The 228685-nt window shown below is 71.1% G+C and carries 201 protein-coding genes and 10 pseudogenes (2 of these 211 cut by a window edge); 100 read left to right on the forward strand and 111 right to left on the reverse strand.

Going from position 1 to position 228685, the window contains the following annotated elements; all coding sequences use genetic code 11:
• Positions 1 to 498, reverse strand: a pseudogene (locus QNO09_RS01595) (MFS transporter); it reaches 712 nt to the left of the window's first position.
• A 5-nt stretch (positions 499 to 503) separates the two neighbouring features.
• Positions 504 to 1868 carry an NAD(P)-binding domain-containing protein gene (locus tag QNO09_RS01600; protein WP_283968171.1) on the reverse strand — a complete coding sequence of 455 codons (1365 nt, stop codon included), beginning with the start codon at positions 1866 to 1868 and terminating at the stop codon, positions 504 to 506.
• Positions 1869 to 1975: 107 nt separating this feature from the next.
• On the opposite strand from QNO09_RS01600, the gene QNO09_RS01605 reads away from it, so the two are divergent.
• From QNO09_RS01605 to pstS, 3 genes are all read left to right on the forward strand, one after another.
• Complete coding sequence (locus tag QNO09_RS01605; RefSeq protein ID WP_283968172.1) at positions 1976 to 3037, forward strand: flavin-containing monooxygenase; 1062 nt, start codon at positions 1976 to 1978, stop codon at positions 3035 to 3037.
• A gap of 47 nt (positions 3038 to 3084) precedes the next feature.
• On the forward strand, positions 3085 to 3450 hold the full coding sequence (locus QNO09_RS01610; protein WP_283968173.1) for a metalloregulator ArsR/SmtB family transcription factor: 366 nt from the start codon (positions 3085 to 3087) through the stop codon (positions 3448 to 3450).
• A gap of 232 nt (positions 3451 to 3682) precedes the next feature.
• Positions 3683 to 4744 carry a phosphate ABC transporter substrate-binding protein PstS gene (gene pstS / locus QNO09_RS01615; protein ID WP_283968174.1) on the forward strand — a complete coding sequence of 354 codons (1062 nt, stop codon included), beginning with the start codon at positions 3683 to 3685 and terminating at the stop codon, positions 4742 to 4744.
• 11 nt (positions 4745 to 4755) lie between these two features.
• Here pstS and QNO09_RS01620 read toward each other — a convergent pair whose 3' ends face one another.
• The 3 genes from QNO09_RS01620 to QNO09_RS01630 are packed head-to-tail and all read right to left on the reverse strand — an operon-like array spanning position 4756 to position 7284.
• Positions 4756 to 5826: an ArsO family NAD(P)H-dependent flavin-containing monooxygenase gene (locus tag QNO09_RS01620; protein ID WP_283968175.1), complete on the reverse strand. Its 1071-nt coding sequence runs from the start codon at positions 5824 to 5826 to the stop codon at positions 4756 to 4758.
• A gap of 37 nt (positions 5827 to 5863) precedes the next feature.
• Positions 5864 to 6973 (reverse strand): ACR3 family arsenite efflux transporter, encoded by a 1110-nt coding sequence (gene arsB, locus QNO09_RS01625; protein ID WP_283968176.1) that lies wholly within the window; start codon positions 6971 to 6973, stop codon positions 5864 to 5866.
• Positions 6970 to 7284 carry an ArsR/SmtB family transcription factor gene (locus QNO09_RS01630; RefSeq protein ID WP_283968177.1) on the reverse strand — a complete coding sequence of 105 codons (315 nt, stop codon included), beginning with the start codon at positions 7282 to 7284 and terminating at the stop codon, positions 6970 to 6972. The genes arsB and QNO09_RS01630 overlap by 4 nt, the downstream gene beginning before the upstream one ends.
• Before the next feature lie 92 nt (positions 7285 to 7376).
• On the opposite strand from QNO09_RS01630, the gene QNO09_RS01635 reads away from it, so the two are divergent.
• Genes QNO09_RS01635 through trxA form a run of 3 tightly spaced genes read left to right on the forward strand, consistent with a single transcriptional unit; the run spans position 7377 to position 9124 of the window.
• On the forward strand, positions 7377 to 7790 hold the full coding sequence (locus tag QNO09_RS01635; RefSeq protein WP_283968178.1) for an arsenate reductase ArsC: 414 nt from the start codon (positions 7377 to 7379) through the stop codon (positions 7788 to 7790).
• Positions 7787 to 8767: a thioredoxin-disulfide reductase gene (gene trxB, locus QNO09_RS01640; RefSeq protein ID WP_283968179.1), complete on the forward strand. Its 981-nt coding sequence runs from the start codon at positions 7787 to 7789 to the stop codon at positions 8765 to 8767. The genes QNO09_RS01635 and trxB overlap by 4 nt, the downstream gene beginning before the upstream one ends.
• Positions 8768 to 8800: 33 nt before the next feature.
• Positions 8801 to 9124 carry a thioredoxin gene (gene trxA / locus QNO09_RS01645; protein WP_283968180.1) on the forward strand — a complete coding sequence of 108 codons (324 nt, stop codon included), beginning with the start codon at positions 8801 to 8803 and terminating at the stop codon, positions 9122 to 9124.
• A gap of 117 nt (positions 9125 to 9241) precedes the next feature.
• On the opposite strand, the gene QNO09_RS01650 is transcribed toward trxA, so the two are convergent.
• Positions 9242 to 9643, reverse strand: a complete 402-nt coding sequence (locus QNO09_RS01650) for an ArsR/SmtB family transcription factor (RefSeq protein WP_283968181.1) — start codon at positions 9641 to 9643, stop codon at positions 9242 to 9244.
• 166 nt (positions 9644 to 9809) lie between these two features.
• Here QNO09_RS01650 and QNO09_RS01655 point away from each other — a divergent pair, with 166 nt between their 5' ends.
• Positions 9810 to 10490, forward strand: coding sequence for an arsenate reductase/protein-tyrosine-phosphatase family protein (locus QNO09_RS01655; RefSeq protein WP_283968182.1), 681 nt, complete (start codon positions 9810 to 9812; stop codon positions 10488 to 10490).
• 94 nt (positions 10491 to 10584) lie between these two features.
• Here QNO09_RS01655 and QNO09_RS01660 read toward each other — a convergent pair whose 3' ends face one another.
• The 6 genes from QNO09_RS01660 to QNO09_RS01685 all read right to left on the reverse strand — a co-directional run bounded on the left by QNO09_RS01660 (position 10585) and on the right by QNO09_RS01685 (position 15564).
• Positions 10585 to 10875 (reverse strand): hypothetical protein, encoded by a 291-nt coding sequence (locus tag QNO09_RS01660; protein ID WP_283968183.1) that lies wholly within the window; start codon positions 10873 to 10875, stop codon positions 10585 to 10587.
• A gap of 12 nt (positions 10876 to 10887) precedes the next feature.
• Complete coding sequence (locus tag QNO09_RS01665) at positions 10888 to 11682, reverse strand: winged helix-turn-helix transcriptional regulator (protein WP_283968184.1); 795 nt, start codon at positions 11680 to 11682, stop codon at positions 10888 to 10890.
• 147 nt (positions 11683 to 11829) lie between these two features.
• On the reverse strand, positions 11830 to 12678 hold the full coding sequence (gene pstB, locus QNO09_RS01670; protein WP_283968185.1) for a phosphate ABC transporter ATP-binding protein PstB: 849 nt from the start codon (positions 12676 to 12678) through the stop codon (positions 11830 to 11832).
• Between the two features lie 62 nt (positions 12679 to 12740).
• Entirely contained in the window at positions 12741 to 13652 is a 912-nt protein-coding gene (gene pstA / locus QNO09_RS01675) for a phosphate ABC transporter permease PstA (protein WP_283968186.1), read from the reverse strand.
• Positions 13649 to 14596: a phosphate ABC transporter permease subunit PstC gene (gene pstC, locus QNO09_RS01680; protein ID WP_283968187.1), complete on the reverse strand. Its 948-nt coding sequence runs from the start codon at positions 14594 to 14596 to the stop codon at positions 13649 to 13651. Before pstC ends, pstA begins: the two co-directional genes overlap by 4 nt.
• Positions 14593 to 15564 (reverse strand): PstS family phosphate ABC transporter substrate-binding protein, encoded by a 972-nt coding sequence (locus tag QNO09_RS01685; protein WP_283968188.1) that lies wholly within the window; start codon positions 15562 to 15564, stop codon positions 14593 to 14595. Before QNO09_RS01685 ends, pstC begins: the two co-directional genes overlap by 4 nt.
• 360 nt (positions 15565 to 15924) lie before the next feature.
• Between QNO09_RS01685 and QNO09_RS01690 the strand changes: the two are divergent.
• Positions 15925 to 17969, forward strand: a pseudogene (locus tag QNO09_RS01690) (PhoX family protein).
• A 135-nt stretch (positions 17970 to 18104) separates the two neighbouring features.
• Here the strand turns inward: QNO09_RS01690 and QNO09_RS01695 are convergent.
• Complete coding sequence (locus QNO09_RS01695) at positions 18105 to 19640, reverse strand: substrate-binding domain-containing protein (protein ID WP_283968189.1); 1536 nt, start codon at positions 19638 to 19640, stop codon at positions 18105 to 18107.
• Positions 19641 to 19929: 289 nt separating this feature from the next.
• Here QNO09_RS01695 and QNO09_RS01700 point away from each other — a divergent pair.
• Both QNO09_RS01700 and QNO09_RS01705 read left to right on the forward strand, forming a co-directional pair.
• A pseudogene (locus QNO09_RS01700) lies at positions 19930 to 20900 on the forward strand (phosphorothioated DNA-binding restriction endonuclease).
• Positions 20872 to 21966 carry a DUF4238 domain-containing protein gene (locus QNO09_RS01705; protein WP_283968190.1) on the forward strand — a complete coding sequence of 365 codons (1095 nt, stop codon included), beginning with the start codon at positions 20872 to 20874 and terminating at the stop codon, positions 21964 to 21966. The pseudogene QNO09_RS01700 and the gene QNO09_RS01705 overlap by 29 nt, the downstream one beginning before the upstream one ends.
• Positions 21967 to 22049: 83 nt before the next feature.
• On the opposite strand, the gene QNO09_RS01710 is transcribed toward QNO09_RS01705, so the two are convergent.
• Positions 22050 to 24260, reverse strand: a complete 2211-nt coding sequence (locus QNO09_RS01710) for a HelD family protein (RefSeq protein WP_283968191.1) — start codon at positions 24258 to 24260, stop codon at positions 22050 to 22052.
• Between the two features lie 252 nt (positions 24261 to 24512).
• Between QNO09_RS01710 and QNO09_RS01715 the strand changes: the two genes are divergently transcribed.
• On the forward strand, positions 24513 to 24806 hold the full coding sequence (locus QNO09_RS01715) for a hypothetical protein (protein ID WP_283968192.1): 294 nt from the start codon (positions 24513 to 24515) through the stop codon (positions 24804 to 24806).
• Positions 24807 to 24834: 28 nt separating this feature from the next.
• Here the strand turns inward: QNO09_RS01715 and QNO09_RS01720 are convergent, their stop codons facing one another.
• The 3 genes from QNO09_RS01720 to QNO09_RS01730 all read right to left on the reverse strand — a co-directional run bounded on the left by QNO09_RS01720 (position 24835) and on the right by QNO09_RS01730 (position 27964).
• On the reverse strand, positions 24835 to 25005 hold the full coding sequence (locus tag QNO09_RS01720; RefSeq protein ID WP_283968193.1) for a hypothetical protein: 171 nt from the start codon (positions 25003 to 25005) through the stop codon (positions 24835 to 24837).
• Positions 25002 to 26261, reverse strand: a complete 1260-nt coding sequence (locus QNO09_RS01725; protein WP_283968194.1) for an MFS transporter — start codon at positions 26259 to 26261, stop codon at positions 25002 to 25004. Before QNO09_RS01725 ends, QNO09_RS01720 begins: the two co-directional genes overlap by 4 nt.
• A 203-nt stretch (positions 26262 to 26464) precedes the next feature.
• Positions 26465 to 27964 (reverse strand): SulP family inorganic anion transporter, encoded by a 1500-nt coding sequence (locus QNO09_RS01730; protein WP_283968195.1) that lies wholly within the window; start codon positions 27962 to 27964, stop codon positions 26465 to 26467.
• A gap of 403 nt (positions 27965 to 28367) precedes the next feature.
• Between QNO09_RS01730 and QNO09_RS01735 the strand changes: the two genes are divergently transcribed.
• Both QNO09_RS01735 and QNO09_RS01740 read left to right on the forward strand, forming a co-directional pair.
• Positions 28368 to 28781: a MerR family transcriptional regulator gene (locus QNO09_RS01735; RefSeq protein WP_283968196.1), complete on the forward strand. Its 414-nt coding sequence runs from the start codon at positions 28368 to 28370 to the stop codon at positions 28779 to 28781.
• Positions 28782 to 28911: 130 nt separating this feature from the next.
• A complete protein-coding gene (locus QNO09_RS01740) occupies positions 28912 to 29808 on the forward strand; it encodes an undecaprenyl-diphosphate phosphatase (protein WP_283968197.1) in 897 nt (298 codons plus the stop codon).
• A 400-nt stretch (positions 29809 to 30208) separates the two neighbouring features.
• On the opposite strand, the gene QNO09_RS01745 is transcribed toward QNO09_RS01740, so the two are convergent.
• The 11 genes from QNO09_RS01745 to QNO09_RS01795 form a co-directional block, all read right to left on the reverse strand.
• Complete coding sequence (locus tag QNO09_RS01745) at positions 30209 to 31537, reverse strand: class I SAM-dependent methyltransferase (RefSeq protein WP_283968198.1); 1329 nt, start codon at positions 31535 to 31537, stop codon at positions 30209 to 30211.
• A gap of 326 nt (positions 31538 to 31863) precedes the next feature.
• The gene (locus tag QNO09_RS01750) at positions 31864 to 33384 is read right to left on the reverse strand and encodes a SulP family inorganic anion transporter (RefSeq protein WP_283968199.1); all 1521 of its coding nucleotides are present in this window, start codon (positions 33382 to 33384) and stop codon (positions 31864 to 31866) included.
• 834 nt (positions 33385 to 34218) lie between these two features.
• A complete protein-coding gene (locus tag QNO09_RS01755; RefSeq protein WP_283968200.1) occupies positions 34219 to 34458 on the reverse strand; it encodes a hypothetical protein in 240 nt (79 codons plus the stop codon).
• A gap of 43 nt (positions 34459 to 34501) precedes the next feature.
• Positions 34502 to 34741, reverse strand: coding sequence for a hypothetical protein (locus QNO09_RS01760; protein ID WP_283968201.1), 240 nt, complete (start codon positions 34739 to 34741; stop codon positions 34502 to 34504).
• Between the two features lie 20 nt (positions 34742 to 34761).
• Positions 34762 to 34968, reverse strand: coding sequence for a hypothetical protein (locus QNO09_RS01765; RefSeq protein ID WP_283968202.1), 207 nt, complete (start codon positions 34966 to 34968; stop codon positions 34762 to 34764).
• A 464-nt stretch (positions 34969 to 35432) separates the two neighbouring features.
• A complete protein-coding gene (locus tag QNO09_RS01770) occupies positions 35433 to 36182 on the reverse strand; it encodes a hypothetical protein (protein WP_283968203.1) in 750 nt (249 codons plus the stop codon).
• A gap of 583 nt (positions 36183 to 36765) precedes the next feature.
• Positions 36766 to 37575, reverse strand: coding sequence for a hypothetical protein (locus QNO09_RS01775; RefSeq protein ID WP_283968204.1), 810 nt, complete (start codon positions 37573 to 37575; stop codon positions 36766 to 36768).
• Positions 37576 to 37700: 125 nt separating this feature from the next.
• On the reverse strand, positions 37701 to 39743 hold the full coding sequence (locus tag QNO09_RS01780; RefSeq protein WP_283968205.1) for a glycosyltransferase: 2043 nt from the start codon (positions 39741 to 39743) through the stop codon (positions 37701 to 37703).
• 370 nt (positions 39744 to 40113) lie between these two features.
• Positions 40114 to 41355 (reverse strand): acyltransferase family protein, encoded by a 1242-nt coding sequence (locus QNO09_RS01785; RefSeq protein ID WP_502962227.1) that lies wholly within the window; start codon positions 41353 to 41355, stop codon positions 40114 to 40116.
• A 207-nt stretch (positions 41356 to 41562) separates the two neighbouring features.
• Positions 41563 to 43164 (reverse strand): peptide chain release factor 3, encoded by a 1602-nt coding sequence (locus QNO09_RS01790; protein ID WP_283968206.1) that lies wholly within the window; start codon positions 43162 to 43164, stop codon positions 41563 to 41565.
• Positions 43161 to 43604 (reverse strand): MerR family transcriptional regulator, encoded by a 444-nt coding sequence (locus tag QNO09_RS01795; protein WP_283968207.1) that lies wholly within the window; start codon positions 43602 to 43604, stop codon positions 43161 to 43163. Before QNO09_RS01795 ends, QNO09_RS01790 begins: the two co-directional genes overlap by 4 nt.
• A gap of 233 nt (positions 43605 to 43837) precedes the next feature.
• On the opposite strand from QNO09_RS01795, the gene QNO09_RS01800 reads away from it, so the two are divergent.
• From QNO09_RS01800 to QNO09_RS01815, 4 genes are all read left to right on the forward strand, one after another.
• Positions 43838 to 44866, forward strand: a complete 1029-nt coding sequence (locus tag QNO09_RS01800; RefSeq protein ID WP_283968208.1) for a 6-phosphofructokinase — start codon at positions 43838 to 43840, stop codon at positions 44864 to 44866.
• A 124-nt stretch (positions 44867 to 44990) separates the two neighbouring features.
• Positions 44991 to 45626, forward strand: a complete 636-nt coding sequence (locus tag QNO09_RS01805) for an antibiotic biosynthesis monooxygenase family protein (RefSeq protein WP_283968209.1) — start codon at positions 44991 to 44993, stop codon at positions 45624 to 45626.
• Between the two features lie 90 nt (positions 45627 to 45716).
• Entirely contained in the window at positions 45717 to 47402 is a 1686-nt protein-coding gene (locus QNO09_RS01810; protein ID WP_283968210.1) for a ribonuclease J, read from the forward strand.
• Between the two features lie 55 nt (positions 47403 to 47457).
• Entirely contained in the window at positions 47458 to 48189 is a 732-nt protein-coding gene (locus tag QNO09_RS01815; protein WP_283968211.1) for a polyamine aminopropyltransferase, read from the forward strand.
• Positions 48190 to 48229: 40 nt separating this feature from the next.
• Here QNO09_RS01815 and QNO09_RS01820 read toward each other — a convergent pair whose 3' ends face one another.
• Complete coding sequence (locus QNO09_RS01820) at positions 48230 to 48616, reverse strand: TetR family transcriptional regulator C-terminal domain-containing protein (RefSeq protein WP_349636943.1); 387 nt, start codon at positions 48614 to 48616, stop codon at positions 48230 to 48232.
• On the opposite strand from QNO09_RS01820, the gene QNO09_RS01825 reads away from it, so the two are divergent.
• Positions 48513 to 49484 carry an MFS transporter gene (locus tag QNO09_RS01825; protein ID WP_283968213.1) on the forward strand — a complete coding sequence of 324 codons (972 nt, stop codon included), beginning with the start codon at positions 48513 to 48515 and terminating at the stop codon, positions 49482 to 49484. The two genes, QNO09_RS01820 and QNO09_RS01825, sit on opposite strands and share 104 nt — an antisense overlap.
• On the opposite strand, the gene QNO09_RS01830 is transcribed toward QNO09_RS01825, so the two are convergent.
• Entirely contained in the window at positions 49481 to 51277 is a 1797-nt protein-coding gene (locus QNO09_RS01830) for an ABC transporter ATP-binding protein (protein WP_283968214.1), read from the reverse strand. The two genes, QNO09_RS01825 and QNO09_RS01830, sit on opposite strands and share 4 nt — an antisense overlap.
• On the reverse strand, positions 51274 to 53016 hold the full coding sequence (locus QNO09_RS01835) for an ABC transporter ATP-binding protein (protein WP_283968215.1): 1743 nt from the start codon (positions 53014 to 53016) through the stop codon (positions 51274 to 51276). Before QNO09_RS01835 ends, QNO09_RS01830 begins: the two co-directional genes overlap by 4 nt.
• Positions 53017 to 53191: 175 nt before the next feature.
• Here QNO09_RS01835 and QNO09_RS01840 point away from each other — a divergent pair, with 175 nt between their 5' ends.
• Entirely contained in the window at positions 53192 to 53884 is a 693-nt protein-coding gene (locus tag QNO09_RS01840) for a TetR/AcrR family transcriptional regulator (RefSeq protein ID WP_283968216.1), read from the forward strand.
• Positions 53885 to 54217: 333 nt separating this feature from the next.
• Here QNO09_RS01840 and QNO09_RS01845 read toward each other — a convergent pair whose 3' ends face one another.
• Positions 54218 to 54355 carry a hypothetical protein gene (locus tag QNO09_RS01845; protein WP_349636944.1) on the reverse strand — a complete coding sequence of 46 codons (138 nt, stop codon included), beginning with the start codon at positions 54353 to 54355 and terminating at the stop codon, positions 54218 to 54220.
• Between the two features lie 753 nt (positions 54356 to 55108).
• Between QNO09_RS01845 and QNO09_RS01850 the strand changes: the two genes are divergently transcribed.
• Entirely contained in the window at positions 55109 to 58084 is a 2976-nt protein-coding gene (locus QNO09_RS01850) for a GH59 galactosidase (RefSeq protein WP_283968217.1), read from the forward strand.
• A gap of 551 nt (positions 58085 to 58635) precedes the next feature.
• Here the strand turns inward: QNO09_RS01850 and QNO09_RS01855 are convergent.
• The 4 genes from QNO09_RS01855 to QNO09_RS01870 form a co-directional block, all read right to left on the reverse strand.
• On the reverse strand, positions 58636 to 59997 hold the full coding sequence (locus tag QNO09_RS01855; protein WP_283968218.1) for a lipase family protein: 1362 nt from the start codon (positions 59995 to 59997) through the stop codon (positions 58636 to 58638).
• A 207-nt stretch (positions 59998 to 60204) separates the two neighbouring features.
• Positions 60205 to 61218 carry an NAD(P)/FAD-dependent oxidoreductase gene (locus tag QNO09_RS01860; protein ID WP_283968219.1) on the reverse strand — a complete coding sequence of 338 codons (1014 nt, stop codon included), beginning with the start codon at positions 61216 to 61218 and terminating at the stop codon, positions 60205 to 60207.
• A complete protein-coding gene (locus tag QNO09_RS01865; protein ID WP_283968220.1) occupies positions 61215 to 61754 on the reverse strand; it encodes an isoprenylcysteine carboxyl methyltransferase family protein in 540 nt (179 codons plus the stop codon). The genes QNO09_RS01860 and QNO09_RS01865 overlap by 4 nt, the downstream gene beginning before the upstream one ends.
• A gap of 31 nt (positions 61755 to 61785) precedes the next feature.
• On the reverse strand, positions 61786 to 62838 hold the full coding sequence (locus QNO09_RS01870) for a type III polyketide synthase (RefSeq protein WP_283968221.1): 1053 nt from the start codon (positions 62836 to 62838) through the stop codon (positions 61786 to 61788).
• 153 nt (positions 62839 to 62991) lie between these two features.
• Here QNO09_RS01870 and QNO09_RS01875 point away from each other — a divergent pair, with 153 nt between their 5' ends.
• From QNO09_RS01875 to QNO09_RS01885, 3 genes are all read left to right on the forward strand, one after another.
• On the forward strand, positions 62992 to 63861 hold the full coding sequence (locus QNO09_RS01875; RefSeq protein WP_283968222.1) for a UbiA family prenyltransferase: 870 nt from the start codon (positions 62992 to 62994) through the stop codon (positions 63859 to 63861).
• Between the two features lie 702 nt (positions 63862 to 64563).
• Positions 64564 to 64935, forward strand: a complete 372-nt coding sequence (locus QNO09_RS01880) for a low affinity iron permease family protein (protein WP_283968223.1) — start codon at positions 64564 to 64566, stop codon at positions 64933 to 64935.
• Positions 64936 to 65606: 671 nt separating this feature from the next.
• Complete coding sequence (locus tag QNO09_RS01885) at positions 65607 to 66650, forward strand: fatty acid desaturase family protein (RefSeq protein WP_283968224.1); 1044 nt, start codon at positions 65607 to 65609, stop codon at positions 66648 to 66650.
• A gap of 170 nt (positions 66651 to 66820) precedes the next feature.
• Here QNO09_RS01885 and QNO09_RS01890 read toward each other — a convergent pair.
• The 8 genes and pseudogenes from QNO09_RS01890 to QNO09_RS01925 form a co-directional block, all read right to left on the reverse strand.
• Positions 66821 to 67060: pseudogene (locus QNO09_RS01890) on the reverse strand (leucine zipper domain-containing protein); the annotation flags it as partial.
• A gap of 124 nt (positions 67061 to 67184) precedes the next feature.
• Entirely contained in the window at positions 67185 to 68003 is an 819-nt protein-coding gene (locus QNO09_RS01895; RefSeq protein WP_283968225.1) for an ABC transporter permease, read from the reverse strand.
• Positions 68000 to 68992 carry an ATP-binding cassette domain-containing protein gene (locus QNO09_RS01900; RefSeq protein WP_283968226.1) on the reverse strand — a complete coding sequence of 331 codons (993 nt, stop codon included), beginning with the start codon at positions 68990 to 68992 and terminating at the stop codon, positions 68000 to 68002. The genes QNO09_RS01895 and QNO09_RS01900 overlap by 4 nt, the downstream gene beginning before the upstream one ends.
• Positions 68993 to 69054: 62 nt before the next feature.
• Positions 69055 to 69903, reverse strand: coding sequence for a DUF4097 family beta strand repeat-containing protein (locus QNO09_RS01905; protein WP_283968227.1), 849 nt, complete (start codon positions 69901 to 69903; stop codon positions 69055 to 69057).
• Between the two features lie 82 nt (positions 69904 to 69985).
• On the reverse strand, positions 69986 to 70504 hold the full coding sequence (locus QNO09_RS01910) for a toxin-antitoxin system HicB family antitoxin (protein WP_283968228.1): 519 nt from the start codon (positions 70502 to 70504) through the stop codon (positions 69986 to 69988).
• A gap of 869 nt (positions 70505 to 71373) precedes the next feature.
• Positions 71374 to 72423 carry an ABC transporter ATP-binding protein gene (locus QNO09_RS01915; protein ID WP_283968229.1) on the reverse strand — a complete coding sequence of 350 codons (1050 nt, stop codon included), beginning with the start codon at positions 72421 to 72423 and terminating at the stop codon, positions 71374 to 71376.
• On the reverse strand, positions 72420 to 73955 hold the full coding sequence (locus QNO09_RS01920; protein ID WP_283968230.1) for an ABC transporter permease: 1536 nt from the start codon (positions 73953 to 73955) through the stop codon (positions 72420 to 72422). Before QNO09_RS01920 ends, QNO09_RS01915 begins: the two co-directional genes overlap by 4 nt.
• A 126-nt stretch (positions 73956 to 74081) precedes the next feature.
• Entirely contained in the window at positions 74082 to 75128 is a 1047-nt protein-coding gene (locus QNO09_RS01925; protein WP_283968231.1) for an iron ABC transporter substrate-binding protein, read from the reverse strand.
• Between the two features lie 181 nt (positions 75129 to 75309).
• Here QNO09_RS01925 and QNO09_RS01930 point away from each other — a divergent pair, with 181 nt between their 5' ends.
• Positions 75310 to 78003, forward strand: coding sequence for an AMP-binding protein (locus QNO09_RS01930; protein WP_283968232.1), 2694 nt, complete (start codon positions 75310 to 75312; stop codon positions 78001 to 78003).
• Positions 78004 to 78120: 117 nt separating this feature from the next.
• Here the strand turns inward: QNO09_RS01930 and QNO09_RS01935 are convergent, their stop codons facing one another.
• From QNO09_RS01935 to QNO09_RS01945, 3 genes and pseudogenes are all read right to left on the reverse strand, one after another.
• On the reverse strand, positions 78121 to 78303 hold the full coding sequence (locus QNO09_RS01935; RefSeq protein ID WP_283968233.1) for a hypothetical protein: 183 nt from the start codon (positions 78301 to 78303) through the stop codon (positions 78121 to 78123).
• A gap of 310 nt (positions 78304 to 78613) precedes the next feature.
• Positions 78614 to 80071, reverse strand: coding sequence for a SulP family inorganic anion transporter (locus QNO09_RS01940; protein WP_283968403.1), 1458 nt, complete (start codon positions 80069 to 80071; stop codon positions 78614 to 78616).
• Between the two features lie 86 nt (positions 80072 to 80157).
• Positions 80158 to 80370, reverse strand: a pseudogene (locus QNO09_RS01945) (carbonic anhydrase); the annotation flags it as partial.
• 550 nt (positions 80371 to 80920) lie between these two features.
• On the opposite strand from QNO09_RS01945, the gene QNO09_RS01950 reads away from it, so the two are divergent.
• Complete coding sequence (locus tag QNO09_RS01950) at positions 80921 to 81058, forward strand: hypothetical protein (RefSeq protein ID WP_283968234.1); 138 nt, start codon at positions 80921 to 80923, stop codon at positions 81056 to 81058.
• 91 nt (positions 81059 to 81149) lie between these two features.
• Here the strand turns inward: QNO09_RS01950 and QNO09_RS01955 are convergent, their stop codons facing one another.
• From QNO09_RS01955 to QNO09_RS01975, 5 genes are all read right to left on the reverse strand, one after another.
• Positions 81150 to 82175: a hemolysin family protein gene (locus tag QNO09_RS01955; protein ID WP_283968235.1), complete on the reverse strand. Its 1026-nt coding sequence runs from the start codon at positions 82173 to 82175 to the stop codon at positions 81150 to 81152.
• Entirely contained in the window at positions 82172 to 83506 is a 1335-nt protein-coding gene (locus tag QNO09_RS01960; RefSeq protein ID WP_283968236.1) for a hemolysin family protein, read from the reverse strand. The genes QNO09_RS01955 and QNO09_RS01960 overlap by 4 nt, the downstream gene beginning before the upstream one ends.
• Positions 83507 to 84062: 556 nt before the next feature.
• A complete protein-coding gene (locus tag QNO09_RS01965; RefSeq protein WP_283968237.1) occupies positions 84063 to 84680 on the reverse strand; it encodes a DUF1707 SHOCT-like domain-containing protein in 618 nt (205 codons plus the stop codon).
• 223 nt (positions 84681 to 84903) lie between these two features.
• Positions 84904 to 86601, reverse strand: a complete 1698-nt coding sequence (locus QNO09_RS01970; RefSeq protein ID WP_283968238.1) for an amidohydrolase — start codon at positions 86599 to 86601, stop codon at positions 84904 to 84906.
• A gap of 43 nt (positions 86602 to 86644) precedes the next feature.
• Positions 86645 to 86953 (reverse strand): ABC transporter permease subunit, encoded by a 309-nt coding sequence (locus tag QNO09_RS01975; protein WP_502962228.1) that lies wholly within the window; start codon positions 86951 to 86953, stop codon positions 86645 to 86647.
• A 453-nt stretch (positions 86954 to 87406) separates the two neighbouring features.
• Between QNO09_RS01975 and QNO09_RS01980 the strand changes: the two genes are divergently transcribed.
• Complete coding sequence (locus QNO09_RS01980) at positions 87407 to 88432, forward strand: helix-turn-helix transcriptional regulator (RefSeq protein WP_283968239.1); 1026 nt, start codon at positions 87407 to 87409, stop codon at positions 88430 to 88432.
• Positions 88433 to 88842: 410 nt separating this feature from the next.
• Here the strand turns inward: QNO09_RS01980 and QNO09_RS01985 are convergent, their stop codons facing one another.
• Entirely contained in the window at positions 88843 to 89625 is a 783-nt protein-coding gene (locus QNO09_RS01985; RefSeq protein WP_283968240.1) for a phosphotransferase enzyme family protein, read from the reverse strand.
• A 171-nt stretch (positions 89626 to 89796) separates the two neighbouring features.
• Positions 89797 to 90744, reverse strand: a complete 948-nt coding sequence (locus QNO09_RS01990; protein ID WP_283968241.1) for a LysR family transcriptional regulator — start codon at positions 90742 to 90744, stop codon at positions 89797 to 89799.
• A 263-nt stretch (positions 90745 to 91007) separates the two neighbouring features.
• On the opposite strand from QNO09_RS01990, the gene QNO09_RS01995 reads away from it, so the two are divergent.
• The gene (locus QNO09_RS01995) at positions 91008 to 91991 is read left to right on the forward strand and encodes a hypothetical protein (protein WP_283968242.1); all 984 of its coding nucleotides are present in this window, start codon (positions 91008 to 91010) and stop codon (positions 91989 to 91991) included.
• A 35-nt stretch (positions 91992 to 92026) separates the two neighbouring features.
• Complete coding sequence (locus QNO09_RS02000; protein WP_283968243.1) at positions 92027 to 92491, forward strand: hypothetical protein; 465 nt, start codon at positions 92027 to 92029, stop codon at positions 92489 to 92491.
• A gap of 110 nt (positions 92492 to 92601) precedes the next feature.
• Here the strand turns inward: QNO09_RS02000 and QNO09_RS02005 are convergent, their stop codons facing one another.
• From QNO09_RS02005 to QNO09_RS02020, 4 genes and pseudogenes are all read right to left on the reverse strand, one after another.
• Complete coding sequence (locus tag QNO09_RS02005; protein WP_283968244.1) at positions 92602 to 92970, reverse strand: hypothetical protein; 369 nt, start codon at positions 92968 to 92970, stop codon at positions 92602 to 92604.
• A gap of 138 nt (positions 92971 to 93108) precedes the next feature.
• Positions 93109 to 93255 (reverse strand): annotated as a pseudogene (locus tag QNO09_RS02010) (NF041680 family putative transposase); the annotation flags it as partial.
• 75 nt (positions 93256 to 93330) lie between these two features.
• The gene (locus tag QNO09_RS02015; protein ID WP_283968245.1) at positions 93331 to 94629 is read right to left on the reverse strand and encodes a cytochrome P450; all 1299 of its coding nucleotides are present in this window, start codon (positions 94627 to 94629) and stop codon (positions 93331 to 93333) included.
• Between the two features lie 24 nt (positions 94630 to 94653).
• Positions 94654 to 95982 carry a glutamine synthetase family protein gene (locus QNO09_RS02020; protein WP_283968404.1) on the reverse strand — a complete coding sequence of 443 codons (1329 nt, stop codon included), beginning with the start codon at positions 95980 to 95982 and terminating at the stop codon, positions 94654 to 94656.
• Between the two features lie 392 nt (positions 95983 to 96374).
• On the opposite strand from QNO09_RS02020, the gene QNO09_RS02025 reads away from it, so the two are divergent.
• The 10 genes from QNO09_RS02025 to QNO09_RS02070 all read left to right on the forward strand — a co-directional run bounded on the left by QNO09_RS02025 (position 96375) and on the right by QNO09_RS02070 (position 106824).
• Positions 96375 to 96563, forward strand: coding sequence for a ferredoxin (locus QNO09_RS02025; RefSeq protein WP_283968246.1), 189 nt, complete (start codon positions 96375 to 96377; stop codon positions 96561 to 96563).
• A gap of 1 nt (position 96564) precedes the next feature.
• Positions 96565 to 97818 (forward strand): NAD(P)/FAD-dependent oxidoreductase, encoded by a 1254-nt coding sequence (locus QNO09_RS02030; protein WP_283968247.1) that lies wholly within the window; start codon positions 96565 to 96567, stop codon positions 97816 to 97818.
• Positions 97815 to 98627, forward strand: coding sequence for an acetoacetate decarboxylase family protein (locus QNO09_RS02035; protein ID WP_283968248.1), 813 nt, complete (start codon positions 97815 to 97817; stop codon positions 98625 to 98627). Before QNO09_RS02030 ends, QNO09_RS02035 begins: the two co-directional genes overlap by 4 nt.
• A 156-nt stretch (positions 98628 to 98783) precedes the next feature.
• Positions 98784 to 100244, forward strand: a complete 1461-nt coding sequence (locus QNO09_RS02040) for an aldehyde dehydrogenase (protein ID WP_283968249.1) — start codon at positions 98784 to 98786, stop codon at positions 100242 to 100244.
• Positions 100237 to 101157, forward strand: coding sequence for a 3,4-dihydroxyphenylacetate 2,3-dioxygenase (locus QNO09_RS02045; RefSeq protein WP_283968250.1), 921 nt, complete (start codon positions 100237 to 100239; stop codon positions 101155 to 101157). Before QNO09_RS02040 ends, QNO09_RS02045 begins: the two co-directional genes overlap by 8 nt.
• On the forward strand, positions 101150 to 101995 hold the full coding sequence (locus QNO09_RS02050) for a fumarylacetoacetate hydrolase family protein (protein WP_283968251.1): 846 nt from the start codon (positions 101150 to 101152) through the stop codon (positions 101993 to 101995). Before QNO09_RS02045 ends, QNO09_RS02050 begins: the two co-directional genes overlap by 8 nt.
• A 28-nt stretch (positions 101996 to 102023) precedes the next feature.
• The gene (locus QNO09_RS02055; RefSeq protein WP_283968252.1) at positions 102024 to 102668 is read left to right on the forward strand and encodes a TetR/AcrR family transcriptional regulator; all 645 of its coding nucleotides are present in this window, start codon (positions 102024 to 102026) and stop codon (positions 102666 to 102668) included.
• Positions 102669 to 102980: 312 nt separating this feature from the next.
• On the forward strand, positions 102981 to 104441 hold the full coding sequence (locus tag QNO09_RS02060; RefSeq protein WP_283968253.1) for an APC family permease: 1461 nt from the start codon (positions 102981 to 102983) through the stop codon (positions 104439 to 104441).
• Between the two features lie 134 nt (positions 104442 to 104575).
• Positions 104576 to 106066: an aldehyde dehydrogenase gene (locus QNO09_RS02065; protein ID WP_283968254.1), complete on the forward strand. Its 1491-nt coding sequence runs from the start codon at positions 104576 to 104578 to the stop codon at positions 106064 to 106066.
• A complete protein-coding gene (locus tag QNO09_RS02070; RefSeq protein ID WP_283968255.1) occupies positions 106063 to 106824 on the forward strand; it encodes a gamma-glutamyl-gamma-aminobutyrate hydrolase family protein in 762 nt (253 codons plus the stop codon). The genes QNO09_RS02065 and QNO09_RS02070 overlap by 4 nt, the downstream gene beginning before the upstream one ends.
• 32 nt (positions 106825 to 106856) lie before the next feature.
• Here QNO09_RS02070 and QNO09_RS02075 read toward each other — a convergent pair whose 3' ends face one another.
• The gene (locus QNO09_RS02075; protein WP_283968256.1) at positions 106857 to 107441 is read right to left on the reverse strand and encodes a MarR family winged helix-turn-helix transcriptional regulator; all 585 of its coding nucleotides are present in this window, start codon (positions 107439 to 107441) and stop codon (positions 106857 to 106859) included.
• 604 nt (positions 107442 to 108045) lie between these two features.
• Here QNO09_RS02075 and QNO09_RS02080 point away from each other — a divergent pair.
• The 3 genes from QNO09_RS02080 (at position 108046) to QNO09_RS02090 (ending at position 112783) form a co-directional block, all read left to right on the forward strand.
• Positions 108046 to 109584 carry an alanine/glycine:cation symporter family protein gene (locus QNO09_RS02080; RefSeq protein ID WP_283968257.1) on the forward strand — a complete coding sequence of 513 codons (1539 nt, stop codon included), beginning with the start codon at positions 108046 to 108048 and terminating at the stop codon, positions 109582 to 109584.
• A gap of 876 nt (positions 109585 to 110460) precedes the next feature.
• Positions 110461 to 112167, forward strand: a complete 1707-nt coding sequence (locus QNO09_RS02085) for a SpoIIE family protein phosphatase (protein WP_283968258.1) — start codon at positions 110461 to 110463, stop codon at positions 112165 to 112167.
• Between the two features lie 151 nt (positions 112168 to 112318).
• Positions 112319 to 112783, forward strand: a complete 465-nt coding sequence (locus QNO09_RS02090) for a DUF5990 family protein (RefSeq protein WP_283968259.1) — start codon at positions 112319 to 112321, stop codon at positions 112781 to 112783.
• 129 nt (positions 112784 to 112912) lie between these two features.
• On the opposite strand, the gene QNO09_RS02095 is transcribed toward QNO09_RS02090, so the two are convergent.
• Positions 112913 to 114307 carry a phosphatase PAP2 family protein gene (locus QNO09_RS02095; RefSeq protein WP_283968260.1) on the reverse strand — a complete coding sequence of 465 codons (1395 nt, stop codon included), beginning with the start codon at positions 114305 to 114307 and terminating at the stop codon, positions 112913 to 112915.
• A 200-nt stretch (positions 114308 to 114507) separates the two neighbouring features.
• A pseudogene (locus tag QNO09_RS02100) lies at positions 114508 to 114600 on the reverse strand (LysR family transcriptional regulator); the annotation flags it as partial.
• Between the two features lie 611 nt (positions 114601 to 115211).
• Here QNO09_RS02100 and QNO09_RS02105 point away from each other — a divergent pair.
• The 7 genes from QNO09_RS02105 to QNO09_RS02135 all read left to right on the forward strand — a co-directional run bounded on the left by QNO09_RS02105 (position 115212) and on the right by QNO09_RS02135 (position 121520).
• Positions 115212 to 115415, forward strand: coding sequence for a cold-shock protein (locus tag QNO09_RS02105; protein WP_004986771.1), 204 nt, complete (start codon positions 115212 to 115214; stop codon positions 115413 to 115415).
• A 178-nt stretch (positions 115416 to 115593) separates the two neighbouring features.
• Positions 115594 to 117078, forward strand: a complete 1485-nt coding sequence (locus tag QNO09_RS02110; RefSeq protein WP_283968261.1) for a DEAD/DEAH box helicase — start codon at positions 115594 to 115596, stop codon at positions 117076 to 117078.
• A gap of 44 nt (positions 117079 to 117122) precedes the next feature.
• A complete protein-coding gene (locus tag QNO09_RS02115; RefSeq protein WP_502962229.1) occupies positions 117123 to 117356 on the forward strand; it encodes a CBS domain-containing protein in 234 nt (77 codons plus the stop codon).
• A 486-nt stretch (positions 117357 to 117842) separates the two neighbouring features.
• The gene (locus QNO09_RS02120) at positions 117843 to 118193 is read left to right on the forward strand and encodes a helix-turn-helix domain-containing protein (RefSeq protein ID WP_283968262.1); all 351 of its coding nucleotides are present in this window, start codon (positions 117843 to 117845) and stop codon (positions 118191 to 118193) included.
• Positions 118194 to 118428: 235 nt separating this feature from the next.
• Complete coding sequence (locus QNO09_RS02125) at positions 118429 to 120492, forward strand: galactose-binding domain-containing protein (RefSeq protein WP_283968263.1); 2064 nt, start codon at positions 118429 to 118431, stop codon at positions 120490 to 120492.
• 19 nt (positions 120493 to 120511) lie between these two features.
• Entirely contained in the window at positions 120512 to 121108 is a 597-nt protein-coding gene (locus QNO09_RS02130) for a TetR/AcrR family transcriptional regulator (RefSeq protein ID WP_283968264.1), read from the forward strand.
• A 124-nt stretch (positions 121109 to 121232) separates the two neighbouring features.
• Positions 121233 to 121520: a DUF4190 domain-containing protein gene (locus QNO09_RS02135; RefSeq protein WP_283968265.1), complete on the forward strand. Its 288-nt coding sequence runs from the start codon at positions 121233 to 121235 to the stop codon at positions 121518 to 121520.
• A 165-nt stretch (positions 121521 to 121685) separates the two neighbouring features.
• Here the strand turns inward: QNO09_RS02135 and QNO09_RS02140 are convergent, their stop codons facing one another.
• Together QNO09_RS02140 and QNO09_RS02145 are read right to left on the reverse strand one after the other, a co-directional pair.
• On the reverse strand, positions 121686 to 122129 hold the full coding sequence (locus QNO09_RS02140; RefSeq protein WP_283968266.1) for a hypothetical protein: 444 nt from the start codon (positions 122127 to 122129) through the stop codon (positions 121686 to 121688).
• A 260-nt stretch (positions 122130 to 122389) separates the two neighbouring features.
• The gene (locus QNO09_RS02145) at positions 122390 to 123601 is read right to left on the reverse strand and encodes a cation:proton antiporter (protein WP_283968267.1); all 1212 of its coding nucleotides are present in this window, start codon (positions 123599 to 123601) and stop codon (positions 122390 to 122392) included.
• 896 nt (positions 123602 to 124497) lie between these two features.
• Here QNO09_RS02145 and QNO09_RS02150 point away from each other — a divergent pair.
• The 5 genes from QNO09_RS02150 to QNO09_RS02170 all read left to right on the forward strand — a co-directional run bounded on the left by QNO09_RS02150 (position 124498) and on the right by QNO09_RS02170 (position 129742).
• Positions 124498 to 125670, forward strand: coding sequence for a sensor histidine kinase (locus tag QNO09_RS02150; RefSeq protein ID WP_283968406.1), 1173 nt, complete (start codon positions 124498 to 124500; stop codon positions 125668 to 125670).
• The gene (locus QNO09_RS02155) at positions 125667 to 126377 is read left to right on the forward strand and encodes a response regulator (RefSeq protein WP_283968268.1); all 711 of its coding nucleotides are present in this window, start codon (positions 125667 to 125669) and stop codon (positions 126375 to 126377) included. Before QNO09_RS02150 ends, QNO09_RS02155 begins: the two co-directional genes overlap by 4 nt.
• A 96-nt stretch (positions 126378 to 126473) precedes the next feature.
• Positions 126474 to 127637, forward strand: a complete 1164-nt coding sequence (locus QNO09_RS02160) for a serine hydrolase domain-containing protein (RefSeq protein ID WP_283968269.1) — start codon at positions 126474 to 126476, stop codon at positions 127635 to 127637.
• A 303-nt stretch (positions 127638 to 127940) separates the two neighbouring features.
• Positions 127941 to 128144 (forward strand): cold-shock protein, encoded by a 204-nt coding sequence (locus QNO09_RS02165; RefSeq protein WP_030846597.1) that lies wholly within the window; start codon positions 127941 to 127943, stop codon positions 128142 to 128144.
• Positions 128145 to 128293: 149 nt separating this feature from the next.
• Complete coding sequence (locus tag QNO09_RS02170) at positions 128294 to 129742, forward strand: DEAD/DEAH box helicase (protein ID WP_283968270.1); 1449 nt, start codon at positions 128294 to 128296, stop codon at positions 129740 to 129742.
• Positions 129743 to 130205: 463 nt separating this feature from the next.
• Here QNO09_RS02170 and QNO09_RS02175 read toward each other — a convergent pair whose 3' ends face one another.
• A complete protein-coding gene (locus QNO09_RS02175) occupies positions 130206 to 132263 on the reverse strand; it encodes a glycoside hydrolase (protein ID WP_283968271.1) in 2058 nt (685 codons plus the stop codon).
• Positions 132264 to 132569: 306 nt separating this feature from the next.
• Between QNO09_RS02175 and QNO09_RS02180 the strand changes: the two genes are divergently transcribed.
• Positions 132570 to 133556: a LacI family DNA-binding transcriptional regulator gene (locus QNO09_RS02180; protein ID WP_283968272.1), complete on the forward strand. Its 987-nt coding sequence runs from the start codon at positions 132570 to 132572 to the stop codon at positions 133554 to 133556.
• Positions 133557 to 133598: 42 nt separating this feature from the next.
• Positions 133599 to 133757: a hypothetical protein gene (locus tag QNO09_RS02185; RefSeq protein ID WP_283968273.1), complete on the forward strand. Its 159-nt coding sequence runs from the start codon at positions 133599 to 133601 to the stop codon at positions 133755 to 133757.
• Between the two features lie 3 nt (positions 133758 to 133760).
• Here QNO09_RS02185 and QNO09_RS02190 read toward each other — a convergent pair whose 3' ends face one another.
• Complete coding sequence (locus QNO09_RS02190; RefSeq protein ID WP_283968274.1) at positions 133761 to 134693, reverse strand: NAD(P)-dependent oxidoreductase; 933 nt, start codon at positions 134691 to 134693, stop codon at positions 133761 to 133763.
• Positions 134694 to 134748: 55 nt separating this feature from the next.
• Between QNO09_RS02190 and QNO09_RS02195 the strand changes: the two genes are divergently transcribed.
• Positions 134749 to 135099, forward strand: a complete 351-nt coding sequence (locus QNO09_RS02195; protein ID WP_283968275.1) for a winged helix-turn-helix transcriptional regulator — start codon at positions 134749 to 134751, stop codon at positions 135097 to 135099.
• Between the two features lie 254 nt (positions 135100 to 135353).
• Here QNO09_RS02195 and QNO09_RS02200 read toward each other — a convergent pair whose 3' ends face one another.
• The gene (locus QNO09_RS02200) at positions 135354 to 135833 is read right to left on the reverse strand and encodes a MarR family winged helix-turn-helix transcriptional regulator (RefSeq protein WP_283968276.1); all 480 of its coding nucleotides are present in this window, start codon (positions 135831 to 135833) and stop codon (positions 135354 to 135356) included.
• Positions 135834 to 135915: 82 nt separating this feature from the next.
• On the opposite strand from QNO09_RS02200, the gene pip reads away from it, so the two are divergent.
• The 6 genes from pip (at position 135916) to QNO09_RS02230 (ending at position 141218) form a co-directional block, all read left to right on the forward strand.
• Entirely contained in the window at positions 135916 to 136878 is a 963-nt protein-coding gene (gene pip / locus QNO09_RS02205) for a prolyl aminopeptidase (protein ID WP_283968277.1), read from the forward strand.
• 446 nt (positions 136879 to 137324) lie between these two features.
• Positions 137325 to 137750: a sortase-dependent protein gene (locus tag QNO09_RS02210; protein ID WP_283968278.1), complete on the forward strand. Its 426-nt coding sequence runs from the start codon at positions 137325 to 137327 to the stop codon at positions 137748 to 137750.
• Positions 137747 to 138361, forward strand: a complete 615-nt coding sequence (locus QNO09_RS02215) for a class F sortase (RefSeq protein WP_283968279.1) — start codon at positions 137747 to 137749, stop codon at positions 138359 to 138361. Before QNO09_RS02210 ends, QNO09_RS02215 begins: the two co-directional genes overlap by 4 nt.
• Entirely contained in the window at positions 138358 to 138849 is a 492-nt protein-coding gene (locus QNO09_RS02220; protein ID WP_283968280.1) for an RNA polymerase sigma factor, read from the forward strand. The genes QNO09_RS02215 and QNO09_RS02220 overlap by 4 nt, the downstream gene beginning before the upstream one ends.
• Complete coding sequence (locus QNO09_RS02225) at positions 138833 to 139363, forward strand: hypothetical protein (protein WP_283968281.1); 531 nt, start codon at positions 138833 to 138835, stop codon at positions 139361 to 139363. The genes QNO09_RS02220 and QNO09_RS02225 overlap by 17 nt, the downstream gene beginning before the upstream one ends.
• Positions 139364 to 139655: 292 nt before the next feature.
• Entirely contained in the window at positions 139656 to 141218 is a 1563-nt protein-coding gene (locus tag QNO09_RS02230) for a right-handed parallel beta-helix repeat-containing protein (protein WP_283968282.1), read from the forward strand.
• A 175-nt stretch (positions 141219 to 141393) separates the two neighbouring features.
• On the opposite strand, the gene QNO09_RS02235 is transcribed toward QNO09_RS02230, so the two are convergent.
• The 4 genes from QNO09_RS02235 to QNO09_RS02250 all read right to left on the reverse strand — a co-directional run bounded on the left by QNO09_RS02235 (position 141394) and on the right by QNO09_RS02250 (position 144102).
• Positions 141394 to 142062, reverse strand: a complete 669-nt coding sequence (locus QNO09_RS02235; RefSeq protein WP_502962230.1) for a DUF4328 domain-containing protein — start codon at positions 142060 to 142062, stop codon at positions 141394 to 141396.
• A gap of 4 nt (positions 142063 to 142066) precedes the next feature.
• Positions 142067 to 142429 (reverse strand): DUF952 domain-containing protein, encoded by a 363-nt coding sequence (locus QNO09_RS02240; protein ID WP_283968283.1) that lies wholly within the window; start codon positions 142427 to 142429, stop codon positions 142067 to 142069.
• Positions 142426 to 143361, reverse strand: a complete 936-nt coding sequence (bla, locus tag QNO09_RS02245) for a class A beta-lactamase (protein WP_283968408.1) — start codon at positions 143359 to 143361, stop codon at positions 142426 to 142428. Before bla ends, QNO09_RS02240 begins: the two co-directional genes overlap by 4 nt.
• Positions 143362 to 143550: 189 nt before the next feature.
• On the reverse strand, positions 143551 to 144102 hold the full coding sequence (locus QNO09_RS02250) for a tellurite resistance TerB family protein (protein ID WP_283968284.1): 552 nt from the start codon (positions 144100 to 144102) through the stop codon (positions 143551 to 143553).
• A 412-nt stretch (positions 144103 to 144514) separates the two neighbouring features.
• Here QNO09_RS02250 and QNO09_RS02255 point away from each other — a divergent pair, with 412 nt between their 5' ends.
• The gene (locus tag QNO09_RS02255) at positions 144515 to 144877 is read left to right on the forward strand and encodes a DUF1304 domain-containing protein (RefSeq protein WP_283968285.1); all 363 of its coding nucleotides are present in this window, start codon (positions 144515 to 144517) and stop codon (positions 144875 to 144877) included.
• A 2-nt stretch (positions 144878 to 144879) separates the two neighbouring features.
• Here QNO09_RS02255 and QNO09_RS02260 read toward each other — a convergent pair whose 3' ends face one another.
• Entirely contained in the window at positions 144880 to 145293 is a 414-nt protein-coding gene (locus QNO09_RS02260; protein WP_283968286.1) for a DUF5994 family protein, read from the reverse strand.
• A 362-nt stretch (positions 145294 to 145655) separates the two neighbouring features.
• On the opposite strand from QNO09_RS02260, the gene QNO09_RS02265 reads away from it, so the two are divergent.
• Together QNO09_RS02265 and QNO09_RS02270 are read left to right on the forward strand one after the other, a co-directional pair.
• Complete coding sequence (locus tag QNO09_RS02265) at positions 145656 to 146030, forward strand: DUF6479 family protein (RefSeq protein WP_283968287.1); 375 nt, start codon at positions 145656 to 145658, stop codon at positions 146028 to 146030.
• Positions 146031 to 146072: 42 nt separating this feature from the next.
• On the forward strand, positions 146073 to 146561 hold the full coding sequence (locus tag QNO09_RS02270; protein WP_283968288.1) for a hypothetical protein: 489 nt from the start codon (positions 146073 to 146075) through the stop codon (positions 146559 to 146561).
• Positions 146562 to 146857: 296 nt separating this feature from the next.
• Here QNO09_RS02270 and QNO09_RS02275 read toward each other — a convergent pair whose 3' ends face one another.
• Positions 146858 to 148519, reverse strand: a complete 1662-nt coding sequence (locus tag QNO09_RS02275; protein WP_283968289.1) for a glycoside hydrolase family 13 protein — start codon at positions 148517 to 148519, stop codon at positions 146858 to 146860.
• Between the two features lie 309 nt (positions 148520 to 148828).
• On the opposite strand from QNO09_RS02275, the gene QNO09_RS02280 reads away from it, so the two are divergent.
• Positions 148829 to 149764 (forward strand): LAETG motif-containing sortase-dependent surface protein, encoded by a 936-nt coding sequence (locus QNO09_RS02280; protein WP_283968290.1) that lies wholly within the window; start codon positions 148829 to 148831, stop codon positions 149762 to 149764.
• 81 nt (positions 149765 to 149845) lie between these two features.
• Here QNO09_RS02280 and QNO09_RS02285 read toward each other — a convergent pair whose 3' ends face one another.
• A complete protein-coding gene (locus QNO09_RS02285) occupies positions 149846 to 150820 on the reverse strand; it encodes a nucleoside hydrolase (RefSeq protein ID WP_283968291.1) in 975 nt (324 codons plus the stop codon).
• 486 nt (positions 150821 to 151306) lie between these two features.
• Here QNO09_RS02285 and QNO09_RS02290 point away from each other — a divergent pair, with 486 nt between their 5' ends.
• Positions 151307 to 151852 carry a pyridoxamine 5'-phosphate oxidase family protein gene (locus tag QNO09_RS02290; RefSeq protein WP_283968292.1) on the forward strand — a complete coding sequence of 182 codons (546 nt, stop codon included), beginning with the start codon at positions 151307 to 151309 and terminating at the stop codon, positions 151850 to 151852.
• A 17-nt stretch (positions 151853 to 151869) separates the two neighbouring features.
• Here the strand turns inward: QNO09_RS02290 and thrS are convergent, their stop codons facing one another.
• On the reverse strand, positions 151870 to 153090 hold the full coding sequence (thrS, locus tag QNO09_RS02295; protein WP_283968293.1) for a threonine--tRNA ligase: 1221 nt from the start codon (positions 153088 to 153090) through the stop codon (positions 151870 to 151872).
• A 443-nt stretch (positions 153091 to 153533) separates the two neighbouring features.
• Here thrS and QNO09_RS02300 point away from each other — a divergent pair, with 443 nt between their 5' ends.
• The gene (locus QNO09_RS02300) at positions 153534 to 154331 is read left to right on the forward strand and encodes a hypothetical protein (RefSeq protein WP_283968294.1); all 798 of its coding nucleotides are present in this window, start codon (positions 153534 to 153536) and stop codon (positions 154329 to 154331) included.
• A gap of 15 nt (positions 154332 to 154346) precedes the next feature.
• On the opposite strand, the gene QNO09_RS02305 is transcribed toward QNO09_RS02300, so the two are convergent.
• The 4 genes from QNO09_RS02305 to QNO09_RS02320 form a co-directional block, all read right to left on the reverse strand.
• The gene (locus QNO09_RS02305) at positions 154347 to 155138 is read right to left on the reverse strand and encodes a GAF and ANTAR domain-containing protein (RefSeq protein WP_283968295.1); all 792 of its coding nucleotides are present in this window, start codon (positions 155136 to 155138) and stop codon (positions 154347 to 154349) included.
• Positions 155139 to 155479: 341 nt separating this feature from the next.
• On the reverse strand, positions 155480 to 156241 hold the full coding sequence (locus QNO09_RS02310) for a TIGR03943 family putative permease subunit (protein WP_283968409.1): 762 nt from the start codon (positions 156239 to 156241) through the stop codon (positions 155480 to 155482).
• Complete coding sequence (locus QNO09_RS02315) at positions 156238 to 157245, reverse strand: permease (RefSeq protein ID WP_283968296.1); 1008 nt, start codon at positions 157243 to 157245, stop codon at positions 156238 to 156240. Before QNO09_RS02315 ends, QNO09_RS02310 begins: the two co-directional genes overlap by 4 nt.
• 70 nt (positions 157246 to 157315) lie before the next feature.
• On the reverse strand, positions 157316 to 158659 hold the full coding sequence (locus tag QNO09_RS02320) for a helix-turn-helix domain-containing protein (RefSeq protein WP_283968297.1): 1344 nt from the start codon (positions 158657 to 158659) through the stop codon (positions 157316 to 157318).
• Between the two features lie 128 nt (positions 158660 to 158787).
• Between QNO09_RS02320 and QNO09_RS02325 the strand changes: the two genes are divergently transcribed.
• The gene (locus QNO09_RS02325; RefSeq protein ID WP_283968298.1) at positions 158788 to 158940 is read left to right on the forward strand and encodes a hypothetical protein; all 153 of its coding nucleotides are present in this window, start codon (positions 158788 to 158790) and stop codon (positions 158938 to 158940) included.
• A gap of 60 nt (positions 158941 to 159000) precedes the next feature.
• On the opposite strand, the gene QNO09_RS02330 is transcribed toward QNO09_RS02325, so the two are convergent.
• Together QNO09_RS02330 and QNO09_RS02335 are read right to left on the reverse strand one after the other, a co-directional pair.
• Positions 159001 to 160062, reverse strand: coding sequence for a hypothetical protein (locus QNO09_RS02330; RefSeq protein WP_283968299.1), 1062 nt, complete (start codon positions 160060 to 160062; stop codon positions 159001 to 159003).
• 65 nt (positions 160063 to 160127) lie between these two features.
• The gene (locus QNO09_RS02335; RefSeq protein WP_283968410.1) at positions 160128 to 161219 is read right to left on the reverse strand and encodes a PP2C family protein-serine/threonine phosphatase; all 1092 of its coding nucleotides are present in this window, start codon (positions 161217 to 161219) and stop codon (positions 160128 to 160130) included.
• 276 nt (positions 161220 to 161495) lie between these two features.
• Here QNO09_RS02335 and QNO09_RS02340 point away from each other — a divergent pair, with 276 nt between their 5' ends.
• On the forward strand, positions 161496 to 161936 hold the full coding sequence (locus QNO09_RS02340; protein ID WP_283968300.1) for a hypothetical protein: 441 nt from the start codon (positions 161496 to 161498) through the stop codon (positions 161934 to 161936).
• Between the two features lie 174 nt (positions 161937 to 162110).
• Positions 162111 to 163055 (forward strand): hypothetical protein, encoded by a 945-nt coding sequence (locus QNO09_RS02345; protein ID WP_283968301.1) that lies wholly within the window; start codon positions 162111 to 162113, stop codon positions 163053 to 163055.
• Here QNO09_RS02345 and QNO09_RS02350 read toward each other — a convergent pair.
• The gene (locus QNO09_RS02350; RefSeq protein ID WP_283968302.1) at positions 162952 to 164301 is read right to left on the reverse strand and encodes an aminotransferase-like domain-containing protein; all 1350 of its coding nucleotides are present in this window, start codon (positions 164299 to 164301) and stop codon (positions 162952 to 162954) included. The two genes, QNO09_RS02345 and QNO09_RS02350, sit on opposite strands and share 104 nt — an antisense overlap.
• 79 nt (positions 164302 to 164380) lie before the next feature.
• Between QNO09_RS02350 and QNO09_RS02355 the strand changes: the two genes are divergently transcribed.
• Positions 164381 to 165190 carry an alpha/beta fold hydrolase gene (locus QNO09_RS02355; RefSeq protein ID WP_283968303.1) on the forward strand — a complete coding sequence of 270 codons (810 nt, stop codon included), beginning with the start codon at positions 164381 to 164383 and terminating at the stop codon, positions 165188 to 165190.
• 41 nt (positions 165191 to 165231) lie between these two features.
• The gene (locus QNO09_RS02360; RefSeq protein ID WP_283968304.1) at positions 165232 to 166233 is read left to right on the forward strand and encodes an endonuclease/exonuclease/phosphatase family protein; all 1002 of its coding nucleotides are present in this window, start codon (positions 165232 to 165234) and stop codon (positions 166231 to 166233) included.
• Positions 166234 to 166302: 69 nt separating this feature from the next.
• Here the strand turns inward: QNO09_RS02360 and QNO09_RS02365 are convergent.
• A pseudogene (locus QNO09_RS02365) lies at positions 166303 to 166422 on the reverse strand (snapalysin family zinc-dependent metalloprotease); the annotation flags it as partial.
• Between the two features lie 51 nt (positions 166423 to 166473).
• Complete coding sequence (locus QNO09_RS02370) at positions 166474 to 168567, reverse strand: PhoX family protein (RefSeq protein ID WP_283968305.1); 2094 nt, start codon at positions 168565 to 168567, stop codon at positions 166474 to 166476.
• 279 nt (positions 168568 to 168846) lie between these two features.
• On the opposite strand from QNO09_RS02370, the gene QNO09_RS02375 reads away from it, so the two are divergent.
• The 4 genes from QNO09_RS02375 (at position 168847) to QNO09_RS02390 (ending at position 173567) form a co-directional block, all read left to right on the forward strand.
• Complete coding sequence (locus tag QNO09_RS02375) at positions 168847 to 170820, forward strand: VWA domain-containing protein (protein ID WP_283968306.1); 1974 nt, start codon at positions 168847 to 168849, stop codon at positions 170818 to 170820.
• Positions 170821 to 170989: 169 nt separating this feature from the next.
• Positions 170990 to 172705, forward strand: a complete 1716-nt coding sequence (gene metG, locus QNO09_RS02380; protein WP_283968307.1) for a methionine--tRNA ligase — start codon at positions 170990 to 170992, stop codon at positions 172703 to 172705.
• 166 nt (positions 172706 to 172871) lie between these two features.
• On the forward strand, positions 172872 to 173237 hold the full coding sequence (locus tag QNO09_RS02385) for a PH domain-containing protein (protein ID WP_030846758.1): 366 nt from the start codon (positions 172872 to 172874) through the stop codon (positions 173235 to 173237).
• Between the two features lie 186 nt (positions 173238 to 173423).
• Positions 173424 to 173567, forward strand: a complete 144-nt coding sequence (locus tag QNO09_RS02390; protein ID WP_283968308.1) for a hypothetical protein — start codon at positions 173424 to 173426, stop codon at positions 173565 to 173567.
• A 494-nt stretch (positions 173568 to 174061) separates the two neighbouring features.
• Here QNO09_RS02390 and QNO09_RS02395 read toward each other — a convergent pair.
• Positions 174062 to 174435, reverse strand: a pseudogene (locus QNO09_RS02395) (helix-turn-helix domain-containing protein); the annotation flags it as partial.
• A 156-nt stretch (positions 174436 to 174591) separates the two neighbouring features.
• On the opposite strand from QNO09_RS02395, the gene QNO09_RS02400 reads away from it, so the two are divergent.
• From QNO09_RS02400 to QNO09_RS02415, 4 genes are all read left to right on the forward strand, one after another.
• Positions 174592 to 175137: an ATP-binding protein gene (locus tag QNO09_RS02400; RefSeq protein ID WP_283968309.1), complete on the forward strand. Its 546-nt coding sequence runs from the start codon at positions 174592 to 174594 to the stop codon at positions 175135 to 175137.
• 149 nt (positions 175138 to 175286) lie between these two features.
• Positions 175287 to 176195 carry a helix-turn-helix domain-containing protein gene (locus QNO09_RS02405; protein WP_283968411.1) on the forward strand — a complete coding sequence of 303 codons (909 nt, stop codon included), beginning with the start codon at positions 175287 to 175289 and terminating at the stop codon, positions 176193 to 176195.
• A 70-nt stretch (positions 176196 to 176265) separates the two neighbouring features.
• Entirely contained in the window at positions 176266 to 176850 is a 585-nt protein-coding gene (locus QNO09_RS02410; RefSeq protein WP_283968310.1) for a DUF6932 family protein, read from the forward strand.
• On the forward strand, positions 176847 to 177779 hold the full coding sequence (locus QNO09_RS02415) for a hypothetical protein (protein WP_283968311.1): 933 nt from the start codon (positions 176847 to 176849) through the stop codon (positions 177777 to 177779). The genes QNO09_RS02410 and QNO09_RS02415 overlap by 4 nt, the downstream gene beginning before the upstream one ends.
• Positions 177780 to 177993: 214 nt before the next feature.
• On the opposite strand, the gene aspS is transcribed toward QNO09_RS02415, so the two are convergent.
• The gene (gene aspS, locus QNO09_RS02420) at positions 177994 to 179757 is read right to left on the reverse strand and encodes an aspartate--tRNA ligase (protein WP_283968312.1); all 1764 of its coding nucleotides are present in this window, start codon (positions 179755 to 179757) and stop codon (positions 177994 to 177996) included.
• Positions 179758 to 179936: 179 nt separating this feature from the next.
• On the opposite strand from aspS, the gene QNO09_RS02425 reads away from it, so the two are divergent.
• Positions 179937 to 182075: an ATP-binding SpoIIE family protein phosphatase gene (locus tag QNO09_RS02425; protein WP_283968313.1), complete on the forward strand. Its 2139-nt coding sequence runs from the start codon at positions 179937 to 179939 to the stop codon at positions 182073 to 182075.
• A gap of 203 nt (positions 182076 to 182278) precedes the next feature.
• Positions 182279 to 183028, forward strand: a complete 750-nt coding sequence (locus tag QNO09_RS02430) for a hypothetical protein (RefSeq protein WP_283968314.1) — start codon at positions 182279 to 182281, stop codon at positions 183026 to 183028.
• Positions 183029 to 183034: 6 nt separating this feature from the next.
• Here the strand turns inward: QNO09_RS02430 and QNO09_RS02435 are convergent, their stop codons facing one another.
• Positions 183035 to 184012, reverse strand: coding sequence for a pirin family protein (locus QNO09_RS02435; RefSeq protein WP_283968315.1), 978 nt, complete (start codon positions 184010 to 184012; stop codon positions 183035 to 183037).
• A 31-nt stretch (positions 184013 to 184043) separates the two neighbouring features.
• On the opposite strand from QNO09_RS02435, the gene QNO09_RS02440 reads away from it, so the two are divergent.
• Entirely contained in the window at positions 184044 to 184238 is a 195-nt protein-coding gene (locus QNO09_RS02440) for a hypothetical protein (RefSeq protein ID WP_283968316.1), read from the forward strand.
• Positions 184239 to 184251: 13 nt separating this feature from the next.
• Here the strand turns inward: QNO09_RS02440 and QNO09_RS02445 are convergent, their stop codons facing one another.
• A complete protein-coding gene (locus QNO09_RS02445) occupies positions 184252 to 184719 on the reverse strand; it encodes an SseB family protein (protein ID WP_283968317.1) in 468 nt (155 codons plus the stop codon).
• A 179-nt stretch (positions 184720 to 184898) separates the two neighbouring features.
• Here QNO09_RS02445 and QNO09_RS02450 point away from each other — a divergent pair, with 179 nt between their 5' ends.
• From QNO09_RS02450 to QNO09_RS02465, 4 genes are all read left to right on the forward strand, one after another.
• Positions 184899 to 185738 carry an intradiol ring-cleavage dioxygenase gene (locus QNO09_RS02450; RefSeq protein WP_283968318.1) on the forward strand — a complete coding sequence of 280 codons (840 nt, stop codon included), beginning with the start codon at positions 184899 to 184901 and terminating at the stop codon, positions 185736 to 185738.
• 134 nt (positions 185739 to 185872) lie between these two features.
• Positions 185873 to 187699, forward strand: coding sequence for an acyl-CoA dehydrogenase (locus QNO09_RS02455; protein ID WP_283968319.1), 1827 nt, complete (start codon positions 185873 to 185875; stop codon positions 187697 to 187699).
• A 76-nt stretch (positions 187700 to 187775) separates the two neighbouring features.
• Complete coding sequence (locus QNO09_RS02460) at positions 187776 to 189122, forward strand: M18 family aminopeptidase (RefSeq protein ID WP_283968320.1); 1347 nt, start codon at positions 187776 to 187778, stop codon at positions 189120 to 189122.
• Positions 189123 to 189210: 88 nt separating this feature from the next.
• The gene (locus QNO09_RS02465; RefSeq protein WP_283968321.1) at positions 189211 to 189465 is read left to right on the forward strand and encodes a DUF6458 family protein; all 255 of its coding nucleotides are present in this window, start codon (positions 189211 to 189213) and stop codon (positions 189463 to 189465) included.
• A gap of 12 nt (positions 189466 to 189477) precedes the next feature.
• On the opposite strand, the gene QNO09_RS39830 is transcribed toward QNO09_RS02465, so the two are convergent.
• On the reverse strand, positions 189478 to 189618 hold the full coding sequence (locus QNO09_RS39830) for a hypothetical protein (protein WP_502962231.1): 141 nt from the start codon (positions 189616 to 189618) through the stop codon (positions 189478 to 189480).
• Between the two features lie 348 nt (positions 189619 to 189966).
• On the opposite strand from QNO09_RS39830, the gene QNO09_RS02475 reads away from it, so the two are divergent.
• On the forward strand, positions 189967 to 190458 hold the full coding sequence (locus QNO09_RS02475; RefSeq protein ID WP_283968322.1) for an LURP-one-related/scramblase family protein: 492 nt from the start codon (positions 189967 to 189969) through the stop codon (positions 190456 to 190458).
• A gap of 19 nt (positions 190459 to 190477) precedes the next feature.
• Here QNO09_RS02475 and QNO09_RS02480 read toward each other — a convergent pair whose 3' ends face one another.
• A complete protein-coding gene (locus tag QNO09_RS02480; RefSeq protein WP_283968323.1) occupies positions 190478 to 191275 on the reverse strand; it encodes a carbon-nitrogen family hydrolase in 798 nt (265 codons plus the stop codon).
• A 181-nt stretch (positions 191276 to 191456) separates the two neighbouring features.
• Here QNO09_RS02480 and QNO09_RS02485 point away from each other — a divergent pair, with 181 nt between their 5' ends.
• Positions 191457 to 192281, forward strand: coding sequence for a maleylpyruvate isomerase family mycothiol-dependent enzyme (locus QNO09_RS02485; RefSeq protein ID WP_283968324.1), 825 nt, complete (start codon positions 191457 to 191459; stop codon positions 192279 to 192281).
• A gap of 188 nt (positions 192282 to 192469) precedes the next feature.
• On the forward strand, positions 192470 to 193210 hold the full coding sequence (locus QNO09_RS02490; RefSeq protein ID WP_283968325.1) for a methyltransferase: 741 nt from the start codon (positions 192470 to 192472) through the stop codon (positions 193208 to 193210).
• Position 193211: 1 nt separating this feature from the next.
• Here the strand turns inward: QNO09_RS02490 and QNO09_RS02495 are convergent, their stop codons facing one another.
• Both QNO09_RS02495 and QNO09_RS02500 read right to left on the reverse strand, forming a co-directional pair.
• Positions 193212 to 194507, reverse strand: coding sequence for an MFS transporter (locus QNO09_RS02495; protein WP_283968326.1), 1296 nt, complete (start codon positions 194505 to 194507; stop codon positions 193212 to 193214).
• On the reverse strand, positions 194504 to 195154 hold the full coding sequence (locus tag QNO09_RS02500) for a GntR family transcriptional regulator (protein ID WP_283968327.1): 651 nt from the start codon (positions 195152 to 195154) through the stop codon (positions 194504 to 194506). Before QNO09_RS02500 ends, QNO09_RS02495 begins: the two co-directional genes overlap by 4 nt.
• A 208-nt stretch (positions 195155 to 195362) precedes the next feature.
• Here QNO09_RS02500 and QNO09_RS02505 point away from each other — a divergent pair, with 208 nt between their 5' ends.
• Entirely contained in the window at positions 195363 to 196262 is a 900-nt protein-coding gene (locus QNO09_RS02505) for a D-alanyl-D-alanine carboxypeptidase family protein (protein ID WP_283968328.1), read from the forward strand.
• Positions 196263 to 196503: 241 nt separating this feature from the next.
• Here QNO09_RS02505 and QNO09_RS02510 read toward each other — a convergent pair whose 3' ends face one another.
• From QNO09_RS02510 to QNO09_RS02525, 4 genes are all read right to left on the reverse strand, one after another.
• Positions 196504 to 197967, reverse strand: coding sequence for a dihydrolipoamide acetyltransferase family protein (locus tag QNO09_RS02510; RefSeq protein WP_283968329.1), 1464 nt, complete (start codon positions 197965 to 197967; stop codon positions 196504 to 196506).
• Positions 197968 to 197977: 10 nt separating this feature from the next.
• Positions 197978 to 198955, reverse strand: a complete 978-nt coding sequence (locus QNO09_RS02515; protein ID WP_033309969.1) for an alpha-ketoacid dehydrogenase subunit beta — start codon at positions 198953 to 198955, stop codon at positions 197978 to 197980.
• Position 198956: 1 nt separating this feature from the next.
• Complete coding sequence (pdhA, locus tag QNO09_RS02520) at positions 198957 to 200150, reverse strand: pyruvate dehydrogenase (acetyl-transferring) E1 component subunit alpha (RefSeq protein WP_283968330.1); 1194 nt, start codon at positions 200148 to 200150, stop codon at positions 198957 to 198959.
• 423 nt (positions 200151 to 200573) lie between these two features.
• The gene (locus tag QNO09_RS02525; protein WP_283968331.1) at positions 200574 to 202163 is read right to left on the reverse strand and encodes a protein kinase domain-containing protein; all 1590 of its coding nucleotides are present in this window, start codon (positions 202161 to 202163) and stop codon (positions 200574 to 200576) included.
• 346 nt (positions 202164 to 202509) lie between these two features.
• Between QNO09_RS02525 and QNO09_RS02530 the strand changes: the two genes are divergently transcribed.
• A complete protein-coding gene (locus QNO09_RS02530; protein ID WP_283968332.1) occupies positions 202510 to 204153 on the forward strand; it encodes a protein kinase domain-containing protein in 1644 nt (547 codons plus the stop codon).
• Between the two features lie 354 nt (positions 204154 to 204507).
• On the opposite strand, the gene QNO09_RS02535 is transcribed toward QNO09_RS02530, so the two are convergent.
• The gene (locus tag QNO09_RS02535; RefSeq protein WP_283968333.1) at positions 204508 to 205047 is read right to left on the reverse strand and encodes a bacterial proteasome activator family protein; all 540 of its coding nucleotides are present in this window, start codon (positions 205045 to 205047) and stop codon (positions 204508 to 204510) included.
• An 85-nt stretch (positions 205048 to 205132) separates the two neighbouring features.
• Positions 205133 to 205702: a PadR family transcriptional regulator gene (locus QNO09_RS02540; RefSeq protein ID WP_283968334.1), complete on the reverse strand. Its 570-nt coding sequence runs from the start codon at positions 205700 to 205702 to the stop codon at positions 205133 to 205135.
• A 138-nt stretch (positions 205703 to 205840) separates the two neighbouring features.
• Between QNO09_RS02540 and QNO09_RS02545 the strand changes: the two genes are divergently transcribed.
• Positions 205841 to 206359 (forward strand): hypothetical protein, encoded by a 519-nt coding sequence (locus tag QNO09_RS02545; protein ID WP_283968335.1) that lies wholly within the window; start codon positions 205841 to 205843, stop codon positions 206357 to 206359.
• 231 nt (positions 206360 to 206590) lie between these two features.
• Here the strand turns inward: QNO09_RS02545 and QNO09_RS02550 are convergent, their stop codons facing one another.
• On the reverse strand, positions 206591 to 207583 hold the full coding sequence (locus QNO09_RS02550; protein WP_283968336.1) for an NAD(P)H-quinone oxidoreductase: 993 nt from the start codon (positions 207581 to 207583) through the stop codon (positions 206591 to 206593).
• Positions 207584 to 207752: 169 nt separating this feature from the next.
• Here QNO09_RS02550 and QNO09_RS02555 point away from each other — a divergent pair, with 169 nt between their 5' ends.
• The gene (locus QNO09_RS02555) at positions 207753 to 208772 is read left to right on the forward strand and encodes an ATP-binding cassette domain-containing protein (protein ID WP_283968337.1); all 1020 of its coding nucleotides are present in this window, start codon (positions 207753 to 207755) and stop codon (positions 208770 to 208772) included.
• Complete coding sequence (locus tag QNO09_RS02560; protein ID WP_283968338.1) at positions 208769 to 209617, forward strand: ABC transporter permease; 849 nt, start codon at positions 208769 to 208771, stop codon at positions 209615 to 209617. The genes QNO09_RS02555 and QNO09_RS02560 overlap by 4 nt, the downstream gene beginning before the upstream one ends.
• A gap of 73 nt (positions 209618 to 209690) precedes the next feature.
• Here QNO09_RS02560 and QNO09_RS02565 read toward each other — a convergent pair whose 3' ends face one another.
• The 6 genes from QNO09_RS02565 to pdhA (QNO09_RS02590) form a co-directional block, all read right to left on the reverse strand.
• The gene (locus QNO09_RS02565; protein WP_283968339.1) at positions 209691 to 210797 is read right to left on the reverse strand and encodes a potassium channel family protein; all 1107 of its coding nucleotides are present in this window, start codon (positions 210795 to 210797) and stop codon (positions 209691 to 209693) included.
• On the reverse strand, positions 210794 to 212182 hold the full coding sequence (locus QNO09_RS02570; RefSeq protein WP_283968340.1) for a molybdopterin molybdotransferase MoeA: 1389 nt from the start codon (positions 212180 to 212182) through the stop codon (positions 210794 to 210796). Before QNO09_RS02570 ends, QNO09_RS02565 begins: the two co-directional genes overlap by 4 nt.
• Positions 212179 to 213162 carry an NTP transferase domain-containing protein gene (locus QNO09_RS02575; protein ID WP_283968341.1) on the reverse strand — a complete coding sequence of 328 codons (984 nt, stop codon included), beginning with the start codon at positions 213160 to 213162 and terminating at the stop codon, positions 212179 to 212181. Before QNO09_RS02575 ends, QNO09_RS02570 begins: the two co-directional genes overlap by 4 nt.
• Positions 213163 to 213552: 390 nt before the next feature.
• Positions 213553 to 215025, reverse strand: a complete 1473-nt coding sequence (locus QNO09_RS02580; RefSeq protein WP_283968342.1) for a dihydrolipoamide acetyltransferase family protein — start codon at positions 215023 to 215025, stop codon at positions 213553 to 213555.
• Complete coding sequence (locus tag QNO09_RS02585) at positions 215025 to 216029, reverse strand: alpha-ketoacid dehydrogenase subunit beta (protein ID WP_283968343.1); 1005 nt, start codon at positions 216027 to 216029, stop codon at positions 215025 to 215027. Before QNO09_RS02585 ends, QNO09_RS02580 begins: the two co-directional genes overlap by 1 nt.
• Positions 216026 to 217177, reverse strand: a complete 1152-nt coding sequence (pdhA, locus tag QNO09_RS02590) for a pyruvate dehydrogenase (acetyl-transferring) E1 component subunit alpha (RefSeq protein WP_283968344.1) — start codon at positions 217175 to 217177, stop codon at positions 216026 to 216028. The genes QNO09_RS02585 and pdhA (QNO09_RS02590) overlap by 4 nt, the downstream gene beginning before the upstream one ends.
• Positions 217178 to 217367: 190 nt before the next feature.
• Between pdhA (QNO09_RS02590) and QNO09_RS02595 the strand changes: the two genes are divergently transcribed.
• Positions 217368 to 217853 carry an Lrp/AsnC family transcriptional regulator gene (locus tag QNO09_RS02595; protein WP_283968412.1) on the forward strand — a complete coding sequence of 162 codons (486 nt, stop codon included), beginning with the start codon at positions 217368 to 217370 and terminating at the stop codon, positions 217851 to 217853.
• 252 nt (positions 217854 to 218105) lie between these two features.
• On the opposite strand, the gene QNO09_RS02600 is transcribed toward QNO09_RS02595, so the two are convergent.
• Positions 218106 to 218696 carry a TetR/AcrR family transcriptional regulator gene (locus QNO09_RS02600; protein WP_283968345.1) on the reverse strand — a complete coding sequence of 197 codons (591 nt, stop codon included), beginning with the start codon at positions 218694 to 218696 and terminating at the stop codon, positions 218106 to 218108.
• A complete protein-coding gene (locus QNO09_RS02605; RefSeq protein ID WP_283968346.1) occupies positions 218693 to 220216 on the reverse strand; it encodes a 3-hydroxyacyl-CoA dehydrogenase in 1524 nt (507 codons plus the stop codon). The genes QNO09_RS02600 and QNO09_RS02605 overlap by 4 nt, the downstream gene beginning before the upstream one ends.
• A 160-nt stretch (positions 220217 to 220376) precedes the next feature.
• Between QNO09_RS02605 and paaN the strand changes: the two genes are divergently transcribed.
• Positions 220377 to 222068 carry a phenylacetic acid degradation protein PaaN gene (paaN, locus tag QNO09_RS02610; RefSeq protein ID WP_283968347.1) on the forward strand — a complete coding sequence of 564 codons (1692 nt, stop codon included), beginning with the start codon at positions 220377 to 220379 and terminating at the stop codon, positions 222066 to 222068.
• Positions 222069 to 222170: 102 nt separating this feature from the next.
• Here paaN and QNO09_RS02615 read toward each other — a convergent pair whose 3' ends face one another.
• On the reverse strand, positions 222171 to 222575 hold the full coding sequence (locus tag QNO09_RS02615) for a type II toxin-antitoxin system PemK/MazF family toxin (RefSeq protein ID WP_283968348.1): 405 nt from the start codon (positions 222573 to 222575) through the stop codon (positions 222171 to 222173).
• A gap of 166 nt (positions 222576 to 222741) precedes the next feature.
• Between QNO09_RS02615 and QNO09_RS02620 the strand changes: the two are divergent.
• A pseudogene (locus QNO09_RS02620) lies at positions 222742 to 223794 on the forward strand (IS701 family transposase); the annotation flags it as partial.
• A gap of 291 nt (positions 223795 to 224085) precedes the next feature.
• Here the strand turns inward: QNO09_RS02620 and QNO09_RS02625 are convergent.
• The 3 genes from QNO09_RS02625 to QNO09_RS02635 are packed head-to-tail and all read right to left on the reverse strand — an operon-like array spanning position 224086 to position 227080.
• The gene (locus QNO09_RS02625) at positions 224086 to 224826 is read right to left on the reverse strand and encodes a TrmH family RNA methyltransferase (RefSeq protein ID WP_283968349.1); all 741 of its coding nucleotides are present in this window, start codon (positions 224824 to 224826) and stop codon (positions 224086 to 224088) included.
• Entirely contained in the window at positions 224823 to 226034 is a 1212-nt protein-coding gene (locus QNO09_RS02630) for an HTTM domain-containing protein (RefSeq protein ID WP_283968350.1), read from the reverse strand. The genes QNO09_RS02625 and QNO09_RS02630 overlap by 4 nt, the downstream gene beginning before the upstream one ends.
• Positions 226031 to 227080 (reverse strand): DUF5819 family protein, encoded by a 1050-nt coding sequence (locus tag QNO09_RS02635; RefSeq protein ID WP_283968413.1) that lies wholly within the window; start codon positions 227078 to 227080, stop codon positions 226031 to 226033. The genes QNO09_RS02630 and QNO09_RS02635 overlap by 4 nt, the downstream gene beginning before the upstream one ends.
• A 374-nt stretch (positions 227081 to 227454) precedes the next feature.
• On the opposite strand from QNO09_RS02635, the gene QNO09_RS02640 reads away from it, so the two are divergent.
• A complete protein-coding gene (locus tag QNO09_RS02640; protein ID WP_283968351.1) occupies positions 227455 to 228588 on the forward strand; it encodes an acyl-CoA dehydrogenase family protein in 1134 nt (377 codons plus the stop codon).
• A gap of 46 nt (positions 228589 to 228634) precedes the next feature.
• Here the strand turns inward: QNO09_RS02640 and QNO09_RS02645 are convergent, their stop codons facing one another.
• Positions 228635 to 228685, reverse strand: partial view of a rhodanese-like domain-containing protein gene (locus QNO09_RS02645; protein WP_033309945.1) — the 3' portion only. Its footprint extends 279 nt past the window's final position; the window shows 51 of its 330 coding nt (coding positions 280-330); the start codon falls outside the window, past its right edge; the stop codon is at positions 228635 to 228637.

Consider the following 228685-nt stretch of genomic DNA (forward strand, 5'->3'; position numbering starts at 1 on the left):
GTCAGGGGTGCGAAGGCGGTGGAGGCCAGACCACCGGCGAGGGTGACGATCGTGAGGGCGCGGACGCGGTCCTCCCCCCCACCAGCGCGTTACGGCGGCGAACGCGGGATGGTAGAAGGTGGCGGCCATGGCGATCCCCGCGAGCAGCCAAGCGGCCGTGAACGCTTGGAGGTTGGGCGCGTATGCGATGCCCAGTACGGCGACGGCGCCGAGCAGTGAGCCGGCGGTCATGACCGCGCGCGGGCCCCGACGGTCGAGAACGCGGCCGACGGGGATGCCGGCGAGCGCCGAGACGACCAGGGCCGCGGAGAAGGCGCCGGTGGTGGCGGTGGTGGACCAGCCGGTGTCGGCGGTGATGCGGGGGTTGAGGACCGGGAAGGCGTAGTAGACGATGCCCCAGCTGGTGATCTGGGTCAGGCAGAGGGCGGGTAGGACGGCGCGGGGCCGCGACCGGTCCCCGGTTCCGGTCTCGGCCCCGCGGGCGTCGAGGTCGGTCACGACGGTCAGCAGCCCCCGGATGAGGCGGGGGTGCCTACGCCGATCTGGAGGGTCGCCGGGGGCGCGCAGCAGCCACCGGCCTCGTCGCCCTGCGCGGCGGCGGGCTCGTCGAACAGGCCCGCGCCGCCGCAGACTCCGGTCTCCGGCAGGGTGAGTTCGACGCGCTCGGCCGCCTCGCGGTCGCCTGCGAGGGCCGCGGTGATGGAGCGGACTTGCTCGTAGCCGGTCATGGCGAGGAAGGTCGGCGCGCGGCCGTAGCTCTTCATGCCGACCAGGTAGATCCCCTGCTCCGGGTGCGAGAGCTCGTTGACGCCGTGCGGATAGACGGTTCCGCAGGAGTGCACGTTCGGGTCGATCAGCGGGGCCAGCGCGGTGGGCGCCTGGAGACGCTCGTCGAGCCCGAGACGGACCTCGGAGAGGAAGGACAGGTCCGGCCGGAAACCGGTCAGGACGATCACCTCGTCCACCGGGTCCAGGCGGTGGCCGTCCTCGGCGACCAGGACCAGCCGGTCGCCGTCCCGTCCGACGGATTCGGTACGGAAGCCGGTGACAGCGGACGCGTGACCGTCCTCCACCGCGGCCTTGGCTCGCAGGCCGAGGGCGCCGCGGGCCGGGAGCTGGTCGGCCTCGCCACCGCCGTAGGTGCTGGCGCCGATACCGCGGCGCAGGATCCACACCGCGTGCGTGCCGTCCGCTTCCTTCGCGAGGTCTGCGAGGTAGGCGAGGGCGGTGAAGGCGGAGGCGCCGGAGCCGACGACGGCTGTGCGCTTGCCCGCGTAACGGGCGCGTACGGACGGCTTCTTGAGGTCGGGGACGCGGTAGGAGATGCGGTCGGCGGCCGTCTTCTCGCCGAGGGCGGACAGGCCGTCGGCGCCGATCGGGCTGGGCGTGGACCAGGTGCCGGAGGCGTCGATGACGACCCGGGCGGTGATCCGCTGCTCGCTTTCCTGTGCCGTCCGGATGTGCACGGTGAACGGCTGTTCCTCGCGGCCGGCGTCGACGATGCGGTCGCGGCCCGCGCGGGCCACGCCGGTCACGGTGGCGCCGTAGCGGATCTTGTCACCGAGGATGTCGGCGAGCGGCTGCAAGTAGCGCTCGGCCCAGTCACCGCCCGTGGGGTACGTGGCGCCGTCCGGGCGCACCCAGCCGGTCGGGGCCAGCAGCTTCTCGGCGGCCGGGTCGGTGACCTCTGACCACGGGGAGAAGAGCCGCACGTGCGACCAGTCGCGTACGGCGGTGCCGGCGGACGGTCCGGCCTCCAGCACCAGCGGTTCGATACCGCGCTCGATGAGGTGGGCGGCGGCGGCCAGGCCGCTCGGCCCGGCTCCGATGACCACGACGGGCAGCTGGTCGGTGGTGGACGCGCTCACGACGATTCCCCTTTGCTTCGACATCCGTCGATCTCTTGCGCTGCCAGCATGGCACCTATTTCGATGAGCGTCAACATAGACATTCATCGAACCTGAGAGAGGCGGGCATGGAACACGTCGACGTCGTGGTGATCGGGGGAGGCCAGTCCGGGCTGGCCGCCGCGCACGCTCTGCGCGAGCAGGGGCTTCATCCGGTGGTGCTGGAAGCGTCCGAACAGGCGGCCGGATCCTGGCCGCGCTACTACGACAGCCTCACCCTCTTCTCACCCGCCCGGTTCAGCGCGATGCCCACAGTGCCCTTCGGCGGCGATCCCGACCGCTACCCGCACCGGGACGAGGTCGTCGCCTATCTCCTGCGCTACGCGGACCGGCTGGACGCCGACATCCGCACCCGGAGCCGGGTGCGCGAAGTCCGGGCGGGGAACGGTTCGTTCACGCTGACCCTGGAGGACGGCACGCAGCTCTCCGCACGGGCCGTGGTCGCAGCGTCCGGCACCTTCGGACGTCCCCATCACCCGGCACTGCCGGGCCTGGAGAGTTTCACCGGCGACGCGCTGCACGCAGCCGAGTACCGCAGGCCATCGCCCTTCGCGGGACAGCGTGTAGTGATCGTCGGGGCCGGGAACTCCGCCGTTCAGATCGCCGCCGAGCTCGGCACCCACGCCCGGGTCACCCTGGCAACGCGGCACCCCGTCCGCTTCGCCCGGCAGCTCGCGCTCGGCAGGGATCTTCACTGGTGGCTGACCCGCACGGGGATCGACGTCCTGCCGGTCGGTCGCTTTCTGCGCACCCCACCGACCCAGCTGGTCATCGACGACGGCCGCTACCGAGCTGCGGTCGCGGCCGGCGCCCCGGACCAGCGCCCGGTGTTCACCAGCGTCGACGGCTCCAAGGTCGTCTGGGCCGACGGGACCGTCGAGGAAGTGGACACCATCCTGCTGACCACCGGCTACCGTCCCGACCTCGGCTACCTGGCCCCGCTCGGCGCCCTCGACGAGCACGGGCATCCGATCCACAGGGAGGGCATCTCACTCACCCACCCCGGTCTGGCGTACGTCGGCCTGGAATGGCAGCGCAGCCTGTCCTCCAATTCCCTCCGTGGCGTCGGGCGGGACGCCGCCCGGATCGCCCGTCGCGTGTCCTCGTACCTGCATCCGCGTCCACGGTAACCACCCACTCCTGGCTGTTTTGGTTCGATGCGTGTCAACATAGATGAATGTCGAACGTCAAGGCGCTGCCCCGGGAGCCCGAGGCCCTCGAGGTCACGGTGCCGTGTTGCCCGCCGCTGACCGAGCGGCCGTTGACCGCCGAGGAGGCCGAGACGACCGCTCGGATGTTCAAGGCGCTCGCGGATCCCGTCCGCCTGCGGCTCTTTTCGGCGGTTGCCTCGCACGAGGGCGGCGAGGCGTGCGTGTGCGACATCTCCGATGTCGGCGTCTCCCAGCCGACCGTCTCCCACCACCTGAAGAAGCTCAAGGGGGCCGGGCTGCTCACTTCCGAGCGGCGGGGCACCTGGGTGTACTACCGGGTGGAACCGTCGGTCCTTGCCGCTATGGGGCAGACGCTCGGGGCCCTGGGCTGAGCTGCGCGCCGCCGCCGGCGCCACAAGACACCCGTACAGCGCCAACCTCACAGGGAGGTTGGCAGCACGTCCCCTGAAGTTCTCCTGGATATCGCCCAGCCACTCACTGCATCGGCAAGCATCTATGTTCCGTTAGGCCCAGGGGATACGTGAGGGGACAGCGGTGCCAAACCGACGTGGGGGACGCAGGGGGGCGCTGAGCGCACAGGCCGTAGCGGCAGGAGCGGCGGGCATGCTGCTTCTGTCCGGCTGTGGGCTCGGTGCTTCCGGCAGCGGCGAGGACCGCGTGTCCGCCGCTCCGGTGGCCGACATCGACTGCGCCCGGCAGGGACAGGTGCCCGGCTCGGGGTCGACCGCGCAAGAGAACGCCATGAAGTACTGGATCAGGCAGTACCAGCGGGCCTGTTCGTCGGTGCAGGTCGCTTACAACCCTCTGGGCTCCGGCGCCGGCGTCGCTCAGTTCATGCGCGGGGCTACCGCCTTCGGAGGCACCGACAGCCCGGTCAGACCGGACGGCGTCAAGCCGGCGGAGGGCGTCTGTCCGGGCGGCAGAGCCATCAACCTGCCCATGGTGGGCGGCGCCATCGCCATCGGCTACGACATACCGGGCGTCGACGACCTCGTCCTGAACGCCCCGACGCTCGCCAAGATCTTCGACTCCCAGATCACCGCCTGGGACGATCCCGCCATCCGGAAGCTGAACCCCAGCGCCGAGCTGCCCTCCCTGCCCATCCGCGCCGTGCACCGGGCCGACGACTCGGGCACCACACAGAACTTCCAGGCGTATCTCGCGGGTGCGGCCCCCGAGGTCTGGACTCATCCGGCGGAGAAGGCGTGGCAGGGGAAGGGCGGCGGCTCGGCTCCCGGCTCCTCAGCGGTGGCGTCCACAGTCGCCTCGACGGCCGGGTCCATCGGCTACTTCGAGCTCTCGTTCGCCGCCGCTCTCCGCATCAAGACGGCACGCATGGCCACCGGAGCATCCGAGCCCGTGGCGGCCACCCCGGAGAGCGCGTCGGCCGGGATCGCCGCCGCCGAAGTGGTCGGTGAGGGCAAGGACCTGACGTTGCGGTTCGACTACCGGACCGCTGCCGACGGCACGTACCCGATCGTTCTGGTCAGCTACGAAGTGGTATGCGACAAGGGCAACATGGCGGAGACTCTGCCCGCTCTCAAGTCGTTCCTGACCTACACCGCCAGCGACGAGGGCCAGAAGCCACTGGCCCGGATTCATTACGTGCCGCTGCCGGAATCCGTCGCCACCGAAGTGCGCAGGGTCGTCAGCACGCTGAGCTGACGACGCGCGGGTCACTCTCCGGCTTCGAGGAGTTCGGCGATTTCACGGGCCGCGTCACGGGCAGGCCGTCCGACACCGATGAGGGTGGCCGAGGCGGGGCCGGTCCAATCACCGTAGCCGAGCAGGTGCACGCGCGGCTCGTCCACGACCCGGGTGCCCGCGGTGGCGATACGACCGCGGGGGCCGCGCAGCCCCAGGGACGCCAGGTGCGACAGAGCCGGGCGGAAGCCGGTGCACCAGATGACCGCGTCGGCCGGCGCTCGCGTGCCGTCGGCCCACACCACGCCGTCGCGGTCAAGGCGATCGAACATGGGCGACGCCTTGAGCAGCCCGGCGTCCCGGGCTTCGCGCACGGGCGGTACGGCGACGATGTCTCCGAGCGACGCCACGCCACCGTGGTCGGTGCGGCCTTCGTCGAGCGCGCGGCGGCGGGCGCTTGCCACGTCGAACAGGACGCGTCCGTCGATGTCGTCGGGCAGAAAACGGGGCGGGCGCTGCGTCACCCAGGTCAGCTCGGTGTCGTAGGCCAGATCGGCCGCGATCTGCGCGCCGGAGTTGCCGCCGCCGACCACGACGACGCGTTGTCCGGCGAAGTCGTGCGGGCTGCTGTACCCGACGGTGTGCAACTGGCGTCCGCGGAAGTCCGAGCGGCCGGGGACGGCAGGCAGAAAGGGGCGCCACCAGGTGCCGGTGGCGCTGATGACGGCCCTGGCACGCCAGTTGCCGGCATCGGTCTCGATGCGCAGGTGCCGACCGTCGCGGTGGATACCCGAGACGCGTACAGGACGGTGTACGGGAAGGTCGTACCGCCGCTCGAATTCGGCGAGGTAGCCGACCACATGGCGCGCGTCAGGGTATGTCTCTCCCAGCTGTACGGGCATGGGGCGCCCCGGCAGCGAGGAGTACGCGGCCGGGGAGAACAAGCGCAGGGAATCCCAGGCGTGTTGCCAGGCGCCGCCCGGCGTGGACTGGGCGTCGAGGACGACGAAGTCCACGCCGAGGCGGCGCAGGTGGTAGCCGGCGGCGAGCCCGGACTGGCCGCCGCCGACGATCACCACCTGCGTGTGCCGGACGGCCGTCACGAGGTCCGCACCATGCGGGTGCAGTCCGGGCGGTGCATCAGCTCTCCTGCGGGGCCGCCGTCAACTGCCGACTGGCGCTGAACTTCCGCCGCCAGGCCAGCGAGACGTAGACGAGCGCCACCAGGACCGGGACCTCGATCAGCGGGCCGACGACGCCCGACAGGGCCTGGCCGGAGGTGACGCCGAAGGTGGCGATGGCGACCGCGATGGCCAGCTCGAAGTTGTTGCCGGCCGCGGTGAAGGCGAGGGTCGCGGTGCGGTCGTAGGCGAGGCCGATGACCTTGCCGAGCGCGAAGGTGCCGAACCACATCACGGCGAAGTACACCAGGAGCGGAAGCGCGATACGGGCGACGTCCAGCGGCTGCGAGGTGATGGTCTTCCCCTGGAGGGCGAAGAGGATGACGATCGTGAAGAGCAGGCCGTACAGCGCCCACGGGCCGATCTTGGGAAGGAACTTCGCCTCGTAGTCGGCGCGGCCGAGCTTCTGCTCGCCGATGCGGCGGGTGAGGAACCCGGCCAGCAGCGGGATGCCGAGGAAGATGACGACGTTCAGGGCGATCTTCCACATGGAGATGTCGAGGTGTTCGCCGTTGCCCAGGCCCAGCCAGCCGGGCAGCAGGTCGAGGTAGAACCAGCCGAGCAGGCCGAAGGCGATGACCTGGAAGACCGAGTTCAGTGCCACGAGTACGGCGGCGGCTTCGCGGTCGCCGCAGGCGAGGTCGTTCCAGATGATGACCATCGCGATGCAGCGGGCGAGTCCGACGATGATCAGGCCGGTGCGGTATTCGGGCAGGTCCGGCAGGAAGATCCAGGCCAGCGCGAACATGATCGCCGGGCCGACGATCCAGTTGATGACCAGCGAGGACACCATGAGCTTGCGGTCGCCGGTGACGGCGTCGAGCTTGTCGTAGCGGACCTTGGCCAGGACCGGGTACATCATGATCAGCAGGCCGATGGCGATCGGCAGGGAGATGCCGCCGATCTCGACCTTCGCGAGGGCGTCGTTCAGGCCGGGGATGGCTCGGCCTAGGCCGAGGCCGACGGCCATGGCGAGCAGGATCCACACCGCGAGGAAGCGGTCCAGGGTGGAGAGCTTCGCAACGACCGAGGATTCCTCCACGGTCGCGGTGGCTTCGGTGCGGGTCACGGGCAGGCTCGCTTTCGGTCGGTTTCTATGGTCGTGCGTGCGGTCTCGGCCAGCTCGCCGAACAGGGCGGCGAGGGCGTCCAGCACCTCGGGGTGGAGCTTGTAGTAGGTGAAGCGGCCGCAGGGCTCGGTCTCCACGACTCCGGCTTCGCGCAGCACCTTCAGATGGTTGGACACGTTCGTCTGCCGCGCGCCCGTCTCCTCCACCAGGTGCGTCGTGCACAGCGTCTCGTGGGCGAGCAGGGTCACGATCTGGAGTCTGACCGGGTCGGCCAGAACCCGGATCAGATCAGTGTTGGCTGACGTCTTCATGGGCTGATACTGTCACATCAGTGGTTGATGATGCCACCGGGCGCTGATATCAATCGAGCCTGATGCCGTCGCGAGACAAGAGAGACCTCCTGATGTCCGACAAGCCCTCTGTCCTGTTCGTCTGTGTCCACAACGCCGGCCGTTCCCAGATGGCCGCGGCGTGGCTGACTCACCTGGCCGGGGACCGCGTCGAGGTCCGTTCCGCCGGTTCCAACCCGGGGGACAACGTCAACCCGGCCGCCGTCGAGGCCATGGCCGAGGTCGGCATCGACATCTCGGCCGAGGTACCGAAGATGCTGACCGTGGACGCCGTCAAGGAATCCGACGTCTGCATCACCATGGGCTGCGGAGACACCTGCCCGGTTTTCCCCGGCAAGCGGTACCTGGACTGGCAGCTGGAGGACCCGGCCGGTCAGGGCGTCGAAGCCGTACGTCCCATCCGCGATGAGATCAAGGTGCTGGTCGAGGGCCTGATCAAGGAGATCGCGCCGGAGCCCCAGTCATGAGCACCGGGGCGGACGTGCGCAACGTCATCGTCATCGGCTCCGGCCCCGCCGGATACACCGCCGCGCTCTACACCGCCCGTGCCTCGCTGAAGCCGCTGGTCTTCGAGGGCGCGGTCACGGCCGGCGGCGCGCTGGTGCAGACGACCGAGGTGGAGAACTTCCCCGGCTTCCGCGACGGCGTCATGGGCCCGGAACTGATGGAGAACATGCGGGCCCAGGCCGAGCGCTTCGGCGCGGAGCTCGTCCCCGACGACATCGTCGAGGTCGACCTCACCGGCCCCGTCAAGAGCGTCACCGACAGCGCGGGCACGGTGCACCGGGCCAGGGCCGTCATCGTGGCGACCGGCTCGCAGCACCGCAAGCTGGGGCTGCCGGGCGAGGACGCGCTCTCCGGCCGTGGCGTGTCGTACTGCGCCACCTGCGACGGCTTCTTCTTCCGCGACCACGACATCGTGGTGGTCGGCGGCGGCGACACCGCGATGGAGGAAGCCACCTTCCTCTCCCGCTTCGCCCGCTCTGTGACGGTCGTCCACCGCCGCGACACCCTACGCGCGTCCAAGACCATGCAGGACCGCGCCTTCGCCGACCCGAAGATCTCCTTCGTCTGGAACAGCGAGGTCGCCGCGATCCACGAGGACGGCGGCAAACTCGCCGGACTCACCCTGCGCGACACCGTCACCGGCGAGACCTCCGAACTCGCTGCCACCGGGCTCTTCGTCGCCATCGGCCACGATCCACGAACCGGCCTGGTCACCGGCCAGCTGGACCTGGACGACGAGGGCTATCTCAAGGTCACCTCCCCGTCCACGCGTACGAACATCCCCGGTGTCTTCGGCGCCGGTGACGTCGTCGACCACACCTACCGCCAGGCCATCACCGCCGCCGGCTCCGGCTGCGCGGCCGCCCTGGACGCCGAGCGGTACCTCGCGGCCCTCGCCGACGCCCCGTCGGTGCCGGCCGAAGCCGTCACCGTCTGACGGCGCCCGCCCCCACGCACACGAGGAAGCAGCATGGCCCTCAAGAACGTCACCGACGACTCCTTCGAGCAGGACGTCCTGAAGAGCGACAAGCCCGTGCTCGTCGACTTCTGGGCGGCCTGGTGCGGCCCGTGCCGCCAGCTCACCCCCTCCCTGGAGGCGATCGCCGCCGAGCACGACGACACGATCGAGATCGTCAAACTGAACATCGACGAGAACCCGGCCACCGCCGCCCAGTTCGGCGTGATGTCCATCCCCACGATGAACCTCTACGTCGGCGGCGAACTCGCCAAGACCATCGTCGGCGCCAAACCGAAGGCCGCGCTGGAGCGCGACCTCGCCGAATACCTCGGCTGAGTCGGCGCCATCACACGGCGAAGGGAGCGGCCCCGCGGAAGGCCGCTCCCTTCGCCGCACACACACGATCCGTGCAGACGCCTGCTTGACCGGCGCCCTCGAAAGAACGCCGCGGAGCTAGACCTGGCCGGAGGCAGCCATCGCAAGACTGCCGACCGCCGGGTCCAAGATCGCGCGCACTTTGTTCAGGCCGTCGTAGTTCACCGAGTACCAGGACCAGGTGCCGCGTCGTTCGCGGTTCAGGAGGCCGGCCTCGGTCATGACCTTCAGATGGTGGCTGACGGTCGGCTGCCGGAATCCCAGGCAGTCCGCCAGGTCGCAGACGCAGGCTTCGCCGGCCGGCGCCCTCTCGATGATCCGGAAAATCTGCAGCCGCGTGGGGTCGGCGATGGCCTTGAGCATGACGGCCAGGCGCTCGGCCTCCTCACGCTCGATGAGCAGGCACGCGAGGCCGGGACTGCAAGTCCCCTCCCCTGCCTCGTCCGCTGCCTCCGCGGCGCCCAGTTCAGTGATAGCCATCTATTCACCATAAGCGGGGGTCTTACGTCCGCCATGTGTTCGAAGGCACACTCCCACCCTTGTTCACCAACCGTTCACTTAGGTTGCCATCTATCCAAGACATAGACGCATGCCTATTCTTCGTGGTGGGAGAGGAACTGCGAGCCGTCAACCGAGGAGCCGCCCCATGGATGAGCAAAGCCCTCTCGGCCGAGGCCGCCGAGCAGCCCCGCCGCTGCGGGACCACAGGCCCGTACTCGAGCGCATCACGGCCCGGCTGGCCGCACGCCACAGCAGGGCTTTCTCCCGGGAGACGGTGGAGAGGTATGTGGAGGAGTGCTCCTGGCTGCTGTCGGCCGAGTCGCGCATCGGGATCCACCTCCCGGTCCTCGTCGAGCGGTTCGCGGACCAGCGGCTCGGCGCCCTGGCCCGTGGCATGGGGCTGTCGCCGAAGCCGGTACCCGAAGTGCTGTTCGTGTGCACGGAGAACGCGGGCCGCTCCCAGCTTGCCGCCGCGCTCATGCGGCACCGGGCGGGTGACCACATCCGGGTGCTGACCGCTGGGTCCGAGCCCGGCCTGGAGATCGCTCCCGTCGTGCACCGGCTCCTGGCCGAGCAAGGGCTGGACGCGGACGACGAGTTCCCCAAGCCGCTGACCGCCGAGGTCGTGACGGCCGCCGATGTCGTCGTCACCCTGGGCTGTGGCGACGCCTGTCCGGTCCGGCCGGGGCGCCGCTATCTGGACTGGGATCTGCCGGACCTGAGCGGGCTGGACATCGAGAGCGCGCGGGCGGTACGGGACGCGCTCGCCGCGCGGATCGACGTACTGGCGCGGGAACTGCTGCCGACCAGGGTGTCCCGGGACTGACCGGAACTACGTGGTCCAGGGCAACACGTTGGACCGGCCGGCGGGGCACCGCCATGCAGCCCGTCGGCCGGAGTCTTGTGGATACGGCCCGCTCTTACGGGGCCGCGTCGGTCAAGCAGAGGGAGATCAGTGTCCGGGCCTCGGCCAGGGTGCCTGCCCCGATGATCTCCATCAGGGTGTTCGGGTCTATGGTGAAGGTCTGCCACCGCGTCTGTCCCGTGGCCTGGAACCGGACGCGGACCTTGGCGGAGAACCTCCGCTTGTAGTGGTAGAGCGTGCCGACGGTCGGGATGTGGTGCCGCCCGTGGACGATGCCCCACCTCGGGTAGCGCGTGGCCCACACCGGCAGGTCGATGTACGAGTCGTCCTCGGGCCCGTCACTCACCGCCAGCACCTCTTATACCGTGGGGGTCTGATCGGTCGACGCATTCGCGTCCGCCGCCCGGGAGCATGACGAGCTGCACTCGAAGCGGTAGCCCATGCCGCGGATGGCATCGATGGTGCAGCGGCTCTCCCCCTCGTCCCGCAGCTTGTTGCGGACCCGGCGGATATGCACGGTAAGGGTGTTGCTGTCCAGGGAATCCGTGCCCCACAGGGCCTGGGTCAGCTCGCGGCGGCTGATGACCTTGTTGGGACGCTCCATGAAGTAGCGCAGCAGCAGGAACTCGCGGACCGGCAACTGCAGTGAGCGGCCGCGGACATAGACGTGAAAGCCTGCTGGATCAAGCTCGACGTCACCGACCACCAAGGGTGCGGCCGAACCATCCCCCTCGTCCCGCCCGGACATGAGGAGAGGCGTTATCTCCTCGATCCGATAGGGACGCGCGACGAAGGCGATCGCTCCGGCCGCCACCGCCGCCGTCGCCTCCGCCACCCCCTCGGGTCCGGCTCCCACCAGAACCGGCACCGGGTGGAGCCGGGCGATCAGCTCGGTGACCCGCGCGGCGTCCACCACCGGCAGCGGAGCGCCGAGCAGGATCGCACGGGGGCGCAGCGCACCGGCCTGCAGCAGGGCCTCGGCGCCGTCGTGGCAGACCAGGGCGCGGACACCCGCACCCTGGAAGCGGGCCAGGGCCTTGGCGGCGAGTTCCTCGTCGGGCTCGGCCAGCAGCAGGTCTGGGGTCTTGCCGTCGCCTGGACCACCGGAACCGCCTGCTGTGGTCCCCGGTGGCGGGTGTGCCTCGGGTGTCACCCGTGTACTCCTTCACGTGTAGCGCGCAAAGGGGCGGACGTCGGACTGAGCGGCATGGGTGAAGTCCGGTGCGGTACCGCTCGCACGCGGCGCAGCCGCATACTGATACGGCATCGCCGTGCTTCCAGCGGAGCGCTCAGGCATCGGTCAGCCGAAGCGTCCGGAGATGTAGTCCTCGGTGCGCTGGTCGGAGGGGTTGGAGAAGATCCGCTCGGTCTCGTCGTACTCGACCAGGCGGCCGTGGCGTACGCCCTTGTCGTCCACGTCGGCGGTGAAGAAGGCGGTGCGGTGCGAGACGCGGGCCGCCTGCTGCATGTTGTGAGTGACGATGACGATCGTGAACTCCTGGGCGAGGTGCTCCATGAGGTCCTCGATCTTGGCGGTGGCGATCGGGTCCAGGGCCGAGCAGGGCTCGTCCATGAGGATCACCTCCGGCTTGACCGCGATGGTGCGGGCGATGCACAGCCGCTGCTGCTGACCGCCGGACAGTGCCAGGGCGGAGGTCTTCAGCTTGTCCTTGACCTCGTCCCACAGCGCGGCGTGGGTGAGGGTCTCCTCGACCAGGTCGTCGAGGTTGCCCTTGAAGCCGCCCACCCGGGGGCCGTACGCGATGTTGTCGTAGATCGACTTGGGGAACGGGTTGGGCTTCTGGAAGACCATGCCGATGCGGCGGCGCACCTCTATGGGGTCGACGTCCTTTCCGTACAGGTCTTCGTCGTGGTAGTGGATCTTGCCGGCGACGCGGGCGTGCGGGATGAGGTCGTTCATCCGGTTGAAGCAGCGCAGCACGGTGGACTTGCCGCAGCCGGACGGGCCGATCATCGCGGTGATCTGCCGGTTGCCGATGGTCATGTTGACGTCGCGGACGGCCTCGTGGTCGCCGTAGAACACCGACAGGCCGCCGACCTCGAAGACCGGGCTGGTCAAGGACGGCGCCTCGCGGTAGCTGACCTGCGGGGCCTTGGTGCCGCCGACGGCGTCGGAGGAAGAGGTCATGGCGGTCTCCTGCGCAGCGGTAACTGGCGTCTCGGGTGAGCTGGTTGTCTCGGGCACGGCGGTCACCACCGGCGGCTGTAGCGGTTGCGGAGCCAGATCGCGGCGGCGTTCATCACCAGCAGGATCGCGAGCAGGAGGATGATCGCGGCGGCGGCCAGGTGGTGGAACTCCTCGCGGGACTGGCTGATCCAGTTGTAGATCTGGACGGGGAGCACGGTGTATGAGCTCTGCAGACCCTCGGGGTTGAACATGACGAAGGTGACGGCGCCCAGCATGATCACGGGCGCCGCCTCACCGATCGCGCGGGACAGCGCGAGGATCGCCCCGGTCGCCATGCCCGGTACAGCGGCCGGCAGCACCTGGCGCCAGATGGTCTGCCACTGGGTGGCGCCCAGCGCGAGCGAGGCGTGCCGGATGGACTGCGGTACGGCCCTGATCGCCTCCCTCGACGAGATGATCACCACGGGCAGCACCAGCAGGGACAGCGTGAGCGAGGCGGTGAGCACCGTGGTTCCCAGGGCGAGTTGGCGGGCCAGCAGGCCGAGCCCGAGGATGCCGTAGATGATCGAGGGCACGGCGGCCAGGTTCTGGATGTTGACCTCGATCAGCCGGTTGTACCAGCGGTTCGGGTCGGCGTACTCCTCCAGGTAGATCGCCGCCATGATGCCGGTGGGCAGACAGAACAGCGCAGTGAAGGAGATGACCCAGATCGTGCCGAAGATCGCGGACTGGGCGCCGGCGTTCTCCGGACGGCGAATGGACGGGAAGTTGTTCCACAGCCGTGAGTCCAGACGCGGCCACGCCTCGACGACGACGTAGGCCAGCAGCGAGACCAGGAAGACGATGCCGATCGCGAGACAGGCGAGCAGCGCCCAGCGGAACAGGCTCTCGCCTGGCCGGAAGCGTGGTCCGGCCAGTGTTCCGCGGCGGGGGCCCGCCGCAGCCGGCGGGGCGTCCTTGACGGGGGCGGTCATTCGTACACCTCCCGGTACTTGCGCACCAGCCGGATGCTGATCAGGTTCATCACGAACGTGGCCAGGAACAGCAGCGCCCCCACGGCGAAGAGGGTGTTGTACGAGATCGAGCCGACCGGGACGTCACCGGAGGCGGCGCGCGCGATGAACGCGGTCATGGTCTCCATCTCGGTCAGCGGGCTGAGGCGGAACTCGGAGCTCACGCCCGCCGCGATGAGCACGATCATGGTCTCGCCGACGGCCCGGGAGACACCGAGGACGCAGGCGGCGACGATGCCGGACAGAGCGGCGGGGACGACGACGCGGACCGAGGTCGTGCGCTTGCCGGAGCCGAGCGCGAAGGCGCCCTCGCGCAGCGCGTGCGGCACCGCGGACAGCGCGTCCTCGGTCAGCGAGGCGATGGTCGGCACGATCATGATGCCCATCACCAGGCCCGCCGCCAGGCCGTTGCGGACGTCGAGCGCCCAGCCGGCCGGCAGGATGTCCTTCAACAGGGGCGTAATGAAGGCCAGCGCGAAGAAGCCGTAGACCACGGTCGGAATCCCGGCGAGGACCTCCAGACTGGGCTTGAGCCACTTGCGCAGGCGCAGGCCCGCATACTCGCTCAGGTAGATAGCCGCACCGAGACCGACGGGCACGGCGATCAGCAGCGCGACCCCGGTGATCACAAGAGTGGCGCCCACCAGGGGCAGCACACCGAAGTGCTTGTCGGCGAACAGCGGCGTCCACTCGGTTCCGGTGAGGAACTCGGACACACTGACCTGCCGGAAGAAGTCCACGGCCGGCGGGATCAGCGAGACGACGATCCCCACCGTGGTGGCCACCGACACAAGGGCCGCCGTCAGCAGCAGTCCCTTGATCGCGGCCTCGCCGTAACGCGGGCGAGTCCGCCGCAGGGACCGGGAGCCGGTCCCCGCGACGGACTGAGGAGCGGAGCCGGTCACTTAGCGGCTTCCTTCAGCTTGTCCAGGGCCGCCTGGAGCTCCTTCTCCTGCTCGGCGTTGAGCGGGATGAACTTGGCGTCCTCGGCGATCTTCTCGTGGTTCTCGACGTAGTACTCGACGAAGTCGACCACCCCGGGCTTCTCCAGCGACTTGGCCGAGGGGTAGATGAACAGCTGCCGGCCCAGCGGCTTGTACGTGCCGTCCTGCACCGTCTCCACGCTCGGCGTGACACAGCCGTCGCCGCCGTCGACCTGGAGGAGCTTCAACTTGTCGGCGTTCTCCTCGTAGTAGGAGAAGCCGAAGTAGCCCATGCCGCCCTTGGTCCCGGACACGCCGGTCACGGTGACGTTGTCGTCCTCGCTGCCGGAGTAGTCGGTACGGGAGGCACCCTCCTCACCGTTGATCGCGTCGGTGAAGTAGTCGAAGGTGCCCGAGTCGGTGCCCGCCCCGAACAGCTTCAGCGGCTCGTTCGGGAACTTGGGGTCGACCTGGTTCCAGTTGTTCACCTTCGAGTCGGGCTCCCAGATCTTCTTGAGCTGCTCGACGGTGAGGCAGTCCGCCCAGTCGTTGTCCTTGCTGACCACGACGGACAGACCGTCGTTGGCGACGGAGAACTTCTCGTACTTGACGCCGTTCTCCTCGCAGGTCTTGATCTCCTCGTCCTTGATCTCCCGCGAGGCGTTGGAGATGTCGGTCTCGCCGACGCAGAACTTCTTGAACCCGCCGCCGGTGCCGGAGGTGGCGACGGTGACCCGCACCTTCGGCTGCTCCTCGGCGTAGAACTCCGAGGCGGCACTGGTCAGCGGAGCGACCGTGCTGGAACCGTCGACCTTCACCGTGCCCGACAGCTCATCGCCACTGCCACCCGAGCCGGCGTCGCCGCCGCCACACGCGCTCGCAGCCAGCATCACAGCAGCCGTCAGGGCCAGCGGAGCCTTGGCCCGGCGCAACGAAGTGGAAATGTTCACGACTCTCGATCCTCGTGTCTGCCGGGTGCTCCGGCGGTGGACCGGCGCGCTGGGCGCTCCGTTCTGACACCTTGGATCGAAGTGTGACTATATGAACACACGGTGTACGAGAGGCCCCCGTCACATGAACTATAGCTTCCCATCTATATAGATTGATCTTGTTCAAAGCGACGGCAAAGAGGAAGGTCGGACGTCGACACCCCAGAGCCGCCCAAGGACTTTCAGGGGCCGTCGAGGCGCCCCAAAGGGACAGAGTTCGAGCGGAATTCACCGTTCAGCCGCTTCGGCGCGCACGGACCACGCCTAGCGTCATGGATCGACATCCACCTATACACCGGTGGCATCGCGTTCGTCTCCGAAATGCGTGGAGGAACTGTGCCCGACCTTCCCCTGCTGCCCGCCCACTCCAACACCGCGCGCTCCGCGCTGACCTGCCGCTTCCGGTGCGGTGACGCCTGCTCCCACGACGCGCCCAATCGCACGCTCAACCCGTACATCGGCGACGTCATACAGCACGCGCTCTCCCGCAGAGGCGCCCTCAAGGGGGCGGCCGTGATCGCCCTGGCCGCCGGTGCCACCGGGGTAGCGGCGTCGGCAGCGGCTTCCCCGGAGCAGGCGTCTGAGGGCCGTCCGCCGCGCGGGCTGGGCTTCACCCCCGTGTCACCGAACACGGCCGACGCCCTTGTCGTGCCCGAGGGCTACAGCCAGCAGGTCGTCATCCGCTGGGGCGACCCGGTCCTGCCCGGCGCCCCCCGCTTCGACGCCCGCAAGCAGAGCGCCAAGGCTCAGGCGCGGCAGTTCGGATACAACGCCGACTACATGGCGCTGCTCGACATACCGCACCGGCGGGGCAGAAGGTGCTCGTGGTGAACCACGAGTACACCAGCGAACAGATCATGCACTTCGGCTACGACCCGGCCAACCCGACCCGCGAGCAGGTGGAGATCGCCTGGGCCGCGCACGGCCTGACCGTCCTCGTCGTACGCGAGGACCACCGCTCGGGCCGCCTGTGGCCGGTCGTCGGTGACATCCTCAACCGCCGGATCACCGCCACTACCCCCTTCGCCTTCTCGGGCCCGGCCGCCGGCAGCGCCCTGCTCAAGACCAGCGCCGACCCGACAGGCCGGAAGGTGCTGGGCACCCTGAACAACTGCGGTGGCGGCATCACCCCGTGGGGCACCGTGCTGTCCGGCGAGGAGAACTTCAACCAGTACTTCGCCAACGCCGCCGCGGTCACCGAGCCGACGGAGAAGGCCCGCCTGGCGCGCTACGGCCTGCCCACCGGGGCCAGCGAGCGCAAGTGGGAGCTCTTCGACGACCGCTTCGACATCGCCAAGGAGCCCAACGAGCCCAACCGGCACGGCTGGGTCGTCGAGATCGACCCGTACGACCCCACCTCCACTCCACGCAAGCGCACCGCTCTCGGCCGCTTCAAGCACGAGGCCGCCGAACCCCGCCTGACCGCCGACGGCCGCGTCGCGCTCTACATGGGCGACGACGAACGCTTCGACTACCTCTACAAGTACGTCTCCAAGCACGCCTACAAGAAGGGCCACAGCCGCGCCGCCCGCGAGCACAACATGCGCCTGCTCGACGAAGGCACCCTGTATGTCGCCAAGTTCACCGGTGACAGCCCGGCCGCCGAGATCGACGGCACCGGAAAGCTGCCCGCCGACGGCGAGTTCGACGGCACGGGCGAGTGGATCCCGCTCGCGTCGGGCTCGGTTTCGCACGTGCCCGGGATGAGTGCGGAGGAGGTGTACGTCTTCACGCGCCTGGCCGGCGACAAGGTAGGGGCCACGAAGATGGACCGGCCCGAGGACGTCGAGCCCCACCCGTACAGCGGCCGGGTCTACGTCGCCCTCACCAACAACAAGGACCGCGGCGCCGCCGGCAAGGCCGGCCCGGACGAGGCCAACCCGCGCACCGGCAACAAGCACGGCCACATCCTCGAACTGGCGGAGAAGCGTGGCGACGCCTCCTCGAAGTCCTTCGCCTGGCGCCTGATGCTGGTCTGCGGCGACCCCGACGACCCGTCGACGTACTTCGCCGGGTTCGACAAGGACAAGGTCAGCCCGATCTCCTGCCCCGACAACGTCGCCTTCGACCCCCACGGCAACCTGTGGATCGCCACCGACGGCAACGCCCTCGGCTCCAACGACGGCCTCTTCGCCGTCCCCGTCAAGGGCTCCGAGCGCGGTCACGTGAAGCAGTTCCTGACCGTGCCGAAGGGCGCCGAGTGCTGCGGCCCGATCATCACCGAGGACCGCATCCTGGTGGCGCCGCAGCACCCGGGCGAGACGGACGGTGCGACCGCCGAGAAGCCGGGGTCGCTGTGGCCTGACGGGCCGGGCAGCATTCCGCGGCCGTCGGTCGTGACCGTCTGGAAGGAGCGGCGCCGATAGGCCGCCGTCCTGCGCTCATCCGCCTGCTCGGGCAGTCGCAGACTGCCCGAGCAGAGCCATATCCCGCCCTTGCTCCCGCGGAGTGCATCCAAAAACCGCTCCCACCTCCCAGCGCTTGGTGGTGACCGCGGGTGATCACTGTCCGCCGCAGAGCCGCAGGCCCTCCGGGCTGAGACACGGGAAGTGCCCCTGATCGCGCACGACGTCCTGCCCGGCGCCACGGGTCACGTAGTTGACGAAGCTCGCGGCGAGTGAGTCGGCGGGCGGGCGGCCGTAGGTATAGGCGTACTCAATCTCCCGGTAGGGGTAGCGGCTGGTACCGATGCTCTCGATGGACGCGGTCTGCCCGTCGATGTGCAACGAGTGCAGGCCCTTCGTGTCGGAGGCCGACCGCGGTTCGCTGTAACCGATCGCGCCGGGCAGCCTGGCCACCGTGCTCAGCACCTGTGCCGTGCTGTCGAGTTCACAGCGGATGACCGTGGCGTCGAGGTCGTCCTTGGTCCGGCAGTCCCGTGAGGAGTTGGCGGGCTCGTTGCTCTCCAGGACCCGGCGTTGAAAGACCTCACGCGTGCCGGAGTTGGCATCGCGGCTGACCAGGAGGATCGGCAGGTCCGGACCGCCCACATCCTTCCAGTTGCGGATCTCGCCCCGGTAAATCTTCCGCACCTCGGCCAGGCTCAGATCCTGCACCGTGACCCGGTCGTTCACCACCAGGGTGAAGACGGACACCGCGACGGGATTCTCGCGAAGCTCCGGGTAGCCGTTCGGCTTGGGGCCGTCGGAGAAGGCGATCACGGGCGGGGAATCTCCCGATGAGGCCGCTTTGGCACCGGCCGCGTCCAGCGCCCGGATCCCGGCAGTGCTGCCGTGGTCGTCCACCGCTATGTCCGAGCCCGGGCAGGCTTTTTCATAGCCCTCTGCCAGTTTCTCCGCCGCCGGGGCGAAGGCGGTGGATCCGGTGACGGTCAAGGTTCCTCTGGCGCAGCCGATGGGCAGCGGTACGTCGTTGCCCATGACGATGATGGAAGCGAGCGTGATGATGCACACGGTGGACAGAACCGTGATCAGGCGGGCCGGCCGACTGAAGAGGGGCGGCTTGTCGTCGACGGTCGTGCTCTGGTTGCGCTTCACCTCGCCGTCACGGATACCGCCGATCACCTCGACTTCGTCGCCGACCGCCCCACCGGTCATGAGAGCCAGCACTTTGAAATGCTGACCCTTGTTGAGCGGGACCTTCGGCAGATACAGGGTGTCGCCGTCGTAACGCAGTCCCGCGGACGCAGTGAAGTGCCCCATCAGGTGGGCGGCGTTGGCGGGCTGGGTAACCGCTATTCCGCGGATCGCCCGCCCGGTGAAGACCGCGGTGAGACCGTGGTGCTCACGGCTCGTGTAGTCGTCGCTGGCGATGCTCTGGACACCGTCGTTCTCGATCCGTAGCAGCACGAGGGTGGCGTCGGACAGGTCGGAGAAGTCGTTGAACAGACCGAGCCGCACGTTGGCCCGTCTGCCGTTGCGGGCCTGGCTGCCGATGGGCGTGTCCATCTGGACGCGGAAGCCGATGCCTTTGCGGCGCGGAATCCGGCGCTCGTACCAGACGACGGCGACAGAGGCCACAAGACCCAGCACCGCCGTGCCCACCGCTATCGCATTCTCAGCGTTCAGCCAGTCCACGAGTTCGCCCCCGCTTCCTCGTACGTCGCCCGCGCGTGCGCACACCGTATGGAGCGGGGGCGCGCGCTCCGGGCGCATTCGCCGTACCGTCGGCGGCTGGTGGGCAGATGTTCGCTCGGCGTACGCGGAACCGCACAGTCAGCAGGACCCGCAGCCAGGGGCGGGCCGGGATGTTGGTGATTGGCGGACCCAGACCGGGCGCTGGTGGGTGCTGTCACAGGATGACGAGACGGAGTCGGCGCCACCGCGGCCACCTCCGTTGCCGGTGGTCCTACTACGATCACCGGCCATGGACTGGCTGGAGCGCATTGCGAAGCTCAGGCAATGGAGCAGGAGCGGGACACGCGCTCCGCACAAGCCGCTGCTGCTCCTGCACGCCCTCGGCCGGTTCCAGCAAGACCCCGACAGCGAGCTGGGGTACAGCGCGGTGGAGGAGGACCTGCAGCGTCTGCTGATCGAGTACGGGCCGCCGACCCGCCTACCCGTTCCACCACCTGGTCAGCGACGGCGTGTGGGAGGTGCGTACCGACAGCGGGCACGGCAGTCCCGGGAGCGGGGTACGAGATCTCCGGGAGACAGGTGCCACCGGCCGGCTCGCACCGGAACTCAGAACCGCGCTACGACGAGAGCCGGAACTGTTGGGGCGGATAGTGCGATTACTGCTCGATCTCCACTTCCTGCCCTCCCTCCACAGTGACTTGTGCGAAGCCGTCGGCCTGGAACTGGAGCCGACGGAGACCAAGCACCTCGCGACCGTGCGCAGGCAGCGGGGACCGACGGATGCGCGAGCTCGTGCTGACCGCCTACGAATACCGGTGCGCGTTCTGCGGCTATGACGGCAGGATCGGCACCGTTCCAGTCGGGCTGGAAGCCGCCCATGTGCGCTGGTGGGCATTCGGAGGATCGGACGACGTCGACAACGGGCTGTGCCTGTGCTCGCTGCACCACAAGCTCTTCGACAAGGGAGTCCTCGGGCTCGACGACGGCCACCGCATCCTGGTCTCCCAGCGCTTCGTCGGCCACAGCCCCGCTGCCCGCGAGCAGATCATCGCGCTTGCGGGCCGTCCGCTCATCGGCCCGCAGCCGGGCGTATGCCCTGTCGCGGCCGACCACCGCGCCTGGCATACGAGTCAGGTCTTCCACGGCACACCACGCCCTGCTACCGCGGCCAATGTGGCCGCCCTACCTGGCTCTTCCGCGGAATGTCAGTGCCTCGTGCGAGGCTCACGGCATGGACGAGTGGGACCTGGAGAACGCTGATCCGACCCACCAGGTCGGAGCACGGCACCACATAGTGCCCGCCTTCTATCTCCGCCGGTTCGCCAACTCCCAGAACCAGCTCTGGGTCCGGGACCGCAGGTCCCCCATGCCCGGGCTACGCAAGGAAAGCGACCTTGCCATCCGCGACTTCTACACCTTCCAGGACCTCCACGGTGATCCGGACGGACGTATGGAACAGGTACTGCAGAAGATCGAGGACAGGGCGGCGAGCGCCCTCCGCCGCGTGACCTCGGCCGTGACCTGGGGACGCCCGATCAGGCCCGAGGACAAGACGGACCTCTGTGTCTTCACGGCCTTCCAGTACGTCCGCGGACTCCGCAAGCGTCGAGAGATCGAGCTCATGTCGGACTTCTACGTCCGCGTCATGCAGCTGAACGACCCCGTCGGCGCCGGACGCCGGGAGGCCGCCACGTACCGGGAGATGCTCCGCGACTTCAGAACCCTTGAGGTCACCAGCCACCCCAACGAGCACGTGAGTCTTCTGGGCGAGCTGGCCGAGCCTCTCTCCAACCATCTGCTCCACAGGCCGCTGATCGTTGTCGAGTTGACCAACGGTGCGCTGATCACCTGTGACGAGCCGGTCGTCACCTTCGACGACCAGGAGGACACGCCTGATCCCGTAATTGCGCAGGCGCGCCAGCGGACCCGCAGCCGCCGACGCCGGGGACAGCGAGAGATCCGGCAGACCAGGACCCTCATCCAGGTCCAGAGCACCCGGAACCGAGGGCTGGCCAGAGTCGATGAGATCGTCCTGCCTGTGGGCCGGCGCACCCTGCTGGTCTTCAGCCACCCTGCCGCTGCCGGGCCCTCGCACCTCCGGATAACTCGGGAAGAGGGCCACGAAGTGGCGGAGGAGGTCAACAAGCGCATGCTGGCCCAGGCGTACTTCATGGCCTTCGCGCACCCGGATGACCGGCATCTCCTCGCGGAATCTCTCCCCGAAGTCGGCCCGCTCTATCGCCTCGGCGGCGTCCACCCCGAACAGGCCCGCGTTGCGGGGGCCGCTCCGAGTCACCTCCGGCCCGAGTTGTTCGGCCGCCGCTGAGCCCAACTCTATGTGCTCATGCGAAGCCCCCAGATCAGAGGTCCGGGATTCTCTTTCGTCTAGATCGGGGGACCGGTCGCGCATCAGCTCACCAGTGCGTCCGTCACACGATCGTCGATCTCCGCCGTCTCCGCCGTCTCCGCCTCGACGATACCGAGACGGCTCCCGGGCTCCTTGGTGAACTCCAGGAAGCGCGAGATCGGCCCGGCGTGGGTCAGGTGGAGCTCGTGCATGGCCCTGGTGCAGGCGATGTAGAGCATGCACCGGTCCATCTCGTTGGCGTAGTTGCTGTCGTCCACGTCCGGGACGATCACGGCGTCGAACTCCAGCCCCTTGGCGATGTGCGCCGAGGTGATCACGGTGCCGGCGCTGAACTCCGTGCTGTCGTAGTCGAGGAAGGTCAGGTCGACGCCCGCCGCCGACAGGGTCCGGTACCACTGCTTCGCCTGCGCGACGGTCTTGCAGATGATGCCGAGGGAGCGGTACTCGCTTCGCCGGTGCCGCTCGATCAGTGCCAGGATCTCCGTCTCCTGCGCTGTGTGGTCCGCGGCGGCGAGGACCTGTGGGGGCAGCCCGTGCCGCTCGACCGGGACGAGCTTGTCGTTGCGTGAGATGTGCTGGGCGAAATCCGTGATCTCGGTCGTGGAGCGGTAGCTCCTGCGCAGCTCCAGGCAGTCCGCCTCGGGGAAGATGTCGCGGATCACCGGCAGCGACGAGGAGCTGAACGGGTTCACCTTCTGGTTGGCGTCCCCGAGGATCGTCATCTTGCAGGAGAACAGCGCGCGTAGCACGGCGTACTGGACGGGCGCGTAGTCCTGCATCTCGTCCACCAGGAGGTGCCGGATGCGGCCGTAGCCTTCCTGCCGGGATGTCCTGATCATGGTGTAGACCAGCGGGAAGACGTCCGCGTACTCGATCTTTTTCCGGCCGAGCGGCTTGAACAGGCCCTTGCGCTCAGGAGCTTGGTAGAACGCCTTGTACAGGGCGAACGCGTCCTTGTGCGGGAACATGGCGCGCACCTGCTTGCGGATGCCGTTGTTGTCCGCCGCCGACCACTTGCCGCCCTTGTCCTGCACCTGCTGGCGCAGCGTGTTCGCGGCGCTCTCGGCGAGGAGGTCGAGCCGGGTGAAGACGGGCATGCCGCGGGAGGCGGCGAAGGCGTCGGCGACCCATTCCTCGGAGAGCCGCTTGTTCTTCTGCTCGATCTGCCGCGGGGTGAATTCCTCGTCCCCGCACGCGGCGAGCCACTCGTCGAGCCGGGTGACGAACTCCGGCCTCGCCTTGAAGCGCATCCGCTCGGCCGCCGCGTCGTCCGCACCGTCGAGCAGCTTGACCACCTGCTCGCTGAAGGTCTCGTACTCCGTCACCTTGACGAGGAACCGGTCGGCGATCTTCTCGAAGTCGATCTCCGCGATCTGCTCCTCACCCAGCTCGGGGAGGACGCCTGCGATGTAGTCGCCGAAGACCTTGTTGGGAGAAAGGATCATGACGTTGTCGGACGACAGGGAGTCCTTGAAGCGGTAGAGCAGGAACGCCACCCGGTGCAGGGCGATCGATGTCTTCCCAGAGCCCGCCACGCCCTGCAGGATCAGCACCTTCGCCGTCTCGTTGCGGATCACCTCGTTCTGCTCGCGCTGGATCGTCGCGACGATGTTCTTCATCTTGTCGTCGGCGGACTGGCTCAGCTCCCGCTGCAGCACCTCGTCGCCGATGGTCAGCGCGCTGTCGAACATGTACTCAAGGCGATCGCCCGCGACCTTGTACTGGCGCTTGCCCGTGATCGTTCCGTGGACGGTCCCCGTCGGGGCCTCGAAGTGCGCCTCGCCCAACTCGAAGTCGTAGTAGAGGCTGGAGACCGGGGCCCGCCAGTCGTGGACCAGGATTTCCTGGGTCTCCGGGTCCGAGAAGTCATGGACGCCGATGTAGTGGCCCTTTCCCTCCCCGTCGTCCGCCCTGCAGAAGTCGACCCGCCCGAAATAGGGCGACTCCAGAAGACGCTCGATATGCCGGCGCACCATCACGGCGCTGTCGCCCACGCCGACGGAGGTGTTGACCTCGGTGCGCATGGCGGCCTTCTCGGCGAAGTCCATGTCGCGCCAGTTCTCCCACATGAACTCCTTGTGCTCCTGGATGGTCCTGGCGGTCCGGTCGATGGAGGCGCCGAGCCGTTCCAGTTCCCGCCTCAGCAGACGCACCGTCTCCGCCAGATACTGACGCTCTCGTTCTTCGTCGCGCGTCTGCACGTCCGTCAAGGCCATCTCCAGTTCAGGTGTCCGCTTCGGATCTACTGTCACGTTAGAGTAGAGTAGACGTGTGCACCGAGCGGTCGCCGACGGCTCTCACGCCAAGCCCGCGCATTCAAAACATCGCTCGCCCGGGATGGGTACTGTCACCGCTCCCCCCGACGCTGCCGGCGAGGTCGGCATGCGGAAAGACCGCAGCAATCGAAACCCTCTTGCGAGGGTAGAGTTGTTCCGGGTGTCGCACCTTCGCGCGCCCCGGGAAGCAGGCCACTGCGTGAGATACAAGCGAAGGAGGGCGGCCCCTTGACCGGGCGGGAGTTCGAGGCGGATGGGGTCGCTGTCCGCAGGGGCTGGTGGCGCATGCGCACGCGGGCCGGCAGGCTCCGGATCCGCGGGGCCCGGCTGACGCTTCTGACGAGTTGCGGCGTGGAGATCGACAGCGAGGTACTGCCGCGTGTCCGTGCGACGGCGCCCTGGTACGCGCCGACCGGTTTCGTGCGGCTGGTGCTGGCCGGTCGCACGTACTGGATACGACTCAAGGCCCAACACGCCCGGAAAGCCGTCGAAACGGTGACGGCATGGCGCCAAGAGCTGTAGGCAACCCACCGGCTGAGGCGCCCTGCTGTCAGTCGGCGCCGACGGGCGTGACGCTCGTTTCGGGGCGGCGCAGCAGATCGCCGAGGCCCTGCTCCAGCATGCGGAAGGCGTGTTCGGTGGCCGCCACCGCCTCCGGGTACACCGCGTCGGGGGATTCCCCGGCGATCGCGAGCTGAACGACCGGGGCCGACTGGGTCACTCCTCGGCCGCGGGCGTGCGGGCGAGGAGTACGGCAAGCGCGGCGACGGCGGGAAGTGCGGCGAGGACGACGAGTGCGGGGCCGTAGTGGCCCGTGATGTCGTGGCCCAGGGAGACGGCGAGCGGGCCGAAGGCGCTGGCGGCGATGACCACGGTGTGGGCGCTGCCGCGGATGGCACCGAGGTGGGCGCTGCCGAAGTAGCGGGGCAGGGTGGCCGATTCGACGACCCGCAGCAGACCGCCCGAGGCGCCGAGGAGGATGCCGTAGCCGATGGCCGTCCAGCCGGGTGAGACCAGGCGGGCTGAGAGCACGCCGCAGGCCAGGATCGCCATCGCCGCGGTCAGTACGGCCTTGGGCGGGAGGCGGTCGATGAGGGCGCCGACGGCGAGGGTGGCGAGCAGGGCGGCGGCGGTCTGGGGCAGGAAATTGGCGGCGGCCTCGGCCGGCGTCAGACCGCGGTCGCCGAGCAGGGCGATCTGGTGGAAGTTCAGGCCGGTGGTCAGCATGCTGCTGGCGGCCAGGCAGGCGACCACGGCCCAGAAGATGCTCGTGCGCAGGGCCTTGCGCAGCGGCCAGCCGGTCAGCGGGGCATCCGGGTCGGTGTCCGCCTCCGGGGCGATGCCGTCGACGTGCTGGCCGACGTCCGCGGGCCGGTTACGGATGCCGACCAGGGCGAGCGGGAGGACCACGGCCCACACCGCGACTCCTTCAATGGCCCATGCCTGGCGCCAGCCGTACTCGGCGACCAGACGTTCGATCAGTATGGGGGCGAGGGAGATCCCCGCGGTGCCGACAGCACCGGTGACGCCGAGAGCCAGGCCGCGGCGCCTGTCGAACCAGTACGCCACCGTGGTCGTGGCCACCAGCGACAACGCGCCCTGGCCCGCCATACGGATGCCGACGAACCCGGCTGTCAGGCCCACGAGCCCGGTGACGAAGGACAGGGAGATGAGGATCGCGCCGAAGACGGCCGCGACGACGGCGATCACCCGGCGCGGGCCGTAGCGGTCGATCATCCGCCCGACCAAGGGCATCGCGCATGCCCCGACCAGAGTGCCGGTCAGGTAGGCGGTGGAGACCTGGGTGCGGCTGACACCGAGGTCGGCGATGAGCGGGTCGATGAAGACCGAGACACCGGTCGTCTGGCCGGGCGCGGTCATCGCCATCGCGAGAGCGCTGTAGGCGACGATGCGCCAGCCGTCAAAACGCCCGCCGGGCAAGCGGCCGGCGGGCGTCGCGACGGAGTCGGCCCGCATGCGGAAGAGCTTGGCGGTGCGGCTCAGGGTTCCTCCTCCCGGCCGCTTCCTCGTCCCCGAGGAGCGGCACCGGATGCGCGGACCGGATGCGCGGACTTGGACTGGGCTCCGGGTCGTCAGGGCATTCTCCCGAGTCCGGCCCGCGCACGGAAAGGCCGCCCTCCCCCGCTACGTCCGTGGTCGGGGAAGGGCGGCCGGTCCGGTCAGTGGCTGGTCAGCTGGCCGGCGAGGCGACCGTGCATGTCGGCGCTGGACTTGTTCAGGCCGACGATGGTGACCTTCTTGCCGCGCTGGGCGTACTTGGTCTCGATGGCGTCCAGGGCGGCGACGGTGGAAGCGTCCCAGATGTGGGCGTCGGAGAGGTCGATGACCACGTCGTCCGGGTCGTCCTTGTAGTTGAACTGGTAGACGAGGTCGTTGGAGGAGGCGAAGAACAGCTCGCCGGTGACCGCGTAGACGACCTGGTTGCCGTCGGGGTCGACGACGCCGGAGACGTTGACCATGTGCGCGACGCGCTTGGCGAAGATGACCATCGCGGTGATGCAGCCCACCACCACGCCGATGGCGAGGTTGTGGGTGGCGACCACGCAGGCGACGGTGACCACCATGACGGTCATCTCGCCGAGCGGCATCCGCCTGACGGTCTTCGGGGCGACGGAGTGCCAGTCGAAGGTCGCGAACGACACCATGATCATCACCGCGACCAGGGCGGCCATCGGGATGTCGGAGACGACCGGGCCGAAGACGATGCACAGCACCATCAGGAAGGAGCCGGCCAGGAAGGTCGACAGGCGGGTACGGGCGCCCGACACCTTCACGTTGATCATCGTCTGGCCGATCATGGCACAGCCGCCCATGCCGCCGAAGAAGCCGGTGACGATGTTGGCGACACCCTGGCCGATCGACTCACGCGTCTTGCCCGAGTGGGTGTCGGTGATGTCGTCGACCAGCTTGGCCGTCATCAGCGACTCCATCAGCCCCACCAGCGCGAACGCGAACGCGTACGGGGCGATGGTGGTCAGCGTGTCCATCGTGAAGGGCACGTCCGGCAGGCCCGGCACCGGCAGCGAGGACGGCAGGGCGCCCTTGTCACCGACGGTCGGCACCGCGATCGCGGCCGCCACGGTGATCACCGTCAGGACGACGATGGAGACCAGCGGCGCCGGGATCACCTTGGTGACCTTCGGGAAGAACACCATGAGCGCCAGGCCGGCGGCGAGGAGCGGGTAGACGGCCCAGGGCACGTCGTGCATCTCCGGCACCTGCGCCATGAAGATCAGGATGGCCAGGGCGTTGACGAAACCGACCATGACGCTGCGCGGCACGAACCGCATGAGCTTGGCCACACCGAGCGCGCCCAGGATCACCTGGAAGACGCCGCCGAGGATGACGGCCGCGATCAGGTAGCCAAGACCGTAATCGTGGTTGAGCGGGGCGATGACCAGAGCCATCGCGCCGGTCGCGGCGGAGATCATCGCCTTGCGTCCGCCCACGACCGAGATGACGACCGCCATGGTGAAGGACGCGAACAAACCGACCGCCGGGTCGACCCCGGCGATGATCGAGAAGGAGATCGCCTCGGGGATCAGGGCCAGGGCGACGACCAGACCGGCCAGCACCTCGGTACGGAAGACCTTCGGGGAGTCGAGCCAGTCGGGCTTGGACAGGCGGAGCTTCGGGGCTGCGGACAGCGGTGAGGACATGCAACCGTTTCTGTTTCAGGTGTGCATCCATGCCGTCGGACGCACAGCGTCGTACTGATTCCGCAAAGTATGGGGAATCTCCGGCAGCCGGGCTCCGCGCCAGGAGAGCCGAGTACCGGACAAAACGGCAACCTCTGGTTGCCGGTCGGGCATCATTACCCGGAAGTCTTCGAGGCCGTCCAGGGCCCGATCGGGCCCGCTCTACGGCAGGATCGCCTCTACCGTGGACTGGACGGCGGAGGCGAACACATCGACACTCTACCCTGACGTGACGAGAGGGTGCGAACGGCGACTTGTGAAAAGCAGGTAAACCCCCGCCAAAACCTTGTGATTGATGTCACGTAGACTGGCTCACTTCACGGTTCTGAAACCTGGGACGGATGACAAAGGGAGAGGCTCGGCGATGAGCGAGCGGCAGATGCAGATCGGCGAGGTGGCCGAGCGGACCGGTTTGTCGCTGCGCACCATCCGCCACTACGAGGAAGTGGGCCTGGTGATCCCCTCGGCCCGCAGCAAGGGCGGCTTCCGGCTGTACACGGAGTCCGACGTCCAGCGCCTGATGGTGATCCGCCGCATGAAGCCGCTGGACTTCTCCCTGGAGGAGATGCGCGACCTGCTGGACATCACCGACCGCCTCGCCGCCACGGACGACCCGCCAGCCGGTGAAGAACTGGAGCGCCTGCGGGAGCGGCTGGACTCCTATCGCAAGGTGACCGACGCCCGCTGCGAGACGCTGCGGGCCCGCCTGGAGATGGCCGAGGACTTCGCCGCCACGCTCCGCCGCCGCCTGCAAGCGGACGCCCGCACGGGCGCATGAGGCATGCGGCTGCCGCATGCCTCTGCGCCGGTGGCGCAGGGCTGAGAGCAGCCACGTGTGAACTTGTCACGTTGCCGCACTCCCGCCCCTGGCCCCGCCGGGGCTTCACTGCAAGGACCCACCACTCCACATGACCTGGTTCGAATCCATCGTTCTGGGCCTTGTCCAGGGGCTCACCGAGTTCTTGCCGATCTCCTCCTCCGCCCACCTGCGGCTGGCCGCCACGGCTGCCGGCTGGCCGGACCCGGGGGCGGCGTTCACCGCAGTGGCGCAGCTCGGAACCGAGACGGCGGTACTGATCTACTTCCGCAAGGACATCACCCGGATCGTCTCCGCCTGGGCCCGGTCACTGGTGAAGGATGAGGCCCGCAAGGACCTCGACGCGAAGATCGGCTGGCTGGTGATCGTCGGATCCCTGCCCATCGGCGTGCTCGGCCTGACTCTGAAGGACTACATCGCCGGCCCCTTCCGCGATCTCAGGCTGGTCGCCTTCAGCCTGATCACCCTCGGCATCGTTCTCGCCATCGCGGACCGGTACGCCACGCGCGCGGCGCTCGCGGCCTCGCATCCTGTCGGGCCGCACCGTACCGCCCCACCGGTCAAGCAACTGGAGGACCTGACCGTCCGTGACGGGCTGGTCTACGGCTTGTGCCAGGCGCTGGCCCTGATCCCCGGCATGTCCCGCTCCGGTTCCACGATCACCGGCGGCCTGTTCCTCAGGTACGACCGCGCAGCCGCGGCGCGGTACTCGTTCCTGCTCGCCATCCCCGCCGTGCTGGCCTCCGGCGCCTACGAGTTGAGCGAGATCGGCGCGCACGGCAGCCGCGTGGCGTGGGGCCCGACGGTGGTCGCCACGATCGTCGGCGGCCTGGTCGGCTACGCCGTCATCGCCTGGTTCATGAAGTTCATCTCCACGCGCAGCTTCCTGCCCTTCGTCATCTACCGCGTCGCCCTGGGCACGGTGCTGCTGGTGCTGATCTGGCTGGGCCTGCTCGACCCGCTCGCCGGCAGCGCCGTAGGCGGCTGACGCCCGCCCCTCGCACACCCGCGGGCAGGGCCCTGCCAGGGAGGCGACGTCGGGAATGCGACAACGGCCGCGACGGACGGGCGGACCCGCGAGACCGGCATGCGATCGGTCTCGCAGGCGTAGGCCGGTGGCCCTTCAGGACGACAGCTCCGTGGCTCCGCCTCTGTGGCCCGAGGCGGAACGAACGGCGGCGCCCCGACCGCCCTTCCCTTACCTTGCGCGAGAGTCTACTTGACGGGCAGCAGGCTCCACAGCGGGTAAACAGGATCACATCTTTACGCTTGGGTAGAGTTGAGTCTGCCGGGCGGCACACGTCCGCCGGACGACCGGCTCCGTGCGCAGCGGGCTGGGCGGCAGTCGATCGCCCAGCCGCTGAGTCACCTGTTGGGCCCGGCCGTGATCAGTCCATCGCGGTGCCGTACAGCCACTGGCCGCGGGTTCGGGGCATCTTCGCGTGTCCGGCCGCGGTGGTCCGCACGGCGAGGATCTGGTTGACGCCGATGCCGTTGTGCTCGAAGGCGAGGGCGGAGGCGGCCATGTACAGGCGCCAGACCCGGGCGCGTCCGGCCGTGGTGAGGTGTACGGCCTGTTGCCAGTGCTGCTCCAGGTTGGCCACCCAGGCGCGCAGGGTGAGCGCGTAGTGCTCGCGCAGGGCTTCCACGTCGCGTACCTCGAAGCCGGCGTCTTCGAGCAGCGCCGTGGTGGTGCCGACGGGCGCGAGTTCGCCGTCGGGGAAGACGTAGCGGTCGATGAACTCGTCGATCTCGTAGGCGCTTTCGTCCTTCAGCGGGCGGCGTGAGATCTGGTGGTTGAGAAGTCGCCCGCCGGGCTTGAGGAGTTGATGGAGCGTCTCGGCGTAGAGGCGGAACTGCGGGGATCCGACGTGCTCGGCCATCCCGATGGAGGAGATCGCGTCGTAGGGGCCGTCCTCGATCTCGCGGTAGTCCTGGACGCGGATCTCGGCCCGGTCCGTGTACCCGGCTTCGGCGAGGCGTTTGCGGGCGAGGCCCGCCTGTTCCTCGGAGATGGTGACTCCGACCGCTTCGACCCCGTAGTGCTCGACGGCGTGCAGCACCATCGATCCCCAGCCGCAGCCCACGTCGAGGAGCCGCTGGCCGGGCCGCAGGCCGAGTTTGCGGCAGATCAGGTCGAGCTTGGCGCGCTGGGCATCTTCCAGGGTCGCCTCCGGGCTCTCCCAGTAGGCGCATGAGTAGACCAGGGAAGGACCGAGGACCAGGGAGTAGAAGTCGTTGCCGACGTCGTAGTGGTGGCTGATGGCGTCGCGGTCGCGGCGCAGGCTGTGCAGCGGGCCGCGGCGGGAGCCCGCCTCCTCGCGCGGTGGCGGCGGGGGCAGGGCGGGCCCGGCCAGCGCGAGTGCCTCGGCTGCCAGCCGTACATTCTTCGGGTCGCGCAGTGCGGCGAGCGCGCTGAGGACGGCGTGCCGCTTCGGCCCGCTCTCTGCGCGGTCCCAGACCAGGCCGGACATCCGCTCCAGCGCCTCGTAGAGGTCACCGTCGATGTCGACTTCGCCGGCCACCCAGGCGCGGGCCCAGCCGAGTTCGCCGGGCTTCCACGCCAGGCGGTGCAGGGCCCGGCGGTCGCGGACGACGAGGACGGGGCCGTCGGCCGGGCCTGCCTCGCTGGCGTCCCAGGCGCGCAACCGCAGCGGCAGCGGCCTTCCCACCGCCTGCCTCACCAGTTCCGCCAGCCGCGTGGCTGCGTCAGTCATGATCCGAACCTCCTGGATGGTCAACGATGCCCCGGGCGAGGTGTCCCTGGAATCGTCGAAAGCAACGAGTCGAGCGAATGAGTCCCGTGCGCCACGTACGGAGGACCGGCCGAGCGGTCGTCCGGGCGAGAGCCACGTGTGCCGCGGCGTCCTGCGACCGCGTGAGCGATCGGTGTCGCGGGGCCGGGACAGGCGGCCCCCGGCGCCAGGTGGGATACACGCGGGCCGGGCCCGGAACTGGTCAGGGCATGTGTCCCGGGTCCGGCCCGCGCGCAGCGGACCGCCCCCTCGCGCACTGCGTGGTCCGCGCGAAAGGGCGGCCGGTCTCAGTGGCCGGCGGTGAGCTGGCCGGCCAGCTTGTCGTGCATCTCGGCGCTGGACTTGTTCAGGCCCACGATGGTGACCTTCTTGCCCCGCTGGGCGTACTTGGTCTCGATCGCGTCCAGGGCCGCCACGGACGAGGCGTCCCAGATGTGGGCGTCGGTCAGGTCTATGACCACGTCGTCCGGGTCGTCCTTGTAGTCGAACTGGTAGACGAGGTCGTTGGAGGAGGCGAAGAACAGCTCGCCGGTGACCGCGTAGACGACCTGGTTGCCGTCGGGGTCGACGACACCGGAGACCTCGGCGAGGTGGGCGACACGCTTGGCGAAGATCACCATGGCCACGAGGCAGCCGAGCACGACGCCGATGGCGAGGTTGTGGGTGGCGACCACCGCGGCGACGGTGACGGCCATGACGGTGGTCTCCCCGACCGGCATGCGCCTGAGGGTCTTCGGCTGGACGGAGTGCCAGTCGAACGTCGCGAAGGCCACCAGGAGCATGACGGCGACCAGGGCCGCCATCGGGATGTCGGAGACGACGGGTCCGAACACCACCACGAGCAGCAACAGGAAGACACCGGAGAGGAAGGTCGACAGCCGGGTGCGGGCCCCGGACGTCTTCACGTTGATCATTGTCTGGCCGATCATCGCGCAGCCGCCCATCCCGCCGAAGAGCCCGGTGATGACGTTGGCGACGCCCTGGCCGACGGACTCACGGGTCTTGTTGGAGTGCGTGTCGGTGATGTCGTCGACCAGCTTGGCCGTCATCAGCGACTCCATCAGACCGACCAGCGCGAACGCGAAGGCGTACGGGGCGATGGTGGTGAGGGTGTCCAGCGTGAGCGGAACGTCCGGCATGCCCGGCACCGGCAGGGAGGAGGGCAGGTCACCCTTGTCGCCCACCGTCGGCACCGCGATACCGGCCGCGATCGTGATGACGGTCAGGATGACGATGGAGACGAGCGGCGCCGGGACCGCCTTGGTGATCTTCGGGAAGAACACCATGAGCGCCAGGCCGCCGATGATGAGCGGGTAGACGGCCCACGGGACGTCGCGCATCTCCGGCACCTGTGCCATGAAGATCAGGACGGCGAGTGCGTTGACGAAACCGACCATGACCGACCGGGGTACGAAGCGCATGAGCTTGGCCACGCCGAGTGCGCCGAGGACGATCTGGATCAGGCCGCCCAGGATGACGGCGGCGATGAGATAACCGAGGCCGTACTCGTGGTTGAGCGGCGCGATGACCAGGGCCATGGCGCCCGTCGCGGCGGAGATCATCGCCTTGCGGCCGCCCACGACGGAGATGACCACGGCCATCGTGAACGACGCGAAGAGACCCACGGCCGGGTCGACGCCCGCGATGATCGAGAAGGAGATGGCCTCGGGGATCAGCGCCAGGGCGACGACCAGGCCGGCGAGCACCTCGGTGCGGAAGACCTTCGTGGAGGCGAGCCAGTCGGGCTTGCCCGTGTTCTTCTGAAAACGGGCGCGGAGCTTGGAGGTCTGGGACAGCGGTGACGACATGCAACCGTTTCTGTTCGGGCGCACACGTCCACCGTCTGGACGTACGCGCGTCGTACTCGACTCCGCCCAAAGGAGGAGTCCCCGGCGGCCCGGCCTCGGTGGGGGCCCTGCCGGATGAGGCAGCAGCCACTACGGCTGCCGGTCGGGCGTCTTCGCCCGGAAGTCTGGGTGCTGACGGGGCCTGGACGGACGGGCCCGCGCTCTGGAGGTACCGCCCCGACTGCGCCTTCACAGCCCGGACGCCCTCTCCCATGACTCTACCCTGACGTGAGGGGAGGGTGCGACTTCCGGCTTGTGAAATGCAGGTGAACTGCCCGCTGGGGTCCTAACGAGCCCGACACGCACGCGAGAACTAACCAAACGTTCGAAACTGGCGGCGTGCAGCGGGTGGGAGAGTGGGCCGGCCTGTCCCTGCTCACGATCCGTCGCACGAGGCATTCGGTCCCGTGCCTTCCAGGCTGCGACGGCGTCGGCTTCCAGCACCGCTACGACGCCGACGCCACAAGGGGACGGTCACCGCCGACCGGTGGCATCGGCCTGCCCAAGGTTTGGGCCGGGAATGGCGGCGATCGCCTGCCGGGCCGTGGGCGCCAGGGACGGTGACGGCGCCGCCTTCGACCGGCCCGGCCGCGTGCGTGGATGTGCGTGTGGCCCCGTGAACTCTTCCGGCGCCAGAGCCTTTCACCGCGGACGCGGGAGCGGGCTTCAGGTCGGCCGACGAGGTGGAATCGAGGGCGAGTGCGGGCCCCGGTGCCGTGCGGGAGCCGTTGGCCTTCCGTTCTCACTTCGAGGCCCTCAGGGGCGGAGGTTTGGAAATGAGGCGGCGGGCGCTGTTCAGTACGCCCACCAGCGGCCTGTGGACAGTTGTGGTACCCAGCGGGCCACGCCGTCCTCGCCGACGCGTCGTGCGTAGGCGGTCTTCACCTGGGCGCTGTGGACGGTGCAGGAACGGGACCAGTTCCCGCGGGTGTCGACGTACTCGAAGGCCACATCGCCGGTCTCCGTGCGGGTGGCGCGGCCTGCGGTGAGGATCATCTCGCTGCCGTCGGCCATTTCCAGCAGAAAGATCCCCATCAGATCCCTCCCATCGGCCGTGCAGGGCGTGGCGTACACGGGGTCAGTAGCACCACCAGGTGCCGGTCGTGGGCTGGGGAAGCCAGCCGTAGCCGCCGCCGTCGAGCGGGGCCTGCCGGAAGACCGCGGTCACCGCCTCGTCCGGGTACGTCTTCAACCGGACCGGGGGTCCGTGCTGGTTGGTGCGTTCCAGCACGATCTCCCCTCCAGCCGTGCGCCCGGCGGCGTCCGCCTCGATGACGGCGTCCTCGCCACTGGCGAGCTGGAGCATGAACAGGGCCATGATGCGACCGCCCCGCCGTCTCAGGCGCCGACGGGAACCCGCGGCAGGTCCTCCCAGACCTGGCGCAATTCCGTGTAGCGGCGGTCGGGCAGCGCCGAGAGGATCTGGAGGACTTCCGGGCGGGCGTCTACAGCGGCGATGAGCATGTCGTGCTTGCTCACGCCGCCGTTCGCGAACAGTCCGGCCAAGTGGTCGGCGATCTCGATGCGGGTGACCTCTTCGGCCATGGCTCTCCCCATGATGTGAATGCGTCAGCACGGTGTGCTCTCCGGCGGCGCTGCTGCACTGGTCGGGGCAGCCCGAACGGGCGGCTCTGGCACCGCTCCCGAGCAGTGGCCGAGGCAACGCAGCGGACACGGCCCGGGAGCGGCTTTCGAAAGCAGACCGACTAGGTCGGCGAGCAACACTACTCTAACGCAAGGGAAGGGTTGACTGGCAAGGGCCGTACGATGATCAGTCGTTCCCCGAGTGGGAGAAGGGGTGGACGCGCGCGCCAAAACTCCCCGTCCTTGACGCGAGGTGAGAGTATGCTGCCGGTTGGGCGGCGCCGTGGAGACTGGTGACACGCCGCCTCGCAGGCCCGAAGCCGTCCCCCCGTACGGCCCGGCCCGCGGCCGTACGCCCCAGGAGCGAAGTTCCCGCCCGTTCTGTGCTCCCGGGGCGTCGGCGTCTTCTCACTCACCGCTTCTTCTCACGGGTGGAGCAGGTGGAGGCGGCCCGGCAGGGCTTCGATACGCAGGGGGGCGTGGACGTCGTGGGCGGGTGTGCCGTCGATGTCCAGCCGGTAGGCACCCCAGGCCCGCTCGAAGCGCAGGCGCCGCACCTGCCGGGAGCCGAAGGCGTTGCCGCTGACCCTGAGCAGGTCCTTGTCGGTCAGGGTGACGCGCAGGGGCTGGTCCCCGGGTGCGGTGATCTTCTCGTTGTCCAGGATGAGACGCACCCTGCCGGGTTGCGGCTGCAGGGAGGCGATCACCGATTCGCGCGCCGCGATGTCGAAGGCGCCGCCGGACAGGTGCACACCCAGGACCGCACGGCGGTGTCCGCCGAGGCTGTTCAACTCCCCTCCCTCCTCTCCCTCCTGACGCTCGATGAGCAGCGGCAGGTGCCACAGCGCGGCAGCCCTCATGGCGTGCTCGGGCTGAGGTCCACCGGCGTACAGCAGGACGTCGGCACGAGGGCGCGGGACCGGCACGCGCCCCGGTTCGCGGTCACCCGCGTCGGGCACCAGACTCAGGTCAGCGGCGTGGATACCCCTCTCGGCGAGGCGGTTGCGCAGACTACGGGCGCGGTCGCGGTCGGCGCGACTGAAGCCACGCAGAACGCCGAGTACGGGCCGCGCAGCGGGCAGGGACCCGACGATCCGGGCGGCAGCCGTCACCAGGCACTCCGCCTCGATGTCGACTCTGGCCTCCGCGCGGGTGGAAGGCTGGCGGGACAGCATGCAGGCTCCTTGCTTGCTCAGGGCTCACCGGTTCGACACGCCGGCAACGGCGCCAGAGGCACGCACCGCGAAGACTCCCGGGGCCACTTCGGTCGGGGAGCGGGACGTGGGCTCGCGGACGGCGGCGCAGGACCGCCCCACGGTGGCCGTACCGCCCCGCTCCTGCCCTCAGAGCAGGACGCCGACAGCGTCGGAGGCCGTGCCTGTATCTCTAACCTAACGCGAGAGTTCGTTGAGTGTGAAGTAGCTTACTCAAGCACAGTGTGCATCTGACATCCTCACGCACGGGTAGAGTTGAGAGTGCCGACCGCGCATGGACACCCCGGTCGGCACGGCGACCCCGGCAGGTCCTCCATGCTGTATGGCCGGGGTCGCCGCCCCCGTCTTCCGGCCGCGTGTCCCGGCCGCATGTCCGAGGCCGCAGAGCAGCCCAGCGTCAAGAGCACGCTTTCGGCTGTGGCGCAAGATCACGCGACGAACGTGGGCGCTCGGCACCGCCGTCCACCGCGGGTGGCCCCCAGCCCCTCTCACGCACCATCCGCCGACACGAGCGGCACCGAGCAGGTTGCAATCATGCCGCTGCTCAGCGCAGACCAGCGGCCGGGTCGGAAGTGAGCCAGCCCCGGGCGCCCCAGAAGTCCACCGCGCGGCGGACCGTGTCCAGGGCGCGCTGCGACCGGTCGCTGCCGTCGTTCCAGTGGCCGAGGCACCAGTCGGCCAGTCGCTCGGGCGCACCGTCCTCGTCCAGTACGGTCAGCCGGTTGTGGGAGCCGAGGTGTGTGCCGAGCAGCAGCATCGCGGTGGCGTCGGCCTGACTGGACGCCTCGGTCATGAAGGCGGCGATTGCCTGTCGCACCGTGGGCACCATGGACGGTGGCCGGGCGGCTTTCGGGCCGGCTGCCTGCGGCCGGCTGCGGGGCGCCGCCGCCTTCCCTGCGGCGCCCGGCTCGGGGGCCTTCGGCACGGTGTCCTTCCGGGCGGGGGCGTTCGGCGGCACTTCCCGTGAGTCGGCAGGCGCCGGTGACGGCGCTTCCTGGGACTGCGGTGCGGCGGGGGCCGCCGGCCTCTGGGCGGCGCCGAGGCAGGCGGCCACGTAGTCACTGGGCACAGGAATGTTCTGGGAGATGGAGCTGTGCAGTGCCTCCGCGTCGCAACTGCGGCACAGCGGGAGTTCGCGCCAGCCGATGATGGACAGCTGCGTGCCGCGCGAGTGCCGCGTCATGGCCTGCGGCCGGTGCACGATGTCCTGGCCTCCGCAGCTCGCGCACCGCAGACCGCCGCGCATCCATTGCGCTCCGCACGTCAGGCAGGTGACCTTGATGTCACCGTCGCTCGGCTCGCCGCGCAGCTCCTCGTTCTCCCCGCACGCCGGGCACGCTGTCACTGCCGCCATCGTCTCCGGTCCTCCTTCCGGGAGAACAAGCCTACGGTGACGTGAGGATCGCCCCGCGTGCACAGGGGCCGTGGAAGTCCGCGGCCCCCTGCGACCCGTGGCTGTCCCGGGTCCGTATTCTCGCGTCAGGACGAGGTGCGGAGCCGTGGCCGGCGTAGCCGTCGGCGGATCGCGGCGGCCGGATCCAGGCGCCCCACGCGCAGGCGGAAGGTGTGTGGGGCGGAGAGCGGCTTGGCATAGGAAGGCCGGCCACGGCGCCAGAACCGCGCCGGGGACAGGCCGCGGGCAGGGGGCAGGGAAACCCGCACGGGTGCGCCGGGGATGTCCAGGAACAGGGAGAGCTCCCAGATGCCCGCCCGGAGAACTCGGGCAGCGTCGGCGACGGCGAGGCGCACTTCGAACGGGCCGGGGGCAGCGAGGGTGACGGTCTGGAAGGCGGCGAGGGTGACGGTCTCTCCGTCGCGGTCGGCCCGGACAGCGAGTTCGCCGGGCTCGAGGCCGGAGATGCCGGCATGTCCGGTGACGACGAGCGTCGCGGGGGCGTCCGGCGCCCAGGCGACCTTTCGCACCGTCATCCGCGAGCGCAGCGAGTGTTTGCGCTGCCCGATGTCGAGCGTCAGGTTGCCGTGCGGCTTGGTGAAGTACCCGGTGACGACCTGTGCCTCGTCCTCGGCGGTGCGGTTGATGCAGGACAGAGGCGTGGCGTCGACGTCGTCGGAGCGCTGGTTGCCGATGCGCACCTCCTTCTCGATGCCCTGGGTCCGCACGCACAGGGACACGTCCCACAGGCCCGGAGGCAGTGACCCGCCGGATGCGGCCTCGGCCAGGTCGATACGGGCGCTGAAGCCGGCCCGGTCGTAGTCGTACAGGCCCTCCCCGTCGGTCCGTGTCAGCTCCGGGGTGGCGGCAGGATCGGCCGGGAAGCGGTGCTCGACGCGGCTGTCGCGCTCACGCAGGACGACCTCGGTGGTGCTGTCGTGCGTGTCGACGCGGTGGATGTAGGCGTGACCGGTCAGCTGGAGTCGAGTGCCGACGAGGGCCGCGGTGGCCAGGTGGTGGCGTACGGGCAGTTGGCGGGTGAGGTCGTAGCACGCGTCCGGAATGCCCCGCTCGGGGTCGCGGAAGTGGGGGTAGGCGCCGAAGGCCCGGCCCTTGTCGACGATGACCTTCTCGCGCCGTCCGGAGCGGTCGAACGCCACGACCTCGCGCAGTTCGTCGAACATGCCGCAGCGGGCCAGGTGAAAGCGCAGCCGCGTCATCGCGGGCAGTTGCTCGGCGATGTCCTCGGTGCACCACTCGTCGAGCATCCGTCTGGTCTGGTCGAGCGCCGCATCGCGAATGCCGGGGTCGGTCTCGCGCACCAGATGGTTCAGGGCGCCGTTCAGGTCGACTTCCAGATGGCGCCGCACTAGCAGGTCACGCCGGGGGCCGGGCTCCACCTCTCGGGACAGCAGGTCGAACATCAGCCACAGGAACCGCAGACGGGGCTGGGTACCCGGGGTGGTGAGCGTGACGTTGGCGCCGTCGTCGCGCTCGACCCAGTAGTAGCAGTCGTAGTCGGCCACCACCGAGATCACATCGGCGTGCAGGTAGGCCATGGCCACGAACGGCTGGTCCTCACCGACTCTCAGATCGGTGCGGAACCGCAGCCCGAGGCGCTCGATCAGGTCCCGCCGGAAAAGCTTGAGCGGATTGAGGGTCCAGTACACGCGGGAGGCGAACAGGTCCGCCTTCGGCTGGTTGCGCCTGAACATGGAACGAGGTGCGCCGCGCCCGCCGACACCCACCATCTTGCCGAGGACCACATCCGAACCCTGAGCTTCGGCCATAGCGACCATACGCGCCAGGGCTTCGGGGCCGAGGTAGTCGTCGGCGTCCAGGAAGAAGACGTACCGGCCGCGGGCCAGCTCCAACCCCGCGTTGCGCGGCGCCGACGGGCCGCCGGAGTTGGCCTGGTGCACCACCCGCAGTACATCGGGGAACTCGGCGGCCAGCCGGTCCAGTTCGGCACCGGTGCCGTCCGTGGACCCGTCGTCTACGGCGATCAACTCGATGCGGTCATGGCCGATGGTCTGTTCGACCACGGACATCACACACCGGGTCAGATAGGGCATCGCGTTGTACGCGCCGACCACCACGGTGACATCGGGTATGACCGTGTCCTGCACATCACGCAATGAACTCGACCCTCTCGTAACAGAAAGAATGAAAGGCGCGGGCGGATGACACGGCACGGCACCACACACAGGGGGCGGGCAGGCATCTCCGCGGATCGCCACGGGCACGACAGGCATGAGTCAGCCACCCCGTCAGAGCCTGAACGCAACCGGCAGCACCCAGATTACCAGCAGAGTTTGCCCGTGATTTACCTTCCAACCGCAGACGCACCTTCACTCCAGAGGTGCGGGCGCACGGGAAGGAGCGATCACCGCAAGCCGAACAGGCCGGCTGCGAACGGAGACCCGGCAGGCAGCGACAAATATCACGTGACGTGAAGGTCTTGCCTGTGGGTCGACGCCGCACCCGGCCTTCGCGGGTTCAGGACCGTACGGTCTCCCGCACACGATGCGCCGCAGCGGAGGAGTGAGCCGCGGGCGGCGTCCCGCGGTCGTGGGCCTGGTCCGCGCGGAAGGCCCACGACAGCTCCGGCTCGGTCACCGGCCGGAGAGCACGGCGGACCGGCGGGGCACACATCAGGGTGACGGCTGCCGCGGTGGCCAGCGACAGGACGACCTTGCCCGCGGGGTCGTGCAGCCAGAGGTGGGTCTCGAAGACGCCCACATATTCGGCTCCCTTGATGAGGAAGCCGTGCAGCAGGTAGCCGCAGATCGTGCCGGCACCCAGCACGGTGAACCACATGCGCCGGCCAGGCACCAAGGACAGGAACGCGGCTGTCAGCAACAGCGCGCAGACGAACGTCACGACCGTCATGACCGGCCCGGTCCACCAGGGCTCTCCGAGCTCCTGCGCGCTGTCGCCGTGCGCGAACCAGGCCACCCGCATGCGGGTGGCCGCCCAGTACGCCACGCCGAGGGCGCCCACGAACAACGGCACGGCCAGCAACCGGACTTCACGGCGCCGCACGAGTGCCACATGCTCCGGCCTCAAACACAGGCCGAGAACGAAGTAGGGCAGGAACTGCAGGACCCGCTGGAGGTTGAGGTCCTCCCCGATCGCCGGCGAGGTGGAGGCCAGGGCGGCGATGACCAGCGCGAGCGCCAGCGGATGGCGCAGCCGCTGCCACAGCGGGGTGGTGAGCCGCCAGACGAGCAGCGCGGCGAGAAACCAGGTGAGGAACCAGGGATCGAGAAGGCTGATCGCGTGGTCGGGAGCGTCGTCGACATACCGCTTGAACAGCGAGTACGCCGTCTCGAAAACCACGTAGGGCACCACGATGGTCGACACCAGACGCCGGAGCTGACGGGGCGAGCCGGTGAAACCGCGCGAGAGGTAGCCGGACAGGACGATGAACGCCGGCATATGGAAGGCGTAGACCAGCATGTACAGCGCCTTGGTCGCCCGGGTCCATTCCACAGCCTCCCAGGAGTGCGCCACCGCGACCAGGACGATCAGCAGGTACTTCGCATTGTCGAGGAACGCGTCCCGCTCCTTGACCGGCCCGCCCCCTCCTCTCCTCAGCGCTTGCGGATCGGGCGGTTTGGAGGCGGCGCTCTGCAGTTCGTGCGGCAAGACTCTTCCTTCTCGTGAGGGAAGTGCGGGGAGGCGAGACCCGGCCGAAAGAGGCACGGCGGACCGACGGGCAACAGGCCAGACAGACATACACGCCCCGGTCTACTCGACCAGGAGGCCACCTACGGGGGCTCGGACAGCCACCGTAGCAGGCGTTTTACCTTCCCTTTGCCGAGCGGTGGTGAAAAATCAATCCGCACCCCGTTCATGGGCTCGAAGGCCGCTGGTCACCGGCCCGACCGCAGCGGTAGGCACCCACCACCCTCCCGTCGCGTGAGATATTACACAGGCGCCTCCTCAGTCGTGGGCGGCGATGAGGTGGCCGAGGCGGGCGTCGGGGAACTCCCGCTCGAAGGAGCCCGCCTGCCAGCGGTCGGGGAAGAGAGCGAGCTGCGCCTTGTCCCGGATGCGGGTGAGGGCTTCGCCCTTGACGATCCGGGAGCGGTTGAGGGCTTCCGCCCCGGCGGTGTCTGTTGCGCGGGCCAGGCGGTAGGGCAGCGTCTCCAGCTTCACCGGGGAGGAGAACTCCCCGGCCATGCGGGCGCTGACGACGTCGAACTGCATCGGGCCGACTGCGGCCAGTACCGGCGCCTGGTCCCCGCGCAGGTCGGAGACCAGGACCTGGACCACGCCCTCCTCGTCCAGCTGCGCGATGCCGCGCCTGAACTGCTTGGACCGGCCGAGGTCTACCGGGCGGGCCACGGCGAAATGCTCGGGCGCGAAGGTGGGCATCGGCGGGAAGACGGCCGCCTGGTCGGCATAGAGGGTGTCGCCGACCCGCAGGGCGGTGGCGTTGACCAGGCCGACCACGTCGCCGGGGTAGGCGATGTCGACCATGGAACGGTCCTGGCCGAAGACGCTGTGCGCGTACTTGGTGGCGAACGGCTTGCCGGAGGCGGCGCGCGTGACGGTCATGCCGCGCTCGAAGATGCCCGAGCACACGCGCATGAAGGCGATCCGGTCCCGGTGGGCGGGGTCCATGTTGGCCTGCACCTTGAACACCAGCCCCGAGAACGGCGCATCGACGGGCCGGGCGCCGCCGCCCTCCAGCTCGCGCGGGCCGGGCTGCGGGGCGAGGTCGACGATCGCGTCCAGCAGCAGCCGTACGCCGACGTTGGAGATCGCCGCACCGAAGAACACCGGCGTGGCCCGGCCCGCCAGGAACCCCTCCTGATCGTGGACAGCACCGTCGGCACCCAGCAACTCCAGTTCCTCGGCGGCCTTGTCCCAGTCCGCGCCGTCCTCGGCGGCGGCCTGTTCGGCCGGGACGGTCTCCTCTATGGCCTCGTGGGCGCCGCCGGGGGTGCGGGTGTAGCGCAGCATGCGCCCGGGATCCCGTACGTCGATCAGTCCGCGCAGGTATCCGGCGTCGCCGACCGGCCAGGTGACCGGGGTGGGCTTGAGGCGGAACTCACGCTCGATCTCGTCCATCAGCTCCAGCGCTTCACGGCCGGGCCGGTCCCACTTGTTGACGAACGTGATGACCGGGATGCCGCGGTGCCGGCAGACGTCGAAGAGCTTGCGGGTCTGCTCCTCCAGTCCCTTGGCGGCGTCGATGAGCATCACCGCGCAGTCCACCGCGGCCAGCACGCGGTAGGTGTCCTCGGAGAAGTCCGCGTGGCCGGGGGTGTCCAGCAGGTTCAGTACGCATCCCCGATGGGCGAACTGCAGCACCGCGGACGTGACCGAGATGCCACGGGCCTTCTCCATCTCCATCCAGTCCGAGGCCACCCCGCGCCGCCCGGCCTTGCCGTGCACCGCGCCCGCCTCGGTGATCGCTTGCGCGTGCAGGGCGAGGGCCTCGGTCAGGGTGGACTTGCCCGCGTCGGGGTGGCTGATCACGGCGAACGTCCGCCGACGGACCGCCTCCGAGGCTGCCCACTGACTGCCCGCACTCATCGCACCGCCTCCGTGTCCGCCGCGCTCCCGGCTTCCACGAGCCGAGCCAGATGGCCGTGCAGGGAGCGGGCGAAGTCCTCCGCCTCAGCCAGTTGCCGTCGCAGGTCCTCGCACCGCGCGTCGGCCTCTACCCAGTACTTGCGCAACCGTGCCACCAGTTCCTCGTGTGCCTGCTCATCACTCGCCGGCAACGGCGCTCCGCCGGGGAGCTGTTCCAGCAGCTCCAGCACGGCGCGCACGTCCTCCAGGCAGAAGCCCAGCGGCCGCATCCGCCGCACCAGCGCCAGTCGGCGCACCTCGGCCTCGGTGTAAAGGCGGAAGCCACCCGCACTACGCTCGCTGGGAGCCACCACACCGACGTCCTCGTAGTGGCGGATCGTCCGCAGCGACAGCCCCGTGCGCTCGGACACCTCACCGATCTGCATCAGCCTTCCGGTCACGGCCTCACCGCCTCGCCTTATCGCCCGGCGCCCTTGCCGGACTACAAACCTACCCTCTCGTTACGGTAGGTTTGCAAGTGAGTGGACGCGACGGCCTCACCCACCCTGACCGCCGCCGTCGTTCACGGCAGCGCCACCCACTCCCCTTCGGGGTGGCGCTGTCCGCCACTCGCCTCGGCCGCGGGCAACCGGCCTGATGCCGCACATCCATCTCCCTTGGAGTCAGCACCGTCATGCGCATGGGTGTCCTCACGTCCGGCGGCGACTGCCCCGGCCTGAACGCCGTCATCCGGTCCGTCGTGCACCGCGCCGTCGTCGACCACGGCGACGAGGTCATCGGCTTCCGGGACGGCTGGAAGGGCCTCCTGGAGTGCGACTACCTCAAGCTCGACCTCGACGCGGTGGGTGGCATCCTCGCCCGCGGCGGCACGATTCTCGGGTCCTCCCGGGTCCAGCCCTCCCATCTGCGGGACGGTGTGGAGCGGGCCAGGGGCCATGTCGAGGAGCTCGACCTCGACGCGATCATCCCGATCGGCGGCGAGGGCACGCTCAAGGCCGCGCGGCTGATGTCGGACAGCGGTCTGCCCGTCGTGGGTGTGCCGAAGACGATCGACAACGACATCGCGGTCACGGACGTCACGTTCGGCTTCGACACGGCCGTGGGGGTGGCGACCGAGGCCCTGGACCGGCTGAAGACCACCGCCGAGTCCCACCAGCGGGTGCTGGTGGTCGAGGTCATGGGCCGGCACACCGGCTGGATCGCGCTGCACTCCGGCATGGCGGCCGGCGCCCACGCCATCGTCGTACCCGAGCGCCCCTTCGACATAGAGGAGCTGACCCGGCGGGTCGGCGAGCGGTTCGAGGCGGGCAAGCGCTTCGCGATCGTCGTGACGGCGGAGGGGGCCAAGCCCCGGGCCGGGACCATGGAGTTCGACGAGGGCGGCAAGGACATCTACGGGCACGAGCGGTTCGCCGGGATCGCCCGTCAGCTGTCGGTCGAGCTGGAGGGGCGGCTCGGCAAGGAGGCCAGGCCCGTGATCCTCGGGCATGTGCAGCGCGGTGGCACGCCGACCGCCTACGACCGGGTGCTGGCCACCCGGTTCGGGTGGCACGCGGTGGAGGCCGTGCACCGGGGCGAGTTCGGGCGGATGACCGCGCTACGGGGCACCGACATAGTGATGGTGCCGCTCGCGGAGGCCGTGGAGACGCTGAAGACCGTGCCGGAGGACCGGTACACCGAAGCTGAACGCGTCGTGGTGTGACATGAGCCGCCGCCCACGTGCCCGGCGTCTGCCTTGGGGCTCGGTAAAGCAGTTGCCCAGCCGGGCCCCCGCCGCCGCATCATCGTCGGGACCCGACCGCCCCTCACGTTTCAGGGAGATCTCGTTGACCACCGACCGCTTCCCGGACCTCGCCCGCACCGGCACGGCCGTGATCGGCACCCGGTACGTCGGAGACGCCGACCGGCAGCAGCTCGTCACCGATGCCGAAGCCAACGCTCTGGACTGCACGGCCCCGCCCCGTGGCCTTGCCGCCGTCAGCTGGTTCGCGAGCACGGACGGCCAGACCCTGCTGACGCTCGCACAGTGGGACAGCGCCCTGGCACACGACACATACCTGCGTGGCGGCGGCTACGCGGCCCCACTGGCCGGCCCGCCCCGCTACCGCCTCCACCACAGCCTGAACGAGGAAAACGAGACCCGCGTCCCGGGCTGCCTGATCACCGCGGCCTTCGACGTCGACGGACCCGAGCGCCAGCGCCACCTCGTCAACAGCCTCATCGCCGTTCAGCCCGAGGACGGCGGGCATCCCGGGGCGATCTCGGCCCACTTCCTGCTGAGCGCCGACGGCACCAGAGTGCTCCTCCACACCGAGTGGACCAGCATCGAGGCGCACCGGGAAGCCGCCGAGGCCGGCGACCACGACAAGGCTCACGACATCATGTCGGGAACTCCCGGCGTACGCCTCACCCACGGCGGGCGCTACCGCCTCCACCGCTCACTGTCCCTGCGCCTACCGTGACCGGCGCACCCCGGCTTCGCGCCGTCCCTCACCTCACATCACCCGGCAGGCAGTGGATCGTCCCGGCAGACTCTTCGGTAACGTGAGGGTATGAGCCATCCGCACCCCGAACTCAAAGCCGCCCCGCCACTGCCCGAGGGAGGGCTGAGGGTCACCGCCCTGGGCGGCCTGGGCGAGATCGGCCGGAACATGACCGTGTTCGAGCATGCCGGCAAGCTGCTGATCGTGGACTGCGGGGTGTTGTTCCCGGAGGAGAACCAGCCCGGCGTGGACGTGATCCTGCCGGACTTCACCTCGATCCGGGACCGCCTCGACGACATCGTCGCCGTCGTCCTCACGCACGGCCACGAAGACCACATCGGCGGCGTGCCCTATCTGCTGCGAGAGCGGTCCGACATCCCCGTCGCCGGCTCCAAGCTCACCCTCGCCTTCATCGAGGCCAAGCTCAAAGAGCACGGCATCCGACCGCGGACGGTACGGGTGAAGGAGGGCGACCGGCGGGGCTTCGGTCCCTTCGACTGCGAGTTCGTGGCCGTCAACCACTCCATCCCGGACGGTCTCGCGGTGGCCCTGCGCACCGGAGCCGGGCTGGTGCTGCACACCGGTGACTTCAAGATGGACCAGTTCCCTCTGGACGACCGGATCACCGACCTGCGCGCCTTCGCCCGCCTCGGCGAGGAGGGCGTGGACCTGTTCCTCACCGACTCCACCAACGCCGAGGTCCCCGGCTTCACCACCTCCGAACGCGAGCTGAACCCCGCGATCGAGCAGGTGATGCGCACCGCCCCGCGCCGGGTCATCGTCTCCAGCTTCGCCAGCCACGTGCACCGCATCCAGCAGGTCCTGGACGCCGCCCACGCGCACGGCCGCAAGGTGGCCTTCGTGGGCCGCTCCATGGTCCGCAACATGGGCATCGCCCGCGACCTGGGCTATCTCAAGGTCCCGTCCGGCCTGGTCGTGAGCACCAAGGAGCTGGAAAAGCTCCCCGACCACAAGATCACCCTGGTGTGCACCGGCTCCCAGGGCGAACCGATGGCCGCACTGTCACGGATGGCCAACCGCGACCACCAGATCCGCATCGGCAAGGGCGACACCGTCCTGCTCGCCAGCTCCCTCATCCCCGGCAACGAGAACGCCATCTACCGGGTGATCAACGGCCTGACCCGGTGGGGCGCCAACGTCGTCCACAAGGGCAACGCCAAGGTGCACGTCTCCGGCCACGCCAGCGCCGGGGAACTCGTCTACTGCTACAACATCGTCCGGCCCCGCAACGTCATGCCCGTCCACGGCGAGTTCCGCCACCTGCGGGCCAACGCCGACCTCGCCATCCGCACCGGCGTCGACCCCGACCGGGTCGTCATCGCCGAGGACGGCGTCGTCGTCGACCTCGTCGACGGCCGCGCCGCCATCACCGGCAAGGTCCCCGCGGGCAACGTCTACGTGGACGGAATGGAAGTCGGCGGCGCAACCGAAGCGTCCCTCAAGGACCGCGTCACCCTTGCCCAGGAGGGCGTCATCACGGTCGTGGCCATCGTCGACACCGACACCGGCGCCCTCGCCGAGGCCCCCGACTTCCTGGCCCGCGGCTTCGTCCACGACGACACCACCTTCGAGCCCGTCGTTCCCGTCATCGAGAAGACCCTGGCCACCGCCGCCGAGGAAGGCGTCGGCGACGCCCACCAGCTCGAACAGCTCATCGCCCGCGCCGTGGCCAACTGGGCCTTCCGCACCCACCGCCGCAGGCCACTGATCATCCCCGTCATCATCGACGCCTGACCGGGGCCGCCGCCCCAACACCAGCACACCGAAGAGCCAGACAAAAGGGGAACGGATGAGCCTGCGCTTCGAGGAGATCGACTGGCAGCCGACACCGATCGGCGAGATCAGTCTGCGTCGGCGCCGTCACCCGGTGTCGGGCGACGACGTGTACGAGGTCAAGCTCGGTGACGAGTTCCTGATGTCCAGCCTCTTCACCACCGGTGAGATCGCGCTCGCCGAACTCGCCCTGGCCAAGCTGCCGGAGGACACCGAACTGGATGTCGCGGTCGGCGGACTCGGGCTCGGGTATACCGCCGAGGCGGCCCTGGACGACCCCCGGGTGCGCTCGCTGACCGTGATCGACGCGCTCGCCGAAGTCATCGACTGGCACCGGCGGGGCCTGGTGCCCCTCGGGGCCCGGCTGTCCTCGGACGACCGCTGCCGCCTGGTGCACGGGGACTTCTTCGCGCTCGCCGCCGACCCCGGCGGTCTGGACCCGAAGGAGCCGGGCCGCCGCTTCCACGCCATCCTGCTGGACGTCGACCACTCACCACGCCATGTGCTCCATCCCCGGCACGCGGCGCTCTACCAGCCCGCCGGGCTCCGCGCTCTCGCTGAGCATCTCCACCCCGGCGGGGTGTTCGCGCTGTGGTCGAACGACCCGCCGGACGACGACTTCACCGCCGCACTCACCCAGGTCTTCGCACAGGCAGCGGCCCATGTCGTCGACTTCGACAATCCCCTGCAAGGCGGCACCTCGGCCAACACCGTCTACCTGGCAGGCAAAGCACCGGACGCGCCGTAGGGCGGCGGTTCGACCCGACTGGGCGATGCGGCGCGTCCGCTCACGTACGGCAGAACAGCCGTTCCAGGTGGTAGCCCAGCACCTTCATGGCGGACTCCGGGGTGCGGTGGCCGACCAGAACGCTCGTACCGAGGCCGTGGCTGAGGGCGAGCAGGCGTACGGACTCGACGCTCGGGTCCGCTTGTGGGTCGAGGGCACCATCCGTCTGCGCCTGCCGCAGCAAATCGGCGAGTCGGCCCTCCAGGCGCTCCGGGCCCTCGGCGAGAGGCTCGGCGGCGAGTTCGGGGTCGGTCATCGCCAGCATCGCGCACGAGGTCCACAGGATGTGGAAGGTCCTGCTCGCCTCGTCGGTGGGCAGGGCCGCGATCGGCGGCGCGTTGACCGAGTACCTGTCGTGGCGCTGGGTCCTGCTGGTCAACGTGCCCATCGGGGCGGCGGGTGTGCTCCTGGGCGCGCGACTCCTGCCGGGCGGACGGGACAGCGGGGCCGGCCCACGCCTCGACATCCCGGGGGCCGCACTCGCGACCGCCGGGATCGCCGCGCTCACCTACGGACTGGCCCAGGCGGACTCACACGGCTGGAGCGATGCCATGACCGTGGGAGCTACGGCGGCCGGGGTGCTGGTGATGGCGGGCTTCGTCTGGGTGGAGGCGCGAGTGGCGCCGGCGCCTTTGGTGCCCTTACGGCTCTTCCGGATCCGGTCCGTGGGCGTGGGCAACCTGATCCTGCTGCTGACCGGAGCCTGCCTCATTCCGATGTGGTACTTCCTCTCCCTGTACATGCAACAGGTCCTGCACTATGGGCCGTTGCGCACGGCGGTCGGTTTCCTGCCGCACACCCTGATCACGATGGCTGTCGGCGCCCGCCTCACGCCCCGCCTGCTGCAGTACGCCGAGCCACGCACGCTGATCATCACCAGCGCCGCCGTCTCGGCGGCCGGCTTCTGGTGGCAGAGCCGCATCACCCCCGAAAGTGGCTACCTCGATGGTGTACTGGGCCCGGCGCTGCTGATCTCCGTCGGCGGCGGGCTCCTGCTCACCCCGATCACCAGCGCGGTCACCAGCGGCGTCGACCCGGCCGACGCGGGAGCCGCCTCCGGGCTGATGAACACCACCAAGCAGGTCGGCGGTGCGCTCGGCATCGCCGTGCTCTCCGCGGTCGCCGCCGCCGAGGTCCCCGGCGTGCGGGCGCTCACTGGCGGATACGCGCGGGCGTTCCTGGCCATTGCCGGGGTCTTGGCCGTTGTCGCCGTCGTGTCGCTCGCCCTGCCGCACCGCCGGGAGGGGACCCGTTAGACGGGGAGTGTCGCCGGCTGGGTGAACTGGGCCTCGTACAGGCGCGCGTACGCCCCGCCGGCCTCCAACAGTTCCTCGTGCGTGCCCTGTTCGATGATGCGGCCCGCTTCCATGACCAGGATGGTGTCGGCGTCGCGGATGGTGGAGAGCCGGTGGGCGATGACGAAGCTGGTGCGGCCGGTGCGCAGGTCGGCCATGGCGTGCTGGACCAGGGCCTCGGTGCGGGTGTCGACCGAGGAGGTGGCCTCGTCGAGCACGAGGATCGACGGCTGGGAGAGGAAGGCGCGGGCGATGGTGAGCAGTTGCCGTTCGCCGGCGCTGAGGCCCTCGCCGTTCTCGTCGAGGACGGTGTCGTAGCCGTCGGGAAGGGTGCGGACGAAGTGGTCGGCGCGGGCCGCCTTCGCCGCCTCCACGATCTCCTCGTGTGTGGCGTCGTCCTTGCCGTAGGCGATGTTGGCGGCGATGGTGCCTTCGAAGAGCCAGGTGTCCTGGAGCACCATGCCGATGCGGGCGCGCAGTTCGGTGCGGGGCAGGGTGGCGATGTCGGTGCCGTCGAGGGTGATGCGGCCTGCGGTGGGTTCGTAGAAGCGCAGCAGCAGGTTGACCAGGGTGGTCTTGCCTGCGCCGGTGGGGCCGACGATGGCGACGGTCTGGTGCGGGGTGACGGTGAGATCCAGGTTCTCGATCAGCGGCTCGGCCGGCTCGTAGCGGAAGGAGACCTGCTCGAACTCCACCTTGCCCCTGACGTGTGGGAGTCGCTGCGGGATCGCGGGGTCGGGGGTCTGCTCGTCGGCATCGACGAGTTCGAAGAGGCGTTCCGCCGACGCGAGGCCGGACTGGACGATGTTGACCAGGGCGGCGGCCTGGGTGATGGGGTTGTTGAACTGAAGGGTGTAGGTGATGAACGCCTGGATCTCGCCGATCGTCATCGCTCCTGAGGCTACCCGCAGCCCGCCGAGGACGGCGACGGCCACGAAGGTGACGTACCCGAGGAAGGCCAGGGCGGGTTCAATGACGCCGGAGAAGAACTGGGCCCGGCGGCCGGCCTCGAACGCGGCGTGGTTGCGCTGGTCGAAGGCCCGCTGGGCATCCTCGCCCCGGCCGAAGAGCAGCACCTGGTCGTGTCCGGTGAACATTTCCTCGACGTGTGAGCTGAGTTCTCCGGTGGCCCGCCACTGCTTGGTGAACTCGGGCTGTGAGCGGCGGCCGAGCAGCCGGGTGACGACTGCGGCCACCGGCAGGGACGCCACCGCGACCAGGGTGAGCAGCGGCGACAGCCACAGCATCATGCCCAGCACGCCGACGACACTGAGCAGCGACACCGCGATCTTGGTAAGGAGCTGCTGGAGGGTGAGGGCGATGTTGTCGGCGTCGTTGGTGAGCCGGGAGATCAGGTCACCGCGCGGGCGGCGATCGAGGTAACTCAGCGGCAGGACGGTGAGCTTGGCCGATGCCTGCTCGCGCAGCCGGTAGGCGGTGCGCTGGCCGATGTCCTGGGCCAGCCGCCCGCGGGCGAGGGCGCAGGACGCGGAGACGACGACGAACACGGCCGCCAACGCGAGCACCCGCCCGACCCGCGCGAAGTCCACTCCCCCGTCGGCCGCCCCGTGCACGATCAGGTCGGTCGCGTGGCCGAGGATCATCGGCACGGACACGGTCAGCGCCACGCTCACCACACTCAGCGCCAGGCACAAAATCAGCAGGCGCCGGTCGGGGCCCAGGGCGCGCAGCAGTCGTACGGCCGTCCGGCGGAAGTCCTGGGGTTTGGCGGTGCGTGCGGCTTCGGCCGTCATACGGCCGCCTCCTCTGCGGTCATCTGGGAGAGGACGATCTCCCGGTAGGTGGGGCTGGCGTCCATCAGTTCGCTGTGCGTGCCGCTCGCCTCGACCCGGCCCTCGTCCAGGACGACAATGCGATCGGCGTGGCGGACGGTGGCCACACGCTGGGCGACGATGACGACCGTCGTACCCGCGGTCCGCTCGGCCAGCGCGGCGCGCAGGCGGGCATCGGTGGCCGCGTCCAGCGCGGAGAAGGAGTCGTCGAAGAGATACACATCCGGCCGGGCCAGCAACACCCGCGCGATGGCCAGGCGCTGACGCTGCCCGCCCGACAGGTTGCTGCCGCCCTGCGCAACGGGGGCGTCCAGTCCCTCGGGCAGGGCCTCGACGAAGTCACGTGCCTGCGCGGTCTCAAGCGCCTGCCACAGTTCATCGTCGGTCGCCTGCGGGCGTCCGTAGCGCACCGTGGAGGCGATGGTGCCGGAAAAGAGGTACGGCTTCTGTGACACCAGCCCGACCGTCGCCGCCAGCGTGGCCCGGTCCATCTCGCGTACGTCCGTACCGCCGACGAGGACCTGTCCCTCACTCGCGTCGAAGAGCCGGGGTATCAGGTGCAGCAGCGTCGTCTTGCCACTGCCGGTCGAGCCGACGATCGCAAGTGTCCGGCCGGGCCGGGCGGTCAAGGACACTTCGCGCAGGACGGGCTCCTCGGCACCCGGGTAGCGGAAGCCGACGCCACGCAGCTCCAGACGGCCGGGCCCATGCAGATCGGTGACCGGCGAGGCGGGCAGGGTCAGGCTGCTGCTGGTGTTCAGGACTTCGCGCAGGCGCGTCGCGCACACGCTCGCCCGAGGCGACAGCAGGAACGCCATCATCGCCATCATCACGGCCTGCAGGATCTGCGTGAGGTACTGCAGGAACGCGATCAGCGTCCCGGCCTGCATCCCGCCGCCGTCCACCCGATGCCCGCCGAACCACAGCACGGCGATCCCCGAGAACTCCATGATCAGCATCGCGGTCGGCATCCCGAACGCCTGCATCCGCCCCAGCCGCAGGCCCACATCGAGCAGGTCCCGGTTGACCTCGGCGAACCGCTCCTGCTCGTACCGGTCGCGCACGAAGGCCCGTACCACCCGGATCCCGGTGATCTGCTCCCGCACCACCTTGGTGACCCGGTCCACCCGCTGCTGCAACGAGGCCGACAGCGGCATCTGCCGCCCGAAGATCACACCCATGGCCACGGTCAGCACCGGCAGCACCACCACGAGCAGCAACGACAACGGCGCGTCCAGACGCACCGCCATCACCAGCGCGCCCACGCCCATCACCGGAGCAGCCACCACCAGCGTGAACACCAGCACGACCAGGGTCTGGATCTGCTGCACGTCGTTGGTCGTCCGCGTGATCAACGAGGCCGCGCCGAAGCGCCCGACCTCCCGCACGGAGAAGGTCTGTACCCGGGCGAAGACCTGGGCCCGGAGATCCCTCCCAAGCGCCATCGCCGTCCGCGCGCTCACATACACGGCTCCGGCAGCGCACGTCATCTGCACCAGCGTCACGCCGAGCATCACCCCACCGACCCGCAGCACATGCCCCGTGTCACCGGTCAGCACGCCGTGGTTGATGGCGTTGGCGTTCAGCGTCGGCAGATACAACGTCGCAGTGATCTGCACCAGCTGCAGAGCGCCGATCGCGGCCACGGACCCGGCATAGGGGCGCAGGCCGGCGGCCAACAGGCGTAACAGGACGTTCACGCGGGCCCTCCTTGTGCGGCTGGAAGGAAGGCGGGCGCCGGGGCGAACAGGCAGGAAGGCGTGGACATGGCGTACTCCGGGCCGAACATCGTAAAAACTGTCACTCAGTGGCAGTATGCTATGAGAGGCAGTAACTCATCAGAGGCTTTTCCTGAGACGGCCTAAGGTGACGTGCATGGCGACCCCGACCTCGGACCCCTCCGCTGCCGCGGCCAAAACCCGCGGCCTGGACGATCGCGCCCTGCCACTGCGCGAGCGCAAGAAGCAGCGCACCTTCCGCGCCCTGGCCGACGTGGCACTCGCGCGCTTTACCGAGCGGGGCTTCGACGAGGTGACCCTCGACGAGATCGTCGACGAGGTGGAGATCTCCAAGCGGACCTTCTTCCGCTACTACTCCTCCAAGGAGTCCGTCGCCCTCGCCGCCGAGGCCGAACTGTGGATCGCCTACGTCGACACCTTCATGGCGACCGACCTGCACGGCGACGTCCTCACCGCCCTGCGCACCGCGCTCACCACCACCATCACCGCCATGGACGACGACTGGCCCCGCCGGTTCCTGGCCACCCGCCGCCTCGTCGCCGGCCACAACGGCCTGCGCAAACACAGCCTCGTCATGGCCGCCCACCACCAGGAGCAGATCGTCGAGCAACTCGAGGCGAAGCTGGGCCGGGACGGCCGCGAGGACGTGCGCCTGCGCCTGCTGGGCGAAATCGCCTTCGGCGCCTACCGCGTCGGCGCCAAGAACTGGACCGCAGGACGCGGCAAGGGTGCCGGCAGCCGAGGCAAAGGCGGACGCGCCACGCTCGCGGCCCGCGTCAGCGAGGCGTTCGACGCCGTTCCCGCCGCGATCGCGCTGACCGCTGATTGACGCCGCGCACGTTCGCACTCACAACGGCACCCACCAGGGGCTCCCGGATCCAGGCACGCCCCTCCACTTCGAAGCGATCGGCCACCCCACCAGTCCGCCAGATCTCGACGGCGTGCCCTGAGCGTGCCCGTAAGAGCGGACAACCACGGTCAACAGGGGTGCGATCCGACCCACACAACCATCTCCACGAGAAGGCATCCGCGCAGGTCAGAGCCACAGAGCTCCCGCAAGCGCCGTCGCTTCCCAAGCTGAGAGCGCGAGTTCGATTCTCGTCACCCGCTCCACGAAGAAGGCCCAGGTCGAAGACCTGGGCCCTTTTGCTGTGCAGTGTGATCACTGGGCGCGTGCCAGATCCGTGCCAGAAGGCTTCTCGGCAGCCTTCCGGGCAGCCTCCTCCCGAGCCTTCCGGACCGTGGCATCGAGGCCGGCGACGACCTCCTCCTGGCGCTCCTCGCCGGGGTGCTGATACATCAGCGCGGCCTTCTCCGAGTCCTGCCCGGCTCGGACCGCGGGACCCCCAGCGGGGAAACCTGGCCGGTGTCCGATGCCCGGGAACACGACGCCCTCGCCGCAGCCCGGCTCCGCCGCTGCCGGCCGGGGTGGTGGCAGCGGCGGGCCGCCTGGCATGGTTACCGTCGTCGCCCGTCCGGCAGCCAGGGGGCGAGTGCGGTGTCGACCGCGCGGACGGCCGTTTCGTTGTCGAGTCGCGCGCCGAGAATGAAACGCCGGAACGGCAGGGGGGCCGAGGGAACCGGGAGACGCCGGATGGGATCGCTGATCGTTCACCAGGGTCGGGGCGATCACCGGCGGCACGCGTAGCGCGTCCGCCTCGGCCCGCTGCTACAGCTGTCGCGTTGTCGCGCGGCCCTGCGGAGCGTCTGGCCGGAGTTCAGGCCCTGGTGGAGTCGGACGGCGGGCGCGGGCCGCCGAAGCCGTGTTCCGAGAGGTCGAACCAGTTGCCCTCCGGATCCATGGCCCGGTACTCGGCGAAGGGACGGTTGGTGAAGCGTTCGGCCGGTTGGCCACCTCGGCATCCAAGCCTTTTCCAGCCGGTGAGGGCGCCCAGCGGACCTCAATTGGCATGACGTGCACAGGGATTGACGTAGAAATCGCTTACCACCTACGGTCCTTCCGGAATCGCGGACACCTTTCGGAATCTCGAACGCCTGGCGTCGGCACGCCCTACGAGAACCACGCCCTACGAGAACAAGGAGTCGAAGCGGAATGGGCTCACAGCGAAGACTCGGCTGGATGTCGCTTGCCGCGGCAACCACCATGGCACTCGCGGCCGGAGTGATCACCGCCCCCGCCGCCCACACCGCGGACGATCCCGTGGAGGTCGTGGTCAACGGGGAGGACGTTCGCGCCGACAACGTGAACGGTTTGACCTACAAGGGCCTCGGCGTGCTCAGCTGCAACAGCACGAGCAACCTGCTGATGGACTACAAGGCGGAGCACCCCGGCCGGTACTGGGAGCTCATCCGCGTGCTGTTCGGTGGAAAGAACCCCCTGATCAACCATGTCAAGGTCGAGATGGGTTCGGACACGAACACGTCGACCGGTTCCGACCCGGCGACCATGCGCACGGCGGACGAACTCGCCGACGCGTCGCGCTCGCCGGGCTTCCAACTGGCAGCGGACGCCAAGACGGTCAACCCGAAGCTCAAGGTCTCGATTCTCCGCTGGGTCATGCCCCGATGGGTCCAGAACGAATGGAACAAGGGCACCGGCTCCGACGAGATGTACAAGTGGTACAAGGAGACAATTCTCGACGCGTACGAGAAATACGGGTACATGGTCGACTACGTGAACCCGGACACGAACGAGACGCATGATCCGGACGAGGCCTTCATCAAGTGGTACAAGAAGGCGATTCTGGCCGACACGGACTTCGCTGATCCCCGCTACGGCATCCCGGCGAAAAAGCGGGAGCAGGCCGAGAAGGCCTACCGCGGCATAAAGATCATCGCCGCCGACGAGAACACCACCCACCATTTCGGGCCGTCGATGCTCAGCGACGCGGAACTCTTCGGCATGGTCGACGCGGTCGGCTACCACTACAACACCGATGACCGGCGCGACGGGCCCGTCGGCAGCGACACGCATCTGCCGTACACCAGGCTGGCGACCGGTGAGAACAAGTACAACGAGGACAAGGAGGTCTGGTACAGCGAGGGAGTCGGCTCCTTCGGCTACACCGACTACCGCGTCAACAACACCGAGGGCCCGAACGGAACGAGCACCGGCATCGGCGGCGTCCAGAGCGCCCTCGATCTCGCGAACCGCTCCGTCAAGGGCTACGCCAACTCGAAGCGGACGCACTACGTCTTCCAGCCGGCGATCGGCTCCTTCTACGAAGGCGCGCAGTACAGCCACAAGGAACTCGTCAGCGCACGTGACCCGTGGTCGGGCCACCTCCACTACGACGCGGCCATCTACGTGATGCAGCACTTCACCCAGTTCGCCAAGACCGGCTGGGAGAACGACACGAACACGGCGGGCATCTGGCGCACCGTGCCGGAGGCCAGTTACAGCGGGGTGAGCGGCACCGAGAACGTCGACGGCTCGAACGGGGCCCCGAGTTACATGACGCTCGCGGACCCCCGTAAGAAGGACTTCTCCACGATCGTCGTCAACGACAGCGACCAGCCCAAGACCTACCGGATCAAAGCCGAGAACATGCGACTCGGTTCCGACCCGACCATGGAGATCTGGGAAACCCGCGGACCGGACGCGGGCCGGCCCTACGGCGCGAACTTCAAGCACCTCGTCGACGAGATCCGGCCCGGCAGCGATGGGTACTACACCCACACGGTCAAGCCGAGGTCGATCGTGACCTTGACAACGCTCGACAAGAGCCACGACAAGGTGACGAAGCAACGCCTGCCCGAGTCCCGGGACCGCACGGTGCTGGACACCGACGCGACCGGCAAGAAGCACAACACCCGCGACAACGTCCTGTACGCCGACGACTTCGGGTACGAGGAGGAGGGCAGGGTCCAGGTCGGCACCGGCGACGGCGCGCACAAGGCGTCCCAGCCCTACCTGAGGTCGCGCGGCAATCAGCCTCGCTACATGGTCGACCAGACCGGCGCCTGGGAGGTCGGTGAGGACGCGAGCGGCGACAACGTCCTGTACCAGTACATGGACCAGTCCATGAAGGACACCGGCGCCTGGAACCGCCACACCCCGAACACGACGGTCGGCGACTTCCGCTGGGAGAACTACCGGGCCTCGGTCGACGTCTCGTTCCCCGACCCGGCCGGCGGACTCGCCTCCCTGGGCGTCCGTCAGCAGAAGGGCATGGCGATCAGCGACGCCGCCTACAACGTGCGCATCGCACCGACCGGCGCCTGGACGTTCTACGAATACGGCAGGGCCGTCGAGTCGGGAACGGTCGCGGCGTCCGACGGCTACCGCCTCGCCATCGAGGCGAAGGGCGCGACGATCACGACGTACATCGACGGCAAGGCCGTCTCCACGTACCAGGACCCGACTCCGCAGACCGAGGGCCGCGTCAAGCTCGGATCCGACTTCCACAGGACGGCGTTCGACAACCTGAAGGTCGAGAAGATCGACGGGTACACGCCCTACGCCCGCGCACAGCTCGACAACATGGACAGCTCGGTCGCCTACGACGGCACGTGGAGCCGGAAAGCCTCCCTCGGCGACGCGATGGACTGGTACCGGTCGACGTCGACCGGCACGACCGCCGGCTCGTCGTTCACCGTCCCGTTCACCGGCACGGGCATCGACATCATCGGCGGCAACGACGGCACCGCCGTCCTCGACGTCTACGTCGACGGAAAGCTGATCGCACGGGACGCGAAAACGGCCGCGACCGACAAGCGCCTCGCGACGTACGCGCTCCGCGGTCTGCCCGACGGCGCGCACACGGCGAGGTTCGTCCTCAAGTCCGGAAAGATCGTTCTCGACGCGTTCAACGCCATCTCCGGGGACGTGGACCGTACTGTGGACACGACACCGATCCGGGACGCCCTGGAGAAGATCGGACGTCCGGAGCGGGCGGACTACACGGCCGGCTCCTGGGCCCTGTTCGCCTCCGCGTCGTCGGCGGCGAAGGCTGCCGTGGCGGGACGGCAGAAGGGCCTTGACGCCATCGGCGTCGAGCAGATCACGGACCGGCTCGAAGAGGCTCACGACCGGCTGGTACGCAAGGACGGCACCGCCACCCCGTAGGTGCCCCGGGCCTGCGGGCCCCGCGCGTTCGCCGTACATGTTCAAGGGGCCGTATCGGATTCCTCCGATACGGCCCCTTGCATGGGGGCGAGTCACCGTCCGCTTGGCCCGGCGGACCGCGCCCGCACACACGACACCGCTCGCCCACCGGGCCGCCGGACAGTTGTTGTGCACCGGTGCGGCGCGCGTCTCCTTGGTACGGGACCGGAGAAGAACCAGGAGACAGTTCGATGGAGCAGGCCACCACAGACCGATCGCTCAGCCCTCGCGGGATGCTGAAACTCGCCAGCGCGGTCGGCCACGGCCCGTCGCGACCGCCATCCGCGGTGGCGAGGGCGCGAGCTTCCACCTGCTGTTCCGGGACGCCGCCGCGGCCCTGCGGTCCGCGGCGGCGTGGCCTCAAGCCGAGGACTCCTCGGTCGGACCGGAGGCGGCCAACGATGCCCTGCTCGAACAGGGCGGGCAGCAGCGTGTCTTCTCAACGGTTGCGACGGACGTCAGCGCCCGCTCGGCCGGCGGCCGCCGCGGTGGCGGGCCGCCGGATGGCTCGATCAGCGCTGGAAGGGCATCGTCCAGCAGTTGGACACGGTCGGTTCGCCCTCCAGTCGGTCGGTGAGCCAGGAGATCGCCGTTCCCTGGTCGGTGAGGAGGGGGGCGAGGTGGTTGGTGAGGATCCTGTCGCCGAGGTTGGGCAGGTCAACGGCTGCGTAGGTGACGTTGCCGCCCTTGCGGCACCAGTCCACGGCCAACTGACGGGCCTGGGCGTGCGGAACGATGTCGTCGTAGATGCCGGTGGCCACACGGACCGGGCCGGACGGCTTGAGCGTCCCGATGCGCTGTTCGTCGAGGACGGCCTGGGCGCGGGGTTCGGCGGCGATGATGTCGGCGACGGACTTGCCGCTGGTCGTCCATGTCGTGCTCCGGGTGAAGCCGTAGCGGACGACGGACTCGCCGACGCACATGGTCGACGTGTCGGCGAGGGCCTTGCGTCCGGCGTCGTTGAGGTTGGCCTCGGTGACACTGCGCAGGTCGGGGTAGGTCTGGGAGAAGCCGTTGATCGCCCAGCCCAGGGCGCTGACCAAGGCGCTTCCGTCGATCCCCTTCATGACCGCGGTCAGGTTGGCGGGCGGCGCGCCCGCGTAGGTGCCGGCCAGTCGGACGTCGGGCGCGTAGGTGGGCTGGAGTTCGGCCGCCGAGGCGGTGGCGCCACCGCCCTCGCTGTAGCCGTACAGGCCGACGCGGGAGCCGGAGGTGAGGGACGTGCCGGGGAGATCGCGCGCCGCACGGACAGCGTCCAGCACCGCGTGCGCCTCGTCCAGGCGGTTGACGTAGGTGTGCAGACGGTCGGTTGCGCCCAGGCCGACGTAGTCGGTGACGACGACGGCCGCTCCGGTGGCGAGAAGACGGTAGATCGCCAGGTTGTCGTAGGCGATGGACAGGGTTTTCTCGCTGGCGGTGACCGGGTGTTGCAGGGCGAACGACGGCGCGCACTGGTCGCCCTGGCCCATGGTCCCCGAGGCCACCGCCACCAGGGGGCGGGGCCCGTCGCCCTTCCACTGCGCCGACGGCTCGATGTAGGCGCCGGTCACCGCGACGGGCTTTCCGCTCGAGTCGGTGGACTTGTACATCAGGCGGGTGGCCGTGCCCGGCAGGGGGCGGCCGTCGAGGCCGGGGAGTGAGACACCCAGGGGGAGGGGTTCTTGTCGGATCAAGGTGCCGTTGGCGGCGGGCAGTTGGGCGGGTGGAGTGTAGAAGGCCGGGATGGTGACTCCCCGGGACACGAGGGGTTCGGTGTCGGTCCCGGTAGTGGCGTCGACCGGGGTCACGCTGACACAGACGCAGGCCACGGCGGCGATCGCGGCGGCGGTCAGGCGGTTGAACGTGGGACGCGGACGGCTTCTGTAGCGGCTCACAGTGCACTCCTCGCGCTGCTTCGATGCAGGGTGCGGGAAAACTAGCACTGGTAGTTAAACTCGGTAGCGCCTTGATAAGTTACGCTGCGGTAACGATTTTCCGGAGTGGGTGCTGGGCGCCCTCGGCCTGGCTCGGCGGACGGCCTCGGCGGCCTCACCGTGCCCGGACCCGTCGGCAGGAGTCCTGCCGCAGTGGGGAATCGGCCACTACTGCAGTGCGTGGACCGCGGCGGAGAACACCGGGGGCATCCGGGACGCTGCGGGGACGATGAGGCGGGCGGTGCCGGGACGGCGGCTCGCGGCCAGCAGGGCCCCGGTCAGCAGTCGGTGGCGCCGGGTCAGCCGGGTCCAGGCGCGCTCATATGCGTCCGGTCGCCCGGCGGCCAGGCAGTGGACGGCGGCCCCGGCCGTCGCCAGCGCGAGGGCGATGCCCTCGCCGGTCAGGGCGTCCAGGTAGCCCGCGGCGTCGCCGACGAGCAGGACACGGCCGGCGGCTCTGCGCCGCACCCGTTGCCGCAGTGGTCCGGCGCCGCGTACCTCCGTCGCGGCCGGGCCGCGCAGCGAGGCGGTGAGGGCCGGGAAGCCGGCCAGGTGCTCGTCGTATCCGCGACGGCTGCGGCTGAGGACCGCGACGCCCACCAGGTCGTCGCCGACCGGTGTCACATAGGCTTCGCCGTGTCGGGACCAGTGGACCTCCACCAAGTCCGTCCACGGTTCGACGCGGTAGTGCCGGCGCAGACCGTAGCGGCCGTGGGGGCGGCCCGGCAGTTCCAGGCCCAGGCCGCGGCGCACCGGGGAGTGCAGGCCGTCGGCGGCGATCAGCCAACGGGCCGTGATCCCGGCGGCGGTGACCGTGTCCGCGCTCTGGCGCACCTCGCCGACCTTGCCCGGCAGCATGCGCACGCCGAGGCCGAGAGCGCGCTCGTACAAGGCAGAGTGCAGCGTCGTACGGCGGATCCCCAGCCCGCGGTGACCGCGGAAGGACGCTTCGGCGCGGGTGCTGCCGTCCACGTAGCGGATGCCGAGCAGTTCGCGGCCACTGGCCTCGACGCCCAGAGCCCGCAGCGCGGCGACACCGCCGGGCATGACGCCTTCTCCGCAGGCTTTGTCCACAGGCGTGGTCCGGGGTTCGACGACGACGGCCTCCAAGCCGGCGAGCGCGGCGTGGATAGCGGCGGCCAGACCTGCCGGTCCGCCGCCGGCCACCAGTACGTCGATCACGCCGGAGCCGGTGCGGTCGGCGTGGTCGCAGCGGCCAGCGCCCGGTTCTCGCAGCGGATGCGCACGGTGAGCAGGGCGGCGTTGAGTACCGTGAACACGGCCGCGGTGACCCAGGCGGTGTGCACCAGGGGCAGGGCCACGCCCTCGGCGACCACGGCCACGTAGTTCGGGTGCCGCATCCACCGCCACCGGTAGGGGCCGCCGGTCACCAGCGGCAGGCCGGGTACGACGATCACCCGGGTGTTCCAGCGGGGTCCCAGAGTGTGGATACACCACCACCGCAGTGCCTGGGAGGCCGCCAGCACGGCCAGCATCGGCCAGGCCAGGGCGGGTACGAAGGGGCGGCCGGCCAGCCACACCTCGACCGGGCAGGCGATCAGCAGGCCGGTGTGGAGGGCAACCATCGCGGGGTAGTGGCCCTGCCCGGTCACGGTCGCGCCGCGGGCGGTGCTCCACCGTTCATTGCGGCGGGCGACGACGAGTTCGGCGACGCGCTCGCCGGCGACGGCGGCCACCAGCAGTCCGTACCAGATCATGTGTCCTTCGTGTCCTTCGACGGCGTCCGAACTACCAGCGCAGCAGGACGAGTTCGCAGGCGAAGCCAGGCCCCATGGCCAGCAGCAGGCCCGGAGTGCCCGGCGGCGGGCGGCGTTGGGCCAGGGTGTCGCGCAGTACGTGGAGTACCGATGACGAGGACAGGTTGCCCACGTCGGCCAGATGACGCCAGGTCACATCGAGGGCGTCGTCGGGCAGGTCGAGGGCCTCGGTGACGGCCTCCAGGACCTTGGGGCCGCCGGGGTGGCAGACCCAGGCGGCCACGTCCTTCGGCTTGATCCCGTGGTCGCCGAGGAACCCCTCGACGTCATCGGCGAGGTAACCGCGCACCACATCGGGGACCCGCGGGTCGAGGACGACCTGGAAGCCGGTGTCCTTGATGTCCCAGCCCATGACGCGCCCGGTGTCCGGATACAGGTGGCTGCGGGTGTCCACGATCGTCGGGCCGGCGGTCTCATCCGGGCGGCCCGGGCGGTTCGCGCCGCACGCGACGACCGCGGCGGCGCCGTCGCCGAACAGCCCGGTGGCGACCAGGTTGGCCATGGAGGCGTCGTTGCGCTGGAAGGTGAGCGAACACAGTTCGACCGAAAGCAGCACCGCCACGTGGTCGGGCCGGCCCAGCAGGTAGTCGTGCATACGGGCCAGACCGGCGGCGCCACCGGCACAGCCCAGGCCGAACAGGGGCAGCCGTTTGACGTCCGGCCGCAGTCCGAGTCGGCCGACCAGCCGTGCGTCGATCGAGGGGGTGGCGATGCCGGTGACAGAGGTGAAGATCAGCAGGTCCACTTCGGCGGCGTGCAGTGCGCCCCGGACGGCCTTGGCGCCCAGGTCGGTGGCGGCGCCGATGAAGGCGTCGTTGGCGGCGCCGAATCCGTCCAGTTCCCCGTACCGTTCGAGCGGCAGCGTCATGTGACGCGAGCTGACCTTCACGCTGCGGTGCAGCCGGTCCAGGACCCGGCGGTCGGTGCCCTCGGGCAGGCAGGTGCGGGCGATCATGTCAGTGATCTCGGACTGGGCGCGGCGGTGCGGTGCGAGGGCACCGTGAACGGCGGTGATCCGCGTCATATGGTTCCCATCCGGTTACCAACTCGGGTGAGTTGCTCACCACGTGTTCCCCCGGACCGGGACTTCGACACCATGGATCGCCCGTCCGGCGGTGCGCCCCGGAGAGCGTGTGTGTCGGCCGGGTGGGGGGCCTGGGCGCCTACGATCGGCCGGGTGGGCACTCCCGAGCAGTCGACGACCGGCGGACCCGAGGCGCGTTGGGCCGTCCGGTTGGCTGGTCTGGCCGGGTCGTGCCACCCCGGGCCTGTCGTGGCGGTCACCGCCCTGATGGCCGCGCTCGCCGTGACCGCCGGCCAGGGCGCCGGGCGTTGTGTGCTGACCGGCGCCGCCGTTCTGACCGGGCAGTTGTCCGTCGGCTGGTGCAACGACGCGTTCGACGCCCGCCGGGACATCGCCGCCGACCGCCATGGCAAACCCGTCGTCGACGGCACGGTCGGTGTGACGGAGGTGTGGGTGGCCGCGTATGCCGCGCTGGCGCTGTGCGTGCCGCTCTCGCTCGCCTGTGGCCTGTGGGCGGGCGCCGTTCACCTGGCCGGAGTAGGGGCGGCGTGGGCGTACGACCTGCGGCTCAAGGCAACTGCATGGTCCTGGGCACCGTACGCGGTGGGGTTCGCCGCGCTCCCGGCATTCGTGGCGCTGGGGCTGCCGGGCCGGCCGTGGCCGGCCTGGTGGGTCGTCACCGCCGGGGCGCTGTTGGGGGTCGGAGCCCATCTGGGTGACGTACTGCCGGACATCCGTGGCGATCTGGCGACGGGCGTACGGGGATGGCCGCACCGGCTGGGCCCCGACGGCGCGCGGCTGCTGCTGCCGGTACCGCTGGTGGCAGCATCCGCGGTTCTGGTGCTGGGGCCGGCCGGGCCGCCCGGCAGATGGGGATTGGCAGTGCTCGTGGTGACCGCTCTGGTCGCGGTGACGGGAACGGTGCTGGGACGCCGCTGGGAGCGGGCGGCGTTCGCGGCAGCGGTGGCGGTGGCGGTGGCGGACGTGGCGTTGCTGCTGCTGCGCGGCACCGGGATCGCCTGACCGCGCCGCCTCAGAGCGTACGAAACCCACAGATGGAAGCGGGAGTTTCCCGATTCCCGCTGCGGCTGCCGTCAGTTCGCGAGTGCTGTCCTCGGCAGGGGCGACGGCTCGGCCGAGGAAACTGCCGTTTACCGCTTGGCCGGTCCACGAGCCAGTTTCGACGACCGCGCCTGGCGGGTCCAGGAGGTCCTCACCAGGTCAGCGGCTTGCGGTTTCTTATTGCCTAGACCAATACGGGACAGCATCCTCCGTGTGCCCCAAGGTGCACGAAGGCCGCCCGACGAGGGGCATGGAGGATCTGTCCGACGCCTCACCGGCCGATTGTCACCGAATGTCGTAGCCGTCGAGGACGCGGTGGTGGTCGGGCGCATCGTCCGTAACCACCCCGACCTGGCCCCGCCGGGGACGAACTGCAAACTCCGGCCCTGAAGATCCGCACTCTACGAGCGCGGCGTCGAGGCGGAAGCCCTGTCGTGCGGAAGCGGGGCTGTCACAGCCGTCGCGGTCGCCACCTTGCGCGGACTGGTCGCACGACGAGCCGTCACCGTTCACCACCGCGCCGGGCAGCCGCTCACGGTTCCGCCACATCCCGCCCGGCCAAACCGAACTCATACCAGGACGGAATCTCGCCCACCCGCGGGATGGCCTCTTGGCCGGGCGTGGCAGCCCTCGGGCATGCGAGATCCGCTGTAGAGAATGGGCATGATTCTCAAGCATCCGTCCGACCGCGGAGGCTCGCGGAGCAAGCCGTTTGAGAGGCTGGCCGAGAATGCCTCGCGGTTCACCAGTTCGGCAACGTTCTTCGGGATCTGCCTGATCCTGGTCGCCGTGGCTGTCACGTTGCACGTGATCGGTTTGCCGATCACGTGGCTTCTGTTCGTGGGCGAGGCGATGTCGGCGGTGACCCTGCTCATGGTGGCGCTGCTGAAGAACTCCGAGCTGCGGGCCGAACGCGCCGTCCAGCGCAAGCTCGACGCCATCGCGGCAGTCCTGCTGGAAGGACAGGAGGGCGACGGCCCAGGAGAAGCACACCAGAAGCTACGGTCCACCCTCTATTGGGAAGAGAACTCCTGATGCGCTCGGTTCTCGCCTCTGGGATTGAGGGTCGCACGGTTGGCGCGACTGATGCGTTCGTGAAGTCACCCGAGATCAAGCAAGGCGAACCAGGCTCTCACCAGGGTCTGGTGCTCTCACCGCAGCATCATCACCGACGCTTGTGTCCCGGTTTCACGAGACTTCCCCCATAGGAATGCCAGTCGTGTCCACCTGAGCCGACAGCGGAGGTAACGCTCCTACCTGGCTCCCGTGCTGGGCCGCCCCTGGGTTGAGCGAGGGCGTCGGTCGACAGGGTCGCGTCGAGATGCATGCCGACGGTACGAAAGAGCTCGACCAGTGGGGCATCGCCCTCAGGGCGGTGATCAGCCCACAGCAATTTGCCGCCTCACAGAACGTCGGCGGGCATGCTCCAGCCTGCCCAACGCGAAAGGCCTGGCAGTCGTGTCGGCGGTCGCTGAACCGGTTCGCGGAACGGCGAGAAGTCGCAGGCTGTGGCGGTGTGAGACCTGCCCCGCAGGGAACCCGCATGCAGATAGAGGGCCTGAGCTTCCGCCGGCTCACGAACGTCGTCCTTGCTCCGCGGCGCTATGCGCCTCGCACAGGGCGGAAGCGCATCCCTCCGTGCGGCCCGGTCTCAGCAGCTCCCGAGGCGGTGCCGAGCCATCCCCTTTGGAGAGAGTGTCACCATCATGGCCAGAAGTACCACGCTTCACCCGCCGTCGTCGGCGCTGCCCGGCAGTGACTTCGCCCGGCTGTCGAGGAAGATCGCCGATGCCGGGCTGATGGGCCGCCGTCCCGGCTACTACGCACTGCGGATCACCGTGGTCGCCGGGCTCTACGTCGGCGGGTGGGCCACCGTCGAGCTCATCGGTGACAGCTGGTGGACCCTGACCGTCGCCGCTTTCCTGGCCGTCGTCTTCGGTCAGGTCGCCCTGCTCGCCCATGACGCGGCCCACCGTCAGGTGTTCCGCCGGCGCCGGGCCAGCGAGGTGTCCGGACGGATCGCCGGTGCCGGTATCGGGATGAGCTACGGGTGGTGGCAGGACAAGCACACCCGCCACCACGCCAACCCCAACCACGAGGAGCTCGATCCCGACCTCGACCCCGACCTGCTGGTCTGGTCCCAGGACCAGGCCCGGGTCGCCACCGGGCTCCCCCGCCTGATCGGCCGCTGGCAGGCGTTCCTGTTCTTCCCGCTCCTGACACTGGAGGGCTTCAACCTGCACGTGTCGAGTGTGAAGGCATTGGCCAATCGCTCGCTCAAACACCGAGCGCTCGACGGCGTCCTGCTGTTCGCGAACTTCGCGCTCTACCTGACCGTCCTGTTCTGGTTGCTGCCCCTCGGTATGGCGATCGCCTTCCTCGCCGTCCACCAGTGCTTGTTCGGCGTCTACCTCGGCTCCCTCTTCGCGCCCAACCACAAGGGCATGCCGATCCTGAAGGGCGAAGACCGCCCGGACTTCCTGCGCCGCCAGGTGCTCACCTCGCGCAACGTGCGCGGCGGTCGGCTCACCGACATCGCGCTGGGCGGGCTGAACCACCAGATCGAGCATCACCTGTTCCCCAGCATGCCCAGCCCCAACCTGCGCCGGGCGCGGACCATCGTCCGGCGCTACTGCGAAGACCTGGGCGTGGACTACGTGGAGACCGGGCTGATCACCTCGTACCGGCTTGCTCTCACCAGTCTCCATCAGGCGGGAGCACCGCTCCGGAGGACCCGGGTTTCCGCGTAGGGACTGAACAGCCGCCATATCCAGGTCCAGCTCGCTGTCGGGCCCGGACACCATCCACTGGAAGTCGCTCGCGCCGTCCGGGCCGCCCTGGCGGAAGCAGCCACCTCTGACACTCCCGGCCCGGTCGCCGCCGCCGTCCTCATCACAGAAACCGCGCCCTAGCTCTATTGGCGGCGCGGGCTCGTGTGCGGGCGGGAGGAACGGTCGGACGTGCCGGCTTCGCCGAACTGCCGGTAGCGCTCAGCCCATCGCTGGGCCGTGGTGGGTGAGACCTGGAAGCGTTCGGCGGCCCGCCGCAACGGCCAGCGGTCCTCGACCACGCAGCGGGCCAGGCGCAGGCGTCCGGTCTCGGTCAGGGGTGCCTTACGGTGGACCGCGAGGGCCTTTCTGGTTGGTGTGGACGTCGCAATCCACACCGAACCGGAAGGCCCTCACCTGTTCAAGATCCCTCAGCCGAGACCTGGCTCCCCCGTCCACAACCTCCCCGGACGGAACACCTGGAGCGGGACGAACTGCCGGAGGCAGTCCGCGCGGTCACTCCGGGTCGCGGTTGAACACCGCCTTCGACCAGCGGTAGCCGAGCGCCGCCAGGCCCAGGCACCAGACGATGGTGATCCACCCGTTGTTGCCGATCTCGGTGCCGAGCAGCAGTCCGCGCAAGGTCTCGATGGCGGGCGTGAACGGCTGGTACTGGGCGATCGGCTGGAACCAACCTGGCATCGCGTCGACCGGGACGAAGGCGCTGGAGATGAGCGGCAGGAAGACCAGCGGCAGTGCGTTGTTGCTGGCTGCCTCGGCGCTGGGGCTGACCATGCCCATCCCGACCGCGATCCAGGTGAACGCCAGGGCGAACAGCGCGAGCAGCCCGAACGCCGCCAGCCACTCCAGGACTGTGGCATCCGTGGACCGGAAGCCGATGGCCACGCCAACGGCGCCGACGAGAGCCACGCTGATGACCGACTGCACCACGCTGCTGATGACGTGTCCGATGAGCACGGAACCGCGGTGGATCGCCATGGCGCGGAAGCGGGCGATGATGCCCTCGGTCATGTCCATGGAGACGGACACCGCGGTGCCGACCAGGGTGCCGCCGATGGTCATCAGCAGGATGCCCGGGACGAGATACGCGATGTACTCCGAGCGGTCGGCGCCGCCACCGTCGATGCCCGCGCTCATCACGTCGCCGAAGACGTAGACGAACAACAGCAGCAGGACGATCGGCGTGAGCAGCAGATTCAGGGTGAGGGAGGGGTAGCGTCGCGCGTGCAGGAGGTTGCGGCGCAGCATCGTGGAGGAGTCGCGCAGGGCGAGGGAGAGCCGGGTCGGGTGGGCGGGAGCCGGGGTTGTGCTCATCGGACAGCCTCCTCGGGCTGGTCGGTGCCGCCGGTCAGGGCGAAGAACACGTCGTCGAGGTCGGGGGTGTGCGTGGTCAGCTCGTCGGCCTCGATACCGGCGGAGTCCAGCCAGTCGAGGATGGAGCGCAGCTCGCGCTGGCTGCCGTCGCTGGGGATCTGCAGCGCCAGCGCCTCATCGTCCCGGGTGACCTCACGCAGCGCGGAGGCGGCTCTCTGGTATGCGGACGGATCGGTGAAGCGCAGACGGACATGCCCGCCGGGGATCAGCCGTTTCAGCTCGTCGGCGGTGCCCGCGGCGGCGATCCTGCCGTCGTTGAGCACCGCGATGCGGTCGGCGAGCTCGTCGGCCTCTTCCAGGTATTGGGTGGTGAGGAAGACGGTCACCCCGTCGGAGACGAGCTCGCGGATGATCTGCCACATGTTGTGGCGGGAGCGCGGGTCGAGGCCGGTGGTCGGCTCGTCGAGAAAGATGATCCGCGGGTTGCCGACCAGGGTCATGGCGATGTCCAGGCGGCGCTTCATCCCGCCGGAGTAGGTGGAGGCGGGCTTCTTCGCGGCCTCGGTGAGGTCGAACCGCTCCAGCAGCTCGGCGGCGACCTGCCGCCCCTCGCTCTTGGACAGGTGGTGCAAATCTGCCATGAGGAGCATGTTCTCCTCGCCGGTGATCAGCCCGTCGACGGCGGAGAACTGCCCGGTGACACCGATCGCGGCGCGCACCCCGTCCGGGGAGGTGGCGACGTCGTGGCCCGCGACCTGGGCCTGTCCGCCGTCGGCGGTGATGAGCGTGGACAGGATCTTCACGACGGTGGTCTTGCCGGCGCCGTTGGGCCCGAGCAGCGCGAACACGGACCCGGCAGGGATACGCAGATCGATTCCGTCCAGAACGGTCTTGTCGCCGTACGACTTGCGCAGACCGACGGTGGAGACGGCAGCCGACGACTGCTGACCGTCACCCCGCCTGGGCGTGGGCATGACAGATGAAGGCATGGGGCCCTCCGATCGAAGGCTGATAAGTGAGTGGGAGAAGGGGCCGGTTGACGATGTGGTGTTCAGGCCCTGGCGCGGCGGACGTCGATGTTGCCGTGTTTGGTGCGGGCGCGGACCTTGACCGTGTCCTCGGCCTGCTCCGGGCTTTCGGACGCGGTCAGCGTGTTGCGCACCTGGCCGGAGTTCGAGCTGACGTCGAGCCAGGCGGCCGTGCCCTCGCGGACGCCGACGTCGATGGCGCCGTAATTGGTCTCCAACTGGACGCTGCCGCGGGCCACTTCACCCACCCGCAGGGTGCCGTGGGCGGTGGTGGCGGTGACCGAGTCCTCGGCGCGCCGGATCTCGATGTCGCCGTTGGCGCCGCTCACCCGCAGCTCGCCGATCGCGGCGTCGACGGTCGTGGTGCCGTGCGAGTTCTTCAGGACGGCGGGGCCGTCGACGAGGCCGACGCGCAGGCTGCCGGAGCTGGTGGTGATCTCGGCCCTGCCCTCGATGCGGTCCACGGTGATCGAGCCGTGCGACGCGGTCAGCTGGAGCGGGCCCGTCGTGTCGAGGCGGACGTCGCCGGACGAGGTCTTCACACTGACCTCGCCGAGCCGGCCCTCGCCGAGCACCTGGGCCCAGGCGCCGGTCATGTCGATGCGCGAGTCCGCAGGCAGTTCGACCGTCACGTCGACGGTGCCGGTGCGGCCGAGCCCGAGCAGATTGCCCTTGGGCGTCCTGACGGTCAGTACGGCGCCCGCGTAGGTGACCTCGGTCTGCTCCGCCGCCCGTACGTCCAGGTCCTTCTTCGGGTCGCGGGGCCGCACCTCGACAATGGTGTCGGGGCGGTCGCCGGCGGTGAACTGGATGGAACCGGCCTCCACGCGCGCGGTGACCGAGATCGGTTCGGGAGTATCGAAAGAAGGCATGGCTGTCCCGTCCTCTTGAGTCCTTGGGTCGTCCCTGCTGGTGGGACGTGGTGGGGGTGAAGTGGTGCTGGTGGGGGCGCGGCTAGCGCACCCAGCCCGTGAAGCTCTGTCCGACGGTCTGGGTCTTCTCCGTCGTACGCGGCCGGGTGCCGCCGTCGATCGCGGCCGACACGGCGCGCACCAGCCACGCGTTGACCGACAGGCCCTCGCGGCTCGCGGCCTCCTCGGCGCGGGCCTTGAGGTGGGCCGGCAGGCGTAGGTTGACGCGGGCAGTGCCGCCCTCGTCGCCGTCGGCCGGGGCCGTGGTCCTGAGAGGTTCGACGGGCGCGGCCGGCTCCGCGGGGGCGCCGCCGTCGGTGGGTGGCGGTGTCACCACGAAGTCCGGGTCGAGCCCGCGCAGCCGTACGTCGACCGAGCCGGGGGCGAGTTCGCGGGTGATCTCGTCCATCGCGGCGGAGAGCACGTTGAGCATGGTCAGGCGGGTCGCCGACTCCAGGGGCGCGATAAGCCTCGCGGCCAGCTCTCGGGCTTCGTCGCCGCCGGCTTCGGCGGCCACCGCGAGTTCGCGGTGAAGGTTGTCGACATACGGGGTGAGGTCCATGGCGCCATCATGGCATCACAATGGCGCCATGCGCAAGCCCGAGTGGCACCTCCCAGTGGAGGGACTTGAAGGCGAACACCCTGAGCTGCGAGCACGCAGGTAGGGTGCACCGAGTCATTGTGGCGCCCTGCACGCTCACGCGCCTCGGGAGCGCGGAATGACGCCAAGGGATGCCGCCCGGCGCCACCTTGGCCTATGTGGCGCCATACGGATGTCGCGAGAAGGTGACCCGCCGCCTCTCGTTCGCGGCTGGGCCCAGCCCAGACCGGAATTCAGCGACACAGGGGCCCTCCGAGTCTCTGACGGGGCATCGGTGTGGGCGGAGCGAATCTCAGAGCAGTCCCGGTCCGACATCAGCCGGCGTTGATGCATGCGGGTGCGTGCGCTGGCGCGCCACCCACCCCCACGCCTGTGGCGCGCGCCGAAGCTGTGGCGAGCCTCTGGCCTGCGCTTTCGCGACCGACATCCACTCTGTGGTGCGATTTGGGCTCGATGTGACGCCACCCCTGCGCCATAGTGGCACCACCGGCAGGGACTCCTCGGCGGCGCAGGCCGAGGGGTGCGCGTCTTCGCGGAGTGAGCCATCAAGGGGGCGGATCATGGAGACAGCACAGAACCAGGAGCAGAGGCTCAGCGTGGGCGGTGGCGGTACCGGGATGTCGACCGGACTCGGCCCCTTCTGCGCGTCGGGTTCCCTCGGCGGCCATCGACGGCGTACCCGTACGCGGCGTACGACACGATCTCGTGCGGTGGCCCCGTCGGCCGCGCGACTGGACCGGGCGCGCCGTCAGGCGGAGCGGGCTCAGCAGGAGACGGAGCGCGATGTCGCCATCGCTCAGTCGCGCGGGCTGAGGCGGCGGAGAACACCGCTATGAGTGGAGGCCCGCCTCTCCCACCACTCGGATGCCCGTCTCCTCCCCGGGACGGACCGCGAGCCGGCCCGCGACGCGGATGGCGACCGGGATGCCGTGGCCCTCGACTGCCACGGTGACCATGGCGTCGTGGCCGTAGTAACAGACGTCGGTCACCGTGCCCCTGACCGCGCCCTCGTGGTCCACGTCGGTCAGCCGGAGCTGTTCCGGACGGAGCAGGACCGTGCCGGCGCGCACGCCGCCCGGCGGGGTGGCGAGGGGCACAGGGCCCAGGACGGTCCGGGCTGTGCCGTTGCCGTCGTTGTCGACGGTGCCGGGGAGCAGGACGGCGTCGCCGACGAAGTCGGCGATCCAGGGGTCGGCGGGGTGGCGGTAGAGGTCCTGCGGGGTGGCGCACTGGGCGACCCCGCCGTCCCGTACGACGGCGACGAGGTCAGCGGTGGACAGGGCCTCCTGCTGGTCGTGGGTGACGAGGACAGCCGTGGCGCCGGTCGTCCGCAGGGCGGCCCGTACGTCGGACCGCACTTCCGCCCGCAGCGCGCTGTCGAGGGCGTTGAACGGCTCGTCCAGAAGCACGAGTTGCGGGCGCGGGGCGAGCGCGCGGGCCAGCGCGACGCGCTGTTGCTGACCGCCGGACAGTTCGTGCGGCATGCGGTCGCCGTACCCGGCGAGGCCCACCAGTTCCAGCAACTCCTCTGTCCTGCGCCACCGTTCGGACCGGTCGAGGCCCCGCAATCCGAAGGCGACGTTGCGGGCCACGCTCAGGTGCGGGAAGAGGGCGCCCTCCTGGGGCACGATGCCGATGCGGCGGCGCTCCGGCGGCAGGTGGACGCCGAGGCCGGCAAGCGTCCGGTCGCCCAGGCGGACCGTGCCCGCGTCGGCGCGCAGGAACCCGGCGACGATCCGCAGCATGGTGGTCTTGCCGCAGCCGGAAGGGCCGAGTACGGCGGCCAACGCGCCCGCCGGGACGGTGAGTCGCAGTTCCCGCAGGACCGGCTCTCCGGCTCCGTAGGACTTGGTGAGCCCTTCCACGTGGAGTTCGTTCATGTCCGGTGCCTGCCTAGGAGATACGAGGGGACGGCGGCCAGCAGGATCAGCGCGGCGGCGTAGGGAGCGGCCGCCGCGAAGGATCCCGCGCCGGTCTCGGTCCACAGCCGGGTGGCGAGGGTGTCCATGCCGGTGGGGCGCAGCAGCAGGGTCGCGGGGAGTTCCTTCATGCAGACCACGAAGGTGAGCGCGGCCCCGGCGGCCACTCCGGGTGCGGCCAGCGGGACGGTCACCTCGCGCAGTACCTGCCAGGGCCGTCGTCCGAGCGAGCGGGCCACGTCCTCCAGGAGGGGCGGCGCCTGGAGCACGGCCGCACGGGTGGCGGCCACCGCGACCGGCAGGAAGAGGACCGCGTAGGCGCAGACCAGCAGCGGGAGTTGCTGGTAGAGCGGGTAGGCGTAGCGCACGGCGAAGAACACCAGCGCGAGGGCGACCGTGATGCCGGGCAGCGCGTGCCCCGCGTACGCCGCCTGCTCCAGCAAGCGGGCGCCGCGGCCCCGGTGCCGGGCGGCGATCACCCCGACCGGCAGGGCGAGGACCGTGGTGAGGCCCGCGCCCGCCGCCGCCACCCCGAAGGTGCCCCAAGCAGTCTCCGCGAGACCACCCAGGTCCCAGGTGGCCGAGCTGCCGACGGCCAGCCAGTAGCCGAGGGTGCCCAGCGGGAAGGCCACGGCGACGGCCGTGACCGCGGCGCACCACAGCAGGGCGAGTGGCCGCCACCGGCCGAGGCCGACCGGAACCGCCGGGCGGGCGGTCCCCGTTCCGGTTCTGGCGTGCCCGGCGCGGCCCCGTGTGCGGGCCTCGGCGGCGACCAGTGCGACCGTCATGATCACCAGGACGACGCTGAGCGCGGCCGCCGGGGTGCGGTCGAAGGAGGCGCGGTAGGAGGTGTGGATGGCCCGGGTGAAGGTGTCGTAGCGCATCAGCGAGACCGCGCCGAAGTCGGACAGCACGTACAGCGCGACGAGCAGTGCCCCGCCCGCGGCCGCCGGTCGCAGTTGCGGAAGCGTGACGCGGACGAACGCGCCCAGCGGGCCGTGGCCGAGGGAGCGCGCGGCCTCCTCCTGAGCCGGGTCGATGCCCCGCAGGGCGGCGGCGACCGGCAGATGGACGTACGGGAAGCTGACCAGCGTCAGGGCGAGAGCGGCACCTCCGAAGCCGGCCAGCCCCGGCTCGGCCGACAGCCAGGCGAACGCGGCCACGTAACTCGGCACCGCGAGCGGCAGCGTGGCCAGCACCGACCAGGCGCGGGCCCCGGGCAGCGCGGTGCGCACGGTCAGCCAGGCCAGGGAGACTCCCAGGACGAGGCACGCCGCCACGACCACCGCGGTCAGGCCGAGGCTGCGGCCGAGGAGGCCGAGCGTCCGCTGGTCGGCGACGACGTCCCAGGCGAAGGCCGGGCCGCGTTCGAGGGCTCGGACGGCGAGGTAGCCGAGGGGCAGCAGGGCGAACAGGGCGGCGACGCAGGCGGGAATCAGCAGTGTCAGGGGCGGTCTGCGGTCGGGCCTGCGGGCCTTGACCGACGTACGCATTGCCCTGACCGGCGTACGGAAGGAGCGAGACGTACGGCCCTCGCTCGCCTCGCGCACGTGCTCGTCCCCGGCCGGTGCCGGGGCTCCGGTCGGGCGCGAGGTGGACGGCGATGTGGGCACGACGGGTCAGACCAGCCCGACGTCCTGGAGCATGGCCAGCGTCTCCTGGAGGGACTCCAGCTTGCCGAGGTCGATGGCGGGTGATGCGAGCGAGTCGAACGCCGGCAGGTCCTCGACGGTGCTGGTGACGCCGGCGGCCAGCGGATACTCCTTCGTGGTGTCCGCGAAGTAGGTCTGTGCTTCCTTCGACAGCAGGTAGTCCACGGCCTTCCGGGCGGTCGCGCTCTGCCCGCTGTCCTTGAGGATGCCGGCGCCGGCGACGTTGATCAGCGCTCCGGGGTCCTCGCCGGGCAGGAAGTGCAGCTTGGCGTCGACCTTGTCCTCGCCCTTCTCGGCGACGCGCTCGTACCAGTAGTAGTGGTTGACCAGGCCGAGCGAGACCTCCCCGGCCTCGACGGCGTCCAGGGTGGCGAGGTTGTGCGCGTAGGTCTTGGCGCCGTTCGCCTTGAGGTCCTGAAGCCACGTGCGGGTGGCGTCGTCGCCCTTCAGCACGCGCATGCCGGTGACGAACGCCTGGAAGGAGGCGTTGGTGGGCGCGAAGCCGACCTCGCCCTTCCACTCCGGCTCGACGACGTCGAAGACGCTGTCCGGGACCTTGTCCTCGGTGACCTTGTCCGGGTTGTAGGCGATCACGCGGACGCGCCCCGAGAGACCGACCCAGTCGCCGTCGGATCCGCGGTACGCCTCGTCGACCTTGCCGAGGGTGGCCGAAGGAAGCTGCTGCAGCATGCCTTCCTTGGACAGGGCACCCAGCGCGCCGGCGTCCTGCGAGAAGAACAGCCCGGCCTTGGTGCGGTCGCCCTCCTCCAGGATCTGCGCGGCCAGTTCCGCACTGTCGCCGTAGCGCACCTCGACCTTGGCGCCCACGGCCTTCTCCAGCTTGTCCAGCAGCGGCTTGACCAGCTTCTCGTTGCGGCCGGAGTAGATGACGAGGGCGGAGTCGCCGCCCTTGCCCCCGCTGTCCTTGTCGTCGGAGCCGCACGCCGCGAGGGCGGGGAGCAACAGGCCGGCCGCGACCAGCGCAGTGATCCGGCGAACCGAGGGGCGTCGCATGGGGTGTGCCTTCCTACGGGGCTCGCCTTCACGCCGCCGGCCATGGCGGTGCGGAGCGAGGGGCGATGCGATCTGTGACGTTCCTGTGGCTTGATTACGACCATGCTATGAATAAGGTAAAGCTCACCTAACCGTCAAGGGTTCTGGCCAACAGCGGACATTGCCGCGGAAAGGGCGCCCCGTGATCCACCTCTCCGGATCCCTCCCGGCACCCGCCGTACCGGACTCGCCCCCGAAGCCGTGGCCGAAAACCGTGCCGTTCACGCGCGGACTCGCGGCGTACGGGGACCGCGTCGCGCTCATCACGCCGGACGGAGATCTGTCGTACCGCGAACTGGCCGAACGGGTGACCGCCACCGCCGCGCGCCTCGGGCCGACACGGCGGCTGGTGCTGCTGGCCGGCGCCAACCGCGCCGACGCGCTCGTCACCCACCTGGCCGCCCTCTCCGCAGGTCACCCCGTCCTGCTCGTCCCCGGCGACAGCGAGAGCACCGTCCGCTCACTGACCCAGGCGTACGCCCCCGACGTCGTGGCCCGCCCGCGCACCGACGGAACCTGGAGCCTCGACGAGCGTCACCCCGGCAGCGCCCACACCCTCCACCCGGACCTCGCCCTGCTGCTGAGCACATCCGGCTCGACCGGCTCACCCAAGCTGGTGCGGCTCTCCCACGACAACCTTCAGGCGAACGCCGAGTCCATCGCCCTGTATCTCGGCATCGACGACACCGACCGCGCGGCCACCACGCTGCCCATGCACTACTGCTACGGCCTCTCCGTCATCCATAGCCACCTGCTGCGCGGCGCCGGCCTGATCCTCACCGAGCGGTCGGTGTCCGACGCCGCCTTCTGGGAGGAGTTCCACGCCGCGCGCGGCACCTCGCTCGCCGGGGTGCCGTACACGTTCGACCTGCTCGACCGGATCGGCTTCGAGCGGATGGAGCTGCCGCACCTGCGCCGCGTCACCCAGGCCGGGGGTCGGCTGGCACCGGAACGGGCGGCGCACTACGCCGAGTCGGGGCGCCGCTCCGGCTGGCGGTTCTTCGTGATGTACGGCCAGACCGAGGCCACGGCCCGCATGGCCTATCTCCCTCCGCACCTCGCCGCCGAGCGCCCCGAGGCCGTCGGCGTGCCGATACCCGGCGGCTCCTTCCGGCTGAACCCTGTCGACGGCCACGGCCCGGACGTCGGCGAACTGGTCTACTCGGGGCCGAACGTGATGCTCGGTTACGCCGAGAGCCCGGCCGATCTCGCCCTGGGCCGGACGGTGGAGGAACTGCACACCGGCGACCTCGCCCGGCGCGCGCACGACGGGCTGTACGAGATCGTGGGCCGCCGCAGCCGCTTCGCGAAGATCCTCGGACTGCGGATCGATCCGCAGCAGGTGGAGATCTTGCTGGCCGCTCATGGGGTCACCGCGTTCTGCGCGGGGGACGGCGAGGCGCTGGCGGTGGCCGCACTCGAAGGCGCGGGTCCCGACGGCGCCGATGACGAGGCGCGGGTCCGGCGGCTGGTCGCGGAGGAGTGCGGGCTCCCGGCCCGCGCGATACGGGTCCGGGTGCTCAGCGAACTCCCCCGCCTGGCCTCGGGAAAGCCCGACTACGAGGCCGTACGACGGCTGACGCGCCCGGAACAGGACGAGGCGCCCGGCACCGGTGAGGATCTCCTCCTTCTCTACACGGAGATCCTCGGCCGCACCGACGTCACCGAGGACAGCAGCTTCGTCAGCCTGGGCGGCGACTCCCTCTGCTACGTCGAGATGTCCCTGCGCCTGGAGGAGTCGCTGGGCCGTCTGCCCACCGACTGGCACACGAGGACGATCCGCGAACTGCGCACGCGGGCGGCACCCGTAGCGGAAGGGCCGCACGGAACGGACCAGCCGGACGGGCCGCCGCACGGAACGGACCCGCCGGACGCGCCGGAGCCGCGGCGGGCCCGGCCGGCACCGGGAGTGCGCGGAGCGCTGCGCTCCTGGACGACCCCACAGTCCTGGAGGACCCGCCGCACTCTGGAAACCGGCATCGCCCTGCGCGCGGTCGGGATCGTCCTCATCGTCGGCTCACACATCCAGGTCTTCAGCATCAAAGGCTTCGCCCACATCCTCATCGGCGTCGCGGGCTACAACTTCGCCCGCTTCCAACTGACCGACGCCGCACGCCGCGAGCGCGTACGGCGCCTGTGGCGCACCATCGCCCGCATCGCGATACCGAGCATGGTGTGGATCACCGGAGCAGTGGCCCTGACCGACTTCTACGACCCCGCCAACGCCCTGCTGCTCAACAGCCTGCTCTCCCAGGGGAACGACCGCTTCGACTGGGCCTACTGGTTCGTGGAGGCCCTGGTCTACTACCTCGTCGTCCTCGCCGCCCTCATGGCCGTACCGCTGCTGGACCGGCTGGAGCGGCGGTATGTGTTCGGGGTGCCGCTGGCGCTCATGGCCGTCGGCCTGGTCGGCCGCTACGACCTGCTGGGGCTGGCATCCGAACACCCCCATCTGAGCCCTTCGGTGGTGTTCTGGCTGTTCGTGCTGGGGTGGGCCGCCGCGCGGGCGGGCACCGTGCGGCAACGGGCCCTGCTCACGGCCGTGCTGCTGCTCACCGTGCCCGGCCTGTTCCAGGACCAGCCCCTGCGCACGGCCCTCGTCATCGCCGGGTTGGGCCTGCTGATCTGGGTGCCGACCCTGCCCAGCATCGGCCCGGTCAGCGCACTCGCGGGCGTCCTGGCGAGCAGTTCCCTGTACATCTACCTGACGCACTACCAGGTCTACCCGTACCTTCAGGAGGACTTCCCGCTCAGCGCCCTGTTCGCCTCCCTCGCGGTCGGCGTCGGCTACGCGGCGGTCGTGACACGGGCCGCGCGGACGGTCCGGTGGCTGTGACTGCAGCCCTCCGCCATGCCGTGGCCCGCCCGCGCCTCAGCGGTGCCGTCGCTGCGGCGACGTCATCGCCGCGTCGATGCCGTACCCGCCACAGCCCGTAGTAGTGCGCAACTCCGGTCAGTGAGATGCGGCAGCGCCTCCACGGCCGGGGCGGGTGCCGACTCCGCCGGCGCCGTAGGGCCGGCCGCCCTTGCCGCAGCCGGGGACGAAGACCATCGTGCTGATGGTGTTGGCGGGCGAGGAGCCGCGGCGGACGCAGTGTCCCGCGGTCATCACGACGGAGCGGTTGGCGCTCTTCACGGCGGTGGCCGTGCATCAGGTGTCGGAGCCAGTGGAGTTGACGACAAACAGCCGTCCCACGGCCTTCATCGGGGTGCCCCGCCACGGTTTGGCCTTCGGCCCGGTAGGGCCGGGGCCGACCGACTCGCGGACGGCCTTGCTACGGGCCGGGGTCCAGTAGGCGAGGGCACCCCGGCCGCCGGGCGGTACGCGGGTGGTGTGCGCCGCCCGGCTGCCCCCCCGGCCGCCGGGCGGTACGCGGGTGGTGTGCGCCGCCCGGCTGCTCAGCGGTGTCTCGTGTCCGCCGTGGCATTCTCGGCAGACGTGGCCTTCACCGGCTGGTGAACTTCACCGGTTCCGTGCCGACCGCGCTGTGCCGCTCCGCCCAGGACTCCAGGGCCGTACGGCAGGCGTGGTCGAGGTGGTGCAGGCCCGACAGGTCCAGCTCGACCGGGCGGTCCTGCGGCAGGTTCTCCAGGCTGTCGAGCATCTTGGGCAGTTGCAGGAACGTGGCGTTGCCCGACACGTAGACCTGGATCGGTCCGGCGCCCTTGTCTATGACCTCCAGCTTGACGTGCGACGCCTCCCAGGCCGTCTTGACGATCGCCAGGGCCAGACCGATGAGCACGCCTTCGAACATGTTCACCGCGACGATCGACACGGCCGTGATCACGAGGATCAGTGCCTCGCCCTTGTGGTCCCGCCACAGCGCCGCGATCTGCCGGAACGGGATCAGCTTGCAGCCGGCGTGCATGAGGATGCCGGCCAGGGCAGGGATCGGGATCAGGGCCAGGGCCCAGGGGATCGCGGCGGCGAACAGCAGCAGCCACACGCCGTGCAGCACGCGGGACGCCTTGGTCTTCGCACCGGCGGCGACGTTGGCGGAGCTGCGCACGATCACCGCGGTCATCGGCAGCGCGCCGAGCAGACCGCACACGGTGTTGCCCGCGCCCTGGGCGATCATCTCCTTGTTGTACTCGGTGCGCGGACCGTCGTGGAGCCGGTCCACGGCCGCCGCGCTGAACAGGCTCTCCGCGGAGGCGATCAGCGCGAACGCGATGATGGTGCCCCAGATGGCCGGGGCGGCCAGCTCGCCGAGGGCCTCGGTCCCGGGCGGCTGGACGACGCCGAGCAGACCTTCGACCCGGACCGTGGCGACCGGGAGGTCGAGGGCGAGGGTGGCGACCGTGGCCAGCAGGACTGCCGCGAGGGCGCCGGGCACGGTCCGCACCGCCCTGGGCATCCTCTTCCACAGCACGATGACGGCGATGGTGCCCGCGCCGATCGCGAGGGAGGTCAGGGCCCCGGTGTCGCCGAGCGCGTCGGCGAACGCCCCGGGCAGGCCCGCGATCTTGCCGATGCCGGACTCGGGGGCCTCCAGGCCCGCCGCCGCGTAGATCTGACCGGCGATGATCACCAGGCCGATACCGCAGAGCATGCCCTCGACGACGGAGACCGAGATCGCCCGGAACCAGCGGCCGATCTTCAAGAAGCCCATGGCGAGCTGGAGCAGACCGGCGAACAGCACGATCACGCCGAGCGTGCCCACGCCGAACTCGGTGACGGCCTCGAAGACGATCACGGTCAGACCGGCGGCGGGTCCGGAGACCTGCAGACTGCTGCCGGGCAGGAACCCGGTGACGAGGCCGCCGACGATGCCGGTGATGAGGCCGAGTTCGGCCGGGACACCGGAGGCGACCGCCACGCCGACGCACAGCGGCACCGCGACCAGGAAGACGACGACGGACGCGAGGAAGTCCTGCCGCAGGTGGGGAAACTTGGACAGCATGGTCATCAACTGCCTTGTACCGACTCGAGGGTGCCGGGCTCCATGCGGTGTCCCCGCACGTTTCCGCTCGGGACCTCGCAATGCCGGCTGGTGGGGATGACCGAAACAAACGGCGGGATGGCGTTGCCCGCGGTCCGCGGTTCGAAGAGCTCGGCGGGCCGGGCGCCCGTGATCAGAGGGGGTACGACGCGGGAGCCGGAACAGGTGATGAACGGCATCTGGAGGGTCTGGCCCTCGATGCGAGCGGACTTCTCAGGGCACTGTCCGAATAAGCGGGCGTTGTCGATGAGGGGTTGCATGGTGAGGACCTCCTGGCGCGCCGTGGGGTGCGCGTCGGACTTACCGGGCAGGGGTGTGGGGTTGTCTCTGCTCAGCAGCGGAACACCTGCGAAGCGGCCGGTGAGCAGGCGGACGTCCACCTCGACGTGCCGTGGTGCGCGAGGCGGGGCGTGGTCGGCTCGTAGGCGATCGAGGTGCTTGCCTTCATGGGCAACGGCTTTGGCCTTGATATGACGGACTGTGTACGCGGATGCGAAGGGCGCCGTGGATTCGAAGAACGGGAGGACGAGCGGGACGGCTGCGCGAGCGAAACCACAGCCCGGGACCTCACACCTCGGAACATGCGCCCCCCTCAAGGCAGCCCAATACCCGTCGCGTGCACCAATGGCCGGTCAAAGATCCGTCAAGAAACACGTTAACTCGGCAAAGTCGCTTGCGGGGTTAACTGAGCCTTTGCAGGTCAAGAGAGCCTGAAAAGCGAACTGGAGTTGGCGCGAAGCTGTCATTGCCCCAGAAAAAGGGGCACCCGCAGGTCCTTCTACGCCGACACCCGCCGGAATGGGTGGCCAGTTGTCATACGGCCTTCACGCCCTGCCGTTCATCGGTCATGTCGTGACGGGGCACTCGGCCGGTGACGCGTATCAGGCCGAGTCGCTCGGACTCCTCGACGAAGTGGGTGAGCTGCTCGCGGTGGCGGACGGCCCCTGATCGACATCTTGGTGCGACCGCCCCACCACGCCGGTTCGGCACACACGACCGGGCCGCCCCGTGCGGGGGCGCGCACGAGACGGCCCGGCGGTCACACGGTGGCCCGAGCCGCCGGTCCGACCAGCTCGGACAGCACGTCCTCCATGGTCACGAAGCCGATGACCTTGCCGCTCTCCCCGACGACGGCGGCCAGATGACTGCCCTCGGCGCGCAGCGCGGTGAGGGTGTCGTCGAGCGGCGTGTCGATGCGGACCCGGGTGACCTTGTGCAGCGCGGTGCGCGGGAAGGGCCGGTCGCGGTCGGTCAGGCCGAGGGTGTCCTTGATGTGCAGGTAGCCCAGGACTGTGCCGTCCGGGCTGGTGACCGGGAAGCGGGAGAAGCCCGCCTCGGCGGCCAGCCGTTCCAGCCGGGCGGGGGTGATCGTGTGGTCGACGGTGCGCATCCGCTGCGCTGGGACCGCGATCTCGCCCGCCGGCCGGGTACCCAGTTCCAGTGCGTCCCGCAGTCGCTCGCCGTCGGCCGGGCTGAGGAGTCCGGCCTCGCTGGAGTCGAGGACCATGCGGGCGAGCTGGTCGTCGGTGAAGACCGACTCGACCTCGTCCTTCGGCTCGACGCGCAGCAACTTGAGCAGGGCGTTGGCGAGGGCGTTGATGCCGAACACGAACGGCCGCAGCGCCCGGGTGAGCGCCACCAGGGGCGGGCCCAGCAGCAGCGCGCTGGGCACGGGGGCGGCCAGCGCGAGGTTCTTCGGCACCATTTCGCCGATCAGCATGTGCAGATACGTGGCGAGTGTGAGCGCGATGACGAACGCGACCGGGTGCACCAGGCCGTGCGGGAGGTGCACCGCCTCGAAGCCGGGCTCCATCAGGTGCGCGATGGCGGGCTCGGCGACCGCGCCCAGCACCAGCGAGGAGACGGTGATGCCGAGCTGGGCGGTGGCCATCATCGCGGAGAGGTGTTCCAGTGCCCACAGCGTCATCCGGGCCCGCTTGTTGCCCGCCTGGGCGCGCGGTTCGATCTGGCTGCGGCGCACCGAGACCAGGGCGAACTCGGCGCCGACGAAGAACGCGTTGGTCAGCAGCGTCAGGGCGCCGATGGCCAGTTGCAGCGCGGTCATCGGACCTCCTCCACAAGCTGGGCGGGCAACGTGGCGGCCGACGTGATGCGTACCCGGGCCGCGCGGTGGTGCTCGACCTCCAGCGCCTCGAGCCGCCAGCCGTCGAGGTGCACGACATCCCCCTTGTCGGGGATGCGGGCCAGACGGGTGGCGACGAGCCCGGCGACCGTCTCGTACGGTCCTTCCGGCGCGGTGAGTCCGATGTCCGTGAGCCGGTCGATGCGGACACTGCCGTCCGCCTCCCACACCGCGCGCCCGTCCCGCGTCGCCGGGGCGGGGACCAGGTCGGGTGCCTCGAAGGGATCGTGCTCGTCGCGCACCTCACCGACGACTTCCTCGACGATGTCCTCCACGGTCGCCACGCCCGCCGTGCCGCCGTACTCGTCGACGATCACGGCCATGGTGCGGTGCTCGCGCAGCCGTTGCAACAGCCGGTCGGCGGTGAGGCTGTCGGGGACCAGCAGGGCCTCCGTGGTCAGCGCCGTGACCGGCGTGCCGGGTCGCTTCTCCGGCTCCAGGGCGAGCACGTCCCGGATGTGGACGGTGCCCACCACCTCGTCCAGGCTGTCGCGGTAGACCGGGAAGCGGGACAGCCCGGTCGCGTGGGAGAGATTCGCCGCATCGGCGGCCGTCGCGTGCACCTCCAGGGCCTTGACGTCGACCCTCGGCGTCATCACGTTCTCCGCCGTCAGCTCACTCAGGTGCAGGGTCCGTACGAACAGCTCCGCCGAGTCCGCCTCCAGGGCTCCCTCGGCAGCCGAGTGCCGGGCCAGCGCGCCCAGCTCCTCGGCGGTGCGGGCGGAGGCCAGTTCCTCGGCCGGCTCAAGACCGAAGCGGCGCACGAAACGGTTCGCGGTGCCGTTCAGGTGCGCGATGAACGGACCGAACGCGGCCGTGAACGCGCGCTGCGGACCGGCGACCACCTTCGCGACCGCCAGCGGACGCGAGATCGCCCAGTTCTTCGGCACCAGCTCACCGACCACCATCAGCACGACGGTGGAGACGACCACACCCAGCACGGTCGCCACGGACGAGGCGGCACCGCCCAGGCCGATCGCCCGCAGCGGGCCGCGCAGCAGCACCGCGAGGGACGGCTCGGCGAGCATGCCGATCACCAGCGAAGTGACGGTGATGCCCAGCTGGGCGCCGGAGAGCTGCAGCGTGAGACGCCGTACGGCCTTCAACGCACCGTCCGCGCCGCGCTCGCCTGCCTCGGCGGCACGCTCCAGGTCGGCGCGCTCGACGGTCGTCAAGGAGAACTCGGCCGCGACGAACACCGCGCAGGCCAGTGTGAGGAGGAGGGCCAGCAGGAGCAGCAGGACCTCGGTCACCGTGCCACCCCCGCTCCCTCGATCGCATGAGTCCGGCGGGGAATGGCACGGCTGGTACTGGGAGGCTCACCCATCGGGGGAACGTCGCTCCTTCTCGAAACACACGTGCAGACAGGGGGTGGAAACAGGATTGCCTGCCTCTACACCAACTGTAAAGGAGTCGCAAAGCGCCGCCCGAAGGCGCTTCGGCTCGAGTCTGCGGCGGTGTGTGCCGAAGATCCATGGCAGCGGCCCGGACCGCCGCAGTCGGGCACGGCGAGGAGGTCATCGTCCCGCCCGGGTCGGCTCAGCCCTTGTGGTCCGGGGACGTCCTGTCCCGGTGTCGTTCGCTCCGACGGGCGCGCGGCCGCTCCGCCGAAGCAAGGCCCTACCGCGTCCCGCGGGCCGGCGTCCGCCGTGCGTTTTCGGCCGTTCCCGGCGAGCCCGCGCCGAGCGTGCCCCTCCCGACCTGAGACAGCCCGGTGCGTGGGTCGAGAAGCGCCACCGGATCCCGTCGGAACCCCGCCGTTGATCCCGTGGTGGTCGCCCCGACGGGATCAACGCCTCGGCACGCGCTCTAGACCTGCGCCGGATTGCTGTGCAGCTTGCGTCGTTCCCAGCGGTTGGGGTGGCGGATGACCACTCCCGCCATGCCGCCGGACCCGGTGAGCCGGATCAGCGGAGTTCCCGGGAGCCGGTCGGGAGTGGTCTTGTCCTTCAGGCCGCCGACGCCGGGCTCCATGCCGCTGGTGTCTGCGGCCCAGCTGTCGGGGATGACAATCGTGACACCGGATGTCTCCCCGTACGCCTCCATCGCGACCTCCGTGAGGTGGCACTCCACCCGGGTGAAGTCGATCTTCACACCCCCCGTGCCTGCCCGAGCGATCACCCGCGGGGGGACCTCCCAGCGTCCGGGACCCCGAGACGCGCCGTACATGCCGCCCTTGAGCACCAGCGGCGGCAGACCCTCAGCGGACTTCGGCCTCGGCAGGTCGGCGGTCAGGACGGCCAACTCGGCGTAGGTCTTGGATGTCAGCGCTTGCTCCAGTCGCGAATCCAGCTCATCGAGATCGATTCGCCCCTCGGCTGCCGCATCGCGCAGCTGCTCCACCACTGCTTCCCGGTCGTCGTGAGAGGCGCGGAGCTCTCCTGACAAGGCGGGGCGCGGAGAGGGCTCCGGAAGCTGGGCGGTCATGACCGCAAGGATAGGCAGTCGGCGGACTGAGCGGCCTGGGAACGCACATCCCGAACACCGAACACGGCGGGGACCGGCTGCCTGTCACCGCGGGCGAATGCGGGGCCGCCGTCTTTCGCGGTGCCGACGCGCCCCTCGAAGGGTCCGTACGCGAGCGGCGTGCCCGTGATGTCCTCCCCGCCCTGCCAGGTTCGCCAGGTGCTCGCGCTCCTCGGCCGTGGGATCAGTGCTCGTGGACCACGCGGCCGTCGAAGACGGTGAGGTCCACCTGGACGTCGGTGATGTCGTGCGGGTCCAGATCGAGGAGGGAGCGGTTCAGGACGCACAGGTCCGCGACCTTGCCCGGCTCGATCGTGCCCTTCCAGTCGTCGGCGAAGTCCTGCCAGGCCGGGGTGGCGGTGTAGGCGCGCAGGGCCTCGGCGAGCGTCACGCGCTGCTCGGGGCCGCTCGTCCGGCCGCTGGCCTTGGACTCGCGCAGCATCATCGCGGCGACGCCCTGCCGCCAGTCGGGCTCGGTGATCGGCGCGTCCGAGCTCGCGCACACACGGACGCCCGCCTCGACCGCGGACCGTACCGGCCACTGGTAGGCCGAGCGCTCCGGGCCGACGACCTCGTCCATCAGGTCGGAGACGGTCCACTTGATGGCGGGGTTCATGTTGACGCCGTAGCCCTGTTCGGCCAGCGCGGTCAGGCTGCCGGGGGTGATGAAGTCGCCGTGAATGACGTAGTGGCGGGCGTCGGGGCGGGGTGCCGCTGCGTTCGCGGCGACGAAGGCGTCCACCACCGTGTCGATGGCCCGGTCGCCGGTGACGTGCACGCCGAGCTGGAAACCGGCCTCGTGCGCGAGCCCGATCATCTCGCGCAGCTCCTCCACCTGGAGCGCGGGTGTGTCGCCGTGCACACACAGGGAGCCGTGGCCGCCCTCCGGGTACGGCTCGCGCATCCAGGCCGTGCGGTTCGGCGGCACCCCGTCCGCGAAGATCTTGACGCCGATGACGTTCAGCAGCCGGGGGTCCGCCGACGTGGGGCGGCGGAGTTCGGCCAGGCCCCTGCGTACGTCGTCGGCGGAGCCGCCCATGGGTGCGGGGAGCAGCAGGACGCTGACCCGGGCGTGGAGTTCGCCGGCCGCCGCGAGTTCGGCGTAGGCGGTCCAGTTGTCGGTGCTCAGGCCGCCGAAGAGGGTTGTGGTGCCACCGGGGCCGAGGCCGGGTTCGGTGTAGCTGGTGATGCCGCGGGAGTGGAGTTCGCGGACCACCGACTGGATGGCCCGGCGGCGCTGGGCGATCGTCGGGGTGGGCAGGGCGGCCTGTACGAGCCGCTGGGCCGCCTCGCGCAGGATGCCGGTCGGCTCTCCGTCCCAGTCGCGGTCGATGACACCGCCGGGTGGCGGCGTGGCGGCCGAGTCGATGCCGCACCGACGCAGGGCCTCGCTGTTGGCCCACACCATGTGCGACGAGAAGTCCGTCAGGCACACCGGGTGGTGCGGAGCGACCGCGTCCAGGTCGCGGCGGTGCGGGAATCGGTGCGGGTCGGCCAGGCACTCCTGGAGATAGCCGGGGTCCCAGCCCAGGCCGACGATCCACTCACCGGGGCGGGCGGCCTGTACCGCCCGTCGCACCGCGGCGGCGATGTCGGCGATCGAGCCCACGGCGGGGTGGCCGACGTCGATGGCGAAGGGTGGCTTCGTCATGCCGTAGGCCGCCCCGTGCAGATGGGAGTCGTTGAGACCGGGCAGGACGGTCCGGCCGCCGAGTTCGACGACCCGGGTGCCGGGTCCGGCCAGGGCGCGCATCTCGGCGTCGCCGCCCGTGGCGACGATGTCCCGGCCGCGCACGGCGACGCCTTCGGTGACGGTGAAGTCGCGGTCGACGGTGAGGACCTGGCCGCCGGTCAGGACGAGGGTGGGAGCGGTGCCGCTCACGGGGACCTCTTTCATCGGAGGGAAACGGAAGGATCGGGGGCGGTCAGCGCGCCGTGCGGGGCGCGAAGTACGCCAGTGCCGCGCCCGCCACCAGTGCGGTGCCCTGGGCCATCTGCTGCCAGAACGTGGGCACGTCCAGCAGTGTCAGGCCGTTCTGCAGGCAGCCCAGGAACAGCACGCCGAGCAGGACACCGAGGATCGAGCCGGAACCGCCGGTGAGCGCGACGCCGCCCACGAGTACGGCGGTGAGCACGGCCAGTTCGAATCCGGCGCCCGAGGTCCCGGCGACCACGCTGTCCAGCACCGAAGCCTTGATGGCCCCGGCCAGGGCTGCCGCGACACCGGTGACCACGAACAGCAGGAAGGGGGTACGGCGGACGTTGACGCCCGAGAAGGCCGATCTTCGTCAGGCGGGCGCCTGTCGAGGCCGGGCCCGAGGGCTTGGCGGAGGTCGACGCGCTCTGCGGCGCCGAGCAGCCGGCGGCGGTGAGCGCGGTGGCCGCGGCGGCGGCACCGGAGTAGGCGAGGAACTGTCTGCGCGAGGCGGAGGGGACGGTGGCGGACCGGCGTGTGGTCATGGCGGGGCTCTCCGTGGGGACGGGCCCACTCACGGCGGGCGTCCGGCTGTGCCGAACAGGAAAGACCGCGGCACCCCGTTCCACCATCCGTACAAATACCGACTCGGCGAAGGCCACGAACGCCGCCGTCACAAAGTGGTGAACACCTTGCCCGGTACGGGCCCCGCCCTTATCGTTGGGCCCCAAACGACCCAGTCGTGGTCCCCGAGCCGCTCCCGGAGGCTCGCATGCTCAGCCACCACCAGATCGCGGCCGCCACCCGCATCGGCATGCTCACCCGCGAACGCGACACCGCCTCCGCCTGCGCCCAGGCGCTTCAGGAACTCGCCCGCGCCCTGCCCTTGGACGCGGCGACGCTGCTCGCGCTGGACCCACTGACCGGCACCCACGTCCAGGTGGCGGGCATCGGCTACACCACCGAGACCTCCCAGGCCCTGGCCGCCGAGTTCGTCACGACGCCGTGGTACCGCAACGTCGTACGGCGGGCGCTGCCGCCGTCCATCTCCGCGGACACCGAGGACCCGGAGGAGCCCGGGCCCCGCTTCCGCAACGGCTGGTTCTACGCCGAGCGAGTCCGCCCGGCGGGCTTCCGCGACGGCGTCACGGGAGCGCTGCGACACCACGACCGCCGCGTCGGCCTGATCCATCTGAACACGGAGAGCGCCGGCACCTACGACACCGAGGCCCGCCACCTGCTCGCCTCCGTCATCCCGGCCCTCGCGTCCTTCGCCGACCCCGTGGCGCACGCCGGTGAGCTGCACGGCCTGCCGGAGCGGGGCGCGGCGAGCCTCGTGACCGCCGGCTCAGTGATCGACCTGCCCGGTCGTGACCGCGCCCGGGTACTGGGCGACGCGGAGTTCCAGGGCCTGCTCCGCGCCTTCGCCGGCACGGGTGGCCACCGGCTGCGGCTGCTGTGGCCGGTCGAGGGAGCCTGGTACCGCGTCACCCTCCACCGGCACCGGCCGGGCCCGGGGATCACGCCGGACGCGGTGCTGACGCACGAGACGCCCACCGAACTGCCGTACGGACTGAGCCCTCGGGAGCTGGAGGTGCTCACCCGGGCGGCGACCGGACAGACGAACCAGGCCATCGCGCAGGCGCTGTTCCTCTCCCCACGGACCGTGCACAGCCACATCGAGCACGTCCTCCGCAAGACCGGCGCCGCCTCCCGCGCCGAGGCCACGGCCCTCGCCGTCCGCGACGGCCTGCTGCGTCCGGGCCCGGACCACCTCGCGTTCTTCGTGGAACGGTGAGCCGCCGGAGCCGGCCACCCCTCCCGACCGGACGCCGGAACGGTCGACGCATTGGCCGGTGCGCTTGCCGCCTACCGCCGTTTGGATGACACCGTAAAGCCGGAGTCGGTAACGCCTGCGACCACGGAGCAGGTGCGGGAAGTTGCGCGGATGCTCAAGGGTGCCCGGGGTCCGCACCGTGACAGCCTCGCGGAAGTCGCGTCGGAGTGGGTGCGATTCGCCGGTTGGATGCTCGCCCAGGTACGCAGGGATGATGAGGCGGTACGGCTACTCAACGACGCTTTGGACCTGGCCGACGAAATCGGTAACGGCACCCTCGCCGCCCGGGCTCTGAACTTCAAGGGCTACCCGGCGAACCCGTCCGAGCGGCCCGCGTTCGAGGTTTGTTCGAAGTCGGAGATCAGGACGGCTCAGGCGGCGAGCAGGGCTCGCACCCACTGGTCTTCGCGCTGTTCGATGTATTCGGCGTCACTGCGCCAGGCGTCACCGTGGCCTGCGGCCCACAGAGTTGACCAGGGCTGGACACCCTGGGCGGCCTGGTCGCGCAGGAAATCGTGCATGCAACGCGTACGGCGCCCCAGTAGAGGGACCAGCCGACGGCGTTCGGCTTCGTCGAGGCCGTAGGCGTCGGCGAAGACGCGCAGTCGGTCTGCCGCGTCGGCGCGTTGCCAGTCGGGATGCGCGGACAACGGGACAAAGCCGTGCATGGCATATGCGACGTCCCAGAGGCGGGAACCGGGGCCGGCGGTGTCCCAGTCGATGAAGGCCCACTGGGACTCGTCTGCGACCACCAGATTCCATGGGGCCAGATCGTGATGGGCGATGGTGTCACTCCCCTCGGCGGGGATCAGGACCTGCCAGTGCGCGTCGGGTGGTGGCGTGAAGTCCTGCACCGCATCGTGGAAGTCCCGGATCAGTCGTGCCACGCGAGCCAGTTGCCGAGAGGGTTCCAGCAGAGAGAACCGGCCGGGCCAGACCACATGTCCCGGCACAAAGGTCAGGACCTCGCGACCCTGGTCGTCGACGCCCAGAGGACGAGGCGCTGCGCGGAATCCCACCTCGTTCAGGTGAGTGAGCAGGGCGTGCACTGCGGGAGTCCACGGCCCGGTCGGGCGGCGGACGGTATCTCCGACGCGGACAACACCATTGCTGACGTTCCCACCGGACAACGGCTGTTCTTCATCACGCTGCATCGAGCCAGTGTGTCGGATCAGCTCACCGTGATCACTCGGTTAAAGGTGAGCGCCAGAGCAGAGACAGAGGTTGAAGAACAAGCTGAGACGTCGCCGGCGGATGAGACTGTAAGCCAGGGGTAGCCCACAAGTCCTTCGCATCGACCAGCCTCGCCGACTGGAATCAGCCCGCTAGGGAGACGGCTGGTCGTCGGTCTGGCCTGCCTCAGCTCTGATGGTGACTTGTCGTGCAGCATTCCGGACGGCTCTGATGGTGAGCTCGGAACGCCTTTGGCGGAGCCAGGCGAGAGCGGATGTCGAGGGCGGGAGGTCGACCACCTCGACGTATGTGATGCCCGGGCGTGGGAAGTAATCGCGGGCGGCTGCCGGAAGAAAGCACATTGCTTCTCCGGTGGCCACCGTGTGCATCAACGATTCCATGTCGGTGACCACTGGACCGTATCGGACGCGACTGCCGTCGGGCCGGGGGTCAACCGCCCAGAAGTCCCACCACAGCCGTGGGACCTGCTCAGGCATGTCGACCACCGGGATGTCGGCGCACTGGGCCAGAGTGAGTCGGGGCGAGGCTGCCAGGGGGTGGTCGGCTGATAGGCAGGCCACTCGCGGTTCGGTGGCCAGGTGGTGCAGTTCTATGTCCTCCGTCACCGGAGGACGAAGGAAGACCACGTCGACGTCCTGTTGTGCCAGCGCCGCCATGTGATCGCCGAAACTGAGGTTCACCAGATGCAGGGTCATGTGCGGGTGGCGATCTCTGAGTAAAGCGAGCACTGCTCGGGGGTGCGCCATTGACGCCTCAGCGCCGATGGTTCCCACGATGACCCGCCCGGAGATCTGTCGCTGCTGCGCATCGGCGATGCGCTTGACCCGATCGACAGCTGCGACCGCGGCACGGGCTGCGGGAAGCAGGGCTCGCCCTTCCTCGGTCAGGGCGATCGTCCGACTCGTGCGCTCGATCACGCGTATCCCCAAGCGCCTCTCCAGCTCTCTGATCTGCTGACTGAGCGCGGGCTGAGTGATGAACAGGCGCGCGGCGGCATGTCCGAAGTGCAGCTCCTCGCTCAGTGCTAGGTAGAGCCGAAGCTGATGGATGCTCGGTTCCCTTGACAGGGAGGTGCCCATTCCCGTGAACCCTTCGCCGGTTCGACTTGCGGCAATAACCAAATCCTTATCGATCAGCAGGAATAAGGCCCCCCGGCTTCAGTGGCATACCTGCGTCGACTATGTGACAGTCGATGCACCGGCACTTGATCAACGTGGCGGTCGCACTCGGGGGAAAGCACTCTGTCATCAGTCGAAAGACCGTTGCCGGCGCGCGGCTGGTTCCCGCCTTCAAGCGAATTCCCCCGACCAACCGGGGGTGGTGACAGAGGGGACCACCACATATGGCCGCGCAACTTCGCCTGCACAAAGCGCATGACCGCACATCGCGGCAAGCCGCTGACAACAGCGGCGCGACCTCCCGCCTCAACCGGCGCCGACGGCGCACCGGCCGGGCGATGATCGTCCCATTCCTTGCCACTCTCCTGTCCATGGCGGCCGTATGGACTACCGCCTGCACACCCAACGGTTCGCACGCAGCCCAACGGCAGCAGTCGCCACGGCACCTCACAGCGGCGGAACGAGAAGTTCTGGCCCAGGCGGAGAAAATTCTCACGCGTGACTGCATGCGAAAGGAGGGTTTCTCCTTCTGGGTCACTCCGGAACTCCCCGAACCCCTGGAGCGCTTGTTCCCGTACGTCATCGACGACAAGCAATGGGCCGCCGCAAACGGCTACGGCCGCGGCATCCGAGAACGTCGGGAGACGTCGGCCCGCAACGACCCCAACCGTCGTTATTTCGACAGCCTCTCCACTGACCGAAAAGCGGCCGCGATCACGGCACTCAACGGGCCGGCCCCGGAAGGGCTGGAAGCCGACGTCCCCGGGATGGGCAAGATCCGGCACAGCGACAGAGGATGCGTCTCCGACGCCCAACGCGTGCTCTACACCGACCTGCGCGCCTGGTACCGAGCAAAGAAGGTCACCGACGCCCTGGCCCGATCGGCCACGGCGGCCGTCGTGCACGATCCCAAGCTCGTTCCCATGACCCGGGAGTGGGCCGACTGCATGCATGAACGGGGCCTCTCCTATGACAAGCCTCAAGAGACACGCGAACACTTCGCGCGTCGTTCCAGGGCCGGTGAGCTCTCCACGGCTCAGGCCGAGGCCGCATGCGCGCAATCAACGGGCCTGGCCGCAACGCTTCGAAAGCTGAGTCGTATGCATCGCCAGGAGATCGACTCCCACCATTCCACCGAGGTGAAGAACCGCGCCTTGCTCGAATACAAGGCGCTCAGCCGTGCCCGCGACATCGTCCGCCGCGGCTGATCAACCCCACAGCAGACAACGAGAGGGAACAAGACATGCGCAAGCTCGCTTCACTCGCCGGCGCGGCCGCCCTGATGGCCGTCGCATTCACCGCTCCCACGGCCCAGGCCTCCGAACCGACGCCGGCGGAATCCCGCACGGTCAGCGCGGCCGCAGCAGACGGCAAGCTCCACGCCTGGATGGACCCCTACCGAGGTGGCGGCCATTGTGCCTGGAGCGGGGCCATCCGCAACTGGGACTATCCGGGCCCCGGGTGCCCGGCGATGCGCAACCTCGCTTCTTCGGTGGAGAACCGGGGATACGCCGGCGGCTACGACGACGTCAACCTGTACTACGGCGAGGACCAGAGCGGCGCATACGCCTGCCTCGGCAACGGCGACATGTGGTTGGACCTGTCACTCGGACGCGAGGTCTTCAGCCACGGCTGGTCGTGGTGGGACGGCTACGGCGAGTCCGTGAACAACAACATCGCGTCCCACAACTGGACGGACAGCTGCTGACCGTCCACTTGGGACCCCGGAGGGCCCTCTCGGCGCCCTCCGGGGGTGATGGAGCGGGGAGGCCCGACGCCTGCCCTCCACCGCGGGGTTGTGCCGCACCAGGCAAAGCGTTACGGGTGGAGCACCACTGAGTTGACCGGTGTCAGGTCGACCTCGTTGGCGTAACCCTGGTTGATCGTCCAGCAGTCGGTACCGTTGGAGTTGGCGCAGATGTCGACCTTCCACCCACCGGTCTGGTTGTTGTAGATCATGTGGGTGCCGTACTGGTCGTAGAGCCGGTGCACACCCTGGGACCAGTACACGTGCGACGGGACGTTGTTGTTGAAGCCCGCGTTCTGCGGATAGATGCAGAAGGCGCCGTCCGGGCAGCCGTTGGAACTGGCCGTCGTGGCGGCTTGGGCCTCGACGGTTCCGAGCATGAGGAGGGCCGCGGCAGCGGTGGCTGTCGCGGCGGCCTGGCGGAGCACCTTGGATGTCATCATCGTCACCTCTGCAGCAAGGGCGCAGGTCGGTTTCGTTGCGGGTCTTGGCGCAACGTCTCTGCAGCCGAAATCGAGCGCGAGCCTAGTGACGAGCGGCGTTCACCGGTCCTGACACATGTCTGGGTGCCAAGCGGCCCTCCAAGGCCAGGAACTTGTGGGTTTCGGTGCACGGGCCGGACAGTGCAGGTGCGGGCGGAGGTTCCGAAACCCTCGGCGCACTCGGGCCGGGGTGAGCCGACCGGGCTCGGCGGGCTTCTCCCACGGCCGCCGCAAGTCGGCAGCGGCCTCGGATCAGCTCACCGTGATCACTCAGTTGCAGGTGAGCGCCGGAGCAGAGACAGAGGTCGAAGCACACGCTCAGGCGAGTGTGACCTCCACGGGGAGTTTCTTGATCCCGTTCACGAAGTTGGAGCGGACTCGGGGGACGTCGCCGGTGAGGCGGATGTCCGCGAGGCGGGGGATCAGTTCCTCGAACATGATGCGGATCTCGGTGCGGGCGAGCAGGTTGCCCAGGCACAGATGCGGGCTGCCCTTGCCGAAGGTGACGTGGTCGTTGTCCTGCCGGGCGACGTCGAAGGCGTAGGGGTTGCCGAAGACCTCCTCGTCACGGTTGCCGGAGGCGAACCACATGACGACCTTGTCGCCTTCCTTGATCCGCTTGCCACCGAGTTCGACCTCGCGGGTCGCGGTACGGCGGAAGTGGTAGACCGGCGAGGCCCAGCGCAGGAACTCCTCGACCGCGGTGGGGATCAGGGAGGGGTCCTCCTGGAGCCTGGCGAGCTGCTCGGGGTGCTGGAGCAGGGCCAGCATGGAGTGGGTGATGGTGTGCCGCGTGGTCTCGTTGCCGGCCACGACCAGGAGCAGGAAGTAGTTGTCGAAGTCCTGCGCGGACAGCGGGACGCCGTCACGCGGGGTGGTGTTGACGAGTCTGGAGACCAGGTCCGTGCCGTCCTTGCCGCGCCGCTGCCTCGCCAACTCCCGCCCGTACTCGAACACCTCCAGCGAGGCGGGGGAACGAAACGGCAGGTCGCGGTACTGCTCACTCTCCTCGCTGTGCAGCAGCACATCCGCGTAGTCGGGGTCGGTGTTGCCGATGATGCGGTTGCCCCAGTCGATGAGCTGCTGGTTGTCCTCCGGCGGCACGTCGAGGAGGCGGGCGAGCACGTTGATGGGGAAGTCCGCGGAGACGTCGGCCACGAAGTCGAAGCTGCCCTTGGCGAGCGCGGCGTCCAGGGTCGTCGCCGTCAGTCCGCGCAGGAAGTCGGTGTAGCTGTTGATGACGCCCGCCCCGAACTGTCGCTGGATGAGGCTGCGCAGCGCGCGGTGGCGTACCCCGTCCAGCTCCAGGATGGAGGCTCGTTTCTTGATCTGGTCGTCGTCGACCTCTTCGAGATTGACGAACCTGGTGGAGGTGAAGGTCTCGGCGTCGCGATCGACCCGGGCGATGTCCGCGTGCCGGGTCACCGCCCAGAAACCGGAGTTGGGCGCCTGCTCCGGCTGCCAGTGGACGGGGTCCTCGTGGCGCAGGGTGTGGAACATCCGCCAGGGGGTGATGCCGTCGGTGAAGTTGTCCAGGTCGGTGAGGTCGACGTCCGCCAGGGGGAGCGGTTCGTTCACGGCGCCGGTGGTGGTGGCAGTGGGAAAGGTCTCGGTCATCGGTGGCTCCTCTGCGTCAGCACGTCACAGGTGGTAGGCGTACTCGGTGAACTCCCAGTCGGTGACGTGCCGTTGGAAGCGCTCGACCTCGTTCCGCTTGTAGGAGAGGAAGGACGTGGTGAAGTCCTTGCCGAGCACCTCGGCCAGGGCGGTGTCCGCCTCCAGCGCGTCGAGGGCGGCGCTCAGGGTGGTGGGAAGGCGGGCGGACTTCGTGGCGTCGTAGCCGTATCCCTCCAGGGGGGCGGGGGGCTCGTCACCGGCCAGGATGCCCAGCAGCGCGGCGGCGACGGTCGCGGCGACGGCCAGATAGGGGTTGGCGCCGGCGTCACCCAGGCGCAGTTCGAGGCGGGTGCCGGAGCCACGCTCGGGTGGGATACGGACCATGGCGCTGCGGTTGTCCAGGCCCCAGTCGATCAGCCAGGGCGCGAGGGTGTCGGGTCCGAAGCGCTTGTACGAGTTGACGGTGGGGTTGAGCAGGGCGGCCAGGGCCGGCGCGTGGGCCAGGACGCCGGCCACCGCGTGGCGGGCGGTGGCGGACAGGCCGTACGCGCCCGTGGGGTCGTCGAAGGTGTTGCGCCCCTCGGTGCCCTCTGCGCCCTCGCAGGACAGGTGGAGGTGGAAGCCGGAGCCGCCCGCGTCGTTGAAGGGCTTGGCCATGAAGGTGGCGAGCCTGCCCTCCTTACGGGCCAGTTCCTTGATCGCCGCTTTGAAGCGGAAGGCGCGGTCGGCGGCCGACATCGCCTCCGAGTGCGTGAGGTTGATCTCGAACTGCCCGCCGTCGAACTCGTGGTTGCCGCTGATCACGCCGAGGTTCAGGTCCCGCACCTGGCGCAGCACACGCAGCAGGTGGTTGTCGGGGTCGGCCCGCAGGCCGGCTGTGTAGACGACGCCCGAGTCCTGCGCGTAGCGGCGCCAGCCGCCGGTAGGGCCGGGCTCGGGGTCGCAGAGGTAGTACTCCAGCTCGGGACCGACGACGGGGCGCAGTCCGTGGTCGGAGCACCGGGCGAGAACCGCGCGCAGCAGGTCGCGCGGCGACTCGGGCGCGGGCGCACCGGTCGCCGGGTCGACGACGTCCCCCAGACAGGCGGCGACGCCGGGCTCCCACGGCAGCGTCACCAGGGTGTCGAGATCGGGTCGTACACAGATGTCGGGCAGCCCCGCGTCCAGGCCGCCGCCGACCGGGACCACATCACCCTGAGGGCTGGTGTGGTAGACGGCTCGGCAGAAGGCGAGCCCGTGGTCACTGGCCCGGGGCAGCTCGTCGAGCAGTACGTCGCGCGCCCGCTCGGTGCCGATGAGGTCGGGATAGACCACCCGGACGACGTCGATGCCGTCGGCGGCGAGCCGGTCCATGTGCCGGCGGACCTGCCGGCGGACGTCTGAGATGTCTTGATCGCTCACCGTTGTCTCCTCGGGCGGACGTGGGGCGCCTTGGGCGGGCCGGGGATCCGGGGCGCGAGACCCGGGATCCGGGGTCGAAGGCGGGTGGCGGCGGAAAGGCGGTCCGGGCCGGCGGTGACCGGGCGCCCAGGCGCTTCATTTGAAGCCAAACGGTATGGACGGGTGACCCTTGCCGCAAGAGGGCGGGGCCAAGAATTTATCCACCTGGATAGGTATTGACCAGGGGGTGGCGGCTTCCTATCTTGTTTGAAGCCAAACGAGTAAGGGGTTCGGTACTCCGCTCCCCTTTGGCCGGGGCCCGGTCCGACAGCGGTCGGGCCCCTTCACCTTCAGGAGGACCGGCCATGAAGGTCGTCGTCGACATGACCAAGTGCCAGGACCACGGCCAGTGCGTCTTCGCCGCCCCCGACGTCTTCCGGATGGACGACGACGGACACCTGGCGTACGTCCCCGACCCGGACGACGCGCTGCGCGACGAGGTCGAGGAAGCCGCTGATGTCTGCCCACTGCAGGCCATCCGGATCGAGGACTGACATGGGCGCCGGACGTGTCGTCGTCGCAGGCGCCTCGATGGGCGGACTGCGCGCCGCCGAGCAACTGCGTGCCGCCGGCTGGGCGGGTGCCGTCACGGTCGTCGGGGACGAGCCGCACATGCCGTACAACCGCCCGCCCCTGTCCAAGGAGGTACTGGCGGGGAAGGCACCGTTCGAGTCGCTGGCCTTCACCCCGAAGGCGTCGACGGCCGACGTGGAGTGGCGGCTCGGCACGAAGGTCGTCGCCGCCCGCCTGTCCGAGCGGATCATCGAACTGGACGACGGCGAGACGCTCTCGTACGACGGTCTGGTCGTCGCCACCGGCATGCGGCCGAGGCGGCTGCGCTGCCCGGGCCCGACCGCCGGCCGCCACACGGTCCGTACCCTCGCCGACGCCCGGGCCCTGCGGGACGAGCTGACCCGGCCGGGTGTGCGGCTGGTCGTGGTCGGGGCGGGCTTCATCGGGTGCGAAGTCGCGGCCAGCGCGGTCGGGCTCGGCGTCACCGAGGTGACCGTCGTCGACCCGCTGCCCCTGCCCATGCTGGGACCCCTCGGTGAGCTGCCGGCTCGCGCGCTGCTCAAGCGGCACGAGAAGCGCGGGGTGCGGTTCGCGCTCGGTGCGCCGGTCGCCTCGTTCGAGGGCACCGACGGTGGCGGGGGGAGAGTCACCGGCGTCGTCCTCGGCGACGGGACGGTCCTTCCGGCCGACGTGGTCGTGGAGTGCGTGGGATCGGTCGCCAACACCGAGTGGCTCAAGGGCAACGGCCTCGATCTGTCCGACGGTGTGCTGACGGACGAGCAGCTGCGCGTCGGCGGACTGCCGCACGTCGTCGCGGTCGGCGATGTCGCCCGCTTCCCCAACGCCCGCTACGACGGCGTACCCCGACGCGTCGAGCACTGGTCCATCCCCACCGACACCGCCAGGCACGCGGCCCGGAGCCTGGCCGCCCACCTGCACGGCACGGACGGCGGCCTCGCCCCCTTCGCGCCGCTGCCCACCTTCTGGAGCGACCAGCACGACTTCCGGCTGCAGTCCTTCGGCGCGCCCGTGCTCGGTGTCGATGACGTGCGGGTCCTGGACGGCGACCCGGAGGGTGATCCGGAGGGTGACGTCCTCGTCGGATACCACCGCGACGACCGGCTTGTCGGTGTCGTCGCGCTCGGCGGCCAGACCGCCGCCGTGGCCGCCGCCCGCTACCGCGCTCAGTTGCTGCACCAGCCCGCTCTCACGGCCCGAACCCAAGGAACGTCATGACCAGTGTCCGTGGTTTCTTCCACCCCAAGACGGCGAGTGGCGCCTCGTCGCTGATCCCCTCGCCGCCGTGGCGCTACTCCGGCGATCTGCTGACGATCGAGTACCGGACCGATCCGGCGCGGGTGCGTGAACTGCTGCCCGAACCCCTGGAACCGGCCGACGAGGACCCCGGCGCGGTCGCGCTGATCTGGGCCGACTGGCAGTCCTGCTCGGCCTCGGGTGAGGAACTGCTCGACCCGGTGCTCTCCCAGTACAAGGAGGCGTTCGCCGTCGTCCGCTGCCAGTACCGGGGCCGCACGTACTCACGCTGTGTCCACATCTGGGTCGACAAGGACTTCGCGATCGCCCGCGGGCTGCACCAGGGCTACCCGAAGAAGCTCGGCTCGATCCACCAGACCCGCCCGCATCCGTACGGGCCCGCTCCCTGGATAGCGGCGGGGGCGCGTTTCGGCGCGACTCTCGCCGCCGCGGACCGCCGACTGGCCCAGGCCGTGGTCACCCTGCGGGAGCCGTCCGAGACCAACGGCTTCGTGAACGGGCACCCGATGGCCCACCACCGCTGGCTGCCGTCGATCGAGAACGGCAGGGGACTGGCCCTGGACGAGCTGATCGAGTCCGGTGCGGCGTCCTTCGAGGGCGGGCAGGCGTGGGTCGGTGATGCCGAGCTGGAGCTGTTCGAGGCGCCTACCGAGGAGCTGTCCCGGCTGGAGATCCGGGAACCGATCGCCGCGTACTACCGCCAGGTCGGCGTGGTGTGGGACGGCGGGCGGTTGCTGGAGGCCGGTACGTCCGGAGCGTCTGCCGAGTGAGGTTTTTGGCCGACGGCGGCTTTGTCGTGGCTGGTCGCTCCCCACTCTCGAATTCGCTCGAGCGGGGGGACCCCCATCGCGGCGGAGCCGCATGTCCATACAGCCCCGCGCCCCTGAGTGGGTGCGCCCTCCCCTTGTCCCTATGGAGCCCTTCTCATGACTGACAAGATCACCGTCGCCGGAGTCACCGTCGACACCCGGCACTGGATCGGCGGCGAACGTGTCGCCTCCGCCGAGACGTTCGCCGACGTCTCACCGATCGACGGACGCGTCCTCGGAGAGATCGCCCGCGGTGGCGCGCCGGAGGCAGAGGCCGCCGTGGCCGCCGCCCGCGACGCCTTTCCCGCGTGGGCGGCCACCCCGCGCGCCGAGCGCGCTCGCATCCTGCACGCCATCGCCGACGGCGTCGAGCAGCGCCTCGAAGAGCTCGCGATCGTCGAGACGCACGACAACGGCGCCCTGCTCCGCTCGCACCGCCGGGGCGTGATGCCGCGCGTGGCGCACAACTTCCGCTTCTTCGCCGACTGGTTGCCGACACTGGAGCACGAGGACTTCGACACGCGCGGGCACACGAATCACGTCAGCTGGGACCCGGCGGGTCCGTGCGTCCTGATCACCCCGTGGAACGCCCCGCTGATGCTGGCCACCTGGAAGGTGGCACCCGCGCTGGCCGCCGGGAACACGGTGGTCCTCAAGCCCGCCGAATGGTCCCCGCTGACCGCCTCACTGCTGGCCGACATCGCGGCCGAGGCGGGGCTCCCGACGGGTGTGCTCAACGTCGTCCAGGGATACGGTGCCGAGATCGGCGACGCCCTCACCTCGCATCCGGACGTACGCCGGATCAGTTTCACCGGCTCGGTTCCCACGGCCCGGCGGATCGCGGCGTCGGCCGCCGCCAACCTCACCCCGCTCAGCCTCGAACTCGGAGGCAAGTCACCGCTGTTGGTGTTCGCCGACGCGGACCTGGACCTCGCCGTGGACCTCGCGGTGGAGCAGTACGACAACGCCGGGCAGGTCTGTCTGGCCGCGACCCGCATCCTCGTCGAGGAGACGGTCGCCGAGGAGTTCACCCGCCGTTTCGTCGACAAGGCCCGGGCGCTCAGGCAGGGGGACCCGCGCGACGAGGCCACCGACCTCGGCCCCAACATCCACCCCCGCCAGCTGGAGAGGATCGACGGCTTCGTGCAGCGGGCGCTCGCGGCCGGCGCGCGCGCGGTCGTCGGCGGGCACCGCAAGGACGGGCTCTACTACGAGCCGACCCTGCTCACCGACGTCGCCCAGGAGGCCGAGATCGTCCAGGAGGAGGTCTTCGGGCCGGTCCTGACCCTCCAGACCTTCGCCGACGAGGAGGAAGCCGTCCGGCTGGCCAACGACACCCGCTTCGGACTCGCCGCCACCCTCGCCACCGGCGACCACGCCCGCGCCGAACGCGTCAGCGCCCGGCTCGTCGCGGGCACGGTCTGGGTCAACTGCTTCTTCGTCCGCGACCTCCAGGCACCCTTCGGCGGCTCCCGCCAGTCCGGCGTCGGCCGCGAGGGCGGCACCTGGAGCTTCGACTTCTACTGCGACCTCAAGAACACCGTGACCGCTCCGAAGGGATGGCTGGACCATGGGTGACATCGTCGGGGCGGGCCTGCTCGCCCACGTCCCCACCATCGTGCTCCCGGAGGCCGACCGGCTGGAACTGAACGAGGGCAGGGAGATCACTCTCGTCACCGGTCTCCGGCAGCTCCGCAGGGACGTCTTCGAGTCCGACGACTACGACACCGTGGTCGTCCTGGACTCGCACTGGGCCACCACCGTCGAGTTCGTCGTCACGGCCCAGCAGCGGCGGGCGGGCCTGTTCACCTCCGAGGAGCTGCCGCGCGGCATGTGCCGGATGCCGTACGACTTCCCCGGCGACCCCGAACTCGCCCACAACATCGAGAAGTTCGCCGACGAACGCGGCACCTGGATCACCGCGATCGACGACGACTACCTGCCGATCTACTACGCCACCATCAACCTCTGGAAGTTCCTCGGCGAGGGCCTGCCCGACAAGCGGTGGGTGACCATCGGCGTGTGCCAGACCGGCGACATGGAGGACCATCTGCGCCTGGGCCGCGCCCTCGCGGACGGCATCGCGGCCACCCCCGGCCGACGCGTCCTCCTCATCGCCTCCGGCGCCCTCTCGCACACCTTCTGGCCGCTGCGCGAACTGCGCGACCACGAGGCCAGCGACCCGTCCCACATCTTCACCCCCGAAGCCCGCGAATCCGACTACGAGCGCATCGCGTGGTTCAAGGAGGGCCGCCACGACCGGGTCCTCGACACCATGCCGGAGTTCTCGAAGTACAAGCCCGAGGCGAGGTTCTCCCACTACCTGATGATGGCGGGCGCCCTCGGTGAGCGAGCCTGCACCGCCCCGGCACGCCAGTACGGCGCCTACGAGAACTCCATCGGCACCGGCCAGGTCCACCTCTGGTTCGACCGCCCGGCCAAGGGCTGGACCGCCCCCCTCATCCCCGCACAGGAGCCCACCCATGCCTGAGTACCGCCGCGTCCTCCTCGACGGAGCCGCCCTCCAGGTCACCGTCGAAGGAGACGAACTCGTCGCCGGTGACGGCCGCCGCGTCAAGACCGACGAGGCTCGGCACCTGCCGCCGGTCGTCCCCTCCAAGGTCATCGCCGTCCATCTCAACCACCGCAGCCGCGTCGAGGAGTTCGGTATCGAACTCCCCGGCACCCCGACCTACTTCCACAAGCCGACCTCGGCGCTGAACTCCCATCGGGGCGCGGTCGTCCGCCCCGACGGCTGCAAGTGGCTCAACTACGAGGGCGAGGTCGCCATCGTCATCGGCCGGACGGCACGCAACATCTCGCCGGCCGAGGCGGGCGAGTACATCGCCGGCTACACCGTCGCCAACGACTACGGCCTGCACGACTTCCGCGACACCGACGCCGGTTCCATGCTCCGCGTGAAGGGCGCCGACACCCTCTGCCCGCTCGGCCCCGGCCTGGTCACCGGCTGGGACTTCCACGGCAAGCGGCTGCGTACGTACGTCAACGGCGAGGTCGTGCAGGACGGTTCGACCGACGAGATGACGTGGGACATGCACTACCTCGTCGCCGACATCGCCCGCACCATCACCCTCCACCCCGGTGACGTGCTCCTGTCCGGCACCCCCGCCAACTCGCGCCCGGTCCAGCCCGGCGACGTGGTCGAGGTCGAGGTCGAAGGTCTCGGCCGCCTCACCAACCACATCGTCACCGGCCCGACCGCCATCCGCACCGATGTGGGCGCGCAGCCCACCGAGTCGGAGGAGGTCCTGTCCACCGCGCTCGGCGGCGACTGGGAGTTCCGTGGCATCCGGCCCCCGCGCCGCTGAGACGGGCGGCGCGGGTAGGGTCGCGTGCATGACCGAGCCCGCTGAGCCCGCTGCCCAGCGCCGCCCGCGCAAGCGCGTGAACTACGGGACCGGCCGCGAGGCCCTGCTGAACGCCGCCGTGCGGGTGGTGGCGCGTGGCGGGCTGCGCAAGCTCACCTACCGGGCGGTCGCGGAGGAGGCGGGCGTCACCCACGGGCTCGTCGTGCACCATTTCGGCTCCCGCGACGCCCTGATCGAGGAAGCCCTCACCCACGCCATCCGCTCCTCCCTGCGCAGCAGCGCGCTGGAACCCGGCACGGGCGAGGCCGCCGACTTCTCGACCGGGCTGACCGAGATGGTGGAGTCCGGCCCGGACGCCCAGGCGTTCCAGTACGAGCTGCTCCTGGAGTCCCGGCGCAGGCCGGAGCTGCTGCCGCACCTGCGTGCGCTGTACGACGAGTACTTCGACGCCACCCGGCGCGAGCTGTCCCAGATGCTGCCCGGGCCGGTGGACCAGGGGCTCTCCCGGATGGTGTTCGCCACCCTGGAGGGGCTCGTTCTCCACCAGCTCGTGTTCGGTGAGCGCGAGGTCATCGAGGACGCGCTGGACGAGCTGCGCTCGGTGCTGCGGCTGCTCGCGGAGCGGCGGGACGGCGACTCCGCGGACGGCGACGGCACGTCCTCCGACAGCTGACGGCGACGACGCTTCCTCTGACGGCTGACGGCGACGGCACGTCCTCCGACGGCTGACGGCACGTCCTCCGACGGCCGACGGCGGCCGAGCCGTGCCCGCGGGACGGCCGAGGCCGCCCTCCCCCGCTCGCCACCCGCCCTGAGCACACTTCCGCCCGGCCCGAGCACCCCCTCGATCACAGCCGCGTGAGTCCTCCGCGGCCGGACCGGAATCTCTCCACGCACCCCCTTGCCAAACGGATAGTTCCACTCCACGATGAGGCAACTCGTTTGGCCTGAAACGACCATCCCTCTCCCCTGGCAGGTGATCCGAGTGGACAGTCAGACGGTCTCCAGAGAGCAGACCGCGCGGGACACATCCACCGCAGGCAAGCTCAAGCCCAACGCGCTCGGCGTGCTGGGCATCCTCTTCTTCGTCCTCTCCGCCCAGGCGCCGCTCACCGGCATCGCCGGAGCGGTCCCGATCGCCGTCGCGCTGGGCAACGGGCCGGGCGCGCCCGCCGCCTACGCGGTGGCGGGCGCGGTGATCCTGCTGTTCTCGGTCGGCTTCGTCGCCATGGGCCGCCATGTCGTGGACGCCGGCGCCTTCTACATGTACATCGGCAAAGGGCTGGGCCGGACCACCAGTGTCGGCAGCGCGGGGGTCGCGCTCTTCGCGTACTGCACCATCCAGGCCGCCATGTACGGGCTGTACGGGTCCATCGTGAGCGGTCTGGTCGCCGCCCACACGGGGCTCGACCTGCCGTGGTGGGCCTGGGCGCTGGCCACGATGGCGATCGTGCAGGCGCTCGGCGCGGCCGGTGTCGAGATGGGCGCCAAGGTGCTCGCGGTCTTCGTCCTGGCGGAGTTCAGCATCCTGCTGGCCTTCGGCCTGGTCACGCTGCTCAAGGGAGGCGGGCCCGAAGGGCTCGGCCTGGCCGACAGCTTCTCGGCGGGCGCCGCCCTGCAGGGCGCTCCGGGCGTGGCCGTGATGTTCGCCGTGGCCTCCATGTTCGGGTTCGAGGCCACCGCGATCTACGGCGAGGAGGCGCGCGAGCCGCGCAGGACCGTCCCGCGGGCCACATACCTGGCGGTCGCCGTGGTCACGGGTTTCTTCGCCCTGACGTCCTGGATGCTGGTGTCCTCGTACGGCGCCGGCGAGGCCGCCGGGGCCGCGGGCAAGGCGCTGGAGAGCGGGGACTCGACCGGCTTCGTCTTCGCGCCGATCGCGGCGGAGTTCGGCGGCTGGGTCAACGACGTGCTGCCGGTCCTGCTCGCCACCTCCCTCTTCGCCGGCGTCCTCGCCTTCCACAACTCCGCCAACCGCTACCTGTTCTCACTCGGCCGCGACCGACTGCTGCCCCGTCGGCTCTGCACGCTCAACCGCCGCCACGCGCCCTGGACCGCCGGCTGTGTGCAGACGGTCGTCGCCGTGGCCCTCGTCGCCCCGTTCGCCCTGGCCGGCAAGGACCCCGTGCTGACCCTCTTCTCCTGGTTCAGCGGCGTCGCCGTCCTGGCGATGATGCTCCTGTACCTGCTGACCTCGGTGTCCGTGGTGGTCTTCTTCCGCCGTGAGCGCCTGGACACCCGCCTCTGGAACACGCTGATCGCCCCGGTCCTGGGCGCCGTCGGCCTCGTGGGCGCGATCTGGCTGATCCTGGACAACTTCACCACGCTCATCGGAGGTGAGCGCGGCACGGCCGTGTGGCTCGCGGCCTCGGTCCCGGTGGTCATGGCACTGGGCGTCGTCACCGCACGGGTGACGCGCCGGGCCGGGACCGCCGTCGACGACTGACCGTGCGACCGCCTCCAGCGCAGGCCCGGCGGCTGCCCCGAGGGCTGCGCCGGAGGCACGGCAGCACACTCACCGCCGTACCGTTTGATCCCAAATCACATGACTCGCATCACGGATCTGGCCTGGAGGTTCACATGCCGGCTGTCACCCATGACGAGTGGCTCCGCCGTGCCAAGACGCTGGAGGTGCCCGGCGCGCACCACATCGACGGCGCCGACGAGGCCGGCTCGGGCAGCACGTTCCCGGTCGTCTCGCCCCGTGACGGCCGGGTCGTCGCCGAGGTCGCCGACGCCGGACCCGCCGAGGTGAACGCGGCCGTCGCCGCCGCCCGGCGGGCCTTCGACTCGGGACCGTGGCCGCGCCTTGCGCCCGCCGAGCGCGGCCGGGCGCTGCTGCGGATCGCCGAGCTTCTCGAAGACCGACGCGAGTCGCTGGCCCTGACGGTGAGCCTGGAGATGGGCAAGCCCATCACCGACGCGTACGACATCGAACTGCGCGCCGTCATCAGCACGTTCCGCTGGTACGGGCAACTGGCGGACAAGCTCACCGACGAGTCGCCGCACACCCCGTCGGACGCGCTCGCGCTGGTCACCCGGGAGCCGGCCGGTGTCGTCGGCGCGGTGGTCCCGTGGAACTTCCCGCTGACGCTGGCGGGCTGGAAAGTCGCCCCGGCACTGGCCGCCGGCTGCACGGTCGTCCTGAAGCCTTCCGAGAACTCGCCGCTGTCCGCGCTGCTGCTGGGACGGATCGCCACCGAGGCCGGGCTGCCGCCGGGCGTGCTCAACGTCGTGGGCGGCGACGGGCCGGTGGCCGGGCGGGCCCTCGGCCTGCATCCCGATGTCGACGTTCTCGCCTTCACCGGGTCCACCGCCGTCGGCCGGCACTTCCTCCGTTACGCCGCCGACTCCAACCTCAAGCGGGTCTGGCTGGAGTTGGGCGGCAAGTCGCCGAACATCATCCTTCCCGACGCTCCCGACCTTCAGAAGGCCGCCGCCACCGCGGCCTGGGGCATCTTCTTCAACCAGGGCGAGATGTGCACCGCGCCCTCCCGGCTGCTCGTCCACTCCTCGATCGCGGAACGTGTCACCGAGGCGGTCGTCCGGCGGGCCCGGGAACTGCGCGTCGGTGATCCCCTCGACCCCGCCACGGAGATGGGCGCCCTGGTCGGCGAGAGTCACCTGGAGCGCGTACTGGACCACATCCGGCACGGAGTCGACGAGGGCGCGCGCCTGCGTACCGGGGGCTCGCGGGTGCTTCCGGACACCGGCGGCAGCTTCCTGCAGCCCACCGTGTTCGACCAGGTCGGCCCCGGCGCCCGGCTGGCCCGCGAGGAGATCTTCGGCCCGGTGCTGTCCGTGCTCACCTTCGACGACGTGCACGAGGCGGTACGGCTGGCCAACGGGACCGAGTACGGACTCGCCGCCGGCCTGTGGACCTCCGACCTGTCCACCGCGCACCAGGTCTCGCGGTCCCTCAGGGCCGGAACAGTGTGGGTCAACTGCTACGAGGAGGGCGACCTGACCGTGCCCTTCGGAGGCATGAAGCAGTCGGGCAACGGCCGCGACAAGTCCGCGCACGCCCTGGAGAAGTACACCGAGCTCAAGACCACCTGGATGCAGCTGTGACCCGTACCTCCAGGCCACGACCCGGGACCCGTACCCCCGGGAGACCGCTCATCGCGATCCCCGCCCGCTTCTCCGCCACCACCTCGGCGCTGCGGTACGCCGCCGAGGTCAACGCCCGCGCGCTCGTCGAGGCGGTGTGGCGGGCCGGCGGCGAACCGGCGACGATCCACCCGCACGCACCGGGCGGCACCGCCGACCCCGCCGAGGTCGCCGCGCGTCTGGCCCGCTTCGACGGTGTGCTGCTGCCGGGCGGTGGCGACCTCGCCCCGCACCGCTACGGCCACACCTTCGGCGACGTCCACGAGAGCGTGTACGACGTCGACGACGAACAGGACGGCTTCGACCTCGAAGTCGTCCGGCGGACCCTGGACTTGGGCCTTCCCCTGCTGGCGGTCTGCCGCGGCCTCCAGGTCGTCAACGTCGCGCTCGGGGGCACCCTGGAGCAGGACATGGGCGGACCGGAACGCGCGCACCGGCACCTGGTGCACGCCGTCGCGCTGAAACCGGGGTCGGGCGTGGCGCGGGCCGCGCGGGCGGAGAAGGTCGACGTGTCCTGCTACCACCACCAGCGGATCGACCGGATCGGCGCGGGTCTGCGCGTGACCGCCACGGCGGTGGACGGCACGGTCGAGGCGCTCGAACTTCCGGACGCCCGGGGCTGGTTCACGGCCGTTCAGTGGCACCCCGAGGACACCGCGCACGAGGATGTGGCGCAGCGGGGCCTGTTCGACGCGCTGGTGCGTGCCGCCCGGGAGTGACTCGGAGTGCCCCGGAAGCGCAGGCGGCGGTGTCAGGCGGCGGTGTCAGGCTTGGGGCGACGGCCACTGCGGCGCGGTGTGGGCTCGGCCCCGTCCAGCAGAGTGCGGCGGCGCTCCTCGCCGTGCTCCTCGACCTGGATCACGACACTGCGCAGCCCCTCCGCGAGCTGTCGGCAGTCCGCGTCGCTGAGCCGCCCCGTGACGAACGCCTCCTCCTCGTTGAAGGCCGGAAACACGCGCCGCATGAGCTCCTCGCCCTCGTCGGTGAGGCTGAGCAGAACCAGCCGGCCGTCGGAGGGGTGGCCGGCCCGCCGCAGCAGCCCACGGGACTCCAGCGTGCGGGCCACGCCGGTGAGGGTCCCCTTGGAGATCCCCGCCTCCTCCGCCACGTGCCGGGTCTCCGACTCGCCCCACACCCAGACCACCCACAGCACGACGAAGGCCGTCCAGGTCAGATCGGAGCCGCGCAGTACGGAGTTCTCCAGGTGCTGGCGCACCGCCGAGGCGGCCCGGTAGATGTTGGCCACGGCCGCCATCTGGTCCCGGCGGATCGGGATGCCGCCGAGCTTCGCCGCGGCGAGCTTCTCGGCTTCGGTGATGGATCGCTGGCCGGGCACGGGGGCTCCTTCGATTTCCTCGGCTGACCGGGACAGCTTGTTCCGGTTCGGTCGTTCGGACTCAAATTGTACGGAGACGGAGATGCGGCCGGCGGTCGGAGCCGCACGTCTCCTCACCACCGACCGCACCCGCGGCACGGCAGCCGAGCCCCGGCGACGACTCGGCGCGCTCACGGTCCCGGAGGCGGTGTCAGACCTTCTCGACACTCACGCGCGGATGCCCGGCGGCGAGCAGTCCGATGCCCTCCACGTCGGAGGCCAGGATCGCGTAGATAGATGTCCGGTGAACGGATCTCGGGCTCCGCATAACGGTCCGATATCGCTCGCTGGCATTTTCGACGGTAACTGCGCGTCATGTGACTTGCATCACTAAAGCCTCGGCAGAAACCGTGGTAGAACTGCGCAACTCCGCAGGTAGCACCGCTCGACGCCGCCACGCGGAGCGGTCGGCATGCACCGGCATCACAACCAGGGTGATCACGATCCGCATCCAAGGACAGCCCACTCAGCGTCGCCGATCGGACAACGGCGTTCGTTCCGAGACCGCACATCGACCGGCGGCACTTCCCCTGTGCCCCGGGCTCGCACCATCGAGGTAGCCACTGTGTCACTCGACTCCGTCACCCAGAACATCGACGAAGCCGTCAGCGATTTCTTCGAACCGATAGCCGACTGGCTCGGGAAAGTCGTCTTCTATGCGGTTCCCGTCGGCGGAACGGACCTTCCCCTCATCGTCGCCTGGCTCGTCGTCGCCGGTCTGGTCTTCACCGGCTGGTTCGGGTTCGTGCAGGTCCGCAAGTTCAGACTCGCGCTCGACGTGGTGCGCGGGAAGTACGACGAGAAGGGGTCGGCCGGCGAGGTCAACCACTTCCAGGCGCTGACCGCCGCCGTCTCCGGCACGGTCGGCCTCGGAAACATCGCGGGTGTGGCCGTCGCCGTCTCCATCGGCGGACCGGGCGCGACGTTCTGGATGATCCTGTGCGGTCTGCTCGGCATGGCCTCCAAGTTCGTCGAGGTCACCCTCGGCGTGAAGTACCGCGAGGTGCACGCCGACGGCACCGTCTCCGGCGGCCCGATGCACTACCTGCCCAAGGGCCTCAAGGAGCGCTTCGGCAGCGGCGGCGCCAAGCTCGGCAAGGTGCTCGCCGTCCTGGCCTCGATCATGATCCTCTTCTTCGGTCTGTTCGGCGGCAACCTGTTCCAGACCAACCAGAGCTACGCGCAGATCTCCTCGACCTTCGGCGGCGAGGACGGCTTCCTGGCCTCCTCCGCCGGTGCCGTCCTCTTCGGCCTGGTCGTCTCCGCGCTGGTCGGTCTCGTGCTGCTCGGCGGCATCCGCTCCATCGCCTCGGTCACCAGCCGGCTGGTGCCCGCGATGGCCGCCATCTACATCGTGGCCTGCCTGGTCGTCATCCTGGGCAACGTCACCGCGGTGCCGGACGCCTTCCAGGAAATCCTGCGGGGCGCCTTCGAGGCCGACGGCGTCGCCGGCGGTGTGCTCGGTGCCCTGATCATCGGTTTCCAGCGCGCCGCGTTCTCCAACGAGGCCGGTCTCGGCTCCGCCCCGATCGCCCACTCCGCGGTCAAGACCAAGCACCCCGCCAGCGAGGGTCTGGTCGCCCTGCTGGAGCCGTTCATCGACACCGTCGTCATCTGCACGATGACCGCGCTGACCATCGTCATCGCCGACCCGGCCAGCTGGGCCGAGGCCCGCGCGGGCGAGAGCATCGGCGGCGTCACCATCACCTCCGACGCCTTCGAGACCGTGCTGCCCTGGTTCCCGGCCGTGCTCACGATCGCGGTGCTGCTGTTCGCCTTCTCCACGATCCTGACCTGGGGCTACTACGGCCTCAAGGCCTGGTCGTACCTGTTCGGCAAGAGCAAGGTCAGCGAGACCGTCTTCAAGGCCGTCTGGAGCCTGTTCGTGATCCTGGGCTCCCTGATGTCCCTCGACTCGCTGATCAGCCTCGCCGACTCCGCGCTCTTCCTGCTGTCGGTGTTCAACATCATCGGCCTGTACCTGCTCGCCCCCGTCGTCAAGCGCGAGCTCAACTCCTTCCTGGAGTTCGTCCGCGCCCGCAAGGCCGGTGAGATCAGCGACGACGGCGACGAAGACCAGGAGTCGGTGAAGACCACCATCTGACCGCTCCCGGCGACCCGGCTCCGGTACGGGCCCGTACTCACCTCGCGCCTTGGTGGGTACGGGCCCGTACGCCTGCCGTGGCCTGGAAGCGGACACCCCCGAGCCCGGGGTGCAGCGCCTGAATCCGATGCATTGCGATCCTTTCCTCCGGCCACCCGTCGACCGTGACGGGTCGGCAGGCCCTGAACTGGGGCATCAGTAGCGGGAGAACACCCCGAGCTCCGCGAGTTTGGGAAACCGTAGGAGCCGGCCGGTGCCCGAGTTCCGGTGCAAGTGCACAAAGATCCGGCCGGTACGCCGTCAATGTGACCGTCGGGGCCTTCCGGGTGCCGACGAAGCTCCCGGCGGCCGGCGGGGAAGCGGACGGAAACGCACGCTCGAGACCTTGAGGGGCATCACCGCCCGGCCTCACGGGCGGCGACGCGGCCGGAGGCCGCTTCCCGGACACGAGCCCCGCCCGGTACTCGAACGGGACGCGTGTGACCGCGGTTTCGCGAGCAGAGCGCGAGTTCGATTCTCGTCACCCGCTTCATGTGAAACCCTCAGGTCAGCGGCCCGGAGGTTCTTCGTCGTCCAGGGCGGGCCGGGGGCGCAGGCCGACGTCGCGTGCACCGGGCGGGCGTTGTTCCGGCACGCTGGACTGTGCCGTACGGGGTGGTCGCCGCTCGGTTCGCGCGCGGGGCGAAGACGCCGGGCACAGCGCGTCGGGGACGGCAAGCGGCGTCTCGCGCCGGGGGAACGCATGACCAGGCGCGATCGCCGAGCTGATCGGCACCGAGTCGAGGGATGATCGATCCACCGGTGTGTCGGTCCGCCGACGCGCCCGCGGTCTTCGGGGAGGGTTTTCCATGACGGAGGGGCGGCATGGTGGAGGGTGTGGCAGGTGAAGGGCGGTGGCGATCGGCGGCCGAGCCGGGATTCTGGCAGCGGGTCGTCGGGCAGCTGGGCACAGCCCTGATCGTGGGGGACACCGCCGGACGGATCCTCGCGGTCAATCCGGCCGCCGAGCGGCTGCTGGGGCGCACCGCGTCGTCGATGCGCGGGGAGGACGCACACGACCTGCTGCACCGCGACGCGGACGGCGGCAGCGTCCCCCGGGAGCAGTGCCCGCTCCTGCGGACCCTGGCCGAGAGGACCGAGGCACGCGGGGAGGGCCACCTCTGCCGGCGCGGTGACGGCCGCCTGGTCGCGATCTCCTGGTCCGCTTCTCCCCTGACGGACGACGGCGTCTTCATGGGCATGGCCGTGCTGTTCACCGACGCGGCCGCCGACCGCACCGCGCGTCGGGAGCGTGCGGCCTACACACGTGCGCTGGAGGACCTCACCGAGCGGCTGACGCTGGTCGCGGAGATCACCGACGTGCTCGGTCAGACGCTGGAGACCGATGAGGCCCTCGCCCGACTGGGCCGCCTGCTGGTTCCGCGCCTCGCCGACTGGGCGGCGGTGGACCTCCGGGCCGGTTCCGGGCAGGTCCACCGTGTGGCGGTGACGGGTCCCGGGGGGCGGGACGCCGCGTTGGAGGACTGGCACGAACGTCTTCCCGAGCCCGGGAAGGAGGCCCACTCCCCTCTGGTGCGGGTGCTGAACGGCGGTGATCCCGTCCTGCAAGGCGAGGCGGACGTGACCGCACCGACCGACTCGGCCCTGGCCGCCGTGCACAGCGGCTTCCTGCGGGCCGCCCGTGCCACCTCCGCCGTGACGGTGCCGCTGGGCTCCCGACAGCAGGTCACCGGCGCTCTGACACTGGTGCGCACGGACCCGGCGCACCCCTTCGACACCGACGACCTGACCGTGGTGAGCGACATCGGCCGCCGGGTCGGACTGGTCATCGACAACGCCCGCCGCTTCGGCCGCCAGCGCGCCGTCGCCGAGGCCATGCAGCGCAACCTGCTCGCCCCACTGCCGCAGCCCGGCCGCCTGCGGCTCGCCGCCCGCTACCAGCCCGCCCCGGCAGGCTCCCAGGTGGGCGGCGACTGGTACGACGCGTTCGAGCGGAAGGACGGCACGCTCGCGCTGGTGATCGGCGACGTCGTGGGCCACGACCTGACCGCGGCGGCCGGAATGGCGCAACTGCACGGCATCCTGCGCTCACTGGCCTGGGACCACAGCGGCCCGCCCGGTGCCGTCGTCGACCGCCTCGACGACGCCATGCCCGCCATCACCACCGTCCCCATGGCCACCCTCGTCCTCGCCCTGCTCGAAGGCGACCCGCACAGCGGCCCGTGGACACTGCGGTGGACCAGCGCGGGGCATCCGCCCCCCCTCCTGCTGACCCAGGACGGACAGGCGCGGTACCTCGAATCGGGACAGGGGGTCCTCCTCGGCGCCCCTCCGGGCACCGGTGCCGGCCGGCCGAGCGCCGCGGAGGTCCTGCCGCCGGGTTCCACCCTGCTGCTCTACACCGACGGTCTGATCGAGATCCCCGGCAGCGACCTGGACACCGGCCTCGCCCGGCTGCGCCACCACGCCCTCGCGCTCGCCCACGAGCCGCTGGACACGCTCTGTGACCAGCTGCCCGCCCGCATGCCGCCCGGTAGCACGGACGACGTGGCCCTCCTCGCCCTGCGCCTGCCGTCGTCGTGAGAACCGGGCCGCGGTGAGGCGGGAGACGGTGCCCAGGCCTGGACCACCAGAACGCGGAACGCGCCGAGTTCGCCCGGCTCGTCACCACGTCGACCGCCTCCCCGACCCCGTCTCCGGACACCGGGAAGGGCAGGAGGGGATGATGGCCGTCATGCGCATCCGCATCGACGCCGTCGACCTGCCCGGCCTCACCCGCCCCGCCCCCGCCGAGGGCGCGGCGCCCATCCACGGCGACCTCCACGTCGCCGTGCAACGCCGCGACCGTCCGGCCGAACTCCTCGATCCACAGCCCGGCGACGCGTCGTCCGCGACCTGGACCCTGGAGTGCACCACGAGCACCTCACCGGCCGGCACCGAGATCCGGGGGCCGTATGTGCAGGACCGTCTGGGCCGGCGGTTCATCTACCTGTCGTGGGGGACGGTCGACGCGTCGGGCGTGTTCACGATGTTCCGCCGCGCCAAGCTCATGCTCGATGTCATCCCCGCCGATGTGCTCGCCGCCGCCGCCCGCGAAGGGCTGCTGGTCGGACACCTCGGCCTGACCGACGCGCAGGGCGGGCCCCTGTGCGCACGGGTCGAGCCCCCGCACATCACCTGGACCGCCGCACGAGGGTGAGGGGGATCTCGCCTCGGGCGCTTCGGTCGGAGCGGCGGGCGAGGGGGCGACACCCGACACCGTTCGGGGCGTCCGGCCGAGCACCGGTCCCGGCGACAGGACTCACCGCTGCTCAGCCCTTGGGAACGGTCAGCGCAGCTCCGCTGAAGGAGCCTGCGCGGGAGCAGGGCCTTCGCGCTCCTCGGGCACGGCGTCCTCCCGTGCGGTGTCCGCTTCCGGGGCCACCCGGGGACCGACCAGCCGCACGCTGGGGATCCCGGCGGGTTCGGCCGGGTCGGCCGCCCACCGTGCGGTGGTCCGTACATAGCCGTGGATCACCGAGGCCATCGCCAGGATGACGAGGGGACCGGACACCTCCGGATACCGGGCCATGTCCATCGACAGGTAGCGGTACGACAGCAGGAGCGCGACGAAGATCGTGGTGCCGTGGACGACCAGCAGGATCCCTCGCCGGTCCCAGCCACGCCGGAGCGAGCGCAGGGCCGCCTCGATGGTGAGGGTGAAGACCACGCCGGCGACGAGGTCCACGCCGTAGTGATAGCCGAATCCCAGGGTCGCGGCGAGCGTGGTGACCAGCCAGAACGTGCCCGCGTACCGCAGGAGCCGCGGGGCCCCGCGGGTGTGGACGAAGATCGCGACGGCCCACGCCGTGTGCAGGCTGGGCATGCAGTTGCGGGGGGTGATCCCGTCGTACGTCATCGGGGCCGGGGGGCTGATCGGCAGTGACGTGTGCGGCCACAGGTCGGCCGCCGCCCACTCCACGCCGCCGGTGCCGGAGGCGCCCGGGCCGTAGGCGAAGACCGGGCCGACCACCGGGAAGAGCATGTAGATGCCCGGCCCGAGAAGGCCGATCACCAGGAAGGTGCGCACCAGGTGATGGCTCGGGAAGCGGCGCTCGACGGCCACGTGGCGCAGTTGGTGGAAGGCGACGACGACCGCGGCCACCGCGAGCTGGGCGTAGACCAGGTGCAGAACATGGCCGCTGATCGGTTCGGTGGCCTCGACCAGCCGGCCCGCCGGCCATGACGGGTTGCCGAGCGCGTGATCGGCCATCGCCACGTACTGGTCGAGGACCGTCGGGCGGGTCTTGGCCGTGATGAGCAGCCAGGTGTCGCCGGTCTTGCGGGCGGCCACCAGCAACAGGCCCAGGCCGACGCCCTTGAGCAGCAGGACGCGTTCACCGCCGGTGCGGCGTGTGACGGCGATGACCGCGAAGCCCAGCATCACCCACAGCGCACCGGTGCCCAGGACGTCGCCGTCGGACATGTCGGCGCCCACAGCCCATCGCACCGACAGGAGGACGGCGTCGATGCCCAGGGCGGCGCCGGCCGCGATGAGCCGCTGCCGCCAGGTGAGCACCACCATCATCAGCACCAGACCGCCGTACAGGGGGCCCGCCTTGGGAGCGAGGACCAAGGCCTGCACCTGCGTGGTGATCGGCCCCGGTTCGCCGTAGCGGCGGGCGGCGATCTCCAGCGCGACGAGGAATCCGCACCCGACCACAGCCGCCGCGATCCACGGCATGGCGCGCCCATGGCGCCACGCGCCCCGTTGCGTCCTGCCGCCTCTTCGCGAAAACACCCGCGATGCCCTGGCTTTCAATCTTTTGGCCGATTCATCCGAATGGCTGGGGAGATGGAGAGCGATGGAGGGACCATCGCGAGCTCGAACATGCTATCGGAGTGTCGGCGGATGTCAGGGGCGCTTGCCGGGATCGACCCTGTCGGGGGCTGCGCGATGCCGAGCCGCTCCGCAGCCCTCCCGCAGTGCGGTTCCTCGGCGACGGCGACGAAGTACCGCAACTCCCTTGATTCCACGCCGTCATGCTACGGCTCCGCACAGGACCGACCGCATGAGCGAACAGGCCATCGCGCCGGCGACCGGCGCGAACAAGGGCTCGGATACGAGATCGCCGCCGACCCGGGCACCCTCGGCCGGCTGAGGAGGGGGAGGGAAGCCGAAGGGGTCCCGGCGCCGTCGGTTCCGGACGACGCTGCGGCCGATCGGTGACATGTCCACGTAGCCGTCGGCCCGGGTACGCCCGCACGGGTGATGTGACCTTCGTCGCGGAAGCGGGATTCCGGCGTCCTCGCCGCCGTGCCGCGCGCTGACGACGCCGACGGCCGCTCGCCCCCGTCGGCGGAGGTCACAGCCCCGGCACGCGCGGGCACGACAGGAAGGGGCGCGCCCCCGGACGGCAATATCTGTGCTCGCAAGATGAGAAAGAGAAGCGGGGCCCGCCGAATATTCCTCGCACGCCGTCCGGCACGGAAATTTCGCACGTCACCGGCCCGATCACCCCGTGCTACTGTCGATCTCAGTTGCAGGTGTGGTTGCCAGAAGGTTCATTTCCTACGGGGTAATCATCACGGCGACACGGAATTCACACAGGGTGGATTCCCGAAACCGCCTCCGAAGGAGAAACAAAATGGCTACTGGCACCGTGAAGTGGTTCAACGCGGAAAAGGGCTTCGGCTTCATCGAGCAGGACGGCGGCGGCGCCGACGTCTTCGCCCACTACTCGAACATCGCCGCCCAGGGCTTCCGCGAGCTGCTGGAAGGCCAGAAGGTGTCGTTCGACATCGCGCAGGGCCAGAAGGGCCCGACGGCCGAGAACATCGTGCCCGCCTGACACCGGCGCTCGCATACTTCGCAGCTGGGGCCCGCACCTCTGGGGTGCGGGCCCCAGCTCGCTGCTTTTTTCCCGCCGGTCCGAACCGGCCGTATCGATTCGGCTCGTCTCGAGATTCTCTGCGCCGCTCCTCTGCTGCGGATTTTCCTTGCTACGTGCCCATCAAGGAAGGTCCCGCATGAAGCGTGCCCACACATCCCGTACCCGTGACCGTTTCTCCACTGGCGACGGCGCCGGCCGCCGCTCCGGTGCTCCGCGCCGCGCGCAGAGCTACGGCGGCCGCCGGGCTCCCCAGGGCGAGTTCGCCCTGCCGACAACGATCACACCCCCGCTGCCCGCCGTCGAGGCGTTCGCCGATCTCGACATGCCCGCGCGGCTGTTGGCCACGCTCGGACGCGAAGGCGTGACCGCGCCGTTCCCGATCCAGGGCGCGACCCTGCCCAACTCCCTGGCCGGCCGGGACGTACTCGGCCGTGGCCGCACCGGCTCGGGCAAGACCCTGGCCTTCGGTCTCGCCGTCCTGGCCCGCACGGCGGGGCAGCGTGCCGAGCCGCGGCAGCCGCTCGCCCTCGTCCTCGTGCCCACCCGTGAGCTCGCCCAGCAGGTCACCGACGCGCTCACTCCGTACGCCCGCTCCGTGAGCCTGCGGCTGGCCACCGTCGTCGGCGGGATGTCCCTCGGCAAGCAGGCCGGCGCGCTGCGCGCCGGGGCCGAGGTGGTCGTCGCGACGCCCGGCCGCCTCAAGGACCTCATCGACCGGGGCGAGTGCCGCCTGAGCGACGTCGGCATCACGGTGCTCGACGAGGCCGACCAGATGGCCGACATGGGCTTCATGCCGCAGGTCACCGCGCTGCTCGACCAGGTGCGCCCGGGCGGACAGCGGATGCTGTTCTCCGCCACCCTGGACCGCAACGTCGACCGGCTGGTCCGCACGTACCTGCACGACCCGGTGGTGCACTCCGTCGACCCGTCCGCGGGCGCGGTCACCACGATGGAGCACCACGTCCTGCACGTGCACGACGCGGACAAGCACCGCACGACCACCGAGATCGCGGCGCGCGACGGCCGGGTGATCATGTTCCTCGACACCAAGCACGCGGTGGACCGGCTGACCACACACCTGCTGAGCAGCGGCGTGCGCGCCGCGGCCCTGCACGGCGGCAAGTCCCAGCCGCAGCGGACCCGGACCCTCGCCCAGTTCAAGAGCGGGGACGTGACCGTCCTGGTAGCGACCAACGTCGCCGCCCGCGGCATCCACGTCGACAACCTCGACCTGGTCGTCAACGTGGACCCGCCCAGCGACCACAAGGACTACCTGCACCGCGGCGGCCGTACCGCCCGCGCCGGCGAGTCCGGCAGCGTGGTCACCCTGGTGACCCCGGCCCAGCGTCGTGGCATGAGCCGGCTGATGACGTCGGCGGGCATCACCCCGCAGATCGCCCAGGTCCGGTCCGGCGAGGCGGAGCTGAGCCGCATCACCGGCGCCCAGGCCCCTTCCGGCGTCCCGGTCGTCATCCCCGCGCCGCGCGCGGAACGCCCTCGCGGCGCGTCCGCCCCGTCCCGGGGTCGCCGGGGTCGCCGCCCCGCCGGCCAGGGCCGCCCCGTCGGCGAGGCGGCGCGCTCCAGGGGGCAGCGGCGGACCGGCTTCGGCTCGGCCGCGTAGAGCCCTCGCGCCCACCAGCCACCCTTCTACGGCAGGAGACACCCGTGACGCCGGTACAGACGCAGCACCACGCCATGGCCCATGCGCCGCGGATCAGTGACGACATGACGGTCGAGGTGGCGCTGTCCCTGATGGCCGGGGCCCGGGTCGACCACCTCGTCCTCTGTGACGGGGACGACCGGAGCACGGGCCTGGTCACCCTGGCCGGGCTCAGCGTCCTCCGGGACGCGCCCGCCTACACGGACCGGGTCCGGGTCCGGGACCTCCCGCAGGGGTGAAGCCCGGGCGGTGAGCCGCCACCAGAACCGATGAGGGCCCTGCCGACGCGCGTCGGCAGGGCCCTCATCGTCATGTGCCCGGCCCGCCGTCCTCCGCGGTCCGCCGACCGGGCCCCCGGACCCTGCACCATCCGAACCCCAAAATCTGTCTTTGCCAAAGTAGACATTGGCACGCGTCGCGGTTACTCTTCTTCGTGTTGACACAGTCGGACACAGTCGAGCAAGACGTAAGGAAGGACGGAGGAGCAGACGCCATCAGGATCGCCCGGCCCGGGAGGCTCTCGGTCCGGGTACCGCAAGACCCCGGAATGGATGGTGGTCCCCGGTCACGCAGCCGCGATCCCCGCACCCCTCCCGTTGTCGGGCCGGGTAGCGGAAACAGAAGGTCGGCACAGCATGAGGGCCGACAGATGGTGTTGAATTTCCTTCGGGGCCCTGGTGCCGTACGGCACCAGGGCCCCTCGACGCGTTGTACTACGAGGTGACATGGAAGCAGATACCCCGCTCAGCGACCGGCTGGACGACGACGACTACCCCGCCTACACCATGGGCAGGGCCGCGGAGATGCTCGGCACCACCCCGGGCTTCCTCCGAGCCATCGGCGAGGCCCGCCTGATCACTCCGCTGCGCTCGGAGGGCGGACACCGCCGCTACTCCCGCTACCAGCTGCGGATCGCCGCGCGCGCCCGCGAGCTCGTCGACCGGGGTACGCCGATCGAGGCCGCCTGCCGCATCGTCATCCTCGAGGACCAGCTCGAAGAAGCTCAGCGCATCAACGCCGAGTACCGCCGCGCCGCGAACCGGGCGGCCGCCGGATCAGACTCCGGTCCGAGCTGATCGCGTCCGGGCCGGGGGCCGGCCCTCCGCCCCGTGAGAACCCCAGGTCGGCGGCCTGGGGTTTGTTGTCGTCCCGTCCGGTCCGCAATCCGCCCCCGGGGTGAATCGGCCCCCGGTCATCAGGTCGACCGTCCCGGACCCTTGACTCGTTCAGCGGCAGTGGCGATTCTCGTCGCACACTTTGCGAGGTCATGACAAGGCGACCACGCGACCCGCCGACCGAGGGACGTGGGCTGTGACCAGTTCCGGACGCCCGTACCGCAGACGCAAGCACGTCACCGTTGTGTCGCTCCTCCTGCTCGTGCTGTCGATCGCGCTCGGCCCGACACCGAGCTCGGCCGCCGGGACCGACTGGTGGGACCCGACCGCGCGGCCCGCTCCGGACTCCCGGATCAACGTCACGGGCGAGCCCTTCACCGGCACGAACGCCGCGGGCGAGGTGCGCGGCTTCGTCGACGCGCACGACCACATCTTCTCCAACGAGGCCTTCGGCGGCCGTCTGATCTGCGGAAAGGCCTTCTCCGAGCAAGGTGTGGCCGACGCGCTCAAGGACTGCCCCGAGCACTACCCGGACGGCTCGCTCGCGATCTTCGACTTCATCACCAACGGGGGCGACGGCAAGCACGACCCGACCGGCTGGCCCACCTTCAAGGACTGGCCGGCGCACGACTCGCTGACCCACCAGCAGAACTACTACGCCTGGATCGAGCGGGCCTGGCGCGGCGGGCAGCGGGTGCTGGTCAACGACCTCGTCACCAACGGCGTGATCTGCTCGGTGTACTTCTTCAAGGACCGCTCCTGCGACGAGATGACGTCCATCCGGCTCCAGGCCCGGCTGACGTACGACATGCAGGCCTTCGTCGACCGGATGTACGGCGGGCCCGGCAAGGGCTGGTTCCGGGTCGTCACCGACAGCGCGCAGGCCCGCGAGGTCATCGAGCAGGGCAAGCTCGCGGTGGTCATGGGGGTCGAGACCTCCGAGCCCTTCGGCTGCAAGCAGGTCCTGGACATCGCGCAGTGCGACAGGGCCGACATCGACAAGGGCCTGGACGAACTGCACGCGCTGGGGGTGCGCAGCATGTTCCTGTGCCACAAGTTCGACAACGCCCTGTGCGGCGTGCGCTTCGACTCGGGCGCGCTCGGGACGGCCATCAACGTCGGGCAGTTCCTGTCGACCGGCACGTACTGGAAGACCGAGAAGTGCACGGGCCCGCAGCACGACAACCCCATCGGCAACGCGGCGGCGCCAGCGGCCGAGAAGAAGCTCCCGGCCGGCGAGGAGGTCCCCTCCTACAGCGCCGACGCCCAGTGCAACGTGCGGGGGCTCACCGACCTCGGGGAGTACGCCGTCCGCGGCATGATGAAGCGCGGCATGATGCTGGAGATCGACCACATGAGCGTCAAGGCCACCGGCCGGGTGCTCGACATCTTCGAGGCCGAGTCCTACCCCGGCGTGCTCTCCTCGCACAGCTGGATGGACATGGACTGGACCGAGCGGGTCTACGGGCTCGGCGGCTTCATCGCCCAGTACATGCACGGCTCCGAGGGCTTCGTCGCGGAGGCGAGGCGCACCGAGGCACTGCGTGACAAGTACGGCGTGGGCTACGGGTACGGCACCGACATGAACGGCGTCGGCGGCTGGCCGGGACCGCGCGGGGCGGACGCGCCGAACAAGGTCACCTACCCGTTCAAGAGCGTCGACGGCGGCTCGGTCATCGACCGGCAGACCACCGGCGAGCGCACCTGGGACCTGAACACCGACGGCGCCGCCCACTACGGCCTCGTCCCGGACTGGATCGAGGACATCCGCCGGGTCGGCGGCCAGGACACGGTCGACGACCTGTTCCGGGGCGCCGAGTCCTACCTGGACACCTGGGCGGCCTCCGAGAACCACGAGGCCGGCACCGATCTGGCGGCCGGTTCCGCCGCGTCGGCCAGTTCCTCGGAGTGGAGCCTGTTCACGAGCTACCAGCCGCACCGGGCCGTCGACGGGGACCGCCGCACCCGCTGGGCCAGCGACTGGAGCGACGACCAGTGGTACCGGATCGACCTCGGCTCCACCCGGACCGTCGGGCGGGTCACCCTCGACTGGGAGCGCGCGTACGCGAAGTCGTACCGGGTGGAGCTCTCCACCGACGGGACGAACTGGCGGACCGCCTGGTCGACGACCGCAGGTGACGGAGGCCTGGACACCGCGCGGTTCGCCGGCACACCGGCCCGGTACGTCCGCGTCCACGGGCTGGAGCGCGGCACCGGGTGGGGCTACTCCCTCTACGAGGTCGGCGTCCACAGCGGCTGACACCCACGAGAGGGGCTCCATGGCACGGCTGCCGTCCGCGGAGCGGCGGCGACAGCTCACCGAAGCGGCGATCAGGGCGATGGCCCGGGACGGCGTCCCCAGGACGACGACCCGGTCCATCGCCGCCGAGGCGGGCGTCTCGCTGAGCGTCGTCCACTACTGCTTCGACTCCAAGCAGCAGTTGATCGAATCCGTCATCACCACCATCACCGGGCATTACGTGACCGTGGTGAAGGAGGCCATACGGCCCCGGAACACCCTTGAGGACACGGTCCGGGTCGGTTTCCAGGCGTACTGGGGCCACGTCCGGGCCCATCCCGACGAGCACATGCTCACCTATGAGCTGACGCAGTACGCCCTGCGTCAGCCCGGGTTCGAGCCCCTGGCACGCCGTCAGTACGAGCTCTACGCGGAGGCGTACACCGAGCTCATCGACCAGCTCCGGCAGTCCATGGGGCTGCGGCTGCGCGTACCCGTGCCCGTCCTGGCCCGCTACCTGGCCGCCATGACCGACGGACTGACCCTCAACTTCCTCGTGCTGGGGGACGAGTCGGCCTGGGCGGGCATCCTCGACACGGTCACCGCGCACATCGCCGGGTTGGTGCACGACGACTGACGGGGGGCGCTCTCCCGAGTTGGTTGTCATGGGAACGCCACCGAGGGGCACTCGAACACAACAAGGCGAAAGTGAGGAGAGTGCGGCCCTTTCGGTCCGTGCCATCGACAACTGGGAGTTCTCCATGGCGAGTTATGGCGGTTCCTCTGCCGCGTCCTCCGGTTCGCGCACCAACGGCCTGGCGATCGCGAGCCTGTGCTGCGGCATCATCGGCCTGTTCCTGCTGAACATCGTTCTCGGCCCGCTGGCCATCATCTTCGGTGCCATCGCCCGCCGCCAGGCATCGGTCAAGAACGGCGCCGGCATGGCGAAGGCGGGCATCATCCTCGGCGTCGTCGACGTGGTGCTGTGGCTCGTGCTCCTGGCCGTGGCCAGCAGCAACGGCGGCTTCACCTGGTACGTCGGCGGCTGAGCACCGCATCAGGACCGACGCGGGGCATGCGGGCGGACGGGTCGGCGGACTCGCGCATGCCCCGCGATCGGACGAACGTCCCCTGCCAGGCCGTTGTTCACCCTCCCCCGCCGATGACGAGCACCTGACCCACGTCCGGTGTCCCCTCGGTTCCGCGGCCTCGTGTCAGGCGTCGTACGGTACGTCGCCGACCGGGGCACCGGGGCGGGGCCGGTCGAGGGCCAGACGGCGGTAGGCGGCGCGGGCGTGGACGAGGCGGGCCAGGCCGGTGCCGACGAGGGCGGCGGTGAACAGGCAGGCCAGCCACGTGGTGTCGCGGTGACCGGCCCAGGTGAGGACACCGGCGGGCGGTATGGCGAAGCCGTTGAGGAACAGCCAGCACAGCACAGCCGTTCCGGGGGCGGCTGTGAACCGTGCGCACAGGCCCAGCAGGGCGGCCAGCAGGGACAGGCCGGACAGGGCCACTTCGGGCCGGTCCGTCCCCACCACGGTGTTGAGGAGCGCCACCAGCACCAGTGCGCCACCACCGGCCCCGGCCCACACCAGCGGCGTGGCCACGGGCTGGGGGACGGGCCTGGCTCCGGTGCCCAGGGGCTTCCACTCGATCATCCCGGCGCTTCCTTCCGTTCCTCCTGAACGGCGATTCTCCCCCGGCCCCCGGCCGTTCCCCCGGGTGCTCGCCAGGCTGCCAGCAAGCTTCCCCCCGGGAAGACACCCGATCCGGACAGCCGACCCGGCCGGGCGGGCAGCGGGCAGGACGGCCGGAAACACGGGGATGGTCCGGGCCCCCAGGTGCGGGGGACGGCGGACACGGGCGCCCGTCCTTGAGCGGCTTCCACGACCGTGCCGGGGCTCCCCGGTCGGTCAGGTCAACGGTGGGCCGGGGCCGGTTCCTTGGGCGGGTCGGCGAGTGGTGTCCGGGCAGCCGCCGCGCGGCGGGTGACGTGGGTGGCGAGGGGCTCCGTCCAGCGGGCGGCCAGGGGACCCCAGACGACCAGGATCAGGACGTAGGCCGTGGCCAGGGGTCCGATGCGGGGTTCGGTGCCGACGGCGAGGCCGGCGATGACGATGGAGAACTCGCCGCGTGCGACCAGCGTGCCGCCCGCCCGCCAGCGGCCCCGGGGCGAGATCCCGGCACGGCGGGCGGCCCAGTAGCCGGTGGCGATCTTCGTCAGGGTCGTGACGGCGGCCAGGGCGAGCGCGGGCAGCAGGACGGGCGGGATGGCTGCGGGGTCGGTGTGCAGTCCGAAGAAGACGAAGAACACCGCGGCGAACAGGTCCCGCAGCGGGGTGAGGAGACTGCTGGCGCCCTCGGCGACCTCACCGGACAGGGCTATGCCGACCAGGAACGCGCCCACGGCCGCGGACACGTGCAACTGCTGGGCGAGACCCGCCACGAGGAGGGTCAGCCCGAGGACGGCCAGGAGGAGCATCTCGGCGCTGTCCGAGGACACCGCCCGGCTGACCAGCCGGCCGTGCCGAAGCGCCACGTAGAGGACGGCGCCGACCGTGCCCAGCGAGATCAGCAGGGTGACGGCCCCGCCCGCCAGGCCCGCCCCGGCCAGCAGCGCGGTGAGGATGGGCAGGTAGACCGCCATGGCCAGGTCCTCCAGGACCAGCACGCCGAGGACGACCGGCGTCTCGCGGTTGCCGAGCCTGCGCAGGTCGCCCAGCACCTTCGCGATGACCCCGGAGGAGGAGATCCAGGTGACTCCGGCCAGCGCGACGGCGGCCACCGGACCCCAGCCGAGCAGGAACGCCATCGCGGCCCCCGGTACGGCGTTGAGAACGAAGTCGACGGCACCGGAGGGGTACTGGGTCTTCAGCGTCGTGACGAGTTCGGAGGCGCTGTACTCCAGGCCGAGCAGGAGCAGCAGCAGGATGACGCCTATCTCGGCGCCGGTGGCGACGAACTCCTCACTGGCCCGCAGCGGCAGGATGCCGCCCTGGCCGAAGGCGAGTCCGGCCAGCAGGTACAGGGGTATGGGCGAGAAGCCCACCCGTCCGGCGAGGCGTCCCAGGAGTCCCAGGGCGAGGATGATCGCCCCGAGTTCGATGAGCATGGCGGTGGTGTCGTGCACGGGCGTCTGACCTCCGTTGATCGGGTCTGCGGCGTCTGTGCCATTGCGGTGCGACGGCCGGGCGGAGGGCCGGGTCGTCGCAGGGGTGGAGCGGGGCGGGCGGGCGCTGCCCGGCCGGATTCGGCGCCGGGCGCGGGCACCCGGCGGTACGGCTCGGTGAGCAGTGCGGGGGAGCGAGAGGGGATCCGGCCCCGGCGCGGCAGGGTCCGGATCACACGGTGCGGTCGAGACGCCCGGCGCGTGCCCCGCCCGGGCCGTCGTCGGCCGGGGGAACGTCACGCGCCGACGCGTCAGGCGTCACACGTCAGGACGACGGAGAACCGCTCACGCGGCGCGGCCGGTATCAGGGACGCCGTCACGGGCGGCGTTGTGGACGCGGACAGGCACCACTCGCCCCATGTCACGCCCCCCTCACACCGGCCCGGAGACCGGGCGGCCACTGTGTCGACGAACTGAACGGAGCCGTATCACGTGCGACGACTGTGCGCGGCCACGCTCAACCGAGCGTAAGAGCTCGGTAAAGGATCCTAGCGCACGCCAACAGCCGGTGATCGCACAGCAGTTCTGAGGAAGGACGGGATCGCGAGGAGTCGCGGCGCACGTTCCCCTGGTACGAGCAGACCACCGCCCGGCCGGAGGTCCGACCGGATCCTGTTGTGGCGCTCCCTGTCCGGCGACCCCGGCCGTGACATCGCCCACTGGACCAGAGGCCGGGGAGCGGGGACCGAGGTCCGGAAGCGAACCGGCCAAGTGGTCGTGGCGGAAAAGGGAACTCGAAGCGCCCTCGCGCCATGACGGAAACGACAACCCTGGTTCCGCCGTGCCCGTCCGCCCGCCCCCGCTACGGTTTCGGTTCCGGGAGTCGGGCCGCACAAGACGGGGGGGCGTACGTCGCCATGGGCATAGGCGGGGAGCTGCGCGGGGGGTGGGAGCGGGGGCGGGCCCTCGCGGCGGACCATCCGCTCCTGGTCGACATCGGCATCGCCCTGCTCGTCCAGGGCGCGATGACCATGCCGTTCCTCGTACCGCGTGCGCCCGGACTGCCGCCGGCGACCTGGGCCGCGTACGGGCTGGGCACGCTCACCGTCGTGCCCCTGGTCTGGCGCAGGCACGCTCCCCTCGCCGTGCTGTTCGCGGTGCTGGCCGCCAACGCGCTGTACCGGCTGACCGTCGACGGACCCGGGCAACCGCTGCCGTACACGGGGCTGGTGGCCGTCTACACCGTCGCCGCGCTGTCGGGCCCGCGTGCGCGGCTCCTCACCGGGCTGGTGCTGATGGTCGCCGTGCCGGTGGGCGTGTGGCTCAACACCCGGTCGGCGCGTGAACTGACCTTCTCGCTCTTCGTCTTCGCCGCCGCCTACGTCTTCGGGCGGCTGACCGATGCCCGGCAGCGGGCGCACCGCGTCGAGGCCGAACAGGCCGCCGCACGCGAACGGGCGCGCATCGCACGGGAGATGCACGACATCCTCTCCCACGCCGTGAGCCTGATGATCGTGCAGGCCGAGGCCGGGCCGGTGGCGGTGCGTGCCGCGCCCGAGCGGGCCGAGGCGGCCTTCGACGCCATCTCGGCGACCGGGCGGGACGCCATGGCCCAGCTGCGTCACATGCTGGGGGTGCTGCGGGACGGCGGGGACGACACCGGCGGCACCGCCCCGCGCGAGCCGCAGCCCGGACTCGCGGCGCTGCCCGGGCTTCTCGACCGGGTGCGCGGGAGCGGACTCGATGTGGTGTACCGGTCCGAGGGGGAGGTCGCGCCGGTGGCCGGCGACGTCGAGGTCACCGTCTTCCGGGTGGTGCAGGAGGCCCTGACCAATGTCGTCAAGCACGCGGAGGCGCATACGGCTACAGTCCAACTTTCTTACGCGAGGCACGAGTTGGAGGTGGCCGTGACCGATGACGGGCGTGGGGCGCACGCCGTGTCCCGCCGTGGCGGGCACGGGCTCGTCGGCATCCGTGAACGGGCCGCGGCCCACGGGGGCGGCGCGGCCGCCGGGCCGGGGTCGGGCGGGCGCGGCTTCGAGGTGCGGGTGCGCATTCCCCTGTCCGCCGCGGCGGAGGTGAGGGCGTGACGATCCGTGTCGTGATCGCCGACGACCAGGAGCTCGTGCGCAGCGGCTTCGCGATGATCCTGGACGCGCAGCCGGACATCGACGTCGTCGCCGAGGCGGGCGACGGTGGCGAGGCCGTCGACGCGGTGCGGCGGCACGCGCCCGAGGTGGCGCTGCTCGACATCCGGATGCCCCGCATGGACGGCATCGAGGCCTGCCGTGCGATCAGTGCGGCGGGCGACTGCCGGACGGTGATGCTGACGACCTTCGACTCCGACGCGTACGTGTACGACGCGCTGCACGCGGGCGCGAGCGGCTTCCTCCTCAAGGACGTCCGCCGGGACGACCTCGTGCACGCCGTACGGGTCGTCGCCCGGGGCGACTCGCTGCTCGCACCCTCCGTCGCCCGGCGCCTGGTGGAGCAGTACACCCGGCCCGCCGCCCGGTCCCGCCGGCCCGACCCCCGGCTGGACGCGCTGACCGCCCGGGAGCGCCAGACGCTGCTGCTGCTCGCCCGGGGTCTGTCGAACGCCGAGATCGCCGCCGAGCTGGTGGTCAGCGACCACACCGTGAAGACGCACGTCGGCAACGTGCTCGCCAAGCTGGGCCTCAGGGACCGGATCCAGGCCGTCATCTGCGCCTACGAGACCGGCCTGGTCGCTCCCGGGGATCCCCCGCCCGGGGGAGGCTCCCGCTCCGGGTCCTCCCCCGCACCGGCGAGGAAGTGACGTCCCAGGACCACCGGTGCGGGCGATCCGCGTGGCGGCCGCGCCGCGGAGGATGAAGCCGTCACTCGACGTCGCCCCCTCTCGCCGGAGTTCGCCATGAAGACCCGTACCAGCCTGCTGACCGCCGCCGTACTCGTCGTGGGGATCGCCGCGGGGCCGTCCGTGCTCCCGGCCGCCGCCTCCGCCCCGGCCGCGTCGACGGCCGCGCCGTCCCCGGACGCCGCCCTCGAAGCCGCGATCGCCGGCCTCCCCGACGCCGACGCCACCGCCGCCCTCGTCCGCGTCGGCGGCGAGGAGGGCGTCTGGCACGGCAGTTCGGGGGTGCGTGATCTGCGGACCGGCCGGGCCGCCGACCCGGCGGCCCGCTTCCGCGCCGGGTCCGTGACCAAGGTCTTCACCGCCGCGGTCGCGCTGCAACTGGCCGAGGAGGGTCGGCTAAACCTGGACCGCAGCGTCCGCTCGTATCTGCCGGACCTGATCCCGGCGTCCTACGGGGGCGTCACCGTCCGCCAGCTCCTCGACCACACGCACGGCATTCCGGCCCCGGACTTCCCCGGCACCACAGTCGAGGAGTGGTACGCGCACCGCTTCCGCGTCCACGACCCCCGGGACATGGTCCGCTCGGCGACGTCGAAGGACCCCGAGTTCGCGCCGGGCGAGCGGCAGCACTACCTGAACATCGGGTACACGATCGCGGGCCTGCTCATCGAGCGCGTCACGCATGACTCCTACGAGCGTCAGGTCGCCCGGCGGGTGCTCGCGCCGCTGGAGCTGCGGAGCACCTCCTTCCCGGGGACGAACCCGCGCATCACCGGGCCGCACAACCACGGCTACCAGATCATGCGGCTCGACGACGGCACGACGGGGCTCCGGGACGTCTCCGTGTGGGGGGCGACGGACGGCTGGGCGGCCGGGGACATCATCTCCACCACCGCGGACCTGGAGCGCTTCACCCACGCCCTGTTCCGGGGACAGGTCGTGCGCGGGCCGCTGCTGGAGGAGATGTTCACGCTGCCCCGGGTGAGCGACTTCCGGAGCGGGAAACCGGCCGCCTACTCCGCCGGCCTGTCCATGAAGGTGCTGGGCGGACGCGAGGTGTGGGGCAAGACGGGCGGGCGCTGGGGGTACAACGCCGCCATCGCCTCCACCCGCGACGGCTCCCGCACCCTCGTCTACAGCGTCAACTCCACCGACGCCAAGGGCCAGGGCATGAGCAGGACCGCCGAGAACATCATCGTGGCGGCCTACGGCAGGCCGTAGGCCGGCTCGGCGAGAGGGTGGGCCGCCCGGAAGGCCGGACGGCCCACCCGACGCAGAAAATCAGCCACGTCAGGCGTGATCCACCTCCCATATGAGATTCCCGAGCCAACCGAGCCGGCTTGTGCTACCTTGGCTGGTGTTGCAGTTTTGGTTCCCAAAGACTTCGAGTGCTCTATCGGCCTCCGTCGACGAGCACTCTTTTTGTTTCCGAGGATTTTCGAATCTCTCCGGAGGGTGATCATTTCAGCGACCCCGAGTCGGCAAAGTGCAGGTCTCGGGTACTGCCCCTCAAGGGAGATGCACATGGCAACTGGCACCGTGAAGTGGTTCAACGCGGAAAAGGGCTTCGGCTTCATCGAGCAGGAGGGTGGCGGCCCGGACGTCTTCGCCCACTACTCGAACATCGCCACCTCCGGCTTCCGCGAGCTTCAGGAAGGCCAGAAGGTTACCTTCGACGTCACGCAGGGCCAGAAGGGCCCGCAGGCCGAGAACATCGTTCCCGCCTGACGCGTACGCGAATGCCCTGACCGGGGCCCGCACCCTCGCGGTGCGGGCCTCGGCTCGTTTTGCTCTTCTCCGGCTCAACTCTTGCGAATCCTGCGGCTGCCGTGCCGCCGCGCATTCCTCGACGCGTGCCGCATCGAGGAAGGTTCCCCATGGACCGCACAGCTCGCAGGAGCAACGGCTCCCCCCACTCCCGTAACAACCAGGTCCGGTCCCGGAAGTCGGGCGGCGGGGGCACCGCGTCCCGTCCGGCCGGCGGCGGCCGCGGCGGGCGCCGCCCCGCCACCGGCCAGGAGTTCGCACCGCCCGTCACCGTCACCCCGGCGCTGCCGGCCGTCGAGGCGTTCGCCGAACTCGACCTGCCCGAACGGCTGCTGGCCGCTCTGACCGCCGAGGGACTGACCGCGCCGTTCCCGATCCAGGCGGCGACGCTGCCGAACTCGCTGGCCGGCCGGGACGTCCTGGGCCGCGGGCGCACCGGCTCGGGCAAGACGCTCGCCTTCGGCCTCGCCCTGCTGGCCCGCGTCGACGGGCAGCGCGCGGAGGCCCGGCAGCCCCTGGCCCTCGTCCTCGTGCCCACGCGCGAACTGGCCCAGCAGGTCACCGACGCCCTCGCCCCGTTCGCCCGCGCGCTGCGGCTGCGGCTCGCCACGGTGGTCGGCGGCTTGCCGATCGGCCGGCAGGCGAACGCGCTGCGCACCGGTGCCGAGGTCGTCGTCGCGACGCCCGGCCGCCTCAAGGACCTCATCGACCGCGGCGACTGCCGACTGGACCACGTCGGCGTCACCGTCCTCGACGAGGCCGACCAGATGACCGACATGGGCTTCATGCCGCAGGTCACCGCGCTGCTCGACCAGGTGCGCCCGGGCGGACAGCGGATGCTGTTCTCCGCCACCCTGGACCGCAACGTCGACCGGCTGGTCCGCACGTACCTGCACGACCCGGTGGTGCACTCCGTCGACCCCTCCGCGGGCGCGGTCACCACGATGGAGCACCACCTGCTGCACGTGGAGGACGCGGACAAGCACGCCACCACGACCCGGATCGCCGCCCGCGACGGACGCGTGATCATGTTCCTCGACACCAAGCACGCCGCCGACCGGCTGGCCAAGAAACTGCTGGCGGTCGGCGTGCGCGCCATGGCGCTGCACGGCGGGAAGTCCCAGTCCCAGCGGACCAAGACCCTGGCCCGCTTCAAGGACGGCCACGTCACCGTCCTGGTGGCGACCAACGTCGCCGCCCGCGGCATCCACGTCGACAACCTCGATCTGGTCGTCAACGTGGACCCGCCCGGTGACCACAAGGACTACCTGCACCGCGGCGGCCGTACCGCCCGCGCCGGCGAGTCCGGCACCGTCGTCACGCTGGTCCTGCCCCACCAGCGCCGCGAGATGACCCGGCTGATGGCCGACGCGGGCATCACCCCGCAGGTCACGCGCGTCCGCTCGGGCGAGCCCGAGCTGAGCCGCATCACCGGGGCGCAGGAGCCCTCGGGCGTGCCCGTCGTCATCGCACCGCCGGCCGCCGAGCAGCCGCCCGCGCGCACGGGTTCCGCTCCGAACGGACGACGGAGCAGGCCGCCCCGGGGCCGCCGCCGCTGAACCGGCCCGCCGATCCCAGGGCCTGTCGTCCGCGACCCGGTCCACACGACGGGGCCCGGGAGCCGACGCCGGCCGCGGCACCCGCGTACTCCCCGGTGAGCGGCGCGACGGCCATCAGTCCGCCGAGCCGGAGCCCGGCGCGCGCCGGCCACGAGACCGGCCGACTCCCCGTGCAGCGACAGGGGCGGTAGGCCGTCCGGGGCCGCGGCCCCGGACGGCGGTGAGCCGGGGGGCGGGTGGTGCGCCGGGGGGGGCGGGTGGTGCGCCGGGGGGCCGGGTGGTGCGCCGGGGGGCCGGGCGGTGAGCCAGAGGGGCCGGGCGGTGAGCCCGGGGACCGGGCGGCGAGCCAGAGGGACCGGGCGGCGAGCCAGGGAACCGGGTGGTGACGTACGACGCCCCCGGCTTCCGCCGCCGGTAGGGGCGCGGAAGCCGGGGGCGTCGTGGGACGGACGCCGGGCGAGGGTCAGTCGCCCGTCACCTCGGTCACCTTCCAGCGCTGGTTGGACCCGGAGTTCGGCTGCCAGACGCCGACGGAGGCCCCGTCGGTCGTGGACTGGCCCCCGACGTCCGGGAGCTGACCGGTCGCCGCGTTCACGAGCGTCCACGTGCCGTCGCCGGTCGTGGACGCGATCCACTGCGCGGCGGCGTCGCGGCGGCCCTCGTCGGGTTCGGCGACCAGGGCGCCCTCACGGATCGCCAGGCGCTTGTCCGTGCCGGTCTCGGTGAGGACGTAGCGCTTGCGGTTGCCGTCACCGCGGACCTGCTCCACCCGCCACTGCCGGCCGCTGGGGTCGGCGGCGTTCGGGGTCCTGATGACCAGGCCCGTGCCGTTCCCGGCGATGGTGAGGTCCTTGCCGCTCTGGACGCCCGTGAGGCGGTAGGTGTGCCCCTTGCGCAGTTCGGCCGCGTCCTTCGCGACGCCGGAGACGCCCTTGACGAGGAAGGACGTCACCGACTGGGCGGGCACGGTGAGCGTGGCCTGCTCGCCGGTGACCCGGACGGCCTTCCGCTTCTCCAGCTTGCCGTCGGCGCTGGTCACCACGGGGGTGACCGTGGCGCGGGAGGAGACCCGGCCGAACTTCGACAGGTCGAGCGTGACCTCGCGGGCCTCGGTGCCGCTGTTGACGTGGACGACGGTCGCCGCGTCGCCCTTGCGGGAGACCGCCGCGGTGCTGGACGTGTCGTTCGTCTTGATCAGCCGGTCGCCGGGCTTGATGAAGTGCGTGAAGTTGCGGGCCGTGTCGAACTTGGTGTTGGTGTAGATCGGGCAGGACTTCAGGGTGTCCTTCGCGGTGCAGCTGAACGGAAGCTGGATCTCGCCCCAGTTGCCGCCCTTGGCGGACTCCCCGCCCGGCTTCATGTTGTCGTAGTCCTCGACGGGCTGCCAGAACACCCAGGCCTTGGGCTCCAGTTCGCGCAGGTCGTCCACCATGCGCTGGGCCAGGCCCAGGCCGGGCCGCATGTCCGTGAAGCTCTGGCCGTCGCCCCAGTCGCCCTCGACCTCGCTCATCCACAGCGGCTTGTCGGCGGCCTTGGCCAGGTCGCGGACGGTGGTGCGCTGTCCGGTGCCGTAGGTGTGGACGTTCATCTGGTCGACGAGGTCGCGGACCTCCTGGGGGTAGGAGTTCCAGTTCGTTGCGAACGTGCCCGGGTTCGTCTCGTCCATCGCGGATATCTCCGCGTCCGAGCGGGACTTCTTCAGGACCGGGGCCAGGGCGCGGAGCACCTTCTGCTGGAGCTCGGGGCCGATGTGGGCGCCCTCCTGGCGGCCGCCGACCGGCTGGCCGTCCGGGCCGAGTTTGGTGCCCCAGTAGTTCGTGTTCGGCTCGTTGAACGGGTCGAGCGTGTCGACCTTGATGCCGTGCGCCTTCTCCAGCCGCTCGGTCGCGCCCACCAGGTACTCGGCGAAGTCGTCGACGGACTCGGTCTTGAGCTGGTCCTCGCCCGCGTCGAAGTTGCCGGAGACGTAGCCGCTCTCGGTCATGAACCAGGGCGGGGAGTTGCTGAAGGTCTCCCAGTGGGTGATGTCCTTCTTGATGCGGTCGACCCACCAGCGCTGCGTCTTGTCGGCCTTCTTGTTCCAGTCCGCCGGGTCGTCCGCGTCCCACCAGTCGACGTCCTCGCGGGTGGTGCCCGCCGGGGCCTTCCACCAGCCCTCGACCGCGCCGCCGGCCCGCAGGTAGTCCTTGACGTCGGGGGCGTTGCCGCCGCCGATGTTGTAACGGGCGATGTTCAGGGCGAGGCCCTCGTCGCCGAAGAGGAGCCGGTAGAGCTTCTCGCGGATCGCGGGCGGGTAGTCGCCGGTGGCGTTGGCGAACCAGACCAGGCTGGTGCCCCAGCCCTCGAACCTCTCCCCCGCGTACGAGGGGTCGGGCCGGACGGTGACCCCGGCCGCGGCGGCCTCGGCAGCCGTCGTCTCGGCGTGCGCGGCGGGCAGGGTGGCGGTGGCCAGGACGGCCCCGGTCGCCAAGGTGACGCCGATGGCCCCGAGGAGCCTTCTCTTGCGGGTGCGGTGTGCCATCTCGAGTACTCCAGCTCTTCTGCGTGCCGCATGTCCCGGCGGACGCGGAGATCGGGGCCTACGTGGTGCGACTGGTACGGATTCGGCGGCTTCTCATACGGTTTCGGCTAGGCAATGTTTACGTAAACATCCACTGGCGGGATGTCTACACTGTCCGAATCTCAGGGGTCAAGGACTCGTTCCGGACCGAAACTCGCGCGCCGGTCGCGTAGGGAGGGGAATGTGGGCACAGTGGACGGCGAGAGCGAGTCGAGAGGCACGAGCCGGACGAGAAGACGCGCGGCCCGGCCCCGCCAGGGCGCGTCCATGGCGGACGTCGCACAGCTCGCCGGGGTCTCCTCCCAGACGGTCTCCCGCGTCTCGAACGGCTTCCCGGGCGTCACCGAGGACACCCGGGCGCAGGTCCTGGCGGCCATGCGGGAGCTGGGCTACCGGCCCAACAGCGCGGCCCGGGCGTTGCGCCGGGGCGAGTTCCGCACCCTCGGCGTGATCACCTTCTCGCTCTCCACCATGGGCAACATCCGCACCCTGGAGGCCATCGCCACCTCCGCCGCCGAGCACGGTTACGCCGTCACCCTGCTGCCCGTGGCCGTCCCCACCCAGGACGAGGTGAACGGCGCCTTCTCCCGGCTGGGCGAACTCGCCGTGGACGCCGTCATCGTCATCATGGAGATCCACCTCCTCGACGCGGCGACGGTCTCCCTCCCGCCCGGAGTGCAGGTCGTGGTGGCCGATTCCGACGCCGGCGACCGCTACACCGTCGTCGACACCGACCAGGCGGGCGGCGCCCGTGACGCCGTACGGCACCTCCTCGACCTCGGCCACGACACGGTGTGGCACCTGGCCGGCCCGGAGGGCTCCTTCGCCGCCCAGCGCCGCGCCAACGCCTGGCGCGCCACACTCACCGAGGCGGGCCGGACCCCGCCGCCCCCGGTCCGTGGCGACTGGTCGGCCGAGTCCGGCTACCGGGTGGGTCTGCTCCTCGCCGACGAGCCGGAGTGCACGGCGGTGTTCACGGCCAACGACCAGATGGCCCTGGGCCTGCTCCGCGCCCTGCACGAACGCGGCCGCCGCGTACCCGACGACGTCAGTGTCATCGGCTTCGACGACATCCCCGAGTCCGCGTCCTTCCTCCCGCCCCTCACCACCATCCACCAGGACTTCGCGGAGGTGGGACGGTTGTGCGTGGAGGGGGTGCTCAGCAAGATGCGGGAGGCCGGGGCGGAACACGGCACGACGCTGGTGCCCACCCGCTTGGTCCGGCGGGCGAGCACGGCACGGCGGCGAGGGTGACGGACGGGGCCGGGGCGACCGGGCGCCGTCCTCAGCGAGTCGATGGCCAGCCGCCGGGACCGGCTCGTCGTCCGGGTCGTCGACGACGTCGAGACACCGGCTCTGCTCGCCCTGGTCTGGCGGAGCGGGCGGAGTCCCGCGGTGCGCGAGCTGCTCGCCCAGTGCCGGCGGGCGTTCGGCGAGTCCGGCGGCCCCGGATAGCGGTCAGCGTCGTCCGATGACCTCCGCGACGCGGAGGAAGCCGTCCTGCCCGTGACCCAGTCCGACGGCGCGGCGGGCCATGCCCTCGACCGCGCGCATGACACCGGCGTCGATGCCGTGCGACTCGGAGACGTGGACGATGTGGGACATGGACGACACGGCCGAGGTGAGCGGGTTGTCCTCGCCGGAGTAGGTGCCGGCGTCGGCGTCCGCGGCGGTCTGCGCGAACAGCGGCGGGAGGATCGCGCCGATGCCCTGGGCGAAGGGTGCCAGTTCGGTCGGGGTGACTCCCTCGGCCCGGGCCACCGCCAGGGCGTGCGCGTAGCCCGCCATCGCCGTCCAGAAGATGTCGAGCAGGGCGATGTCGTAGGCCGCGGCCCGGCCCGTGTCCTCACCGAGGTGGGTGTGGGTGCCTCCCAACGCCTGCCGTACGAGAGCGAGTTCGCGGTAGAGGTCCCCGGGTCCGCTGTACAGGAAGACCGCGCCGGGCGTGCCGATGGTGGCCGCCGGGGTCATGATCACGCCGTCCAGGTAGCGGACGCCGTGCGCGGCCGCCCACGCGGCGGTGTCCCGGGCCCGGGCCGGGGTGTCGGCGGTCAACTGCACGAGCGTACGGCCCTTGAGGGCGGCCGTGACCTCGTCCTGGCACAGCACGGCGTCGGCGGCGTCGTAGTTCACCACGCAGACGACGACCACCTCGCTCGCCGCCACCGCCTCGGCCGCCGTCGCCGCGCCCGCCGCGCCGCGGTCGAGGAGTTCCCGGTCCCGGCCCGGGGTGCGGTTCCACACGGTGGTGCGCAGGCCCGCGTCGACGAACGCACCGGCCAGCGCCCGGCCCATGGGGCCGAGGCCGAGGACGGTGACCGTGGCGGCCGGGTGCGCGTCGACCGGGCCGCCGGAATGCGCCGGGGCCGGGGTAGCGCTGTACGAAGACATCGAGAACTCCTCTGATCTGCACGGCAGGGGACAAGGGACAAGGAAAGGGACGGTCATGACGCGTCGGCGCCAGGATTCGGACGTCTGCGGGGTGACGGCCGCGATCGCCGTGGTCGACGGCAAGTGGAAGACGGCCCTGCTCTGGCTGCTGGAGTCGGGCCCGCACCGCCCGGCGGAGCTGCGCCGACGGCTGCCGGGCCTCTCCGAGAAGGTGCTGACCGAGGCCCTGCGGGAGATGGCCGCGGACGGGCTGGTGCACCGGGAGGTGTACGACGTGCTGCCGCCGAAGACGGTCTACTCCCTGACCGCGTTCGGACGCGAACTCGCCGAGGCACTGGCGCCGTTGTCCGACTGGGGCCACCGTCGCCTGGAGAAGCTCGCCGGGGCCGCCCGGCCGGTCTCCTGACGCGGACGCCACCTCCGTCTCTTCCGGATCCTGTGCCTCACCGACCGCCCACCACCAGGTTCGCCCGGCACCGGCGCCCTGCCAAGTCCCCACAAAAAGGTGGGTACTCCGGCGGGCCCGGGGCGGCCTCCCCGCCCTCGCCGTCCTCCGCGCCCCGGGCCGGGCCGGTTGGCGTGCTGCGGTGATCACGCTGCTGCGATGGGACGGCCTGCACGGGGACCACTACCGGGTGGCCCCGGCGGGATGGACCAAGGTCAGGTAGTCGTGCGAGCCGCCGCCACCCGCTCCCCGAACGGCCGCCGGCCCACCGCCCGCACCACCTCGGCCAGCAACTCTCCGAGCGGCATGGACAGTTCCGCGTCCAGCTCCGCCATCGCCGCCTTCGTCGCCTCCCACTCCGCCTCGATCCGCGGCAGCAGCGCCCGGGCCTTGGGGGTGAGGCCGACCAATCGGCGGCGGGCGTCCAGCGGGTCGGGCGTGTGGGTGACCAGGCCCGCGCGGGCCATCTGGGCCGCCGTCTGGCTCGCGGCCGAGTGCGTGACGTCGATCGCCGCGGCCAACGCGCGTACCGGGAGCGGGCCTTCGGCCACGAGTGCCCGGACGACCGGGGAGAAGCGGGGCCGGTACTCGGCGAGGCCCTGCTCCCTGTAGAGCTCGGCCACCTCGCCGTCCAGCAGTTCCAGCACGTGACGGAGCAGCGTCCCCACGGCGACCGGATCGGGTTGATTGCTCACGCTGTAATCTAACAGCGCTGTCACACCTGCTGTCGCATCCGCGGTTGACCCGAGGCAGCCAGGTCAGGAGAGGACCTCCCGTATGGCCGAGCTGTATCCCGCCGGTATCGAGCCGTACGCCCACGGCATGCTCGACGTCGGTGACGGCAACCGCGTGTACTGGGAGACCTGCGGGAATCCGGCCGGCAGGCCCGCCCTCGTGCTGCACGGCGGGCCGGGGTCGGGGGCGGGGCCGTCCTGGCGCCGGCTGTTCGACCCCGCGGCCTACCGTGTCGTACTCCTCGACCAGCGCGGCTGCGGGCGGAGCACCCCCGACGCGGCCGACCCGGAGACCTCCCTCGCCACCAACACCACGCACCATCTGATCGCCGACATCGAGCGGCTGCGACAGCATCTCGGCATCGGGGAGTGGTTGGTCCTCGGCGGCTCCTGGGGCGTGACCCTCGCCCTCGCCTACGCCGAGCGGCACCCCGGGTCCGTGTCCGGGCTGGTCCTCTTCAGCGTCACCACGACCACGCGCCGCGAGGTGGCGTGGGTGACCCGGGACATGGGGCGGATCTTCCCCGCGGAGTGGGCCCGGTTCCGGGACGCCGTACCGCGGGCGGAGCGCGACGGCAGCCTGGTGGACGCCTACGCCCGGATGCTCGCCGACCCCGACCCGGCCGTACGGGAGCGGGCCGCGCGGGAGTGGTGCCGGTGGGAGGACGTGCACGTCTCCACCCTGCTGGGGCACCGGCCCGATCCCCGGTACGCGGACCCGCGCTTCCGGATGCGCTTCGCCCGGCTCGTCACGCACTACTGGCGCCATGCCGCCTTCCTGGAGGACGGGGTGCTGCTGCGCGACGCCGGGAAGCTGGCCGGCATCCCCGGCGTGATGGTCCACGGACGGATGGACATCAGCGGACCTGTGGACATCGCGTGGCAACTGGCCCGGGTGTGGCCGGACGCGGAACTCGTCCTGATCGACGGCGAGGGACACGGGCTGTCGGGGACCTCCATGACGACGGCGCTACTGGCGGCGACTGATCGCTTCCGGACCGCGTAGCGGACTTCGGGACGGCTGACCCGGACGTCCGGGGCAGCCGGGTTCGGAGTGCAGGTCAGGTCCGCGCCTGCAGGACTGGCCGCGGCGGCGCAGGCGCCTGCCCAGTCACCGGCACGGCGGCGCGCGGTGGCGGTCTCGATCATGGAGGGCGCACGGCGAACTCGCGCACGCGCGGCCAGAAGGAAAGCGGGAAGTCCCCGTTCGCGAGGTCGGTGCGCATCAGCGCTCACCTTGCGCGGACGGGTCCCCCAATCTGTTCACAGAGTGAGTCGTCATCGCGACGGATGCCAACGGCCCCGGCTTCGGCGCGCAGCCCAGTATCCCGGAGCCCCAGCGGCGACTTTGCCATCTCTTTACAACCGGGCCCGTCGCCGCCTCGTCTCTCCGCACGATCTGTCATCCGGCCCGCCGACCATCGGGCCGGACCGATGAAGGAGTGCGATTCCATGCGCCGAACCGTCCTCAGTGCCCTGGCCCTCACGGCCACCGCCGTACTGATGGGCACGGGCCCCGCGTTCGCGGACGGGGCGACGACCCCGAGCCCGGTCCCCTCGCCCGCCGCGCCCACCACCCAGCCCGCGGAGAGCGCCGAACCGACCCGGGAGGCCGCACCGACCCCGGCGCCCGCCGAGGACGAGCCGACCCGGACGGCCGCACCGACCCCCGCGCCGGCCGAGGACGAGCCGACCCGGGCGCCCGCCGACGACCAGGTCTCCGTCAGGCCGAGCGGCGCGCCCGACACCGGTGTGACGGCGGCGTCGCCGGCCTCCGGGAGCGATGGCACGGCGATCGGCGCGGGCGCCGCCGCGGTGCTCGCCCTGGGCGGCGGCACCGTCTTCGTCGTACGCCGCCGCCGGGCGACCGGGGCATGAGCTCGTTCTCCAGGCGCGCGTTCACGGCCGGGGCGCTGGCGTCCGTGCTGACGGCGTGCGGGAGCCACGGGAGCACCGCGCCACGGGCGAAGACCACCGCTCGGCCGGTTCCGGCCGAGCGGGCCCGCCCCCTGGCCCGTTCGGTCCCGGTACGGCTGCTGATCCCGGCCATCGGCGTCGACACCCCGGTCATCCGGCTGGGCCTGGCGGCCGACGGCACGGTGCAGGTGCCGCCGGTCACGGCCCACGACCGGGCCGGCTGGTACCGGCACTCGCCGACACCCGGCCGGACCGGCCCGTCGGTGCTCCTCGGCCATGTCACGGTCGGCCCGTACGGCGACGGCGTCTTCCGCCACCTCGCCCGGCTGCACCGGGGCGACCGGATCGTGGCGCGCCTGGAGAACGGCACCGCGGCGGAGTTCGCCGTCACGGCCGTACGCACGATCCCGAAAACCGACTTCCCGGCGGACGACGTCTACGGGAACGTGGACCGCCCGGAACTGCGGCTGATCACGTGCGGGGGTGCGCGGACCGGCGACGGTTACGCGGACAACGTCATCGTGTTCGCGGCGCTGAGCGGCTCCGAGCCCCCCACCCCTGGAGAGCGTTGAAACGGTCCCGCGAGAAGGCAGCGTCCGAGCTGTTCGCCGCCCTCTACCCGCGCCTCGCCGGCTGGTGCCGCCGTCTCGTCGACGACGACGGGACGGCCCACGAGATCGCCTCCGAGGCGTTCACCCGGCTCTGGGCCCGCTGGACGTCCGTGGAGGAACCGCGCGGGTTCCTCTACGTCACCGCGGCCAATCTCGTCCGGGACCACTGGCGCAAACTGGAGCGGGAGCGCCGGGCCATGCACCGCGTCACCTCGGAAGCCGCCGTACGCCCCCACACCGAGCAGGCCGACCCGTCGGTGCGGCTGCTGGTGCAGTCACTGCCGGAACGGCTGCGCGTCCCGATCCTCCTCCACTACTACGCTGACATGCCGATCCGGGAGGTGTCCGCACTGACCGGGCGCAAGGAAGGAACCGTCAAGGCCGACCTGCACGCGGCCCGGGAACTGCTCCGCGTCCACCTGAGGAGAAGCCTTGACCACACGCCTTGACGGAGACCCGGGCGATCCGGAGTTCGCCCCCGACGACCCGCTCGCCGTGATCCTGCGCCCCTCCTCCCCCCACTACCTGGGCGCGCCCGCCGGGCAGTACGAGGCGATCCGCCGCCGCGCGACCCGCCGGCGCCTGCTGCGCGCCGCGGCCGGGGCGGGCCTGTGCTGCGTCGCCGCCGCGCTCATCGCCCTCCCGCTGCGCCTCACGGCACCCGAACGCCCCACCGCTCCGACGATCCCCATGGCCCCGCCGACCCCACGGGTGACACCGCCCAGCCCTTCGGCGCCCGACACCCCGGTGCCGTCCCCGTACGAGTCGCGTCCCTCGTCCCCGGGCACGCCCCGCCCGGCCACCGACGTTCCCCGTGCGTCCGTCCCCGGCACCGGCCCCACGGCGGAGCCGACCGGCCGGGCGGACCCCACCCGCTCCCCGTCGGCCACCCCCGCCTCGACACACCCCGCCCCGTCGGCGGCCCGCCCGAGCACGGACCGGAGGGCGGCCGAGAGCCGCTGACCCGGCCCCCGCGCGGGACCGGGTCAGCCACCCCGCCCCTGCCGCCGCATCCGCTCGGCCACCTCGCCCTCCTCGGTCTCCCACCAGGGCCGGACAGCGGACGAGAGCCCCGAAGTTCAGAGGGTCGGTGGCAGGGCGGGCACGGGCCGCACAGCAGGCGAAGCCGTTCAAGATGATGAATGACAATCACGTACAGGTCTATTGACGCACCCACGGCAAGCTTCTACGTTCCCCCCAGAAAGCGCTTGCCCCGGCCGGGTTCCGCAGACGTCACCACCCTTGGAGACGCACGATGCACCTGAGACCAGTGATCGCGTCCGTCGGCCTGCTGGCCGGCGGTCTCGTCGCCCTGTCCGGCAACCCGGCCCAGGCGGCGACCACCCGCTACGAGGCCGAGGCCGCACCTGCGGTCTGCACCGGCACCATCGACTCGAACTGGGCCGGGTTCTCCGGCAGCGGCTTCTGCAACGGTGACAACGGCACCGGTGGCTACGCCCAGTTCACCGTGAACGCCTCCGCCGCGGGCACGGCGACCCTGAAGGTCCGCTTCGCCAACGGCACGACCTCCGCACGCGGCGCGAACCTCGTGGTCAACGGCTCGACGGCCGGCACGGTGTCCTTCGAGGGCACCGGCGCCTGGAACACCTGGGCGACCACGACGCTCACCGTGCCGCTGCGGTCGGGCAGCAACACCGTCCGGCTGAACCCGACCACCTCCGGCGGCCTGCCCAACATCGACCACCTCGACGTCGAGACGGGCGGCGGCAACCCACAGCCCACCGGCCCGACCCTGTACGTGTCGCCGAGCGGCAGCGACAGCGCGGCCGGCACCGAGTCGAACCCGACGACCCTCACCTCCGCGATCAGCCGCATCTCCGCCGGCGGCACCATTTATGTGCGCGGCGGCACCTACCGCTACTCCCAGACGGTCACCGTCCCCACGGGGAAGAACGGCACGTCCGGCGACCGCACGGAACTGTTCGCCTACCCGGGCGAGACCCCGGTTCTCGACTTCTCCGCCCAGAGCGAGGACCCGGCCAACCGTGGTCTCGCCGTCAACGCGTCGTACTGGCACGTCAAGGGCCTCGTCGTCGAACGGGCCGGTGACAACGGCATCTTCCTCAGCGGCAGCAACAACATCATCGAGCGCACGGTGACGCGCCACAACCGTGACTCGGGGCTGCAGCTCTCACGGACGCTCTCCAGCACGCCCAAGGACCAGTGGCCGTCCCACAACCTCATCCTGAGCGCGGAATCGCACGACAACGTCGACTCCGACGGTGAGGACGCCGACGGCTTCGCCCCGAAGCTCACCGTCGGCCCCGGGAACGTCTTCCGCCACACCGTGGCCCACAACAACATCGACGACGGCTACGACCTCTACTCCAAGACGGAGACGGGCCCCATCGGCGCGGTGACCATCGAGGACTCCCTCGCCTACGACAACGGCACCCTCAGCAACGGCGGTCAGGCCGGCAACGGTGACCGCAACGGCTACAAGCTCGGCGGTGACGACATCGAGGTCAACCACATCGTCCGGCGCAGCATCGCCCACGGCAACGGCAAGCACGGCTTCACCTACAACAGCAACACCGGCGCGATGCAGATCTCGGACAACGTCAGCGTCGGCAACGAGCAGCGCAACTTCAACTTCGACTCCGGCAGCAAGTCGGTGTTCCGCGGCAACACCTCCTGCGACAGCGGCTCGAACGACCGGATCATCGGCAACTCCGACAGCTCCAACCAGTTCTGGTCCGGCACGAACGGCTCCCGCTGCTCCTCCTACGCCGGCGCCCTGCGCTGGTCGTTCGCCGCGGACGGGCGGCTCGTCGTGACGTTCGGCGGCAGTCGCTAGCCCTGCCGCATGGCCCTGGCATGCAACGCCCTGCCCCACTGCTTCCTCTGACGCCGCGGTGAGGACGGCGACGTGAGTCCGTCACGTCGCCGTCCTCGGCGCCCCCGGGGTTGCGGACGCCGGTGTCGGTGACGGCCTCGTTCGCCGTGTCGGTGTACCGGCCGCTGCGGCCCGGTCAGTTGCCCTGGCCGGCGATGTGCTCCTGCTGCGCCGTCGTGAGCGTGTGGATCATGAGGGCGGCGGCCCCGGCGGCGGCCACGATGATCAGGTCGGCGGCGAGCAGGGGCAGGACGCCGTCGTAGGCACGGGCGATGACCTCGTCCGTGTCCTCGGCGTAGATGAACCCCACGCCGCCGGCCAGACCGGCCAGCCACAGGCCCCACCACCAGTTCACGACGGAGGGCAGCCGCCGCTCGGGGAAGGCCGAGCGGTGGACGTCCGCGACGATGCCCCGGGGTATCCACAGGTTCACGACGGGCACGATCCAGCCCAGCCAGAGCCAGGGGTAGCCGTAGCGCGGGTCCGCGCCCGAGAGGGCCTTGGCGTTGTCCCGCATCCGGTCCAGCCAGAACAGGAACGCGAGGGCGCACACGACCGTGACGGTGCTGCCGACCGAGTCGACCAGGTGGTAGGAGTCCTCCAGCGTGTTCAGCGGGCGGTGCACGCCGCCGCCCTGGTCGGGCGGGCCGGACGCCGGCTCTCCGGCCGCTGCGAGCCGGAGGTGCCAGACCGCCCGGGTCACCCAGGCCAGTGCGGCGAGGGCGAGGGCCCCGATGGTGCAGAGGGCCGCTCCCCGGACGGGGTGCGGGGCGGGGGCGGCGGGGCTGGACTTCTGTTCGATCACCCGGTCATCCTGCCGTACGCAGCTCCGCGGCCCGGCCCTCCTCGTCCCACCGCACCTCGAGGAGGTGGTCGACGGCGTCCCGGTCGAGGGGGCCGAACACGTGCGGGAACAGGGTGTCCGCCGAGACGCCGGGCGGCGGGGCCGGGGCCGCCGCCTCCCACTCCACCCGGGCGGTGAGCCGCGCCTCGTCCAGGGCGAGCACGAGCAGGGGCCGGGGCGCGTCCCGGTAGAAGGCGTTGACGACGGCCAGGGTGGTCGCCTCGTCCGGGGAACAGTGCACGAAGCCCTCCTCGGTGAGGGAGGCGGGCGCGTACGCCTGATCGGGGTCGGTGCTCCAGACGGTGAGCGGTACGACGTGATAGATCATGGCCCCGTTATAGACGCCGACGGGAGCCCCGGGAGCTTCAGGGCGGCGATGGTCCGCCGGGTCGCTTCGGCGATCAGGGCGTCCGAGGGCTCGCTGTCGTGGCCGGAGCGGTCGGTCATGACGGCCAGGACGAGCGGCTCGGTGCGGGGCGGGTGGACGATCGCGATGTCGTTGGCCCGGCCGTAGTCGCCCGTCCCGGTCTTGTCGGCCACCTTCCAGTCGCCGGGGAGCCCGGCCCGGATGCGGCGGGCGGCGACGTCGGTGGCGTTGCGGGTCAGCCAGTGCATGAGGAGCCTGCGCTCCCGGGCGGGCAGGGCGGTGCCCAACAGGAGCGTGCGGAAGTCGGTGGCGATCGCCTGCGGGGTGGTGGTGTCGGCGGGGTCGTCCGGTGGTACGTCGTGCAGTTCGGGCTCGTAGTGGTCCATACGGCTCGTGGAGTCGCCGAGCCGGCGCAGATAGGCGGTGAGCCCGGCGGGGCCGCCGGTGTCGCGCATCAGGAGGTTGCCCGCCGTGCCGTCGCTGTAGCGGACGGCGGCGTCGCAGAGCTCACGGAGCGTCATCCCGGTCGCGACGTGCTTTCCGGTGACCGGCGAGGTGGAGCGCACATCCGCCTCGGTGTAGGTGACGCGGCGGTCCAGGCCGCTCAGGGAGCGGTGGTGCAGGACCGCCGCCGCGGCCAGCGCCTTGAACGTCGAGCAGAACGCGAAGCGTTCGCCGGCGCGGTGGACGACGGTGGCTCCGGTGCCGGTCGCGAGGGCGTAGACGCCGACGCGGGCGCCGTACGCGCGCTCCAGGTCCGTCAGCCGGGGCCGGTGGACCGGGGGTCCGCCGGTCGGCGTACCGGTGGGCGCAGGGGTTCGCCGCCTCGCATCGCCGGCGGGGCGGTCGTCCGTACCGCAGGCCGTGAGCGGGATCAGGGCCGAGGCGGCCAGGAGGGCGCGGCGCGAGGGGGCGGTCCGGTGGGGGGCATACGGCGGGCTCCTTCACGGCGTCGGCCGGGGAAGGCTCCGGTGCTCCCGGCACAGTGGTCATGCGGGGTTCCGTCGCTCGGAGCCTCCCGGGCCGGCGGCCGGCACGCCGTGGACGACCGGACCGTCGGAGCCGCCCCCGTGTCCCACCGGTCAGAGCTGGAACTCGGCCGGGGACACCCCCAGCGTCGCGCAGGCCTCGCGCAGGACCGTCGCCTCCGCCTGGGAGAAGTGGCCGTCGGCACCGGCGATGACCATGCCCGTCTGGATCACGGCCCTGGCCTCGGTGGGCTTCTTGGCGGCCTTGGCGATCTCCTGCATGGCCTCCGACTTGCCGAGCTGGAAGTTGGCGGTCAGCTGGTCCACATGCTTGTTGAAACGCTGGCGGAGCTGCTCCGGCGGGAAGTTCTGCAGCACGTCGTTGCTGAGGATCATCGACTCGACCTGCTGGCGCTCGGCCGGGTCCACATTCCCGTCGGCCGCCGCGACCAGGGCGCACATCGCCATGCTCGCGTCCCGGTACGCACCGCTCTTCAGCTCGTTCTTCAGCGACCCGAGCTGCGTTTTGAACAGGCCGACCAGCTGGGCCTTGCCGCCACCACCGGACCTCGTCCCACCGCTGTGCCCGCCGGCCGACGCACTCCGCCCACCCTGCCCCTGCTGCAGAGCCTTGGCCTGGTCCTTGAGCCGGTCCCACACTGCCATTGAGGTCACCTCGGTACTAGTCGGCATCACCTACCGCACGAGCTCACGCGCGCACACCCACCCAACGCCCGGCCCCGGGCAAAGGTTCCGCAAAACGAAAGGCGACCGCCCGCACCCCGAAGCCGAGTGCGGGCGGTCGCGGTGAAGAACGTCGGGCGTCGTCGCGGGAGCGGAGCTTCAGGCGCGGGGCGAGGCGGAAGGCCGCGAAGCCCACCGCTTCCCGGACACCGGGGCGACCCCGCGGAGCGGGCGCGGGCGGGAAGGCCGGACCCGGCTCCCGAGCGGCACACGCGGGGACGCGACGGCCGGGCCCGGCCTTCCTCTGGCCGCAATCTGCCACCCGGCGCGGCCCGCCGCCTCCGGGGAGGGCCCGAACGAGGACGGGCCCTGGCGGGCCTGTGATGATGAGCGCATGTCGACCCTCGCCACGCTCGCGGTACTGGCCCTCGCCGCGCTCCACGTGTACATCCTGGTGCTGGAGATGTTCCTGTGGACCACGCCGCGGGCCCGGGCCGCCTTCGGCACCAGCGCCGAGTTCGCCGCCGCGTCGAAGGCCCTGGCGGCGAACCAGGGCCTCTACAACGGCTTCCTCGCCGCCGGCCTGGTGTGGGGCGCGGTGGCGTCCGACCCGGTGGGCTTCCGCGTCTCGGTGTTCTTCCTGGTGTGCGTGGCGATCGCGGGGCTCTACGGCGCCGCCACGGCCAGCCGGAAGATCCTCTTCGTCCAGACCGTCCCGGCGCTGGCCGCCCTGGCCCTGGTGCTGCTCGCGCGCTGACGTCAGACGCCCTGCGCGACGGCTTGTTCCATGAGCCGGACGGCCTCCGTCTCCTCGGTGGCGGGCGGCACCACCAGCAGGTCCCAGCGGCCGCGGCCGGGGGCCAGCAGGCAGACGGTGTGCGGGGCGGTCGGCGAGTCCGTGCGGCCGACGTGCACCGCCTGCCCCGCGACGACCAGCCGCTCCGGGCAGGCCGGCCAGGTGTCCCCGTTGACCAGGACGCTGCTGATCCGGCCCCAGGCATCTGGCAGGCCGCCGAGCAGCCCGGGCAGTTCGGCGGCCAGGTCGTACGAGCGGGGCCACCACGCCCCGTCGATCCGGCGGGCGGTGGGCCCCTGGCGCGGCTGGTTCGCGAGCCGTAGCCGGACCTCGGACGGCGCGGGAACGGACGGTGGGGACGAAGAGGCGGACGTCATCGAGGGGCTCCTGCTGCGGATGGGGTGCGTGGCGAGGAGGTGGCGAGGCCGCGGGCCCGTTGGGGAGGCCCTGGGAGTGCGTGGGACGCCGGGGGCGAGACCGGTTCGGCCACCGGTTGCGGCATACCCCCGGTTCCTCCACCGTACCCCGCGGGCGGTGCGGGAGCCGGGGCCGCCCGCACGGCGACGAGACGTCGTTCCCCCTCGTACGGGGGCCGGACGAGGGGAACGGGCGGATCCCGGTCGGCGGCGGCCTGCGCCACGCCCGGGACACCCCGCCGACGTGGCGTCCGAGGCAGCCCGGGTTTTCACTGTGGGACATTCCGGGCGCTTTATCGCATTCCGTCGGTGATACTTGGGGCATGGAGACGGCAACGTACGCAGAACTGGCGGCCTCGTCAGATCACGCGGTCGCCGTGACCCTCGCCTTCGTCGGCGGGCTGATCGTGGTCTGTGCGCTGATCTGGGCCGTGCGGGTCGGGATGCGGGTCATGGACACGGACACCCATCACCCCTCCCCGGAGGAGCAGCCGCACCTGCCGGACACCGGGCCGGTCCGCGAGACGCGGGAGATGCGCGAGCCCGACGACGTGCCGGTCGTGGCGCGCGACGGTCAGCGGATCATGCCGCACGAGCTGCATCGCGCGAGCACCAGGACCGGCAAGGACCAGCATCCGCGCCGCTGGTCGCCCGGATCCAGCGGGTCCTTCGGCGGCGGCGGACTCGGACGCACGTGAGGCCGTAGGCCCGAGGGCCGGCGGTCCCCCCAGGGAGGCGACATGGCTGCCCGCCACCGCAGGCGCCGGGTGACGGAAGGGGCGGCCCTGGTGCTGGCCGTGTCCGCCGTGCTCGCGGGCTGCGGTGGTGCCGAGAGCCCGGCGGACACCGCGCGGAAGGCGGAGTCCGCGGTGGGGTCCATCGCCTCGCAGGCCCCCGAGGCGATCGAGTCCGCCACGGCCGAGGCCGGACGCCGGCTCGACGCCATCCAGGGCGGCACCGACGTCGAGGACGACGTGCGGACCGGCTCGCCCGTCATCGGGTCCGACGGCCGGGCTCGCGCCGAGGTCACCGTCCGCAACACCGACGACGCGCCCCGGTCCTTCGCCGTCCAGGTCGACTTCCGGAACGCCGGGGGAGACCTGGTCGACACGGTCATCGTCACGGTGGACCACGTGCAGGCCGGTCACTCCGCCACGGCCACCGCCCGCAGCACCCACGACCTGCCCGGGGAGGTCCGGGCGGAGGTGGCCCGGGCGCTGCGCTACTGACCTGTTCACCGCGGGCGGGGCTCCCTGTCCGGGCTGTCGAAGACGCTCCGCCGACGCTTCTCCCGACGGCCCCCGCCGGTGGCACGCCCTGCCGGGCCCCCGAGTGGGCTTCGACTGCCCCGACCCCGTGCGCCGGCGTGCTTCTGCGCGCAGGTCGGCGGCGGTACGCCGGAGGACGACGACCCGACTGGCCCGCGAATGGGCCCCGCGCCCCTTCGGGGCGCGGGGAACCGCGCGACCGGCCACGACGGCGCCGCACCCGGAGGACGACCCCCACGGCGCCGCCCGCGGAGCGCTCAGCGCCCGAGCCACGCCGTCGTGTCCGGGCCGAGCAGGCCGTCCTCCAGGGGCGCGCTGGTCAGCAGGACCTCACCGGCCGGCAGTCCGACCGGCGCGTCGGACAGGTTCGTGACGCAGCGCCAGCCCTCGCAGCGGTCGAAGCGGAGCACGCCGTTCGGGGCGTCCGCCGCCCAGGTCAGTTCCTCGCCGTCGAGGAGTTTGCGGCGCAGCCGCAGGGCGGTGCGGTACAGCTCCAGGGTGGAGCCCTCGACTCCGTCCTGCGCCTCGACGGCGTAGGCGGCGAAGCCGGGCGGCTGGGGCAGCCAGGCGCCGCCGGGGCCGAAGCCGTACGAGGGTCCGGCCGTCGTCCACGGAAGGGGCACCCGGCAGCCGTCGCGGCCCTTGCGGACGTGGCCCGTCTGCTCCCAGATCGGGTCCTGGAGCACTTCGGTGGGCAGGTCGGGGACCTCGGGCAGGCCGAGTTCCTCGCCCTGGTAGACGTAGGCCGAGCCGGGCAGCGCCAGCATCAGCAGGGTGGCCGCCCGGGCGCGGCGCAGCCCGGTCGCCGGGTCGACCGCCGGGGCGTGGCCGCCGGAGAGCAGCCAGGCGTTGAGGTCGGTGCCCGGCGGCAGCATCAGGCGGGAGGCGTGCCGGATCACGTCGTGGTTGGACAGCACCCAGGTGGCGGAGGCGCCCGCGGCCCGGGCGGTGGCGAGCGAGTCGGTGATGACCTGCCGCAGCTCGTCCGCGTCCCAGCCGGCCTGCAGGTACTCGAAGTTGAACGCCTGGCCCAGTTCGTCCGGGCGCGCGTACAGGGCGCGGCGGGCGCCGGGCACCCACGCCTCGGCGACGGCCATGCGGGGCGGGCGGTAGGCGTCGAGGATCTTGCGCCAGTCGCGGTAGATCTCGTGCACGTCGTCGCGGTCGTAGAAGGGGTGGGTGCCGGGCGCCAGTGCGGTGAGGGCCTCCTCACGGCTCAGCTCGGGCCGGCCGAGTTCGCGCAGTGGTTCGCTCAGGTCCTTGACGAGGGCGTGGGCGACGTCGACCCGGAAGCCGTCGACGCCGCGGTCGGACCAGAAGCGCAGGGTGGTGCGGTAGTCGGCGCGGACCTCCTGGTTCTCCCAGTTGAGGTCGGGCTGTTCGGGGGCGAACAGGTGCAGGTACCACTGCCCGTCGGGCACCCGCTTCCACGCGCTGCCGCCGAAGACGGACTGCCAGTCGGTGGGCGGGAGTTCGCCGTGCTCGCCGCGGCCGTCGCGGAAGACGTAGCGGTCGCGGGCCGACGAGCCGGGGCCCGCGGACAGGGCCTCCTGGAACCACGCGTGCCGGTGCGAGGAGTGGTTGGGCACGATGTCGACGATGACCTTCAGACCGAGGCGGTGGGCCTCGGCGACCAGGGCGTCGAAGTCGTCGAGGGTGCCCAGGCGCGGGTCGACGCCCCGGGGGTCGGCGACGTCGTAGCCGCCGTCGGCGAGTTCGGAGGGGTAGAAGGGGCTCAGCCACAGGGCGTCCACGCCCAGGGCGGCGAGGTGGGTGAGGCGGCGGGTGATGCCGCGCAGGTCACCGAGTCCGTCACCGTCGGCGTCGGCGAAGCTGCGCGGGTAGATCTGGTAGACGACGGCCTGGCGCCACCAGTCCGGATCCCTGGACGACAGGTCGAGCGTGGAGCGATCGGTCACGCGGTCTCCTTCGAAGGGCATACGGGCGACAGCATTAAATCTGTCCAGAATGCCGGAAAAAGCAACCATCGCGTTGATCGGAGTGATCCATTCCTGCTGTGATGAAAGTGTGATGGCAGACCAATTTCCTTTGCATCAGCGCAGGTTGACAGCGTGCTGCGGCGCCGCCACGATGGGGGCTCACTGAGGCGCATGTGACCTATGAGCCCAGTGTTTCTCAGACCACTCACCCCCGGTGCGGCCTCGGCGGCCGCGCGCTGCCCGCATGCCGCCACCCGGGTTCTGCACACGCCAGGAAATGGGATACGTATGTCCATAGCGAGACGTGTCACCGCGCGCCGCCTGCTGGGGACGGGCGCCGCGGCCCTCGCCCTCTGCGCCGCCTCCGCCACCACCGCGTTCGCCACCGGTACGCCCGGCGGCGACGGCTGGTCGTCCGGCGGCAGCTACAAGCCCGGCACCGGTGCGGGCACGGAGACCGGGACCGATCGCTGCCAGTTCTCGCTCGACGGCACGAGCTTCCACGACTCGGTCAAGGTCGACGACCAGAACCTGAAGCCGACCGAGGACGGCAAGGTCCACATCAAGGTCCGCACCGCCGGTGACGCCGTCACCTGCACGGCCTCCCTCGCGTCCTACCTCGCGCACGGCGCGACGTTCGCGACCTCCGGCGAGCAGGTGTTCGTCGACTTCGACACGGTGACGGTCAAGCCGGGCGCCACCGACTCGCTCGACATCGCCATCCCGGACAAGGGCTGCTTCGGGCAGATCGACCTCTACCGGGGCGCCGTGAAGTTCGACGGCGAACTCGACGCGAAGGACGGCTTCGAGCACGGCGAGCTGCCCAAGGGCCCGGACCGCCCGGTCATCAAGGACAAGCTGATCGCGGCCTGGAACGGCGGCACGAAGGACTGCACGACCCCACCGCCGGCGGAGGAGGAGCCCCCGGCCTCCACGCCGCCCGCGTCCCCCTCCGAGCCGGCCGAGGAGACGACCCCTCCGGCATCCCCGTCCGAGCCGGCCGAGCCCTCGACGCCGCCGTCCTCCGACACGGACACGCCCACCCCGAGCGCCTCCGAGTCGACGCCCACCGCTCCCAAGCCGAACGGCGGTGGCGGTGACCTCGCCGAGACCGGCGCCAACAGCAGCACCGGCCCGATCGCCTTCGGCGCGGCGGCCCTGCTGGCGGGCGGCGCGGCCCTCGTCGTCATGACCCGCCGCCGTGCGGCCAGGCGCGGCGCGTAGGACGCCCGAGCCCGAAGAGCGCCCGGTGTGCTGTCGTCCGGCGGCGACAGCACACCGGGCGCTCTCGTGCCCCGGCGGCGATCACCCCCCGACCGTCGCCAGGTACAGCTTCACGTAGCGCTCCACGTCCACGTCCAACGCCACGTCGACCAGGGGCTGTTCGCGCGTGCCCTCGTGGAGTTCCGACTCTCCGGGCCGGGCGCGGCGGTCCACGATCGTCATGCCGCGGGTCGGTCCGGGCGCGAGGGAGACGTCCACCGGAAGGCGGTGGGTCGTCAGGCCCTCCGGGTCGGCGACCGCGCACACCGCACCCGCGTCACCGAGGCCGCCGGCCGTCTCGGAGGGGTCGTCGGGACGGCTGCCCGGGTGGGCGGGCCGGTGGGCGAGCAGTTCCCCGGCCAGCCGCGCCCCCGGCTCGCCGCTCGCGCGCAGCCCGCGCACCCGCGCCGCCGGGACCACGACCCGCGTGAACACGTCCAGTCCGTACATCGTGATCGGCACCCCGGCGGTGAGCAGGATCGCGGCCGCCTCCGGGTCGTGCCAGACGTTGAACTCGGCGACCGGCGTGGCGTTCCCGACGGCCGCCGCGCCGCCCATGAAGACGATCCGCTCGATGTTGCGGACCACCTCCGGATGCGTACGCAGGAGCAGCGCGATGTTCGTGAGCGGTGCCGTGGGGATGAGCGTGACCGGGCGCGGGGAGGCGAGGATCTCGCGGCGCAGCAGCGTCACCGCGTCGACGTCGACGGGTCCCCGCGTCGGCTCGGGCAGGCCCAGGTCGCCCATGCCGTCGTGCCCGTGCACGTGCCGCGCGGACCGGGGGGCCTCGATCAGCGGCCGCTCGGCGCCCCGGGCCACGGGGATCTCGGGGGCGCCCGCCCGCTCCAGCACGGTCAGGGTGTTGCGGACGACGCCGTCCACGTCCGTGTTCCCTGCCACGCAGGTGATCGCCCGCACGTCGAGCGCCGGGTGCCGTACGGCGAACAGCAGGGCGAGGGCGTCGTCGACGCCGGTGTCGCAGTCGATGATCACCGGGATGCGCTGACCGTCCGTCACGGCGGGGACTCCTTCCAGTGGTCCGCGGGAAACTCCGTGGCAGCGACCCTACGGCCCACGGAACGACCCACCGCGAGCACGCGACCCCACAGCCCGCGGAACGACCCACCGCCAGCACACGACCCCACAGCCCGCGGAACGACCCACCGCCAGCACACGACCCCACAGCCCACGAAACGACCCACCGCCAGCACACGACCCCACAGCCCACGAAACGACCCACCGCGGGCACGCGGCGTCAGGACCGCCGTACCGCCGTGACGCCGAAGTCCGGCGTCACCTTCCGGCCGACCGTGCCGCGAGCCCGTGCTGCGTTCGACATCACCGGCGACCGCATCCGGCACGTCTGGGCCGTGCTGGACCCCGGCACGCTCCGGCCCTGGACGGCACACCGACCGGCACCGCCCCGGACCCGCGAACGGACGCGGCGATGATTCCGGACCCGGCAGCCGGTCGTTACCCGGCAGGAGACGGAAGGAGACCGCCATGCCCGCACAACGACCCACGACCGAACTCGACGCCCGCTACAGCTCCGCACTCAACCCCCGCCCGGGTTCTGCGGAGGTCACGGCCACCGAATGGGACGAGGCGCGACGTCACCTGGGGTCCGCCGAGATCTTCTGGGTGTCCACGGTGCGGCCCGACGGCCGGCTGCACGTCACGCCCTGCATCGCCGCCTGGCACGAGGGAGTGCTGTACTTCTCCACCGGCCGCCGGGAGCAGAAGGCGAAGAACCTCGCACACGACGCCCACTGCGCCCTGACCACCGGGGTGAACTCGCTCACCGCGGGGTTCGACGTCGTGGTCGAGGGCAGGGCGCGGCCGGTCGACGACCCGGTGGCGCTGGAGGAGGTGATCACGGCGTTCGAGACGAAGTACGGGCCGCACATCACCTCCCCCGAGGGCACCTTCCACGGCATCGGGGACACGATCCGCGAGGGCGACGACCTCGTGTTCGCGGTGTCCCCCGACACCGCGTACGGCTTCGGCCGGGACAACGGGGTCTACAGCCACACGCGCTGGACGTTCTGAGCTCCGGTGGACCCGTCCTACGACGGGTCCCACAGCTCGGTGCCCCGGGCCGCCACCCCGTCGCCGATCCGGCGCAGCAGCTCGGCGCCGGGCAGGGCGTCCGGCCGGGTGCCGTCGCGCAGGCGGGGTGCCGCGAGACCGGCGGCGGCCTCCCGCCCGCCGATCACCGCCTGGTAGGGGACCAGCCGGCCGGCGCGGATCCGGGCGGCGAGGGTGCCCTGCTCGGGACCGCTGACCTCGGCGCGCAGGCCGAGCTCCCGGGCGCGACCTGCCAGGGCGTGGGCGGCGTCGTACTGCTCGTCCCCCACCGGCAGGACGGCCAGCTGCACCGGGGCCAGCCACGGCGGGAAGGCGCCGCCGTGCTCCTCGAGGAGGTGGGCGACCGCGCGCTCCACGCTGCCGATGATGCTGCGATGCACCATGACCGGGCGGTGTTTCGCCCCGTCGGGGCCGATGTAGTGCAGGTCGAACCGTTCGGGCTGGTGGAAGTCGATCTGGACGGTGGAGAGGGTGGCCTCCCGGCCGGCCGGGTCGGTGATCTGCACGTCGATCTTGGGGCCGTAGAAGGCCGCCTCGCCCTCGGCCGCCTCGTACGGGACGCCGGAGCCGTCCAGGACCTCCCTCAGCAGGGCGGTGGCGCGCCGCCACAGCTCCGGATCGGCCACGTACTTGCCGCCTTCGCCGGGCAGGGACAGCCGGTGGCGGGCCGCGCGGATGCCGAGGTCCGCGTAGGCGCGGCCGATCAGCTCCAGCGCGGCACGGGCCTCCTCCACGGCCTGCTCCAGGGTGCAGAAGATGTGCGCGTCGTTGAGGGTGATGGCCCGCACCCGGGTCAGTCCGCCGAGCACGCCGGACAGCTCCGAGCGGTACATGCCGCCCAACTCAGCCATCCGAAAGGGAAGTTCGCGGTAACTGCGGGAGCGGGAACGGTAGATCAGGGCGTGGTGGGGGCAGAGACCGGGGCGCAGCAGGACCTGCTCGGCGCCCACGTCCATCGGCGGGAACATGTCGTCGCCGTAGTGGTCCCAGTGCCCGGAGATCTCGTACAGCTCGCGTTTGCCGAGGACCGGCGAGTACACGTGCCGGTAGCCGGCCCGCCGTTCCGCGTCGCGGATGTACTCCTCCAGGGTGTGCCGCACGACCGCGCCGTCGGGCAGCCAGTACGGCAGCCCCGCGCCCATCAGCGGATCGGTGTCGAACAGGTCCAGTTCACGGCCGAGTCGGCGGTGGTCGTGCATGGTGGCTCCTCGGGATCGGAGGCGAGCACCACACGGCGAAGCCCCGGGGCACTCGCCCCGGGGCTTCGGACATCTGGGTCAGCTGTCAGCGCGCCGGGACACTCTCCGGCGTCGTCGTGGCGGACGGGAACGGCTGGACGCGCTGCATGGGCGTGACCGTAACAGGCAGGCCCCGGGCGGGGCGACGCGTTTTCCGACGGGCGGGTGCGGATCCCGCACGGTCGGTCCGCTCGGCGGGGCGGCGCTGCGTCGGCAGGGCCGCGTACGCGCGAACTCCCGGGTGGTCAGGGCGAGACCGTGGGTGCCGTCCCGGTCCGTTCACCCGGACGGACCGTCTCGCTGGTGGGCGGGCGGTCGCGGTGGTGCCGTAAGAGCACGTACCCGATCGTGGAGAGCCCGCCCCGCCCGGCGGCGCCTCCATGACCCCTGCAGGAGGCACCCCGATGACGCACCGTCCGGCCCCCCGTGCCCTCCTCGCCTCCGCGCTGTCCGTGACCGCCCTGCTGGCCACGGCCGGCTGCTCCGTCGGGGACGAGCCGCGGCCCCGGTGGTTCTCCGCCTCCCCGTCCGTCTTCCCGTCGGCCTCCGCCGCGTCACCCGCCGACGAGCAGCCCACCGGTTCCGGGGCCGCCCTCACCGAGGCGCAGGCCCGGGCGGCGCTGGTCACCGAGACCGATCTGGGGGAGCCGTGGGGGCCGACCCGTGGCGCGCGGAGCTGGCGGGACGGGCTGCTGAAGGCGACCACGGAGAAGCGGGACTGCCAGCGGCTGCTGGACGTCCTCTACACGGAAGAGCCCTTCGGCGCCCCGAAGGGGCCGCAGGCGACCTCGGCGCTCGACGACGGGGACACCGACGCCCAGCTGCGCTACCAGGTCGCCGCCCATCGCCCGGCGGACGTGGACCGCGCGCTGGGCTGGATGAAGTCGCTGCCCGGCAGGTGCGGCCAGTTCGCGGCCACCACCACTCGCGGCGGCCTACAGAACGTCGAGGTCCACGACCTGCCGCTGCCGGCAGTGGGGGACGCCCGGCAGGCCCTGCGGGTCACGCTGGCCGGCGAGTCGGAAGAGGGGGAGCTGACGTACCTCACGATGGACCTCGCCGCCGTGCGCGTCGGCGAGGAGGCGATCACCCTCACCAACGGAGGCCTCGGCGAGGTGTACACCGAGGTGACGCAGCAGGTCGCGCAGCTCGGGGCGCAGCGCCTGGCCGAGACGACGAAGCGGGGCAGGGCGCAGATCTGACGCCCCCGGCCGGGGTCAGTACCGGTCGAAACGCGTGCGGTGGGCGGTCACGTCCCGTGCCACGTCCAGAGCCGTGCGCCCGTGCGCGAAGGCGTCCGCCCGCAGCCGCGCGAGCGCGTCGTCCGCGCCCACGCCGAGCTGGGCCATGATCATGCCGACGGCCTGGTAGACCTCGTCGTGGTCCGCGGCCAGCCCGCTCAGCCAGTCCTCCCCGTCCCGCGTCCCGGGCTCGTCCCCGTGCGGCAGGGCCATCAGGGCCACGGTCATGACACCGGCCACGATCCGGGCCACGTGCAGCTGGCGGTCGCTGAGTCCGCCCGGGCGGTCGCGGTACAGGTCGAGGGTGCCCACGCACACCGCGCCGCTGCCCAGCGGCACCGCGTACACCGCCCGTACCCCGGCCTCCGTCGCCTGCTGGGCGAAGACCGGCCAGCGTCCCGCGTCACGGCCCGTGGTCAGGTCGCAGGCGAGTACGGGGGCGCCCTCCTCCAGCGCGCTCTGGCAGGGGCCGTCACCGAGCGTGGCCTGGATCTGCGCCAGGCGCGCGGCCTGCGCGCTGCTCGCGCTCAACTGCACGGGCATGCCCTGGCTGCGCAGCGACACGCTCGCGCCGGTCACCGGCAGCAGTTCCACCGCGACTGCGCACAGCCGCCCCGGCACCTCTCCCGGTGCCGCGCCCCGCACCCCTCTGGCGATCACGTCGGCGGCCCGGACTCCGTCCGGGTCCGGGCCCACTCCCTCGCTACGGCCGGGCCCCGGGTCGCCGCCGTGGGCGCCTCGCGGGTCGTCCCTGGGCCGCACGGCCACCGCCTCCTTCGATCACCGCGGCTTCCACCGTCGCCGTTCGTTTCCGGGCCGACCGCGAGTCGGGCAGGCCGCCGGAACTCGACCCGGCGAGCAGTCCGTCGGGTGACCGGCCGCACGGTTCGCCGGTGCACGGCTGCACGGCCGGGCGCGAGGCCGACCGGGTCGGCCGACCCGCCCGCGCGGCACCGCGCCCGGCGCCGGCGCCCACGACCAGCCCGATGCCCTCCGGGCACCGCACCCGACACCCGCCCGGATCGCTCCGAGCCCTCCCGGAGCCCCCGACTACCCGTGGGCAGGGGGGCAAAACCCGTGCGCGGGGCCGTGGCCGTGGCGGATCGGCCTCAGCGCCTCTCGTACGGGCTGTCCGGCTGCGGCACCCGCCGTACGGAGAGGACGTCGACGACCGGCGGCCAGGCGGCGTCCGAGCCCAGGCTCCCCTCGGGATGCCACCTGCCGGTGACCGTCACCCAGGTGTCGACCGGCGGGGCCTGCGCGCCGCGCACCTCGGCCTTCGCGCTCGTGGCGTCGGCGGCGCAGCAGGAGACGAGGAGGCGGGTGACGTACCAGGTGCCGTCGTCGTCGCGGGTGACGAAGCCGGTGAGCCGGACCGTACGGCCGTGCAGGGAGCGGCCGCTGTCGTAGACCGCCCGGGAGCCGAACTCTCCGAGGCCGAGATCGACCGGGTCACCCGCCGGCAGGGCCGGGAAGGTGCCGACGCCCTGGGTGGCACGCCGGTCCGCCTCGCGCTGCGCGCTGTAGGAGCCGAGGGCGGGCGGCGGGAACAGCAGGAGGGCGAGGGCGGGCAGGGTGAGGAACCAGGCGACCCGGGGGCCGGCGGGTCCATGGCCGTGCTCGTGCTCGTGCGTCCCGGCCTCCGGCGCCCCCTCGTCGTCCTCGACGTCCTCGTCGCCCTCCTCGGTCTCCGCCCCGCGTGTCAGCACCGCCACCGCCACCGCCAGCAGCACCAGCACCACCCCGGAGATCACCAGATACGGCCGCAGTCCCGCCTGCACGTACCGGAGGTACAGCTCGCCGAAGAGCGACACCCGCAGGATCGCCGCGCCCACGAGCGCGAGCAGTACGGCCGGTCCGTAGCGCCTCACAGCAGCCACCACCCCACCAGGACGCTGCTCCCCACGGCGACCACCCACGTCGCCGCCGAGAACCGCACCGCGAAGGCCCTGCCGAACGTGCCCGTCTGCAACGCGATCAGCTTCAGGTCGACCATCGGCCCGACCACCATGAAGGCCAGTCTCGCCGTCGGGGAGAAGCCGCTCAGCGACGCCGCCACGAACGCGTCGGCCTCACTGCACACGCACAGCACGACCGCGAGCAGCGCGAGCAGCAGCACCGACAGCCAGACCGACCCGGTGAACACCTCCAGCACCGACCGCGGCACGACGATGTCGAACGTCGCCGCGGCCGCCGCCCCGAGGACGAGGAACCCGCCCGCGTGCAGGAAGTCGTGCTGAAGCCCCGAGACGAAGGCGCGCGGACCACCGGCCGGCGTGCGCTCACCGCTCCGCTTCGGCAGCCGCAGCCACTCCTCCCGCCCGAAGCGCGCCCACAGCCAGCCCATCACCACGGCCGTGCCGAGCGAGGCGAGGAGCCGGCCGAGAACCATCTCCGGCTGCCCCGGGAAGGCGATCGACGTCGCCACAAGGACGACGGGGTTGATCGCGGGCGCCGACAGCAGGAAGGCCAGCGCGGCGGCGGGCGCGACACCCCGCCGCATCAGGCTCCCCGCCACCGGCACGGACGCGCACTCGCAACCGGGCAGCACGACCCCGGCGGCCCCGGCGACCGGCACGGCGAGCACCGTACGGCGGGGCAGCAACCGCTGGAACACCCGCTCGGGCACGAACGCCCCGATCGCCGCCGACACGACCGTGCCCAGCAGCAGGAACGGCACGCCCTGCACCGTGATCGCGGTGAACACCGTCCACCAGGCGGCGACGGGCGGGGTGTAGAGGTCGAGCGCCAGCATCGGCCCGAACACCGACGCCACCGTCGCGACGGTGAGCAGCGCGGCACCGCCGAGCACGGCGTACACCAGGGCCCGCAGGCCCAGCCGTATGCCGTCGGCCACCGTTCGTTGGTTCTCCACACGCCCGCCCCGGTCGTTCACTTCCAGGGAGGGAGGCTAACCCGTACGGCGGTGTCAGGGCCCCGCGCCCTCACAGGGGAGGCTGTGCGGGCGCGGGGCCGAGGGTCGTGGTGCCGGGGGCCGTACGGTGCCCGAGGCCCGTCCGGTAGGCGTCCAGGGCCGCCTCCACCCGGCCGGTCCGCCGCAGCAGGTCGCCCAGCATCCGGCACAGGTCGGCCAGGTCACCGGCGGCACCGGCGCGTTCCAGCAGGCTCAGGGCGCGGACGTAGTGCTCCTCGGCGTCCTCCGTGCGGCGGGCGTCCTCGGCGATGATGCCGAGCAGCCGGTGCGCGGCGGCGGAGTGGACGGCGCCGCGCTCGGGGGACAGGTGCCCGAGGACGTCGTGCAGCAGGGCCGCGGCCTCGTCGGACCTGCCGCGCTTGTGCAGCACATCGGCCAGTTCCACGGCGACCTGGCTGCTGTACAAGGCGGCGCGCTGGGCCGACAGCATGCCGAGGGCCTCCCGCAGCTCCGCCTCCGCGCGCTCCAGCTGCCCGTCCTGGGCGTAGACGTAGCCGCGCATCCAGTGGCAGTTGGCGAGTTCGGTGCGCAGTTGCAGACCCCGGTACAGTTCGGCGGCCTTGGCCAGGGAGGCGTCGGCCTCGGCGAGGCGGCCCTCGGCGACCAGGGTGCGGGCGACGGACCGGTGCATGCGGGCGACCAGGGCGGGGTCGCCGGACTGCGGGGCCAGCGCCAGGGCGAACTCGGCGGCCTGGGCGGCCCGGGCGTGCGCGCCCATGTCCATGTACGGGCCGATGGCGCTGGCGTAGAGCAGCAGCAGGGCGTCGGGGTCGTGCAGTCCGCCGCGGTTGAGTTCGTCGAGGGTGGTCTCCAGCAGGTAGACGGCGTACCGGAGCTCACCGGCGAGGTAGTGGGCCACGGCCCGGCCGCGCAGGGCGGGGACCCGGGCGGGCAGCGGCGCGTCGGCCAGACGCTCCTCGGCCCGCTCGAAGTACTGCCGGCCGGCCACGAGCTCGCCCGTCTCCAGGGCGCACTCGCCGAGCCCGAGCAGCGCGGCGGCCTGCTCCCCGGCCAGCCCTTGCGTCTCGGCCTCGACGAGCAGCTCGGCGTACTGTGCGGCCGCCGCCTCGGCCTCACCGAGCGCGAGGGTGCGCTGCGCCTCGGTCAGCCGCAGCCGCAGTCCGGTGACGAGCCGGGCCGAGCGCCCGCCGGCGAGCTCGTCGAAGGCGACGCCGAGCCGTTCCGCGAGATGCCGCAGGGCGTCGTCGGAGGGCCGCACCCGGCCCGACTCCAGGGTGGAGATGTAGGCCGGTGTGTACACGGGTTCCGCCAGCTGCCGCTGGGTCAGTCCGCGTTCCACACGCAACCGCTGCACCCGGCGACCGATGGTCCCCGGATCGTCACGCTCCCCCACGCCAACTCCCCCTGCGCCTCTTGCCGTTCGACCTGAACTGCCCCTAGGTTAAACGGAGTGTTAAGCCGGATTGTCGAACCCGCTTAACACGCCGCCGCCGTAGTCGCCGCCCCAGTTGCGAGGTCGCCGTGCTCGAACGCACACGCACCGCCGAGCGGTACGCCCGAGGCTTCACCGCCGCCCTCGTCGCCGTGGCGACCCTGCTGCTCGCGGCGAACGCGGGTCCGGCACGAGCCGAGGCACCCCAACACGGCCCGCGCACCGTCGCAGACTCCCGCTGACCCGACCCGACCCGAACCGTCCTGTCGCACCGGCGGCCCACGGCACCGTTCCCCCGTGGCTCAGCCCTGGATCTGCAACTGCCTGAGCTGCCGCTGCACATGGTCCAGCGCCCCTTCGCGCCGCCCGGGCACCCTGCCGCGCAACGCGGCGAGCGCTGCGCCCAGTTCGCGGGCGGGGACGGTGTCGCGGACCTGGCCCCACTGGTGGTGCGCCCGGTCCACGGCGGCCTCGACGGCGGGGGCGTCCGGCGCCTGCCCGGCGTTCAGGCGGGCGGTGGCGATCGACAGCCAGGTGTGGCAGCTGCGGGCGGCGTCCCCGGCGAACATCGCCAGGTCGGCGCGTACTTCGGCCCAGTGCAGGGCCTCTTCGGAGGCGGGCCCGTGCGCGGCGACGGCGGCCTGCTCATGCCGGGCGGCCAGCGCGTCGGCGTCCAAGTGACGGCCGGACTGCACGGCGGCGGTGATGACGGCGTGCGGATCACCGGCCGAGGGGCCCGGCGTACTGAGCACGATGTCCGTGCCCGCGCTCTCCGGCGCGATCCGGGTCAGCGCCTGCTGGTGCAACTGCTCGGTCGGCGGCCGGAACCCGCTGCGCAGGATCGTCGCGACGGCCTTCATGTACGTCGGCTGCGCGACCGTGCGCCGGGAGGGCGGTGGGGCGATGCGACCGTGAACGGCGTTGCCGCGGCCCGAGTCCAGCGGGGTGCCGCGCAGCAGCTCCCAGGTCTCGGCGTCGGCGTGCAGGTCGAGCAGGAGGGTCGTGGCGCCGGCCGGCCGCAGCCGCAGTTCCTCCCGGAACCAGTGCCAGGGGAACGCCGTGTAGCGGGCGGTGGAGGCGGTGGTGCGGGCCAGCGCGAGGTGGGGCAGGCGCTGCCGGCGGTCGAGCTGGAGCTGGCCGGTGACGTACACGGTGAGGGGGCCGGGGGCCGCTGCGGCGGCGCGCAGGCGGGTGAGGACGGCCTGCGGCTCCAGCGGGTCGGCGAGTTCGACGACATTCGCGGTGTCGGTGCCGGACAGCACTGCGGGCGCCACGGCGGCGAGAACGGGGAGCACCGAGGCGGCGTCCACCATGCGCCCCTTGCCCACCGGCGAGGCCGCCAGCAGCAGCACGGTTCCGGGCATCGCCCCACCCCCTGTGTCGATCACGTACGTCAGCACCGTAACGGCTTCGGCCGTACAGGGGGGTCTCAGGGCCGCGAACGTCCGCCTTCGGGGGCTTCGCACCGGGCTCTCCTGCGGACGGCGAACACCGTGGTGTCGTCGACGAGGTGCCCGCCGCCGTGCCGCAGGGTGCCGTCCCTGACGAAGGCCGCCAGGCGGGCCGGTTCGGCGGTGCCCGGGTCCTCGGCGACCGCCCGGGCCAGCTCGTCGGCGAGCGGGTAGAACGCCCCGGTGCCGTCCCGGGTCTCCGTCACCCCGTCCGTCACCAGCAGCAGCGTCTCGTCACCGCTGATTCGCCACCGCCGGATCTCCGGCGGCCCGGGTGCGAGGCCCCGGAAGCCGAGCGGCAGCCCCGCCCCGGCCGACAGGGTGCGCACCCCTCCCCGCCCGACGGCGAGCGGCGGTTCGTGCCCGAACAGCAGGACGTCCACCGCCTCCTGGTCGTCGTCGGGGAAGGCGAGCAGGACGGCCGTGGCGAACCGGTCGCCGTCCGAGCGGCCGAGGGCGACGGTGTGCCCGCGATGCCGGGTCATCCGTGTCTCCAGCCGCTCGGCGACCGTCGCCAGGTCCGCCTCGTGGTACGCGGCCTCGCGGAACGTGCCGAGCAGCGCGGCAGCCGCCTCCACCGCGCCCAGGCCCTTGCCCTGCACGTCGCCGACCAGGACGCGGGTGCCGTGCGGGCCGGGCTGGATGTCGTAGAAGTCGCCGCCGACCCGGGCGTGGGCGTCGGCGGTGAGGTAGACACCGGCGTGGTCGAGGCCGCCCCAGCCGTCGGGCAGCGGGCGCAGTACCGTGCGGCGGATGGTGTCGGTGACGTCGCCCATGTGCAGGGCGCGGCGCTCGTCGCGCACGCGGATCGCGCAGGCCAGGGTGGCGAGGATGCCGCCGAGGGCGACGAGGACGAAGTCGGCCCGCCCGGCCCGGTATTCGTGCGGCCAGGCGCTGTCGGCGACGACGTACGTCACCAGGGAGAGGACCGCGAGCAGGGCCGTGCCCCGCACCCCGCAGATCGAGGCGGCGATGGCCGGTACCAGCACGATCCAGGAGATCATCCGGAACTCGCCGATGGTGTGGTAGTCGGCCACCGCGATGGCGACGAGGAGGAGCAGCGGCGGCATCCAGGCCACGCTGCGGCCCCGCACCCGCAGCAGCTCCTGCCGCCGCACGGCCGCCGGGCCCCCGGCCCGGGCGTACCGGACGAGCGGGCCGTGCCCCCTGCGGTGGCGGCTCACCGCCCCAGCGAAACACGGGGCGGGACCGGCCGCATCCCGCTCCGCGCGCGGAACGGGATGCGGCGACTGCCGGGGGCCTCCGGCCGGGGCTCCGCCGACTTGCCAGGGGTCCCCGGCCGGTGTGCCCTGGATCCAGGGGCAGGGACAGAGAGGAGAGCTGTCATGGCTCATGCGGCACCCGCCTCACGCACGCTGACCACGCCTCGGCGCAGGCCCGATGTCTTCAGTGCGCGCACCCACGCCGCCGCGAGGGTGGCGCTGCCCGTCGTCCTCGGGTTGGTCTACGGCTTCTGGGCCGCGGCCAACCAGCGCCACGGCGGGCCCGTCACGGGCTGGAACCTGCTGTTCGGCTTCGTCACGGCGCTCGTGTTCGCCGTGGCCTTCGCCGCCGTGTGGCAGCTGTCCCCGCGGCTGCCCCGCGAACTGCACGCGCTGAGCTGGTTCGTCCTGACAGGCTGTGCGGTCGGCTTCCTCTACAGCCAGACCGGTGCGTCCGTGTTCAGCTCCAGCGGCCTGGGGCTGCTGGTGGGGGCGGGCGTCATGGCGATGGTGTTCTACCGCTTCTACACGCACGAGGACGCCGCGGGCCGGCGCCTCGACTGAGGTGTGCGGGACCCCCGTTCGGAGCAGCCCTCCGTCGGACCGGGGAGGCGTCGCTCTTCGCAGGTGGGGAGGCCGTTCGACGCGGCGGGCGGGCCGCCGGACGCCGGCGCACCGCTCGCGGACGGGGGCCGGGGCACCTTGCCTGGAAGGGTGTCCCGGCGCAACCGGGCGCCCGTGTCCGAGAAGGCGCCCCCACGATCACGGAACGTCCTGTCGGCCGTTCTGCTCGTCCTGGCGTGCCTGCTCCTGCCCTTCGGCGCGCTCGCGTCCTGGGCCGCCCGCGGACTGACCGACACCGGCCGCTACGTCCGGACGATGGCGCCGCTCGCCACCGACCCGGACGTGCGGCGGGCGGTCGCGGACGCCGTCGGGGACGGCGTGATGCGGGAGGCCGGGCACAAGCTCGACACCGGTCCGCTGCGCGGGGCGGTCGGACCCTTCGTGCACGACGCGGCGCGCTCCTTCACCCGCACCGAGGCCTATCGCGCGGCCTGGGACGCGTCGAACCTGGCCGTGCACGACGCGGTGCTGCGCGCCCTGCGCGACGACGGCGCCCACGGCGCCCCGGTCACCGTCGACCCCGCCCCCGTCATCGCCCGGATCAAACAGCGACTCGCCGACGACCACGTGTCGTTCGCCCACCGCATCCCGGTCACGCACACGCGGATCCCGGTGCTCACGGCCGCGGACGTGGACCGACTGCGCAAGGGGTACCACGTGCTGGACACCGCCGCCTTCTGGCTGCCGCTCGCCACCGCCGTCCTCGCGGTCGCCGGGATCGCCGTCGCCGCGTGCCGCCGCCGCGCGGTCACCGCCCTCGGACTGGGTACGGCCCTGGGCGGGGCGCTGCTGGCCCTCGCCGTCGCGATCGGCCGCCGCCTCACCCTCGCCGACCTGCCCGACGCGCCGCACCGTCCCGCCGCGGGCGCGGTCTACGACGCCCTCACCTCCACCCTGCGCGGGGTGTCGTGGCTGCTGTGCGTGCTGGGCCTGACCGTGGCGGCCGTCGCCTGGGTCACGGGCCGGTACGCTCCCCGGCTCGCCGCGCGGCGACCCGCGCGAGTGTCCGCAGCGCCCGTCGCAGATCCGGCTCCGGAGCCGACCCGAGCCCGATCCTGACGGCGTCGGGCGTGTGCCCGGGGGCGACGGCGAAGTCGGGGCCGGGTGTGACGGCGATGCCGTGCGCCGCGGCGGCGGCCGTGAAGGTGTCGGCGCGCCACGGGGCGGGCAGCTCCCACCAGGCGAAGTAGGCCCCCGGGTCGGACCGTACGGCGAAGCCGGCGAGTTCCTCGGCGAGGATCCGCTGCCGCCGTGCCGCGTCCGCCCGCTTGGCCTCCACCAGCCGCGCCACCGTCCCCTCCCCGGCCCACCGCACCGCCGCCTCCAGCGCGAACCGCCCCGCGCTCCAGCCGCCCGACCGCACGGCGCCCGCCACGGCGGCGACCCGGTGCGGCGGCACCACGAGGAACCCGACGGTGAGCCCCGGGGCGACCCGCTTGGAGAGCCCGTCGACGACGTGGGTGAGGGCCGGGGCATGCGCGGCGAAGGGATCGCCCGGCTCCCGGAGGAAGGACCAGATGCGGTCCTCCACCACGGGCAGGTCCAGGTCGTGCACCAGCTGGGCGAGGTGCAGCAGCCGCGGCCGGCCGGTCGTGAGGGACGTCGGGTTGTGCAGCGTCGGCTGCACGTAGAGGGCGGACAGCGGCGCCGTGCGGTGCGCCGCGGCGACGGCCTCCGGGAGCAGTCCGGCCGCGTCTCCGGCCAGCGGCACCAGCCTGATGCCGAGCCGCGCCGCGATCTCCTTGACCAGCGGATACGTCAACTGCTCCACCCCGACCCGGCCGCCGGGCCGGACCAGCGAGGCGAGGACGGCGGCGATGGCCTGCCGGGCGTTGCCGGTGAACAGCAGCCGCTCGGGGGCGGGGCGCCAGCCGGGAGTGGTGAGCAGCGCCGCCGCGGCCTCCCGCGCGGCCTCGGTGCCGGTGGCGGCGGCCGGTAACAGCGCCTCCGCCAGCACGTCGGGGCGCAACAGCGGGGCGAGCACGGGGGCGAGAAGCTCCGCCTGGCCCGGGGCGGAGGGGTAGTTGAGCTCCAGGTTGACGTGCGCGGCGCCCGGAGCGGCCTCGGTGAGCGTCCGCCCCGCCCGGCCCACCGCCGGGGCGGCCCGTACGAAGGTCCCCCGCCCGACCTCCCCGACGACCAGCCCGCGCCGCACCAGTTCGCCGTAGACCCGCCCCGCCGTGGACGGGGCGACGCCCCGGCGGCGTGCGAACGCCCGTTGGGTCGGCAGCCGTTGGCCCGGCCGCAGCCGTCCGGTGGCGATGTCGTCGGCGATGCGGTCGGCGATACGCCGGTAGTCACTCATCGGCCGGTCTCCCCCCTGGATTGCACCGAGAGCAAAGATCTTATTGCACCGAGTAGTTGGGCGGCCTAGGGTCGACGCCATGGCACCCTTCCTCGCATACGAGGACAAAGGCTCCGATACCCATCGGGTACCCCTGGTCCTCGTCCACGGCCACCCCTTCGACCACACGATGTGGGCCCCCCAGCTCGACAGGTTCCCGGGTACCCGCCGCGTCATCGCCCCCGACCTGCGCGGCTACGGCGCCTCCCCGACGACCCCGGCCGTCCCGGACTTCTCCGCGTTCGCCCGGGACATCGAGGCCCTGCTGGACGAGCTGGAAGTCGAGTCGTTCGTCCTCGCGGGCCTGTCGATGGGCGGCCAGATCGTCATGGACTGCTACCGCCTGTTCCCCGAGCGGGTCCGCGGCCTGGTCCTCGCGGACACCTTCCCGTCGCCGGAGACCCCCGAGGGCGTGCGCACCCGGGACGCGGCGGCGGACCGCCTCCTCGCGGAGGGCATGCGCGGCTACGCCGACGAGGTCCTGGAGCGGATGGTCGCCCCGTACGCGTCCGCCGAGGTCAAGGCGCACGTCCACGGCATGATGACCGCCACCGTCCCCGAGGGTGCCGCCGCGGCCCTGCGCGCCCGGGCCCGCCGCCCCGGCTACGACACCCTGCTGACCCGCGTCACCGTCCCGGCCCTGGTCGTCGTGGGAGCCGACGACACCTTCACGCCGGTCTCCGACGCCCGGGCCATGCACGCGGCCCTCCCCGACGCGGAACTGCACGTCATCGAGGGCGCGGCCCACATGCCGAACCTGGAACGCCCCGAGGTGTTCGACCAGGCGCTGGAGGCGTTCCTGGCCCGGGTCGACGCCCGGCAACCCTCCACCGCCCCAGCCCGTCTTTGAGGGAGGATGCGGGAAACCCACCCCGAACGGAAGGCCGGGCCTTGGACACCGCCGCTGCCGAGTGGACCGCCAGGGACGACGGGCGCGAGCACCGTCCGCCCCGACGGCGGCTCGGCGCCTGGTGCGCCGGCCTGCTGTTCACCTGCGTGAGCGTGGTCGTCGGTTTCCGCGCCGCCGACAGCGACGGCATCACCCCCGTCCCGCAGCTCCTCGCCTTCCTCCCCTGGCTGCTCGTGCCCACCGCCGCGGGACTGCTGCTCACCCTGTTGTCCCGCCGGTGGCTCGGCACCCTCTGGGGAGTGGTCCTGCTCGGCCTGCTGGCCTGGTACATCGAGCCGTACGGCAAGGTCGGCGATCCCGTGGGCCGTCCGGTCGCCGAACTGCGGGTGCTGACCTCCAACGTCGAGTTCGGCCAGGGCACCGCCTCCCTCGTCACCGCCGTCCGGCGCGAGAAACCGGACGTGGTCTTCGTCCAGGAGTGCGACCCCGCGTGCGACGCCCTGCTCCAGCGGGACCTCGCCCAGGACTTCCCGCACCGCCGGGCCGTGGAGGGTGGCGGCTCCGAGGGCTCCGTCATCCTCAGCCGCTTCCCGCTCCGGCCCACCGAGGGCGTGCGCGGCACGATGGGCATGCCCGGGGCGGTCGCCGACGTCGACGGGCACGCCGTACGCCTCCAGCTCGCCCACCCCATGCCCCCGCTGCCCGGCCAGGTGGACGTCTGGCGCCGGGAGCTCGGCGCCCTGCGCGACGCGGCCGCCGCCGACCCCGGCACCCCCCTCGTCCTGGCCGGCGACTTCAACGCCACCCAGGACCACGCGGCCTTCCGCCGCATCCTCGACACCGGCCTGCGCGACGCCTCCCGCCTGGACGGCGCCGACCGCACGGCCACCTGGCCGGCCCTCACGGCCCCCACGTTCGGCGCGCAGATCGACCACGTCCTGGTGTCGGAGGACTTCGGGGCGAGCCGTACCCGCGTCCTGGACCTGTCCGACACCGACCACCGCGCGGTCGTCACCGACCTCACGCTGCACGAGGGCCGCTGACCCGGGTCCGGTGCGCGCACACGGACACGGCCGCCCCGCGCAGCGGGACGGCCGTATCGGCATGGGGTCTCAACGGGCGGACTTCTCCAGGGCCTTGTTCATCGCCGCCGCCGGACCGTCGGTCCACAGCCGGTTGACGCGGGACCGCTCGGTCGCGTCCGGGACGGCGCCGGTGCAGGACGCGCCGGGGCCGCAGTGCGCGTCGCTGCCCGTCGACCGGCCTGCCGGTGACGACCCGGCTCAGACGCCGATGTCACACCCGTCGGCACGCCACACGGCCACGACGGCCGGACGGACGTAGGTCCCCGGTCCGTCGGGCCAGGTGCTGGCGGGCTCCTCCACGGACGCGCCGTCGACCTCGCCCGGGTGCTGCACGGCCACCAGGACGCGTCGGTCCTGGATGATCGGGCCGCACGTCTCGGCGCCCTTCGGCACGGTCAGGAACTGCTTGAGCTCACCGCGCCGCTCACCCCGGGTCGCCACACCGAACAGGCCGTCGTGCGAGCCGAGCGCGGAACCGTCGGTGGAGATCCACAGGTTGCCGTAGGGGTCGAAGGCCACGTTGTCCGGGCAGGAGATGGCGCTCACGCCGTCCTTCGGGAAGCCCGCGAAGTACGTCGCCGGGTCCTCCGGGTCACCGGCGACGAGGAACAGCGACCAGGCGAACCTCGTGCTCTCCGGCCGGTTCCACCGCTCGGTCAGCTCCAGCACGTGGCCGTGCTTGTTGGCGTTGCGCGGGTTGGCCTCGTCCGCCTTGGCGTTGGCGCCGACACCACGGGCGGAGTTGTTGGTCAGGGCGACGTACACCTTGCCGGTCACCGGGTTGGGCTCGATGTCCTCGGGCCGGTCCATCTTGGTGGCGCCCACCTTGTCACCGGCGAGCCGCGTGAAGACGAACACCTCCTCGGCGCTCATCCCCGGCACGTGCGAGACGGCGCCCTTCGCGGTCGCGGTGGCCAGCGGAATCCACTCGCCGCTGCCGTCGAACTCGCCGTCGCCCGGCAGCTTGCCCGTGCCGTCGATCTCGATGGCGGGCGAGTCCCCGGTGAGCTTGGCGACGTACAGCGTGCCCTCGGAGAGCAGGGAGAGGTTGTGCTCGCGCACGGCACGCGAAGACCCGTGCCGCATCCGCTTGCTGCCGACGAACTTGTAGAAGTAGTCGAACCGCTCGTCGTCACCGGAGTACACGACCGGCCGGCCGTCGTGCGTCAGCCGCACGGTCGCGGCCTCGTGCTTGAACCGCCCGAGAGCGGTGTGCTTGCGCGGCGTCGACGTGGGGTCGTACGGGTCGAACTCGACGACATACCCGAACCGGTGCACCTCGTTCGGCTCCTGCGCGACGTCGAACCGCTTGTCGAACCTCTCCCACTTGCGCTCGGTGGCGCCGGTGCCGATCCCGTACCGCTTGTCGGTCGCCCGGCTGCTGTTGGCGAAGTACTGGTTGAAGTTCTCCTCGCCGTGCAGGGTCGTGCCCCACGGGGTGACACCGCCCGAGCAGTTGTTGAGGGTGCCGAGCACCTTGGTGCCGGTCGGGTCGGCGGAGGTCTTCACGAGGTCGGACCCGGCGGCGGGCCCGGTGAGCCGGAACTCGGTGGTGGCGGTGACCCGCCGGTTCAGCCGATGCCGGGAGACGGCGGTGAGCTTCCCGCTCCTGCGGTCCTCCTCCACCACGACCGCCGACAGGCCGTGCGCCGCCCAGGCGATCTCGGCCTGCTCACGGGTGGGGTTGGCGGAGTCGTACCCGCGGAACATCAGGATCTCGTCGGTGTACTCGTGGTTGGCGACGAGCAGCTGCCTGTTCCGCTCCCCGCGCAGCGGCAGGAGAGCGAGGAAGTCGCAGTTGTACCCGAACTGACCGGCCTGGGCCTTGGCGGTCTGCCGCTCCGGGTCGAAGGCGGGCGCCCCGCGCAGGATGGGCTCGCCCCAGCGGATGACGACATTCTGCCGGTACCCCTCCGGCACGGTCACGGCGTCGGCGGTGTTCGGCGCGACGGGGGCGAAGCGCAACCCGCGCGCACCCTTGTTCTTGCGCCGGGCGGCCACGGAGGCGGCAGCGGAGGCCGGGCCGGCGGCCGGTGCGGCGGCGGCCTGCGGGGCCTGGGCGGCCCCCACGGCACCCGCTCCGGCGGCGGCCACCGTCACCACGGCCGCGGCCCGCATCATCGACCGACGGCTGAGCGCCCCGGCGATCACATCACCGACGTACTCGTTGGAGCTGGTGTTGGGCACCTCATGGAAGCAGGCGTCACCACACCGGAAACGACAGGTCATGGCGGACCGGCCGCCAGGGTGCGAACCGGACGACGTTCCGATCAACGGCAGCAGCTTGCGCACTTTACTCTCCCCATGGATGCCCTAGGTGTCAGCGTGACCGTAGGGGCACATATGTGCGGTAGCCGGGCGCCCTGATGAACACCGAGTGAACCCGTCGCTGCCGTACGGGGGTTGCCGCCCTTCAGCATCGCGACACCCGCACCGGCCGGATGCCCCCTTGACAGGATGGACCTGGCACAACAGACCCTGCCCAAGATCACACAGGAGGGCCGCTAACCTTACGTGTCCGTCCTGGCCAGGGATTGACGGGCTTCAACTCACGCGAAGGGTTGCGCGCACATGGGCATTCTCACTCTCTTGCGGAACGCGTTCGGACGGTCACGCAAGTCACGGACCGCCGAGGCCGAGGGTGCGGCGCGGACGACGACCGCCGGTGAGACCAGCGGGACCGACGGCGGGACCGCCGAGCACACCGGCCGCGACACCCTCGCATCCGCCGAACGGACACCGGCCGCGGCCCCCTCCGCGGACCCGAAGGTTCCGTCCCCCTCCCCGGAGCCGAAGCCCGCACCGACGGCGAGCGTCCCCGAACCCCGCACGTCGTCCTCCGACCACCACGACCTGGTGTCGGCGGCCTTCGACCATGTGACGGTCCCCCGGCCCGCACGGTCGGCGGAGGAGGAGCCGGCGGTGAAGCCGCCGTCCGCCGAGGAGACGGCTGTCGATGAGACGGCTGTCGATGACCGACCGGCAGCGGCTGAGGAGCGGAAGACGCCGGAGGAGCCGGGGAGGGCTGCCGAGTCGGCTGGGGCTGCTGAGTCAGCTGGGGCTGCTGAGTCGGCTGAGCCGACGGGGGCTTCGAAGCGGGCTGTAGCGGAGAAGGCGACCGAGGCGGCGGAACCGGCTGTAGCGGAGGAGCCGGGCGAGGCCGAGGCGACTCCGGCGGAGAAGCCGGTGGAGGCGGAGGCCGCTCCGACAGAGGAGCCGGTCAAGACGGAGGCCGCACCGGCGGAAGAGGCGCAGTCGGAGCCCACCGCGACGACCGACGCGAAGGCATCGGCAGAGGCGGACGCGCCTGCGGACACGACGGACGCGGAAGCAGACGTCGAGGCGAAGGCGGAGGCCGAGCCCGAGCCGAAGCCCGAGCCCACCCCGGCGGAGCCGGAGGCTGCGGAACCGGCAACCTCGGAGGCCGCCGCCCCGAAGGCTGATTCGAAGCCCGAGACGGAGTCGAAGCCCGAGGCGGGACCGGCGCCCGAAGCCGAGGTCGAGGTCGAGGTCGAGCCTACGGCCGACGCGAAGCCGGAGGCCGAAGCCGAGCCCACGGCCGCCCCGGAGCCGAAGGCCGATCCCAGCACCAAGCGGAAGGCCGCGCCGAAGGGCGAGTCCGGCACAGGGACGAAGTCCAAGACGGCCCCCGAGGCCGAAGCCGACGCGGCGCCCGCCGCCAAGGCACCGGCCGAGCCGAAGCCGAAGTCCGAGGCCACGCAGAGGGCAGCCGAGCCGAAGGCCGAAGCCAAGACCACCCCGAAGGCAGCCGAACCGAAGGCCGAGACCAAGGCCAAGACCACCCCGAAGGCAGCCGAACCGAAGGCCGAGGTCGATGCGGCTTCCGAACCCGCGGCCGCCGACGGCGTAGCCGAGGCCGGGCCCGCCCTCCCTCTCACCCGCGTCAAGACCCGCGCCCCGGGCCTCACCACCGCCTACAAGGCCGCCACCGCCACCCTTGAGGCCCACAACCTCACCGGCACCCGGGCCAAGGTCTACCTGGTCCTCGACCGCTCCGCCTCGATGCGCCCGTACTACAAGGACGGCTCCGCCCAGGCCCTCGCCGAGCAGACGCTCGCCCTCGCGGCACACCTCGATCCCGAGGCCACCGTCCCGGTCGTCTTCTTCTCCACCGAACTCGACGGCACCGGCGAAATCACCCTCGCCGAGCACGAGAACAAGATCGACGACCTGCACGCGGGCCTCGGCCGTATGGGCCGCACCAGCTACCACGCGGCGGTCGAAGCCGTCCTCGCCCACCACGACAAGACGGCCGAACCGGCCGCTCCCGCCCTGGTGGTCTTCCAGACCGACGGCGCCCCGGACGCGAAGACCCCCGCCACCCAGGCCCTCACCGAGGCCGCCAGGACCCACCCCGCCGTCTTCTTCTCCTTCGTCGCCTTCGGGGACCCGGAGAACAAGGCCTTCGACTACCTCCGCAAGCTCAAGACCCCGAACACGTCCCACTTCCTCGCCGGCGAAACCCCCCGCGAGCTCACGGACAAGGAGCTCTACGAGGGCGTCCTGGCGAACTGGCGCCCCTGACCCCTCACCCGGGGCTCCGCCCCGGGCCCACCCGGCCCCGACGCCGCCCGCTCCCACCCCGCAAAAGGGGAGGCGGGCGGCGTACCCGTGTCAGCTACGATTTCAAGGTTCGTCGACGACCCCGACCACGAGATCGTCACCCCACGTAGCGACTTGGGAGCAGCCCGCGATGGCTCGACACCTCATCACCAGCGCCCTTCCGTACATCAACGGGATCAAGCACCTGGGCAACATGGTGGGGTCCATGCTCCCGGCGGACGTGTACTCCCGCTATCTGCGCCAGCGGGGCCACGAGGTCCTCTACATCTGCGCGACGGACGAGCACGGCACCCCCGCGGAGCTCGCGGCCAAGGAGCAGGGCGTGCCCGTGGACGCGTTCTGCACCGAGGCGCACCACCAGCAGAAGGCGATCTACGACGGCTTCAACCTGGCCTTCGACTACTTCGGCCGCAGTTCCTCCCCGCAGAACCACGAGATCACGCAGGAGATCGCCCGCGAGCTGAAGGCGAACGGCTTCATCGAGGAGCGTTCGATCCGCCAGGTGTACTCGAACGCCGACGGCCGCTTCCTGCCCGACCGCTACATCATCGGCACCTGTCCGCACTGCGGCTACGACAAGGCCCGCGGCGACCAGTGCGAGAACTGCACGCGCGTCCTGGACCCGACCGACCTGATCGACGCCCGCTCCGCGATCAGCGGCAGCAGCGATCTGGAGGTCCGCGACACCAAGCACCTGTTCCTCCTGCAGTCGGCGCTCGCCGGCGAGGTGGAGGCGTGGGTCGACGAGCGCGCCGACAACTGGCCCGTCCTCGCGTCCTCCATCGCCCGCAAGTGGCTCACGGAGGGCCTGCACGACCGGGCGATCACCCGTGACCTGGACTGGGGCGTCCCCGTCCCCGCCGACACCTGGCCGGACCTCGCCGCCGAGGGCAAGGTCTTCTACGTCTGGTTCGACGCCCCGATCGAGTACATCGGCGCGACGAAGGAGTGGGCGGACCAGGACCCGGAGAACCGTGACTGGCGCTCCTGGTGGTGGGAGTCGGACGCGAACGTCCGCTACACGCAGTTCATGGGCAAGGACAACGTCCCCTTCCACAGCGTGATGTTCCCGGCGACGCTGCTGGGCACCCGCGCCCCGTGGAAGAAGGTCGACGTCATCAAGGCCTTCAACTGGCTGAACTACTACGGCGGCAAGTTCTCCACCTCCCAGCGCCGCGGCGTCTTCACCCACGACGCCCTCGACATCCTGCCGGCCGACTACTGGCGCTACTTCATGATGGCGAACGCCCCCGAGTCGGACGACTCGTCCTTCACGTGGGAGCACTTCACCGCCACGGTGAACAAGGACCTGGCCGACACCCTCGGCAACTTCGTCAACCGTGTCCTGTCCTTCTCCAAGAAGCGCTTCGGCGAAGAGGTCCCGGCAGGCCCCGAGCCCGGCGAGGCGGAGACGAAGCTGGGCGAGGAGATCGCCCGACTGCTCTCGGAGTACGAGTCCCAGATGGAGGCCATCCAGTTCCGCAAGGCGGCGGCCGCGCTGCGTGCCCTGTGGTCGGCGGGCAACTCCTACCTGGAGGAGAAGGCCCCCTGGCTGGAGATCAAGACCAACCCCGAGGGCGCCGCGCTCACCCTGCGTACGGCGATGAACCTGATCCACCTCTACGCCGTGGTCTCCGAGCCGTTCATCCCGACGTCGGCGCAGAAGATGCGTGAGGCGTTCTCCCTGGAGAACGACACGGCGGTCTGGGTCACCCCGGACGAGGCGCGCTCCCTCACCGCCGTCCCCGCCGGGACCCCCTTCACCATCCCGCCGGTCCTGTTCGCCAAGCTCACGGACGAGGACCTGGAGTCGTACAAGGAGCGCTTCGGCGGCGAGCCGGCGTAACCCCGCCCCGCAACCGCTCCGCACCCGCCCCGCGTCCGCCCCTAGGGGAGTCTCCTCCTGGGGGCGGACGCGTTTCCGCGACGACTCGTCCTCAGGCTCATCGCCCCCGGGAACCTCTGTTCATAGGATGACCGAGGTACCCGGCCAACCACATGGGGGATCACCGATGGCACTGTTCGGCAACGCACACACCGTGAACCCGCAATCGGCCCAGCAGGACTACGCCCGTCTCCTCGGCCACGGCGAGCAGGTCCACGCCGCGTTCCTGCTGATCCGCGACACCATCCTCTTCACCGACCGCCGCCTGATCCTGATCGACAAGCAGGGCATCACCGGCAAGAAGGTCGAGTACCACTCGGTCCCCTACCGCAGCATCACCCACTTCGCGGTGGAAACGGCGGGCACCTTCGATCTGGACGCCGAACTGAAGATCTGGATCTCCGGCACCCCGACCCCCATCGAGAAGACCTTCACGAAGGGCGTCGACATCTACGAGGTCCAGGCGATCCTCACCCAGTTCGTGGCGCGCTGAGCGCTTCGGTCGGCCCCGTCAAGTGGGTGGCATAGGCATATCACCGTGGGCGCCTCGACGCCTTCCTGGACGCGGTGCGCTGGGGTGCCATCGCCTCCGCCGACAAGACGGCCCTCCAGGCGCCGTTCCGCTCGGGCGTCGAGATCCGTGACTACCAGCTGGAGCCGGTGGTCCGCGACCCTGTCCATGCCCCGCACGAACCTGCTGATCGCGGACGACGTCGGTCTGGGCAAGACGGTCGGGGCCGGCCTGGTGATGCAGGAGCTGATGCTGCGCCACCGCGCCCGCTCCATGCTGATCGTCTGCCCCGCCGGTCTGACGCTTCAGTGACGGGACGAGATGCGGGACAAGTTCGGCCTGGACTTCCGGATCGTCAACACCAGGATGTTGCGTGACCTGCGCCGATCGGCCGGGCTGTACGCCAACCCGTGGACCCACCACCCGCGCCTGATCGTCTCGATCGACTGGCTGAAGCGGGAGCGCCCGCTGCGGATGCTGCGGGAACTGCTGCCACCCGTGCCGGAGTACCCCCGCGCCTTCGACCTGCTGGTCGTGGACGAGGTGCACACATGCGCACCGTCGGGCACTGGCCAAGGCGAAGGCTCGGGCCGCCGCGCCTACCGCCGGGGCCGACCCGAAGGGCTTCGACGACGGCGCGCTTTTCGCTCAGCCCGACGCACTCTTCTGAGCCGTACGGCAGTGCCCCGCGCCCGGCGCGATCCAGGTGCGGGCACGTCAGTCGAGGTGTCAGCTTTCGGACGCGTACGCCACGAAGTCCTCCCACGCCTCCGGCGCGAGGGCGAGGCGGGGGCTGGCGTCCCGATCTCATACACCCCGATCTCGACCGCCCGCGCCTCCATCTGCGCCAGGTCCCGCACCTTCTTCGGGTACCGAACCTTGGCCACATCCTCCTTCATCGCCGCGAGCAACCCACCCGCCCCCAACACCTCGTCCGCCCTGTCCAGGAACTCAGGCCGAGGAATTCGCTTCCCGCCCTCGATCTTGTAGACGAGGTCCTCGCCGTACCCCACGGCCTTCCCGAAGTCGCCGGCCCGCATCCCACCGCCTCACGCCGCAGCTTCACCTGCCGCCCCACGGTGGCCACGACCGCCACGCCCCACTCGTCGTCCGGGTCGACCTCCCACCCCGGCTCGTCAGCCTCGGTCATCAGCCGCCGAACCTCGCCGTCCACCGACATGCGCGCCCGTCCGTCGTACCGCCTCGTACCAGCCACGCCCTACCCGTACGCACCGCCCCGACAAGCCCGGACACCACCGGACAAGCGCTGGACAATCACCGTACGCAACCGCGACGTCACTGCACACGGTAGGCACTTCCGGCCACGCTGAGTGACGTGAATCGGAAACTCCCCCAACACGACCGCCCCGTCCGCAACTACAGCGTTCTGCTGTCTCCCACACCCCGAGGCGCACGCCTCGCCCGCCTGCTCGCCACGGAACAACTGCGCACCTGGGGGCTGCCCTTGGACCCGGCGCAGCTCCTCGTGGCCGAGCTGGCCAACAACGCGGCGACCCACGGCCGCGTCCCCGGCCGGAACTTCCAGCTCCTGTTCTTCGTGGTCGGCCGGACCCTCCGCATCGAGGTGACGGACACGCGCGGTGACCGGCTTCCGCAGCGCCACCTCGCCGCCCCGTCCGACGAGTGCGGCCGTGGTCTCACCCTCGTGGCCGCCCTGGCCGACCGCTGGGGTGTGGTCCCAGGCCTGCCGCCCCGCAAGACGGTCTGGGCCGAACTCACCTTCACCGCGCCGCAATCACCGGCACTCGACGGCCCACGCCTCGGCCCACCCTGCGCTCCCCATGCACTACCCGCTGGGGAGAAAGCACCCCACCAAGCCCCACCCCTCCCTCCCGCCGGGCAAACTCACTCCCGCGAGTGAATATGCCCAAGTGGGCTGGATTCGGGACCGGTTGCCTGCCCTACGCTCAGCGCCAGCGGCACACCACAACCTCAGACATGCGACGGCCCTCGCCGGGACTGGCATCCCAGTGCGAGGGCCTGACCACCGAGGAAGAAGCGAGCTTCCCGATGGACACCGAAAACCCTAGCGCGCCCGCGCGCGCCCAGTCCCGTATCCCGGGCAAAAACCACCCCGCCGGGCAGCGGATCGCCGGCGTCACCCATGACCACGTCCGCCACACCGAGAACTTCACGGTGATCGGCAACGACCTGACCCAGCACCCGGAGCTGTCCCTGCTCGACATCGGGCTGGCCTGCTACATCCAGTCGGTGCGGCCGGGCACCGCCGTCGACATCAAGACCCTCGCCGCCCGCTTCCCCGAGGGCCCCACCCGCATCGCCGCCGCCCTGCGGGAGCTCGAAGCCCACGGCTACCTGCGCCGCAGCCGCGAGCGCACCCCCACCGGCCGGATCGTCACCCGCACGGTCTCCTGCAACAGGCCCGGCCACCGAACCGCCGCCCGGGAGGCACCCACCCGCAGGTCCGCCGCCCGACGCACAACCCCCGACGAGCCTGCGCCACGCAAGCGCCTCCCCGCCGTACCCCAGCCCTCTTACTCCACCCCCGCCCTCCTCCAGACAGCCGTCGACGTCCTCACCGGCCTCCGCCGCCACGCCCCCCGCCTGCTCCTCTCCACAACCGACGCCGAGCACCTCGCCCCCGGTGTCGCCGCCTGGCTGGAACGCGACCTGACCCCCACCGCCGTACGCCACGCCCTGACGGCGAACCTGCCCGACGAGCCCCTGATCCGCCCGGCCGCTCTCCTCGCCCACCGCCTGACCGCCCAGCTCCCGCCGCCACCGCCGTTCCGGCCACCGGCCTCACCGGCCCCCGAGCCCCGGCACCCCCTCCAGACCTGCGACGGCTGCGACCGCGCCTTCCGGGCGCCTCGGCCGGGCAGATGTCGTGAGTGCAGAGAGGCGGACGACCAAGTGCCGGAAACCTCTGACGGCGGTGTGAACCGCGCGGCACGATGAGCCGTGGCCGCAGAACTCGCCGCCACACCCGCACCCGCACGGCGCCCATCCGTACCCGACAGGACTTCATGTGCTGCCTTCCTTCGCTGCGAACGGATTCCTCCCGCTGGGCCGCTACTCCGTCTCCGTCGGCGAAGCGGAGACCATGCTGGTCACAGCGCCACAGTTCCACGGCTCCGACACACGTCAGACACTGTGGGCCGGACTGCACGACTACCTGGAACGCTTCTTCGCCCTGGAGGACGCGTACGCGGAGGTCATGGACGGGCACACGCTCATCCACAGGCTGTGGCTCGGCGGCAGCTTCGTGAGCACGAAGACCGATCCGGGGAACATCGACGCGACTCTCCTGATCGACGTGCGGGGCGAGCGCGCCGTGCGCGGCAGACCCGGATCCAAATGGCTGACCACCGCCTTCCAGAGCCGGGACAACATGCTGCGCAAGTTCGGAGTCTCACCGGTCCGGGTCGGGTACCAGCCCGTCGGCCACGTCTTCCGCCCGGAGCGCTTCACCGCCGAGGAGCGGACATACTTCATGGAGCGGGGTGTGTGGGACGACTGGTGGCAGCGCTGCCGACTGCCCGGTCAGTCGGACCGGTCCCCGTCGCGAGAGAGTGCCGCCCCGGCACGTGGATACCTGGAGGTGCGACTGTGACCACCGGCGACAGCTGGCGTGAGCGCAGGCGTGCGCTGCTCAGGGATGATCCGGCAGCGGCTGAGGCCGCCGCGCGCCTCCTCGAAGAGATGGGCACCGAGGAACGGGACGACGAGGAGGTCGAGGCGGAGCACCGGGCCGGCCGCCTCGCGACGGTCCGTGCCTACGCACCTGACGCCCGCCTCGACGAGGAGCTCCGGCTCCGGCTGACGGGGCCGGACACCGAAGGGGGCGCTCTGCGCTTCCAGTGGGGCGACGCCCTGCTGAACCCGGTTGAGAACGCCATCTCCGTCGCAGCGGGCACTCCTGTCCAGCTGGAGCTCACGGGCATCTCGGCCGGAAGCACCGTGGTCCATGCACGTCCCGTGCCGTCTGTCGTTCTCTCGGAGCCTCCGGCCATGGAAGCTCCCCCCACATCGGCCGCGAGCACCGGCATGCAGATGCTCACCAGACTGCTCGGCGCCTTGGAGGCCGAACATGATGTCCGCGAATGGTCCCGCCTCTTCGACGCTGTGGAGACCCTGGCCCGGGCTCTGGGCAAGTACGAGCTGGACCTGGGAATGACCTGGTACGGCGCCGACGGTGGCATGCACAGGGCTCAGCTCACGGAGCGCGGCAGGCGCTATGTCGAGCGGCTTCGTGAAACGAGGCCCCGTGACCAGGAGATCATCATTTCGGGCCGCATCACCGAGCTCCGCGAAAGCGGCTGGGTGAAGGTCAAGACGGGCACGGCCAGGAATGCCCAGGCTTACGACGTCCACTTCGAGGAGCCGGAGGCACTGCTCCGCATGCGTCCCGGCCTCGGGGACAACGTGCACTTCCGGGTCCGTTTCCGTCAGCGCCTCGATGCGGTGGGCATCGCCCGGTCGACCGAGTACACGTACCTCGGCCCGGCGGCGGAGCAGTCGTCCCTGCCGCTTGAAACGTGATCAGGGCGACCAGAGGATGCGATGAGCGCTCAGACCGACTGATGCGGGACCCCAAGCTGGTGAACCCGTTGGTCGATCACTTCCGCTGGTTACTGGCACCTGAGAATGACCTCATGCGCCGTGCGTAGTCGGGTTCGGCACCCTGGCTCAGTTCCAACCAAGAGAAGGCGCCCGGGCCCACTAATGTCCCGGGCGCTTCGTTCGCTGGTACGCCCTACTTCGGCTGCGGCTTGCGCACCGACAGGTGCAGCTCCTTCAGCCGCGCCTCCTCCAGCTCCGTCGGCGCGCCCATCATCAGGTCCTGGGCGTTGCCGTTGAGCGGGAAGGCGATGGTCTCGCGGATGTTGGGCTCGTCGGCGAGCAGCATGACGATGCGGTCGACGCCCGGGGCGATGCCGCCGTGCGGCGGGGCGCCGAAGCGGAAGGCGCGCAGCATGCCGGCGAACTTCTCCTCGACGGTCTCGCGGTCGTATCCGGCGATCTCGAAGGCCTTGAGCATGATCTCCGGCTCGTGGTTCCGGATCGCGCCGGAGGACAGCTCGACGCCGTTGCAGACGATGTCGTACTGCCAGCCGAGGATGTCCAGCGGGTCCTGGGTCTCCAGGGCTTCCAGACCGCCCTGCGGCATGGAGAACGGGTTGTGCGAGAAGTCGATCGCGCCGGTCTCCTCGTCCTTCTCGTACATCGGGAAGTCGACGATCCAGCAGAACCGGAAGACGTTCTCCTCGAAGTGCCCGGCACGCTTGGCGGCTTCCACCCGCACCGCGCCCATGATCTTGGAGACCTCGTCGAACTCGCCCGCGCCGAAGAAGACCGCGTGGCCGGCCGCGAGCGACAGGCGCTTGGTCAGCTCGGCGACGTTCTCCTCGGTGAGGAACTTCGCGATCGGGCCGGACAGCGAGCCGTCCTCGCCGACGCGGACCCAGGCCAGGCCCTTGGCGCCCTGCGAGACGGCGTAGTCGCCGAGCTGGTCGAAGAACTTGCGGGGCTGGGCGGAGACGTCCGGCACGGGCAGGGCCCGTACGTGCTTGCCGGCGAACGCCTTGAACTCCGAGCCCTCGAAGATGTCGGTGATGTCGACGAGTTCGAGCTGGGCCCGCAGGTCGGGCTTGTCGGAGCCGTACTTCAGCATCGCCTCGCGGAACGGGATCCGCGGGAACGGCGAGGTGACGTGGCGGCCCTTGCCGAACTCCTCGAACAGCTCGGTCATGAGCTTCTCGACGGGCTGGAAGACGTCCTCCTGCTCGACGAAGCTCATCTCGATGTCGAGCTGGTAGAACTCGCCCGGCGAGCGGTCGGCCCGCGCGTCCTCGTCACGGAAGCAGGGGGCGATCTGGAAGTAGCGGTCGAATCCGGAGATCATCAGCAACTGCTTGAACTGCTGGGGCGCCTGGGGAAGGGCGTAGAACTTGCCCGGGTTCAGGCGGGAGGGGACGACGAAGTCGCGGGCACCCTCGGGGGAGGTCGCCGAGAGGATCGGCGTGGCCATCTCGTTGAAGCCCAGCGCCGTCATCTTGTGGCGGATCGCCGAGATGACCGACGTGCGCAGCAGGATGTTGCGGTGCATGCGCTCGCGGCGCAGGTCCAGGAAGCGGTACTCCAGGCGCCGTTCCTCGTTGACCCCGTCCTCGGTGTTGATCGTGAAGGGCAGCGGCTGAGCGGCACCGAGCAGCTCGACCTCGCCCACCTCGACCTCGATCTCACCGGTCGGCAGCTCGGCGTTGACGTTCTCGGCGCCCCGGGAGACGACCTTGCCGTCGACCCGGACGGTCGACTCCTTGGAGAGCTTGTCCAGGGCCTCGTAGGAGGGCGTGCCGGGGCGGGCCACGAGCTGCGTGATGCCGTAGTGATCGCGCAGATCGATGAAGAGGATGCCACCCAGGTCGCGCCGATTGTGCAGCCAGCCACTCAGCCGGACGTCGCTGCCGACGTCAGAGGAGCGGAGCTCGCCGCAGGTGTGGGACCTGTACCGATGCATCGTCGTTCATCCAGTCTTCGCTGATCGGGGTCTGTGTTTCACGTGAAACTGGTCCCCAGCGTACCGGGCAGGCGAAGATCGGCTCTCCACAGTTATCGGTCGATCGCGCACACACCGTCGTTCGGGCACACGTCCACCATGGGTGGCAGTGTTCGATCGCGTCTTCTTAAAGTAGGGCAATGCGCACTGGCGAGCCTCTGCCCGCCGTGGGGGAGGCTCTCGCCGCCCTCGCGACCGGCCTGTGGCACTGGGACACCGCCACCGGGCTGGTCACGGTCGACGCCGAGGCGGCCCGGTTGCTCGGGCTGCCCTCCGAGCAGGTCAGCCTCACGGAGGCCCAGGCCCGGGCCCGGCTGCACCCCGTCGACTGGAACGAGATCACCGGTGTGATCCAGCTGGCCGTCGCCGAGGGCACCCTCGCGGAGGTCCGGATCCGGATCATGGACGAGCAGGGCCGGGTCGTCCGCGTCGTCCGCAGCCGCTCCAAGCCGTCCTTCGACCGGGCGCGCAAGGCGTACCGGCTGATCGGCTCGCTCCAGGAGGTCACCGAGCCGACGCCGGGCACCCCGGCCGGGCGCAGCGCGGTCACCGGGGACTGGCGGCGCTCGCGGGAGGCGTTCCTGCTGGACGCGGGCCGGGCGCTGGCCGAGGCGCGCTCCACGCAGGAGGTCCTGCGGGTCACGGCGAACCTGTCGATGCCCGGGTTCTCGCCGGACGGACTGGCGGTGTTCGGCGTCTCGGGCGATCGCCTGACGATCATCGGCCACCACGGGCAGCAGCGGGGCACCGAGAGCCCCTTCTCGGAGATGCCGCTGGACACGGACTACCCGGCCGCCGAGGTGGTGCGAACCGGCCGGGCCGTCTATCTGTCCTCCGCCGAGCAGTACAAGGCCCGCTATCCGCTGACCTGGCCGCTCGCCGAGCGCTTCGGACGCCGCTCCTGGGCGTTCCTGCCGCTGACCGTGGCCGGGCGCACGATGGGCGCGTGGATGGCGGCGTTCACCTACCCGGTCGCGTTCACCCCGGACGAGCGGTCCGTGCTGGCGACGGTGGCGCGGATGCTGGCCCAGGCCCTGACCCGGGCGGGTGTGGCCGAGAGCGAGCGGGCGCTGACCGACGGGCTCCAGCGCACGATGCTGCCGAAGCTCGGCCCGCAGCGCATCCCGGGCATGAGCGTCGCCGCCCGCTATGTCCCCACCGGCGGCGGGCTCCAGGTCGGCGGCGACTGGTACGACGTGATCCCGCTGCCCAGCGGGCGTTTCGCACTGGTCATCGGCGACGTCCAGGGCCATGACGTACGGGCGGCGGGCCTGATGGGCCAGCTCCGCATCGCCCTGCGGGCCTACGCCTCGGAGGGGCACCGCCCCGACGCCGTTCTCTCCCGGGCGTCCCGCTTCCTGCACGGCATCAGCGACGAGGACCCGGCCGACCCGCGTTTCGCGACCTGTGTGTACGTCGAGGTCGACCCGGCGACCGGGGTGCTGGACATCGCCCGCGCCGGGCATCCTGACCCGGCGATCCGGATGACCGACGGCACGGTGCTGACCCGGCCGACATCGGGCGGCCTGCCGCTGGGCATCGACCCGGACGCCGACTACCCCACGACCCGGCTCACGCTGGAAGCCGGCGAGACGATGCTGATCTGCACGGACGGCCTGATCGAAACCGGCGGCCACGACCTGGACAGCGGCTGGCGGCGGCTGCGCGTGATCCTGGAGGACCACAAGGGCGACCTGGAGGAACTCGCCGACGCGTTGGTGCAGGCCGTGCACGGGCCGTCCTCGCACCACACCACCGGCCCGCTCGCTGACCGGCGCGAGGACGACATCGCGATGCTGCTGCTGAGCCGGGACGGTGACGGTTGCGGGTGCGGGGACTCGATGGTCGTACGGCCTCCGGTGCGCCGCTCGGTGCTGACCGTCGCGCAGGCCGAGCCCGAGCGGGTCGCGGTCGCCCGGCAGCAGATGCGCGAGCTGCTGCACGACTGGACCTCGCCGGACCAGATGGACTCGGCCGTGCTGCTGCTGTCCGAGCTGCTGACCAACGTCCTCGTGCACACCGACTCCGACGCGCTGCTGGTCGCCGAGATCACGGGTGGGGTGGGTGAGCGGCGCCTGCGGATCGAGGTCGCGGGCGCCGGTGACGACCTGCCGCACAAGCGCAGCCCCGGGGAACTGGCGTCGTCCGGCCGCGGCCTGGTGCTGATCGAACTGCTCGCGCACGCCTGGGGGGTGGAGCCGCGCGGCGAGGGCAAGAGCATCTGGTTCGAGCTCTACGAGTCGGTGGACGGCTCGGGCGCCGGTGCCCGGTCGCTGTGACCGTACCGTTCCTGGTCGCTGCGCCTGCACCGGTCGCTGCACCTGCACCGGTCGCCTGAGCGGCCCACCACCACACCGGGCGTCAACAGAACGACGCCAATCCACCCTTTCGTGTGACCGCCGGGTGAGTGACGACGACGTCCCCCGCACCGCCTGCACGATGAGTGCCCTGGCCGAATCCCGACCGCAGGCAAGGAAGTCGCATGGGCAAGTCCGCATCCCGGGAAGACCGGGACAAGAGGTCCTCGTTCTCGGTGTCGTACGAGGGCAGCGGCCAACGCGACCCCTCGACCCACGTCAAACTGGGTCGCCTCTCGTACAAGGGTCCGGCCACCGCCGTGGTGGCGCTCGCCCTGGTGGCCGCCGGGGGCGTGGTCGCCTATCGGCTGCTCGACGGTCAGGGCAGTGCCGGCGGCACAGGAGCCGGGCCGGGTACGAGCGTGACGTCCGGCGCCGGTGCGACATCGGACACGAGCACGACGGCCGCGACCACGGGCGGCACGACGGATCCGCCGCCCACCGCGTCCGGCCCGCCCGCTTCACCGCCCGGCGGCGCGACGCGGGCGGCCGACGCCGGGGCGGGAACGGCGGTGGTGCGGGAGCACCGCAAGGTGGTGCTGCGGTCCGCGTCGGGTGTGGACCTCGACTTCACCAAGCAGTACTCCGACATCGCCTTCACCATGCCGTCGAACGGCAACGGCTGGACCCTCGCCGGCGCCAGCGGCGACCTCGCCACCGTGGACGGCCCGGCGACCGCCGAGAGCTGCGCCGCGGCCACCCGGTTCGGGTTCACCGTCGATCAGAAGAACATCCGCAGGGAACTCACCGCGTGCGTGCTCACCGACGAGAACCGGGTCGCCGCCCTCACCGTCCTCGGCTGGCAGAAGAACGGTGAGGGCCTGTCGTCCATCACCATGGACGTCACCACCTGGGAGAACTCCGAGGCGGGGTGACCCGCGTCAGTCCTGCGGACCGCTCGCTGTCATGCCGTGCACCGCCGGAATCGTGCCCAGGCGGCCCTTCTGGAAGTCCTCGAAGGCCTGCATGAGCTCGTCCTTGGTGTTCATGACGAACGGGCCGTAGTGGGCCATGGGCTCGCGGATGGGCTGCCCGCCGAGCAGGACGACCTCCAGGTCCGGCGTGTGGGAGTCCTGCTTCTCGTCCGCGCGGACCGTCAGCGAGGAGCCCGCGCCGAAGACCGCGGTCTGGCCCAGGTGGATCGGGCGGCGCTCCGCGCCGACCGCGCCCTTGCCCGCGAGGACGTACGCCAGGCCGTTGAAGTCCTCGCGCCACGGCAGCGTGAGCTCCGCACCCGGCGCGAGGGTGGCGTGAACCATCGTGATCGGGGTGTGCGTGATGCCGGGGCCCGCGTGCCCGTCCAGGTCACCGGCGATGACCCGCAGCAGCGCGCCGCCGTCGGGGGTGCTGAGCAGCTGGACGGAGCCGCCGCGGATGTCCTGGTAGCGCGGGGTCATCATCTTGTCCCTGGCCGGGAGGTTCACCCACAGCTGGAGGCCGTGGAAGAGCCCGCCGGACACGACGAGATGCTCGGGTGGGGCCTCGATGTGCAGCAGTCCCGAGCCCGCGGTCATCCACTGGGTGTCCCCGTCGGTGATGGTGCCGCCACCGCCCTGGCTGTCCTGGTGGTCGAAGATCCCGTCGATGATGTAGGTGACGGTCTCGAAGCCCCGGTGCGGATGCCACGGCGTGCCCTTGGGCTCGCCCGGCGCGTACTCCACCTCACCCATCTGGTCCATCATGATGAACGGGTCGAGATGGCGGTAGTTGATCCCCGCGAACGCCCGGCGCACCGGGAAGCCCTCACCCTCGAAACCGCTCGGAGCGGTCGTGACGGTGAGCACGGGACGTGCCACGGCGTCGGCAGGCGCGGTCACGCGGGGCAGCGTCAACGGGTTCTCGACGGTCACTGCAGGCATGTCGGTTCCTCCTCGTGTACGCCCAGTTTAGTTGAGCGTTGAACTTTCTGCCACCCAGAACAGCGAAGTACGGGAGGGCATTCCCGACCGGGCGACGGCGCAGCGAACCACGGGAGACCGGCATGACGAAAGGCCGTCACCCCGCAGCGGGGTGACGGCCAACCGTCATGACATGACGTTCGCCTACGGCCTGGAGTTCGTCCTGGCGCTACGCCTGCCGAAGTGACTGTCGCCGAGCCTCATCCGCCGTACATCCGGCGCATGGCGAACTCGACCATCTGTTCCACTGCCTTCGCGTCGAACACCATGCGGTGATCGCCCTCCATGTCGAGGACGAAGCCGTAGCCGGTCGGCAGCAGGTCGAGCACCTCGGCACCGGTGATCACGAAGTACTTGGACTCCTTGCCCGCGTACCGGCGCAGCTCCTTGAGGGTGCTGAACATCGGGATCACCGGCTGCTGGGTGTTGTGCAGCGCGAGGAAGCCGGGGTTGTCGCCGCGCGGGCAGTAGACCTTCGACGTCGCGAAGACCTGCTGGAAGTCCTCGGCGGCCATCTGCCCGGTGGTGAACGCCCGCACCGCGTCCGTGAGGGAGGGCGGGGACGGCTCGGGGTACAGCGGCTGCTGCTGCCCGTACCCGCCGGACATCGGCTGCTGCGGAGGGGCGTACTGCGCTTGCGGGCCCGCTGTCTGGTCGTAGCCGTACATGGGCGCAAGCGTACCGAGAGCGACCGGGCGCCGGGCCGGGACGGGCACCCTGGCGAAACCGACAGCGACTTGACAGCGAACCGACAGCGGCCGCCCTGGCTTCCCACAGTCTGCGCTCCTAGCGTCAGTCGTGCACGGGCGAGCACCTGACACGTCAGCACTCCAGCGAGGAGACAGCCATGCACCGGCACCACGGCGACGAGGTTCACGAGCACGACAGAGGCCTCTCCTACGACCTTCCCGTCCTCGCCCGTCGCCGCATGATCCGGCTGCTGGCCGGCGCGAGCCTGGTCCCGCTGGTGGGCTGCACCTCGGACGAGGGCACCTCGGCGTCCTCCTCCTCGTCCGCCTCGACCGCCGCCTCCGGCGGCTCCGCCTCATCCGCCGAGTGCGCGACCATTCCGGACGAGACCGCCGGGCCCTTCCCCGGCGACGGCTCGAACGGTGTGAACGTCCTGAAGGAGAGCGGGGTGGTCCGCAGCGACATCAGGCAGAGCTTCGGCGACTCCGCGGGCGGCACCGCCGAGGGCGTACCCCTGACGATCACGCTGACGGTGGTGGACGCGGCCTCCGGCTGCGGCACCCCGAAGCAGGGCGCCGCCGTCTACGTGTGGCAGTGCGACCGGGAGGGCGCCTACTCCCTGTACTCCGACGGCGTCACCGAGGAGAACTACCTGCGGGGGGTCCAGGAGACGGACGAGCAGGGCCGGGTCACGTTCACGAGCATCTTCCCCGGCTGCTACCCGGGCCGCTGGCCGCACCTCCACTTCGAGGTCTACGGCAGCCTGGCCGACGCCACCGCGGCCACGTCGATCACGAACACCTCGCAGCTCGCCTTCCCCGAGGACGTCTGCGACGCGGTGTACGCAACCGACGGCTACGGCACCAGCGTGCGCAACCTCAGCGGCCTCTCCCTGGAGGACGACGGCATCTTCAGCGACGGCCACGAGCGGCAGCTGGCGACGATGAAGGGCAGTACGACGGAGGGCTACACGGCGACACTGACGGTTCCGGTGTGACCTGTCACAGATGACGGATCGGGGTTGCTTCTTATTACCGACGGGTAGCATCATCGTAGCTACTTGTTGGTACGTGAACTAGCGCGAGGATCCAGTGCCTCGCCGATCTCTCTAGGGAGCCGGGAGCCGTCGCCATGGGGCACTACAAGTCGAATCTCCGCGACATCGAGTTCAACCTCTTCGAAGTACTCGGGCGCGACAAGGTGTACGGCACCGGCCCGTTCGAGGAGACGGACGTCGAGACCGCGAAGAGCATCCTGGAGGAGATGACCCGCCTCTCGGAGAACGAGCTGGCCGAGTCCTTCATCGACGCCGACCGCAACCCGCCGGTCTTCGACCCCGAGACCAACACCGCGCCGGTCCCGGCCTCCTTCAAGAAGAGCTACCAGGCCTTCATGGACTCCGAGTACTGGCGCCTCGGCCTGCCCGAGGAGATCGGCGGCACCACCTCGCCCCGCTCCCTCATCTGGGCCTACGCCGAGCTGATCCTGGGCGCCAACCCGGCCGTGTGGATGTACTCCTCGGGCCCGGCGTTCGCCGGCATCCTCTTCGAGGAGGGCAACGAGGTCCAGAAGCACATAGCCAAGATCGCCACGGAGAAGCAGTGGGGCTCCACGATGGTGCTCACCGAGCCCGACGCGGGCTCCGACGTGGGCGCCGGCCGCACCAAGGCCGTGCAGCAGGAGGACGGCTCCTGGCACATCGAGGGCGTGAAGCGCTTCATCACCTCCGGTGAGCACGACATGTCGGAGAACATCCTCCACTACGTGCTGGCCCGCCCCGAGGGCGCCGGCCCCGGCACCAAGGGCCTGTCCCTCTTCCTCGTCCCGAAGTACCTCTTCGACTTCGAGACCGGCGAGCTGGGCGAGCGCAACGGCGTCTACGCCACGAACGTCGAGCACAAGATGGGCCTGAAGGCCTCCAACACCTGCGAGATGACCTTCGGCGACCAGCACCCCGCCAAGGGCTGGCTGATCGGCGACAAGCACGACGGCATCCGCCAGATGTTCCGCATCATCGAGTTCGCCCGCATGATGGTCGGCACGAAGGCCATCTCCACGCTCTCCACCGGCTACCTGAACGCGCTGGAGTACGCCAAGGAGCGCGTCCAGGGCCCCGACCTGGCGAACTTCATGGACAAGACCGCGCCGAAGGTCACCATCACCCACCACCCCGACGTGCGCCGCTCGCTGATCACCCAGAAGGCGTACGCGGAGGGCATGCGCGCCCTGGTGATGTACACCGCCTCGATCCAGGACGCGATCCAGATCAAGGAGGCCGCCGGCGAGGACGCCTCCACCGAGAACGCGCTGAACGACCTGCTCCTGCCGATCGTCAAGGGCTACGGCTCCGAGAAGGGCTACGAGCTGCTCGCCCAGTCGCTCCAGACGTTCGGCGGCTCCGGCTTCCTCCAGGAGTACCCGATCGAGCAGTACATCCGGGACTCCAAGATCGACACCCTTTACGAGGGCACCACGGCGATCCAGGGCCAGGACTTCTTCTTCCGGAAGATCGTCCGCAACCAGGGCGCCGCGCTGAACTCCCTCGCCGAGGACATCAAGAAGTTCCTCGCCCTCGGCACGGGCGGCGAGGAGCTGGCCGGTGCCCGCGAGCACCTCGCCAAGGCAGCGGTCGAGCTGGAGGCCATCGTCGGCCTGATGCTCACCGACCTCGCGGCCACCGAGCAGGACGTCAAGAACATCTACAAGGTCGGGCTGAACACCACCCGCCTGCTGATGGCCTCCGGTGACGTCGTCGTCGGCTACCTGCTGCTCAAGGGCGCCGCAGTCGCCGCCGAGAAGCTGGAGACCGCCTCCGCCAAGGACAAGGCCTTCTACACCGGCAAGATCGCCGCCGCGAAGTTCTTCGCCGCGAACGTCCTGCCGGGCGTCACCCTGGCCCGCAAGATCGCCGAGGGCGTCGAGCTGGACCTGATGGAGCTGGACGAGGCCGCGTTCTAGATCTCGCACGTCCGCTGTTCGAGGGCCTGTTCCCCTACGCCGGGAACGGGCCCTCGTCCGTCGTTAAAGTGAACCCATGACCGAACCAGCCCGCCCGTCTCCCACCGCCGCCCTTGCAGCGGGCGCTTCGCGCGCACCCCTTACGTTCGACCGCGGCCACACCGACGACCTCATGACCTTCCTGGCGGCGAGCCCCACGCCGTACCACGCCGTGGCCACCGCCGCCGAGCGGCTGGAGAAGGCGGGCTTCAGGCAGGTCGCCGAGACGGACGCGTGGGACGGGACGAGCGGCGGCAAGTACGTGCTGCGCGGCGGCGCGATCGTCGCCTGGTACGTGCCGGAGGGCGCCGCGCCCCACACACCGTTCCGGATCGTCGGGGCCCACACCGACTCCCCCAACCTGCGCGTCAAGCCGCTCCCCGACAGCGGGGCGCACGGCTGGCGCCAGGTGGCCGTGGAGATCTACGGCGGACCGCTGCTCAACTCCTGGCTGGACCGCGATCTGGGCCTCGCGGGCCGGCTGACGCTGCGCGACGGCTCGACGCGCCTGGTCAACGTCGACCGGCCGCTGCTGCGCGTCCCGCAGCTCGCCATCCACCTGGACCGCTCGGTGACGGCCGACGGCCTCAAGCTCGACAAGCAGCGGCACATGCAGCCGGTGTGGGGTCTCGGCCGCGACGTCCGCGACGGCGATCTGATCGCCTTCCTGGAGGAGACGGCCGGCGTCCCGGCGGGCGAGGTCACCGGCTGGGACCTCATGACGCACTCCGTGGAACCGCCCGCCTACCTCGGCCGCGACCGCGAGCTCCTGGCCGGGCCGCGCATGGACAACCTGCTGTCGGTGCACGCCGGCACGGCCGCCCTCGCGGCCGTCGCCTCCTCGTCGCAGGCGGCCTCCATCCCGGTGCTGGCCGCGTTCGACCACGAGGAGAACGGCTCCCAGTCGGACACCGGCGCGGACGGACCGCTGCTCGGCAACGTGCTGGAACGCTCGGTGTTCGCCCGCGGCGGCTCCTACGAGGACCGGGCCCGCGCCTTCGCCGGGACCGTCTGCCTGTCCTCCGACACCGGTCACGCCGTCCATCCCAACTACGCGGAGCGGCACGACCCGACGCACCACCCGCGCGTCAACGGGGGCCCGATCCTCAAGGTCAACGTCAACAACCGCTACGCCACGGACGGTTCGGGACGCGCCGAGTTCACGGCGGCCTGCGAGGCGGCCGACGTGCCCTTCCAGTCCTTCGTCTCCAACAACTCCATGCCCTGCGGCACCACGATCGGCCCGATCACCGCCGCCCGGCACGGCATCAGGACCGTCGACATCGGCGTGGCCATCCTGTCGATGCACAGCGTCCGCGAACTGTGCGGCGCCGACGATCCGTTCCTCCTCGCCAACGCGCTGACGGCCTTTCTGGAGAGGTAGAACAGACCCTTACCGCATGGGTGTTCGCCACCGGGGTACCCGGTGTTCCGGGACCGGAACGACCGGACCGTACAGGGAGGCGACACACATGGGCCTCGGCGGATGCATCATCCTCATCGCCGTGGGAGCCATCCTCACGTTCGCGACCGACTGGGACATGCAGGGGGTCAACCTCGACCTGGTCGGCATCATCCTGATGATCGTCGGACTGATCGGCGTCACCACGTTCAGCAGCATCGCGCGCCGCCGGCGCGTGCTCGTGCCCCCCACGACGCCGGTCGTCGAAGACCCGGCGGCACATCACCACCGCCGCGACGGCTACAGCGACGGATACGGGGTGTGACGCCCGGGGCTCTCACGCGCCCGGCCGGGCCGGCACCAGGAGCAGCCGGTCCGTCCCCGCTGCGGTGAGGCGGACGGGCATGTCCCGGCCCTGCCGGTGGACATGGCAGGGGGGGCGGGGGTTCGACGGATCGTCGTCGCCGGTGGCTGCCATCACGAGAGGTGCAGCACGCCCTCCGGCACGGAGGGGTCACGGTCGAGGGCGCGGGGACGGATCGGTCCCCGCGCCCTCACCGCCGCGCGGCAGTTGAGGAGACGAGCAGGCGGGTCGAGGGACCGTGGCGCAGGCCGGCTTCCGTTCCGCCGGGGCCCGGAAGAGCACGTCCACCCGGAGGCGCCCGCCCTGTCCTCCGTGTTGATCCGGCCGCCCGGCCCGTGCGCCCGGGGAATCGGACACGTGCGCGATGTGCCATGTCTCCAGCCGTTCACAGGGGGCCGCGTGGCTCAGCCCGTCGGCCTACAGGCCGCGTTTGACACCGCGCGGCGGGGAAGCCCTGGTCTCATGAGATTCCTCGTGTACGACCGGCTCCTCGGCTTCGGTGACGACTACTGGATCGAGGACGGCCACGGCAGCAAGGTGTTCCTCGTCGACGGCAAGGCGCTGCGGTTGCGGGACACCTGGGAGCTGAAGGACGTCCAGGGCCGCGTCCTCGTCGACATCCACCAGAAGATGCTCGCCCTGCGGGACACGATGGTGCTCCAGCGGAGCGGGGAGCCGCTGGCGACGATCCGCAGGAAGCGGCTGTCCCTGCTGCGCAACCACTACCGGGTCTCCCTGGCCGACGGCAACGAACTCGACGTCAGCGGGAAGATCCTCGACCGGGAGTTCGCCGTCGAGTACGACGGGGAACTGCTGGCGGTGATCTCCCGGCGGTGGCTGACCGTGCGGGACACCTACGGCGTGGACGTCGTCCGCGAGGACGCGGATCCCGCGCTGCTGATCGCGGTCGCCGTGTGTGTGATCCACCTGGCGGAGAAGGAGCGGGAGGACTGAGCCGGCCGCGCGCCCGCCGTCAGGGGCGGCGGGGAGGCCGGAGGCCCAGCATCCGGTCCTTCAGGGCCGGGAACTGCTCCCGGGTCGTCGCGACCTTCCCCGGGTCGAACTCCACCGTGAGGACCTCCTCGCCGGCACCGGCCTCAGCCAGCACCTCGCCCCACGGGTCGACCACGATCGAGTGACCGGCCTGGGGAACTCCGGCGTGCGTCCCGGCCGTCGCGCAGGCGAGGACGAACGACTGGTTCTCCACGGCCCGTGCCCGGGCCAGCAGCGTCCAGTGGGACCGGCGGCGCTCCGGCCAGCCCGCCGACACCACGAGCGTCTCGGCACCGGCGTCCACGAGACCGCGGAAGAGCTCGGGGAAGCGCAGGTCGTAGCAGGTGGACAGGCCCAGGGTCGTCGCGGGCAGACGCACCGTCACCAGCTCCGTGCCCGCGCCCATCAGCACGGCCTCGCCCTGGTCGAAGCCGAAGCGGTGGATCTTGCGGTAGACGGCGGCCAGGTCGCCGGAGGGGGAGAAGACGAGGGAGGTGTTGTAGAGGGGGCCATCGGGGTCCCGCTCCGGGATCGACCCCGCGTGCAGCCACACGCCCGCGTCGCTCGCGGCCTTCGCCATCGCCTCGTAGGTCGGCCCTTCGAGCGGCTCGGCCTCGCGCCCGAACTCCTCGTAGGCGAAGGCACCCGTGGTCCACAGCTCCGGCAGGACGACGAGATCGGCTCCGGCCTGCTCACGGACCATCGTGACCGCCCGCCGCCGACGCGCTTCGACCGATTCGTCCTCGTTTACGGCGATCTGGATCACAGAGGCGCGCACACTACCACCGTCCTGGCATTCGAGTCGTCCACACGGGCCTACGATCGTCACACGAAAGCACTGCCGGGGTGCCTCACAGCAGCGTAACTTAGCTCGCAAGACGCCCGCCGACAGCCGCCACCTCCCACTGGCAACGCCGCCACCACCTGCCCGTGCACCGACCGCCGAGGGGTCCCGTTCCGTGAGTCTGCATCCCACCCTCCAGCCCTACGCCGACGCCTGGACCCACTCCATCGAAGCGATATCCGAGCTGGTCCAGCCGCTCGTGGAGGCCGAATGGAACCGGCGGACGCCGTGCCCGGGGTGGTCGGTGCGGGACGTGGTCTCCCATGTCATCGGTCTGGATTGCGAGATGCTCGGCGACCCGCGGCCCATCCACAGCCTCCCGCGCGACCTCTTCCACGTCACCAACGAGCACCAGCGCTACATGGAGATGCAGGTCGACGTCCGCCGTCACCACACGGCGCCGGAGATGACCTCCGAGCTGGAGTACGTGATCATCCGCCGCAACCGGCAGCTGCGCAACGAGTCCCGTGACCCGGGCACGAAGGTGCGGGGGCCGCTCGGCAGCGAACTCACGCTGGAGGAGTCGATGCGGCGGCACGCGTTCGACGTGTGGGTGCACGAGCAGGACCTGCGCACGGCCCTCGGCCGCCCCGGCAACCTCGACTCCCCCGGCGCGCTGGTCGCCCGTGACGTGCTGCTCGGCGAACTCCCGCGCGTGGTGGCCGAGGACGCGCAGGCGCCGCGCAGCTCGGCCATCGTCTTCGACGTGCACGGGCCCGTCGAGTTCCTGCGCACGATCCGCGTCGACATCCAGGGCCGCGGCACCCTGGAAACGGCACCGGCCCTCGGCCCGGCCGCGACCCTCACGCTCGACTGGGAGACGTACGTCCGCCTGGCCTGCGGCCGTGTGAGCCCGGAGTCGGTGTCCGACCGCCTGAAGACGGAGGGCGACCCGGACCTGACGGCGGCCATCCTCAGGCACTTCACGGTGACGCGGTAGGCAGCCGTTCCCGGAGCCGCCGGCCTTCCCGGACGGGTGGGCGCGGGGACACCCTCTGTCGGCCGCGGTCGAGAACTCGGGGGCACCCCCGTTCCGCCGGGCCGCGCGCCCACCCGGCCGGGGCCGCCGCGGCATACGCCGGAAAACCCCGTGCCGCGGGCCCGCCCTCAGCCGTAGCGTCCGTCGGCATGACCCCACCCCACCGCACGCGCCTCACCTTCCACGGCCCGCTGTCCGAAGCCCGGGCGGGCGCCCTCGTACAGCGCCTCACCCACCACCGCCCCACCACCGTCCTGGACATCGGCTGCGGCACGGGCGAGCTCATGCTCCGCGTCCTGACCGCCGCCCCGGAGGCCACCGGTACCGGCATCGACCTGAACGCCGACGACCTGGCGCGGGGGCGGAAGGCCGCCGAGAACCGCGGACTGGCGGCCCGGACCCGTTTCGTGGAGGAGTCCGCCACGGGCACCGCGCACGGCCCCGCCGACCTCGTCCTGTGTGTGGGATCGAGCCAGGCCCTCGGCGACCGGCTGCCGGAGGCGCTGCGGGAACTGCGCCGCCTGGTCGCCGACGGCGGTCGCGTCCTGCTCGGAGAGGGTTTCTGGCAGCGCACCCCCACCCCCGCCGAACTGTCTCGCATGTGGCCGGACGCCGCGGTCACCGACCATCCCGACCTCGCGACGCTCATCGGCCTGGCGATCGACGCGGGGTTCAGGCCCGAGTGGACGGAGACCGCGAGCCTCGACGAATGGGAGGAGTTCGAGTCGGGCTACCTCGCGGACACCGAGGTGTGGCTCGCCGAGCACCCCGGTCATCCCCTGGCGGCGCGGACCCGCGAGCGCGTCGACCGGCACCGGGCCGGGTGGCTCACCTACCGCGGCGTCCTCGGCCTCGCCTACCTCACCCTCGTGCCGGTGGCGGACCGCTGACCTACGCCGGGACGTGCAGCGTCTTCACCCGGCTGGCCACCAGCCGCTCCCGCTCCCGCCGGGCCGCGCGCCTGCGCAGTCGCAGGATCTGCCAGACGCCGACCGCCTGGAGCACGAACACCACCGAGAAGGCCAGGGAGTAGTCGTCGCCGGTGGCGTCCAGAAGCACGCCGATCGCGAACAGCGTGGTCATGGAGGCCACGAAGCCGCCCATGTTGGTGATGCCGGAGGCGGTGCCCTGCCGTTCCGGCGGATTGGCCGGGCGGGCGAAGTCGAAGCCGATCATCGACGCGGGTCCGCATGCGCCGAGCACCGTGCACAGCACGATCAGCAGCCATATCGGGGCGTGCGGGCCGGGGTGGGCCAGAGTCGCCGCCCACAGGGCCGCCGTCGCGCCGACCGTTCCGAGCGCGAGCGGCAGCCGCGCCCCGTGGTGCCGGGCGATGATCTGGCCGTAGACCAGGCCGACGACCATGTTGGACAGCACGACGAGCGTGAGGAGCTCGCCGGCCTCGGCCCGGGAGAGCCCCTGCGCCTCGACGAGGAACGGCAGGCCCCACAGCAGGAGGAACACCATGGCCGGGAACTGGGTGGTGAAGTGCACCCAGAGCCCGAGCCGGGTGCCGGGCTCCCGCCAGGAGGCGGCGATCTGCCGCCGTACGTAGGCCGCGCCCTGGTGCGGGAGCGGTTCCGGTTCGTGGCCCTCGGGGTGGTCCTTGAGGAACAGCAGCACCAGGACGAAGACCACCGCCCCGGCGGCGGCGCTGCCCGCGAACGCCGCCGTCCAGCCGACGCCGTGCAGCAGCCGGGCCAGGACCAGCGTGGAGACCAGGTTGCCGGCCATGCCGACCAGTCCCGCGAACTGGGCGACCAGCGGCCCGCGCCGGGCCGGGAACCAGCGGCTGCCGAGGCGCAGCACGCTGATGAACGTCAGCGCGTCACCGCAGCCGAGCAGGGCCCGGGAGGCGAGCGCGGTGCCGTACGAGGGGGAGAACGCGAAGCCCAGCTGCCCGGCCGTGAACAGCACCGCGCCGAGGGCGAGCACCTTCTTGGTGCCGAGCCGGTCGACCAGGAGGCCGACGGGTATCTGCATGCCCGCGTAGACCAGCAGCTGGAGGATGGAGAAGGTGGACAGGGCGGAGGCGTTCACCTGGAAGCGGTCGGCGGCGTCGAGCCCGGCGACGCCCAGGGACGTACGGAAGATGACGGCGACGAAGTAGACCGAGACGCCGATGCCCCAGACGGCCAGGGCGCGGCGGCCGCCCGGCGGATCGTCCGGGAGCGTGGTGGAGCTCATCGGACCTCTCCCCGGGCCAGGTGCGAGAACCAGCCGATGTGCCGGTGGACGAGGTCGACGGCCGCCTCGGCGTCCCCGGAGCGCAGCGCGTCGAGGATCTCGCCGTGTTCGGCGAGGGTCTTGGCGATGCGGTCGGGGTGGGAGTGCATGACGGCGACGCCCATGCGCAGCTGGCGGTCGCGCAGTTGGTCGTAGAGGCGGGAGAGGATCTCGTTGCCGCCGCTGCGGACGATCTCGGCGTGGAAGCAGCGGTCGGTGACGGCGGCCCCGGCGAGGTCTCCGGCGGCGGCCTGCTTCTTCTGCCGGGCCAGCAGCTCCTCCAGGCGCTCGATGAGCCCCGGGGGCGCGGGAACGGCCTTGCGCGCCGCGTGCTCCTCGACGAGCAGCCGGGTCTCGACGACGTCGGCGATCTCCTGCGCGGAGACGGGCAGCACGAGGGCGCCCTTCTTGGGGTAGAGCCGGATCAGCCCCTCGGCCTCCAGCCGGAGCAGGGCCTCACGGACCGGCGTGCGTGACACCCCGACGGCCTCGGCGAGTTCGCCCTCGGTGAGGAGGACCCCGCCCTCGTAGTGGCGCTCCAGGACGCCCTGTTTGACGTGGGCGTAGACACGGTCGGCGGCGGGCGGTTGCTTCACGGCCAGGGTCATGCCGACAGCATAGATACAACAGGTACGCATGACTGGATACGTCCAAAATGCGGACTCGAATGTCACACATCTGTGGCAAAGTGAGGGTCCCGCTCGGCAACAGCGCAACCTCGTGTGCTAGTTACGAGTCAGACACGTGCGGCCCCTTTCCCCTCGTCCTCAACTCGGCCGCACCGTTGGGGCATTCGACGCAATCGGGGTACTTCACTTGATAACCGGCATTCAGGGCACTCGTCTCCGCAGAGCCGCGGCCGTCGCCGTGACCACCGGCGCCATGCTCGCGACGGGTGCCCTCACCGTCGCGCCGGCGCAGGCCGCCTCGGCGCCCTCCATCGCCGCCAAGGGCGGCTACGTGATGAACAACGCGACCGGCAAGTCGCTCTACACCAAGGCTGCCGACACGCGCCGCTCGACCGGATCGACCACCAAGATCATGACGGCACTGGTGGTGCTGAAGCAGTCGAACCTCAACCTGGACAGCAAGGTCACGGTCCAGAAGGCGTACAGCGACTACATCGTCGACAACAACTGGGCGTCCAACGCCAAGTTGATCGTCGGCGACAAGGTCACCGTCCGCCAGCTGTTGTACGGGCTGATGCTGCCGTCCGGTTGCGACGCGGCCTACGCGCTCGCCGACAAGTTCGGCTCGGGCTCGACGCGCTCGGCGCGCGTGAAGTCGTTCATCGGCAAGATGAACACCACCGCCAAGAACCTGGGTCTGCGCAACACCCACTTCGACTCGTTCGACGGCATCGGCCGCGGCGCCAACTACTCCACTCCGCGCGACCTGACGAAACTCGCCAGCGCCGCGATGAAGAACTCCACGTTCCGCACGGTCGTCAAGACGAAGAGGTACACGGCGAAGACGACCACCAAGACCGGCGGCACGCGGACGATGGCCCCGTGGGAGAACACCAACCCGCTGCTCGGCAGCTACAGCGGCACGATCGGTGTGAAGACCGGCTCCGGCCCGGAGGCGAAGTACTGCCTGGTCTTCGCCGCCACCCGCAGCGGCAAGACGGTCATCGGCACGGTCCTCGCCTCGACCGGCGCGACCGCCCGCAAGACGGACGCGACGAAGCTGCTCAACTACGGCTTCACCAGGTAGCACGACCGAGGGGGGCTCCGGCGCGCATCGCGGCGGAGCCCCCCTTTGCCGTGCCGCGCTGCGCCGCCGGCGCGCCACCCTTCCCGTGACCCGTCCTCCGAGGCCGTCGCGCAGGGGAGGGCTCACTCATGGTGAGCTTGATCGTGTGTCCGGATGGCCCGCTCACTGTGCGGTCCTGGGGAGTAACCGGACGAACGCCGGCGGCCCCCCGCCCCGAGGGGTGGGGGGCCGCCGGACCGGCTCACGCCCAGGTGATCAGGCGCTTCGGCTGCTCCAGGATCGCCGCCACGTCGGCCAGGACCTTCGAGCCCAGCTCGCCGTCGACCAGGCGGTGGTCGAAGGAGAGGGCCAGGGTGGTGACCTGGCGGGGCTTGACCTTGCCCTTGTGGACCCACGGCTGGAGCTTGATCGCACCGACCGCGAGGATCGCGGACTCGCCGGAATTGAGGATCGGCGTGCCCGTGTCGACGCCGAAGACGCCGACGTTGGTGATCGTCACCGTGCCGCCCTGCATGGCGGCGGGGCCGGTCTTGCCGTCCCGGGCCGTGGCCACCAGCTCGCCCAGCGACTCGGCCAGCTGCGGCAGCGTCTTGGTGTGGGCGTCCTTGATGTTCGGCACGATCAGGCCGCGCGGGGTCGCCGCCGCGATGCCCAGGTTCACGTAGTGCTTGACCACGATCTCCTGGGCGGCCTCGTCCCAGGACGCGTTGACGTCCGGGTTGCGCCGGATCGCGACCAGCAGCGCCTTGGCGATCAGCAGCAGGGGGTTCACGCGCAGGCCCGCGAACTTCTTGTCCTGCTTGAGCTCCTCGACCAGCTTCATCGTGCGCGTCACGTCGACCGTCACGAACTCGGTGACGTGTGGCGCGGTGAACGCCGAGCCGACCATCGCCGCCGCCGTCGCCTTGCGGACGCCCTTGACCGGGATGCGGGTCTCGCGGGTCGTGTCGTACGACACCGGAGCCGCGGCCGGGGCGGGGGCGGGGGCGGGGGCGCCCGACGGCTCGGGGGCCGCCGGGACGGCGGCGGCGACCGCCGCGTGCACGTCCTCGCGGGTGATGATGCCGTCCGGGCCGGTCGGGACGACCGTCGTCAGATCGACGCCCAGGTCCTTGGCCAGCTTGCGGACGGGGGGCTTGGCCAGCGGGCGTTCCGCGTCGGCCGGAGCGGGAGCGGCGGGGGCCACCGGGGCGGATGCCGCCGGGGCGGGTGCGGCGGGGGCCGCCGTCCCGTGGCCGTTCAGCTCCGTCTGGATCGCCGGCGAGGCCTGCTGGACGGGGACCTCCGGGCCCTTGCGGGGGCGGCGGCGGGTGGAGGAGGTCGCCACCCCGTAGCCCACCAGGACCGGCTGGCGTCCTGAGCCCGCCGACTTCGGCTCCTCGGCGGGTGCGGCCGGCGCGGGCTGCTCGGCGGTGGGCTGCTCGGCGGCGGGTGACGCGCTGCCGCCGCCCACGTCCACCGCGATGATCGACGTGCCCACGTCGACCGTGGTCCCCTCGGGGAAGTGCAGGTCCCGGACCACGCCGTCGTAGGGGATGGGGAGCTCGACGGCCGCCTTGGCCGTCTCGACCTCGCACACCACCTGGCCGTCGGTGACCGTGTCGCCGGGCTGGACGTACCACTTGAGGATCTCGGCCTCGGTGAGTCCCTCGCCCACGTCGGGCATCTTGAACTCGCGTACGGACGCTTCCGTCATCGTCGTCACGACCCTCTCCTCAGTACGCCAGCGAGCGGTCGACGGCGTCCAGTACCCGGTCCAGGTTCGGCAGGTACTCCTCTTCCAGGCGGGCCGGCGGGTACGGCGCGTGGTAGCCGCCGACCCGGAGCACCGGGGCCTCGAGGTGGTAGAAGCAGCGCTCGGTGATCCGGGCGGCGATCTCCGCGCCGGAGCCGAAGAACACCGGGGCCTCGTGCACGACGACCAGGCGGCGGGTCTTCTCCACGGAGGCCTGGATGGAGTCGAAGTCGAGCGGGGAGACCGAGCGCAGGTCCAGGACCTCCAGGTTCCTGCCCTCCTCGGCGGCCGCGTCGGCGACCTCCTGGCACAGCTTCACCATCGGCCCGTAGGCGGCCAGGGTCAGATCGGTGCCCTCGCGCACCACCTGGGCCTTGTGCAGCGGGCCCGGGATCGCCTCCGTGTTGACCTCGCCCTTGTCCCAGTAGCGGCGCTTGGGCTCGAAGAAGATCACCGGGTCGTCGCTCTGGATGGCCTGCTGCATCATCCAGTAGGCGTCCGAGGCGTTCGACGGGCTGACGATCTTCAGGCCCGCCACGTGCGCGAAGAGCGCCTCCGGGGACTCCGAGTGGTGCTCCACCGCGCCGATGCCGCCGCCGTAGGGGATGCGCACCACGACCGGCAGCTTGACCTTGCCCAGCGAACGCGCGTGCATCTTCGCGAGCTGCGTGACGATCTGGTCGTAGGCCGGGAAGACGAAGCCGTCGAACTGGATCTCCACCACCGGGCGGTAGCCGCGCAGGGCCAGGCCGATCGCCGTGCCCACGATGCCCGACTCGGCGAGCGGGGTGTCGATGACGCGGCTCTCGCCGAAGTCCTTCTGCAGGCCGTCCGTCACCCGGAAGACGCCGCCGAGCTTGCCGACGTCCTCACCCATGATCAGGACCTTGGGGTCGGACTCCAGGGCGCGGCGCAGCGACTCGTTGATCGCCTTGGCCAGTGCCATCTTGTCGGCCATCTCAGTTGCCCCCCTCATCGGCGAACGACGCCTGGTACGCGGCGAACTGGGCGCGTTCCTCGTCCACGAGCGCGTGACCGTCCGCGTAGGCGTTCTCGAAGATCGCGAAGTGGTCCGGGTCCGGCATGGCACGCACCGCTTCACGCACTCGCCTGCCCAACGCCTCGGACTCGGCCTCCAGTTCCTCGAAGAATCCCTCGTCCGCGTACTTCGAGGCCTCCAGATAGCGGCGCAGGCGCAGGATCGGGTCCTTGGCCTCCCAGGCCTGGCGCTCCTCGTCGCCCCGGTAGCGGCTCGGGTCATCGGAGGTGGTGTGGGCGCCCATGCGGTAGGTGAACGCCTCGACGAGGGTCGGGCCCTCGCCGCCGCGGGCCCGCTCCAGAGCCCACCGGGTGACCGCCAGGACACCGAGCACGTCGTTGCCGTCCACCCGGACGCCCGGGAAGCCGAAGCCCTGGGCACGCTGGTAGATCGGCACACGGGACTGCTTCTCGGTCGGCTCGGAGATCGCCCACTGGTTGTTCTGACAGAAGAACACGACCGGGGCGTTGTAGACCGCGGAGAAGGTGAACGACTCGGCCACGTCGCCCTGGCTGGAGGCGCCGTCACCGAAGTAGGCGATCACCGCGCTGTCGGCACCGTCCTTGGCGATGCCCATCGCATAACCCGTGGCGTGCAGCGTCTGGGAGCCGATGACGATCGTGTAGAGGTGGAAGTTGTTGCTGTTGGGGTCCCAGCCGCCGTTGTTCACGCCGCGGAACATCCCGAGCAGGTTCGACGGGTCGACGCCCCGGCACCAGGCGACGCCGTGTTCGCGGTAGGTCGGGAAGACGTAGTCGTCCTCGCGGGTGGCCCGCCCGGACCCGATCTGAGCGGCCTCCTGCCCGAGCAGCGACGCCCACAGGCCCAGCTCGCCCTGGCGCTGCAGGGAGGTGGCCTCGGCGTCGAAGCGGCGGGTGAGCACCATGTCGCGGTAAAGCCCGCGGAGCTCGTCCGGGGTGATGCCGGCGATGTACTTGTCGTACTCGGCGTTCTTGACACGCTTGCCCTCGGGCGTCAGCAGCTGCACGAGCTGGGGCTCGGTGCCGGCGTCCTTCTTGGCAGTCGTGCGGGTGGTGCGCTTGGTGCCGGTGGTGCCGGCCTTGCTTCCGGCGCTGCGTCGCGGTGTGCGCGCGGCAGTGCTCTCCACGGTCACGTGTGCTCCTCCGTCGGTCCGGGCCACGGGGTTGCCGGTAGGCCTGGGGGTCCCCCCTGCTCTTTTGAGCCGGGGGGAGCGGCTCACCTGTTCTCGACCACCGGGCACGGGGTGGGTGCCACTCGACCGGGGACAGGCGTGACAGGTGCCCCGGCGAGCGCCCTGCAGAAAGCACGTTACCCAGTGCTCCACATTTCTGTGAAACCCCCTCTGACCTGGGATTTTGCTTGGATATCCAAGTAAATCGGGAAGGTGTCGAAGGGTCCCTGGTCACAGCCTTGCAGGAGGCCGGAGCAACCGCACGTTAACCCGGTGACCCAGGTCACGGGAAGAGTTCTCTTGTCGGCGCGTCCAAACGGCACGCGCGCGTGGGCCCCGTTCCCGGGTCCCACGCGCGCGTGGATCATGCCTCTGAGCAGCGGGTCAGCCCTCGCCGCCGTCCGCGCCGCCCACGATGCCGGTCGTGGTGCCGCCGTCGGCACCGCCCGTGTCGTCCGGCGGTGTCTGCGGGTCCGAGGGCGCCGGGTCCGAGGGCTCGCCGGTCGGCTCCCCCGTCGTCGGCTGGTCACTCGGTTCACCGGTGGGCGACTCGGGAGCGCTCTGCGACGGCGTGTAGGAGGGCGTGTACGAGGGCGTCCAGTTGCCGTTGCCCGAGCCGGTACCGGTGCCGTCGTCCGTGTTCGTGTCGGTCGGCTCGTCGGTCGGCTCGTCGCTCGGCGTCTCGCTGGGGGTCTTCTTCTCGGTCGTCTGCGAGGTGGTCGGCGACTGCTTCTTGCTCGGGTCGTCCTTGACGCCACCGCCGTTCTGCAGGGCCAGGGCGACACCCGCCGCGATCGCGATCACCGCGAGCACGGCGAGGATCCACAGCTTCCCGCGACCGCTGCCCTTGTTGCCGTGGCCCTCGAAGCCGCCGTCGTCCCCGCCGCCGTAGCCGCCGGGCAGGATCGGCGAGGGGATCTGCGTGGTGCCGGAGGCGTCCCCGGTCTGGCCCATCACGGCCGTGCCGGCGAAGCCGCCCGACGGGGTGTGCCGGCCCTCGTGCAGGACGACCGGGCCGGTGTTCCAGGTGCCGGTGTGGCCGCCCTGGTCGTAGAGCATCTGGAGCGCGTACTGGACCAGCCCGCGCATCTCCTCGGCCGTCTGGAAGCGGTCGTCGGGCTCCTTGGCGAGAGCGCGCATGGCCAAGCCGTCCAGCTCCGGCGGGCAGGCGTCGGAGGCCTCGGACGGCGGCGTGGGGATGTCCTGGACGTGCTGGTAGACCACCGACAGCGGGGTCTCGCCGGTGAACGGCGGGCGCAGCGCGAGGAGTTCGTAGAGCAGACAGCCGGTGGCGTACAGGTCGGAGCGGTGGTCGACGGCCTTGCCGAGGGCCTGCTCGGGGGAGAGGTACTGCGGGGTGCCCATGACCATGCCGGTCTGCGTCATCGTCGTGGACGCGCCGTGCAGGGCGCGGGCGATGCCGAAGTCCATCACCTTCACGGCGCCGTTGTGCGTGATGATGACGTTGGCGGGCTTGATGTCGCGGTGCACGATGCCGTGCTGGTGCGAGTAGGCGAGCGCCTCCAGGACTCCCGAGACGATGATCAGCGCCTGCTCGGGGCCGGGGGCCTCCGCGTTCAGCAGCAGGTCACGGATGGTGCGGCCCTCGACCAGCTCCATCACGATGTAGGGCACGGACTGGCCGCCGACGAAGTCCTCGCCGGAGTCGTACACGGCGACGATCGCGTGGTGGTTGAGGCCGGCCACCGACTGGGCCTCGCGTGTGAAGCGCGCCTTGGACACCGGGTCCTCGGCGAGGTCGGAGCGGAGCAGCTTGACGGCGACGGTGCGTCCGAGGCGGACGTCCTCGGCTGCGAACACCTCGGCCATGCCGCCCCGGCCGAGTCTGTGGGTCAGCCGGTACCGGCCGTCCCCGACCAGCCCGCCGTTCCCCCAGGACTCCGGCGCGTCCGACATGCCGCCGCCAGTCGCCTCGGGGTCGGACGGGCCCTGAGCGCGCTGCTGCTGTGCCATCAGTCCTCGCCGTCGTTTCTGCCCGCGGTGCGCGCGGTGTTGTTACGGTCTCCGTCGGCCACGCTACAGCCTCCGAGCAAGCCTCCGGTCCGGCGAGGGGCGCCCGGACCGGCACGAGACCGACCGGCCATGAAACCTTCACTCCGTACCGTCGTGCAAATTCCGTGTTCCGGCCGTATGCCCCCTGTAACGCTTCCGCGACGCTTCTTTCGCGTACGGTCACGGAACGGGCACCGAGCTTGACGTGTCAGTGCCCTGGGGCAGACTTGGCCGGGAATGGCGGTTGGATCAACGACGGATCAGCGGCAGTCGGCGGCGCCAGCAGGCGCTACGGGGGACACGGAACATGAGCCAGGACGGCGCACAGGGCCAGTACACGGGGCGGGCGCTCGCCAGTGGCCGCTATCAGCTGCGCGACCTCCTGGGCCAGGGCGGCATGGCCTCGGTGCACCTCGCGTACGACAGCGTGCTCGACCGCCAGGTCGCCATCAAGACACTTCACACCGAGCTCGGCCGGGAGCAGGCCTTCCGCGAGCGGTTCCGCCGCGAGGCCCAGTCCGTGGCCAAGCTCACGCACACCAACATCGTCTCCGTCTTCGACACCGGCGAGGACACCCTCGACGGCATGACGACGCCCTACATCGTCATGGAGTACGTCGAGGGCCGCCCGCTCGGCTCGGTCCTCGACGAGGACGTGCGGCAGCAGGGCGCGATGCCCGCCGACAAGGCGCTGAAGATCACGGCCGATGTACTGGCCGCGCTGGAGATCAGCCACGAGATGGGCCTGGTCCACCGCGACATCAAGCCGGGCAACGTGATGATGACCAAGCGCGCCGTGGTCAAGGTCATGGACTTCGGCATCGCGCGCGCCATGCAGTCCGGTGTGACGTCGATGACGCAGACCGGCATGGTCGTCGGTACCCCGCAGTACCTCTCGCCCGAGCAGGCCCTCGGCCGCGGTGTGGACGCCCGCTCCGATCTGTACTCGGTCGGCATCATGCTCTTCCAGCTGGTGACCGGGCGGTTGCCGTTCGAAGCGGACTCGCCGCTGGCCATCGCGTACGCGCACGTGCAGGAGGAGCCGCCGGTTCCGTCCTCGATCAACCGCACGCTGCCGCCGGCCGTGGACGCGCTGATCGCCCGCGCGCTGAAGAAGAACCCCAACGAGCGTTTCCCCAGCGCCGAGGCCATGCGGGACGAGTGCCTGCGCGTGGCGGCGTCCTTCCAGGCCGCGCCGCCGAGCATCGTGCCGGGCACACCGGCCCCGAGCGGCGCGGGCGTCGGCTCGGCCGTGTTCCCGCCGGTCGACCAGGCCACCCCGCCGCCCTCGGGACAGGTCCAGACGCCCTACCAGCCGACCCCGCCCCCGAACCCGTACGGCACGCCCGCCCCGACCGGGCCGCCCCCGGCCTACGGCTATCCGCAGCAGGGCGGTTACCAGACGCCGTCCCCGGCGGCCTACTCCCCGCAGCCGGGCCCGTCGACGCCGACGCCGCCGTACAACCTGACGCCCCAGAGCGCCTCCTCCGGCGGCGGCCGGAACAACAAGCCCGTGATCATCGGCTCGATCATCGTGTCCGTCGTCGCGGTCGGCGGCCTCGTCACGGCGCTGCTCATGAACGGCGGCGGCGAGGACGACAAGGGCGGCGGCGGCAGCAGCGCGAGCGCCTCGGCCTCCGCGCAGCAGAAGGCCGGATACCGGGGGCCGGACACCACGAAGACGATCGACACCGAGGAGTGCACGGAGCCTCGGGAGTCCTACAACGACCCCGACAAGATCAAGATCCCGGACTTCAAGTTCAAGAACATCAAGTCGGTCAAGGCCTGCCTCCAGGCGGCCGGCTGGGAAGTGAACGAGAAGCAGGTCGACGAGAACACCTACGGCGACGGCACGGTCATGTACCAGTTCCCGTCCGCCGACACCGACGTCGATCCGAAGGACATGCCCGAGATCCAGCTCAGCGTCTCGACGGGCAACCCGCCCTCCTGACGTCCCCCGACACGAAGGGCCCGGCGGCTTCGGCCGCCGGGCCCTTGTGGTTGGTGTGTGGTCGGGTTGGCCGTGGGGCTGGTGGTTGGTGGGCCGGTTGGCCGTGGCGATGGTGGGGGCGTGTGGCCGGTGGGCCGGTGGGGGCCGTGTGGCCGGTGGGCGTGTGCGGCTGATGGGCCGTGTGGCCGGTGGGCCGGTGTGGCCGGTGGGCGTGTGCGGCCGGTGCGGCTGGTGGGCCGTGTGGCCGGTGGGCGTGTGCGGCCGGTGCGGCTGGTGGGCCGTGTGGCCGGTGGGCCGGTGTGGCCGTGTGGCCGGTAGGCCGGTGTGGCCGTGGCGGTGTGGCCGGTGGGTCGTCTAGAGGTAGGGACCGCCCGAGCGGCCGCCGGGCTGCTGCTCGTCGAGGCCGTCGCCGACACCCGGCGGCAGGGCCCGGCGCATCTGCTCCAACTGGGCACGGGCCGCCATCTGCTGGGCGAACAACGTCGTCTGGATCCCGTGGAAGAGCCCCTCGAGCCAGCCGACGAGCTGGGCCTGCGCGATGCGCAGCTCCGCGTCGCTGGGGGTCGCCTCGTCCGTGAAGGGCAAGGAGAGCCGCTCCAGCTCCTCGACCAGCTCGGGCGCCAGACCGTCCTCCAGCTCCTTCACCGAGCTGGCGTGGATGTCCTTGAGCCGGACCCGGCTGGCCTCGTCCAGGGGAGCCGCGCGCACTTCCTCCAGCAGCTGCTTGATCATGCTGCCGATCCGCATGACCTTGGCGGGCTGCTCCACCTGTTCCGTGAGCGGGGTCTCGCGGGAGTCCTCGTCTGCGCTGCCGCCACCGAGCGCCATGCCGTCCTGGCCCACGACCAGGATCTGAGGGTTCTCCGGCGACCTTTCGTTCCTCGGCATCTCCATGTCGCCATTCTGTCGCACGCCTGCACCTCACCTCCGTGGTGCCCCCACCGGAGGCTGATCCACCACGCCGGAGGAGACGAGTCGGTCAGACTTCGGGTTGCTTCCGCCCGGGTGGTTCCCCCTCATGGGTGAAGCGCAGCAGACGGGCCTCGCAGTGGTCCAGCCAGCGCACCTCGGCCTCGGCGTGGAAGACGAGCTGCTCCAGGACGAGCAGCCGGGCCATCCCCTCGCGGTGCTCCGGCGCGCGGGCCAGGGCCTCCGCCCGCCGCCGCACGTGCTCGTGCAGTGCTCGCGTCACGTGCCGGCGCTGGGTCTCGACGACCTCCCGTACGTCGACGCCGTCCGTGCCGAGAGCCATCACCAGCTTGATCGCCAGCTCGTCCCGTGGCGGACCGGTCCTCTCCACGGGGTGGTCGTACCAGGCGCGCAGCTCGGCCCGGCCGGCGTCGGTGAGCGCGTACAGCGTCCGTCCGGCCGCGTCGACGTCGTCCCGGGCGACCATGCCGTCCCGTTCCAGGCGGCCCAGCGTCGTGTAGACCTGCCCGATGTTCAGCGGCCAGGTACCGCCGGTGCGGGCCTCGAAGTCGGTGCGCAGGCGGGAGCCGTAGCGGGGGCCTGCCACCAGGAGCGCCAGCAGCCCGTGTCGTATCGACATAACCGGATTGTGCAGCGATTCCGCCCGTCGGCCGAGCCCGGCGTGCCGGACGTTCGGGTCGGTGTGAGGCTGATTGCCTCGATATGACCGAACTTGCCGTTTCTGCCCTGACGGGCGCGGCGGGAAGGGGTCACCCACGTGACTCCATGGCTACGCGTACTGCGGGCGGCGGGACTGGTGCTCGCCCTGGGGGCGGGCGCGGTCGTCTCACCCTATGGATCCGTCCCGTCCCACGGGGCCGCCGCCGCCCTCACGGACGAGGAGGAGGGAGAGGCCGGGCTCATCACCGCCCCGTCTCCCCTGTCCGCCCCCTCGGCCCGGGCGGCCTCGTCGGTCCCCTCGGCCCTCGCGGCGCCCTCCGCACTCGGTGAGCCCTCGTGGGCCGGGAGCAGGGCCGGTGAGGGCCGGGTACGTCCGGGACGCCCGGAGGACGCCGGGGAGAGGCCGGGCGTCACCGACGCCACCGCCGTCCCCGAGACGCCCCGGGAGCCCGCCCCGGAGCCGTCCGCCCCGGCGGAGCAGCCCGTGCGAGAGGCCGCGACCGCCGACCGGCGCGGCGGCCCGGTCCTGCGCATCCTGCCCCTGGGCAGCGGGCTGGTCCTGATCGGCCTGGGCCTTGGCCTGGCGTTCGTGGGACTGCGGCTGCGGCGGGTGTAGGCGCGGAACGGCGTGCGCCGGGGCGTGACCATCCGGCACACGTGAACCGCGCACGTCGCAGGTACGGCCCGGCTGCCACCGGGGCGACTCCGGCCGCCCGGCCGGGCAGCCGCATGGTGCGGCGGTGCCACGGCCCGGCCGGATCGGCCCCCGCTTGCGGGGAGTCCGGCTGCCCGGTGCGGTGAGGCGCGGGCCTGGCCGGGCCCGCCGCGTGAGGCCCTGCGGCAGGGGTCAGGCGCCCTGGGGGGCGGCGATCAGCAGGACCTTGCCGATGTGGCCGCTCTCCTCCACGACCCGGTGTGCGGCGGCAGCGTCCCGCATCGGGAGTTCGCGGTCGACGACCGGGCGCAGGTGACCGCCGGTGAACAGGGGCCAGACGTGCTCGCGTACGGCCGCGACGATGGCCGCCTTCTCCTCCAGGGGCCGGGCCCGCAGGGACGTCGCGCTGATGGCGGCGCGCTTGGCGAGCAGGGCGCCGATGTTCAGCTCGCCCTTCACTCCGCCCTGCATGCCGATGATCGCGAGCCGGCCGTTGACGGCGAGGGCCCGGACGTTGCGCTCCAGGTACTTGGCTCCCATGTTGTCGAGGATGACATCGGCCCCGGCGCCGTCCGTCGCCTTCCTGACCTCCTCGACGAAGTCCTGCTCGCGGTAGTTGACCAGGATGTCGGCACCCAGCTCGGCGCACCGCTCCAGCTTCTCCTTCGTACCGGCCGTCACGGCCACCCGCGCGCCGACGGCCTTGGCCAGCTGGATGGCCATCGTGCCGATGCCGCTGGAACCGCCGTGCACGAGGAGCGTCTCACCGGGACGCAGGTGGGCGACCATGAAGACGTTCGACCAGACCGTGCAGGTCACCTCGGGCAGCGCCGCGGCCTGGGTCAGACCGACGCCGTCGGGCACGGGCAGCAGCTGCCCGGCCGGGACGACCACCTTCTCGGCGTAACCGCCGCCGGACAGCAGCGCGCACACCTCGTCGCCGACGTTCCACCCGGAGACCCCGCTGCCGATCCCGGCGATCCGCCCGGAGCACTCCAGGCCGGGGTAGGGGGAGGCGTCGGGCGGTGGTTCGTAGAAGCCCTGGCGCTGAAGGATGTCGGCCCGGTTGACGGCGCCGGCCGCCACCTCGACCAGGACCTCGCCCTCGCCGGGGACGGGGTCCGGGACCTCGTCCCAGACCAGCGCCTCGGGCCCACCGGGTTCGGGAATCGTGATCGCATACATGCAAGGGACCGTACCCCTCGGTCCCGGGACCGAGTCCGCTCCGTCCGCGGGACCACCGCTCCTGGGCCATCGGACCGGTCCGGGAGAAAACCGTGTGCGAGACCGATGAGTTTGCGCGACGGTGAAGGTCTCCCCATGCGTAGCCCAAGCACGCGGAAGGACCCGAAGCATGAGCACGCAGATGTCCGGCCTGGCGATCGAGACCGCGGGCCTGGTGAAAACGTTCGGCGAGACGAGGGCCGTCGACGGAGTCGACCTGTCCGTGCCCGCGGGCATGGTCTACGGCGTCCTCGGCCCGAACGGCGCCGGCAAGACCACCACCGTGAAGATGCTCGCCACCCTCCTGCGGCCGGACGGCGGCGAGGCACATGTCTTCGGCCACGACATCGTCCGCGAGGCGGACGAGGTGCGCGGCAGAGTCAGCCTCACGGGCCAGTACGCGTCGGTGGACGAGGATCTCACCGGCACCGAGAACCTGGTGCTGCTGGGCCGGCTGCTCGGCCACCACAAGAAGGCCGCCCGCGCACGCGCCGGCCAGCTCCTGGAGGCCTTCGGGCTGACGGAGGCGGCCGCGAAGCAGGTCAAGCACTACTCGGGTGGCATGCGGCGCCGCATCGACATCGCCGCATCCATCCTCAACACCCCCGACCTGCTGTTCCTGGACGAGCCGACGACCGGTCTGGACCCGCGCAGCCGCAACCAGGTCTGGGACATCGTGCGGGCCGTCGTCGCCCAGGGCACCACCGTGCTGCTGACCACGCAGTATCTGGACGAGGCAGACCAGCTGGCGTCCCGGATCGCCGTCATCGACCGCGGCAAGGTGATCGCCGAGGGCACCAAGGGCGAGCTGAAGTCGTCCGTCGGCGCCGGGTCCGTCCATCTGCGCCTGCGCGATCCCGACCAGCGCGACCTCGCGGCCGACCTGCTGCGCCGCACCCTGGACGCGCGGGTGCAGCCGGAGCCCGACCCGGTGGCCCTCACCGCCCGTCTCGGCACGGCGGCGAGCGACGACTCGGCGGCCGAGCAGGCCGCCCGCGCGCTGAGCGAACTGGCCCGCGCCGGGATCACCGTCGACAACTTCTCGCTGGGCCAGCCCAGCCTTGACGAGGTGTTCCTCGCCCTCACCGGGCACGACACGCACGACACCTCCGACCGCTCCGACGACCCGAAGGACGAGGTGGCGGCATGAGCACCGCGACGACTACCGAGAACAAGGAACTCGCCCCGGTCAGCGCCGAGTCCCTGGCCGCGCTGCTCGTCTCCAAGGACCGGCCGCCGCGGCCGAGCGCCTGGTCGGCGTCGATGACCTTCGGCTGGCGGTCGATCCTCAAGATCAAGCACGTGCCGGAGCAGCTCTTCGACGTCACCGCGTTCCCGATCATGATGGTGCTGATGTACACATACCTGTTCGGCGGGGCGCTGGCCGGCTCGCCGAAGGAGTACATCCAGTTCCTGCTGCCGGGCATCCTCGTGATGTCGGTCGTGATGATCACCATGTACACGGGTGTCTCCGTGAACACCGACATCGAGAAGGGCGTCTTCGACCGGTTCCGCAGCCTGCCGATCTGGCGGCCGTCGACGATGGTCGGCTACCTGCTCGGCGACGCCCTGCGCTACACGATCGCGTCGATCGTGATGCTCACCGTCGGCATCATCCTGGGCTACCGGCCGGACGGCGGGGTAGCCGGTGTGCTCGCCGGGATCGCCCTGCTGGTGGCCTTCTCGTTCGCCTTCTCGTGGATCTGGACGATGTTCGGGCTGCTGCTGCGCACCGAGAAGTCGGTGATGGGCGTCAGCATGATGGTGATCTTCCCGCTCACGTTCCTGTCCAACGTGTTCGTGGACCCGAAGACCATGCCGGGCTGGTTGCAGGCGTTCGTCAACAACAGCCCCATCACCCATCTGGCGTCGGCGGTGCGCGGCCTGATGGGCGGTGACTGGCCGGCCGACGAGGTCGCCTGGTCGCTGGGCTGGGCGGCCCTGTTCGTGCTGGTCTTCGGACCGGTCACGATGCGGCTGTACAACCGGAAGTAGTTCCCGGCCTTTCGGGCCCTGGCCGGCCGTCGCGCACCGAACGGTGCGGGCGGCCGGCTGTTCGCTCTGCTCGTCAGTTGCGGGGCATCGGGGGCATCGGGCGGACGTCCGGCGCGATCTGGGTGGCCGGAGTCTTCCGCACGATGGTGATGAGCCGGTCGGTCAGCTCCAGTTTCCCGACGGCCGCGTCGTCGTAGCCGAGCACCCGATGACCGCGTATGACGCTCACGACCAGGTCGGCGATCTCCCTCGGCGCCTTGCCCACCTCGGCCTTGACGACCGGCCGCTCCACGATGTCGAGCCCGCTGCCCTGCTGGATGAGGTCCTCCAGCACCATGCCGGCCGACGGGCTGAGCACGGAGAGGCCGAGCAGCCGACCGGCGGCGCTGGCGCTGGTGATGACAGCGTCGGCACCGGACTGCTTCAGCAGCGGCGCGTTCTCCTCCTCGCGCACGGCGGCCACGATGTTCGCCCCGCGGTTGAGCTGCCGTGCCGTCAGTGCCACCAGGACCGCCGTGTCGTCGCGCTGGGTCGCGATGATGATCTGCCGGGCCTTGTGCACCTCTGCCTGCTTGAGGACCTCGCTGCGCGTCGCGTCTCCGACGATCCCCGCGTACCCCTCGGCCGTCGCGGCGTCGATCACCTTGGAACTGGGGTCGACCACGACGACCTGTTCCTTCTTCAGTCCCGTCGCGCAGACGGTCCGGATCGCCGACCTGCCCTTCGTGCCGAATCCGATGACGACGGTGTGATCGCGCAACGTGGACCTCCAGCGGGTCAGTCGCCACTCCTCCCGAGTGCGTTCGGTGAGGGCTTCGAGTGTGGTGCCGACCAGGATGATCAGGAACAGCACACGCAGGGGCGTGATGACGAGGATATTCGTCAGCCGGGCGCCGTCACTGGCGGGAATGATGTCACCGTAGCCGGTGGTGGAGAGAGTGACGGTCGCGTAGTAGAAGGCGTCGAGGAGGTCGACGCCGCCGCCCGCGTTGTCGCTGTAGCCGTCGCGGTCGGCGTAGACGATCAGCGCGGTCGAGACGAGGACCACCAGTGCCATCGACAACCGTCTGGCGACCTGGCGGACCGGGTGCTCCACCAGTTTCTTCGGGAGCTTCACCCGATGGGTCACCAGATGCTCGTCGGCCTGTCGGGCGATCGCGTCCTGGCCCGGAAGTTTCACGTGAAACACACCCCGATTCCTCCGGACGCCCAGGGTAGGTCCAGCAGTTCCGTCTCCTGACCCGGGCGGGCGCCGCCCGGCTGTACGACGGCCAGCGCGTCGGCGGCCGCGATGCCGCGCAGCATGGCGGGGCCGTTGTAGTGCAGCGGCACCGCCTCGTCGCCGCGCAGGACGACGGGGACGAGCCGGGTGTCGTGCGGGTGCCCGTGCACGGCGTCCCGCAGCGGCATCGTGTACGGCTCCGGGGCCGCGCGGGCGGCGAGGATCCGCAGCAGCGGCTCGGCGAGCGTCAGCAGGCCGGAGACGGCGGCGAGCGGATTGCCCGGGAGTCCCACGAGGTGCTGCGTCTCCGTGACGCGGGCCAGCAGCATGGGGTGGCCCGGGCGCACCTCCACGCCGTCCACGAGGAGTTCGGCGCCGATCCGGCTGAGGGTGGGGTGGACGTGGTCGAGGGGGCCCGCCGCGGTGCCGCCGGTGGTGAGGATGACATCGGCGCCGGAGGTGGTGACGGCCCGGTGCAGGGCATCGGCGTCGTCGCGGATGCGCCGGACGGCGGTGACCTCTGCGCCGAGCGCCCGCAGCCAGGGTGGCAGCATCGGGCCGAGCGCGTCCCGGATCAGGCCGTCGCGCGGCAGTCCCTGGGTGAGCAACTCATCGCCGAGGACGAGGACTTCGACGCGCGTCCGGGGGACCGCGCTGACGGTGTCGTATCCGGCCGCCGCCGCGAGCCCGAGGACGGCCGGGGTGATGAGGGTGCCGGCGGCGAGGAGCTGATCGCCGGTGCGGCACTCCTGGCCGCGCGGGCGGATGTCCTGGCCGGGGACGACGTCCCGGGTCGCGTGCAGGCGGCCCTTGTCGTCCGTGCGGCCGTGCTCGCTGCGCAGGACGGCGGTGGTGTCCGGGGGGATGCGAGCACCGGTGGCGATCCGGACGGCCTCACCGTCGGTGAGGGGCGCGGGCGCGGCATGACCGGCGAGGACGCCCTCCTCCCGCACGTGCCATGGGGCGGGACCGCAGACCGCCCAGCCGTCCATCGCGGAGGTGTCGAAGGAGGGGAGGTCGGTGAGGGCGTCGAGCGGCGTGGCCAGGGTCAGGCCGAGGGCGGTGTCGAGGGGCGCGGAGACCGGGGCGCGTCGGGCGGCCCGGGCGGCGTCGCGGCCGGCGCGTTCCGCGAGGGCCCGCGCCTCGGGCCAGGGGGTGGCGCGGTGGCGGGTGCCGGGCCGGTCGGAGGGGTCCGGCCGGTGGGGGGCGCGGGCGCCGTCCGTCCCGCCTCGTGCCGTGGGGTCGGGCAGGTGGTTGCCGTTGCTGTTCTTCACGAGGGCGAGCACCTCCTCCACGTCGAGGTCCTCGGCGTCCTCACCGGCACGGGCGCCGTGCGGGGTCATCCGGCGTCCGGGCGGGTGTCGGGCGTGGCGTCGGGGGCCACATCGCCCTGGGGGGCCTGTGGCGCGGCGGCGGGCGGCCGGTCCCCGGAGGCGCTCTCCTCCTCCCAGCGGATGGCGAGGGCGGCGGCCTTGCGGGCGGCTTCGGCGACCGCTTCGGGTCCTCCGCCGGCCTGCGCGGCCGCGTAGCCGACGAGGAAGGTGGTCAGCGGCGCCGCGGGCCGGGCCACACCGTGGGCGGCGTCGCGGGCGAGGTCGAGCAGGCCGCGGGTGTCGACATCGAGGTCGATCCCGAGTTCGTCCTTGACGGCGGAAATCCATTCATCCAACACGTGCCCATGCTCCCTGATGCGTGCCCTGGCGGTGGCGATGTCGTCCCAGGTGTCGCAGTCGAAGGACGCGACGGGGTCGGAGACGCGGGTGAGGTTCAGCTCGGCGGTGAGACGTTGCAGGGGAAGACCGGCGAGAGCGCCGTGCCGGGCGGCGAGGCGCGCGAGCTCCTCGCGCAGCCGCGGCGCTCGGTAGGCGGCCACGAGCGGCTGGTCACGGCCGTCGGGGTCGGTCAGCAGCACGCCGTCGGTGCCGCTCTCCCGCAGCACGCTCAGCAGGCGGCCGACGGTCGCGTCCCGGAGGAACGGCAGGTCGGCGGAGAGCACCACCACATGCTCGGCCGTGGTGTGGCGGAGCCCGGCGTCGAGCGCGGCGAGCGGTCCACCGCCCGGCGGGTCCTCGCGCGCCCAGGTGACGGGCCGTGCGGTCGGCCGGGGCGCGGCGACGACGACGGTGCTCCGGGCGCCGCCGCAGGCGGCGAGCACCCGGTCGAGCAGGGCCCGCCCGCCCACGCGCACACCGGGTTTGTCGGTGCCGCCGAGGCGCCGGGCCGCGCCACCGGCGAGCACGACGGCGTCGTACCCGGCGCGGTCCGTCCCCTGGGCGGGGCCGGTGCCGACGCCGGGTTCACCGGGGTGCTCGTAGGCGGTCACCCCCCGAGTATGCGCGGCCCCGCGATCACAGGGAACGCGGGGGGAACCGACACGATCACGGGACGCGGATCCGGTACTGAACAGGAATCCCGGCCTCCGCGCCGCCGGTACAGCGTCCGCCTGCATGACAGGCAGCACAGCGCCCGCGCGGCCGGCACAGCGCCCGCACGGCCGGCACGGCGCCCGCGCCGCTGGCACAGCGTCCGCACGGCAAACGGCGCCCGCACGGCAAGCACGGCATCCGCGCGGGATTCGCTGCGGCCTGACGCGAGCCGCTGCGGCAGGTCGGCAGCCCCTGCGGTCGGACGCAAGCCCTTGCGGTTGCAAGGAAATCCCCGCAGCCGGACGCAAGCCGCTGTGGCCGGTCGGAAGCTCCTGCGGCCGGTCGGGTCAGAGCGTCCGCAGCAGTACCGCCGGCTGTTCCACGCAGTCCGCCACGTACCGCAGGAACCCGCCCGCCACGCCGCCGTCGCACACCCGGTGGTCGAAGGTGAGCGAGAGCTGGACGACCTGCCGCACCGCCAGCTCGCCCTCGTGCACCCACGGCTTGGGGACGATGCGGCCGACGCCGAGCATGGCGGCCTCGGGGTGGTTGATGATCGGGGTGGAGCCGTCGACGCCGAAGACGCCGTAGTTGTTCAGCGTGAACGTGCCGCCGGTCAGCTCGGCGGGTGTCAGCGTCCCCGTCCGGCCGGCCTCGGTCAGCCGGACGAACTCGGCGGTCAGCGACTCGGCGTCCCGCGCCTGCGCGTCCCGCACGACCGGGACGACGAGACCCCTCTCGGTCTGCGCCGCGAAGCCCAGGTGCACCTGGTCGAACCGGACGATCTCCCTGGCCTGGGCGTCGACCGTGGAGTTGAGCTCGGGGAAGCGGGCGAGGGCCGCCGTGCAGATCCGGGCCAGCAGGGCCAAGAGGGAGATCTTCGGTCCGCCGGCCGCGTTCATGGCCGTACGCGCCCGCATGAGCTCCGTGGCGTCGGCGTCCACCCAGCAGGTGGCGTCGGGGATCTCGCGGCGACTGCGCGCCAGCTTGTCGGCGACGGCGCCGCGGATGCCCTTGAGCGGGGTGCGGATCTCGCCGGGGGCCGCAGTGGAGGAGGCGCCCGAAGGCGCGGAGGTCTGCGGCGGGCCCGGGTGCGGCTCGGCCGGGGAGGTCGTGACACCCTGCTCCGCGGCCCGCAGGGCGTACTCCACGTCGGCCCGCAGGATCAGCCCGTCGGGGCCGGACCCGGTCAGCTCCCGCAGGTTCAGGCCGTTCTGGCGTGCGAGCCGGCGTACCAGGGGCGAGATCACGGGGACGGGTCCGTCGTCCGTCGCGAGGCCGCCGGCCTGCCCGTTCACCGTCGTCGCGGCATCGCCGGCCTGCCGGTCCATCGTCGTCGCGGGGCCCGTGGCCTGCGCGTGCCCCGGGGCAGCGGCGGCGTCGGTCCGCCCGTTCACCGACCCGGGCACACCGGTCTGCCCGGCTGCCGCGGACGTGCCGGACACCGGCCGCTCCTGCCGGACCCGGCGGCGCCGCGCGGGCGCATCGGAGGTGCCGTAACCGACCAGGACGTTGCCCGAGCCCTGGGAGCCGGTGTCCCCGGCCTTGGTGTCCCCGGCGGCGGAGGCCGGCCGCTCCCCCACCGCCACCGTGATCAGCGGTGCGCCGACGGGCAGTTCCGTGCCCTCCTCGCCGAAGCGGGCGGTGACCACGCCGCCGTAGGGGCAGGGCACCTCGACCATGGCCTTGGCCGTCTCGACCTCGACGACCGGCTGGTCGATGGCGACCACGTCACCGACCTCGACCAGCCAGCGCACGATCTCCGCCTCGGTGAGCCCCTCCCCGAGGTCGGGCAGCTTGAACTCAAGCACCTGTGCCATCAGCTCTCGGCCTCCCACTGAAGACGCCCCACGGCGTCCAGGATCCGGTCCACACCGGGCAGGTGGTGGCGCTCCAGCATCGGCGGCGGGTACGGGACGTCGAACCCGGCCACGCGCAGCACCGGCGCCTCCAGGTGGTGGAAGCAGCGCTCCGTGACCCGGGCCGCGATCTCCCCGCCCGGGCCCCCGAAGGAACCCGACTCGTGGACGACGACCGCGCGTCCCGTCCGCCGCACCGAGGCGCACACCGTCTCGTCGTCGAACGGCACCAGGGAGCGCAGATCGACCACTTCGAGGTCCCAGCCCTCGGCCCGGGCCGCCTCGGCCGCCTCCATGCAGACGGGTACGGACGGCCCGTACGTGATGAGCGTGGCGCTCCGGCCGGGGCGCCGCACCACCGCGCGGCCGATCGGCTCGATGGGCGCCGGCTCCTCGGGGTTCCAGGAGTCCTTCGACCAGTACAGCCGCTTCGGCTCCAGGAAGACGACCGGGTCGTCGGAGGCGATGGCGGCGCGCAGCAGCCCGTAGGCGTCCGCGACGGTGGCGGGCGTGACGACATGGAGCCCCGGAGTCGCCATGTAGTACGCCTCGGAGGAGTCGCTGTGGTGCTCGACGCCACCGATGCCGCCGCCGTAGGGGACGCGGATGGTGATCGGCAGGGGCATCCTGCCGCGGGTGCGGTTGCGGGTGCGGGCCACGTGCGAGATGAGCTGCTCGAACGCCGGGTAGGCGAACGCGTCGAACTGCATCTCCACGACCGGGCGCAGGCCGTACATGGCCATGCCCACTGCCGTGCCGAGGATGCCCGCCTCGGCGAGCGGGGTGTCCGTGCAGCGGTCCTCGCCGAACTCCTTGGCGAGTCCGTCGGTGACGCGGAAGACACCGCCGAGGGTGCCGACGTCCTCGCCCATGACGTGCACGGCGGGGTCGGCGGCCATGGCGTCGCGCAGCGCGCGCGTGAGGGCCTGCGCCATGGTGGCCGGCTTGACGGCGACGGTGGTCATCCGTGCGTGCCCCCCTCCGGCTCGGTGTCGGCCTCGGCCGCCAGCTCGGCCCGCAGCTGGTCCCGCTGTTCGCGCAGGTGCGGGGTCGGCTCGGCGTACACGTGGCCGAACAGGTCCATCGGGTCGAGCACCGGGTCCTGGTTCATGTGCTCGCGCAGGGCCGCGGCCATGGTCTCGGCGTCCTGGCGGGCGGCCTCGACGCCGGCCTCGTCGAGCAGGCCCCGCTCGGTCAGTTCGCGCTCCAGCAGCCGGATCGGGTCGTGCTCGCGCCAGGTCTCGACCTCGGCGTCGCCGCGGTAGCGGGTCGCGTCGTCGGCGTTGGTGTGGGCGTCGACGCGGTAGGTGATCGCCTCGACGAGAGTGGGGCCGCCGCCGGCGCGGGCGCGGCGTACGGCGTCGGAGAGCACCTCGTGCACGGCGGCGGCGTCGTTGCCGTCGACCAGGCGGCCGGGCATGCCGTAGCCGACGGCCTTGTGGGCCAGCGACGGGGCCGCGGTCTGCTTGGCGAGCGGGACGGAGATCGCGAAGCCGTTGTTCTGCACGAAGAAGACCACCGGGGCCTGCCAGACGGCGGCGAAGTTCAGCGCCTCGTGGAAGTCGCCCTCGCTGGTACCGCCGTCGCCGACCATGGCCAGCGCGACCACGTCGTCGCCCTTGAGGCGGGCGGCGTGCGCGAGGCCGACGGCGTGCGGCAACTGGGTGGCGAGCGGGGTGCACAGGGGGGCGACCCGGTGCTCGTACGGGTCGTAGCCGGTGTGCCAGTCGCCGCGCAGCAGGGTGAGCGCCTCGACGGGGTCCACCCCGCGGGCCACCACGGCGAGGGTGTCGCGGTAGCTGGGGAAGAGCCAGTCCTGTTCCTCCAGCACGAGCGCGGCGGCGACCTCGCAGGCCTCCTGGCCGGTGGTGGAGGGGTAGACCGCGAGACGGCCCTGCTTGGTGAGGGCGGTGGCCTGCGCGTTGTAGCGGCGGCCCTTCACCAGCTGCGCGTACAGCGTCCGCAGCAGCTCGGGGTCGGCCTTCGCGGCCGCCCCGGTGCCCAGGACGCGGTACGGCTCCGCGTCGGGCAGCAGCGGCGCGGGATCCATGCGCGGCTGCCAGGCGGGCGGCGGGGTAGGCCGGTAAGCGCCCCGCTGCTCCATGACCGTCATGACGGCACCTCCTCGTGGGAGCGACTCGGAGAGGCACGTCGGCTGTGACGCGCCTCACCTACCGATTGTTCGGTCGTCGGCACATTTTGGCTACGGGTGGCCCCAGGCTGTGGACAAACGGTTCTCCACAACCTGAGATGGACGCACTACGTCCATGGCAGAGAGGCGGGGGCGGGTGGCATCTGAACAAATGGCCGACGGACACGACGCCGGCGGTCCGCTGCCGCCGCCGCGGCCCCTGGACGCCATCGATCAGGACATCCTGCGCATGCTCCAGGCGGACGGCCGTGCCTCGATACGGTCGGTCGCCGAGCGGGTCCACGTCTCGCGCGCCAACGCCTACGCCCGCATCAACCGGCTCGTCGAGGACGGGGTCATCCGTGGCTTCGGCGCCCGCGTCAACCACGAGCGGGCCGGTCAGGGCACGTCCGCGTACATCACGCTGAAGATCGTCCAGAACTCCTGGCGCACGGTGCGCGAGGCGCTCAGACAGCTGCCCGGTGCCTCCCACATCGCCCTGGTGGGCGGCGACTTCGACGTGCTGCTGCTGGTCCACGTGTCCGACAACCGGGCGCTGCGCGAGCTGGTGCTGACCCGGCTCCAGGCGATCCCCCAGGTGCTCAGCACGCGCACGCTGCTGGTCTTCGAAGAGGAGGACCTGGAGCCGCAGGGGTGAAGGGCCGCCGCGCCCGTCAGCTCGCGGGCCCCGCAACGCCGAGCGGCACCGCGGACACCACCGGGAGCAGCGCCCGTCCGAGCCCGGTGCCGGCCGCCGTCCGCGGTCCGCGCAGGGACCGGCGTGGCGGCGGCACCCAGGCGAGCACGAGCAGGCCAGCCGCCCAGAACAGCACGCCCGAGAGGCCACCGGGGCCGCCCCGGGGGCCGACGTCAAGGGGCCTTGCGCAGGCCTCCGAGGTGGGGGCCGACGTCAAGGGGCCTTGCGCAGGCCTCCGAAGGCCAGCCGTACCACCGCGTCGGCCACCTCGCGTTCGCTCATGCCACGGACGTCCGGCCGGTACCACTCGACGATCGAGTTGATCATGCCGAAGACCAGCCGGGTCACCAGCCGGACCTCTATGTCGGCGCGCACGTCCCCGTCCGCGGCGGCCGCCTTGAGCAGGTCGGACACGCGGTGGTCGAAGTCCCGGCGCCGCTCCAGGGCCCACCGTTCGGTGTCGGTGTTGCCCCGCACCCGCAGCAGGAGGGTCACGTAGGGCAGCTCGGTGATGAGCACCTCGACCATGCGGCGGACGACGTACTCCAGGCGGTCGGCGGCGCGCCCCACGCGCGCGTGCTCCTCGTCCAGGATCCCGAAGAGACCGTCCAGCGCCCTGCTCACGGCCCGGCGCAGCAGCTCCTCCTTGCCGGACACGTGGTGGTAGATCGACGACTTGGAGATGCCGGCCGCCCGGGAGAGGTGCTCCATGGAGGTGCCGTCGTAACCGCGCTCGATGAACACCTGGACGGCGACGGACAGCAGCGTGTCCGGGGTGTAGGTGTCGCGCTTGGCGGTGGTCATGAGGCGGTGCCCTCCCGCGGGTCGGAGGCGTGGGCGTGGCGGTACAGCGCCAGGGACGGCGCGTAGCGTCCCGAGGGATCGCAGCGGTGGAGGTCGTCCAGGAGCGCGTAGGCCCAGGAACGGCCGAGCCGGCGGCTCCACTCGAAGGGGCCCAGGGGGTAGTTGACGCCCAGGCGCATCGCGGTGTCGATGTCCTCCTCGGTGGCCACGCCCTTGGCGACCGCGTCGTGCGCCAGATCGATGATCCGCGCGACCGTGCGGGCGACGATCATGCCGGGCACGTCGCCGATGAGGCTGACCCGCTTGCCGAGCGCCTGGAAGAGGCCGGTGGCCTCGGCGAGGGTCTGCGGGGAGGTGTCCTGGGCGGCGGACAGGGCGATCCGGGTGGCCTTGCGGTAGTCGAGCGCGAGGTCGAAGTGGACGACGTCCCGGAACTCCACGGCGGTCTGCCCGTCGGCCAGGACGAGCCGGCCGCCGCTCGGGAGCAGCAGACAGGCCCCCGCTTCCTCGTCGTCGTCCTCGTCGCGGACCGGGATGCCCGCCTCGCGGATCAGCGCGAGCAGCTCGGCCGCCGGGCCCAGGTCGCCCTCGGCGACGACGTACGCGGGCGGCTGCCGCTTCTCGGCGGTGTCCGGCTCGGGGCGTTCGGCCCCGTCCCGGTACGCGTACCAGCCCTGGCCGCTCTTGCGGCCGAGCCGGCCGGACTCGACCAGGCGCCGCTGGGCGAGGGACGGGGTGAAGCGCACGTCCTGGAAGAAGGCCTGCCAGACGGAGTGCGTGACGGACTCGTTGACGTCCTGGCCGATCAGGTCGGTCAGCTCGAACGCGCCCATCCGGAAGCCGCCCGACTCGCGCAGCACGGCGTCGATGGTGGCCGGGTCGGCGCCCTGCGCCTCGTAGACCGCGAAGGCCTCGGCGTAGAAGGGCCGCGCGATGCGGTTGACGATGAAGCCGGGGGTGTCCGCGCAGGCGACCGGCGTCTTGCCCCAGGCGCGCGCGGTCTCGTACGCGCGCGTGGCGTAGGTGACGTCGGTGGCGAACCCGGAGACGACCTCGACCAGCGGCAGCAGCGGCGCGGGGTTGAAGAAGTGCAGGCCGACGAACCGGCCGGGGACGCGCAGGGCGCCGCCGATGGCCGTGACGGACAGCGACGAGGTGTTGGTGGCGAGCAGGCAGTCGTCGGAGACGATGCCCTCCAGCTCGCACAACAGTTCCTGTTTGACGTCCAGCCGCTCCAGGACCGCCTCGACGACCAGGGCGCAGTCGGCGAGCTCGGCGAGGTCCTCGGCGGGCCGCAGCCGGGCGCGGGCGGCGTCCCGGTCGGCGCCGGTGAGGCGCTCCTTCTCGACGAGCCGGTCCAGGCGGGCGCCGATCGCGTCGGCCGCCTCCCGGGCCCGCCCCGGAACGGTGTCGTACAGCCGTACGAGATGGCCCGCGACCAGCGCGACCTGGGCGATGCCCTGGCCCATGGTGCCGGTGCCGACGACGGCCACGGGGCTGCTGAGGTCGAGTGCTGTCATGGGCGCGATCCTCCCGCACGGGGTTTTCCACAGATGCGGTGGACCCCCTTGAACCGACCGATCGTTCGGTTACTCTAGCTCTGTCCGAGTGTTCCTGCCCAGGTTTCTGCCCAGGTCATGAACTCGACGAAGAGTTCTTGAGACGAGGAGTTGGTCACCCATGACCGCCGCACTCTCGGCGCACGAGCTGATCGCCCGGCACCGGTCCACCCTCGACCAGGCGCTGGAAGCGATCCGCACGCGCGCGTACTGGTCCCCGCACCCCGAGCACCCCAAGGCCTACGGGGAGAACGGCAGCCTGGACGCGGCGGCGGGCAAGGCCGCCTTCGACGCCCTGCTCGGCTCCCGCCTCGACCTCGGCCAGCCCGGGACGGACGACTGGGTGGGCGGCGAGACGTCCCCGTACGGCATCGAACTGGGCGTGACGTACCCGCACGCGGACCTCGACGTGCTGCTGCCCGCCATGAAGGCCGGCCAGCGGGCCTGGCGCGACGCGGGCGCCGAGCAGCGCGCGGTGGTCTGCCTGGAGATCCTCAAGCGCGTCAGCGACCGGACGCACGAGTTCGCGCACGCGGTGATGCACACCTCCGGCCAGGCCTTCATGATGGCGTTCCAGGCGGGCGGGCCGCACGCGCAGGACCGCGGCCTGGAAGCGGTGGCGTACGCGTACGTGGAGCAGGTCCGCACGCCCGACAACGCCGAGTGGAGCAAGCCGCAGGGCAAGCGCGACCCGCTGGCCATGACCAAGCAGTTCACGCCGGTCCCGCGCGGCATCGGCCTGGTGATCGGCTGCAACACCTTCCCGACGTGGAACGGCTACCCGGGCCTGTTCGCCTCCCTCGCCACCGGCAACGCGGTCCTGGTCAAGCCCCACCCGCGCGCGGTGCTGCCCCTCGCGCTCACCGTGCAGATCGCGCGCGAGGTGCTCGCCGAGACCGGTTTCGACCCGAACCTGATCGCGCTGGCCGCCGAGAACCCCGGCGAAGGCATCGCCAAGACCCTCGCGCTGCGCCCCGAGATCCGGATCATCGACTACACGGGCTCGACCGAGTTCGGCGACTGGCTGGAGGCCAACGCCCGTCAGGCGCAGGTCTACACGGAGAAGGCCGGCGTCAACACGGTCGTCCTCCACTCCACGTCCGACTACAAGGGCATGCTCTCCAACCTGGCGTTCTCGCTGTCCCTGTACAGCGGCCAGATGTGCACCACCCCGCAGAACCTTCTCGTCCCCCGCGAGGGCATCTCCACCGACCAGGGCCCCAAGTCCTACGACGAGGTGGTCGCCGACCTCGCCCAGTCGGTCGACGGGCTCCTCGGTGACGACGCCCGGGCGAACGCGCTGCTCGGCGCGATCGTCAACCCGGACGTCAAGGCCCGTCTGGAGGCCGCTTCCGGACTGGGTGAGGTCGCCCTGGCCTCCCGGGAGATCGCCAACCCGGACTTCCCGGGTGCGGTCGTCCGCACGCCGGTGATCGTCAAGCTGGACGGGGCCAAGCCGGACGCCGAGGCCGCGTACATGAGCGAGTGCTTCGGACCGGTGTCCTTCGCCGTGGCCGTCGACTCCGCCGCGGACGCGACCGAGCTGCTCCGGCGGACGGTCCGCGAGAAGGGCGCGATGACCGTCGGGGCGTACACCACCGACCCGGAGGTCGAGCAGGCCGTTCAGGAGGTCTGCCTGGAGGAGGCGGCGCAGCTGTCGCTGAACCTCACGGGCGGGGTGTATGTGAACCAGACGGCCGCGTTCTCCGACTTCCACGGCTCGGGAGGCAACCCGGCGGCGAGTGCGGCGCTGTGTGACGGGGCGTTCGTCGCCAACCGGTTCCGTGTGGTCGAGGTGCGGCGGGACGCCTAGCAGCCGTAGATCGTGATCTCGATGGTGAGGGGCGCCGAGGCGACAGTCGGACAGCGTCGACCATCTGGCCGAGACCGCCCACGCCGTCGGCTCCTTCTCCCTCTACCCGAGTTCACCGAGACGGAGGGCGTCCCTTATCTCGCTGAGCTTCGCGGTCGTCGCCGGGGTCTGTTCCTGCGCTTGTTCAGCGAGTCGGAGGGCATCGTCAATCTCGCTGAGCTTCGCCGAGGACAGGACGGCCGCCCGCTCTATCAGGTCGTCCCGTGACACAGTGGTCAGCCACGTGCAAGGGGTGAAGCCTGGACGCGGGAAAGCGAGCCGCAGCACGCCTTCGAACGGCACTCCTTCACCGGCGCCCACCATCACTTCGATGCCCAGACCGCTAATGTCGACGCCCGCCGGAGCGACGACCTGCATCACCCGGATCCCGGACGCGTCGTCTCCCGACAGCAGTACGACCAACCTCCGCTCGTCGAACTGGACCCACCAGACTTCGCCACGTTGCACAAGTCCTCCAGACACAGGACGGCAGACAGACGCTGCGCGAGCCTGACGCGCTGTGGAGACGGGTGCGGCCACCGTTGATCATCGGTGTGTGAAGACTGAAGATCACGCGGTGGCCGCAGGTCACAGCGTAAACCCTGCCCACTGGCAGGAGGCGTTCGAGGGCCTGATGAGCCGGATAGCGGGACGGTTCACGCGGGTCGAATCCCGGCGTCGAGCCCGGAAGTTGGTACTCGACCTGCTGTCGGACCTGCCGCGCAAGAACTGCTGGACCATCGCCGAGTGGGTCGGGGACAGGACCCCGGACGGCATGCAGCACCTGCTCGGGCGGGTTAAGTGGGACGCCGACCAGGTCCGCGACGACGTGGGTGACTACGTGGTGGAGTATCTGCACGACGACGAGGCGGTGCTGGTGGTCGACGAGACCGGCGACGTGAAGAAAGGCACCGACACTGTCGGTGTCCAGCGCCAGTACACCGGCACCGCCGGACGCGTCGAGAACAGCCAGGTAGCCGTTTACCTCGCCTACTCGACCCCGCGAGGGCACGCGGCGATCGACCGGGAACTCTATGTTCCGCGTTCCTGGACCTCCGACCCCGACCGCTGCCGGGCCGCCGGACTCGGTGACAAGACGGAGTTCGCGACCAAGCCAGAGCTGGCCGCCCGCATGGTCACCCGATTCCTGGACGCCGGCCACCGGGCCGCATGGGTCGCGGGAGACGAGGTCTACGGCGGCAACCCGAGGCTGCGCGCCGCGCTGGAGGAACGCGGGACCGGCTACGTCCTAGCGGTGGCCTGCTCGCACGAAGTCACCACAGGCGCCGGGAAGTTCCGCGCGGACACACTGGCCAGGAAGGTGCCCAAGAGGGCCTGGCAGAAGCTGTCCGCAGGGGTCGGAGCCAAGGGCCACCGCTTCTACGACTGGGCCGTCATCGACCTCACCGACCCCCGGCCCGGGAGCCAGCAGTTGCTGATCCGCCGCAACCGCAGCACCGGCGAACTCGCGTACTACCGCTGCTACTCGCCGGCCGCAGTGCCGCTGACCACCCTGGTGCGCGTCGCTGGATCAAGGTGGCGGGTCGAGGAGTTTTTCCAGTCCGGCAAAGGCTTGGCGGCCTTGGGCGAGCACCAGGTCCGGCGCTACTCGTCCTGGTCCCGCCGGGTCACCCTGGCCATGCTTGCGCACGCCTTTTCTCGCGGTCACCGCGGCGCAGGCAGCGGCAAAGGGGGCTGCAGAAACGGTTCCACCCTGGTTCCGCTCACCGTGGCGGAAATCCGCCGGCTGCTGGCAGCTGGCCTCGCGCACCGATCCCGCCCGCCGCTTCGCATCCACGCAATGAGCTGGTCACGGTGGCGGCGCAGGCGTCAGGCCGTCGCCAGACACTGCCACTACCGGCGACGATGCCACTCGTTGGAGGGGCGGTCCGGCAAGACCGCCCCTGACATGCCATCAGCCCACTACACTCCCCACGATGCCTCTGACCAGGCCAGATAGCGAACCGCTGCTGGAGTACTAGGAGGCACCGCAGCTCCAGTGGTACAGGGTCATCGCCACGCTCGTCGCCAGGTTGTAGCTGCTCACCTGGGGGCGCATCGGGAGCGACAGCAAGTGGTCCGCACGCGCGCGCAGTTCCGTGCACAGGCCGGTGCGTTCGGAGCCGAAGGCGAGGACGGCGTCGTCCGGGAGGGTGACGGCCCGGATGTCGTCACCCTCCGGATCGAGGGCGAACAGGGGTCCGGGCGGCAGCTCGGACACCTCGAGACGCTCCACGGCCGTAGCGAAGTGCAGTCCCGCCCCACCGCGTACGACGGTGGGGTGCCAGGGGTCGACCGTCCCGGTCGTCACCACGCCGGTCGCACCGAACCCGGCGGCCAGGCGGATCACCGCGCCCGCGTTGCCGAGGTTGCGCGGGTTGTCGAGAACGACGACCGGCGCCGTGCGGGGCACCTGCGCCAGCTTCTCCAGGTGGCGGGCGCGGGAGGGCCGGACGGCCAGGGCGGCCACGGCGGTGGGGTGCGCACGCGGCACGAACGTCGCGTACGTCCGGTGCGGCACCTCCGTCAGCAGCCCGGCCAGCGCGTCCCGTACGTCCGGGGCCAACTCGTCGGCGAGGGCGAGAGCGGCCGCCCGGTCGGCGGTGACCGCCAAGGGCACCTCGGCGCCGAAACGCAGCGCGTGCTTGAGGGCGTGGAACCCGTCGAGCAGGACGGTCTCGCCGGCGAGCCGGTGCCAGGCGGTCACGGGGTCGGTCATGCCCCGAAGCCTACGTGCGCCGCCTCGGGGCTCTCGGGCGCGCGCTGTCGCGGGACCGGCGTACGCCCGCCCCGGCGCGGGAGCCGGTCACGGGCGCGTGCCACCCGGCCGCCCAGCCGCCGCAGGAAGCCCGTCGGCAGGAACACCGCGTCCGCGGCGATCATCGCGAGCGAGAAGAAGGGCAGTCCGAGGACCACGGCGATCACCGCGTGCTCGGTCATCATGACCGCCAGCAGGACGTTCTTCACCCGCCGGTTGAACAGGGTGAACGGGAAGGCGACCTGCACGAGGACCGTCCCGTACGTCACCAGCATCACCATCGTGCCGCTGGCCGACAGCAGGTCGGCGAGGGCGGGCCAGGGCGAGAAGTACTCCAGGTGGAGCGGGTAGTAGACCGCGGTGCCGTCCTGCCAGCGGGAGCCCTGGATCTTGTACCAGCCGGCCGTCGCGTAGATCAGACAGGCCTCGGCCATGATCACGAGCAGGGCGCCGTTGTGCACGATGGCGGCGACGACGTCCAGCAGGATCCGCGGTTCACCGGTGCCGGACCGGCGTCCGGCCAGCCACCACAGGGCCTGCACCGCCCACACCGTCCACAGCAGGCCCGGTATGAGCCAGTCGCCCTGCATCCGGCCGGCCAGGGTGACCGCGACCAGCACGAACCCGAGCGCGCCCCACAGGGCAGGGCCCGTCCGGTCCGTGACCCGCTCGCCCCGCGCGCGGGCCGCCCGGTCCCGTTCGCCCCGCTTGGCGTCCAGCGACCACACCTGCGCGCACCGCGTGAACACCAGGTAGATCGACATCAGGTGCAGCACGTTGTCGCCACCGTCACCCATGAAGACACTGCGGTTCTGCAGCGACAGCACCCCGACCATGAACAGCACCGACATGGTGCGGGTGCGCCAGCCCAGCAGCAGCAGGGCGCTGGACAGCACCGCGAGCGCGTAGACGATCTCGAACCAGACGCGGCCGTCCGACCACATCAGGATGGTGAAGGAACCGTTGGAAGTGACCAGCTGCTGACCCAGGTCCCAGCTCCAGGGGCCGTCCGGCCCGTACAGCTCGTGGCGGTGGGGGAGCTCGCGGAGCAGGAACAGCAGCCAGGTGGCGCTGAAGCCGATACGGATGACGGCCGTCTGATAGGGGCCCAGGGCGGCCTCGGTGACGCGGGCGATGCCGCCCGAGACGGCCAGCGAGAAGCGGTTCACCGCACGCCACCCCGAGCCTCGTCCTGCGACACCTTCCACCACGGCAGCTCCCGGTAGGACGGCGTCGTGGAGACCTTCTCCCGGCTCCACTCGGGTGGCGGCACGTTGCTGGTGCGGGAACGGACCTGCACGCGCTCGATGATCCCGGCGCCCCCGGTCGTGGCCCGTACCGCGGCGTCGCGGTCGAGGCGCAGCACCATGATCCGGCGCAGGTACGCCTCGGAGAGCGAGCCGCGCAAGCCCACGGGCCGGTTCTCGCCGTCGTGCGTGGCGACGAAGAAGTCCCAGGCGCGGCGCAGCTCGTTCTGCTGGGTGTGGCTGGGCAGCAGGTTGCCGTCGATGGCCTCGCCGTCCTCGGCGGACAGGTCGTACCAGCCGGTGGTCAGCGTCCTGCCGTCCGGCCCGCGAACCTCCGCCCGGACCTGGATCGAGATGTTCTGCTGGAGCGGGTTCGGCGCGAAGAGCTTCCAGTTCTGCTCGAACTCCGGATAGATCCAGTCGTCCACGGCCTCGCCGTGCTCCCTGGTGACCGTGTTCGCCGGCGCGACGTGCAGGAACGTCATCCCGAGATGCACACACACCCCGATGGCGACGACCGCGAGCGCCAGGGCGACCCCGATCTGGTAGCGCAGGGACAGCGCGGCGACGCCGGTACGGGGTTCACCGGCCGGGCCCGGCCCGACCGGTCCGACTGACCTGACCGGTCCCGGCGGTCCGACCGACCCGACCGGTCCCGGCGGTGCGACCGGTCCCGGCGATGCGACCGACTCGGACGGCCCGACCGGCTCGGAGCGGGGGGTGGGCACGCCCGGCTCGGCGGACCCCGACGGCACACCAGAGCCTCCGGACTCCGGCGGCATGCCCGAGCCTGCCGCCCCGGACGGCACGCCCGGGGCGGACCCGGACGGCACGCCCACCACGGCAGACGCCGACGGCACGCCCGAGCCTGCGGACTCCCCAGGTGCGCCCCGTTCCGTGGGCGAGGTCGGCCGGCTCGGCGTGCCCGGGCCGTGCCGGGCGTTCGAGCCCTCGTCGTACGCGTCCATTCCGCCCCGTTCCACGATCCCGGTCCGTCGTTCCGTCCGCCCGGCCGCGAGGGCGTCGCCCCACCCGCGCACCGGCGCGCGGCATCGGCACGGGAACGGTACTCAGGACACCCACCCGGGCACAGCCCCTGTCCGCCGGTCCCGCCGTGGCCGTCGCCACACCGCGCGGACGACCGTACGGCGCGTGCGCCCGCCCGGGAGCCGCCGTCCCTCTGGTCCACAGGGGACTCCCGCAGGTTATCCACAGGGCGGCCCGGCCGGTGTCCACAGGAGGGACACCCTACGGCGCCCGCCCGTAGACCCATTCCCTTCTTCTAGAACCTGTTCTATCTTGACGCCCCGTCAGCTCAACGGGACCCGGAAGGACAGGCACCGTGGACTTCACCTTCACCGAGGAGCAGCAGGCGTCGGCCGAGGCGGCCAAGGGCGTGTTCGCCGGGGTCGCGCCCGACGCCGTGCCCAGCCCGGCCCTCACCCCCGGCGCCGTCGCCGAGACGTACGACCGCGCCCTGTGGGCCAGGCTCGCCGACGCGGACCTGCTGAGCCTGCTGCTCGACCCGCGCCACGGCGGGGCCGGCCTGGACGCCGTCGCGCTGTGCTTGGTGCTGCGGGAGTCGGCGCACGTGCTGGCCAGGGTCCCCCTGCTGGAGAACAGCGCGGCGGCGGCGGCCGTCCAGGCCTACGGCGGTGACGAGGCGAAGGCGGACCTGCTCGCCCGGGCCGGCCGGGGGGAACTCGTCCTGACCGTCGCCGCGCACGGTCGCACCGGCCACGACCCGGCGGAACAGGCCGTGACCGCCCGGCAGGACGGCGGGACGTGGGTGCTGGACGGAATACAGACGGCGGTGCCGTGGGCCTACGACGCGGATGTCACGGTCGTCCCCGCGCACACCGGCACCGGCCGCACCCTGCTGGCGCTGGTGCCGCGCGGGCTTGAGGGAGCCGTCCTCGCCGAGCAGTTCTCGACCAGCGGCGAGCGGCTCGGCGAGCTGCGGCTGGAGTCGGCGCGGCTCGCCGCCCGGGACGTGATCGACACCGACGGGGCGTGGGAGTGGCTGCGGGATCTGCTGGCCACCGGGACGTGTGCGCTGGCGCTCGGTCTCGGGGAGCGCGTGCTGCGGATGACCGGGCAGTACACGAGCGAGCGGGAGCAGTTCGGGTTCCCGATCGCCACCTTCCAGGCCGTCGCCGTGCAGGCCGCCGACCGCTACATCGACCTGCGCGCGATGGAGGCCACCCTGTGGCAGGCTGCGTGGCGGATCGCCTCCGGGGCACCCGGTGGCCTGCCGGCGGCCGGTGACGTGGCCGTCGCCAAGATCTGGGCATCGGAGGGCGTCCGCCGGGTCGTGCAGACCGCGCAGCATCTGCACGGCGGGTTCGGCGCCGACGTCGACTACCCCCTGCACCGGTACCACGCCTGGGCCAAGCACCTGGAACTGTCACTCGGCCCGGCGGCGGCACACGAGGAGGCCCTGGGCGACCTGCTGGCCGCCCACCCGCCGGCCTGACGCAACGGGCGAGTCCTGAACAGGCGGGTCTCCGGAACAGGCGGGTCTAGAGGACGAACCCCTGTTGCCCGTCGTCCGTCACGACGGGACGCCCGGC

Origin of the sequence: Streptomyces sp. 378 (assembly GCF_030124145.1) — a bacterium.
In the GTDB taxonomy this organism is placed as follows: domain Bacteria; phylum Actinomycetota; class Actinomycetes; order Streptomycetales; family Streptomycetaceae; genus Streptomyces.

Excerpts from the sequence above, each read along its gene's own strand:
- QNO09_RS02490 (WP_283968325.1), top strand. The coding sequence starts at position 192,470 with ATGACCCCACCCCACCGCACGCGCCTCACCTTCCACGGCCCGCTGTCC.
- QNO09_RS02495 (WP_283968326.1), bottom strand. The coding sequence starts at position 194,507 with ATGAGCTCCACCACGCTCCCGGACGATCCGCCGGGCGGCCGCCGCGCC.
- QNO09_RS02540 (WP_283968334.1), bottom strand. The coding sequence starts at position 205,702 with ATGTCGATACGACACGGGCTGCTGGCGCTCCTGGTGGCAGGCCCCCGC.
- QNO09_RS02515 (WP_033309969.1), bottom strand. The coding sequence starts at position 198,955 with ATGGCCGACAAGATGGCACTGGCCAAGGCGATCAACGAGTCGCTGCGC.
- QNO09_RS02005 (WP_283968244.1), bottom strand. The coding sequence starts at position 92,970 with ATGACATCCAAGGTGCTCCGCCAGGCCGCCGCGACAGCCACCGCTGCC.
- QNO09_RS02435 (WP_283968315.1), bottom strand. The coding sequence starts at position 184,012 with ATGCCTGCAGTGACCGTCGAGAACCCGTTGACGCTGCCCCGCGTGACC.
- QNO09_RS02390 (WP_283968308.1), top strand. The coding sequence starts at position 173,424 with ATGCCCCGCACGAACCTGCTGATCGCGGACGACGTCGGTCTGGGCAAG.
- QNO09_RS02335 (WP_283968410.1), bottom strand. The coding sequence starts at position 161,219 with ATGCCGCCGCTGCTCCTCCTCGTCGCCATCGCGGTGGCCGACTACCAC.
- QNO09_RS01740 (WP_283968197.1), top strand. The coding sequence starts at position 28,912 with ATGACCTGGTTCGAATCCATCGTTCTGGGCCTTGTCCAGGGGCTCACC.
- QNO09_RS01770 (WP_283968203.1), bottom strand. The coding sequence starts at position 36,182 with ATGCTGTCCCGCCAGCCTTCCACCCGCGCGGAGGCCAGAGTCGACATC.
- QNO09_RS02465 (WP_283968321.1), top strand. The coding sequence starts at position 189,211 with ATGGGCCTCGGCGGATGCATCATCCTCATCGCCGTGGGAGCCATCCTC.
- QNO09_RS01605 (WP_283968172.1), top strand. The coding sequence starts at position 1,976 with ATGGAACACGTCGACGTCGTGGTGATCGGGGGAGGCCAGTCCGGGCTG.
- QNO09_RS02455 (WP_283968319.1), top strand. The coding sequence starts at position 185,873 with ATGGGGCACTACAAGTCGAATCTCCGCGACATCGAGTTCAACCTCTTC.
- QNO09_RS02290 (WP_283968292.1), top strand. The coding sequence starts at position 151,307 with ATGCCCGCACAACGACCCACGACCGAACTCGACGCCCGCTACAGCTCC.
- QNO09_RS01775 (WP_283968204.1), bottom strand. The coding sequence starts at position 37,575 with ATGGCGGCAGTGACAGCGTGCCCGGCGTGCGGGGAGAACGAGGAGCTG.
- QNO09_RS02165 (WP_030846597.1), top strand. The coding sequence starts at position 127,941 with ATGGCAACTGGCACCGTGAAGTGGTTCAACGCGGAAAAGGGCTTCGGC.
- QNO09_RS01745 (WP_283968198.1), bottom strand. The coding sequence starts at position 31,537 with ATGACTGACGCAGCCACGCGGCTGGCGGAACTGGTGAGGCAGGCGGTG.
- pstB (WP_283968185.1), bottom strand. The coding sequence starts at position 12,678 with ATGACCTCTTCCTCCGACGCCGTCGGCGGCACCAAGGCCCCGCAGGTC.
- QNO09_RS02625 (WP_283968349.1), bottom strand. The coding sequence starts at position 224,826 with ATGACCGACCCCGTGACCGCCTGGCACCGGCTCGCCGGCGAGACCGTC.
- QNO09_RS02570 (WP_283968340.1), bottom strand. The coding sequence starts at position 212,182 with ATGACCCCGCACGGCGCCCGTGCCGGTGAGGACGCCGAGGACCTCGAC.
- trxA (WP_283968180.1), top strand. The coding sequence starts at position 8,801 with ATGGCCCTCAAGAACGTCACCGACGACTCCTTCGAGCAGGACGTCCTG.
- QNO09_RS02555 (WP_283968337.1), top strand. The coding sequence starts at position 207,753 with ATGAGCACGCAGATGTCCGGCCTGGCGATCGAGACCGCGGGCCTGGTG.
- QNO09_RS01815 (WP_283968211.1), top strand. The coding sequence starts at position 47,458 with ATGAGCCTGCGCTTCGAGGAGATCGACTGGCAGCCGACACCGATCGGC.
- QNO09_RS01940 (WP_283968403.1), bottom strand. The coding sequence starts at position 80,071 with ATGCTGTCCAAGTTTCCCCACCTGCGGCAGGACTTCCTCGCGTCCGTC.
- QNO09_RS01735 (WP_283968196.1), top strand. The coding sequence starts at position 28,368 with ATGAGCGAGCGGCAGATGCAGATCGGCGAGGTGGCCGAGCGGACCGGT.
- QNO09_RS02185 (WP_283968273.1), top strand. The coding sequence starts at position 133,599 with ATGGCCAGCCGCCGGGACCGGCTCGTCGTCCGGGTCGTCGACGACGTC.
- QNO09_RS02020 (WP_283968404.1), bottom strand. The coding sequence starts at position 95,982 with ATGGACCGGCTCGCCGCCGACGGCATCGACGTCGTCCGGGTGGTCTAT.
- QNO09_RS01880 (WP_283968223.1), top strand. The coding sequence starts at position 64,564 with ATGATTCTCAAGCATCCGTCCGACCGCGGAGGCTCGCGGAGCAAGCCG.
- QNO09_RS01630 (WP_283968177.1), bottom strand. The coding sequence starts at position 7,284 with ATGAAGACGTCAGCCAACACTGATCTGATCCGGGTTCTGGCCGACCCG.
- QNO09_RS02475 (WP_283968322.1), top strand. The coding sequence starts at position 189,967 with ATGAGATTCCTCGTGTACGACCGGCTCCTCGGCTTCGGTGACGACTAC.
- QNO09_RS02605 (WP_283968346.1), bottom strand. The coding sequence starts at position 220,216 with ATGACAGCACTCGACCTCAGCAGCCCCGTGGCCGTCGTCGGCACCGGC.
- QNO09_RS02170 (WP_283968270.1), top strand. The coding sequence starts at position 128,294 with ATGGACCGCACAGCTCGCAGGAGCAACGGCTCCCCCCACTCCCGTAAC.
- QNO09_RS02195 (WP_283968275.1), top strand. The coding sequence starts at position 134,749 with ATGACGCGTCGGCGCCAGGATTCGGACGTCTGCGGGGTGACGGCCGCG.
- QNO09_RS02425 (WP_283968313.1), top strand. The coding sequence starts at position 179,937 with ATGCGCACTGGCGAGCCTCTGCCCGCCGTGGGGGAGGCTCTCGCCGCC.
- QNO09_RS01725 (WP_283968194.1), bottom strand. The coding sequence starts at position 26,261 with ATGCGGGCCGACTCCGTCGCGACGCCCGCCGGCCGCTTGCCCGGCGGG.
- QNO09_RS02460 (WP_283968320.1), top strand. The coding sequence starts at position 187,776 with ATGACCGAACCAGCCCGCCCGTCTCCCACCGCCGCCCTTGCAGCGGGC.
- QNO09_RS02405 (WP_283968411.1), top strand. The coding sequence starts at position 175,287 with ATGGACACCGAAAACCCTAGCGCGCCCGCGCGCGCCCAGTCCCGTATC.
- QNO09_RS01990 (WP_283968241.1), bottom strand. The coding sequence starts at position 90,744 with ATGGGCACCTCCCTGTCAAGGGAACCGAGCATCCATCAGCTTCGGCTC.
- metG (WP_283968307.1), top strand. The coding sequence starts at position 170,990 with ATGGCTCGACACCTCATCACCAGCGCCCTTCCGTACATCAACGGGATC.
- QNO09_RS02240 (WP_283968283.1), bottom strand. The coding sequence starts at position 142,429 with ATGATCTATCACGTCGTACCGCTCACCGTCTGGAGCACCGACCCCGAT.
- QNO09_RS02050 (WP_283968251.1), top strand. The coding sequence starts at position 101,150 with ATGCCTGAGTACCGCCGCGTCCTCCTCGACGGAGCCGCCCTCCAGGTC.
- QNO09_RS01905 (WP_283968227.1), bottom strand. The coding sequence starts at position 69,903 with ATGCCTTCTTTCGATACTCCCGAACCGATCTCGGTCACCGCGCGCGTG.
- QNO09_RS01810 (WP_283968210.1), top strand. The coding sequence starts at position 45,717 with ATGAGCCATCCGCACCCCGAACTCAAAGCCGCCCCGCCACTGCCCGAG.
- QNO09_RS01925 (WP_283968231.1), bottom strand. The coding sequence starts at position 75,128 with ATGCGACGCCCCTCGGTTCGCCGGATCACTGCGCTGGTCGCGGCCGGC.
- QNO09_RS01825 (WP_283968213.1), top strand. The coding sequence starts at position 48,513 with ATGTGGAAGGTCCTGCTCGCCTCGTCGGTGGGCAGGGCCGCGATCGGC.
- QNO09_RS02120 (WP_283968262.1), top strand. The coding sequence starts at position 117,843 with ATGGAAGCAGATACCCCGCTCAGCGACCGGCTGGACGACGACGACTAC.
- QNO09_RS01980 (WP_283968239.1), top strand. The coding sequence starts at position 87,407 with ATGCTCAGCCACCACCAGATCGCGGCCGCCACCCGCATCGGCATGCTC.
- QNO09_RS01750 (WP_283968199.1), bottom strand. The coding sequence starts at position 33,384 with ATGTCGTCACCGCTGTCCCAGACCTCCAAGCTCCGCGCCCGTTTTCAG.
- QNO09_RS01840 (WP_283968216.1), top strand. The coding sequence starts at position 53,192 with ATGGCGACCCCGACCTCGGACCCCTCCGCTGCCGCGGCCAAAACCCGC.
- QNO09_RS01845 (WP_349636944.1), bottom strand. The coding sequence starts at position 54,355 with ATGTATCAGCACCCCGGCGAGGAGCGCCAGGAGGAGGTCGTCGCCGGC.
- QNO09_RS02525 (WP_283968331.1), bottom strand. The coding sequence starts at position 202,163 with ATGGCACAGCAGCAGCGCGCTCAGGGCCCGTCCGACCCCGAGGCGACT.
- QNO09_RS02000 (WP_283968243.1), top strand. The coding sequence starts at position 92,027 with ATGCGCAAGCTCGCTTCACTCGCCGGCGCGGCCGCCCTGATGGCCGTC.
- QNO09_RS02280 (WP_283968290.1), top strand. The coding sequence starts at position 148,829 with ATGTCCATAGCGAGACGTGTCACCGCGCGCCGCCTGCTGGGGACGGGC.
- pstS (WP_283968174.1), top strand. The coding sequence starts at position 3,683 with ATGCTGCTTCTGTCCGGCTGTGGGCTCGGTGCTTCCGGCAGCGGCGAG.
- QNO09_RS02140 (WP_283968266.1), bottom strand. The coding sequence starts at position 122,129 with ATGATCGAGTGGAAGCCCCTGGGCACCGGAGCCAGGCCCGTCCCCCAG.
- QNO09_RS02025 (WP_283968246.1), top strand. The coding sequence starts at position 96,375 with ATGAAGGTCGTCGTCGACATGACCAAGTGCCAGGACCACGGCCAGTGC.
- QNO09_RS01915 (WP_283968229.1), bottom strand. The coding sequence starts at position 72,423 with ATGAACGAACTCCACGTGGAAGGGCTCACCAAGTCCTACGGAGCCGGA.
- QNO09_RS02270 (WP_283968288.1), top strand. The coding sequence starts at position 146,073 with ATGGCTGCCCGCCACCGCAGGCGCCGGGTGACGGAAGGGGCGGCCCTG.
- QNO09_RS02355 (WP_283968303.1), top strand. The coding sequence starts at position 164,381 with ATGGCACCCTTCCTCGCATACGAGGACAAAGGCTCCGATACCCATCGG.
- QNO09_RS01830 (WP_283968214.1), bottom strand. The coding sequence starts at position 51,277 with ATGACGGCCGAAGCCGCACGCACCGCCAAACCCCAGGACTTCCGCCGG.
- QNO09_RS02330 (WP_283968299.1), bottom strand. The coding sequence starts at position 160,062 with ATGCCCGGAACCGTGCTGCTGCTGGCGGCCTCGCCGGTGGGCAAGGGG.
- QNO09_RS01820 (WP_349636943.1), bottom strand. The coding sequence starts at position 48,616 with ATGGGCACGTTGACCAGCAGGACCCAGCGCCACGACAGGTACTCGGTC.
- QNO09_RS02040 (WP_283968249.1), top strand. The coding sequence starts at position 98,784 with ATGACTGACAAGATCACCGTCGCCGGAGTCACCGTCGACACCCGGCAC.
- QNO09_RS02135 (WP_283968265.1), top strand. The coding sequence starts at position 121,233 with ATGGCGAGTTATGGCGGTTCCTCTGCCGCGTCCTCCGGTTCGCGCACC.
- QNO09_RS02015 (WP_283968245.1), bottom strand. The coding sequence starts at position 94,629 with ATGACCGAGACCTTTCCCACTGCCACCACCACCGGCGCCGTGAACGAA.
- QNO09_RS01870 (WP_283968221.1), bottom strand. The coding sequence starts at position 62,838 with ATGACGCGGATCACCGCCGTTCACGGTGCCCTCGCACCGCACCGCCGC.
- QNO09_RS02250 (WP_283968284.1), bottom strand. The coding sequence starts at position 144,102 with ATGGCAGTGTGGGACCGGCTCAAGGACCAGGCCAAGGCTCTGCAGCAG.
- QNO09_RS01850 (WP_283968217.1), top strand. The coding sequence starts at position 55,109 with ATGGGCTCACAGCGAAGACTCGGCTGGATGTCGCTTGCCGCGGCAACC.
- QNO09_RS02550 (WP_283968336.1), bottom strand. The coding sequence starts at position 207,583 with ATGTATGCGATCACGATTCCCGAACCCGGTGGGCCCGAGGCGCTGGTC.
- QNO09_RS01865 (WP_283968220.1), bottom strand. The coding sequence starts at position 61,754 with ATGATCTGGTACGGACTGCTGGTGGCCGCCGTCGCCGGCGAGCGCGTC.
- QNO09_RS01920 (WP_283968230.1), bottom strand. The coding sequence starts at position 73,955 with ATGCGTACGTCGGTCAAGGCCCGCAGGCCCGACCGCAGACCGCCCCTG.
- QNO09_RS02350 (WP_283968302.1), bottom strand. The coding sequence starts at position 164,301 with ATGAGTGACTACCGGCGTATCGCCGACCGCATCGCCGACGACATCGCC.
- paaN (WP_283968347.1), top strand. The coding sequence starts at position 220,377 with ATGACCGCCGCACTCTCGGCGCACGAGCTGATCGCCCGGCACCGGTCC.
- QNO09_RS01610 (WP_283968173.1), top strand. The coding sequence starts at position 3,085 with ATGTCGAACGTCAAGGCGCTGCCCCGGGAGCCCGAGGCCCTCGAGGTC.
- QNO09_RS02045 (WP_283968250.1), top strand. The coding sequence starts at position 100,237 with ATGGGTGACATCGTCGGGGCGGGCCTGCTCGCCCACGTCCCCACCATC.
- QNO09_RS01965 (WP_283968237.1), bottom strand. The coding sequence starts at position 84,680 with ATGACCGCCCAGCTTCCGGAGCCCTCTCCGCGCCCCGCCTTGTCAGGA.
- QNO09_RS02260 (WP_283968286.1), bottom strand. The coding sequence starts at position 145,293 with ATGACGTCCGCCTCTTCGTCCCCACCGTCCGTTCCCGCGCCGTCCGAG.
- QNO09_RS02340 (WP_283968300.1), top strand. The coding sequence starts at position 161,496 with ATGGCTCATGCGGCACCCGCCTCACGCACGCTGACCACGCCTCGGCGC.
- QNO09_RS01760 (WP_283968201.1), bottom strand. The coding sequence starts at position 34,741 with ATGGCCCTGTTCATGCTCCAGCTCGCCAGTGGCGAGGACGCCGTCATC.
- QNO09_RS01655 (WP_283968182.1), top strand. The coding sequence starts at position 9,810 with ATGGATGAGCAAAGCCCTCTCGGCCGAGGCCGCCGAGCAGCCCCGCCG.
- QNO09_RS02035 (WP_283968248.1), top strand. The coding sequence starts at position 97,815 with ATGACCAGTGTCCGTGGTTTCTTCCACCCCAAGACGGCGAGTGGCGCC.
- QNO09_RS01635 (WP_283968178.1), top strand. The coding sequence starts at position 7,377 with ATGTCCGACAAGCCCTCTGTCCTGTTCGTCTGTGTCCACAACGCCGGC.
- QNO09_RS01650 (WP_283968181.1), bottom strand. The coding sequence starts at position 9,643 with ATGGCTATCACTGAACTGGGCGCCGCGGAGGCAGCGGACGAGGCAGGG.
- pip (WP_283968277.1), top strand. The coding sequence starts at position 135,916 with ATGGCCGAGCTGTATCCCGCCGGTATCGAGCCGTACGCCCACGGCATG.
- QNO09_RS01895 (WP_283968225.1), bottom strand. The coding sequence starts at position 68,003 with ATGAGCACAACCCCGGCTCCCGCCCACCCGACCCGGCTCTCCCTCGCC.
- QNO09_RS02130 (WP_283968264.1), top strand. The coding sequence starts at position 120,512 with ATGGCACGGCTGCCGTCCGCGGAGCGGCGGCGACAGCTCACCGAAGCG.
- QNO09_RS02450 (WP_283968318.1), top strand. The coding sequence starts at position 184,899 with ATGCACCGGCACCACGGCGACGAGGTTCACGAGCACGACAGAGGCCTC.
- QNO09_RS02265 (WP_283968287.1), top strand. The coding sequence starts at position 145,656 with ATGGAGACGGCAACGTACGCAGAACTGGCGGCCTCGTCAGATCACGCG.
- QNO09_RS02190 (WP_283968274.1), bottom strand. The coding sequence starts at position 134,693 with ATGTCTTCGTACAGCGCTACCCCGGCCCCGGCGCATTCCGGCGGCCCG.
- QNO09_RS01730 (WP_283968195.1), bottom strand. The coding sequence starts at position 27,964 with ATGTCCTCACCGCTGTCCGCAGCCCCGAAGCTCCGCCTGTCCAAGCCC.
- QNO09_RS02210 (WP_283968278.1), top strand. The coding sequence starts at position 137,325 with ATGCGCCGAACCGTCCTCAGTGCCCTGGCCCTCACGGCCACCGCCGTA.
- QNO09_RS02560 (WP_283968338.1), top strand. The coding sequence starts at position 208,769 with ATGAGCACCGCGACGACTACCGAGAACAAGGAACTCGCCCCGGTCAGC.
- QNO09_RS01985 (WP_283968240.1), bottom strand. The coding sequence starts at position 89,625 with ATGCAGCGTGATGAAGAACAGCCGTTGTCCGGTGGGAACGTCAGCAAT.
- QNO09_RS01910 (WP_283968228.1), bottom strand. The coding sequence starts at position 70,504 with ATGGACCTCACCCCGTATGTCGACAACCTTCACCGCGAACTCGCGGTG.
- QNO09_RS01705 (WP_283968190.1), top strand. The coding sequence starts at position 20,872 with ATGGACGAGTGGGACCTGGAGAACGCTGATCCGACCCACCAGGTCGGA.
- thrS (WP_283968293.1), bottom strand. The coding sequence starts at position 153,090 with ATGCACGACCACCGCCGACTCGGCCGTGAACTGGACCTGTTCGACACC.
- QNO09_RS02585 (WP_283968343.1), bottom strand. The coding sequence starts at position 216,029 with ATGACCACCGTCGCCGTCAAGCCGGCCACCATGGCGCAGGCCCTCACG.
- QNO09_RS02055 (WP_283968252.1), top strand. The coding sequence starts at position 102,024 with ATGACCGAGCCCGCTGAGCCCGCTGCCCAGCGCCGCCCGCGCAAGCGC.
- QNO09_RS02445 (WP_283968317.1), bottom strand. The coding sequence starts at position 184,719 with ATGTACGGCTACGACCAGACAGCGGGCCCGCAAGCGCAGTACGCCCCT.
- QNO09_RS01900 (WP_283968226.1), bottom strand. The coding sequence starts at position 68,992 with ATGCCTTCATCTGTCATGCCCACGCCCAGGCGGGGTGACGGTCAGCAG.
- QNO09_RS02530 (WP_283968332.1), top strand. The coding sequence starts at position 202,510 with ATGAGCCAGGACGGCGCACAGGGCCAGTACACGGGGCGGGCGCTCGCC.
- QNO09_RS02230 (WP_283968282.1), top strand. The coding sequence starts at position 139,656 with ATGCACCTGAGACCAGTGATCGCGTCCGTCGGCCTGCTGGCCGGCGGT.
- QNO09_RS02030 (WP_283968247.1), top strand. The coding sequence starts at position 96,565 with ATGGGCGCCGGACGTGTCGTCGTCGCAGGCGCCTCGATGGGCGGACTG.
- QNO09_RS39830 (WP_502962231.1), bottom strand. The coding sequence starts at position 189,618 with ATGGCAGCCACCGGCGACGACGATCCGTCGAACCCCCGCCCCCCCTGC.
- QNO09_RS02180 (WP_283968272.1), top strand. The coding sequence starts at position 132,570 with ATGGCGGACGTCGCACAGCTCGCCGGGGTCTCCTCCCAGACGGTCTCC.
- QNO09_RS02500 (WP_283968327.1), bottom strand. The coding sequence starts at position 195,154 with ATGACCCTGGCCGTGAAGCAACCGCCCGCCGCCGACCGTGTCTACGCC.
- QNO09_RS02385 (WP_030846758.1), top strand. The coding sequence starts at position 172,872 with ATGGCACTGTTCGGCAACGCACACACCGTGAACCCGCAATCGGCCCAG.
- pstA (WP_283968186.1), bottom strand. The coding sequence starts at position 13,652 with ATGACCGCCCCCGTCAAGGACGCCCCGCCGGCTGCGGCGGGCCCCCGC.
- QNO09_RS01790 (WP_283968206.1), bottom strand. The coding sequence starts at position 43,164 with ATGAGTGCGGGCAGTCAGTGGGCAGCCTCGGAGGCGGTCCGTCGGCGG.
- aspS (WP_283968312.1), bottom strand. The coding sequence starts at position 179,757 with ATGCATCGGTACAGGTCCCACACCTGCGGCGAGCTCCGCTCCTCTGAC.
- QNO09_RS02065 (WP_283968254.1), top strand. The coding sequence starts at position 104,576 with ATGCCGGCTGTCACCCATGACGAGTGGCTCCGCCGTGCCAAGACGCTG.
- trxB (WP_283968179.1), top strand. The coding sequence starts at position 7,787 with ATGAGCACCGGGGCGGACGTGCGCAACGTCATCGTCATCGGCTCCGGC.
- QNO09_RS02600 (WP_283968345.1), bottom strand. The coding sequence starts at position 218,696 with ATGACCACCGCCAAGCGCGACACCTACACCCCGGACACGCTGCTGTCC.
- pdhA (WP_283968344.1), bottom strand. The coding sequence starts at position 217,177 with ATGACGGTCATGGAGCAGCGGGGCGCTTACCGGCCTACCCCGCCGCCC.
- QNO09_RS01765 (WP_283968202.1), bottom strand. The coding sequence starts at position 34,968 with ATGGCCGAAGAGGTCACCCGCATCGAGATCGCCGACCACTTGGCCGGA.
- QNO09_RS01800 (WP_283968208.1), top strand. The coding sequence starts at position 43,838 with ATGCGCATGGGTGTCCTCACGTCCGGCGGCGACTGCCCCGGCCTGAAC.
- QNO09_RS02150 (WP_283968406.1), top strand. The coding sequence starts at position 124,498 with ATGGGCATAGGCGGGGAGCTGCGCGGGGGGTGGGAGCGGGGGCGGGCC.
- QNO09_RS02110 (WP_283968261.1), top strand. The coding sequence starts at position 115,594 with ATGAAGCGTGCCCACACATCCCGTACCCGTGACCGTTTCTCCACTGGC.
- QNO09_RS02160 (WP_283968269.1), top strand. The coding sequence starts at position 126,474 with ATGAAGACCCGTACCAGCCTGCTGACCGCCGCCGTACTCGTCGTGGGG.
- QNO09_RS02300 (WP_283968294.1), top strand. The coding sequence starts at position 153,534 with ATGACGCACCGTCCGGCCCCCCGTGCCCTCCTCGCCTCCGCGCTGTCC.
- QNO09_RS01995 (WP_283968242.1), top strand. The coding sequence starts at position 91,008 with ATGGCCGCGCAACTTCGCCTGCACAAAGCGCATGACCGCACATCGCGG.
- QNO09_RS02105 (WP_004986771.1), top strand. The coding sequence starts at position 115,212 with ATGGCTACTGGCACCGTGAAGTGGTTCAACGCGGAAAAGGGCTTCGGC.
- QNO09_RS02430 (WP_283968314.1), top strand. The coding sequence starts at position 182,279 with ATGGGCAAGTCCGCATCCCGGGAAGACCGGGACAAGAGGTCCTCGTTC.
- QNO09_RS01955 (WP_283968235.1), bottom strand. The coding sequence starts at position 82,175 with ATGACCGCGCTGCAACTGGCCATCGGCGCCCTGACGCTGCTGACCAAC.
- QNO09_RS02255 (WP_283968285.1), top strand. The coding sequence starts at position 144,515 with ATGTCGACCCTCGCCACGCTCGCGGTACTGGCCCTCGCCGCGCTCCAC.
- QNO09_RS02095 (WP_283968260.1), bottom strand. The coding sequence starts at position 114,307 with ATGCCGTGGATCGCGGCGGCTGTGGTCGGGTGCGGATTCCTCGTCGCG.
- QNO09_RS01755 (WP_283968200.1), bottom strand. The coding sequence starts at position 34,458 with ATGGGGATCTTTCTGCTGGAAATGGCCGACGGCAGCGAGATGATCCTC.
- QNO09_RS02375 (WP_283968306.1), top strand. The coding sequence starts at position 168,847 with ATGGGCATTCTCACTCTCTTGCGGAACGCGTTCGGACGGTCACGCAAG.
- QNO09_RS02090 (WP_283968259.1), top strand. The coding sequence starts at position 112,319 with ATGCGCATCCGCATCGACGCCGTCGACCTGCCCGGCCTCACCCGCCCC.
- QNO09_RS02175 (WP_283968271.1), bottom strand. The coding sequence starts at position 132,263 with ATGGCACACCGCACCCGCAAGAGAAGGCTCCTCGGGGCCATCGGCGTC.
- QNO09_RS02215 (WP_283968279.1), top strand. The coding sequence starts at position 137,747 with ATGAGCTCGTTCTCCAGGCGCGCGTTCACGGCCGGGGCGCTGGCGTCC.
- QNO09_RS01885 (WP_283968224.1), top strand. The coding sequence starts at position 65,607 with ATGGCCAGAAGTACCACGCTTCACCCGCCGTCGTCGGCGCTGCCCGGC.
- QNO09_RS02595 (WP_283968412.1), top strand. The coding sequence starts at position 217,368 with ATGGCCGACGGACACGACGCCGGCGGTCCGCTGCCGCCGCCGCGGCCC.
- QNO09_RS02535 (WP_283968333.1), bottom strand. The coding sequence starts at position 205,047 with ATGGAGATGCCGAGGAACGAAAGGTCGCCGGAGAACCCTCAGATCCTG.
- QNO09_RS02635 (WP_283968413.1), bottom strand. The coding sequence starts at position 227,080 with ATGGACGCGTACGACGAGGGCTCGAACGCCCGGCACGGCCCGGGCACG.
- QNO09_RS02580 (WP_283968342.1), bottom strand. The coding sequence starts at position 215,025 with ATGGCACAGGTGCTTGAGTTCAAGCTGCCCGACCTCGGGGAGGGGCTC.
- QNO09_RS01785 (WP_502962227.1), bottom strand. The coding sequence starts at position 41,355 with ATGTCTGTCTGGCCTGTTGCCCGTCGGTCCGCCGTGCCTCTTTCGGCC.